At 71.0% G+C, this 230,686-nt stretch carries 176 protein-coding genes, 1 tRNA gene, 3 pseudogenes and 2 riboswitches (1 of these 182 cut by a window edge); of the genes and pseudogenes, 68 read left to right on the forward strand and 112 right to left on the reverse strand.

The features are described from left to right. Positions 1 to 148 precede the first annotated feature (148 nt). The 3 genes from ABD374_RS07170 to ABD374_RS07180 form a co-directional block, all read right to left on the reverse strand. A complete protein-coding gene (locus tag ABD374_RS07170) occupies positions 149 to 274 on the reverse strand; it encodes a hypothetical protein (protein ID WP_093798864.1) in 126 nt (41 codons plus the stop codon). A gap of 275 nt (positions 275 to 549) precedes the next feature. Then, on the reverse strand, positions 550 to 1,122 hold the full coding sequence (locus tag ABD374_RS07175) for a GNAT family N-acetyltransferase (protein WP_344492483.1): 573 nt from the start codon (positions 1,120 to 1,122) through the stop codon (positions 550 to 552). 211 nt (positions 1,123 to 1,333) lie between these two features. After that, positions 1,334 to 2,389, reverse strand: coding sequence for a S1 family peptidase (locus ABD374_RS07180; RefSeq protein ID WP_344492484.1), 1,056 nt, complete (start codon positions 2,387 to 2,389; stop codon positions 1,334 to 1,336). 194 nt (positions 2,390 to 2,583) lie between these two features. On the opposite strand from ABD374_RS07180, the gene ABD374_RS07185 reads away from it, so the two are divergent. Further along, entirely contained in the window at positions 2,584 to 3,423 is an 840-nt protein-coding gene (locus ABD374_RS07185) for a DUF1206 domain-containing protein (protein ID WP_344492487.1), read from the forward strand. Positions 3,424 to 3,520: 97 nt separating this feature from the next. Here the strand turns inward: ABD374_RS07185 and pruA are convergent, their stop codons facing one another. Further along, complete coding sequence (gene pruA / locus ABD374_RS07190; RefSeq protein WP_344492490.1) at positions 3,521 to 5,152, reverse strand: L-glutamate gamma-semialdehyde dehydrogenase; 1,632 nt, start codon at positions 5,150 to 5,152, stop codon at positions 3,521 to 3,523. Positions 5,153 to 5,220: 68 nt separating this feature from the next. Then, on the reverse strand, positions 5,221 to 6,201 hold the full coding sequence (locus tag ABD374_RS07195) for a proline dehydrogenase family protein (protein ID WP_344492492.1): 981 nt from the start codon (positions 6,199 to 6,201) through the stop codon (positions 5,221 to 5,223). Positions 6,202 to 6,375: 174 nt separating this feature from the next. Here ABD374_RS07195 and ABD374_RS07200 point away from each other — a divergent pair, with 174 nt between their 5' ends. Together ABD374_RS07200 and ABD374_RS07205 are read left to right on the forward strand one after the other, a co-directional pair. Then, positions 6,376 to 7,521: a PucR family transcriptional regulator gene (locus ABD374_RS07200; protein WP_344492495.1), complete on the forward strand. Its 1,146-nt coding sequence runs from the start codon at positions 6,376 to 6,378 to the stop codon at positions 7,519 to 7,521. After that, positions 7,518 to 7,997 (forward strand): hypothetical protein, encoded by a 480-nt coding sequence (locus ABD374_RS07205; RefSeq protein ID WP_344492498.1) that lies wholly within the window; start codon positions 7,518 to 7,520, stop codon positions 7,995 to 7,997. The genes ABD374_RS07200 and ABD374_RS07205 overlap by 4 nt, the downstream gene beginning before the upstream one ends. Before the next feature lie 76 nt (positions 7,998 to 8,073). Here the strand turns inward: ABD374_RS07205 and serA are convergent, their stop codons facing one another. From serA to ABD374_RS07235, 6 genes are all read right to left on the reverse strand, one after another. After that, a complete protein-coding gene (gene serA / locus ABD374_RS07210; RefSeq protein ID WP_344492501.1) occupies positions 8,074 to 9,666 on the reverse strand; it encodes a phosphoglycerate dehydrogenase in 1,593 nt (530 codons plus the stop codon). 271 nt (positions 9,667 to 9,937) lie between these two features. After that, complete coding sequence (gene ilvC, locus ABD374_RS07215) at positions 9,938 to 10,939, reverse strand: ketol-acid reductoisomerase (protein WP_344492504.1); 1,002 nt, start codon at positions 10,937 to 10,939, stop codon at positions 9,938 to 9,940. A gap of 101 nt (positions 10,940 to 11,040) precedes the next feature. After that, positions 11,041 to 11,568, reverse strand: coding sequence for an acetolactate synthase small subunit (gene ilvN, locus ABD374_RS07220; RefSeq protein WP_344492507.1), 528 nt, complete (start codon positions 11,566 to 11,568; stop codon positions 11,041 to 11,043). Between the two features lie 26 nt (positions 11,569 to 11,594). Next, complete coding sequence (locus tag ABD374_RS07225) at positions 11,595 to 13,454, reverse strand: acetolactate synthase large subunit (protein ID WP_344492510.1); 1,860 nt, start codon at positions 13,452 to 13,454, stop codon at positions 11,595 to 11,597. 205 nt (positions 13,455 to 13,659) lie between these two features. Next, on the reverse strand, positions 13,660 to 16,548 hold the full coding sequence (locus ABD374_RS07230; protein ID WP_425577155.1) for a putative bifunctional diguanylate cyclase/phosphodiesterase: 2,889 nt from the start codon (positions 16,546 to 16,548) through the stop codon (positions 13,660 to 13,662). A gap of 326 nt (positions 16,549 to 16,874) precedes the next feature. Beyond that, positions 16,875 to 17,813, reverse strand: a complete 939-nt coding sequence (locus tag ABD374_RS07235; RefSeq protein WP_344492516.1) for a 2-hydroxyacid dehydrogenase — start codon at positions 17,811 to 17,813, stop codon at positions 16,875 to 16,877. 75 nt (positions 17,814 to 17,888) lie between these two features. Between ABD374_RS07235 and ABD374_RS07240 the strand changes: the two genes are divergently transcribed. After that, entirely contained in the window at positions 17,889 to 18,881 is a 993-nt protein-coding gene (locus ABD374_RS07240) for an aldo/keto reductase (protein ID WP_344492519.1), read from the forward strand. A 99-nt stretch (positions 18,882 to 18,980) separates the two neighbouring features. Then, positions 18,981 to 20,183, forward strand: a complete 1,203-nt coding sequence (locus ABD374_RS07245) for a PQQ-dependent sugar dehydrogenase (RefSeq protein ID WP_344492522.1) — start codon at positions 18,981 to 18,983, stop codon at positions 20,181 to 20,183. Between the two features lie 76 nt (positions 20,184 to 20,259). Here ABD374_RS07245 and ABD374_RS07250 read toward each other — a convergent pair whose 3' ends face one another. From ABD374_RS07250 to gatC, 10 genes are all read right to left on the reverse strand, one after another. Beyond that, the gene (locus ABD374_RS07250; RefSeq protein ID WP_344492524.1) at positions 20,260 to 23,361 is read right to left on the reverse strand and encodes a helix-turn-helix transcriptional regulator; all 3,102 of its coding nucleotides are present in this window, start codon (positions 23,359 to 23,361) and stop codon (positions 20,260 to 20,262) included. A 102-nt stretch (positions 23,362 to 23,463) separates the two neighbouring features. After that, on the reverse strand, positions 23,464 to 23,637 hold the full coding sequence (locus ABD374_RS07255; RefSeq protein WP_344492527.1) for a hypothetical protein: 174 nt from the start codon (positions 23,635 to 23,637) through the stop codon (positions 23,464 to 23,466). A 170-nt stretch (positions 23,638 to 23,807) separates the two neighbouring features. Beyond that, positions 23,808 to 24,053, reverse strand: a complete 246-nt coding sequence (locus tag ABD374_RS07260; protein WP_344492530.1) for a hypothetical protein — start codon at positions 24,051 to 24,053, stop codon at positions 23,808 to 23,810. 399 nt (positions 24,054 to 24,452) lie between these two features. Continuing rightward, a complete protein-coding gene (locus tag ABD374_RS07265; protein WP_344492533.1) occupies positions 24,453 to 25,001 on the reverse strand; it encodes a GNAT family N-acetyltransferase in 549 nt (182 codons plus the stop codon). A gap of 15 nt (positions 25,002 to 25,016) precedes the next feature. Then, positions 25,017 to 27,236, reverse strand: coding sequence for an MMPL family transporter (locus ABD374_RS07270; RefSeq protein WP_344492535.1), 2,220 nt, complete (start codon positions 27,234 to 27,236; stop codon positions 25,017 to 25,019). A gap of 223 nt (positions 27,237 to 27,459) precedes the next feature. After that, complete coding sequence (locus ABD374_RS07275) at positions 27,460 to 29,559, reverse strand: phosphocholine-specific phospholipase C (RefSeq protein WP_344492538.1); 2,100 nt, start codon at positions 29,557 to 29,559, stop codon at positions 27,460 to 27,462. Positions 29,560 to 30,194: 635 nt separating this feature from the next. Further along, positions 30,195 to 31,706: an Asp-tRNA(Asn)/Glu-tRNA(Gln) amidotransferase subunit GatB gene (gene gatB / locus ABD374_RS07280; RefSeq protein WP_344492541.1), complete on the reverse strand. Its 1,512-nt coding sequence runs from the start codon at positions 31,704 to 31,706 to the stop codon at positions 30,195 to 30,197. Positions 31,707 to 31,722: 16 nt separating this feature from the next. Next, positions 31,723 to 31,956: a hypothetical protein gene (locus ABD374_RS07285; protein WP_138894630.1), complete on the reverse strand. Its 234-nt coding sequence runs from the start codon at positions 31,954 to 31,956 to the stop codon at positions 31,723 to 31,725. A 5-nt stretch (positions 31,957 to 31,961) separates the two neighbouring features. Next, positions 31,962 to 33,464, reverse strand: coding sequence for an Asp-tRNA(Asn)/Glu-tRNA(Gln) amidotransferase subunit GatA (gene gatA / locus ABD374_RS07290; RefSeq protein ID WP_344492544.1), 1,503 nt, complete (start codon positions 33,462 to 33,464; stop codon positions 31,962 to 31,964). A 6-nt stretch (positions 33,465 to 33,470) separates the two neighbouring features. After that, the gene (gatC, locus tag ABD374_RS07295; RefSeq protein ID WP_015036350.1) at positions 33,471 to 33,767 is read right to left on the reverse strand and encodes an Asp-tRNA(Asn)/Glu-tRNA(Gln) amidotransferase subunit GatC; all 297 of its coding nucleotides are present in this window, start codon (positions 33,765 to 33,767) and stop codon (positions 33,471 to 33,473) included. A gap of 451 nt (positions 33,768 to 34,218) precedes the next feature. Between gatC and ABD374_RS07300 the strand changes: the two genes are divergently transcribed. After that, a complete protein-coding gene (locus ABD374_RS07300) occupies positions 34,219 to 34,476 on the forward strand; it encodes a hypothetical protein (protein ID WP_344492547.1) in 258 nt (85 codons plus the stop codon). 29 nt (positions 34,477 to 34,505) lie between these two features. Here the strand turns inward: ABD374_RS07300 and ABD374_RS07305 are convergent, their stop codons facing one another. From ABD374_RS07305 to ABD374_RS07325, 5 genes are all read right to left on the reverse strand, one after another. Beyond that, on the reverse strand, positions 34,506 to 36,644 hold the full coding sequence (locus tag ABD374_RS07305) for a putative bifunctional diguanylate cyclase/phosphodiesterase (protein ID WP_344492550.1): 2,139 nt from the start codon (positions 36,642 to 36,644) through the stop codon (positions 34,506 to 34,508). A gap of 292 nt (positions 36,645 to 36,936) precedes the next feature. Further along, positions 36,937 to 39,120 carry an NAD-dependent DNA ligase LigA gene (ligA, locus tag ABD374_RS07310; protein WP_344492554.1) on the reverse strand — a complete coding sequence of 728 codons (2,184 nt, stop codon included), beginning with the start codon at positions 39,118 to 39,120 and terminating at the stop codon, positions 36,937 to 36,939. A 33-nt stretch (positions 39,121 to 39,153) separates the two neighbouring features. Continuing rightward, positions 39,154 to 40,170 carry a methionine synthase gene (locus ABD374_RS07315; RefSeq protein ID WP_344492557.1) on the reverse strand — a complete coding sequence of 339 codons (1,017 nt, stop codon included), beginning with the start codon at positions 40,168 to 40,170 and terminating at the stop codon, positions 39,154 to 39,156. Continuing rightward, entirely contained in the window at positions 40,167 to 40,856 is a 690-nt protein-coding gene (locus ABD374_RS07320) for an SDR family oxidoreductase (protein WP_344492560.1), read from the reverse strand. The genes ABD374_RS07315 and ABD374_RS07320 overlap by 4 nt, the downstream gene beginning before the upstream one ends. A gap of 15 nt (positions 40,857 to 40,871) precedes the next feature. After that, on the reverse strand, positions 40,872 to 41,435 hold the full coding sequence (locus ABD374_RS07325) for an LOG family protein (RefSeq protein WP_344492959.1): 564 nt from the start codon (positions 41,433 to 41,435) through the stop codon (positions 40,872 to 40,874). Between the two features lie 105 nt (positions 41,436 to 41,540). Between ABD374_RS07325 and ABD374_RS07330 the strand changes: the two genes are divergently transcribed. The 5 genes from ABD374_RS07330 to ABD374_RS07350 all read left to right on the forward strand — a co-directional run bounded on the left by ABD374_RS07330 (position 41,541) and on the right by ABD374_RS07350 (position 46,464). Further along, complete coding sequence (locus tag ABD374_RS07330) at positions 41,541 to 41,873, forward strand: DUF427 domain-containing protein (protein ID WP_344492563.1); 333 nt, start codon at positions 41,541 to 41,543, stop codon at positions 41,871 to 41,873. A gap of 51 nt (positions 41,874 to 41,924) precedes the next feature. Next, positions 41,925 to 42,704, forward strand: a complete 780-nt coding sequence (locus ABD374_RS07335) for an alpha/beta fold hydrolase (RefSeq protein WP_344492567.1) — start codon at positions 41,925 to 41,927, stop codon at positions 42,702 to 42,704. A 253-nt stretch (positions 42,705 to 42,957) separates the two neighbouring features. Continuing rightward, positions 42,958 to 44,112, forward strand: a complete 1,155-nt coding sequence (locus tag ABD374_RS07340; protein ID WP_344492570.1) for a hypothetical protein — start codon at positions 42,958 to 42,960, stop codon at positions 44,110 to 44,112. Further along, positions 44,112 to 45,704, forward strand: a complete 1,593-nt coding sequence (locus ABD374_RS07345; RefSeq protein WP_344492573.1) for a vWA domain-containing protein — start codon at positions 44,112 to 44,114, stop codon at positions 45,702 to 45,704. Before ABD374_RS07340 ends, ABD374_RS07345 begins: the two co-directional genes overlap by 1 nt. Beyond that, positions 45,688 to 46,464 (forward strand): hypothetical protein, encoded by a 777-nt coding sequence (locus ABD374_RS07350; RefSeq protein ID WP_344492576.1) that lies wholly within the window; start codon positions 45,688 to 45,690, stop codon positions 46,462 to 46,464. Before ABD374_RS07345 ends, ABD374_RS07350 begins: the two co-directional genes overlap by 17 nt. A gap of 31 nt (positions 46,465 to 46,495) precedes the next feature. Here the strand turns inward: ABD374_RS07350 and mnmA are convergent, their stop codons facing one another. Then, positions 46,496 to 47,617 carry a tRNA 2-thiouridine(34) synthase MnmA gene (gene mnmA, locus ABD374_RS07355; protein WP_344492579.1) on the reverse strand — a complete coding sequence of 374 codons (1,122 nt, stop codon included), beginning with the start codon at positions 47,615 to 47,617 and terminating at the stop codon, positions 46,496 to 46,498. Between the two features lie 54 nt (positions 47,618 to 47,671). On the opposite strand from mnmA, the gene ABD374_RS07360 reads away from it, so the two are divergent. Next, positions 47,672 to 48,340 carry an N-acetylmuramoyl-L-alanine amidase gene (locus ABD374_RS07360; protein ID WP_344492582.1) on the forward strand — a complete coding sequence of 223 codons (669 nt, stop codon included), beginning with the start codon at positions 47,672 to 47,674 and terminating at the stop codon, positions 48,338 to 48,340. A gap of 18 nt (positions 48,341 to 48,358) precedes the next feature. Here ABD374_RS07360 and ABD374_RS07365 read toward each other — a convergent pair whose 3' ends face one another. The 12 genes and pseudogenes from ABD374_RS07365 to ABD374_RS07420 all read right to left on the reverse strand — a co-directional run bounded on the left by ABD374_RS07365 (position 48,359) and on the right by ABD374_RS07420 (position 60,601). Further along, a complete protein-coding gene (locus ABD374_RS07365; protein ID WP_344492585.1) occupies positions 48,359 to 49,528 on the reverse strand; it encodes a cysteine desulfurase family protein in 1,170 nt (389 codons plus the stop codon). Positions 49,529 to 49,689: 161 nt separating this feature from the next. After that, positions 49,690 to 49,907 (reverse strand): annotated as a pseudogene (locus ABD374_RS07370) (HTH domain-containing protein); the annotation flags it as partial. Between the two features lie 42 nt (positions 49,908 to 49,949). After that, positions 49,950 to 50,795, reverse strand: coding sequence for a thioesterase family protein (locus ABD374_RS07375; RefSeq protein WP_344492588.1), 846 nt, complete (start codon positions 50,793 to 50,795; stop codon positions 49,950 to 49,952). 26 nt (positions 50,796 to 50,821) lie between these two features. Continuing rightward, entirely contained in the window at positions 50,822 to 51,496 is a 675-nt protein-coding gene (locus ABD374_RS07380; RefSeq protein WP_344492591.1) for a trimeric intracellular cation channel family protein, read from the reverse strand. Between the two features lie 18 nt (positions 51,497 to 51,514). Next, a complete protein-coding gene (locus ABD374_RS07385) occupies positions 51,515 to 52,687 on the reverse strand; it encodes an ABC transporter ATP-binding protein (RefSeq protein ID WP_344492593.1) in 1,173 nt (390 codons plus the stop codon). Positions 52,688 to 52,707: 20 nt separating this feature from the next. Beyond that, on the reverse strand, positions 52,708 to 53,808 hold the full coding sequence (locus ABD374_RS07390) for an ABC transporter ATP-binding protein (RefSeq protein ID WP_344492595.1): 1,101 nt from the start codon (positions 53,806 to 53,808) through the stop codon (positions 52,708 to 52,710). 38 nt (positions 53,809 to 53,846) lie between these two features. After that, positions 53,847 to 54,845, reverse strand: a complete 999-nt coding sequence (locus ABD374_RS07395) for an ABC transporter permease (protein WP_344492961.1) — start codon at positions 54,843 to 54,845, stop codon at positions 53,847 to 53,849. A 75-nt stretch (positions 54,846 to 54,920) separates the two neighbouring features. Beyond that, positions 54,921 to 56,702 carry an ABC transporter substrate-binding protein gene (locus ABD374_RS07400; protein ID WP_486388623.1) on the reverse strand — a complete coding sequence of 594 codons (1,782 nt, stop codon included), beginning with the start codon at positions 56,700 to 56,702 and terminating at the stop codon, positions 54,921 to 54,923. 113 nt (positions 56,703 to 56,815) lie between these two features. Then, on the reverse strand, positions 56,816 to 57,814 hold the full coding sequence (locus ABD374_RS07405; protein WP_344492599.1) for an ABC transporter permease: 999 nt from the start codon (positions 57,812 to 57,814) through the stop codon (positions 56,816 to 56,818). Between the two features lie 390 nt (positions 57,815 to 58,204). Beyond that, positions 58,205 to 59,005, reverse strand: a complete 801-nt coding sequence (locus ABD374_RS07410) for an enhanced serine sensitivity protein SseB C-terminal domain-containing protein (protein WP_344492602.1) — start codon at positions 59,003 to 59,005, stop codon at positions 58,205 to 58,207. 71 nt (positions 59,006 to 59,076) lie between these two features. After that, entirely contained in the window at positions 59,077 to 59,850 is a 774-nt protein-coding gene (locus tag ABD374_RS07415) for an enhanced serine sensitivity protein SseB (protein WP_344492606.1), read from the reverse strand. Positions 59,851 to 59,860: 10 nt separating this feature from the next. Then, positions 59,861 to 60,601: an AAA family ATPase gene (locus ABD374_RS07420; RefSeq protein WP_344492609.1), complete on the reverse strand. Its 741-nt coding sequence runs from the start codon at positions 60,599 to 60,601 to the stop codon at positions 59,861 to 59,863. A gap of 178 nt (positions 60,602 to 60,779) precedes the next feature. Beyond that, positions 60,780 to 60,898: riboswitch (glycine riboswitch) on the forward strand. Then, a riboswitch (glycine riboswitch) is annotated at positions 60,899 to 60,998 on the forward strand. A 40-nt stretch (positions 60,999 to 61,038) separates the two neighbouring features. Here ABD374_RS07420 and gcvT point away from each other — a divergent pair. The 8 genes from gcvT to ABD374_RS07460 all read left to right on the forward strand — a co-directional run bounded on the left by gcvT (position 61,039) and on the right by ABD374_RS07460 (position 85,180). Then, entirely contained in the window at positions 61,039 to 62,154 is a 1,116-nt protein-coding gene (gene gcvT / locus ABD374_RS07425) for a glycine cleavage system aminomethyltransferase GcvT (protein ID WP_344492612.1), read from the forward strand. A 58-nt stretch (positions 62,155 to 62,212) separates the two neighbouring features. Next, positions 62,213 to 62,593, forward strand: coding sequence for a glycine cleavage system protein GcvH (gene gcvH, locus ABD374_RS07430; protein WP_344492615.1), 381 nt, complete (start codon positions 62,213 to 62,215; stop codon positions 62,591 to 62,593). Between the two features lie 19 nt (positions 62,594 to 62,612). Further along, complete coding sequence (gene glyA / locus ABD374_RS07435) at positions 62,613 to 63,875, forward strand: serine hydroxymethyltransferase (RefSeq protein WP_344492617.1); 1,263 nt, start codon at positions 62,613 to 62,615, stop codon at positions 63,873 to 63,875. A gap of 140 nt (positions 63,876 to 64,015) precedes the next feature. Beyond that, positions 64,016 to 65,383: an L-serine ammonia-lyase gene (locus ABD374_RS07440; protein ID WP_344492619.1), complete on the forward strand. Its 1,368-nt coding sequence runs from the start codon at positions 64,016 to 64,018 to the stop codon at positions 65,381 to 65,383. A gap of 685 nt (positions 65,384 to 66,068) precedes the next feature. Beyond that, a complete protein-coding gene (locus ABD374_RS07445; protein WP_344492963.1) occupies positions 66,069 to 67,409 on the forward strand; it encodes a serine hydrolase domain-containing protein in 1,341 nt (446 codons plus the stop codon). Between the two features lie 177 nt (positions 67,410 to 67,586). Beyond that, positions 67,587 to 77,033, forward strand: a complete 9,447-nt coding sequence (locus ABD374_RS07450) for an amino acid adenylation domain-containing protein (protein WP_344492622.1) — start codon at positions 67,587 to 67,589, stop codon at positions 77,031 to 77,033. Positions 77,034 to 77,095: 62 nt separating this feature from the next. Next, positions 77,096 to 84,910 (forward strand): amino acid adenylation domain-containing protein, encoded by a 7,815-nt coding sequence (locus ABD374_RS07455; protein ID WP_344492625.1) that lies wholly within the window; start codon positions 77,096 to 77,098, stop codon positions 84,908 to 84,910. 60 nt (positions 84,911 to 84,970) lie between these two features. After that, entirely contained in the window at positions 84,971 to 85,180 is a 210-nt protein-coding gene (locus tag ABD374_RS07460) for an MbtH family protein (protein ID WP_344492628.1), read from the forward strand. 77 nt (positions 85,181 to 85,257) lie between these two features. Here ABD374_RS07460 and ABD374_RS07465 read toward each other — a convergent pair whose 3' ends face one another. Next, positions 85,258 to 87,801, reverse strand: coding sequence for an ABC transporter permease (locus ABD374_RS07465; RefSeq protein WP_344492631.1), 2,544 nt, complete (start codon positions 87,799 to 87,801; stop codon positions 85,258 to 85,260). Between the two features lie 2 nt (positions 87,802 to 87,803). Continuing rightward, entirely contained in the window at positions 87,804 to 88,550 is a 747-nt protein-coding gene (locus tag ABD374_RS07470; RefSeq protein WP_344492965.1) for an ABC transporter ATP-binding protein, read from the reverse strand. Positions 88,551 to 88,887: 337 nt separating this feature from the next. Between ABD374_RS07470 and ABD374_RS07475 the strand changes: the two genes are divergently transcribed. Continuing rightward, positions 88,888 to 89,880: a sensor histidine kinase gene (locus ABD374_RS07475; RefSeq protein WP_344492634.1), complete on the forward strand. Its 993-nt coding sequence runs from the start codon at positions 88,888 to 88,890 to the stop codon at positions 89,878 to 89,880. Beyond that, on the forward strand, positions 89,868 to 90,512 hold the full coding sequence (locus tag ABD374_RS07480; protein ID WP_344492637.1) for a response regulator: 645 nt from the start codon (positions 89,868 to 89,870) through the stop codon (positions 90,510 to 90,512). The genes ABD374_RS07475 and ABD374_RS07480 overlap by 13 nt, the downstream gene beginning before the upstream one ends. 10 nt (positions 90,513 to 90,522) lie before the next feature. Here ABD374_RS07480 and ABD374_RS07485 read toward each other — a convergent pair whose 3' ends face one another. The 4 genes from ABD374_RS07485 to ABD374_RS07500 are packed head-to-tail and all read right to left on the reverse strand — an operon-like array spanning position 90,523 to position 96,684. After that, the gene (locus ABD374_RS07485) at positions 90,523 to 93,804 is read right to left on the reverse strand and encodes an AfsR/SARP family transcriptional regulator (RefSeq protein WP_344492640.1); all 3,282 of its coding nucleotides are present in this window, start codon (positions 93,802 to 93,804) and stop codon (positions 90,523 to 90,525) included. A gap of 34 nt (positions 93,805 to 93,838) precedes the next feature. Then, positions 93,839 to 94,846: a winged helix-turn-helix domain-containing protein gene (locus tag ABD374_RS07490; RefSeq protein ID WP_344492643.1), complete on the reverse strand. Its 1,008-nt coding sequence runs from the start codon at positions 94,844 to 94,846 to the stop codon at positions 93,839 to 93,841. Positions 94,847 to 94,906: 60 nt separating this feature from the next. Further along, a complete protein-coding gene (locus ABD374_RS07495; RefSeq protein ID WP_344492646.1) occupies positions 94,907 to 95,710 on the reverse strand; it encodes an ABC transporter permease in 804 nt (267 codons plus the stop codon). Continuing rightward, the gene (locus ABD374_RS07500; RefSeq protein ID WP_344492649.1) at positions 95,707 to 96,684 is read right to left on the reverse strand and encodes an ATP-binding cassette domain-containing protein; all 978 of its coding nucleotides are present in this window, start codon (positions 96,682 to 96,684) and stop codon (positions 95,707 to 95,709) included. The genes ABD374_RS07495 and ABD374_RS07500 overlap by 4 nt, the downstream gene beginning before the upstream one ends. A 208-nt stretch (positions 96,685 to 96,892) precedes the next feature. On the opposite strand from ABD374_RS07500, the gene ABD374_RS07505 reads away from it, so the two are divergent. From ABD374_RS07505 to ABD374_RS07530, 6 genes are all read left to right on the forward strand, one after another. Beyond that, complete coding sequence (locus ABD374_RS07505; RefSeq protein ID WP_344492653.1) at positions 96,893 to 97,348, forward strand: GNAT family N-acetyltransferase; 456 nt, start codon at positions 96,893 to 96,895, stop codon at positions 97,346 to 97,348. Between the two features lie 143 nt (positions 97,349 to 97,491). Beyond that, positions 97,492 to 98,067, forward strand: coding sequence for a TerD family protein (locus tag ABD374_RS07510; RefSeq protein ID WP_028813823.1), 576 nt, complete (start codon positions 97,492 to 97,494; stop codon positions 98,065 to 98,067). 158 nt (positions 98,068 to 98,225) lie between these two features. Next, entirely contained in the window at positions 98,226 to 99,410 is a 1,185-nt protein-coding gene (locus tag ABD374_RS07515; RefSeq protein WP_344492657.1) for a serine hydrolase domain-containing protein, read from the forward strand. 153 nt (positions 99,411 to 99,563) lie between these two features. Further along, on the forward strand, positions 99,564 to 99,986 hold the full coding sequence (locus ABD374_RS07520; protein ID WP_344492659.1) for a MerR family transcriptional regulator: 423 nt from the start codon (positions 99,564 to 99,566) through the stop codon (positions 99,984 to 99,986). Between the two features lie 70 nt (positions 99,987 to 100,056). Continuing rightward, positions 100,057 to 102,105 (forward strand): oxidoreductase, encoded by a 2,049-nt coding sequence (locus ABD374_RS07525; RefSeq protein WP_344492662.1) that lies wholly within the window; start codon positions 100,057 to 100,059, stop codon positions 102,103 to 102,105. A gap of 25 nt (positions 102,106 to 102,130) precedes the next feature. Continuing rightward, the gene (locus ABD374_RS07530) at positions 102,131 to 102,721 is read left to right on the forward strand and encodes a PadR family transcriptional regulator (RefSeq protein WP_344492665.1); all 591 of its coding nucleotides are present in this window, start codon (positions 102,131 to 102,133) and stop codon (positions 102,719 to 102,721) included. A gap of 38 nt (positions 102,722 to 102,759) precedes the next feature. Here ABD374_RS07530 and ABD374_RS07535 read toward each other — a convergent pair whose 3' ends face one another. After that, positions 102,760 to 102,975: an EF-hand domain-containing protein gene (locus ABD374_RS07535; RefSeq protein ID WP_093798949.1), complete on the reverse strand. Its 216-nt coding sequence runs from the start codon at positions 102,973 to 102,975 to the stop codon at positions 102,760 to 102,762. Positions 102,976 to 103,484: 509 nt separating this feature from the next. On the opposite strand from ABD374_RS07535, the gene ABD374_RS07540 reads away from it, so the two are divergent. Beyond that, positions 103,485 to 104,537 (forward strand): cytochrome P450, encoded by a 1,053-nt coding sequence (locus ABD374_RS07540; protein WP_344492670.1) that lies wholly within the window; start codon positions 103,485 to 103,487, stop codon positions 104,535 to 104,537. 38 nt (positions 104,538 to 104,575) lie between these two features. Here the strand turns inward: ABD374_RS07540 and ABD374_RS07545 are convergent, their stop codons facing one another. From ABD374_RS07545 to ABD374_RS07565, 5 genes are all read right to left on the reverse strand, one after another. Beyond that, entirely contained in the window at positions 104,576 to 105,760 is a 1,185-nt protein-coding gene (locus tag ABD374_RS07545; RefSeq protein WP_344492673.1) for a YncE family protein, read from the reverse strand. Between the two features lie 453 nt (positions 105,761 to 106,213). After that, complete coding sequence (locus ABD374_RS07550) at positions 106,214 to 106,750, reverse strand: ATP-binding protein (RefSeq protein WP_344492676.1); 537 nt, start codon at positions 106,748 to 106,750, stop codon at positions 106,214 to 106,216. Positions 106,751 to 106,987: 237 nt separating this feature from the next. Continuing rightward, positions 106,988 to 107,755 (reverse strand): enoyl-CoA hydratase/isomerase family protein, encoded by a 768-nt coding sequence (locus ABD374_RS07555; protein ID WP_344492678.1) that lies wholly within the window; start codon positions 107,753 to 107,755, stop codon positions 106,988 to 106,990. A gap of 80 nt (positions 107,756 to 107,835) precedes the next feature. Further along, positions 107,836 to 109,095 (reverse strand): L,D-transpeptidase, encoded by a 1,260-nt coding sequence (locus ABD374_RS07560; protein WP_344492680.1) that lies wholly within the window; start codon positions 109,093 to 109,095, stop codon positions 107,836 to 107,838. 186 nt (positions 109,096 to 109,281) lie between these two features. Continuing rightward, positions 109,282 to 110,481: a L,D-transpeptidase gene (locus tag ABD374_RS07565; RefSeq protein ID WP_344492682.1), complete on the reverse strand. Its 1,200-nt coding sequence runs from the start codon at positions 110,479 to 110,481 to the stop codon at positions 109,282 to 109,284. Positions 110,482 to 110,647: 166 nt separating this feature from the next. Between ABD374_RS07565 and glgX the strand changes: the two genes are divergently transcribed. Genes glgX through ABD374_RS07580 form a run of 3 tightly spaced genes read left to right on the forward strand, consistent with a single transcriptional unit; the run spans position 110,648 to position 116,779 of the window. Next, the gene (gene glgX, locus ABD374_RS07570) at positions 110,648 to 112,942 is read left to right on the forward strand and encodes a glycogen debranching protein GlgX (protein WP_344492684.1); all 2,295 of its coding nucleotides are present in this window, start codon (positions 110,648 to 110,650) and stop codon (positions 112,940 to 112,942) included. Between the two features lie 43 nt (positions 112,943 to 112,985). Continuing rightward, on the forward strand, positions 112,986 to 114,884 hold the full coding sequence (locus ABD374_RS07575; RefSeq protein WP_344492687.1) for an ABC transporter ATP-binding protein: 1,899 nt from the start codon (positions 112,986 to 112,988) through the stop codon (positions 114,882 to 114,884). After that, complete coding sequence (locus ABD374_RS07580; RefSeq protein ID WP_344492689.1) at positions 114,881 to 116,779, forward strand: ABC transporter ATP-binding protein; 1,899 nt, start codon at positions 114,881 to 114,883, stop codon at positions 116,777 to 116,779. The genes ABD374_RS07575 and ABD374_RS07580 overlap by 4 nt, the downstream gene beginning before the upstream one ends. 710 nt (positions 116,780 to 117,489) lie before the next feature. On the opposite strand, the gene ABD374_RS07585 is transcribed toward ABD374_RS07580, so the two are convergent. Continuing rightward, positions 117,490 to 118,266 carry an SDR family oxidoreductase gene (locus ABD374_RS07585; RefSeq protein WP_344492693.1) on the reverse strand — a complete coding sequence of 259 codons (777 nt, stop codon included), beginning with the start codon at positions 118,264 to 118,266 and terminating at the stop codon, positions 117,490 to 117,492. A gap of 320 nt (positions 118,267 to 118,586) precedes the next feature. Between ABD374_RS07585 and ABD374_RS07590 the strand changes: the two genes are divergently transcribed. Then, entirely contained in the window at positions 118,587 to 120,614 is a 2,028-nt protein-coding gene (locus ABD374_RS07590) for a M4 family metallopeptidase (RefSeq protein WP_344492696.1), read from the forward strand. Between the two features lie 74 nt (positions 120,615 to 120,688). On the opposite strand, the gene glgP is transcribed toward ABD374_RS07590, so the two are convergent. Further along, on the reverse strand, positions 120,689 to 123,340 hold the full coding sequence (gene glgP, locus ABD374_RS07595) for an alpha-glucan family phosphorylase (protein WP_344492699.1): 2,652 nt from the start codon (positions 123,338 to 123,340) through the stop codon (positions 120,689 to 120,691). A 126-nt stretch (positions 123,341 to 123,466) separates the two neighbouring features. Then, a complete protein-coding gene (locus ABD374_RS07600) occupies positions 123,467 to 124,165 on the reverse strand; it encodes an FAD-dependent monooxygenase (RefSeq protein ID WP_344492702.1) in 699 nt (232 codons plus the stop codon). An 836-nt stretch (positions 124,166 to 125,001) separates the two neighbouring features. On the opposite strand from ABD374_RS07600, the gene ABD374_RS07605 reads away from it, so the two are divergent. From ABD374_RS07605 to glgB, 4 genes are all read left to right on the forward strand, one after another. Further along, entirely contained in the window at positions 125,002 to 126,990 is a 1,989-nt protein-coding gene (locus ABD374_RS07605; protein ID WP_344492705.1) for an alpha-1,4-glucan--maltose-1-phosphate maltosyltransferase, read from the forward strand. Continuing rightward, positions 126,987 to 128,708, forward strand: a complete 1,722-nt coding sequence (gene treS / locus ABD374_RS07610) for a maltose alpha-D-glucosyltransferase (protein ID WP_344492707.1) — start codon at positions 126,987 to 126,989, stop codon at positions 128,706 to 128,708. Before ABD374_RS07605 ends, treS begins: the two co-directional genes overlap by 4 nt. Positions 128,709 to 128,911: 203 nt before the next feature. Then, a complete protein-coding gene (locus tag ABD374_RS07615; protein WP_344492710.1) occupies positions 128,912 to 130,543 on the forward strand; it encodes a maltokinase N-terminal cap-like domain-containing protein in 1,632 nt (543 codons plus the stop codon). Positions 130,544 to 131,051: 508 nt separating this feature from the next. Then, positions 131,052 to 133,529 (forward strand): 1,4-alpha-glucan branching enzyme, encoded by a 2,478-nt coding sequence (gene glgB / locus ABD374_RS07620; protein ID WP_344492967.1) that lies wholly within the window; start codon positions 131,052 to 131,054, stop codon positions 133,527 to 133,529. Positions 133,530 to 133,535: 6 nt separating this feature from the next. Here glgB and ABD374_RS07625 read toward each other — a convergent pair whose 3' ends face one another. The 5 genes and pseudogenes from ABD374_RS07625 to ABD374_RS07645 all read right to left on the reverse strand — a co-directional run bounded on the left by ABD374_RS07625 (position 133,536) and on the right by ABD374_RS07645 (position 139,012). After that, positions 133,536 to 135,809 carry a HelD family protein gene (locus ABD374_RS07625; RefSeq protein WP_344492713.1) on the reverse strand — a complete coding sequence of 758 codons (2,274 nt, stop codon included), beginning with the start codon at positions 135,807 to 135,809 and terminating at the stop codon, positions 133,536 to 133,538. Positions 135,810 to 135,968: 159 nt separating this feature from the next. Then, positions 135,969 to 136,112 (reverse strand): annotated as a pseudogene (locus tag ABD374_RS07630) (thioredoxin domain-containing protein); the annotation flags it as partial. After that, a pseudogene (locus tag ABD374_RS07635) lies at positions 136,100 to 136,501 on the reverse strand (MerR family transcriptional regulator); the annotation flags it as partial. The pseudogenes ABD374_RS07635 and ABD374_RS07630, both read right to left, overlap by 13 nt. 66 nt (positions 136,502 to 136,567) lie before the next feature. After that, positions 136,568 to 137,458, reverse strand: a complete 891-nt coding sequence (locus ABD374_RS07640) for an NAD(P)-dependent oxidoreductase (protein ID WP_486388622.1) — start codon at positions 137,456 to 137,458, stop codon at positions 136,568 to 136,570. A gap of 195 nt (positions 137,459 to 137,653) precedes the next feature. Further along, positions 137,654 to 139,012, reverse strand: coding sequence for a cation:dicarboxylate symporter family transporter (locus ABD374_RS07645; protein WP_344492719.1), 1,359 nt, complete (start codon positions 139,010 to 139,012; stop codon positions 137,654 to 137,656). A gap of 130 nt (positions 139,013 to 139,142) precedes the next feature. Here ABD374_RS07645 and ABD374_RS07650 point away from each other — a divergent pair, with 130 nt between their 5' ends. The 3 genes from ABD374_RS07650 to ABD374_RS07660 all read left to right on the forward strand — a co-directional run bounded on the left by ABD374_RS07650 (position 139,143) and on the right by ABD374_RS07660 (position 142,375). Beyond that, entirely contained in the window at positions 139,143 to 140,834 is a 1,692-nt protein-coding gene (locus ABD374_RS07650; protein ID WP_344492722.1) for a sensor histidine kinase, read from the forward strand. A gap of 76 nt (positions 140,835 to 140,910) precedes the next feature. Next, positions 140,911 to 141,597, forward strand: a complete 687-nt coding sequence (locus tag ABD374_RS07655; RefSeq protein WP_344492725.1) for a response regulator — start codon at positions 140,911 to 140,913, stop codon at positions 141,595 to 141,597. Between the two features lie 103 nt (positions 141,598 to 141,700). Then, on the forward strand, positions 141,701 to 142,375 hold the full coding sequence (locus ABD374_RS07660) for a helix-turn-helix domain-containing protein (protein ID WP_344492728.1): 675 nt from the start codon (positions 141,701 to 141,703) through the stop codon (positions 142,373 to 142,375). A 109-nt stretch (positions 142,376 to 142,484) separates the two neighbouring features. Here ABD374_RS07660 and ABD374_RS07665 read toward each other — a convergent pair whose 3' ends face one another. Further along, complete coding sequence (locus ABD374_RS07665; RefSeq protein WP_344492731.1) at positions 142,485 to 143,510, reverse strand: ATP-dependent 6-phosphofructokinase; 1,026 nt, start codon at positions 143,508 to 143,510, stop codon at positions 142,485 to 142,487. 259 nt (positions 143,511 to 143,769) lie between these two features. Between ABD374_RS07665 and pta the strand changes: the two genes are divergently transcribed. The 3 genes from pta to pyk all read left to right on the forward strand — a co-directional run bounded on the left by pta (position 143,770) and on the right by pyk (position 148,609). Then, positions 143,770 to 145,845 carry a phosphate acetyltransferase gene (gene pta / locus ABD374_RS07670; protein ID WP_344492734.1) on the forward strand — a complete coding sequence of 692 codons (2,076 nt, stop codon included), beginning with the start codon at positions 143,770 to 143,772 and terminating at the stop codon, positions 145,843 to 145,845. Then, entirely contained in the window at positions 145,842 to 147,104 is a 1,263-nt protein-coding gene (locus tag ABD374_RS07675) for an acetate kinase (protein ID WP_344492737.1), read from the forward strand. Before pta ends, ABD374_RS07675 begins: the two co-directional genes overlap by 4 nt. 74 nt (positions 147,105 to 147,178) lie before the next feature. Then, positions 147,179 to 148,609: a pyruvate kinase gene (pyk, locus tag ABD374_RS07680; RefSeq protein WP_344492740.1), complete on the forward strand. Its 1,431-nt coding sequence runs from the start codon at positions 147,179 to 147,181 to the stop codon at positions 148,607 to 148,609. 123 nt (positions 148,610 to 148,732) lie between these two features. Here the strand turns inward: pyk and ABD374_RS07685 are convergent, their stop codons facing one another. From ABD374_RS07685 to ABD374_RS07700, 4 genes are all read right to left on the reverse strand, one after another. Further along, the gene (locus ABD374_RS07685) at positions 148,733 to 150,109 is read right to left on the reverse strand and encodes a hypothetical protein (protein ID WP_344492969.1); all 1,377 of its coding nucleotides are present in this window, start codon (positions 150,107 to 150,109) and stop codon (positions 148,733 to 148,735) included. Then, the gene (locus ABD374_RS07690) at positions 150,099 to 150,647 is read right to left on the reverse strand and encodes a DUF6114 domain-containing protein (protein WP_344492743.1); all 549 of its coding nucleotides are present in this window, start codon (positions 150,645 to 150,647) and stop codon (positions 150,099 to 150,101) included. The genes ABD374_RS07685 and ABD374_RS07690 overlap by 11 nt, the downstream gene beginning before the upstream one ends. 100 nt (positions 150,648 to 150,747) lie before the next feature. Further along, on the reverse strand, positions 150,748 to 151,413 hold the full coding sequence (locus tag ABD374_RS07695) for a DUF6230 family protein (RefSeq protein WP_344492746.1): 666 nt from the start codon (positions 151,411 to 151,413) through the stop codon (positions 150,748 to 150,750). A gap of 590 nt (positions 151,414 to 152,003) precedes the next feature. Continuing rightward, a complete protein-coding gene (locus ABD374_RS07700) occupies positions 152,004 to 152,984 on the reverse strand; it encodes a tetratricopeptide repeat protein (protein ID WP_344492748.1) in 981 nt (326 codons plus the stop codon). A gap of 338 nt (positions 152,985 to 153,322) precedes the next feature. Between ABD374_RS07700 and ABD374_RS07705 the strand changes: the two genes are divergently transcribed. Further along, the gene (locus ABD374_RS07705; protein ID WP_344492750.1) at positions 153,323 to 154,009 is read left to right on the forward strand and encodes a TetR/AcrR family transcriptional regulator; all 687 of its coding nucleotides are present in this window, start codon (positions 153,323 to 153,325) and stop codon (positions 154,007 to 154,009) included. 462 nt (positions 154,010 to 154,471) lie between these two features. Here the strand turns inward: ABD374_RS07705 and ABD374_RS07710 are convergent, their stop codons facing one another. The 4 genes from ABD374_RS07710 to ABD374_RS07725 form a co-directional block, all read right to left on the reverse strand. Then, positions 154,472 to 154,732, reverse strand: coding sequence for a hypothetical protein (locus ABD374_RS07710; RefSeq protein ID WP_344492752.1), 261 nt, complete (start codon positions 154,730 to 154,732; stop codon positions 154,472 to 154,474). Positions 154,733 to 155,046: 314 nt separating this feature from the next. Further along, on the reverse strand, positions 155,047 to 156,747 hold the full coding sequence (gene icmA, locus ABD374_RS07715) for a coenzyme B12-dependent isobutyryl-CoA mutase large subunit (RefSeq protein WP_344492755.1): 1,701 nt from the start codon (positions 156,745 to 156,747) through the stop codon (positions 155,047 to 155,049). Positions 156,748 to 156,856: 109 nt separating this feature from the next. After that, the gene (locus ABD374_RS07720) at positions 156,857 to 157,183 is read right to left on the reverse strand and encodes a DUF3817 domain-containing protein (RefSeq protein ID WP_344492757.1); all 327 of its coding nucleotides are present in this window, start codon (positions 157,181 to 157,183) and stop codon (positions 156,857 to 156,859) included. A gap of 63 nt (positions 157,184 to 157,246) precedes the next feature. Next, positions 157,247 to 157,756, reverse strand: coding sequence for a MarR family winged helix-turn-helix transcriptional regulator (locus ABD374_RS07725; protein ID WP_344492760.1), 510 nt, complete (start codon positions 157,754 to 157,756; stop codon positions 157,247 to 157,249). Positions 157,757 to 158,193: 437 nt separating this feature from the next. On the opposite strand from ABD374_RS07725, the gene ABD374_RS07730 reads away from it, so the two are divergent. After that, the gene (locus tag ABD374_RS07730) at positions 158,194 to 159,219 is read left to right on the forward strand and encodes a glycoside hydrolase family 6 protein (protein ID WP_344492763.1); all 1,026 of its coding nucleotides are present in this window, start codon (positions 158,194 to 158,196) and stop codon (positions 159,217 to 159,219) included. 43 nt (positions 159,220 to 159,262) lie between these two features. Here the strand turns inward: ABD374_RS07730 and glxA are convergent, their stop codons facing one another. The 4 genes from glxA to ABD374_RS07750 form a co-directional block, all read right to left on the reverse strand. Continuing rightward, positions 159,263 to 161,218, reverse strand: coding sequence for a radical copper oxidase GlxA (gene glxA / locus ABD374_RS07735; RefSeq protein WP_344492766.1), 1,956 nt, complete (start codon positions 161,216 to 161,218; stop codon positions 159,263 to 159,265). A gap of 4 nt (positions 161,219 to 161,222) precedes the next feature. Next, positions 161,223 to 162,995 (reverse strand): glycosyltransferase family 2 protein, encoded by a 1,773-nt coding sequence (locus tag ABD374_RS07740; RefSeq protein ID WP_344492769.1) that lies wholly within the window; start codon positions 162,993 to 162,995, stop codon positions 161,223 to 161,225. A 200-nt stretch (positions 162,996 to 163,195) separates the two neighbouring features. After that, on the reverse strand, positions 163,196 to 163,489 hold the full coding sequence (locus tag ABD374_RS07745) for an MTH1187 family thiamine-binding protein (protein WP_344492772.1): 294 nt from the start codon (positions 163,487 to 163,489) through the stop codon (positions 163,196 to 163,198). Then, positions 163,486 to 163,830, reverse strand: a complete 345-nt coding sequence (locus ABD374_RS07750) for a DUF3817 domain-containing protein (protein WP_344492775.1) — start codon at positions 163,828 to 163,830, stop codon at positions 163,486 to 163,488. Before ABD374_RS07750 ends, ABD374_RS07745 begins: the two co-directional genes overlap by 4 nt. Before the next feature lie 131 nt (positions 163,831 to 163,961). Here ABD374_RS07750 and ABD374_RS07755 point away from each other — a divergent pair, with 131 nt between their 5' ends. From ABD374_RS07755 to ABD374_RS07770, 4 genes are all read left to right on the forward strand, one after another. Continuing rightward, the gene (locus ABD374_RS07755) at positions 163,962 to 164,600 is read left to right on the forward strand and encodes an AIM24 family protein (protein ID WP_344492778.1); all 639 of its coding nucleotides are present in this window, start codon (positions 163,962 to 163,964) and stop codon (positions 164,598 to 164,600) included. Then, entirely contained in the window at positions 164,600 to 165,250 is a 651-nt protein-coding gene (locus tag ABD374_RS07760) for an AIM24 family protein (RefSeq protein WP_344492781.1), read from the forward strand. The genes ABD374_RS07755 and ABD374_RS07760 overlap by 1 nt, the downstream gene beginning before the upstream one ends. Beyond that, entirely contained in the window at positions 165,247 to 166,038 is a 792-nt protein-coding gene (locus tag ABD374_RS07765) for an AIM24 family protein (protein ID WP_344492784.1), read from the forward strand. Before ABD374_RS07760 ends, ABD374_RS07765 begins: the two co-directional genes overlap by 4 nt. A 106-nt stretch (positions 166,039 to 166,144) precedes the next feature. Further along, on the forward strand, positions 166,145 to 166,621 hold the full coding sequence (locus tag ABD374_RS07770; RefSeq protein ID WP_344492787.1) for a MarR family winged helix-turn-helix transcriptional regulator: 477 nt from the start codon (positions 166,145 to 166,147) through the stop codon (positions 166,619 to 166,621). A 156-nt stretch (positions 166,622 to 166,777) separates the two neighbouring features. On the opposite strand, the gene ABD374_RS07775 is transcribed toward ABD374_RS07770, so the two are convergent. Continuing rightward, positions 166,778 to 168,181: a sensor histidine kinase gene (locus ABD374_RS07775; RefSeq protein WP_344492790.1), complete on the reverse strand. Its 1,404-nt coding sequence runs from the start codon at positions 168,179 to 168,181 to the stop codon at positions 166,778 to 166,780. Further along, positions 168,178 to 168,840, reverse strand: a complete 663-nt coding sequence (locus ABD374_RS07780) for a response regulator transcription factor (RefSeq protein ID WP_344492793.1) — start codon at positions 168,838 to 168,840, stop codon at positions 168,178 to 168,180. The genes ABD374_RS07775 and ABD374_RS07780 overlap by 4 nt, the downstream gene beginning before the upstream one ends. A 114-nt stretch (positions 168,841 to 168,954) precedes the next feature. On the opposite strand from ABD374_RS07780, the gene ABD374_RS07785 reads away from it, so the two are divergent. Continuing rightward, the gene (locus tag ABD374_RS07785) at positions 168,955 to 169,491 is read left to right on the forward strand and encodes a PepSY domain-containing protein (protein ID WP_344492796.1); all 537 of its coding nucleotides are present in this window, start codon (positions 168,955 to 168,957) and stop codon (positions 169,489 to 169,491) included. A 320-nt stretch (positions 169,492 to 169,811) separates the two neighbouring features. On the opposite strand, the gene meaB is transcribed toward ABD374_RS07785, so the two are convergent. Continuing rightward, positions 169,812 to 170,768: a methylmalonyl Co-A mutase-associated GTPase MeaB gene (gene meaB / locus ABD374_RS07790; protein ID WP_344492799.1), complete on the reverse strand. Its 957-nt coding sequence runs from the start codon at positions 170,766 to 170,768 to the stop codon at positions 169,812 to 169,814. 86 nt (positions 170,769 to 170,854) lie between these two features. Beyond that, on the reverse strand, positions 170,855 to 172,057 hold the full coding sequence (locus tag ABD374_RS07795) for an acetyl-CoA C-acetyltransferase (RefSeq protein ID WP_344492802.1): 1,203 nt from the start codon (positions 172,055 to 172,057) through the stop codon (positions 170,855 to 170,857). A 135-nt stretch (positions 172,058 to 172,192) separates the two neighbouring features. Between ABD374_RS07795 and mce the strand changes: the two genes are divergently transcribed. The 7 genes from mce (at position 172,193) to ABD374_RS07830 (ending at position 182,101) form a co-directional block, all read left to right on the forward strand. After that, the gene (mce, locus tag ABD374_RS07800) at positions 172,193 to 172,633 is read left to right on the forward strand and encodes a methylmalonyl-CoA epimerase (RefSeq protein WP_344492805.1); all 441 of its coding nucleotides are present in this window, start codon (positions 172,193 to 172,195) and stop codon (positions 172,631 to 172,633) included. 177 nt (positions 172,634 to 172,810) lie between these two features. Further along, positions 172,811 to 177,013: a polarized growth protein Scy gene (scy, locus tag ABD374_RS07805; protein WP_344492808.1), complete on the forward strand. Its 4,203-nt coding sequence runs from the start codon at positions 172,811 to 172,813 to the stop codon at positions 177,011 to 177,013. Between the two features lie 122 nt (positions 177,014 to 177,135). Beyond that, complete coding sequence (locus tag ABD374_RS07810; protein WP_138896371.1) at positions 177,136 to 178,074, forward strand: coiled-coil domain-containing protein; 939 nt, start codon at positions 177,136 to 177,138, stop codon at positions 178,072 to 178,074. A gap of 91 nt (positions 178,075 to 178,165) precedes the next feature. Beyond that, on the forward strand, positions 178,166 to 179,143 hold the full coding sequence (locus tag ABD374_RS07815; RefSeq protein WP_344492812.1) for an ATP-binding cassette domain-containing protein: 978 nt from the start codon (positions 178,166 to 178,168) through the stop codon (positions 179,141 to 179,143). 3 nt (positions 179,144 to 179,146) lie between these two features. Then, on the forward strand, positions 179,147 to 179,917 hold the full coding sequence (locus ABD374_RS07820) for an ABC transporter permease (protein WP_344492815.1): 771 nt from the start codon (positions 179,147 to 179,149) through the stop codon (positions 179,915 to 179,917). 130 nt (positions 179,918 to 180,047) lie between these two features. Further along, positions 180,048 to 181,259 (forward strand): ABC transporter ATP-binding protein, encoded by a 1,212-nt coding sequence (locus ABD374_RS07825; RefSeq protein ID WP_344492818.1) that lies wholly within the window; start codon positions 180,048 to 180,050, stop codon positions 181,257 to 181,259. Continuing rightward, on the forward strand, positions 181,256 to 182,101 hold the full coding sequence (locus ABD374_RS07830; RefSeq protein WP_344492821.1) for an ABC transporter permease: 846 nt from the start codon (positions 181,256 to 181,258) through the stop codon (positions 182,099 to 182,101). The genes ABD374_RS07825 and ABD374_RS07830 overlap by 4 nt, the downstream gene beginning before the upstream one ends. Positions 182,102 to 182,136: 35 nt before the next feature. On the opposite strand, the gene ABD374_RS07835 is transcribed toward ABD374_RS07830, so the two are convergent. Beyond that, positions 182,137 to 182,466: an ATP/GTP-binding protein gene (locus ABD374_RS07835; RefSeq protein WP_344492971.1), complete on the reverse strand. Its 330-nt coding sequence runs from the start codon at positions 182,464 to 182,466 to the stop codon at positions 182,137 to 182,139. A gap of 214 nt (positions 182,467 to 182,680) precedes the next feature. Here ABD374_RS07835 and ABD374_RS07840 point away from each other — a divergent pair, with 214 nt between their 5' ends. Further along, positions 182,681 to 183,730 carry an LLM class flavin-dependent oxidoreductase gene (locus tag ABD374_RS07840; RefSeq protein ID WP_344492825.1) on the forward strand — a complete coding sequence of 350 codons (1,050 nt, stop codon included), beginning with the start codon at positions 182,681 to 182,683 and terminating at the stop codon, positions 183,728 to 183,730. Between the two features lie 89 nt (positions 183,731 to 183,819). Here ABD374_RS07840 and ABD374_RS07845 read toward each other — a convergent pair whose 3' ends face one another. Beyond that, positions 183,820 to 184,212 (reverse strand): SCO5389 family protein, encoded by a 393-nt coding sequence (locus tag ABD374_RS07845; protein WP_344492828.1) that lies wholly within the window; start codon positions 184,210 to 184,212, stop codon positions 183,820 to 183,822. A 209-nt stretch (positions 184,213 to 184,421) separates the two neighbouring features. Here ABD374_RS07845 and nucS point away from each other — a divergent pair, with 209 nt between their 5' ends. Then, positions 184,422 to 185,093: an endonuclease NucS gene (nucS, locus tag ABD374_RS07850; protein ID WP_344492831.1), complete on the forward strand. Its 672-nt coding sequence runs from the start codon at positions 184,422 to 184,424 to the stop codon at positions 185,091 to 185,093. 84 nt (positions 185,094 to 185,177) lie between these two features. On the opposite strand, the gene ABD374_RS07855 is transcribed toward nucS, so the two are convergent. The 4 genes from ABD374_RS07855 to ABD374_RS07870 form a co-directional block, all read right to left on the reverse strand. Continuing rightward, a complete protein-coding gene (locus tag ABD374_RS07855; RefSeq protein WP_344492834.1) occupies positions 185,178 to 187,880 on the reverse strand; it encodes an ATP-binding protein in 2,703 nt (900 codons plus the stop codon). 207 nt (positions 187,881 to 188,087) lie between these two features. Continuing rightward, complete coding sequence (locus ABD374_RS07860) at positions 188,088 to 188,411, reverse strand: STAS domain-containing protein (RefSeq protein WP_093799010.1); 324 nt, start codon at positions 188,409 to 188,411, stop codon at positions 188,088 to 188,090. A 154-nt stretch (positions 188,412 to 188,565) separates the two neighbouring features. Next, on the reverse strand, positions 188,566 to 189,414 hold the full coding sequence (locus tag ABD374_RS07865) for a 3-hydroxyacyl-CoA dehydrogenase family protein (protein WP_344492838.1): 849 nt from the start codon (positions 189,412 to 189,414) through the stop codon (positions 188,566 to 188,568). A gap of 139 nt (positions 189,415 to 189,553) precedes the next feature. Continuing rightward, positions 189,554 to 189,832, reverse strand: a complete 279-nt coding sequence (locus tag ABD374_RS07870; RefSeq protein ID WP_344492841.1) for a hypothetical protein — start codon at positions 189,830 to 189,832, stop codon at positions 189,554 to 189,556. A gap of 92 nt (positions 189,833 to 189,924) precedes the next feature. Here ABD374_RS07870 and ABD374_RS07875 point away from each other — a divergent pair, with 92 nt between their 5' ends. Continuing rightward, complete coding sequence (locus ABD374_RS07875; protein WP_344492844.1) at positions 189,925 to 190,497, forward strand: cob(I)yrinic acid a,c-diamide adenosyltransferase; 573 nt, start codon at positions 189,925 to 189,927, stop codon at positions 190,495 to 190,497. Positions 190,498 to 190,616: 119 nt separating this feature from the next. On the opposite strand, the gene ABD374_RS07880 is transcribed toward ABD374_RS07875, so the two are convergent. Further along, complete coding sequence (locus ABD374_RS07880) at positions 190,617 to 191,156, reverse strand: hypothetical protein (protein ID WP_344492846.1); 540 nt, start codon at positions 191,154 to 191,156, stop codon at positions 190,617 to 190,619. 152 nt (positions 191,157 to 191,308) lie between these two features. Here ABD374_RS07880 and ABD374_RS07885 point away from each other — a divergent pair, with 152 nt between their 5' ends. From ABD374_RS07885 to ABD374_RS07895, 3 genes are all read left to right on the forward strand, one after another. After that, positions 191,309 to 192,511, forward strand: a complete 1,203-nt coding sequence (locus ABD374_RS07885; protein WP_344492848.1) for a sensor histidine kinase — start codon at positions 191,309 to 191,311, stop codon at positions 192,509 to 192,511. Then, positions 192,508 to 193,158: a response regulator gene (locus ABD374_RS07890; RefSeq protein ID WP_344492850.1), complete on the forward strand. Its 651-nt coding sequence runs from the start codon at positions 192,508 to 192,510 to the stop codon at positions 193,156 to 193,158. The genes ABD374_RS07885 and ABD374_RS07890 overlap by 4 nt, the downstream gene beginning before the upstream one ends. A 184-nt stretch (positions 193,159 to 193,342) precedes the next feature. Then, positions 193,343 to 195,196 carry a glycoside hydrolase family 18 chitinase gene (locus ABD374_RS07895; RefSeq protein ID WP_425577158.1) on the forward strand — a complete coding sequence of 618 codons (1,854 nt, stop codon included), beginning with the start codon at positions 193,343 to 193,345 and terminating at the stop codon, positions 195,194 to 195,196. Between the two features lie 89 nt (positions 195,197 to 195,285). On the opposite strand, the gene ABD374_RS07900 is transcribed toward ABD374_RS07895, so the two are convergent. The 26 genes from ABD374_RS07900 to ABD374_RS08025 form a co-directional block, all read right to left on the reverse strand. Beyond that, entirely contained in the window at positions 195,286 to 195,732 is a 447-nt protein-coding gene (locus tag ABD374_RS07900) for a DUF2550 domain-containing protein (protein WP_344492852.1), read from the reverse strand. A gap of 133 nt (positions 195,733 to 195,865) precedes the next feature. Continuing rightward, the gene (locus ABD374_RS07905) at positions 195,866 to 196,240 is read right to left on the reverse strand and encodes a F0F1 ATP synthase subunit epsilon (RefSeq protein ID WP_344492854.1); all 375 of its coding nucleotides are present in this window, start codon (positions 196,238 to 196,240) and stop codon (positions 195,866 to 195,868) included. Positions 196,241 to 196,368: 128 nt separating this feature from the next. Continuing rightward, the gene (gene atpD, locus ABD374_RS07910) at positions 196,369 to 197,811 is read right to left on the reverse strand and encodes a F0F1 ATP synthase subunit beta (protein ID WP_344492856.1); all 1,443 of its coding nucleotides are present in this window, start codon (positions 197,809 to 197,811) and stop codon (positions 196,369 to 196,371) included. Further along, positions 197,811 to 198,728: a F0F1 ATP synthase subunit gamma gene (locus ABD374_RS07915; RefSeq protein ID WP_344492858.1), complete on the reverse strand. Its 918-nt coding sequence runs from the start codon at positions 198,726 to 198,728 to the stop codon at positions 197,811 to 197,813. The genes atpD and ABD374_RS07915 overlap by 1 nt, the downstream gene beginning before the upstream one ends. Positions 198,729 to 198,748: 20 nt before the next feature. Then, complete coding sequence (gene atpA, locus ABD374_RS07920) at positions 198,749 to 200,344, reverse strand: F0F1 ATP synthase subunit alpha (protein ID WP_344492860.1); 1,596 nt, start codon at positions 200,342 to 200,344, stop codon at positions 198,749 to 198,751. A gap of 127 nt (positions 200,345 to 200,471) precedes the next feature. Beyond that, the gene (locus ABD374_RS07925) at positions 200,472 to 201,287 is read right to left on the reverse strand and encodes a F0F1 ATP synthase subunit delta (RefSeq protein WP_344492862.1); all 816 of its coding nucleotides are present in this window, start codon (positions 201,285 to 201,287) and stop codon (positions 200,472 to 200,474) included. After that, on the reverse strand, positions 201,284 to 201,826 hold the full coding sequence (locus ABD374_RS07930; protein WP_344492864.1) for a F0F1 ATP synthase subunit B: 543 nt from the start codon (positions 201,824 to 201,826) through the stop codon (positions 201,284 to 201,286). The genes ABD374_RS07925 and ABD374_RS07930 overlap by 4 nt, the downstream gene beginning before the upstream one ends. 39 nt (positions 201,827 to 201,865) lie before the next feature. After that, on the reverse strand, positions 201,866 to 202,102 hold the full coding sequence (gene atpE, locus ABD374_RS07935) for an ATP synthase F0 subunit C (protein ID WP_344492866.1): 237 nt from the start codon (positions 202,100 to 202,102) through the stop codon (positions 201,866 to 201,868). Positions 202,103 to 202,178: 76 nt separating this feature from the next. After that, positions 202,179 to 202,997 (reverse strand): F0F1 ATP synthase subunit A, encoded by an 819-nt coding sequence (atpB, locus tag ABD374_RS07940; RefSeq protein ID WP_344492868.1) that lies wholly within the window; start codon positions 202,995 to 202,997, stop codon positions 202,179 to 202,181. 225 nt (positions 202,998 to 203,222) lie between these two features. Beyond that, positions 203,223 to 203,660, reverse strand: coding sequence for a Cg1360 family ATP-synthase-associated protein (locus tag ABD374_RS07945; RefSeq protein WP_344492870.1), 438 nt, complete (start codon positions 203,658 to 203,660; stop codon positions 203,223 to 203,225). Between the two features lie 263 nt (positions 203,661 to 203,923). Next, positions 203,924 to 205,285, reverse strand: a complete 1,362-nt coding sequence (locus ABD374_RS07950) for an MraY family glycosyltransferase (protein WP_344492872.1) — start codon at positions 205,283 to 205,285, stop codon at positions 203,924 to 203,926. Positions 205,286 to 205,384: 99 nt separating this feature from the next. Next, positions 205,385 to 206,653, reverse strand: coding sequence for a serine hydroxymethyltransferase (locus ABD374_RS07955; protein WP_344492875.1), 1,269 nt, complete (start codon positions 206,651 to 206,653; stop codon positions 205,385 to 205,387). A 312-nt stretch (positions 206,654 to 206,965) separates the two neighbouring features. Beyond that, on the reverse strand, positions 206,966 to 207,616 hold the full coding sequence (locus ABD374_RS07960) for an arsenate reductase/protein-tyrosine-phosphatase family protein (protein WP_344492878.1): 651 nt from the start codon (positions 207,614 to 207,616) through the stop codon (positions 206,966 to 206,968). Further along, positions 207,613 to 208,260 carry an L-threonylcarbamoyladenylate synthase gene (locus tag ABD374_RS07965; protein ID WP_344492880.1) on the reverse strand — a complete coding sequence of 216 codons (648 nt, stop codon included), beginning with the start codon at positions 208,258 to 208,260 and terminating at the stop codon, positions 207,613 to 207,615. The genes ABD374_RS07960 and ABD374_RS07965 overlap by 4 nt, the downstream gene beginning before the upstream one ends. A 44-nt stretch (positions 208,261 to 208,304) precedes the next feature. Further along, the gene (prmC, locus tag ABD374_RS07970) at positions 208,305 to 209,150 is read right to left on the reverse strand and encodes a peptide chain release factor N(5)-glutamine methyltransferase (protein WP_344492882.1); all 846 of its coding nucleotides are present in this window, start codon (positions 209,148 to 209,150) and stop codon (positions 208,305 to 208,307) included. Between the two features lie 46 nt (positions 209,151 to 209,196). Then, a complete protein-coding gene (gene prfA, locus ABD374_RS07975; RefSeq protein ID WP_344492884.1) occupies positions 209,197 to 210,285 on the reverse strand; it encodes a peptide chain release factor 1 in 1,089 nt (362 codons plus the stop codon). A 114-nt stretch (positions 210,286 to 210,399) separates the two neighbouring features. After that, complete coding sequence (rpmE, locus tag ABD374_RS07980; RefSeq protein WP_028813220.1) at positions 210,400 to 210,618, reverse strand: 50S ribosomal protein L31; 219 nt, start codon at positions 210,616 to 210,618, stop codon at positions 210,400 to 210,402. Positions 210,619 to 210,772: 154 nt separating this feature from the next. Continuing rightward, on the reverse strand, positions 210,773 to 211,879 hold the full coding sequence (locus ABD374_RS07985) for an LCP family protein (protein ID WP_344492886.1): 1,107 nt from the start codon (positions 211,877 to 211,879) through the stop codon (positions 210,773 to 210,775). A gap of 194 nt (positions 211,880 to 212,073) precedes the next feature. Next, positions 212,074 to 213,786 carry a trypsin-like serine protease gene (locus ABD374_RS07990; RefSeq protein WP_344492974.1) on the reverse strand — a complete coding sequence of 571 codons (1,713 nt, stop codon included), beginning with the start codon at positions 213,784 to 213,786 and terminating at the stop codon, positions 212,074 to 212,076. A gap of 270 nt (positions 213,787 to 214,056) precedes the next feature. Beyond that, the gene (gene rho, locus ABD374_RS07995) at positions 214,057 to 216,186 is read right to left on the reverse strand and encodes a transcription termination factor Rho (protein WP_344492888.1); all 2,130 of its coding nucleotides are present in this window, start codon (positions 216,184 to 216,186) and stop codon (positions 214,057 to 214,059) included. 336 nt (positions 216,187 to 216,522) lie between these two features. Continuing rightward, positions 216,523 to 217,443, reverse strand: a complete 921-nt coding sequence (gene thrB / locus ABD374_RS08000) for a homoserine kinase (protein WP_344492890.1) — start codon at positions 217,441 to 217,443, stop codon at positions 216,523 to 216,525. Positions 217,444 to 217,702: 259 nt separating this feature from the next. After that, the gene (thrC, locus tag ABD374_RS08005) at positions 217,703 to 218,773 is read right to left on the reverse strand and encodes a threonine synthase (protein ID WP_344492892.1); all 1,071 of its coding nucleotides are present in this window, start codon (positions 218,771 to 218,773) and stop codon (positions 217,703 to 217,705) included. 6 nt (positions 218,774 to 218,779) lie between these two features. Continuing rightward, a complete protein-coding gene (locus ABD374_RS08010; RefSeq protein WP_344492894.1) occupies positions 218,780 to 220,081 on the reverse strand; it encodes a homoserine dehydrogenase in 1,302 nt (433 codons plus the stop codon). Between the two features lie 110 nt (positions 220,082 to 220,191). Then, complete coding sequence (gene lysA, locus ABD374_RS08015) at positions 220,192 to 221,583, reverse strand: diaminopimelate decarboxylase (protein WP_344492896.1); 1,392 nt, start codon at positions 221,581 to 221,583, stop codon at positions 220,192 to 220,194. Positions 221,584 to 221,599: 16 nt separating this feature from the next. Continuing rightward, on the reverse strand, positions 221,600 to 222,745 hold the full coding sequence (gene nrtL / locus ABD374_RS08020) for an ArgS-related anticodon-binding protein NrtL (protein WP_344492898.1): 1,146 nt from the start codon (positions 222,743 to 222,745) through the stop codon (positions 221,600 to 221,602). A 114-nt stretch (positions 222,746 to 222,859) separates the two neighbouring features. Then, on the reverse strand, positions 222,860 to 223,402 hold the full coding sequence (locus ABD374_RS08025) for a response regulator (protein WP_344492976.1): 543 nt from the start codon (positions 223,400 to 223,402) through the stop codon (positions 222,860 to 222,862). 146 nt (positions 223,403 to 223,548) lie between these two features. On the opposite strand from ABD374_RS08025, the gene ABD374_RS08030 reads away from it, so the two are divergent. From ABD374_RS08030 to ABD374_RS08040, 3 genes are all read left to right on the forward strand, one after another. After that, a tRNA-Arg gene (locus ABD374_RS08030) sits at positions 223,549 to 223,620 on the forward strand. 224 nt (positions 223,621 to 223,844) lie between these two features. Next, positions 223,845 to 225,818: a DUF4365 domain-containing protein gene (locus ABD374_RS08035; protein WP_344492900.1), complete on the forward strand. Its 1,974-nt coding sequence runs from the start codon at positions 223,845 to 223,847 to the stop codon at positions 225,816 to 225,818. Next, positions 225,701 to 226,447 carry a tetratricopeptide repeat protein gene (locus ABD374_RS08040; RefSeq protein ID WP_425577161.1) on the forward strand — a complete coding sequence of 249 codons (747 nt, stop codon included), beginning with the start codon at positions 225,701 to 225,703 and terminating at the stop codon, positions 226,445 to 226,447. Before ABD374_RS08035 ends, ABD374_RS08040 begins: the two co-directional genes overlap by 118 nt. Positions 226,448 to 226,547: 100 nt before the next feature. Here ABD374_RS08040 and ABD374_RS08045 read toward each other — a convergent pair whose 3' ends face one another. Beyond that, positions 226,548 to 227,420, reverse strand: coding sequence for a tyrosine-type recombinase/integrase (locus tag ABD374_RS08045; RefSeq protein ID WP_344492904.1), 873 nt, complete (start codon positions 227,418 to 227,420; stop codon positions 226,548 to 226,550). Positions 227,421 to 227,605: 185 nt separating this feature from the next. Here ABD374_RS08045 and ABD374_RS08050 point away from each other — a divergent pair, with 185 nt between their 5' ends. Together ABD374_RS08050 and ABD374_RS08055 are read left to right on the forward strand one after the other, a co-directional pair. Then, positions 227,606 to 227,977 carry a GIY-YIG nuclease family protein gene (locus ABD374_RS08050; RefSeq protein WP_344492906.1) on the forward strand — a complete coding sequence of 124 codons (372 nt, stop codon included), beginning with the start codon at positions 227,606 to 227,608 and terminating at the stop codon, positions 227,975 to 227,977. A 376-nt stretch (positions 227,978 to 228,353) separates the two neighbouring features. Beyond that, complete coding sequence (locus tag ABD374_RS08055) at positions 228,354 to 228,974, forward strand: hypothetical protein (protein WP_344492908.1); 621 nt, start codon at positions 228,354 to 228,356, stop codon at positions 228,972 to 228,974. Between the two features lie 459 nt (positions 228,975 to 229,433). Here the strand turns inward: ABD374_RS08055 and ABD374_RS08060 are convergent, their stop codons facing one another. Beyond that, positions 229,434 to 229,568 carry an SDR family oxidoreductase gene (locus ABD374_RS08060; RefSeq protein ID WP_344492910.1) on the reverse strand — a complete coding sequence of 45 codons (135 nt, stop codon included), beginning with the start codon at positions 229,566 to 229,568 and terminating at the stop codon, positions 229,434 to 229,436. Between the two features lie 93 nt (positions 229,569 to 229,661). Then, a protein-coding gene (locus ABD374_RS08065; RefSeq protein ID WP_344492911.1) for a phosphocholine-specific phospholipase C crosses the window boundary here: on the reverse strand, positions 229,662 to 230,686 show its end. The gene runs 1,039 nt beyond the window's last position; only the last 1,025 of its 2,064 coding nucleotides appear in the window; the start codon falls outside the window, past its right edge; its stop codon occupies positions 229,662 to 229,664.

The raw sequence follows: 230,686 nt of genomic DNA on the forward strand, positions 1-230,686 counted from the left end.
TGTGCCCGGGCCCGGGCACAGCGGAGGCGGGACCGGTACGCCCCCGAAGCGGAAGGTCTCCGCGCTCGCCGCACCGGGCGAGCGCGTCGACTGCTCCGAGATCCGGCGCGGCCGCTGGGCCAGGTCGCCCGCGGCGCGCGCCGGTGGCTCAGTGGCCGGTGGCGCCGCCGTTGTCGCGGCGGTCGAGGGCGCGCTGGAGGGCGGCGGCGGCCTGCTTGCGGTCGGTCTCGTTCGAGCGGGGGGTGTGGCGGACGCGGTGGACGGTCTCGGCCATGGTGATCGACTCCTTGAGATCAGAATGATTTCAGGGCGCCGGAATGGGCGGGGAGCAGATGCCGCAGGGGTTACCTGCATGGGGCACGGGCTCGCGACCGCCGTTCGCTGATGGAGCGAGACGTTCGGCTTCCTCCAAGCTAAGCGAGACCGGACTGTCTGTCTCCACGATTACTCGGACTTCCTACTATCTGAGACGCGATCATGGCGGCAACGCTCCGAGCCCGGCACCTCGCCGGTCCCGGCCCGGAGCCTGTGAAGCCGGCCCCCGGCGCCCTACAGCAGGTCGCCGTCGCGCCAGTCGAAGAACAGCGCGCCGGAGGGGTCGGGGAGCCCGGCCCCGGCCGCCGGCCGCACATGGAGCGAGCCCTCCTCCTCCGGCAGCGGTACGACGCCGTCCGGACCCAGCGCGGCGATCCGGCCGGACCACACCTGCCACCCGCGCGCCGCGTACAGCGCCGCGCCGTCGTCGGACGCGCCGAGCGCGCCGAGTACGTACGCCCGGTCGATCACCCCCTCCAGCGTCCCCATCACCGCGTCCCCCAGCCCCTGCCTGCGGCGGTCGGCCCGCACCGCCACCCCTTCGACGTAACCGGTCCGCAGGGAGCGGCCGCGGTGCAGGACCCGGCGCTGGACGACGCTGCCGTGGGCGGCGAGGCCGTGCTCGTCGTGGACGAAGGCGTGCACACCGCCGACGGTGTGGTCCCAGTCGTCCTCGCCGAAGTCGCCCTCGAAAGCGGCGTCCAGGAGGGCGCGGACCGCGTGGAGCGTGGCGGGCGCGAGATCGGCGGTGTGGGCGGTACGGACCCGGACGGGACGCGTCCGGGCGGTGGACATCGGCTCAACCATGCACCGCACTCTCGCAGGTCCCGCCCGTACCGGGTACTCGGTTCCCTTCCGAGTACGCGCGCCGTGTCGTACGGGCCCCGCGCAGAAGAGTCGACCCCTTGGCGTGCCTTCCTCTCGGGCGTCCGCCACCAGCCCTGGACGGCATCCCCTTCACGGTGTACGCCGCCGGGGTGGGGGGCGGGCCCCGCGGGGCCCGCCCCCCTGAGCGCCGTCAGTACACGTTCACGCCGTACGCCGACAGGGCCTCCCTCACCGGCTGGTGAATGGCGGAGCCACTGGTCCCCGTACAGCCGGAGCTCCCCGAGTGGATCCCCAGAGCCACCCCGCCGGCGAAGTGCGCGCCGCCGCTGTCGCCGCCGGCCGAACAGGCGGTGGTGCGGACCATGCCGTAGACGGGGCCGTCGCCGTAGTTGACGGTGACGTTGACGGCGGTGACGGTGCCGCTGGTCACCTTGGTGGTGGAGCCGCTCTTCCTGAGGGCCTGGCCCACGACGGCGTTCGCGGCGGACGTGATGTCCTGGCGACTGCCGTTGTAGAGGTTGACGTCGCCCGCCGGAGCCGAGCCGTCCGTGTACCGCACGATGCCGTAGTCGTTGGTCGGGAAACTGGTGCCCTCACGGACGCCGATCACCGGACCGCCGGAGGCCGCCGACCAGCCGGCGGTGATGTTGGTGCAGTGGCCCGCGGTCACGAAGTAACGCGTGGTGCCCTTGGAGACGTTGAAGGCGGCCGAGCAGCGCGAGCCGCCGCCGTAGATCGCGTCGCCGCCCAGCACCTCGCGCTTGAAGGTCCCCGGTACGCGCGACACCCGCACGGCACCGTCCTGCGCGTCCGCGACCTTCTTCAGCCGGACCATCTCCCGCGCGGACACGGACCGGTCGGCCTCGACGCTGACCTGGTTGGTCCGGGGGTCGATGCCCCACGACGTACCGGTGATCTTCGCTCCGGTCTCCAGGGCGGCCATGGCCGCCTCCAGTCGTGCGGCGCTTCGCTCCACGCGCTTCGCCACGGCACCGGCCGCGCGGACCTGCTCGGCGGCGCGGTCGCTGGTGACGGTGACGGTGAGTTCACCGGTACGGCGGTCGATGTAGCTGCCCGCGGTGTCGTCGCCGAGCCGCTGGGAGAGCTCGGAGTCCAGGGCGTACGTCGCCGGGCCCGCGGTGGCTTCGGCGGCGGACCCGGCGCCTGCCGGGGCCGCGCCGAGGCCGAGGGCGCCGGCGGCCATTAAGGCGGTCAGGGCTGTGCGCGCACGGAGGGTGCGTCTCATGGGGGGATCTCCTCGGTCAGGTCTCCGTGGGGAACGGAAACACCGTTGAGGAATTTGACATGCTCATTGCCAATCCGCAAGACCGCGTCACCGCCCGGCGGACGCCGGTCACCACCCGGGGACGCCCGCACGCACCCCCACCGGTTTCGCCGCCCCCTTCGGGGCACACGCACTGCGATGAGGGAGGCGAAGTCATGAGCGCATGGGCACTCACCCGTCGCGGCAGGCGTACGGCCCGCCGCGCGTCGGACAGTTCGGCCCTGGAGGCCGCCGCGCGCTGGGGATTCACGGCGCGCGGGGTGCTCTACGTACTGGTCGGCGTACTGGCGCTCCGGATCGCGTTCGGCCAGGGCACGCAGGAGGCCGACCGCGGGGGCGCGCTCTCCGAGGTGGCCGGCCGGCCGCTGGGCTCCTTCCTGCTCTGGGCGCTGGGCATCGGGCTGGTCGGCATGGCGCTGTGGCGGCTCTCCGAAGCCCTCTTCGGCGCGGCGGGGCCCGACGGCCACAAGCCCCGCAAGCGCCTGCTGTCCCTGGCGCGTTTCTTCTTCTACGGCTTCGTGGCGTACACCGTGCTGTCGTTCGCGGCGGGCTCCCGGGGCAGCGGCAGCGGATCGAGCGACCAGCAGTCGGAGGACGTCACCGCCAGGGCCATGGAACTCCCGGCCGGCCAGTGGATCGTGGGCGTCGGCGGCCTGGCCATCGCGGTCACGGGGGTGTGGATCGCGGTCCGCGCCGCCCTGCGCAAGTACCACAAGCACCTGAAGATGGGCGAGCTGCGGGGCCGCACCCGCCAGGCCGTGGACGTCGCCGGTGTGGCGGGCGGCATCGCGCGGGGCGCGGTCTTCGCCGTGCTCGGCGGCTTCGCGGTCAAGGCGGCGGTCGACTACGAACCCGACAAGGCCAAGGGCATCGACGACACCCTCCGCTCCTTCGCCGGCACCCCGGCGGGGCCGTGGCTGCTGGCCCTGATAGCCGTGGGCCTGGCCCTGTTCGGCGTCTTCTCCTTCGCGATGGCCCGCTGGCGCAAGATCTGACACCCGGCTCCGCACGAAGCCGCCCCCGTCCGGTGTGGGGGCCGGGACGGGGGCGGGGGCTCGCGGGGCGGGCGGCCGGGGCCGCGCGCCGGGGCGGTCAGCCCTGGTGCGGGTAGGTGTAGTCGGTCGGCGGGACCAGGGTCTCCTTGATGGCCCGGGTCAGGGTCCAGCGCTGGAGGTTCTGGGGCGCGCCCGCCTTGTCGTTGGTGCCGGACGCGCGGCCGCCGCCGAAGGGCTGCTGGCCGACGACGGCGCCGGTCGACTTGTCGTTGATGTAGAAGTTGCCCGCGGCGTAGCGCAGCTTGTCCATCGTGTACGCGGCGGCCGCGCGGTCACCGGAGATGACCGAACCGGTCAGCGCATAGTCGGAGGCCGACTCCATCTGCTCCAGCATGGCGTCGTACTTCTCGTCCTCGTAGACGTGGACCGCCAGGATCGGACCGAAGTACTCGGTCGTGAAGACCTCGTTCTCCGGGTCCGTGCAGACGATGACCGTCGGGCGGACGAAGTAGCCGACCGAGTCGTCGTACGTACCGCCCGCGACGATCGTGCACGTCGGGTCGGCGGCGGCGCGGTCGATCGCCGCCTTGTTCTTGGCGAACGACCGCTCGTCGATGACGGCGCCGATGAAGTTCGACAGGTCGGTGACGTCGCCCATCGTGATGGCGTCGACCTCGGCCGCGAACTCCTCCTCGAAGCCGTCGTTCCAGATCGAGGCCGGGACGTACGCACGCGAGGACGCGGAGCACTTCTGGCCCTGGAACTCGAAGGAGCCGCGGGTCAGCGCGGTCTTCAGCACGGCGCGGTCGGCGCTCGGGTGCGCGACGACGAAGTCCTTGCCGCCCGTCTCGCCGACGAGGCGCGGGTACGTGCGGTACTTCTCGATGTTGTTGCCGACCGTCTTCCAGAGGTACTGGAAGGTCTTGGTCGAGCCGGTGAAGTGGATGCCGGCCAGGTCTCGGTGGTTGAGGGCGACCTCGGAGACCTCGATGCCGTCACCGGTGACCAGGTTGATGACGCCCCTGGGCAGACCGGCCTCCTCCAGCAGCCGCATCAGCAGCACGGCGGCGTGCGTCTGCGTCGGGGACGGCTTCCAGACCACGACGTTGCCCATCAGGGCGGGAGCGGTCGGCAGGTTGCCCGCGATGGCCGTGAAGTTGAAGGGCGTGATCGCGTAGACGAAGCCCTCCAGCGGACGGTGGTCCAGCCGGTTCCACACACCCGGGGCGTTCGCCGGCGGCTGCTCGGCGAGCAGGTCACGGGCGTACGCGACGTTGAAGCGCCAGAAGTCGACGAGCTCGCACGGGGTGTCGATCTCGGCCTGCTGGGCGGTCTTCGACTGGCCGAGCATGGTCGAGGCGGCGAGCGTCTCGCGCCACGGGCCCGCCAGCAGCTCGGCGGCGCGCAGGATGATCGCGGCGCGGTCGTCGAAGGACATCGCGCGCCACGCCGGAGCGGCGGCCAGCGCGGCGTCGATCGCGTCCTCGGCGTCCTGCCGCGTGGCGTGGGCGGCGGTGCCGAGGACGGCCTTGTGGTTGTGCGGCTGCACGACGTCGAAACGCTCGCCGCCGCCCATCCGCTTCTCACCGTTGATCGTCATCGGGAGGTCGACGGGGTTCTCGGCCAGCTCCTTGAGCTTGGCCTCGAGGCGCGCGCGCTCCGGCGAACCCGGGGCGTAGGTGTGCACCGGCTCGTTGACCGGGGCGGGGACCTGGGTCACAGCGTCCATGAGGTCCTTGACTCCTTTGTGAGGGGTGGAAGGGCTCGGCCCTTGGGTCAGCCTGGGTCGGTCTCGGGTCAGTTCTTGGTGATCATCGAGCGGACGAAGAACAGCAGGTTGGCCGGCTTCTCCGCGAGGCGCCGCATGAAGTAGCCGTACCAGTCGGTGCCGTACGCGGTGTACACACGCATCCGGTGGCCCTCCGCCGCGAGCCGCACGTGCTCCTCGCTGCGGATCCCGTACAGCATCTGGAACTCGTACTCATCCAGTTTGCGCCCCGCGCGCCGCGCGAGCTCCTGGCTGACGGCGATCAGCCGCGGGTCGTGCGACCCGATCATCGGGTACCCGTCGCCCGCCATGAGGATCTTCAGGATCCGGACGTACGCCTTGTCGATCTCGGCCCTGTCCTGGAACGCGACGGTGGCGGGCTCCTTGTAGGCACCCTTCACGATACGGACGCGGCTGCCGTTCGCGGCGAGGCGGCGCGCGTCGTCCTCGGTGCGGAACAGGTAGGCCTGGATCACGCAGCCGGTCTGCGGGAAGTCCTTCCGCAGCTCCTCGTGGATGGCGAACATCGAGTCGAGGGTGGTGTGGTCCTCGGCGTCCAGCGTGACCGTGGTGCCGATCGCGGCGGCGGCCTCGACGACCGGGCGGACGTTGGCGAGCGCCAGCTCATGGCCGGCCGGGAACGCGTGGGCGGGCCCGGAGGGCCCTCCGTCGAGGGTGGTGGCGCGCGACGGGAGGGACTGGCCGAACATCGACAGCTTCACGGACATCTCGGCCCGCTCGCCCAGCCCCAGACCCTTGAGGTGCTCGATCAGCTCCAGGTACGCGTCGCGGGCGGCAAGGGCCTGCTCGCGTGTGGTGATGTCCTCGCCCACGACGTCCAGGGTGACTTCCAGCCCCTTGCCGGCGGCGTCCTGGACGATCGGAACGACCTGCTCGACCGTCTCGCCGGCGATGAACCGGCCGACGACCTGCCTGGTCCCCGGAGCCGCCGACACGAAACGGCGCATTTTGTCGCTGCGCGAAGCGGCGAGGATCACGGGACCCAGCACGGGGCACCTCCACGGAAAAGACTTTCGAAGGGGCCGTGGCCGGGAAAGACCCGCACGGCACGGACAACCACCGTGAAATCTATGGATCGCTCGCATCGTGAACCATCGACAGCTGTCACGCATCCTCGGCCCGTACCTCATACAAATGTCTGAGGGGGTGCGAGAATGAGAAGCGTGAAAGGCGATTACCAGGACCTGGTCGACGAGATCTCGGCGCTGCTCGGCGCCCCCGCGACGCTGGAGGACCGCGATTTCCGGCTGATCGCGTTCGGCGCCCACGACAGCGGCAGCGGTTTCGACGAAACGACCCTGGACCCGGTCCGTACGCGCTCGATCCTCACCCGCCGCTCGACGGCCGAGGTGCGCGCCTGGTTCGAGAAGTTCGGCATCGCCACCGCGGAAAGCCCGGTGCACATCCCCGCCGACCCCGCCGCCGGGGTGCTGCGCGGCCGGCTCTGCCTTCCCGTACGGCACCGGGGGACGGTCCACGGTTACGTGTGGCTGCTCGCCGGGAGCGACGGTCCCCCGGCGCCCGTGCCGGCCCCGGCGATGGCGGCCTGCGCCCGGATCGGGGCGCTCCTGGCGGACGAGGCCCGCGCCCGCGCCGACCTCGGCCCGTACCTGCTGACCCTGCTCGCCCCGGAGTCCGCCGAGAGCCGGGCCTCCGCGCGGGCCTCACTGGGCGAGGCGCTGGGCGGCGGCGGCCCGTACGCCCTGCTGTGCGCCGCCCCCTGGGCTCAGCCCGTTCCGGGGGTGCGCACGGTCCCGGGCGCGGCCGCCCTCTGTCTGCTCCCGGTGCCCGGTCCGGCCGGCCCGCGCCTCGCCGCCCTGATCAGGATCCGTACCCGGTCCGACCTCTCCCCCGCGCACCTGGCGGCCGGCGGCCTGCTCGCCGCGGCGGGCCCGGTCGTCGGCATCGGCAATCCCGTACACGCGCCGGACGAGCTGCCCGGAGCCTGGCGGGAAGCCTCGGCCGCGGCCCGGGCGGCCCTGGCGCGACCCCGTCTCGGTCCGGTCGCGCAGTGGTCGGAGATCGGCCCGTACCGCCTGCTGGCCGCACTCCCCGACAGCGGACCCGGCCATCCCGTCGACCCTGCCGTACGCCCGTTGCTGGAACCCGCGCACGCCGAACTCGCCCGTACGGCCGAAGTGTTCCTGGACTGCGCCGGCCAGGCGGGCCGCACCGCGAGCACACTGAGCATCCACCGCCAGACGCTCTACTACCGCCTGTCACGCGTGGAACAGCTCACCGGGCTCGACCTCCACGACGGCGAGGACCGGCTGCTGCTGCACATGTCCCTCAAGGCGGCCCGGCTGTGAACCACGAGGTCACGGTGCAGTGGGTGCACACCGTGTGGACGAAGAAGTCGCGGGGCGGCCCTCCTGCCGCCGTCCGCAACGCGGCACCGGCCGGCTTCCGGCTGCCCGAGGCCGACAGGCCGTTCGCGCACCGCGTCGAGATGCGCGAGGAGGACGCTTTCACTCCACGGGACCGGGTCGACGACCTCCGCAGCGCCAACCTCCGCCTGCGGCAGACCGACGGCCGGCTGGTCGTCCAGCCGCGCCTCGGGCCCCTGTTCACCGCTCCGCCCCGGCCGCGCAGACCCCCCGGAGCAGGGCTCGCGCCCGGCGAATGGGTCCGGTGGCAGCTCAACCACCGCTTCAGCAGCGCGCTCGGGATCCGCGGCTGGACGTACTGGCTGGACACTTTCAACGTGGCGTACGGGCCGTGCTCCCCGGACGTCTTCCTCGGCACCCCCACCCGCTACGTCGACGAGCGCGGGCCGCTGCGCTGAAAACGCCCGTACCCGGCACCCGGAACACCGCGCGAGGCGTGGGTCCGCGTACCGGGTACGGGAAAGCGCAGCCGGGTCAGTCGGCCAGGTTCACGAAGCGGGCCGAGGCCGCGCCGATCTCCTCGGCGATCTCGGTGAGAACGGCCTGCGGAACGGTGTCGTCCACGGAGAGGACGGCCAGTGCCTCGCCGCCCTGGTCCGCGCGCGAGACCTGCATGCCCGCGATGTTGAGCCCGGCCTCGCCGAGGATGCGGCCGAGCGTGCCGACGACGCCCGGGCGGTCCTGGTAGCGCAGGACGACCATGTGGTCGGCCAGCGTCAGGTCGATGTCGTGCTCACCGACGGCGACGATCTTCTGGAGGTGCTTGGGCCCGGCCAGCGTGCCGGAGACCGAGACCTCCTCCCCGCCGGAGAGCGTGCCGCGCACGGTGACGACGTTGCGGTGGTCCGGGGACTCCGAGCTCGTCGTGAGACGCACCTCGACACCGCGCTCCTGCGCGAAGAGCGGCGCGTTGACGTAACTCACCGTCTCGTCGACGACGTCCTCGAACACGCCCTTCAGGGCGGACAGTTCGAGCACCTTCACGTCGTGCTGGGTGATCTCGCCGTACACCTCGACGTCGAGGCGCACCGCGACCTCGCCCGCGAGCGCGGTGAACATCCGACCGAGCTTCTCGGCGAGCGGCAGGCCGGGGCGTACGTCCTCGGCGATGACACCGCCCTGGACGTTGACCGCGTCCGGCACGAGCTCACCGGCGAGCGCGAGGCGCACGGACTTGGCGACCGCGATGCCCGCCTTCTCCTGGGCCTCGTCGGTGGAGGCGCCGAGGTGCGGCGTGCAGACGACCTGGTCGAGCTCGAACAGCGGGGAGTCGGTGCAGGGCTCCTTCGCGTACACGTCGAGACCCGCACCGGCGACCCGGCCCTCCTTGAGGGCGGAGTACAGCGCGGCCTCGTCGACGATGCCGCCGCGGGCGGCGTTGACGATGCGGACCTCGGGCTTGACCTTGTGGAGCGCTTCGTCGCCGATGAGGCCGAGCGTCTCGGGGGTCTTGGGGAGGTGGACGGTGATGAAGTCCGACACCGCGAGCAGCTCGTCGAGCGAGAGCAGCTTGACGCCCATCTGGGCGGCGCGCGCGGGCTGCACGTAGGGGTCGTACGCGACGATCTTCATGCCGAAGGCCGACATGCGCTGCGCGACCAGGACACCGATGCGGCCGAGGCCGACGACGCCCAGGGTCTTCTCGCTCAGCTCGACGCCCGTGTACTTGGAGCGCTTCCACTCGCCGTTCTTCAGGGCGGTGTTGGCCTGCGGGATGTTGCGCGCGGTGGCGACGAGCAGACCGCAGGCGAGCTCGGCGGCGGTGACGATGTTCGACGTCGGCGCGTTGACGACCATCACGCCGGCCTTGGTGGCGGCGGAGACGTCGACGTTGTCGAGGCCGACGCCGGCGCGGGCGACGACACGGAGCTTCTTCGCCGCGGCGATGGCCTCGGCGTCGACCTTGGTGGCGGAGCGGACGAGAATCGCGTCCACGTCGGCGATGGCCGGCAGGAGCTCTGCCCGGTCGGCGCCGTTGCAGTGCCGGATCTCGAAGTCCGGGCCCAGGGCGTCGACTGTGGCCGGCGACAGCTCTTCAGCGATGAGTACGACAGGTTTCGAGCTCACGTGAGTCCTCACTGGTCCATGGGGGCCCCGCCCGTGCTCTCAAAGCTACGGGGAGGACGGCCGTCCCGACGGCCGCAGGCGGTGGAGGGGCTAGCCGCGTGGAAGACGCACGACGCTGTGGGCCTGACGCGTGTATGTATGAAGCAGTCTAGTGGCGCCGGACGGCTGGTCTTCCGCCTCGGCGGAAGGATCACCCGTCCGTGGCTGGACGTTCTGTCCAGTTGCGCGCGAAGGGCCGCGGCGATGCGCCGCGGCCCTTCGTGCCGGAGACTTACGCCTCGTCGTTGTCGACCCAGCTCATGAGCTTGCGGAGCTCCTTGCCGGTGGTCTCCAGCAGGTGCTCGGAGTCCTGCGTCTTGTACTCGTTGTACTTCTTCAGCCCGCCGTGGTACTCGTCCATCCAGTTCTTGGCGAACGTGCCGTCCTGGATCTCGGCGAGGACCTTCTTCATCTCGGCCTTGGTCTGGTCGGTGATGACGCGGGGGCCGGTGATGTAGTCGCCCCACTCGGCGGTCTCGGAGACCGACCAGCGCATCTTCTCCAGGCCGCCCTCGTACATGAGGTCCACGATGAGCTTCAGCTCGTGCAGGCACTCGAAGTACGCGATCTCCGGCTGGTAGCCGGCCTCGACCAGGGTCTCGAAGCCCGCCTTGACGAGCGCCGACGCACCGCCGCAGAGCACGGCCTGCTCACCGAACAGGTCGGTCTCGGTCTCCTCGGTGAAGGTCGTCTTGATGACGCCCGCGCGGGTGCCGCCGATGGCCTTGGCGTACGAGAGGGCCAGCGCGAAGGCGTTGCCGGTGGCGTCCTGCTCGACGGCGGCGATCGCCGGAACGCCGCGGCCTTCCTCGTACTGACGGCGGACCAGGTGGCCCGGGCCCTTGGGGGCGACGAGCGCGACGTCGACGCCGGCCGGGGCCTTGATGAAGCCGAAGCGGACGTTGAAGCCGTGGGCGAAGAACAGCGCGTCGCCGTCCTTCAGGTTGTCCTTGACGGACTCCTCGTAGACCTGGGCCTGGATCGGGTCCGGGATCAGGATCATGATGACGTCGGCCTCGGCCGCGGCCTCGGCCGGCGTGACCACGCGCAGGCCCTGCTCCTCGGCCTTCGCCTTGGACTTGGAGCCCTCGTGCAGACCGACGCGGACGTCGACACCCGAGTCACGGAGCGACAGCGCGTGGGCGTGGCCCTGGCTGCCGTAACCGATCACCGCGACCTTGCGGCCCTGGATGATGGACAGGTCGGCATCGTCGTCGTAGAACAGCTCGGCCACTGGGATTCTCCTTGTGTGCTGGTGGTGCGTCCCACCGTACGGCGGGGTGCGGAATGAAGGATTTGGGGTCTCGCCATACGAACAGCGGGACCGGAACGGGATCAGGCCGAGCGGTCGAGGGCCCGCAGGCTGCGGTCGGTGATCGACCGGGAGCCGCGCCCTATGGCGATCGTGCCGGACTGGACGAGCTCCTTGATGCCGAACTGCTCCAGCATCTTGAGCATCGCTTCGAGCTTGTCGGCGCCGCCCGTCGCCTCGATCGTCACGGCCTCGGGTGAGACGTCGACGGTCTTGGCACGGAACAGCTGGACGATCTCGACGATCTGCGAGCGGGTCTCGTTGTCGGCCCGCACCTTCACGAGGACGAGCTCGCGCTGGACCGCGGCGCCGGGCTCGAGTTCGACGATCTTCAGTACGTTGACGAGCTTGTTCAGCTGCTTCGTCACCTGCTCCAGCGGCAGGGCCTCGATCACGTTCACCACGATGGTGATGCGCGAGATCTCGGGGTGCTCGGTGGTGCCGACCGCGAGGGAGTCGATGTTGAACCCGCGGCGGGAGAACAGGGCCGTGATCCGGGCGAGGACGCCCGGCTTGTTCTCGACCAGGACGGAGAGGGTGTGCTTGGACATGGGCGTTGGGTCTCTCTCTCGTCTGCTCAGTCGTCTTCGTTGTCGCCGAAGTCGGGGCGGACCCCGCGGGCGGCCATGACCTCGTCGTTGGAGGTGCCTGCGGCCACCATCGGCCACACCATGGCGTCCTCGTGCACGATGAAGTCGACCACGACCGGACGGTCGTTGACGGCATTGGCCTCGGCGATCACCTTGTCGAGATCGGCCGGGTCCTCACAGCGGATCGCGTGGCAGCCCATGGCCTCGGACAGCTTCACGAAGTCCGGGACGCGGGTGCCGGCGCTGGGCTGCCTGCCGTCGGCGTCCGGGCCGCTGTGCAGCACGGTGTTGGAGTAGCGCTGGTTGTAGAAGAGGGTCTGCCACTGGCGGACCATCCCGAGCGCGCCGTTGTTGATGATCGCGACCTTGATCGGGATGTTGTTGAGCGCGCAGGTGGTGAGTTCCTGGTTGGTCATCTGGAAGCAGCCGTCGCCGTCGATGGCCCAGACCGTACGCTCCGGCATGCCGGCCTTGGCGCCCATGGCGGCCGGGACGGCGTACCCCATCGTGCCCGCGCCGCCGGAGTTGAGCCAGGTGGCGGGCTGCTCGTACTGGATGAAGTGCGAGGCCCACATCTGGTGCTGGCCGACGCCCGCGGCGTAGATCGTCCCCTCGGGGGCGAGCTGGCCGATGCGCTGGATGACCTGCTGCGGGGAGAGCTGGCCGTTCTCCGGCAGGTCGTAGCCGAGCGGGTAGGTGTCCCGCCAGCGGTTGAGATCGTGCCACCAGGCTTCGTAGTCGCCGGTGTGGCCCTCGGTGTGCTCGGCCTGGACGGCCTGGACGAGGTCGGCGATGACCTCGCGGGCGTCACCGACGATCGGCACGTCCGCGGCCCGGTTCTTGCCGATCTCGGCCGGGTCGATGTCGGCGTGGACGATCTTGGCGTACGGGGCGAAGCTGTCCAGCTTGCCGGTGACACGGTCGTCGAAGCGGGCTCCGAGGGCGACGATCAGGTCGGCCCGCTGCAGCGCGGTGACGGCGGTGACCGCTCCGTGCATGCCCGGCATTCCCACGTGCAGCGGGTGGCTGTCGGGGAAGGAGCCCAGCGCCATCAGGGTGGTGGTGACGGGGGCGCCGGTGAGCTCGGCGAGGACCTTCAGCTCCGCGGTGGCGTTCGCCTTCATGACACCGCCGCCGACGTACAGCACGGGCCGCTTGGCCTGGACGATCAGCTTGGCGGCCTCGCGGATCTGCTTGGCGTGCGGCTTGGTGACCGGGCGGTAGCCGGGCAGGTCCTGGCCGGGCGGCCAGCTGAACGTGGTCTTCGCCTGGAGGGCGTCCTTGGCGATGTCGACCAGGACCGGGCCCGGGCGGCCCGTCGAGGCGATGTGGAAGGCCTCGGCGATGGTGCGCGGGATGTCCTCGGCCTTGGTGACCAGGAAGTTGTGCTTGGTGATCGGCATCGTGATGCCGACGATGTCCGCCTCCTGGAAGGCGTCCGTGCCGATCGCCTTGGAGGCCACCTGGCCGGTGATCGCGACCATGGGGACGGAGTCCATGTGGGCGTCGGCGATCGGTGTGACCAGGTTCGTGGCGCCGGGCCCCGAAGTGGCCATGCACACGCCGACCTTGCCGGTGGCCTGCGCGTAACCGGTCGCCGCGTGGCCCGCGCCCTGCTCGTGGCGGACCAGGACGTGGCGGACCTTCGTGGAGTCCATCAGCGGGTCGTACGCCGGCAGGATGGCGCCGCCGGGAATGCCGAATACCGTGTCGGCGCCCACTTCCTCGAGAGAGCGGATGAGCGACTGGGCGCCCGTCACGTGCTCGACAGCGGTGGCGTGGTTTCCGCCGTTGCGGGGCCGCGGCTGCGGATGGTGGGCCCCGGAGGCCTGCTCGGTCATCGGCATTCTCTTCTCGAAGCTGAGGGTTTTGCGAGGGTTTGGGGAGTGCCAGTGCAACAAAAAACCCCCCGTGCCGTGAGGCAAGCGAGGGGAGCGCGCCGGTGCGGTCTGCAGAGCTGCGTGTGCGTGCTCTGCTTCAGCCGACGCGCTTTCCAAGTACGAGAATTCGGGTGCGCATGACACTGACCCTCCCTCCGGCGCCCGGTGCCTGTCAAGTAGGTGGGACGGGCGTCTCACTATTTGAGCGCATTGGAGGACGTGTGATCGTTTCCCTTCTGTTCGCGCCCGCATGACGTACGGGAAGTGATCCCCCCGGCCCGCCCGCGAGGACGGGCAGCGCCTCCTCGCTCGGCACGGGGAACTCCGCGCGCACGAGCGCCCGCCGCAGCCGGTACTCGTCGAGCGGCCCGGAGAAGGCCATCCCCTGCCCGTGCGTGCATCCCATGGCGCGCAGGGCGAGGACCTGTTCCGGCACGTCCACGCCGTCCGCCACGGACTGCATCCCGAGGTCGCAGGCGATCCGCAGCAGCCCGCTGGTGATCTTGTGCAGCCGCGCCGACTCCACGACCCCCTCGACCAGACCGCGGTCCAGTTTCAGTACGTCGATGGGGAGCCGGCGCAGCGCGTTGATGGCCGCGTACCCGCTGCCGAAACCGTCCAGCGCGATCCGCACCCCGAGCCTGCGCAGCGCCACCAGGCGCCGCTCCAGCTCCTCGAAGGAGATCCGCGGGTCACTGTCGGCCAGCTCGATGATCAGCGAGCCCGAGGGCAGGCCGTGCCGGGTGAGGAGGGCCTCGATGGAGTCGAGCGGCAGGGACTTGTCCACCAGCCTGCGGGCCGAGAGCCGGACCGACACGGGGACCTCGTGGCCCGCCCGGTTGCGCTCCGCCGCCTGCTCGACCGCCTCTTCGAGGAGCCACCGGCCGAGCTCGGCGGTGCGGGCGCCCTCCTGGGCCTCACCGGTGTCGGCCACTCTGAGGAACTCGGCGGGCGTGAAGAGGATGCCCTGCGTGGACCGCCAGCGGGCCTGGGCGGCGACGGAGGCCACCCGGCCGGTGGTGAGGCTCACCACCGGCTGGTGGAGCAGCGCGAACTCGCCGTCGTGGAGCGCGGTGCGCAGCCGGGTGGCCAGTTCGGTCCTGCGGACCACCTCGGCCTGCATCTGCGGCGCGTACAGCTCGACCCGGTCCTTGCCGCCGGCCTTCGCCCGGTACATGGCGAGGTCGGCGTTGCGCATGAGGTCGGTGTGGGTGACACCGGCCTCGGCGAAGGCGATACCGATGGACGCGGCGACGCGCACCTCGTTGCCGTCGATCCGGTACGGCTGCGAGAGCGTGAGGCGCAACCGCTCGGCGATCTCGTGGACCTGGCATTCGCGGGCGGCCTGGTCCCTGTTCCCCTCACCGAGGATGAGGGCGGCGAACTCGTCCCCGCCGAGCCGGGCCGCGGTGTCCCCCGACCGCACGGATTCCTGGAGGCGGCGGGCCGCCTGGATCAGCAGCTCGTCGCCGGCCTGGTGGCCGAGGCGGTCGTTCACCCCCTTGAAGCCGTCGAGGTCGATGTAGAGCACGGCGGTGCCGGGATCGCAGGCGCGGCGGCCGCCGAGCGCCTGGCGGACGCGTGCGGTGAACAGGGCGCGGTTGGGCAGGTCGGTGAGCGGATCGTGTTCCGCGTTGTGCTGGAGCTGGGCCTGGAGGCGGACTCTTTCGGTCACGTCCCGGCTGTTGAAGATCAGGCCGCCCTGGTGCCGGTTGACGGTGGACTCGACATTGAGCCACTCCCCCGTGCCCGACCGGAAACGGCATTCGATGCGGGTGGTCGGCTCCTGGGCGGGGGACGCGGCCAGGAAACGGCGTACCTCATGGACGACTCCGCCCAGGTCCTCCGGGTGGATGAGGGAGGCGAGCTCGGATCCGATGAGTTCCTCGGCCTCGCGTCCGTAGACGCCGGAGGCGGCCGGACTGACGTAACGCAGCACCCCGGTGGGCGCGGCGATCATGATCACATCGCTCGATCCCTGCACCAGCGAGCGGAAGTGGTTCTCCTTCTGCGCCAGCTCCTGGGTGAGGGAGATGTTGTCGACGAGCATGATGCCCTGGCGTACGACGAGGGCGAGCACGACCGTACAGCCGGTGAAGATCACCACACGGTCCACGCGGCGGCCGTCGACAACGTTGTAGAGAATGCCCAGGGTGCAGACGGCGGCGGCGAGGTACGGCGTGAGGGCGGCCAGTGAGCCGCTGATGGGGCGGCTGCCCGGACTGCGCGTGCTCCGGTGGTACGGAACGCCCTGCCCCCACCGCGCCGCGCGGCGCGCGCCCCAGGGCGCGTAGGCGAGGAGCAGCGAGCCGGCGAACCAGCCGGCGTCCAGGAGCTGGCCCGAGCGGTAGTTCTCGCGCAGCAGGGGCGAGGTGAACAGCGCGTCGCACAGCACGGTCATGGCGAGGGCGGCTATCGCGGTGTTGATCGCCGCGCGGTTGGCGCTGGAGCGCCGGAAGTGCAGCGCGAGCACCATGCTGACCAGCACGATGTCGAGCAGCGGATAGGCGAGGGAGAGGGCGGCGTGCGCCACGCTCTCGGCCTGGAAATGCGCGGTGTGCGCGAGAGCCAGGCTCCAGGAGAGCGTCAGCAGCGAACCGCCGATGAGCCAGGAGTCGAGCGCGAGGCACACCCAGCCGGCCCGGGTGACGGGGCGTTTGGCCAGGACGAGCAGGCCGACGATGGCGGGCGGGCCGAAGCAGAGGAAGAAGAAGTCGGCGGCGGAGGGCGAGGGGACCTCACGGCCCAGCACCACTTCGTACCAGCCCCAGACGGCGTTCCCGCACGCCGCCATCGCGGAGGAGACCGCGAACAGCAGCCAGGCGGGCCGGAAGCGGCTCTCGTGCGTGCGCGCGTAGAGGAAGCAGGAGACCGCGGCGATCAGGGCGGCGACGGCGAGCCCGAAGTCGCCCATGATGAGCGCGGCCCGGGCGGACCCCCAGCCGAGGGCCGCGCCGATGGCGTAGGCCCCGCAGACGAGGGCGAGCGCGAGCCGGCAGAGCAGACCCGCTCCGCCGCCGAACCCCTGGTATCGGGCGGCGAGCGTCCCGGGGGCGCTCACCGGGCCACCCTGACGCGCGGCGCCCCGGGGGCCGGAGGTGGGGGAAGCATCTGCGGGCCGCGCCTGTCCGCCGGATCGCAGGAGGGTTGTCGTCGGTGGTCCTGCCGCGTCGGATCGGTGGTCCATTCGCCGTGCATCGCCCGTCGCCCCCCTCACAGTCCGGTCGCTCCCCAGCGCCGTGACATCGCGCGGCGCCGCCCCTTGGTCCGGACGATACACCAGTCTCGTCACTCAGGGACATAGGTTCTCTACGCTCCGTGACGATCAGTGGAGTGGGTGGCACGCGGTGCGTCCGGGTGACTTCGGAACGCGTTCGTGAGCCGCTGTCAGCGAGTGGTGAGGACGATGTTGCGCAGCGGTTCGCCGCCGGCGAAGCGGGTCAGTTGATCGGCCATCAGGCGTCTGGCGCGGGGCATGAACGCCGAGGTGCTGCCGCCGACATGGGGGCTGATGAGGACGCCGGGCGCGTGCCAGAGGGGATGGCCTGCGGGAAGGGGCTCGGGGTCGGTGACGTCGAGGGCGGCGCGCAGCCGGCCCGATTCGAGCTCGGCGAGGAGGGCCTTGGTGTCGACGACGGGGCCCCGGGCGACGTTCACGAGCAGCGCTCCGTCCTTCATGCGGGACAGGAAGCCGGCGTTCACGAGTCCCTGGGTCTCCTCGGTGAGGGGGGTGGAGAGGATCACGACGTCCGCCCCGGGCAGCAGGCCGGGGAGGTCGGCCAGCGGGTGCACGGGACCGCGCTCCGTTGTACGGGCGGAGCGCGCGACGCGCGCCACCCGCGCACACTCGAAAGGTGTGAGCCGGTCCTCGATGGCGGCGCCGATGGACCCGTAACCGACGATGAGAACGGACTTGTCGGCGAGCGCGGGGTAGAAGCCGGCCCGCCACTCCTCCTTGTCCTGGCCGTGCACGAAACCGGGGATTCCGCGCAGCGAGGCGAGGACCAGGGCGAGGGTGAGCTCGGCGGTGCTGGCCTCGTGGACACCGCGGGCGTTGCACAGGTGCACGCCCGCGTGCAGGTCCCCGAGGCCGGGCTGGACGTGGTCTATGCCCGCGGAGAGGGTCTGGACGGCGCGCAGGGACGTCATCGCGGCGAGCGGGCGCACCGCGATCTCGGGCCCCTTCATGTAGGGGACGACGTAGAAGGCGCAGTCGGCGGGGTCGGCGGGAAAGTCCTGGCCGCCGTCCCAGAAGCGGTAGGCGAAGCCCTCGGGGAGCCCTTCGATCTCGGCGGCGGGAACGGGGAGCCACACGTCTGAAGTCATGGTCAGGAGGCTATGCGAAGGACCGGGAGGCACAGAGGTTAGTTTTGGGAGCGGCAGAGGGAGGGGTACGGGGAGTTGGAGCGCAGGACAATCGGTGCGGCAGCGCTCGAAGTGGGCGCGATCGGACTCGGATGCATGCCGATGAGCTGGGCCTACACCGGTTCGCAGCAGCGCGGGGACCGGTCGCTCCGTACCGTGCACGCGGCGCTCGACCAGGGGACGAGCCTGCTCGACACGGCCGACATGTACGGGCCGTTCACCAATGAGCTGCTGCTGGGGCGGGTGCTCAGGGAGCGGCGCGCCGATGCCTTCGTCTCGACCAAGTGCGGGCTGCTCGTCGGTGATCAGCACATCGTCGCCAATGGTCGGCCGGGGTACGTGCGGCGGGCGTGCGACGCCTCTCTGCGGCGGCTGCAGACCGATGTGATCGACCTCTACCAGTTGCACCGGCCGGATCCGGAGGTGCCGGTCGAGGAGACCTGGGGCGCGATGGCGGACCTGGTCGGGGCGGGGAAGGTGCGGGCGCTGGGGGTGTGCGCGGTGGGGGCGCGGGCGTCGCGGCGTTCCGGGGCACGGATGCACGACGAAACGATTCGTCAGCTGGAGCGCGTGCAGCAGGTCTTCCCGGTGAGCGCGGTGGAGGCCGAACTCTCGGTGTGGTCGCCGGAGGCGCTGGCGTCGCTGCTGCCGTGGTGCGAGGCGCGGGGCGTCGGTCTCCTGGCCGCCATGCCGCTGGGCAACGGCTTCCTGACGGGGACGCTCAAGCCGGGGCAGGGCTTCGAGCCGGACGACGTACGGGCCAGGCATCCGCGGTTCACCGCCGAGATGATGGCGGCGAACCAGCCGGTGGTGGCGGGCCTGCGGCGGGTCGCCGGGCGGCACGGCGCGACTCCGGCGCAGGTGGCGCTGGCGTGGGTGCTGGCGTGCGGGCGCCATGTGGTGCCGGTGCCGGGGACCAAGCGGGAGCGGTGGGCGGTACAGAACGCGAGGGCTGCGGCGCTGCGGCTCACGGCGGAGGATCTCGAGGAGATAGCGGGGCTGCCGTCGGCGCGGGGGTCGTGGGACTGACCCGGCCGGCCGGCCCGACCGGGTACGGAACCTGCGGGGCGGCAGCGGTGTATGAAGAGTGGGAGCCGCCGCCGGTGACGACTGCCGGCCGTCGAAGGGATGCGTACCGTGCAACGTCCTGCTGTGACAGCTGTAGTGGCTGCCTCTGTTCTCCTGCTCGCGGCGGGGTGTTCCGGCCCGGAGGAGAACGCGCCGGACGGCCGGAGGAGTTCCGCCCCGGCTTCCGGGGCCCCGGGCGGCGGGTCCGCTTCGCCGTCGGGCGACGCGGCCGGTCCCGGCTCCGGATCCCGCGCCGAGCCGCCGCCCGCCAAGGGGTCGGTCAAGGTGGTGAGCACCCTCGCCGAGGACCTCGAGTCGCCCTGGGGACTCGCCCCGCTGCCGGACGGCGACCTGCTGGTCTCCTCGCGCGACGAGGGGACCATCACGCGGATCGACGGCGAGAGCGGCAAGAAGACGGAGGTCGGCTCGGTGGCGGGGGTCGCGCCGGAGGGGGAGGGCGGGCTCATGGGCCTGGCCGTCTCACCGTCCTTCGCCTCGGACCACATGGTCTACGCGTACTTCACCACCGCGTCCGACAACCGCATCGCCCGCCTGGCGTACGACGAGAAGAAACCCGCCGGGCAGCAGCTGGGCGCCCCGGACACCATCCTCAGAGGCATCCCGAAGGGCACGGTCCACAACGGCGGACGGATCGCCTTCGGTCCGGACAAGATGCTCTACGCCGGGACGGGCGAGACGGGTGACACGGGACTGGCGCAGGACAAGAAGTCGCTGGGCGGCAAGATCCTGCGGATGACCCCGGACGGTGATCCGGTGCACGGCAATCCGGAGGCGGACTCGGTCGTCTACTCCTACGGGCACCGCAATGTGCAGGGCCTGGCCTGGGACAGCGAGAAACGGCTGTGGGCCGCCGAGTTCGGCCAGAACACCTGGGACGAGCTCAATCAGATCCGGCCGGGCCGGAACTACGGCTGGCCGGAGGCCGAGGGCAGGAGCGGCAAGGAGGGATTCGTCGACCCGGTCGCGCAGTGGAGGACGGCCGAGGCGTCGCCGAGCGGTATCGCGTATGCCGCGGGCTCGGTCTGGATGGCGGGCCTGCGCGGCGAGCGGCTGTGGCGGATTCCGCTGGACGGTACGGAGCCGGTGGCCGGCCCTCAGCCGTTCCTGGAGGAGAAGTACGGCCGGCTGCGCACGGTGGTGGCGGCCGGCGACGACAAGCTGTGGCTGGTCACGAGTGAGACGGACACCCGGGGCACACCGGAACCGGGCGACGACCGGATCCTGGACCTGGAGGTGGAGTAACCCCTGGAAGGAGCGGAACCGGTCGGCCCGGCCGCCGTGAGCACACTCGGCATCCAGCACCCGTCACCGGCGCCCGTCATCCGGCCGCTGCCTCGGCCCGCTCCGGTACGTCGGTGAAGAGCCGCAGGCGGTGGGCCATCGCGGCGGCCTCGCCCCGGCCCGAGACGCCCAGTTTGGCCAGGATGTTGGAGACGTGGACGCTCGCCGTCTTGGGTGAGATGTAGAGCTCCTCGGCGATCTGCCGGTTGCTGCGGCCGGCCGCGACCAGGCGCAGTACGTCCTGTTCACGGGGGGTCAGGCCCAGCGACTCGGCCGGGCTCGCGGTCAGCGCCGGGGCTTCGGGGGCCCGGGTCAGCGAGAGGCGGGCACGCTGGGCGAGCAGCGCGGCGCTCCCACCGAGCGGACGGGCGCCCAGGTGCTCCGCCGCGGCCCGGACCAGCCGGAGCAGCTCGGCGGCCCGCTCGCGTTCGCCGGCGTTCAGTTCACGGAGGCTCACCGCACCGGTCCCGGTGTCGCCGCCGCCCGTGGCGGAGGCCGCGAGCAGGGACTCCGCCCAGCGCAGGCGAACGCGCGCCAGGTCGTACGGGCGCTCCAGGGGCTCGAACGCGGTGACGACACCGGCCCAGTCGTCGGGGGAGGCGCGGCCCTCGGCCCGGCGCAGCTCGGCGCGGACCCAGTGCGCGTACGCGTGCCAGAGCGGCGCCGGTGTGGCCAGCCGCTTCGCTCCGGCGCGGATCAGCTCCAGGGCCTCGGCCCGGCCCGCCTCCGCCGCCGGGAGGCCGCGTGCGTCCGCTTCGGCGGCGGCGGCTTCGGCCAGCAGGAACCAGGCGTAACGGTGCGTGCCGAGCGGGAAGCCCGCCGAGACGGTCTGCGCCAGTTTCGCGCGGACCTCCAGGACGTGGCCGCGGGCGGCGGCGATGGTCAGCTCGACCATGTGCAGCGGAAGGTCGTGCTGGGGCATCGGGTCGTGGCTGCCGAAGTACGCGCGGGCGGCCGCCGACTGCTCGTCGGCCTCGGTCAGTTCGCCGCGGGCCCGCGCCACGTCGGCCCGTATCCAGGCGGCGGCGCCGCGGGGCTTGGTGCTGGGCAGGGAGGCGCGCTCGATGCCCACGGCGTGCTCGACCGCCTCGCTCCAGCGCCCGAGGGAGGCGAGCGACTCGGCGAGATTCCCGCGGACCCAGGCTTCGCTGTCCGCGAGGCCGTACTGACGGGAGAAGGCGAGCCCTTCCTCCGCGACGGCGACCGCCTCCCGGGAGCGTCCCACTGACTCCAGATGGGAGGGGAGGTTGACGTAGACGCGGCCCGCCACGCTGGCCAGGCCCTGCCCGACCGTCTGTTCCTTGACGGCGTACAGCACGGCGAGGCCGCCTTCGACGTCGCCCGAGTCGACCATCAGGCCGCCCAGCGTGGTCCGCGCGGTGAGTTCGGTGTCCCTGGCACCGACCATGCGCGCGTACTCCACGGCCTGTTCGGCGGCGACCAGAGTCTCCGGACCGGGCTCGTGGAGCATGCCCCAGCCCGCCACCTGGGCCAGCACCTCCGCGTGGACGGCGGACGGCGGCAGCCCGCGCACGAGGTCGCGCGCGGTGGCCAGCTCGGACCAGCCGTCGCCCCGCGCGAGGCTCGACACCATCCTGGCGCGCTGGACCCAGAACCAGGCTTCGCGCAGGGGCTCGTCCTCGCCCTCCAGGATCCGCAGCGCCTTCTTCGCGATCTTGAGCGCCCGTTCGCGCTCACCGCCGAACCGGCCGGCGACGGTGGCTTCCGCCATGAGGTCGAGGTAGCGCAGGGGCGTGGTCGCGGGGTCGCAGCCGCAGGGCGGGTAGACCCCGGCGTAGTCGACGGGGCGCAGCACGGCGCGGACGTCGGCGGGGGCGTCGTCCCACAGCTCCATGGCGCGCTCCAGGAGGCGCAGTTGCTCGGCGTAGGCGTGGCGGTGGCGCGCCTCGACGGAAGCCTTCAGCACGGCGGGGAGCGCCTTGGCCGCGTCGTGCGCGGCATACCAGTAGCTGGCGAGACGCGTGGCGCACTCGTCGGCCGGTACGAGCGTGGGGTCGGCCTCCAGCGCTTCGGCGTACCGCCGGTTGAGCCGGGAGCGCTCGCCGGGCAGCAGGTCGTCGCTGAGCGCCTCGCGCACCAGGGAGTGCCGGAAGCGGTAGCCGTCGCCGTCCGGGGTCGCGAGGAGCAGGTTGGCGCCCACGGCGGCCCTCAGCGCCTCGATCAGATCGTCCTCGGGGAGCCGGGCGACGGCGAGCAGCAGCCGGTACTCGACGGTGGAACCGCCCTCGGCGACGGTCCTGGCGACCTTCTGGGCGTCCTCGGGCAGCGCTTCGACCCGTACGAGCAGGACGTCGCGCAGGGAGTCGCTCAGGCCCGTGGTGCAGCCGGTCCCGATGCAGCAGGCCAGTTCCTCGACGAAGAACGCGTTGCCGTCGGAGCGCGTGAACACCTCTTCGACCAGGGCCGCTTCCGGCTCGGTGGCGAGGATGCCGGTCAACTGGCGGTGCACTTCCGAGCGGTTGAAGCGGGCCAGCTCGATGCGCCGGACGGTGCGCAGCCGGTCGAGTTCGGCGAGGAGGGGCCGCAGGGGGTGGCGGCGGTGGATGTCGTCCGCGCGGTAGGTGCCGATGACGACAAGGCGCCCGCGCCGCAGCGTGCGGAAGAGGTAGGCGAGGAGGTGGCGGGTGGAGGTGTCGGCCCAGTGCAGGTCCTCCAGGGCGAGGACGACCGTACGGTCCGCGGTGATGCGCTCCAGGAGGCGGACGGTCAGCTCGAAGAGGCGCGCCATGCCGTCTTCGCTGTGCTGGTCGCGGGAGGTCTCGCCCAGTTCGGGCAGGAGCCTGGCCAGTTCGTCCTCCTGGCCCGCGGCCGCTGCGGCGACCTCGTCGGGGAGCCTGCGCCGCAGGGTGCGCAGCGCGGTGGAGAACGGCGCGAAGGGCAGCCCGTCGGCGCCGATCTCGACGCAGCCGCCCACCGCGACGACGGCGGCCTGCCGGCAGGCCGCCGCGAAGAACTCCTCGACGAGGCGGGTCTTGCCCACCCCGGCCTCACCGCCCACGAGCAGCGCCTGCGGCTCGCCCGCGGTGGCGCGGGCGAGCGCATCGGTGAGCTGGGCCAGTTCGCCGGCGCGGCCGACGAACACCGGGCTGACAGACCTGGTTTCCACATCGCTGAGCATCGCACAGGGGTCCGACAACGCGGGACCCATTACCGCACGCGCGGAAGGCATGATCGTCGTCTCGTGTCCTTCACGCCGCCACCCGGCCACGCGGCCACCCGGTCACGCGGCGCGCGCGAACCGGCTGCGCAGTGAACTCACCGGCCCTTCCGGGGCGTTCTTCCCGGACGCGCGGGCGGCCCGCCGGGCCTTGGCGGCCTGCTGTACGAGGCGTTCGGCGGCGGCCCGGCGCATCAGTTCGGCCGCGTGCTGCTGCTGGATCTCGTGCTGGAACATGGTGTTCTCCTTGGTGAGCCGTTCATCGGGACGTTTTCCTCGATGTCTCGACTCTCGCTTCCCAGGGGGCCCCGGCACATCGGGAGAGTGCCGCATCTTGGCAGCACGAAGGGCCTTAGGGACGTACGCGCAGGTGTACGTACGTCCCTAAGGCCCCTGGTGCGGATGCCCTACTGGCCTGCTCCGGGGCCCGTTTCCGCCGCGGGCGGCACAGGCATGGCAGCGAAGAGGCCCAAGTACACCCCGGCGGAGACGAGCAGTCCGAGGGCGCCGGGGGCGAAGCCCGCCCGGGCGGAGGAGCGGATCCGGCCGGAGTGGTGGATGCTGCCGGGCCTACCGGGTGCCGGGCGGACCAGCACCACGACGACGACGGCCGGGGCGGGCAGTGCGAAGCCGCCGTTGGCGAGGACGGTCATGGCCGGCCGTTGCCGTACAGCGCGGCGACCTGGTCGGCGGGGCTGTCGGTCTGCGCGGGTCCCCGGCCGGCCGATGAGTGTCCGGCGCTCGGCGGCGACACGGCCGGTCCAGGTGGCGGTGAGGGCGGCGGGCCCGAGCACCGTGGAGACCACGGCGGCGGGGCCGACGCCGCTGCCGCTGCCGACGCCGGAGGAGGCGCGCGGGGCCTCGTCCGAAACGTCCGCGCCGTCGTGCTCGGCGTCCGGCGTCGGCAGCCTTACTGGTCTCCTCTTCGGCGATCTCGTCGCTCTTCTCGGGCGCGTCCGCGGCGACGGCGGCGGCTGCTGCTGCTTCGTCGGACTCGGTACGGGCTGTGACTGTCGTACGCCGCACGCCGGGTGCCGTTTCTGAGAGCTCCCTCAACGCGCCTCGCGCCACTCCCGCGCCAGCACGGACCAGATCTCCGTGTCGTGCCGCACCCCCCGGTGGGGGAAGTTTTCGCGCAGTACGCCGTCCCGTGTCATCCCCAGCCGCTTCGCGACATTGACGCTCGCGGTGTTCGCGGAGGACACCCTCCACTCGACGCGGTGCATTCCGCGCTCGTCCACCGCCCAGTCGATCAGCACCCGCACGGCGCGCGTGACCAGGCCGCGGCCCACCGCGGACTCCTCCAGCCAGCAGCCCACCTCGCAGGTGCCCGACGCCGCGTCGAAGATCCGGAAGAGGACCCCGCCGACGAGCGTGCCCTCGCGCCAGATGCCGTAGAGCCGGCCGGTGTCGGCGGCCTGCTTGTCGGCGTACGACTGGAGGAAGGCCCGCGCCGAACCGAGGTCCGTGGCGGCCGCCGCCAGTCCGATGTACCGGCCGATGTACGCGCGCCCACGGTCCATGTGGGCCAGGTACTCCTCGGCCCGCCACGGCTCCAGGGGGCGCAGTTCGGCGTCGTCACCCAGCGGTATCGCGAACATCCTGCTCCTTGCCGGCTAGGGCACGAGCTGCTGGGAGCCCTCCGGCCCGCCCGTGCGCTGGACGTCGATCTTTTCATGCGCGGTGGGGGACCCGGGGGGTTCGATGCTGATGCGCGGCAGCCACCGGTCCAGCCGGCGCGGCAGCCACCAGTTGGCGCCGCCCAGCATGTGCATCAGGGCGGGCACCAGGAGCGTACGGAGAACGAACGCGTCCAGGGCGACGGCCGCCGCCAGCGCGATGCCGAACATCGCGATCACGCGGTCGCCGCTGAGCACGAAGGCCAGGAAGACCGCGATCATGATCACGGCAGCGGAGTTGATCACGCGGCTGGTCTCGGCGAGGCCGACGCGCACCGCCCGCCGGTTGTCACCGGTCTCCAGCCACTCCTCGTACATCCGGCTGACCAGGAAGACCTGGTAGTCCATCGAGAGCCCGAAGAGCACCGACACCATGATCACCGGCAGGAACGGCTCGATCGGCCCCGCGCTGCCGAGGCCGAGCAGCTCGCTCCCCCAGCCCCACTGGAAGACGGCCACGACGACTCCGAAGGAGGAGGTGACGGCGAGCACGTTCATCAGCGCGGCCTTGAGCGGGATGCCGACGCTGCGGAAGGCGAGCAGCAGCAGGACGCAGCCGAGCGCGATCACGGCGCCGACGAAGAGCGGCAGCTTGCCGACGATGACCTCGGCGAAGTCGTCGTAGCTCGCGGTCACCCCGCCGACGTACACGTCGAGCGACGTGCCCTGCTGGACCTGGGGCAGCACGCTGTCGCGCAGCCGGTCGACGAGCTCGCTGGTGTCCTGCGACTGCGGCGACGACTGCGGTACGACGGTGAGGGCCGCCGTGTCGCCGCTGCCGTTGTACGTCACCGGGCTGACGGACGCGACGCCTTCGGTGGTGCGCACGGCGCCTTCCAGGGCGGCCATGGCGGCGCGGTCGTCGGAGCCGTCGACTTCGGCGACGAGTGTCAGCGGGCCGTTGCTGCCGGGGCCGAAGCCTTCGGCGAGCAGGTCGTACGCCGCGCGGGTCGTCGTGGACGCCGGGTTGTTGCCCTGGTCGGACGTGCCCAGATGGAGAGAGAGCGTCGGCAGCGCGAGGACCAGCATGACGACCGCGGCGACGGCGCCCAGCAGTTTGGGCCGGCGCTCGACGAAGGCGGACCAGCGGGCGGCGAAGCCGGTGGGGAGGTCGGGCCGCGGGCCGTGCTCGGCGAGCTGCCTGCGCTCGCGGCGGCTGAGCGCCCGCGCGCCGATGAGGGAGAGCAGGGCGGGCAGCAGGGTCACCGATGCGGCGACGGTGAGGACGACGGTGAGCGAGGCGGCGATCGCGACGCCGTTGAGGAAGGACAGGCGCAATATCAGCATGCCGAGCAGGGCGATGCAGACGGTGGCGCCCGCGAAGACGACCGCGCGGCCGGTCGTGGCGACCGCGTCCACCGCCGCCTCGGTGACGGACAGGCCGCGGCGCAGTCCCCTGCGGTGGCGGGTGACGATGAACAGGGCGTAGTCGATGCCGACGCCGAGCCCGACCAGCATGCCGAGCATCGGCGCGAAGTCGGCGACCGTCATGACGTGGCCGAGCAGCACTATGCCCGCGTACGCGGTGCCGACGCCGACCAGGGCGGTGGCTATGGGCAGCAGGCTGGCGGCGAGCGAGCCGAAGGCGACGAAGAGGACGACGGCCGCGACCACGACCCCGACGATCTCGCTGACGTGCCCGCTGGACGTCTCGGTGAGGGCTATGGCGCTGCCGCCGAGCTCCACCTGGAGTTCGGCGGTCTCCGCGTCCTTGGCGGTGTCCACGACGGCCTTGGCCTGCCGCTCGAGAGCGTCGCCGGCCTGCGCGCCGAAGGTGACGGTGGCGTAGGCGGTGTGCCCGTCGGCGCTGATCCGGCCCGCGCCCTCGCGCTCGTACGGGCTGATGACGGTCGCGACGCCGGGGAGGTCCTCGATGGCGTCGAGCGTCCGCGTCATCGACTGCTGGACTCCGGCGGCCTGCACGGTGGTGCGGCCCGCGGTGTGCCAGACGACGGTGTTGCCGTCGCCTCCCCCGCCGTCGAATCCGGCGTCGAGGAGGGCGGCGGCGCGGCCCGACGGGGTGCCGGGCACCTCGTAGTCGTTGGTGTACGAAGAACCGGCGACGCCTGCGGCTCCGGCCACCGCGCCGAGCGCGAGCAGCCACAGCAGGACTGCGGCGAAACGGTGCCTGACGCACCACCGTGCGATTGCTGCCAACGGACCGGCTCCCTGGGGGTAGTGGCTCTTCACAGGGAACGACAGCCCGCAAAGACCTCATGCCCTACGCTCAGCCACTCTGGCACCCAAACCTGATCAATTGTCCCTTTCGTGCGCTTACTCACATGTGCTTGCTCACACACGGTTGTTCACACGCGCTCGCCCATACGCCGGCGCGGGAGGCCGGGCGGTGGACCCGGTCCCCCGCGCACCACCCGGCGCTTCAGCCCGAGACGCTCGCACGTCCGTTCTCCACGTGCCCCATGAGGCGCCTGCGGAAAGCAGCGTCACCCGTAACGCTGATCTCCAGGTCGTACCAGCCGTGCGCGTCGGCGGCCGAGTGCACCACGGTGCGGCTGCGGCCCGGCTTCACCGTGACCTCGCGGGGACGCCTCCCGCCGAGGTCGGCCTCGTCGGCGTACGCGAGTGTCCGCACGGTGAAGATCAGCGGCTCCCTGCCCCGGTTGACGAGGGTGAGATGCAGGTCACGGTCGCGTGCGTCGAGGTACGAGGAGACCTCGGCGGCACCCGCCTCCGTACCGGCGAACTCGCGGCGGAAGCCGTTCGGCCCGGTGATCGTGAAGCGGTAGGCGTCCTTGGTGAGGGGTACGTCCCATCGCGCCGTGCCCCTTACGTCCCGGTGCTGCGGAACGGCGAACTCACCGGCGTACGGATAAAGGGCGAAGTGCGCGCTCGCGCGCCCCGTGTTGCTGAGCGCGACCTTGAAGACGCCGCCCTCGGCCCTGCCGTGGGCGTCCGGCTGGTACGGCAGCGGGCGCGCGGGGCGCGTCCCCTCCTCCTGTACGGGCATGTGCTGCTCCGGCGGGGGCACGGGCCGCCAGCGTCCCGTGAAGGGCGGGATCGCTCCCGGCCGTTCCACCTCGGGCTGCCGGCGTCCGCGCTCGAAGTCGAAGGCGGAGGTCAGGTCGCCGGTGACGGTCCGGCGCCAGGGTGTGATGTTGGGCTCCTCGACGCCCGTCCACCGCTCCAGGAAGCGGATCACGGAGGTGTGGTCGAAGACCTCGGAGCAGACGTACCCGCCGACGGTCCACGGCGAGACCACCAGCATCGGAACCCGGATGCCGAGCCCGGTCGGGCGGCCCTGCCACCGCTCGTCGGTGTTGTCCGCGGGCGGGACGGGCGGCGGGACGTGATCGAAGAAGCCGTCGTTCTCGTCGTAGTTGATCAGCACGACGGTGTGGCGCCAGACGTCCGGATGCGAGGCGAGCGCGTCCAGCACCTGGTAGACGAGCGAGGCGCTGGCGACCGGCGACGAGGAGCCGGGGTGCTCCGAGTCGACCGCCGAGGGCACCAGGTACGACACCTCGGGCAGCCTGCCCGCCGCCACGTCGGCCCGGAAGTGACCGGCGAGCCCCCCCGTCTCGACGCGCCGCAGTCCGCGCTCGAAGAGCGAGCGCTCCTCGGCGCTCAGCGCGGCCACGCCCGCGTCCAGCGCGGTGAGCAGCCGCTCGCGCCCGGCGGCGTCGTCCGTGTGGCGGACCTCGGCGTAGAAGGCCTCCATGTAGGTGAAGCCGCCGGGGACCTTCGCGAGCGCCTTGCGGGCGATCTTCTTGAAGGTCGTGAAGAACTCGATGTTGTTGTCGGTGAAGTTCTCCCACTCCGTGTACGTCTTCCAGCTGCGGCCCGCCTTCTCCAGCCGCTCCGCGTACGTCGGCCACGGGTAGCCGGGGTGGCTGCCCTCGGCGTACGCCGCGTTGGTGACGGCCCGGCTGCCGTCGGCCTCGAAGCCGGTCCAGCCGCTCCACAGGTGGTTGCGGTTCGGGCTCGTGGACGTGTGGATCGACGAGTGGTAGGCGTCGCAGATGGTGAAGGTGTCCGCGAGCTCGTAGTGCATCGGCAGGTCGCGGCGGTCGTAGTACGCCATGGTGGCGCCGGTCTTGGCCGACACCCAGCCGTCCATCCAGCCCTGGTTCCAGGCTTTGGCGCCGCCGCCCCACGAGTGGTCGAGGTCGCCTATGTACTGGAGGTCCTTCTTCTGCGCCTCGGCCGCGTCCCGTACGGGGAAGGGCAGGACGGTGCGCAGCGGCCCGGGCTGCTCGTAGACCGGCTTCCCGGAGGGGAGCTCCACGGCGTTGCGGTCACCGAAGCCACGTACGCCGCGCAGGGTGCCGAAGTAGTGGTCGAAGGACCGGTTCTCCTGCATGAGAACGACGACGTGCTTGACCGCCTTCAGCCCGCCCGAGGGCGGTTCCGCGGCTGCCGCCGCCCGCAGCGAGGGCGGGAGCAGCGACCCGGCCGCGGCGGCGCCGAGGGCGCCTCCGCCCAGCGCGAGCATCCTTCTGCGCGAAATGTCCGATGACACGCCCGACCTCCCAGTCGACAGCCAATGGTCCACCTGCGATCCATTGAGTGGTACGCCTGGGACGGTAGTGAGGCCGGGTGGCGACGAGAAGACCCGGTGACGACTCCGGCGTGAACGTCCAAGACAAGGCGCGAAGAGTCCAAGCGCGATCCGGCCACACGGCGCGGCTCAGCGGTGCGAGGTTCAGCGACGAGTGGGCCCGGTCGGTCCTTCCTGGACTTCCGGGGCTTTCCGGCCTTCTTGCGCGGCGGAGCGACCGGCACCACCGTCCGCAGATGGCGGCGCACCCCGTCCGTCATCGCGGCCGGCCGATCGATCTGGCCTTCCGTCAGCAGATCGACGTATCCCCCGCGGACGGTCGCGAGATGACCGGGAGCGGCCCCCTCCAGGACGGCGCGCCCCTCGTCGGTGAGCACGGCGAGCACACCGCGCTCGTCCGACGGACCGCCTGGAGCCCGCCGTCGGACTGCTCATCCAGCTCGCCTTCGGCCAGGGCCCCGGGCCCGGCATCGGCCTCCCCCTCGCACGCGGCAGCCCGACGCCCGGGGGTGCGTCTGCTCCGTACGCCGAAGGGGCGGCGCACCGGATGCTCCCGGTGCGCCGCCCCTCGTCGTACCCGTACAGGCGTACGGGCGTCAGCCCTCGCTCACGCCCAGCTTCTCCAGGATCAGCTCGCGCACGCGCGCCGCGTCCGCCTGGCCGCGCGTGGCCTTCATGACCGCGCCGACCAGCGCACCCGCCGCCGCGACCTTGCCGCTGCGGATCTTGTCCGCGATGCCGGCGTTGGCCGCGATGGCCTCGTCCACGGCCGTGGACAGCGCGCCCTCGTCCGAGACGACCTTCAGGCCGCGCTTCTCGACGACGTCGTCCGGGCCGCCCTCGCCCGCGAGGACGCCCTCGATGACCTGGCGGGCCAGCTTGTCGTTGAGCGAGCCCTCCTTCACCAGGGCGGTGACGCGGGCGACCTGCTCGGGCGTGATCGGCAGCGACGCGAGGTCGCGGCCGGACTCGTTGGCGTTACGGGCCAGCTCGCCCATCCACCACTTGCGCGCCGAAGCTGCGTCCGCGCCCGCCCCGATCGTCGCGACGATCGGGTCGATCGCACCGGCGTTCAGCATCGACTGCATGTCGTGCTCGCTGACGCCCCACTCCTCGCGCAGCCGGTTGCGGCGCACCCGCGGCAGTTCGGGCAGACCCCGGCGGAGCTCCTCGACCCACTCGCGCGAAGGGGCCACGGGGACCAGGTCGGGCTCCGGGAAGTACCGGTAGTCCTCGGCGTTGTCCTTGATGCGGCCGGCCGTGGTGGAGCCGTCCTCCTCGTGGAAGTGCCGGGTCTCCTGGACGATCGTGCCGCCGGAGTCGAGCACCGCGGCGTGCCGCTGGATCTCGAAGCGGGCCGCGCGCTCCACCGAGCGCAGGGAGTTGACGTTCTTCGTCTCGGAGCGCGTACCGAACTCCTCGCGGCCGTGCGGCCGCAGCGAGAGGTTCACGTCGCAGCGCATCTGGCCCTGCTCCATGCGCGCCTCGGAGACGCCGAGCGCCTTGATGAGCTCGCGGAGCTCGGCGACGTACGCCTTCGCGACCTCGGGGGCCCGCTCGCCCGCGCCCTCGATCGGCTTGGTGACGATCTCGATGAGCGGGATGCCGGCCCGGTTGTAGTCCAGGAGGGAGTGGGACGCGCCGTGGATACGGCCCGTCGCGCCGCCGACGTGCAGCGACTTGCCGGTGTCCTCCTCCATGTGGGCGCGCTCGATCTGCACGCGGAAGATCTCGCCGTCCTCCAGCTGGACGTCCAGGTAGCCGTTGAAGGCGATCGGCTCGTCGTACTGGGAGGTCTGGAAGTTCTTCGGCATGTCCGGATAGAAGTAGTTCTTCCGGGCGAAGCGGCACCACTCGGCGATCTCGCAGTTGAGCGCGAGGCCGATCTTGACGGCCGACTCGACGCCGATCGCGTTGACGACCGGGAGCGAGCCGGGCAGACCCAGGCAGGTGGGGCAGGTCTGGCTGTTGGCGTCCTGCTTGAGCTCCGTGGAGCAGCCGCAGAACATCTTCGTCTTTGTGCCGAGCTCGACATGGACCTCCAGGCCCATGACGGGGTCGTAGGTCGCGAGGGCGTCCTCGTACGACACCAGTTCAGTGACGGTCACGGTGAAACTTTCCCTCTCAGCCCAGCAGGACGTCGTCGTCGCCGAGCTTCTTCAGCTCGCGGTAGAGCAGAGCGAGGCCGGTGACGATGGCGGCGGCGGAGACAGCGGCGTCGACGAGACGGAGCGTGTCATTGTCCTTGCGGGCCATACGGGCCTGCTTGACGACGCTGATCGCGCCGAAGGCGGTGGAGCCGATCGACAGGTACGTAGCGGCCTTGGAATTCTTGAATCCCTTGGCCTTGATGGGCATGGGGCTCACAGCGACGGTGCCTCCTCAAGCAGCGGGTGGCCCCACTTTTCCACGAAGGCTGCCTCTACGGCGGCGCCGACCTTGTAGAGACGGTCGTCCTTCATGGCGGGGGCGATGATCTGGAGACCGACCGGCATGCCGTCCTCGGGCGCCAGGCCGCAGGGCAGCGACATGGCGGCGTTGCCGGCCAGGTTGGTCGGGATCGTGCACAGGTCCGCGAGGTACATCGCCATCGGGTCGTCGGCGCGCTCGCCGATCGGGAAGGCGGTGGTGGGCGTGGTCGGCGAGACGATCACGTCGACCTTCTCGAACGCCTTCTCGAAGTCCTGCGTGATGAGCGTACGGACCTTCTGCGCCGAGCCGTAGTACGCGTCGTAGTAGCCGGAACTGAGCGCGTACGTACCGAGGATGATCCGGCGCTTGACCTCGTCGCCGAAACCGGCCTCACGGGTGAGGGCGGTGACCTCCTCGGCGGACTTCGTGCCGTCGTCGCCGACCCGCAGGCCGTAGCGCATGGCGTCGAAGCGGGCCAGGTTGGAGGACGCCTCGGAGGGGGCGATGAGGTAGTACGCGGAGAGGGCGAGGTCGAAGGACGGGCAGTCCAGCTCCACGACCTCGGCGCCGAGCCCGCGCATCAGCTCGACCGACTCGTCGAAGCGCTGGAGGACACCGGCCTGGTAGCCCTCGCCGCGGAACTGCTTGACGACGCCGACGCGCATGCCGGCGACGGAGCCGTTGCGGGCGGCCTCGACGACCGGCGGGACCGGGGCGTCGATGGAGGTCGAGTCGAGCGGGTCGTGCCCGGCGATGACCTCGTGCAGGAGCGCGGCGTCCAGGACCGTACGGGCGCAGGGGCCGCCCTGGTCGAGGGAGGAGGAGAACGCGACCATGCCGTAGCGGGAGACGCCGCCGTACGTCGGCTTGACGCCGACGGTGCCGGTGACGGCGGCGGGCTGGCGGATGGAGCCGCCGGTGTCCGTGCCGATGGCCAGGGGCGCCTCGTACGACGCGAGGGCGGCGGAGGAGCCGCCTCCGGAGCCGCCGGGGATCTTGGTCAGGTCCCAGGGGTTGCCGGTCGGGCCGTACGCGCTGTTCTCGGTGGAGGACCCCATGGCGAACTCGTCCATGTTGGTCTTGCCGAGGATGACGACGTCGGCCGCCTTGAGCTTCTTGGTCAGCGTCGCGTCGTACGGCGGGATCCAGCCTTCGAGGATCTTCGAGCCGACCGTGGTCGGGACGCCCTCGGTGGTGAAGATGTCCTTGAGCGCGAGCGGTACGCCGGCCAGCGGGCCGAGCTTCTCGCCGTTCGCCCGCTTCGCGTCGACGGCGCGCGCCTGGGCCAGGGCTCCCTCGCGGTCGACGTGCAGGAAGGCGTGCACCTTCTCGTCGACGGCGTCGATACGGGCCAGGTGGGCCTCGGTCACCTCGACGGCCGTGAGCTCCCCCGAAGCGATCTTCGAGGCGGTCTCGGCTGCGGTGAGCCTGATGATGTGCGTGTGGTCCGTCATGACTGTTTAGTCCTCCCCCAGGATCTGCGGCACCTTGAAACGCTGCTGCTCCTGAGCGGGGGCACCGGAGAGGGCCTGCTCCGGGGTGAGCGACGGACGGACCTCGTCCGCGCGCATGACGTTGGTCAGCGGCAGCGGGTGGGAGGTCGGCGGTACGTCTTGGTCGGCGACCTCGGAGACGCGGGCGACCGCGCCGATGATGTCGTCGAGCTGACCGGCGAAGTGATCGAGCTCTTCGCCCTTCAGCTCCAGACGCGCCAGCCGTGCGAGGTGGGCGACCTCCTCGCGCGTGATGCCAGGCATGCAGCGATCCTCTGGGGTGAGTGTGTGGGTTTTGGCCCAATCCTATGGGGCGCGGGCCCCTGCCCACGAAACGGTGGCCCTGTGACACCTCTGTGACGGCGGCGCATTGAGGGAGTGACCGGAGAGCAGGTGGCTTCGTACCGGTCATGACGTGGTGATCCACGCGCGGGAGGGCATGTGGCCGAGGGCCCGGAGCCGACGAGGTGAGTCGACGAATCCGAAATGCTCGGGATGAGCCGGCAGGACCCCGCGCAGGCGGGAGTGCTGCGCGAGTCCCTGGAGGAACTCGCCTCGGGACGGGGCGGGGACGCCCTCAGGGAAATGGCGCAGGAGGTCCTTCGCCCCGGCCATGACCACGGCGGTGCACGGCTTCTCCGCGGCGGACGGATTCGCCGGGGTCAGTTCCGGGCGGCTACGGCCACCGCGCGGTCCAGAGACGGAGGAACCACCCATGTCTTTCATGTTCGGCGACAGCCCCGACGCTCGTGAACTGTTCCTCACCCGCGTGCGCGACCTGACCGTCGGGTGGACACCCGGCTGCCTGCTGTTCGCGTGGTTCCTGACCAGGGAAGAGGGCTGGCACACGAGCTTCCTCGCCCTGTGCGTGCTGCCGCCCGTCGCGGCGCACCTGGGCATCCGCGCCAAGTGCGAGATCCGCGCGGGCCTCGCCCGGGGGCGGGCGCCCTGGCCCTTGCGTTCCTCCCGCTGATCGCCGCAGTCGAGCTCTCCAGGCCGCGGCTAGTTCACCACCTGGCCGGAGGGAGCCGGGGACGGGGACGGGCGCTGGGCCTCCTCCAGGGCCGCCGCGGCGACCCGGTCCAGGTCGACCTGGCGGTGCCAGCCCCGCTCGCCGCGGGCGAGGAGCCATGCCGTCGCCTCGTCCGGCGGCATGGCGGCGGCCACCAACCAGCCCTGCACCGCGTCGCAGCCCAGGTCCCGCAGCCGCTCCCACGTCTCGTCGTCCTCGACCCCCTCGGCCACCACCAGCAGGCCCAGCGAGTGGGCGAGGTCGACCGTGCAGCGGACGATCTCGGCGTCCTCGTTGTCGATCGCGAGCCGGGCCACGAACGACCGGTCGATCTTGAGCTCGCTCACCGGGAGCCGGCGGAGGTGGACCAGGGAGGAGTAGCCCGTACCGAAGTCGTCCAGGGACATCTTCACGCCGTGCCCGGTCAACCCGGCCAGGGTGTCGGCCGCCCGCTGCGGATCCTCCAGCAGCACGTGCTCCGTTATCTCCAGCTGGAGGGAGCCGGCGGGGACACCGTGCCGGGCCAGCCGCGCCGCCACCGCGCCGGCGAACCCCGGCGTGTGCACGTCGCGCGGCGACACGTTCACCGCCACCGGGGTGTTCAGCCCCTGCTTCCGCCAGCGGGCGACCTGCGCGAGCGCGGTCTCCAGGACGTACTCCGTCAGGTGCGGCATCAGGCCCGACGACTCCGCGATGGCGATGAACTCGTCCGGAGGGACCCGTCCCCGCTCCGGGTGCACCCACCGGACCAGCGCCTCGAGGCCGGCCACCTGTCCGTCGAAACGGACCTTCGGCTGGTAGTGGAGCTCGACCTCGCTCGCGTCCAGCGCGCGCCGCAGATCGCCCAGCAGGCCGAGCCGGTCCGGGGTGTTGCTGTCGCGCTTGGACTCGTAGACCTCGACGCCCGTACGGTCCCGCTTGGCCTGGTACATCGCCACGTCGGCCCGGCGCAGCAGCCCTTCCGCGTCCAGCGCGTGGTCGGGGAAGACGGCGACGCCCGCACTGGCCTCCAGAACGAGCGTCAGGCCGTCCAGATCGAGCGGGGAGGAGAGCTCGGCCACCAGGTGCCTGGCGACGCGCTGCGCACTGGTCGTCGAATCGGCGGTCGGGAGCAGGACCGCGAACTCGTCGCCGCCGAGCCGCGCGGCCTCCGCCCCGCGCGGCAGCGCCAGCCGCAGCCTGTCGGCTATCTGGAGCAGCAGCCGGTCGCCCGCCAGATGACCGAGCGTGTCGTTGACCGCCCTGAAGCGGTCGAGGTCTATCAGGACGAGAGCGGTCCTGGTGCCGGTGTTCTCGGCCTCCTCCAGCGCGGGCCAGGTCCGCTCCAGCAGCCACTGCCGGTTGGGCAGCCCGGTCAGCGGGTCCCGCAACTGCTCCTCCGCCCTCGCCCTGGCTATCCACAGGGTGGAGTCCAGGGCGATCAGCGGTACGGCGAACAGCGGCAGCAGGACGGGCAGCGCCACCGCGATCACACAGATCAGCGGTGCGATGCCGAGCAGGGCGACCGCGACGAGCCCCTGCCGGTACAGCGCCGTCCGGGCGACCGACGGCAGCCGTCCGCTCCTGGGCGCCAGCGCGTACCAGAGCAGGACGCGCGTGAGGGCGAGATACGCCAGGGCGGCCAGGGCGACCTCCGGGACCGCCCCCACCCCCCACTCCAGCGGGTTCCAGGGCCTCTCGACGGTCGGTACGTCACCGAACACGGCCAGCACGAGTGCCGCGGCGCCTATGCCCAGGATGTCCACCGCGCCGTGCAGCAGCCCCTGCCGCCAGCGGTGCCTGCGGGCCATGCCGACCAGCACCACGACGGCCAGGCTGACCAGGCCGGCGGGCACCCAGCCGTACAGCATCAGGACGGCGAGGGTGAGCGCGGCGCCGGAGCCCGTGCCGCCCCACCACCGGTCGCGGCCGAGGGCGACCAGGTGGCCGACGATGACTCCGGTGAGCAGCGCGAGGGACCAGCCCACGTCGCCGTCGGGGAACAGCGCGCGGTCCCCCGTCACGGCACCGAAGACCCCGGTGGCCAGGACGAGGGCGGCCAGTGTCACGACGGCGGCGGGCAGCACCCTCGGGGTGCCCGCCCACCGCCGCAGCCGTGAGGCCGGATCGGCGCTCTCGGTCGGTTTCATTGCGTCCCTCTCACAGCCGACGGTGCCCGTGCCACGCGATGGCCCCATTGTCGTGCCACCACGACGGAAAAACCTTCCCCACGCCCTTCATGAGCAGGGGACACCTCATCGCAGCCGCGCACGACAGGCGCACATCCCAACAGTAGGCCGCGGAAGGCTCTCGCGGGCAGCGGTCCACCGCTGTTGCCCGAATGCGCCCCAGCCGCCCCTGTCCGTCTGCTATGCGCTGAACGGGTGATACCGGCTGCGGTTCTTCCCCTCTCACCGGCCCTTTCCCCGCCCGGCGCCGCGCCTACTCCTCGACGGGCACAGCCGCTTCACGGGCTGCTTCCGGCCCCTGGGCCAAAAGGACGGCGAAACCCTCTTCGTTGAGGACGGGCACCTTCAACTGCATGGCCTTGTCGTACTTCGAGCCCGGGCTGTCACCGACCACCACGAACCCGGTCTTCTTCGAGACAGATCCAGTCACTTTCGCACCGAGGCTCTGGAGCGCCTCTTTCGCGCCATCCCGTGTGTGGTTCTGCAGGGTCCCGGTCACCACGACCGTGAGGCCCTCCAGCGGACGGGGCCCCTGGTCCGCACCGGCGCCCTCCTCCTCCATCCGCACCCCGGCCGCCCGCCACTTGCGCAGGATCTCCCGGTGCCAGTCCTCTTCGAACCACTGTTTGAGCGAGGCGGCGATGGTGGGTCCGACGCCCTCCACGGCGGCCAGTTCCTCCTGTGTCGCCTGCTCGATCCGCTCCAGCGAACGGAACTCACGGGCCAGCGCCTCCGCCGCGACCGGCCCCACGTGGCGGATGGACAGCCCGGTGATGACCCGGGCCAGCGGCCGCTCCTTCGCCGCCTCGATGTTCTTCAGCATGGCGAGGGTGTTCTTCTTCGGTTCGCCCTCCTGGTTGGCGAAGAACGTCACCATCTTCTCCTCGCCCGTCTTCGGGTCCCGCTTGGGAAGGCCCGAATCCTGGTCCAGGACGTACGACTTGATGGGCAGCAGCTGCTCCACCTTCAGGTCGAAGAGGTCGCCCTCGTCGCGCAGCGGCGACTCGGCCGGCTCCAGCGGCCGGGTGAGCGCGGCCGCCGCGACGTACCCGAAGTTCTCGATGTCCAGGCACTTGCGGCCGGCCAGGTAGAACAGCCGCTCCCTCAACTGTGCCGGGCAGGAACGGCCGTTGGGGCAGCGGAGGTCGATGTCGCCCTCCTTCATGGCCTTCAGCGGCGTACCGCACTCGGGGCACCGGGACGGCATCACGAACTCCCGCTCGCCGCCGTCCCGCAGGTCGGCCACGGGCCCCAGGATCTCGGGGATGACGTCGCCCGCCTTGCGCAGCACCACCGTGTCCCCGATGCGTACGCCCTTGGCCTTCACCACTTCCTGGTTGTGCAGGGTGGCGAACTCGACCTCGGAACCGGCGACCGTGACCGGCTCCACCTGGGCGTACGGCGTCACGCGCCCCGTCCGCCCCACGCCGACCCGGATGTCGACCAGCTTGGTGTTGACCTCCTCCGGCGCGTACTTCCAGGCGATGGCCCAGCGCGGCGCCCGCGAGGTCGAGCCGAGCCGCCCCTGGAGGCGGATCTCGTCGAGCTTGACGACGACGCCGTCGATCTCGTGCTCCACGGAGTGCCGGTTCTCGCCGAAGTACGCGATGAACTCCCGTACGCCCGCGAGGTCCTTGACGACCCTGTTGTGCCGCGCGACCGGCAGGCCCCACTCGCGCAGCAGCTCGTACGCCTGCGACAGGCGGTCGATGTCGAAGCCCTCGCGGGCCCCGATGCCGTGCACCACCATGTGCAGCGGGCGGCCCGCGGTGACCTTCGGATCCTTCTGCCGCAGCGAACCGGCCGCCGCGTTGCGCGGGTTGGCGAAGGGTTTGTCCTGCGCCGCCACCAGCCGTGCGTTCAGCTCCTGGAACTTCTCCATCGGGAAGTAGACCTCGCCGCGGATCTCGACCAGGTCCGGGACCCGGTCGCCCTTCAGCCGCTCCGGAACGTCCGCGATCGTACGGACGTTGGGCGTGATGTCCTCGCCCGTGCGCCCGTCGCCCCGGGTCGCGGCCCGGGTCAGCCGGCCCTTCTCGTACGTCAGGTTGACCGCGAGGCCGTCCACCTTCAGCTCGCACAGCAGGTGGTACGGCACGGCGCCCAGCTCGCTCGCCACACGCTCGCCCCAGGCCGTGAGCTCCTCGTCGTCGAAGGCGTTGTCGAGGGAGAGCATGCGCTCGCGGTGCTGGACGGCGGTGAAGTCCGTCTCGTACGCTCCCGCGACCTTCTGGGTCGGCGAGTCGGGCGTGCGCAGCTCGGCGTACTCCTCCTCCAGCGCCTCCAGCGTCCGCAGCAGCTTGTCGAACTCCGCGTCGCTGATGACCGGCTGGTCCTTCACGTAGTACCGGAAGCGGTGCTCCTCGATCTGCTCGGCGAGCTGTGCGTGCCGCTCCCGTGCCTCCGCGGGCACTGCCGCCTGCTGTTCGCCAGCCATCGTCCTGTCCTCCCGTTTCCGGTCCCGTCCCCGTTACTCAGGGTTGTCCGCGAGTGATCTCGCCGCCCGGGCGCAGTGTGCGAGCGCCGCGCGCGCATACGCGGGAGAAGCCCCCGCGAGCCCGCACGACGGAGTGATCACCAGGGACTCGGCGAGAGTCCCCGGATTCAGCCCCAGCCTGCGCCACAGCGTCCTGACACCCATGACGCTACCGGCCGGGTCCGACAACACCGTGTCGGTGCCCGGCACGATTCCGGCGAACAGCTGCGTACCGCCCTCCACGGCCTCACCGATCGCCTCCTCGTCACGCTCGGTGAACAGCGAGAAGTCGAACGAGACCCCGGCGGCGCCGGCCCGGCGCAGCAGGGCGAACGGCACGTCCGGCGCGCAGGAGTGGACCACCACCGGGCCGTCGGCGGCCCCCATCACGTCCCGCAGCGTTCCCTCGACGACCTGGCGGTCCACCGCCCGGTATGTCCGGTACCCGCTCGCCGTCCTGACCTGTCCGCGCAGGACGGCCGTCAGCGACGGCTCGTCGAGCTGGAGCACCACCCGGGCGCCCGGCACCCGCCGCCGCACCTCCGCCAGGTGCGCGCGCAGCCCCTCGGCCAGCGAGCCCGCGAGGTCCCGGACCGCGCCCGGGTCGCCCAGCGCCGCCTCGCCGCCGCGCAGCTCCAGCCCCGCCGCCAGCGTCCACGGTCCGACGGCCTGCACCTTGAGCGGTCCCGTGTACCCCTGTGTGAACTCCTCCAGCGCGTCGAGGTCCTCCCCCAGCCAGGACCGCGCCCGCCGCGTGTCGCGCCCCGGCCGGTCGCCGAACCGCCAGCCGCTGGGTTCGAGGTGGACGTACATCTCGACGAGCATCCCGGCGGTCCGCCCGATCATGTCGGCCCCGGGGCCGCGCGCGGGCAGCTCCGCCAGGTACGGGAAGCCCTCGAAGCTGCCGGTGACGGTCTTCGCCGCCTCCCGCGCGTCCCCGCCGGGCATCGAACCGACGCCGGTCGCCGGGCCCCACGCGTACCCCTCCGTGTGGTCGGTGGTCCCGCTCATCGGCCCGGCCGCACCGTCAGGTCGTTGACCTCCGCGTCGCGCGGCAGGTCGAGTGCCATGAGGATCGTCGTCGCGACCGACTCGGGGTCGATCCACCGCGACGGGTCGTACTCCTTGCCCTCCTGGTGGTGGACCCTCTCCTGCATGGCGCTGGCGGTACGCCCCGGGTACACCGAGGTGACGCGCACGCCGTTCTCGTGCTCCTCGTGGCGCAGCGCGTCGGCGAGGGCCTTCAGGCCGTGCTTGCTCGCGGCGTACGGGCCCCACTGGGCGTGCGCGGCGAGGCCGGCGCCCGAGTTGACGAAGACCACGTGGCCCTTGTCGAGACGGAGTTGGGGCAGGAAGAGCCGGGTCAGCTCGGCCGGGGAGATCAGGTTCACGTTCAGCTGGTTGTGCCAGGCGCGGGTGCCGAGGTCGCCGATCCGGCCGAGGTCGACGACGCCCGCGATGTGCAGCAGCGAGTCCACCCGCTCCGGCATCGGCTGGTGGGAGAACGCCCAGGAGAGCCGGTCCGGATTGGAGAGGTCGCCGACGAGCGTACGGGCGCCGGGGAGGCCCTGCGCGAGCTGTTTGGCGCGGCCCGCGTCGCGGGCCATCAGGACGACGTCGTCGCCGCGCTCGTGGAGGCGGCGGGCGACTGCGGCGCCGATGCCCGAGCCCGCTCCGGTGATCACATGTGTAGCCATGGCCCCATGCTCGCATCACCGCACCCCGGCGCCCTCGGCGGCAGCCGCTGATGTCGCCGCCTCAAGGTAGGCCAGTGCCGCCACGCCGTCCTCCGCGAAGAAGACCAGGTCGGTGAGGGGAAGGGGCAGGAAGCCCTCCTCGTCCATCCGCTGGAACTGCTGCTTGAGGCCGTCGTAGAACCCCGCCGTGTTGAGCAGCACCACCGGCTTGGTGTGCAGGCCGTGCTTCTTCAGCTCCAGTATCTCGGTGGCCTCGTCCAGCGTGCCGGTGCCGCCGACCATGACGACGACCGCGTCGGACTTGGAGAGCAGCAACGCCTTGCGCTCGGCGAGGTCCTTGGCGATCACCATCTCGTCGGCGTTCTCGCGCGCCGCGGCGCGCAGGAACTCCACCGAGACGCCGACGAGCCGCCCGCCCCCTTCCTGCACACCGTCCGCGACGACCTTCATCAGGCCGGCTTCCGAACCGCCCCAGACCAGGGTGTGGCCGCCCTTGCCGAGCAGTTCGGCGAATTCGCGGGCGGGGCGCGTGTAGCGCTCGTCGAGGTCGGCGGCGGAGAGGAAGACGCAGATGTTCAGTGCCATGGGAAGAACCTACGCCGCACGGATGCTGGAGTGTGAGACGGCTGTCGCACCACCAGGACCACGGCTGTCGCACCACCAGGACCGAGGAGAGGATCGCCCGTGACCGCAGGACACCGCATCACCGTCGAGCAGGGAACCGAGCATGTACGTGTCACGCATGGCGGACAGGTGCTGGCGGAGAGCCGCCGCCCGCTGCTGCTGCGCGAGACCGGCCTGCCGGTGCGCTACTACCTCCCGCCCGAGGACGTCAGGACCGATCTGCTGACGCCTTCGGCCCGGCGCACCCACTGTCCCTTCAAGGGGGACGCGTCGTACTGGTCGCTGCCGGACGCCGCGGATCTGGTGTGGGCCTACCTCGACCCGAAGCCGGAAGTGGCAGCCGTGAAGGGCCACTTCTGCTTCTACGAGACGGAGACCGTCGGTACGGACTGAATTCTTTTCCCGGGAGCGATGAGTTCCGGGGCGCCGGCCGGTCAGCACCTCATGACCAAAGTGATTTCACGTGACGGCACGCCCCTCGCCTGTGAACGGCGGGGCGAGGGGCCGCCCTTGATCCTGGTCGGCGGTGCGTTCAGCACGGGTACCGCCGAGGCCCCGCTGGCGGCGTTGCTCGCACCGTACTTCGGCGTCGTCACGTACGACAGGCGCGGCCGCGGTGACAGCGGGGACACCGCTCCCTACGCGGTCGCGCGTGAGGTCGAGGACCTGGCGGCCCTGGTCGAGGAGGAGCGCGGGCCCGTGTCGGTGTACGGCATGTCGTCGGGCGGGGCACTGGTCCTGGAGGCCGCCGCCGCCGGGGTGCCGTTCGACAGGATCGCCGTGTACGAGCCTCCCTTCACCGTCGTCGGGCCGGACGACAGGGCCGCCAAGTCGCGGTACTCGGCGCGGCTGGCCGAACTCCTCGCGGCCGGTGACCGCGGGGGCGCCGTCGAGCTCTTCCTGTCGGTGGTCGGTATGCCGCCCGAGGTCGTCGCGCAGGTGCGCAGGGCGCCGATGTGGCCGGAGCTGGAGGCGGTGGCGCCGACCCTGGCGTACGACGACGCGGTGATGGGCGACGGCACGGTGCCGGCCGGGCGGCTGGCGTCCGTCAGAGCGCCGGTGCTCGTCGTCGACGGCGGTGCGAGCCCGCACGTGATGCGGGAGGCCGCCCGGCGGGTCGCCGGCGCGGTGCGCTGCGGCAGACACCGCACCCTGACGGGCCAGGTCCACGACGTCGCTCCGCAGGTACTGGCCCCGGTGCTGCGGGAGTTCTTCGCGACGTGAGCGGAGCGTCCGGCTCCGCCCACCTGGCACGGAGTGCAGCGGAAGACCGCAGCGGACCGGTGTCGCAGTGTTCGCCGGGCGTTGGCCGAAGGTTCCGCGGGGAGTCATCCCCAGGCGCGACGGTGTGCAGGGCGTGGGCCGGGGACCGGCGGGGGAGGCGTCTGTGGTGGTGGGGGAAAGACAGGCAGTCGAAGAACCGCGGCTGGGCATCAGACGCGCATCGCGCTCGGCCCGGTCACGGCGCAGTTTTCTCGTGGCGTTCCTGCCGCTGCTGGCGGTCGTGCTGACGGGGACGGCCGCGCTGGCCGTGTCGGGGAACATCCTGCTTCCCGCCGAACGGATCATCACGCTGGAAGGCAAGATGGCCTCCAAGCGGGACTTCTTCGAGGACGAAGAGGTCCAGCGCCTTCTGCTGAAGCATCACATACGGGTGCACATCACCAGTTCGGGATCGCGCGAGGTCGCCGTGCGCGAGACCGACTCGTACGACTTCGTGTTCCCGTCCGGGCAGCCGGCCGGTGACCTGATCACGGGTGAGCGCGCGGCGGACAACCAGTACGCCAAGGTGTACCGCCCGTTCGTCAGCCCCATCGTGCTGGCCACCTACCGCGAGTACGCCGACACGCTCGCCGACGCGGGCATCGCGAAGCCGCAGCGCGGCCCGGGGACGGACGAGCCGTACTACTACGCGCTGGACATGCCGAAGTTCCTGCGGCACATCCACGACAAGCGCCGCTGGAACGACATCGGGATACGGCGGCACAAGCTCACCAACGCCAACAGGATCGTCGTCCAGACCCCCGACGTCTGCGGCTCCAACTCGGCCGGTACCTACCTGGCCCTGGTCGCGTTCACCTGGCGCGGCGACGGCGACGAGGTGCCGGACTCGGACCGGGAGGCCGACGAGCGGGCCCGCGCCATCCGCCACCTCATGGAGCAGGGGCTGCCGGCCGCCGACGTCTTCCGCACCTACATCTCCCCCGAGGGCAAGAACATCGCCCCCGTGGTGGTCGCGTACGAGCACCAGTACCTCGCCTACCAGGTCCGGTACAGGGCGGACGCGAAGAAGCTCGACCCGCAGCGCGTGCTGCTCTATCCGTCCGGCCAGTTCGTCACCCAGCCGCAGTTCATCGCCCTCAACAAGGACGGCGACCGGCTCGGGGAGCTGATCACGAACGACCCGCGGCTGCGACGTCGCGCGATGGAACTGGGCTTTCGGATACTCGACCCCTCGGGCCAGGTCGCGGGCGACCAGCTCAGCGCCTTTCTCCAGGACCACGAGATCCCCGTCCCCGCCCTCTCCGGCGACGCCACGAGGTCGGCCATGCCCCGGCTGCGCTACCTGGAGCGGATGATTTCGAACATCGGCGGCTGTCCCGCGGCCGACGTCGTGCCCGGACGGCCGTGATGGGCGCGCGCCGCGGCCTCGCCGGCCTGGTCGCGCTGTGCCTCGTGTCCCTGTTGCTCGCGCTGGCCTCCTGCTCCGACGAACGCCCCGAGCCCGTGACGCTGCGCGTGCTGGCCAGTTCGGAACTCGCCGACATGAAGCCCGTGCTCGACGAGCTGCGCCGCGAGACGGGGATCTCGCTGGAGATGGACTACCGGGGCACGGTGGACGCCGGCAACGAGCTCGCCGGACCCGGCGGCCACCGGCACGACCTGGCCTGGCTCTCCTCCGACCGCTACTTCCTGCTCAGGTCCAGGGCGAACGGCGACCGGGGGGAAAAGCCCCTGGCCACCAGCATCATGCGTTCGCCCGTCGTGATCGGCATGCGGCGCGGGACGGCCGAGCGGCTGCGCGAGAAGGCGCCCGACGGCCAGATCTCCTGGGCCGACGCGGCCGACGCGGCGGCCGACGGATCGCTGCGGTTCGGGATGGCCGACCCGCGCCACACCAACAGCGGCCTCGCGGCGCTCGTCGGGGTCGCGACCGCCGCGGCGGGAACCGGCACCGCGCTGCGTCCGGACGACGTCTCCTGCGACCGGCTGCGCGGCTTCTTCGCCGGACACGCGCTCGTCAGCGACGCCTCCGCCGAGCTCGCCGAGGGCTTCGCGGCACGTCAGGGCGAGCTGAACGCCCTCATCACGTACGAGTCCGAACTGCTGGCGCTCAACAACAGCGGCAGACTGCGCGAACCGCTGGAGATCGTCTATCCCAGGGACGGCATGGTCCTGTCCGACTACCCGCTGCTGCTCCTCGATCCGGCCCGGCGCGCCGCGTACGACACGCTGGTGGAGTGGCTGCGCAGCGAACCCGTACAGAAACGGATCATGGAGCGCACCCTGCGGCGGCCGATCGATCCGGCCGTGCCCCGCAGCGCCCCGCTGCGCGAACCCGTCGGCAACGCGCTGTACTTCCCCGACGACCAGAAGGTCGTCGACCGGCTCCTGGCCGACTACGGGGACCCGGAGCAGCGCCGCTCCTCGCAGGTGATCTTCCTGCTCGACTTCTCGACGTCGATGCGCGGCAAGCGGATCGCCCAGCTGCGCGACACCTTCGACGCGCTGGCCGGCGAGGACGACTCGCGCTCGGGCAAGTTCGTCCGCTTCTACCGGCGCGAGACGCTCACCGTGATGCGGTTCGGCGGCGGCGTGCTGGACAGACGGAGCATCACCTACGAAGCCCCCTCCGACCTGGACCGGCTGCGCGGCTTCGTCGCGTCCGACGACTTCGACGACGCCACCGCCATCTGGTCCTCGCTCGACCGCGCCTACCGCGACGCGGCCGTGCTCGCCCGCGAGCACCCCGGGCGCACCCTCTCCATCGTCCTGATGACCGACGGGGAGAACAACACCGGTATGGGCCTGGACGCGTTCATCCGCCGCCATGCCCGGCTGCCGCGGGAGGCCAGGGCCGTACGCACGTACACGATCCGCTACGGCGAGGCCGACGCCGGGGAACTGGACCGCGGGGCACGGGCGACGGGCGGCCGCATGGTCGATGCCACCGGCCGGTCCCTCAAGAGCGCCTTCAAGGAGATCCGTGGGTGTGCTGACTGAGGCGTGGTGGGGCGTGTGGTGGCCCTGGATGCTCCTGTGGCTGCTGACCGCCTCGGGAGCGGCGGCTCTGCTCGTCCTGGCGGTGCTGTGGCTCGTCCGCGTCCGGCGCGATCGCGACCAGACCCTGACGTACAGCATCTGCTTCTACCTCCACGACCGCTCGGTCATGGACCACTACCAGATGCGGGGGTACGCCGCGGCGCTGCGCAAAGAGGTGGAGCAGCGGACCAGTGACAGCGCGGACGGCACCATCCGCGCCAAGGTCTTCGGGCTGAGCGCGGGCGCGGGCCGCAAGGACAACAGCGAGATCGTCAGCAAGTACATGGAGGTCGCCGAACCCATCTCGGTCATCGGCGTCATCATGGACGTGCTGGAGGAGAAGAACGTCATCGTCCATGTCGACCTGGCGGGCCGGGCGATACGGCGCAACGCGGCACTCACCCGGGCGCTCGCCGACCGGCCCCCGGCCGCGACGTCCTCCCCGCAGACCGTGCGGCTGCGCGACATCGAGGACTTCGTGCTCATACGCGGCCGGTTCCGCAAGATCAGCGAATCGCCGGAGTCCACGGTGTTCCTGGCCCCCTACGGCGATCCCGAGGACCCCTCCCGGGGGCCGCGGGTGCGGGTCACCTGCGCGACCGAGGGGCTGCGCAACGAGGTCCCGCGGGGGACGTTCTCGGCCCGTTGCCTGGGCAAGGTGCAGGACTGGAACGCCGACGACGGCGTGCTGGAGGTCCAGGCCATGGCGATCTTCCGCTAGGGCGGCACCCGGCGCGGGGCACGGCCCCGGATCAGGCCAGGGCGGCCGCCGCCCGGCTCGTCGTCGCGATGGTCGCCGAACCGACCACGCGGGTGCCGTCGTACAGCACGATCGCCTGGCCGGGTGCCACGCCGCGCACCGGCTCGGCGAAGGTGACGCGCAGCTCGCCGTCGACCAGCTCCGCGGTGACCTCGCTCTCGCCGCCGTGCGCGCGCAGCTGGGCCGTGTACGTGCCGCTGCCGGCCGGGGCCGTGCCGCACCAGCGGGGCTTGATCGCCGTGAGGGCGGTGACGTCGAGGGCCTCGACCGGGCCCACCGTCACCGTGTTGTTCACCGGGGAGATGTCCAGGACGTAGCGCGGCTTGCCGTCGGGGGCGGGGTGGCCGATGCGCAGGCCCTTGCGCTGGCCGATGGTGAAGCCGAAGGCGCCGTCGTGAGTGCCGAGCTTCGCGCCCGTCTCGTCGACGATGTCGCCCTCCGCCCTGCCGAGGCGGTTCGCCAGGAAGCCCTGGGTGTCGCCGTCCGCGATGAAGCAGATGTCGTGGCTGTCGGGCTTCTTCGCGACCGCCAGGCCCCGGCGCTCGGCCTCCGCGCGGATCTCGTCCTTGGTGGTGAGGGTGTCGCCGAGCGGGAACATGGCGTGCGCCAGCTGCCGCTCGTCGAGCACTCCGAGGACGTACGACTGGTCCTTGGCCATGTCGGAGGCGCGGTGGAGCTCGCGGCTGCCGTCCTCGTTCAGCACGACGGTCGCGTAGTGGCCGGTGGCCACCGCGTCGAAGCCGAGCGCGAGCGCCTTGTCGAGCAGCGCCGCGAACTTGATCTTCTCGTTGCAGCGCAGGCAGGGGTTGGGGGTGCGCCCCGCCTCGTACTCGGCGACGAAGTCCTCGACGACGTCCTCGCGGAAGCGCTCGGCGAGGTCCCAGACGTAGAACGGGATGCCGATGACGTCGGCGGCCCGGCGCGCGTCGCGCGAGTCCTCGATGGTGCAGCAGCCGCGCGCGCCGGTGCGGAACGACTGCGGGTTGGCGGACAGGGCGAGGTGTACGCCGGTCACGTCGTGCCCGGCCTCGGCGGCTCGGGCGGCGGCAACGGCGGAGTCGACCCCGCCGGACATGGCGGCGAGGACACGGAGGCGGCGCGGGGTCTCAGTCATAGCTCCACCAGGGTAGACGGAACCACCGACAGGGCCGAAAGCGTTAAAGGGCTCATGGAGCAGAAGAAGGCGGCAGGGGTGAGCAGACGTGCCCTGTTCATCGGGGGCGGCGCGGCCGTCGTGGGCGGGACGGCCGCCGTGTTCGGGGAGGAGCTGTCCCGGCTGTGGTGGCTCGTGCCGGGCGTCGACAAGCAGCGCACGGAGGGAGAGGTGGATCACAGGGGTGCCCGGTGGGTGGCGGCGTCGGCCGCGAATCTGCGGACCGCCGACCGGCCCGACGACTACTCCATCGACCGGATCGTGATCCACGTGACGCAGGGCAGCTTCGCTTCGGCCGTGCGCGTCTTCAAGGACCCGCTGCACGCGGCCGCGGCGCACTACATCGTGCGCGCGAAGGACGGGCACGTCACGCAGATGGCCCGGGAGCTGGACGTCGCCTACCACGCGGGGAACCGCTCGTACAACGAACGGAGCGTCGGCATCGAGCACGAGGGCTTCGTCGACCGGCCGGAGGACTTCACCGACGTGATGTACCGGTCGTCGGCCCGTCTCGCCGCCGGGATATGCCGGCGGTACGGGATGCCCGCCGACCGGGAGCACATCATCGGCCACGTCGAGGTGCCGGGCACCGACCACACGGATCCGGGCCCGCACTGGGACTGGGACCGCTATCTGCGGCTGGTGCGGGAGGAGCTGGCGGACGGCCCGCCCGTCACGACGTGACCGGGGAGCGGCCCGCCGTCAGACGAGACCGGCCGTACGCGCCCGCTCGACCGCCGGGCCGATCGCGTCCGCCACCGCCGTCACGTCCTCGGTGGTCGAGGTGTGCCCGAGCGAGAAGCGGAGCGTGCCGCGGGCCAGGCCGGGATCGGTCCCGGTGGCCAGCAGGACGTGACTGGGCTGGGCGACTCCGGCCGTACAGGCGGACCCGGTGGAGCACTCGATGCCCTGCGCGTCGAGGAGCAGGAGCAGGGAGTCGCCCTCGCAGCCGGGGAAGGTGAAGTGGGCGTTGGCCGGCAGCCGGCCGCCCGGGGACGGATCGCCGCCGAGGATCGCCTCGGGGACGGCGGCGCGCACGGCCGCGACCAGGTCGTCGCGCAGGCCGCCGATCTCGCGGGCGAACCACTCGCGCTGCCCGGCCGCGATCCGGCCGGCCACCGCGAAGGCGGCGACGGCCGGGGCGTCGAGGGTGCCGGAGCGCACGTGCCGCTCCTGGCCGCCGCCGTGCAGCACGGGCACGGGGGTGTACTCGCGGCCGAGCAGCAGCGCGCCGATGCCGTACGGGCCGCCGATCTTGTGCCCGGACACCGTCATCGCGGCGAGCCCGGAGGCGGCGAAGTCGACCTCCAGCTGCCCGAACGCCTGCACCGCGTCGGCGTGCAGCGGCACTCCGAACTCGGCTGCCACGTCGGCCAGTTCGCGGACCGGCATGACGGTGCCGATCTCGTTGTTGGCCCACATGACGGTGGCCAGGGCGACATCGGAGGGGTCGCGTGCGAGGGCCGCGCGCAGCGCTTCGGGGTGGACCCGTCCGTACGCGTCGACGGGCAGGTACTCGACGGTCGCCCCCTCGTGCTCGCCCAGCCAGTGGACGGCGTCCAGCACCGCGTGGTGCTCGACCGGGCTGGCCAGCACGCGGGTCCTGCGCGGGTCGGCGTCGCGCCGCGCCCAGTACAGGCCCTTGACGGCGAGGTTGTCGGCCTCGGTGCCGCCCGCGGTGAAGACCACCTCGCTGGGCCGGGCGCCGAGGGTCTCGGCGAGGGTCTCGCGGGCCTCCTCGACGGTACGCCGCGCCCGTCGGCCGGCGGCGTGCAGGGACGAGGCGTTGCCGGTGACGGCGAGCTGGGCGGTCATCGCCCCGACCGCTTCCGGAAGCATCGGGGTGGTCGCGGCGTGGTCGAGGTAAGCCATGGTGCGGTCGATTCTACGAGTCCCCCGGAGCGCGCGGCCCCGGCCCTGCGGGATGCGGGGGCGCGGGGCGGGGTCCGTACCGCTTCAGGACCTCCGCCGCCGCCCTCGCCAGTTCCCCGCGCACCTCCTCCGGCGACAGCACCTCCACCCGTTCGCCGAAGCAGCCCCGTCGCGCCGGTGCGGAAGCCGGGCAGCAGCGCGATCCCGCCGTGCCGCACGCGCTCCGCGTACCACCGGGACGCCCGACGCCGGCAGCGGCTCGACGTCCCGGTGGACGATGCGTACGGAGACTCCCGGGCGTCCGGCCGGCTCGGCGGCCGGGACCAGTCCCCCGGGTCCGGAGCGGCAGGGGTATCGACAGCAGCCGTTCCGACTTCACGGCGCCCGTCCCGCTCGAACGGGCCCGCCCGGGGGCGGGGGTTCAGCCGCGCGGCGCCCGCGCCAGCTGCCGGGACTGGGCGACGAGCCGGTCCGCGCTGTCCCAGACCTCCGCGTCCTCCTCCAGGAAGCCGCCCGCCAGGTTGCGGGTGGCGATGGAGACGCGCAGCGGTCCGGGGACGGGGCGGCAGCGTATGTGGGTGGTCAGCTCGACGGTCGGCGTCCAGCCCTTGAGGCCCAGCTCGAACGAGGTCGGCGGCAGGGCGTCGACGGTGAGCAGCAGCGAGAGCGGATCGGCGTCGCGGCCGTCGGCGAGGCCGAACCAGCCGCGCATCTCGCCCTTGCCGGAGGGCGCGCCGACGGCCCAGCCGGCGGTGGCGGGGTCGAGGCGGATGTCGAGGCGCCCGGCGATGGCCGAGCTGCCGGGGATGACGGCGGGCCCGGCGTCCGCGCCCAGGCAGTGCTCGTACGGCGGCATGGCCGGCGGCTTCGCGGAGGTGCGGACGTCGTCGGACAGGGCGTCGAGGTCGCCGTACGAGGCGAGGACGCGGATCCGCTCGACCTCGGTGCCGTCCTCGGCGTACTGGAAGAGGGATGCCTGGCCGGTGGAGAGGGTGCGTCCGGCGCGGACGGCCTGGGTGCGGACGACCGCCCTGCCCGGCACGGAAGGGGTCAGGTAGTGCGCCGAGACGGTGAACGGGTCGGGGTGCGGCAGGGCGTCCCCGAGCGCCCGGCCGAGCAGGGCCAGGAGGTAGCCGCCGTTGACGGCGTGGATGATCGTCCAGCCCGCGGAGAGCTCCGCGTCGTAGACGCCCGGTTCGTCCGGCGCGCGCGAGGAGAGGGCGGTGTCGCGGTCGAACTCGCTGTCCCCGATGGATGCCTGTGCCATGGCATGCACCGTACACCGAGGCATTACTAAGCGGTAGCTTCAGACTGTTCCTCGGCCTTCGCCGAGCTCCGGTGCCAGGCGCGCGGCGCCCGCCAGTGGAAGTGCAGCGCCAGCAGGCGCAGCAGGAAGGCGGTGACGACGGCGATCGAGCTGGTCACGGCGTTCAGCGCGTCGAAGCGGATGAACAGGGCGACCATCGCGGCCCCGACGATCGCGGGGACGGCGTACAGGTCGCGGTCCCAGCGCAGCAGCGAGGGCACCTCGTTGGCGAGGACGTCCCGCAGGACGCCGCCGCCGACGGCGGTCGCCAGGCCCAGGGCGGCGGAAGCGGTCAGGCCGAGCCCGTGGTCGTACGCCTTGGTGGTGCCCGTGACGCAGAAGAGCCCGAGCCCGGCCGCGTCGAAGGCCATCACCGAGCCCTGGATGCGCTCCACCTCGGGGTGGAGGAAGAAGACCAGGGCGGCCGCGATCAGCGGGGTCGTGAAGTACCCCAGGTCGGTGAAGGCGGCCGGCGGCACCGCGCCGATGATCAGGTCGCGGAGCAGCCCCCCGCCCAGCGCGGTGACCTCTGCGAGCACCGCGATGCCGAAGACGTCGAAGTTCTTGCGGACGGCGAGCAGCGCGCCGGAGATCGCGAAGACGAAGATCCCGACGAGGTCGAGCGCATGCTGGACGGAGGGCGTGAAGAGTTCCTGGAACACCGGGCAATTGTGCCGGTTCTATTCCTTGCCGGTGTCCTCCGGGCCCGCGGGCGCGGCTTCGCCCGCGGCGGCGCCCGTCGTCTTCGCCGCCGCCGCGGGTGGCGTGACGTCGACGAGCTCGATCGCCTCGCGCGCCGTGTCGAGCACGACGGACGACTCCGGCGCCTGGTCGGGCGCGTTCTCCGGGTGGTGGCAGGCCACCTGGTGACCGGTCTTCAGAGCCGTCAGCGGCGGCTCCTGCGCCTTGCAGATCTCGGTCGCCTTCCAGCACCGCGTGTGGAAGCGGCAGCCCGAGGGCGGCGAGATCGGCGAGGGCACGTCGCCCTTGAGCAGGATGCGTTCGCGCCTGTGCTTGCCGCGCGGGTCGGGCACCGGGACGGCCGAGAGCAGGGCCTTGGAGTACGGGTGCATGGGCGACTCGTACAGCGCCTTGCGGTCCGCCAGCTCGACGATCTTGCCGAGGTACATCACGGCGATACGGTCCGAGACGTGCCGGATGACCGACAGGTCGTGCGCGATGATCACGTACGTGAGTCCGAGCTCGTCCTGGAGGTCGTCCAGCAGGTTCACCACCTGCGCCTGGATCGACACGTCCAGCGCCGACACCGGCTCGTCGGCGACGACCAGCTTCGGCTTGAGCGCGAGCGCCCGCGCGATGCCGATGCGCTGGCGCTGCCCGCCGGAGAACTCGTGCGGATAGCGGTTGTAGTGCTCCGGGTTGAGGCCCACCAGCTCCAGCAGCCGCTGGACCTCCCGCTTCACCCCGCCCTCGGGCGTGATGTCCTGCAGCTTGAAGGGCGCGCTCACGATCGTGCCGACCGTGTGGCGCGGGTTCAGCGAGGAGTACGGGTCCTGGAAGATCATCTGTACGTCGCGGCGCAGCGGACGCATCTGCCCGGTGCCGAGGTGGGTGATGTCCCGGCCCTCGAACTCGATCTTCCCGCTGGTGGGCTCCAGCAGGCGCGTGATCAGCCGGCCCATCGTCGACTTGCCGCAGCCCGACTCGCCGACCACACCCAGGGTCTCCCCCGGGCGCACGTCGAAGTCGAGACCGTCGACGGCCTGGACCGCGCCGACCTGGCGCTGGAGCAGACCCTTCCTGATGGGGAAGTGCTTCACCAGGCCGCTGACCCTCAGCAGGGGCTCGGGGGACGGCGGCGGCGAAGAGGACGCCTGCTCCGAGATCGTCACTTCGGGATCCTTCGTCTCGCTCACAGCTTCGGCGCAATCTCTTCGGCCCAGATCCGGGCCCGGTCCTCGGCCGCCATGTGGCACGCGGAGTAGTGCCGTGCGGATTCCCGCCCGGGCAGCACCTTGAGTTCCGGGCGCTCGGTGCGGGTGATCCCGCCCTTGGGCACGTCCGCGTACGGGCAGCGCGGGTGGAAGGCGCAGCCGCTCGGGATGTTGATCAGGCTGGGCGGCGACCCCTTGACCGGGATGAGGCGCTCGGTCTGGTCGCGGTCGATGCGCGGCATCGAACCCAGCAGGCCCCAGGTGTACGGGTGCTGGGGCTCGTAGAAGACCTTCTCCGCGGGACCGCGCTCGACGCACCGGCCGCCGTACATCACCAGGAGGTCGTCCGCCAGCTCGGCGACGACGCCCAGGTCGTGCGTGATGATGATGACCGCCGAGCCGAACTCCTTCTGCAGGTCCCGGATCAGGTCGAGGATCTGCGCCTGGACGGTGACGTCCAGGGCGGTGGTCGGCTCGTCGGCGATGAGCAGCTCGGGGTTGTTGACCAGCGCCATCGCGATCATCGCGCGCTGGCGCATGCCGCCGGAGAACTCGTGCGGGTAGCCGTCGAACCGCTTGTCGGGCTGCGGGATGCCGACCCGGTCGAGCAGTTCGATCGCGCGCCGCTTGGCGGCCTTCTTGTCGACCTTGTTGTGGATGCGGTACGCCTCCACGATCTGGTGGCCGATCGTGTAGTACGGGTGCAGCGCGGACAGCGGGTCCTGGAAGATCATCGAGATCTCGCGGCCGCGCAGCTTGCGTACGTCGTCGGGGTCGGCGGACAGCAGTTCCCTGCCGTCCAGCCAGATCTCGCCGGAGATCTGCGCCTTGCGCCGGCCGTACTGGCCGACGGTGTGCAGGCCCATGATGCCGAGCGAGGTCACCGACTTGCCGGAGCCGGACTCGCCCACGATGCCGAGGGTCTTGCCCTTCTCCAGCTGGAAGGAGAGGCCGTCCACCGACTTCACGAGACCGTCGTCGGTGGGGAAGTGCACCTTCAGGTCGCGCACGTCGAGGAAGGCGTCCGGCCGCGGGGAGCCGGTGCGTACGGGCTCGGCGACCGCGCCGGTCTTCGTCAAGGGGGCTCCGGGGGCCTCCCCCGGGACAGGCACAGTGGTCACGAGAGCCTCACTCGGGGGTCGATCACGGAGTACAGGATGTCCACGACGAGGTTCGCGAGCACGACGGCCGCGGCGGCGATGAGCGTGACACCCAGGATGAGCGGGAGGTCGAAGTCGCCGATCGCCTTGACGGCCGCCTGGCCGAGGCCCGGGAGGCTGAAGGCGGTCTCGGTGAGGATCGCGCCGCCGACCAGGGCGCCGAGGTCCATGCCGAGGATGGTGAGGATCGGCGTCATCGTCGAGCGCAGCGCGTGCTTGCCGACGACGACCGGTTCGCTCAGGCCCTTGGCCCGGGCGGTACGGATGTAGTCCTCGCCCAGGACCTCCAGCATGGTGGCGCGGGTGAGCCGGGCGTACATCGCGGCGTACAGGAAGGCGAGGGTCACCCACGGGAGCACCAGACCGCTGAACCAGCCGAGCGGGTCCTGCGCGATGTCCACGTACTCGGCGTCGAACCAGCCGAGCTGGGTGCGGAAGACCGCCAGGGAGAGCAGCGCGGTGAAGTAGATCGGCAGCGACACACCGGCCAGCGCGATGGTCATCGCCGCACGGTCGACCGCGGTGCCCCGCTTGAGGGCGGAGATGATGCCGGTCGTGACACCGACGATGACCCACAGCACGCACGCGCCGGCCGCCAGGGACAGCGTCACGGGGAGCCGCTCGGTCAGTACGGGCCAGATCTCCTGCTCCGTACGGAAGGAGTAGCCGAAGCACGGCGCGTCGCAGTGGAACGACGAGCCGCCGCCGGTGTAGTCGCGGCCGACGAAGATCCCGCTGATGAAGTTCCAGAACTGCACCAGGATGGGATCACCGAGGCCGAGCTTCTCCCGGACGCCTTCGACCGCGCCCGGGTCCGCCTGCTTGCCGATGAACATCGCGGCGGGGTCGCTGCCGGTCAGTTTCGGGATCACGTAGAAGATGCCGAAGGTCACGAGAGTGACCACGAGCAGCATCACGACGACGGCGGTCAGCCGCCTGATGAGGTATGCGAGCACTACGGTCGGCCCGGCGGCGGCCATCACCTGCCCTTCGGGCTTAGCGGCGGGTGTGCCGGCGGAGCGAACGGACGGTCACTTGACGCCGAGGGAGGCGTAGTCGTAGCGGCCGTTGTAGGAGTCGGCCGTGTAGACGTTGGTCAGTCGCGAGCTGCGCCAGATCACGTTCTTCTCGAAGGTGAAGGGCAGGTAGACCGCGGCCTCGGAGACCTTCTCGTTGATCTGCCGGTAGAACCCGGCGGCCTTGTCCGGGTCCGTCTCCAGCAGCGCCTTGTCGAACAGGGCGTCGATCGACTTGTCCTTCATCATCGAGAAGTTGTTGTTGCCGCTGTCGAGGATGAAGCGGCTGTCGACCAGCGGCTGCGAGAAGCCCTGACCGGACGGGAAGTCGGCACCCCAGCCCATGATGATGATGCCGTAGTTCTTCTTCTCGACGTTCTTGGGAGCGCCGATGATGCCGGAGGTCTGCGCACCGTCGTACTGGTCGATCTGCACCTCGATGCCGATCTTGCCCAGCGACGCCTGCATCGACTCGGCGGTGGCGATCTCCTGCGGCTTGTTGTTGCGGACCGCGATGGTGGTCTTGAAGCCCTTCGGCTTGCCGCAGGCCTTGAGCTCCTCCTTGGCCTTGGCGGCGTTGCCCGTGGTGTCCTTCAGGACGTCGTACGGGTCGTACTTCGGGTCGGAGCCCTTGATGCTCGGCGGCAGCATGTTGGTGGCGATGTCGCCGCCCGCCATCGGGCCGCCGCGCGCGGTCTGCAGCGACTTGTGGTCGGAGCCGTAGATGACCGCCTTGCGGCAGTGGATGTTGTCCATCGGCTTGACCGTCTGCGGGAACACCGCGTACCGGATGAAACCGGTCTGCGGGTTGTCGACGTTGGCCTTGTGGTCGCGCAGCGCCTTGGTACGGCCGGCCGGGCTGATGCCGGTGGCGTTGATGTCGACGTCGTAGTCGCCCTCGATCAGGCGGTTGTCCATGTCGTCGGCGTTGGTGATGAGCTTGAGCGAGACCTTGTCCGGCAGCGCCTTGCGGACGGTGTCGCTCTCCTTCTTCCAGTTGGGGTTGCGGCTCAGCTCCATGCCCTTGTTGGGGGTGTAGGAGTCGATCTTGTACGGGCCGTTGGAGAAGGGCTTCAGGCCGTACTTCTCGACCGTGTCCTTGTCCTGGCGGACCGGCGTGGCGGCCGGCATGGCCAGCATCTGGAGGAAGTCGCCGTTGGGCTTGGGGAGCTTGAAGACGATGGTCTTGTCGTCCGGTGTCTCGATGGCCTTCAGACCGAGCTTGTCGGCCGACTTGTCCTTGTACGGACCCTTGTACTCCTTCTTCGGGTCCAGGACCTGCTGAAGGTAGATCGGGCCGCCGGAGATCTTGTCCTGGGCCCAGATGCGCTCGATGCCGTACTTGATGTCCTTGGAGGTGACGGGCTTGCCGTCCTCCCACGTGACGCCGTCCTTCAGTGTGAAGGTGTACGTCTTCTTGTCCGCGGAGACCTTGCCCGTGTCGGTTGCCATGTCCGCGACGAGTTCGGTGGACTCGGTGCCCGCGGCCGGCTTGAAGGTGATCAGCTGGCGCGTGTAGTAGCGGGCGAAGTCCCACATGAAGCCGTAGTAACCGCGCTGCGGGTCCCAGGAGTCGGCGTCCTGCGTACCGATGAACTTGATCGTGCCGCCCTTCTTGTCCGAGGCGTTCGCGATCTTGCCGACGGCCGCGTTGAAGCCGGGGGCCTTGCCGCTGCCGTCGGCCCCGTCGTCCTTGCCTCCGCCACCGCCGCAGGCCGCGGTGCCGACGAGCGCGGCGACGACGAGCGCCGCACTTGCGGCGAGCCGTCGCCTGGAAGAACTGTTGGCTGTCACGATCAGCAACCTCCGTGAGAGTGCCGGACCCTGAGGGGACCGACGGTTGTGGTGGCCTCCTGACACATCGGCAGGGGCGGCGCGTAGGGCGTGTGCGGGTGGTACGGGGCGAACGGTCAGCGGGAGCCCTTCGGGTCCAGCGCGTCGCGCACGCCGTCGCCGAAGAGGTTGAAGGCCAGCACGGTGACGAAGATGGCCACGCCGGGCGCGATCATGAACATCGGATCCGCCTCGTAGTACTCCTTGGCCTTGGAGAGCATCTGCCCCCAGGAGGCGGTGGGCGGTTTGACTCCGGCGCCCAGGAAGCTCAGGGCGGCCTCGCTGAGGACGTTGGTCGGGATCATCAGCGTCGTGTAGACGGTGATCGGGGCCACCAGGTTGGGCAGCAGCTCCTTGAAGAGGATGTACGCCCGGCCGGCGCCGAGGCTGCGTGCCGCCTCGACGTACTCGCGCTCCCGGAGGGAGAGCGTCTGGCCGCGGACGATCCGGCCCACGTACGGCCACCCGAAGAAGCCGATGACGACGATGAGCGCGCCGATGCGCACACCGGAACCGCTGAATCCCCAGAGGGAGTTGGGCAGCACCGAGACCAGCGCGATGATGAAGAGCAGCTGCGGGAAGGCCAGCAGGACGTCCATCACCCGGCTGATCGCCGCGTCGACCCAGCCGCCGAAGTAACCGGCGATGATCCCGAAGAGCGTGCCGAGCACGACGGCGAAGAGGGCCGCGAGGAAGGCGACCAGCAGCGAGATCCGGGCGCCGTAGACGAGGCGGCTGAACACGTCGCGGCCGTTGACCGGTTCGACCCCCAGCAGGAAGTCCGAGCTCATGCCGCCCCAGCTGCCGATCGGCGTGCCGAACAGCGGGTCGATCTTGTCCTCGTGGAAGTCGTTCGGCGGGTGGCCGAGCACACTGACGATCAAGGGCGCGAACAGCGCGACCAGGATCAGGAACAACACGACCACGCCGCCGGCCAGCGCCACCTTGTCGCGCTTGAGCCGCACCCAGGCGATCTTCCATGGCGAACGGCCTTCGATGGCTTTCGCCGGAACATCGGCCGCGACGTCAACGGCCGCGGTCTCCGCCGCGCTCGTGTCGTGCAGTGGTGCCGTCATCGTGGTGGGGACCCCTCTCGGCTCGGCCGACGGTGGTCGGCCCGCGCCCGCCGCTGTAGCGGCTTGTTCGCATCGCAGGTGCAAGTGGTGCAGAAGGTGGTCGTACAAACGCATGTGACACAGGGAAGGCGGGTCGTACACAGGACCGACGTTCCTTGTTGCGGGAGTCTTCAATGAGCTCGCGATCACCCGCCAGACCTGGCGGGGAATGGATGCGCAACCGTGATGTGGCCTGTGGGCTTCCGTTATCCGAACATCTTGATCGGCTCAGCGGACCACAAGCATCCTTATACCCCAGACCGGACATGCCGCCCAACGGTCCTCACGAACCGTCGAATGGGGCCGTACGCGTGACCGGTGAGACCGGTGGAGCCGGTGGGGCGGGCGCGTTCAGTAGGCGCGCGGCGCCGGACAGCCGTAGCCGCCCTGCGGGGCGGAGGAGGGCGCGGCGGGAGCCTGCGCCTCGCGGTCGTAGAACGGGCGGGCGTTGGCACGCAGCCACATGGAGACCGGGTCGTACGCGTCGGACATCGCGACGGTGGAGACGGGCAGCCCCTCGGGGACCGCGCCGACCGACTGCCGCATCATCGCGCGCACCGCGTCGACGGACTGCGGGCTGGTGTCGTAGAGGTCGAGTCCGATGGCCAGGTACGGCACCCCGAGCGCCGGCTGCACCCAGGCGCGGCGCAGGGCGCGGACCGCGGGCGTACGGTGGGCGTTCTGCGTGAGCAGGGCGTAGAACTGGGGGATCTCGACGGCCGGTTCGGACAGCCGCAGCGGTCCGGCGGGCATCCGGTCGAGCCCCGTGGCGATACGCCGCAGATCGAGCCACGGGATGCCGACGCCGCCGCCGGGGGCGTGCGGGTTCAGCCAGATGCCCCAGCGGTCGGGGAAGAGCGCGCGGGCGACGTCCTGGCCCGTGACCACTTCGTACGCCCGGCTCCAGCCGCTCGCGGCGAGCTCCTGGGCGGAGGTGACGCACGGCGCGTAACCGAGCCCGTCGACCTCCATGTTTCCGTACTGGGCGTCGGGGGAGCCCGCCTGGCCGTGCCAGAGCAGCATCCAGACCCGGCCGCCGGCCGGGTCGGCGAGGGCGCGCAGCAGCGCCTCGTACGCGTCGTACCGCCCGGGCGTCACCTGGCGCAGCATGTGCTCGACCTGCCCGGCCGCCGCAGTGCCTGACGCGCTCACCCTGGGTCCCGCCCCTCTTCGATCCACCGTGGTGCACCAGCTTAAGCGGCAGCACCGACACAGAGCACGGGTCAGGCGCGCGTGTAGAAGGGCCGCACCTTCTCCAGCATCCAGCCCGCCACCGGGTCCTGCGCCACGTCCAGCAGGAGCAGGTTGACCGGCCAGGGCACCTGGACCCGGCCGAGCGCCCGGCCGAGCGCGTCCATCGGGGCGTTCGGGTCGGCGCCCTCCCGGGCCGCCAGCTGTACGCCGACGAACAGCGTCGGGGACCCGCCCTCGATGCTGGCGAGCGCCCTGCGGGCGGTCGCCACCACCCCGCTCTCCTCGAACTCCCCGGCCGCGGCGGAGAGGAAGTCGACCGGCTCCTCCTGCCAGTCCGGCTCGAAGAGCCGCACCCTGCCCCCGGTGGCCGGCCCGTCCAGCGGCGTACGGCCGGCCCGGCAGAGCTCGGCGACGGCGGGCGGCGGCAGCGGCGCGCCGACCGCGCCGTCCGGGTTCACGGCGATGCCGAGCTGCGGGGGCAGGCCGCGGGCGAACTCGCGGGCGGGCGCCACGGTGAAGGACATGTGGGGCCCGGCGCACCGGCGCAGCTGCTCCTCGGAGCTGTACACGGGGACGTACGCCTCGCCGTGGATGTCCAGGGTGGCCAGGTCGAGGCTCGGGGAGTCGGGCCCGCCGCCGTTCGGCAGCGGCACCCACACCTGGCTGCGCCCCAGCACCTCGACGATGCGGGCGCCCGCGGCGGGGGCGCCGACCGAGGCGGCCAGCACCTCTTCGAGTTCGTTGCCGGGCCAGCCGCCTCCGCCGTGCGGGTGGGCGGGCAGGGGGAAGTCTGGGTAGTCCACGGGCACGACCCTAACGCGGCGCCGGCGGTGCCCCGCGGGGCTGTTCCCGTAACCGGAGCTCCGCCCCGGCCGGGAAGTCGATCCCCGTCAGCGCCCCCGCCGCGTCCCGGTCCAGCAGCACCGCCGACACGCACCCGGCGGGGAGCCGGCCGCCCTCCGCGTCCCGCACCAGCCGGCCCACCGCCCGCCGGTGCCGGGCGAACGCGTAGCCCGAGACCCCGCGACCCCGCTCCTCCTGGCCGGCCCGCGCCACCTGCGGCGCCACGTCGAGCAGCACCAGGTGCAGGGCGACGCCCCGCCGGCGGACGTCGCGCGCCAGCCAGCGCCTCACCCAGGCGAGCGTGCCGCAGTCGTGGACCACGACGCTCTCGCCGGAGCGCAGGGCGCGCCGCAGCCCGGCGTAGTGGGCGGCCCGTACGAGGGGGCGGTAGAGGGCGTACGGCAGCAGGCGCGGCATGCGCGCCTGCCACCGCTCGCGGACGTCCTGCGAGTCGATGCGGTGCGTCCCCGTCCTCGCCGTACGCCGGATCAGGGTGCTCTTGCCGCTGCCGGGCAGCCCCGAGACGACCACGACGTCGCCGGCCGCGAAGGCCAGCGTGCGCGGGCTGCGCCCGGAGCGCTCGCGCAGGTCGCGGACGGTGGGCACCGGCCGGCGGGCGGTCTCCCCGGCCGGCACGCCCTGTGGTGCGGGCACCGCGCCGTGCGTGGTGCCCGCGGTCGTCACGTACGCACCGGGCCGCTGCAACGTCATCGCACTCCCCCTGTCGGGCTGTCAGGTGTCCCCGCCCTTTTCCCCACCCTTGCCCAAGAAGTGTAAAGAAAAGGTAATCCGTCACCAGTGATTTGCCGCTGTGTCCAGGTACTGCCCGGCCGTCCCGCCACCGGAGGATGCGTGCAATGATGTGCGCGCCAACTCCATACCGGCCGCTTGAATCCGCGCGGGAGAGTCCGAAGCACGCAGAAGCACTCCAGGAGTGCCCGGTGCCCAGGACGCCGAAGGAGCAAGTCCCTCCCTTGAATCTCTCAGGCCCCGTACCGCGCGGGCGAGGCAGATCTGAAAAGCGGGCCGCCATGTCGCGGCTCCACCCAAGGTGCAAGCCGGGACTCTCCCGGTGAACCTCTCAGGTTCCGATGACAGATGGGGAGGATTGTCCTCACCTGTCATGCCCTGCCCTGGGAGCCCCACACATGAGCAATGTCCCCCGCCACACCGCCCTCGACGCACTGCACCGTTCGCTGGGCGCGACCATGACCGACTTCGCGGGCTGGGACATGCCGCTGCGGTACGCCAGCGAGCGCGACGAGCACAACGCCGTACGGACCCGCGCGGGCCTCTTCGACCTCTCCCACATGGGTGAGATCACCGTCACCGGCCCCCAGGCCGTGAACGCCCTCGACCACGCGCTCGTCGGCAACATCGGCACGATCGGCCCCGGCCGCGCCCGCTACACGATGATCTGCCGGGAGGACGGCGGGATCCTCGACGACCTGATCGTCTACCGGCTGGCCGAAACCGAGTACATGGTCGTCGCCAACGCCGGGAACGCCCAGACCGTCCTCGACGCGATCACCGAGCGCGCCGCCGGGTTCGACGCCGTCGTGCGGGACGACCGTGACGCGTACGCCCTGATCGCCGTCCAGGGCCCCGAGTCCCCCGGCATCCTGAAGTCCGTCACCGACGCCGACCTCGACGGCCTGAAGTACTACGCCGGCCTGCCCGGCACCGTCGCCGGCGTCCCCGCCCTCATCGCGCGTACCGGCTACACCGGCGAGGACGGCTTCGAGCTGTTCGTGGCCCCGGCCGACGCCGAGAAGCTGTGGCGGGCGCTGACGGACGCGGGCAAGGACGCCGGTCTCGTCCCCGCCGGCCTCTCCTGCCGCGACACCCTGCGCCTGGAAGCGGGCATGCCGCTGTACGGGCACGAGCTGACCACCGCGCTGACCCCCTTCGACGCGGGTCTTGGCCGGGTCGTGAAGTTCGAGAAGGAGGGCGACTTCGTCGGCCGCGCCGCCCTTCGGGCCGCCGCCGAGCGCGCCGAGACCGCTCCGCCGCGCAAGCTGGTCGGCCTGGTCGCCGAGGGCCGCCGCGTCCCGCGCGCCGGTTTCCCCGTCGTCGCCGACGGCGAGGTCGTCGGCGAGGTCACCTCCGGCGCCCCCTCCCCGACGCTGGGCAGGCCGATCGCCATGGCGTACGTCGACGCCGCGCACGCGGCGCCCGGCACCTCCGGCGTCTGCGTCGACATCCGCGGTACGCATGAGCCGTACGAGGTGGTCGCGCTGCCGTTCTACAAGCGCCAGAAGTGACCCCCCGCACAACCTTCCCGTTCACCAGCACTCCCCCGCGTACAGGAGAATTCAGGTCATGAGCAACCCCCAGCAGCTGCGTTACAGCAAGGAGCACGAGTGGCTGTCGACCGCCGAGGACGGCGTCGCGACGGTCGGCATCACGGAGTTCGCGGCCAACGCGCTCGGTGACGTCGTCTACGCCCAGCTCCCGCCGGTCGGTGAGACGGTGACCGCGGGCGAGACCTGCGGCGAACTGGAGTCGACCAAGTCGGTCAGCGACCTGTACTCCCCGGTGACCGGCGAGGTCGTCGAGTCCAACCAGGACGTCGTGGACGACCCGTCGCTGGTGAACTCCGCCCCCTTCGAGGGCGGCTGGCTCTTCAAGGTGCGCGTCGCGGAGGAGCCGGCCGACCTGCTCTCCGCCGACGAGTACGACGCCTTCTCCTCCGGCAACTAAGACCTCGAACGGGACCGTGATGACGCTTCTCAACACTCCCCTCCATGAGCTCGACCCGGACGTCGCCGCCGCCGTCGACGCCGAGCTGCTCCGTCAGCAGTCCACCCTCGAAATGATCGCCTCGGAGAACTTCGCTCCGGTCGCGGTCATGGAGGCGCAGGGCTCCGTCCTCACCAACAAGTACGCCGAGGGCTACCCGGGCCGCCGCTACTACGGCGGCTGCGAGCACGTCGACGTGGTCGAGCAGATCGCCATCGACCGCATCAAGGCGCTCTTCGGCGCCGAGCACGCGAACGTGCAGCCGCACTCGGGCGCCCAGGCCAACGCGGCGGCGATGTTCGCGCTGCTCAAGCCCGGCGACACGATCATGGGCCTGAACCTGGCCCACGGCGGTCACCTGACCCACGGCATGAAGATCAACTTCTCCGGCAAGCTCTACAACGTGGTCGCGTACCACGTGGACGACGCCACCGGTGAGGTCGACATGGCCGAGGTCGAGCGCCTCGCCAAGGAGTCGAAGCCCAAGCTGATCGTGGCCGGCTGGTCCGCGTACCCGCGTCAGCTGGACTTCGCCGCCTTCCGCCGCATCGCGGACGAGGTCGGCGCGTACCTCATGGTCGACATGGCGCACTTCGCCGGTCTGGTCGCCGCGGGCCTGCACCCCAACCCGGTGCCGCACGCCCACGTCGTCACCACGACCACGCACAAGACCCTCGGCGGCCCGCGCGGCGGAGTCATCCTCTCCACCGCCGAACTCGCCAAGAAGATCAACTCCGCGGTCTTCCCCGGCCAGCAGGGCGGTCCGCTGGAGCACGTCATCGCGGCGAAGGCGGTCTCCTTCAAGGTCGCCGCCTCCGAGGAGTTCAAGGAGCGCCAGCAGCGCACCCTGGACGGCGCCCGCATCCTGGCCGAGCGCCTGGTGCAGCCGGACGTCACCGAGCACGGCGTGTCCGTCCTCACCGGCGGCACGGACGTCCACCTGGTCCTGGTCGACCTGCGGAACTCCGAGCTCGACGGCCAGCAGGCCGAGGACCGTCTCCACGGTCTGGGCATCACGGTCAACCGCAACGCCATCCCGAACGACCCCCGGCCCCCGATGGTCACCTCGGGCCTGCGGATCGGTACGCCGGCCCTGGCCACGCGCGGTTTCCAGGCCGAGGACTTCGCCGAGGTCGCGGACATCATCGCCGAGGCGCTGAAGCCGTCGTACGACGCCGGGGCCCTGTCCGCCCGGGTGACCGCTCTGGCCGGCAAGCACCCGCTTTACCCTGGTCTGAAGTAGTTACGTACGACACAGACTGGAATACCGGGGCACCGCGCACACTGAACAGTGAGTGCGGTGCCCCGCACCTTGTACCCGCCATTGATCATCTGCGCCACCCCGGCAGACAACGGCGTCTACCCACCCTTAGGAGTTCCCCCGTGGCCATCTCGGTCTTCGACCTGTTCTCGATCGGCATCGGACCCTCCAGCTCCCATACGGTCGGGCCGATGCGCGCCGCCCGGCTCTTCGCGGGGCGCCTCAAGAACGACGGCCTGATGGCCCACACCACCGCGATACGCGCCGAGCTGTTCGGCTCCCTCGGCGCGACCGGCCACGGCCACGGCACCCCGAAGGCCGTACTGCTCGGCCTGGAGGGGGACTCCCCGCGCACGGTCGACGTCGAGACCGCCGACGACCGGGTCGAGCGGATCAAGGCGGACGGGCGCATCAATCTGCTCGGCGTGCACGAGATCGGCTTCGACTTCGACGAGGACCTGGTCCTGCACCGCCGCAAGGCCCTCCCGTACCACGCCAACGGCATGACCCTGTGGGCGTACGACGCCCAGGGCGCGCCGCTGCTGGAGAAGACGTACTACTCGGTGGGCGGCGGCTTCGTCGTCGACGAGGACGCGGTCGGCGAGGACCGGATCAAGCTCGACGACACCGTGCTGAAGCACCCCTTCCGGACGGGTGACGAGCTGCTGCGGCTGGCCGGGGAGACCGGGCTGTCGATCTCCGCGCTGATGCTGGAGAACGAGAAGGCCTGGCGGACGGAGCCGGAGATCCGCGCGGGGCTGCTGGAGATCTGGCGGGCCATGCAGGACTGCGTCGCGCGCGGCATGTCCCAGGAGGGCATCCTGCCCGGCGGCCTGAAGGTGCGCCGACGCGCCGCGAACACCGCCCGCAAGCTGCGCTCCGAGGGCGACCCGCTGGCCCTGTCGATGGAGTGGATCACGCTCTACGCGATGGCGGTCAACGAGGAGAACGCCGCGGGCGGCCGCGTCGTCACCGCCCCGACGAACGGCGCCGCCGGCATCATCCCGGCCGTCCTGCACTACTACATGAACTTCGTACCGGGCGCGGACGAGGAGGGCGTGGTCCGCTTCCTGCTCGCCGCGGGCGCGATCGGCATGCTCTTCAAGGAGAACGCCTCGATCTCCGGCGCCGAGGTGGGCTGCCAGGGCGAGGTCGGCTCCGCCTGCTCGATGGCGGCCGGCGCGCTGGCCGAGGTCCTCGGCGGCACCCCCGAGCAGGTCGAGAACGCGGCCGAGATCGGCATGGAGCACAACCTGGGCCTGACCTGCGACCCGGTCGGCGGCCTGGTCCAGATCCCGTGCATCGAGCGCAACGGCATGGCCGCGGTCAAGGCCGTCACGGCGGCGAAGATGGCGATGCGGGGCGACGGCAGCCACAAGGTCTCCCTGGACAAGGTCATCAAGACCATGAAGGAGACCGGCGCGGACATGTCCGTCAAGTACAAGGAGACCGCGCGCGGCGGCCTGGCGGTCAACATCATCGAGTGCTGACAGGAGTCGGCCCTGACCAGCGCCTTGGTTTCTTTCAGCGCTGTCAGGGCCTTCCCTGCTTACGCGGCGGAAAGTCCCTGGACATCCGCGTTGCTGCCAGATCACCCCACTGAGCATGCGCATGCATCGCAGGCGTAGACACCGAAGCCAGATGATCCTCGCCGTTCCATGGCGGAGCCCTGACAACGGTGACCGTGAGATGCCGACAGCCGATGCGCTCGTCCAGCCATCGGGCAGTCTCGGGCTGCTCCAGCGTCAAGTGGCCGTCCACGACGACAGGCACCCTTGCTTCCCCGGCCGGGACATGAGGTCCGGCATGGCACACCCGACACATCAGGCAGTACAGCGGTGAGCCTGCCGCCGTCCCTCCGGGGCCTGCCCACGCAGCCCGGCTCGACAACGGCGCGCTGCCGACACCCCGCAGGCCGCCCAGGTTCCTCGCCGCCCGAACCCCGATCGACACGTCCTGTTACTTTTCAGTAACTGACGGTCGACCTGTACTTTTCGGGTCAGCCCTGATGATCTGGAGATTGTGGGAGGTGTGGGTGAGCCTGGGGGAGCGAGGCGGGCTGGCCCTACCTCGACCGGTATAGCCAGCTATCCCGACAACCCAGGTTTAACGCCATTGACCCAGCGCGGCCAAAACGGGGGCGAAAGAGTCATGGATGTCAGATGTCTCTCCAACATGCTGGAAGAACTGACGCGTGAGCACCGAATACCGGGGGCTCAGCTTTGTCTGTATCGAGACGGAAAGACGTACAACGCATACACCGGCGTAGAGCGACTCGGCGGGGATGTCCTCGTGACACCGCGTTCCCGTTTCGCCTACGGCTCCGTGAGCAAGGTGTTCACGGCCGCGCTGGTGATGCAACTGGTGGAGGAGGGCGAGGCCGAACTCGACGAACCGGTCCTGTCCTTCCTGAGCGGGCACACCGTGCCACCGGGCCACCCCATGCGGTCGGTCACCCTGCGGCACCTGCTCAGCCATACCGCGGGACTCGTCTCCGACTACGAGGGAGCGCCGCTGCGCTCCCCGTCGCTGCACCGCTACTTCGCCTCGGTGCTCCGCGCCGGACATTTCAGTGCGCCCGGATCCGCGTTCTCCTACTCCAACACGGGGTACGCCGTCGCCGCCTATGCCGTCGAGGTGCTGACCGGACAGAGTTGGTGGGACTCGGTCGAGTCCTATCTGGCCCGGCCGACCGGCCTGGACCTGGCCTTCGTACGCGACCCGCGGCCGGGGGCGGCCCCGCCCGCCATCGTGAGCGGGCACGCTGTCACGGCGACGACCGGAAAAAGCTCACCCGTCGACTTCCACGTGGAGTCGACGCTGGTGCCCGCGGGCGGGATCGCGGGCAGCGCCATGGATCTCGTCCGGTTCGGACGCTGCTTCCTGGGGGAAGGGCATGCGGACCTGGAGGCCGATATCGCGGCCCTCGACGTACTGGCACAGATGGGGCATTCCGTACCGGAAGCCGACCCGTTCGGGATCGCGGCCGGCTGGGGCGCCGGCTGGGGCCTCTTCCCGGCCGACGACGGGACGTTGTGGCTCGGTCACGACGGAACCCTCGACGGTGGCTCCTGCAACGTCAGGGTCAGCCCCGACGGCGGCACGGCCCTCGCCTTCACCACCAACTCCACCACCGGGCTCGCGGCCTGGGAGGACCTGGTAGCCGAACTCGACAGGTCCTTCGGTCTGCGTGTCGGCCACTACCGGCAGCCCGCCCCGGACGACAGGCCGTACGACTCGACCGCTCTGCTCGCCGGAGAGTTCCTCAACGGGGACTTGGACATCCAGGTCTCGCTCGGGGACGGCAATACGCTCCGGTTCGCCGCCTGCAACGGGATCTCCGGGGACCTGGCCGTCGGCAGCGACCTCACGTTCGCCGTGCGCGCGGCGGACCAGGGTGACCTGCTGTTCAGCGGTCGGTTCATGAGTTCCGTCCCGGACGGCCCTGTCGACCTCATGCAGTACAACGGTCGGACGCTCTTCAAGGACAGCAGCCAGGCTCGCCTCGTGGCCTAGCCGCTCCGGTTCTTCCCGTCCCGGCTCGCCCCCGCCCGGGCTTCTCCCGCCCTTCAGCGCCGTCGGCCCCTCCTGGCCGACGGCGCCCCCTTGGCTGAAGCACAGCCGCGCTCACGTGCGGCTCATTCCCCTGCGTGCGACTCATGTGGCGCACCCGTGAAATAAGGAGTAGCGACCGTGGCTTCTGCCAGGAACGCGGAGAACCGGACGTTTCAGGAACTGTTCGGCGCGCACGTGGCCCATCGCCCGGACGCGGTCGCGCTGGTGTCGGAGTCCGGGACCATGAGCTACGCCGAGCTGGACGAGCGCGTGGCACGGGTGGCTTCCGCGCTGCGCGCCCGCGGGGTCCGCAGGGGGACGCTGGTCGGCGTCTGCCTGGAGCGCGGTGCGGGGGTGGTGGTGTGCGCACTGGCCGTCATGCGGACCGGCGGCGTGTACCTGCCGCTGGACCCGAAGTATCCGCTGGAGCGGCTCCAGTACATGGTCGACGACTCGGGCGTCGGCACGGTGATAACCCAGTCCTCCCTGGCGGCGGCTGTCCCGAGGACGGACCGGCGACTGGTCCTGGACGAACTCGCCGGCGACACGGCAGACGACGCGGTGCCGGACACCGCCCCCGTCGCGGAGTGCGGACCGGACGACGCCGCGTACATGATCTACACCTCGGGATCCACGGGCCGCCCCAAGGGTGTGGTCGTCACCCACCGAGGCATCGCGGACCTGGCTCGCACCCAGCGCGAGCGGATGCTGGTCACCCCCGACTCCCGCGTGCTGCAGTTCGCCTCGCCGAGTTTTGACGCGGCTGTCTTCGAGCTGACGATGTCGCTGCTGAACGGCGCCGCGCTCGTCGCACTGTCCCAGGACCGACTGGCGGGCGACGAACTCGCGCGGGCCATACGGGACTTCCAGGTCACCCATGCGACCTTGCCGCCCGCGGTCCTGCCGACCATGTCCCCCGAAGACGTGCCCACCCTCGCGGTCCTGATGGTGGCGGGCGAGGCATGCCCCGGCGAGCTGGTCGACCTGTGGTCGCGCGAGCGCCGGATGTACAACGGCTACGGCCCGACCGAGACCACCGTGTGCGCCACGATGAGCGAGCCGATGTCCGGCAGGGGCACTCCCCCGCTCGGTACGGACGTCGAGGGCACCGAGGTGTACCTCCTGGACGACCACCTGCGGCACGTGCCCGCGGGCTCCACCGGTGAGCTCTACATCGCGGGCGAGGGGCTGGCCCGGGGCTACTGGGGGCGTCCCGCACTCACGGCGGATCGTTTCGTCGCCAATCCGTTCGGGTCGGCCGGGGCTCGGATGTACCGGACCGGTGACCTGGTACGACGTACCGACGCGGGCGTACTGGAGTTCGTGGGCCGGGTCGACGACCAGGTCAAGCTGCGCGGTTTTCGCATCGAGCCCGGCGAGATCGAGGGCGCTCTCATGCGCCGGCCCGGTATCGCGCACGCCGTCGTCACGGTCCATGAGGACCGGCTGGGACACCGCCGACTGGTTGCGTACGCAGTCGTTGATACGGACGGAGAGCGCGGCTCCGGGACCCCTGCCTCCCTCCGCACCGCGCTGGGCCGCGAACTCCCCGACTACATGGTGCCGTCCGCCGTCGTCCTGCTCGACGCGCTTCCCCTCACCGCCAACGGCAAGGTCGACCGGGCGGCACTGCCCGCTCCCTCGCCCGACCAGATGGTCGGCGAGTACGTCGCCCCGCGCACCTCGGCGGAACAGACTGTCGCGGAGGTGTTCGCCGATGTCCTGGGCGTGGCCCGGGCCGGGATCCACGACGACTTCTTCGACCTCGGCGGCGACTCCATCCGCGCCGTGCAGGCCGTTTCCCGCATCGAGGCACTGCTCGGCGTCCGTGCCGAGCGGCGAGCCCTGTTCAGCCATCCCACCGTCGCCGAGCTGACGGCGGTCTGCCTGCGCTCCGAGGCCGTGCCGGCGACGCACATCGCGCGCGCCGACCGGGACCGCCCGCTGCCGCTGTCGTCGGCGCAGCGCCGGCTGTGGTTCCTCGACCAGTACGAGGGCGGCAGCACCGAGTACTACGCCGGCAGCGCCTACCGGCTGCGCGGTGGGCTGTCCACGACCGCACTGCGTGCCGCCCTGGGCGCCCTTGTCGCCCGTCACGAATCACTGCGCACCACCTTCCACGAGGCCGACGGCATCCCCGTACAGCGGATCCGTTCCCTTGCCGACAGCCCGCTCGCGCTGCGGGAGCACGATCTGTCGGGGTTCGGCGCGCAGGTTCGTGAGCGGGAACTGGACGAACTGCTGCGCACCGAGGTGGACACGCCGTTCGACCTCGGCAGCGGTCCGTTGCTGCGGGCGCTGCTGGTCCGTCTCGCCGCCGACGAGCACGTCCTGGTGCTGAGCACGCACCACATCGTCAGCGACGGCTGGTCACTGGACGTCCTGACCAGGGACCTGACGGCGCTCTACCGCGCCGAGAGCCACCCCGACGCGTTGGACCTTCCCGAGCTGTCCGTGCAGTACGTGGACTTCGCTGTCTGGGAGCAAGGACACCGGGACGGCGACGCGGTCCACGACCGGCTCACCTACTGGAAGCGTCAGCTCGACGAGGTTCCGTCCCTGGCCCTGCCCACGGACCGGCCGCGCCCCGAGATCCGCACGACCGCTGGAGCCGTGCACCGCTTCCACCTGCCCGCTGCCGAGACCGAGGCGTTGAAGGAGCTGGGCCGCAGCCGCGGCGCGACACTCTTCATGACGTTGACCGCCATGACCCAACTGGTGCTGGCGAGCGCGTCGGGCAGCCAGGACGTAGCCCTCGGTGTCGCCTCCGCGGGCCGGGACCACCGGCAGACCGACGATCTGGTCGGCTTCTTCGTCAACCCCCTCGTGATCCGCTCCCGACCGCGGGCCACGGATACCGTCTCATCCTTCCTGGACGGCGTACGGACCACCGTGCTCGACGCCTTCGACCACGAACTGCCCTTCGATCGCCTGGTCGATGAGCTGATCACCGAACGCGACCCCAGCCGTACCCCGCTCTTCCAGGCCATGATGGTGCTGCAGAACACACTGCCCCAGCAGGTCCAACTGGCCGGGCTCGATGTCGCCGAGGTGCCGCTGCCGCGTACCAAGTCGCTGTTCGACCTGGTGGTGGAGTACGAGGAGTACGACGGCGGTCTGCGCGTCGTCGTCGAATACAACACCGACCTGTTCGAGGCCGCCTCCGTCCAGCGTCTCGCTGAGCGGTTGCAGCACCTCGTGACCGCCGCCGTCGGGGATCCGGGGCAGCCACTCGCCCGCCTGAGCCTGCTCGCCGACGACGAGCGGCGGCAACTGCTCCGGTGGACCGGCACCACTCCGGAAGGTGCCGGAGCGGGTGTGCCCGAGCTGTTCGCCGCCGCGGCCGCCGCGACTCCCGACGCGACCGCCGTGATCGGCCCGCGCGAGACCCTGACGTACGCCGAGCTCGACGCCCGCGCCGACGCGTTGGCGCGACGGCTGCGAACCCTCGGAGCCGGCGCCGAGTCGCCGGTGGTGTTGGTCCTGGAACGCGGTGTACCGGTCGTGGTGTCCATGCTCGCCGTGCTGCGCGCGGGCGCCGCCTACGTGCCGGCGCACAGCGGCTACCCGACGGAGCGAGTGCGCTGGCTCATCGAGGAGACCGGGGCGGTGTGCGTCATCGCCGACGCGGCGTCCGCCGACCGTGTCCCGGACGGCACCGGTGTGCCGCTGCTCCTCGTCGACGAAGGTGGGCGCGACCGCGATCCCGTACCGCAGGAGCCGCTCGTCGACCTGCCTGTCGAGCCGGAGCGGCTGGCGTACGTGATGTTCACGTCCGGCTCCACCGGCGCCCCCAAGGGCGTCGCGGTCACCCACGACGACATTGTCCGCCTCACGACCGACAGCCGCTGGCGCGACGGACGGCACGGGCGGGTCCTCTTTCACTCCTCGCACGCCTTCGACGCCGCCACGTACGAGATCTGGGTGCCGCTGCTGAACGGCGGCAGCGTGGTCGTGGCGCCCCCGGAGCACCTGGACGCGGAGGCGTTCGGCGCGCTGGTCACGGAACACGGCGTCGAGTCGACGTTCGTCACCACCTCGCTGTTCAACCTGTACGCCAACCAGCGGCCGGACTGCTTCAGCGGGATGCGCGCCGTGCTCACCGGCGGTGAGGCCGCGAACCCGCAGGCCGTGCGCCGGGTCGCCGATACCTGCCCCGGCCTGGTGGTCATCAACGCGTACGGCCCCACCGAGACCACTACCTTCGTCACGGGCCACGCCTTCGCCCTGGACACCGACTCCGACACCGGCACGCGCACCCTGCCCATCGGCAGCGGTCTCGACGGCACCCGACTGCTGGTCCTGGACGGCTTCCTGCGGCCGGTGCCCGCCGGCGTCGTCGGTGAGCTGTACATCGGCGGCGCCGGTCTCGCCCGCGGCTACTGGGGACGCCCCGACCTGACGGCGGAACGCTTCGTCGCCGACCCGTCCGGTGCCCCGGGATCGCGCGTGTACCGCACGGGCGACCTTGTGCGCTGGACGGCGGACGGCGAATTGGAGTTCGCGGGGCGCGCGGATGCCCAGGTGAAGATCCGCGGCTTCCGCATCGAGCTCGGTGAGATCGAAGCGGCGCTGCTGCGGCTGCCGGAGATCGGCGAGGCGACGGTGGTGGTACATGCCGCGGACACCGGTGCCCGGCGGCTGGTCGGCTACGTGGTGGCGGAGCGGCACTCCGACGCACCCGTTGTGGTGGATACCGACGCCGTACGGGCGCGGCTGGGCGAGCAGTTGCCCGAGTACATGGTGCCCGCTGCCTTGATCACCCTCGACGCCCTTCCCCTGAACGGCAACGGCAAGATCGATCGACGAGCCCTGCCCGACCCGGGCCAGGACGTACTGGCCGGTGCCGTGTACGTGGCGCCGCGGTCACCGGCCGAGGAGGTGCTGGCCGGGGTGTTCGCGTCGGTACTGGGTGCGGAACGGGTCGGGGTGCACGACAACTTCTTCGACCTGGGCGGGGATTCCATCCTGAGCATCCAGGTCGTCTCCCGCGCCCGCCGTGAGGGAATCCACCTCGGCTCGAAGGACGTCTTCGCTCGCCAGACCGTGGCAGGCCTGGCGGCGCTCGCCGAGGCCACCGGGCCCGGCGAGCGCCGTGGGCCCTCCGCTGAGCAGGGGGCCGTATCCGGCCCGGTGGCGGTGACGCCGATTGTGGACTGGTTCTTCGCCACGCATCCGGTGGCGCCGCACCACTTCAACATGGCCGTGTTGCTGGAGCTCGTGGACGGCTTCGACACCGCGGCTCTGTCCAAAGCGGTGGAAACGCTGCTGGCCCAGCACGACATGCTGCGCTCGCGTGTGGCGGACGGGCGGCTCGTCGTCGCCGGGTCCCAGGACGCGTCGCGCGTCATGGAGAGGGTGAACGTCTGCGAGCTGCCGGCAGAGCGGCTGGACCATGTGGTGCGAGAGCACTCCGTACGGGTCCAGGCGACGCTCGACCTGACGGACGGTCCGCTGATCCGTACCGTGCTCTTCGACGGCGGGAGCACGCACCGTTCACGCCTGCTGCTGGCAGCACACCACCTGGTGGTGGACGGCGTGTCCTGGCGGGTCCTGCTGGAGGACCTGGACACCGCATACCGGCAGGCGCCGCTGGGACCGAAGACAACCTCGTTCCAGCAGTGGGCCCGGATGCTCGCGCACCACACCCGCCAAGGCGGTTTCGCCGCCGAACTGCCGTACTGGAAAACCGTGGCCGAAGACGCCGGCGTCACCGTCCCCACGGACACCGAAGGCCCGAACCTGATGGGCGGCCAGAAGACGGTGTCCACGGTGCTGGACGCCGAGCGAACGCGTCTGCTGCTCCAGGAAGTCCCCGGGACCTACCGCACACAGGTCAATGACGTGCTGCTCGCGGCACTCGCCCGCGTGCTGTGCCAGTGGTCGGGACATGAACGGCTGCTCGTCGACCTCGAGGGCCACGGGCGGGAAGAGCTGTTCGAGGGGGTCGATCTCTCCCGGACGGTCGGCTGGTTCACCACCATGTTCCCCGTCGTGCTGGAAGCACACGACGACTGGGGCAAGCAGATCAAGGCGACCAAGGAAGCCCTGCGGGCGGTCCCGAACCGAGGGCTGGGATACGGCGCCCTGCGCCACCTCGCCGACGGGCTGGAGACAATGCCCCGGCCGCAGATCAGCTTCAACTACCTCGGCCAGTTCGATGGCCGACCGGACGGCGGCCTGCACGAGTCGATCGTCCTGAACCCCGGTGGTGAGTACGCGCCCGAGGAGGAGCGGGCGCATCTGCTCGACGCGGTGGGCCGGGTGGTGGACGGACAACTGGTCTTCGACTGGGCGTACTCGAACGGTGTCCACCGCGAGGAGACGGTGCGGGCGCTCGCCGAACAGTTCACGGCGGAGCTGGACGCACTGGTCGCGCACTGCCTGACCGAGGACCACGGCGGAGCGACCCCGTCGGACTTCCCCCTGGTGGCCCTCGACCAGACAGCGGTCGACCGCCTGGTCGGCAACGGGCGGGAAGTGGAGGACATCTACCCGCTGACCCCCATGCAGCAGGGCATGCTCTTCCACGCTCTCCTGGAACCCGACTCCTCCTCCTACTTCGAACAGATCATGTTCGTGCTCGACGGAGCAACCGACGTCGAGGCGCTGGCCGGGGCCTGGCAACGGATCGCCGAGCGGACAGCCGTGCTTCGTACCTCGATCGCCTGGCAGGGCGTTCCCCAGCCCGTTCAGATCGTTCACGGCGACGCTGTTCTCCCGGTGAGTGTGGGCGACTGGCGCGGGATGTCGGAGCCGGAGCAGTCGGCAGCGCTGGCGGAGTTCACGGCGGCGGACGAGCAGGCGGGAATCGACCTGAAGACCGCCCCGCTCGCTCGGGTGGCGTTGTTCCGGCTGTCTGACACCCGGGTCCAAGTGGTCTGGACGTTCCACCACATCCTGTTGGACGGCTGGAGTCTGCCGCTGGTGATGGCCGACCTGTTCACCGCCTACCGGGGCGAGGCGCTCCCCGACCGCCCGGCGTTCCGCGACCATCTCGCCTGGCTGGCCGGACAGGACACGCAAGCAGCGCAAACCTACTGGCACCAGGTCCTGGCCGGATACGACACCCCGGTGGCGCTGCCCTACGACCACATCCCCGACGACGTACGCGCCGCACGCTCCACGGAACGCCTGGAGCTGGATCTTCCGGACAAGCCGTCCGACGCCGTCCTCGCCTTCGCCAGGCAGCACAGGATCACCGTCAACACGATCGTCCAGGGTGCGTGGGCGCTTCTGCTGGCGGCGCGGTCGGGCCGGACGGATGTCGTCTTCGGCGCGACCAGCTCGGGCCGGCCCGCTGCCATCCGGGACATCGAGTCGGCGATCGGCCTCTTCATCAACACCCTGCCGGTACGGGTCCGTATCGATCCGTCCGTCACGGTCGCCCAATGGCTGCGCGACATCCAGGCCCAGCAGACCGAGGCACGCACATACGACTACGTGCCCCTCGCCCGCATCCAGGCCGAGGCCGAACTCGCCGCCGACACCCCGCTCTTCGACAGCCTGGTCGTCTTCGAGAACTACCCGGTCGACGAGGAGAGCGCCCGCGCACACGGCCTGAACATCGAGGCCGTCACCGCCAACGAAGCCGCCAACTACCCGCTCACTCTCAGCGCTTACGCCAGTGACCACAGGGTCCGGCTGGTCCTCGGGTTCGAGCCGACGGCCTTCGACCCGCAGACCGCACACGGTCTGCTGGACGAGCTCGGCACGATCGTCCGGGCCCTTGTCGACCAGCCCGCCGGCCCGCTCGGCCGACTGCCGGTGCGGCGGGACCCGGCACTGGCGGCCTTCGAGGACGGCGGCACGGTGGCGGTGCCCGACCGTACGGTCGTGGATCTCTTCGCCGAGCAGGTTGCCCTGCGACCGGACGCGGTCGCGATCGCGGCCGAGGACGAGTCACTGACGTATGCCGAGCTCGACGCACGGGCCGACCGGCTGGCGCGGTCGCTGCGTGCCCACGGCGTCGGTCCCGAGTCCCGAGTGCTGCTGCTGATGCCGCGCTCGGCGCGCGTCGTCGTGGCCATGCTGGCTGTGCTCAAGGCGGGCGCCGCGTATGTGCCGGTGCACGCGGCGTTTCCCGCCGACCGTGTCGCCTGGCTGCTTCAGGACACCGGCGCGGTAGCGGTGATCGCGGACAGCTCGATGCTCGGCAGGCTGGTCGAGCCGCGGGTGCCGGTGCTGGTGTACGACGAGGCGGACTCCGCCGTCTCGGTGCCGGCCGGAGGCGAGCTCCCCCGGGTGCCGGCCGCCTCGGCGGCGTATGTGATGTTCACTTCCGGTTCCACCGGGACCCCGAAGGGGGTGACCGTCGACCACCGCAGCGTGGTCGCACTGGCCCGTGACCGTCGCTGGCGGCAGGGGCACGAACGGGTGCTCTTCCACTCGCCGCACGCTTTCGACGCCGCCACCTACGAGGTCTGGGCCCCGCTGCTGGCGGGCGGCACGGTCGCCGTCGCCCCTGCGGGCGATATGACGGCGGACGTCATCCGCCGCGGCGTCAGCGAGTACGGCGTCACCGCGGTCTTCCTGACCACCGCGCTGTTCAACCTGTTCGCCCAGCAGGACCCGGGCTGCTTCGGCGGGTTGCGCGAGGTGTGGACGGGCGGTGAGGCAGCCCTGCCCGCGGCCTTCGCCAAGGTGGCCGAGACCTGCCCGGACACCACCGTCGTCCACGTCTACGGGCCCACCGAGACCACCACCTTCGCGACCTGCACCCCGATCGCCAGGGACGAGGCCGGGGCGGCTGTGACCCCGATCGGCCGGCCCATGGACAACACCCGGGCGTACGTCCTGGACGCGCTGCTGCGGCCGGTGCCGGTAGGCGTACCGGGCGAGCTGTATCTGGCCGGTGACGGGGTGGCCCGCGGCTACGAGAACAGGCCGGCCCTGACCGCGGAGCGCTTCGTCGCCAACCCCTTCGCCGTCGGATCACGGCTCTACCGCACCGGCGATGTGGTCCGGTGGAACCCCGACGGGCGGATCGAGTTCATCGGCCGGGCCGACGGACAGGTCAAGATCCGCGGCTTCCGCATCGAGCTCGGCGAGATCGAGAGCGCGCTCGTCGGCTGCCCCGGGGTCGCCGGGGCCGCCGTCGCCGTAGTGGACTCCCCCTCGGGAGCCAAGCAGCTCGTCGGCCACCTCCTGGCGGGGACCGGTGAGCAGCCGGACCCCGAGGCCGTACGGGCCAAGCTCACCGGCATGCTGCCCGCCTACATGGTGCCGTCGGTGCTGCTGCGCATCGACGAGCTGCCGCTGACACCCAACGGCAAGGTGGACCGCCGTGCGCTGCCCGCGCCCGACTGGTCCTCGCTGACCGAGGCCCGGTACGAGGCACCCGAGACCGTCACCGAGGAAGTGCTCGCCGAGATCTGGGCCGGGGTGCTGAACCTCGAACGAGTCGGCGTGCACGACAACTTCTTCGACATCGGCGGCGACTCCGTGCGCGGCATCCAGGTCATTGGAGCGCTCGAATCGGCCTTCGGCGTGCGGCTGCTCACCAAGGCGATGTTCACGCACCAGACCCTGCGGGCCCTCGCCCAGGCCGTGGAGGACGCGGTGCTGGCGGAGCTGGACGACTGATCCGTGGCCCTTCACCTCTTGTATCCCCCCTACTTCCCCACCCCGCGCTGGAGGACCGAGCGATGACCGCCGACCGCAAGGAACGGCTGAAGCAGGAGATGCTCCGCCGACTGACGGCGCAGCAGGACCGCAAGGACCGCGACCGGATCACCCGGGTCCCGCGCGACGGTGACCTGGCGCTGTCGTACGCCCAGCAGCGCCTCTGGTTCCTCGACAAGCTGGAACCGGGCCGGGCGGACTACAACTCGGGCTTCTGCCTGGAGCTGCTCGGCACTCTCGACGCGGGCGCACTCCGCAAAGCCTGCGCGGCGCTGGTCGCCCGGCACGAGTCGCTCCGCACGACCTTCCACGAGAAGGACGGCCAGGGTGTCCAGCGCGTGCACGCTCCCGACGCGGGCGAGACCCTGGCCTTCGAGGAGGCCGACGTACCCGAAGGGGACGAAGCGGCGCTCACCGCCGCGTTGGGGAGCCGCTACGCCCTGCCCTTCGACCTGGCCCACGGCCCCCTGCTGCGGGCGCACCTGCTGCGCGCGGGCGAGCGACGGCACGTACTGCTCGTGGCGATGCACCACATCGTCACCGACGGCTGGTCGATGGGGGTCCTGCGGGCCGAACTCGACGTCCTCTACCAGGCCGCCGTCGAGCACCCCGCCTGCACGGCCCCGGTCCTGGCGGCCACCGCCGGGCTGGCCGAACCGGCCGTCCAGTACCCGGACTACGCGGCCTGGCAGCGCGGGCGGCTCAGCGGCCCGCGCCACGAGCGGTCCCTGGACCACTGGCGGCAGAAGCTGAAGGGCGCCGAACCGCTGGCCCTGCCCACCGACCGGCCCCGGCCGGCGGTGCGGGGCACCGCGGGTGACTCGTACCGCTTCCGCCTCCCCCGGGCGACCGCCGAGGCCATGGGCCGCGCCGCTGAGGCGCAAGGCGCCAATCTGTTCATGGTGCTGATCGCCGGGGTCCGGCTGACGCTCTCACGCTGGACCCGTCAGGACGACGTGGTGGTGGGCACGGTCGTGTCCGGCCGCGACGACGCCCGGCTGCGCGACACAGTGGGCTTCTTCGTGAACACCGTGGCGCTGCGCGGACAGGTCGACGAACGGCGGTCCATGGGTGAACTGCTCACCGACGTGCGGGACGGGCTGCTGGCCGACCTCGACCATGCCGAGGTGCCCTTCGACGCGGTGGTGGACGCCGTACTGGACGAGCGGGACAGCTCGACGCCGCCGCTGGTGCAGGCCACGGTCGTACTGCAGAACCTCGACAGCGGGCAGCGGACCGGGCTCGGCGCTCTTGAGGTGAACGCCTACCCGCTGCACCGCGAGCACTCCGTCTTCGACCTGACCTTCGAGTTCCATGAGACACCCGAAGGGATCGACGCCTCACTGGAGTTCACCACCGAACTCTTCGACCGCGGCACGGTCGAGCTGCTGGCCCGCGACCTGTGCGCGGTACTCGCCGCGGCGGACGATCCGCGGCCGCTGCGCGACACCGAGCCGCACGGCGACCGTACGAAGGTGCTCGACGGCGGGGCGGGGCCCGAACCGCGCACGGTGGGCGAGCTGCTGGCCGCTCAGCGACCCGACGCCCTCGCGGTGATCGCCGCGGACGAGCGGCTCACCTTCGCGGAACTCTCCGACAGGGCCGGCCGCTTCGCCTCGTACCTGCGCGCACGGGGTCTGAGGCGTGGTGAGTTCGTGGGTGTCTGCCTGGACCGCGGCGCCGACCAGGTGGCCGCTCTGCTGGGCGCCATGCAGGCGGGCGGCGTGTACCTGCCGCTCGACCCGGGCTATCCCGCGGAGCGCCTCGCCTACGTCCTGGACGACTCGGGTGTCCGTACGGTCATCACCGACTCCGCCTCCTGCGGCTCGCTTCCTCCCACCGCCGACCGGATCCTGCTGGACGAGGCGCGTGCGGAGATCCTCGCCTGCGCGCCCGCGCCGCACACCGCCGCCGTCGCCGACGCCGCGTACACGATCTACACGTCCGGTTCCACGGGCCGTCCCAAGGGCGTGCTGGTCAGCCACCACGGCATCGCCGCCCTGGCCTCGGCGCAGGGCTCCCGGATGGACGTCGGCGAGGGAAGCAGGATGCTGCAGTTCGCCTCGCCCGCTTTCGACGCGGCGATCGCCGAACTGCTGGTCGCCCTGCTGAACGGCGCCACGGCCGTGGTACTGCCCCGGGAGCAGTTGCGCGGCGAAGGGCTGGCGCGGACCCTGAGCGGCTACGGGATCACCCATGTCACGCTGCCTCCCGCGCTGCTGCCCAGCCTGACCCCCGAAGACCTGGGGCCGGTGCAGGCGCTGCTGGTGGCCGGCGAGGCCTGCGCGGGGGAACTGGTGGCGGCGTTCTCCGTCGGCCGCCGCATGTTCAACGCCTACGGGCCTACCGAGTCCACCGTATGCGCCACCATGAGCGCGCCGCTGACGGGCAGCGGCACCCCGCCGATCGGCACCGCGATCGAGGGTACCCGGCTGTACGTGCTGGACCGCTGGCTGCGGCCGGTCGGACCCGGCGTACCCGGTGAGCTGTACATCGCGGGTGACGGCCTCGCCCACGGCTACTGGCGGCGAGCCGACCTGACCGCCGAGCGGTTCGTCGCCGACCCGTTCGGCACGCCCGGCAGCCGGATGTACCGCTCGGGCGACGTGGTACGCCGACGGGCCGACGGCGAGCTGGAGTTCCTCGGCCGTGCCGACTCCCAGGTCAAGATCCGCGGTCATCGCATCGAACTCGGCGAGATCGAGGGAACCGTGCTGCGGCTGCCCGAGGTGGCCCAGGCCGTGGTCGACGTACAGGGGACGGGGGCCGGGCGCAGGCTGGTGGCGTACGCCGTGCCGGCCGAGCCCGGTTCCCTCACCGTCGACTCGCTGCGCGAGCGGGCCGCGGCCCTGCTGCCCGACCACATGATGCCGTCGGCGTTCTGCCTGCTCGACGCGGTGCCGCTGACGTCCAACGGCAAGGTGGACCGCAAGGCGCTTCCCGCCGTGGACTGGGCAGGACAGTCCGACGCCGGCCATGTGTCCCCCCGTACCGCCACCGAGGAAGCGGTGGCCGCGATCTGGTGTGACCTGCTCGGCCTGGAGAAGCCGGGGGTGCACGACAACTTCTTCCGGGTGGGCGGCGACTCGATCGCCAGCATCCGGCTGCTCTCGCGGATCGCCGACGTCCTCGGCGTGCGGCTGGCGCCGCGGAGCGTTTTCGACCGGCCGACGATCGCGGGCCTGGCCGGGCTGCTGGACGGGGCGCCCACCGCCGCGGGCGCGGCTGAGCGGATCAGCCCGGCGCCGCGCGACGGCGCGTTGCCGCTGTCGTACGCCCAGCGGCGGCTGTGGTTCCTGGACGAGTTCGAACCGGGCGGCTCCGAGTACAACTCGGGCGGTGCGCTCCGGCTGACCGGGCCGCTGGTCACCTCCGCGCTGCGGGCCGCCCTCGACGCCCTGACACACCGGCACGAGTCGCTGCGCACGTCGTTCGCCTCGCGTGACGGCAGTCCCGTCCAGGTCGTCCACCCGCCTGCGCCCGTCCCCCTGCCCATCCTCGATCTGACCGGTCGCGAGTCCGAACTGGACGCGCTTCTCGGGGCACGGGTACGGGAGCCCTTCGCGCTCGGTGACGGCCCTCTGCTGCGCCCCCTGCTGGCCCGGCTCGGCGGCGAGGAGCACGTTCTGCTGCTGTGCATCCACCACATCGTCACCGACGCCTGGTCGATGGCGGTCATCACCCGCGAACTCGGCGACCTCTACTCGGCCGCGCTGCGTCACCCGGACGCCGGGCCCGCCGAGCTGGCCGGGCACGCCGGCCTGAGCGACCTCCCCGTCCAGTACGCCGACTTCGCGCTGTGGCAGAACCGGCTGGAGGAAGCGGAGGCGTTCAGGGCCTCACTCGCCCAGTGGCAGCGGCGGCTCGCCGGGGCTCAGCCGCTGGAGCTGCCGACCGACCGTCCCCGGCCCACGGTGCGCGGCACGAGCGGTGCGGTGTACGAGTTCACGGTCCCGGCACACGTACTGGAGGGGCTGCACCGGCTCGGCCGGGCGCACGCATGCACGCTGTTCATGACCCTGACCGCCGCAACCCAACTGCTGTTGTCGCGGTGGACCGGGCAGGACGACGTCATCGTCGGCACCGTCACCTCGGGACGCGAGCGCGCCGAGCTGGAGAACATCGTCGGGTTCTTCATCAACACCCTGGCCCTGCGCACCCGCATCGACGAGTCGGTGACGGTCGCCGGACTGCTCGCCGACGTACGGGAGACCGTGCTGGAGGCGTTCGAGCACGCCGACGTGCCCTTCGACCGGGTGGTGGAGGCGGTGGCGCCCGAGCGCGACCCCGCGCGCCCCACCCTGGTCCAGGCCGTCGTCGCCCTGCAGAACGCACCCGGCCAGACACCGCACCTGGACGGGCTCACCCTGCGCGAGCAGCCGCTGGCGCGTGAGCACTCGCTGTTCGACCTCAGCCTGGACTTCGGGGAAGTGGACGGGCAGTTGCTCGGCGCACTCGAGTACAACACCGAGCTGTTCGAGGCGGAGACAGTCGAGCGCTTCACGGCCCAACTCGTCCGCCTGTTGGAACTGCTGACCGAGGACGCCGGCCGCAGCCTGCGCGAACTGGTCCCGCTCCCGGACGGAATGCGGCAGTCCCTGCTGGCCGCCGCTACCGGCCCTGCCCTCCCCGCCACCGGCGACCACGCGCTGAGCGCCCTGACCGCCACCGCCGCCGCGCACCCCGGGCGGGCCGCCCTGACCGCGGGCGGGGTCACGCTTTCCTACGGGGAGCTGGAGGCACGCGTCAACCGGCTGGCGCGGCATCTGATCGCGTCCGGCGTCGGCCCGGGCGAGCAGGTCGCGCTGGTGCTTCCGCGTACAGAGCACGCGGTGACCGCCGTGTTCGCGGTGCTGCGGACCGGGGCCGCCTACGTGCCCATCGACCCGGCCTACCCCGACGACCGGATTCGGTCGATCATCGGCCAGAGCCGCCCGCACAGCGTCCTCACGGTGGAGACCAGTGCGGAGGCATTGTGCGAGCTGCTCGGCAGCGGTATCGAGGTGCTCTCCGTCGACGGACCGCTGGAGGCCGCCCTCGCGGCTCTGGACGACGCCCCACTCGAGGACGCCGCGCGGACGGCTCCGCTCGCCGACGTGCATCCCGCCTACGTGATGTACACGTCCGGGTCCACCGGCGCCCCCAAGGGAGTGGTGGTCAGCCACGGCAGCCTCCGGGCCATGATCGAGGGCTACCGTACGGTCGTCCTCGACGCGCTCCCGGACCCGACGAAGCCGCTGCGGGCCGCGCACATCGCGGCCTGGTCCTTCGACGCCTCCTGGGATCCGCTGGTGTGGCTGCTGCACGGCCACCACTTACACGTGATCGACGAGCGGACCCGACTGGACGCCGAGGAGCTGTGCCGCTATCTCGACTCGCGCCGTATCGACTACTTCGATGCGACCCCGTCGTATCTGACGCAGCTGGTCGCTGCCGGCCTCCTCGACACCGGCCGGCACCGACCGCAGGTGATCACGGTGGGAGCGGAAGCCCTCGACGAGGCTCTGCTCGCCCGGATGCGGGCGACGGGAGTGCGCGGCTACAACTTCTACGGACCCACCGAGAACACCGTGAACAGCGTGTACTGGCCGATCCGGGAAGGGGAGCGGCCTCTGATCGGGCGCCCCATGCCAGGCGTACGGACTCACGTCCTGGACTCGTCCCTGCGTCCCGTGCCGCCCGGCGTGCACGGCGAGCTGTACCTCGGCGGGGAGGGCCTGGCCCAGGGCTACGCGGGACGTCCCGACCTGACGGCCGAGCGGTTCGTCGCCGACCCGTTCGGCCCGCCCGGCAGCCGGATGTACCGTACGGGCGACCTCGTGCGCTGGACGGCAGAGTACGAGCTGGAGTTCATCGGCCGCACCGACTCCCAGGTCAAGATCCGGGGCTTCAGGATCGAGCTCGGTGAGATCGAGGCCGTCATAGGGGCGGTGCCCGGTGTCCGGCAGACCGTCGTAGTCGTCGACGAGACGGTGCCGTCGTCGGACGACGGTGTGGACTCGCCCAGGGTGCGGCGGCTCGTCGCCTATGTGGTGGCCGAGCAGGTCTCCAGCCGTGGGATCAGGGCGGCCGCCGCGGCCGCCCTCCCCGAGTACATGGTCCCGGCCGCCGTCGTCCTGCTGGACGAGCTCCCGCTCAACGGCAACGGAAAGCTCGACCGGCGGGCACTGCCCCAGCCCTCGCACGATGCCTTCGCCGACACCGCCTACACGGCGCCCCGTACCGAAACCGAGCGGACGCTCGCCGCTGTCTGGGCCGCGCTGCTCGGCGTGGAACGGGTCGGAGTCGAGGACAACTTCTTCGAACTCGGCGGCGACTCGATCCTCAGCATCCAGATGGTCTCCCGGGCCCGGAAGGCCGGCTTGGAGCTGACGTCGAAGGATGTGTTCGTACGGCAGACCGTGGCAGGTCTGGCCGCGGGGCTGGACGGCGCCGGCGCGGAAACCGGGTCGGGCGGGGTGCTGGCCGAGCAGGGCAGTGTGACGGGCGAGGTTCCGTTCACCCCCGTACAGCGGTGGTTCCTGGAGAGCCATCCGCTGGCGCCCGAGCACTTCGACATGTCGCTGCTCGTCGAACTCGCGGACGATGTCGATCTCTCCCTGCTTCCGGACGCTGTCGGCTCCCTGCTGGAACAGCACGACATCCTGCGGCTGCGCGCTGTCCGGAACGGGGAGGACGACCGATGGACGCAGTACATCGCTGCCGGCGAGGAGACGGGGCGCGTCTGGCGCAGCGTCGATGTGTCCGCGCTGGACGATGCAGGCGTCGAGCAGGCGATCACGGAGGCGGCGAACCGGGTGCGGTCCGCGGACCGGCTGGCCGAGGGTCCGCTGTTCTCGGTCACGGCTTTCGACGGTGGCACCGGCCGACGCTCACGGCTGCTGCTCAACGCCCATCACCTGGTCGTCGACGGAGTCTCCTGGAGGGTGCTCCTGGAGGATCTCGCCGCCGCCTACGAACAGCTGGCGGTGGGCAAGGCCCCGGACCTCGGCATCAAGACCACGTCCTTCCAGCAGTGGGCGACCCGGCTGACGGAGCACGCGGCGGGCGGGGGCTTCGACGCGGAGGTGGACCACTGGGCCGGTGTACTCAAGGGAGTGCCGGCCGGGGTGCCGGTCGACCACCCCGGTGGCGCCAACGTCGTGGGCTCCGAGGATCAAGTCACCTCGATGCTGTCCGGGGAGCACACCCGGCTGCTGCTGCAGCGGGTGCCAGGCATCTTCCGCAGCCGTGTCAACGACGTTCTCCTCGCCGCGCTGGGGCGTGCCCTCGTGCGGTGGACCGGATCGTCCCGGGTGCCGGTCGAGCTGGAGGGGCACGGCCGCGAGGAGCTGTTCGACGACGTCGATCTCTCCCGCACGGTCGGCTGGTTCACGACGGTCTACCCGGTCGTCCTCGACCTGCCGGGCGACATGGACGGGAAGGCCCCTGACTGGAAGAAGACCGTTTCCGCTGTGAAGCGACAGCTGCGCCAGGTGCCCCGCAACGGCATCGGCTTCGGCGCACTGCGGTACGCGGGGACCGATGGACAGCAGGCCCCGCTGAGGGATCTGCCGGCCGTTCCCGTCTCCTTCAACTACCTCGGCCAGTTCGGGGGTGAGGACAACGGGAGCGGTCTCTACCACCGCTTCCTGCAATCCCCCGGCGGGGACCACGCGCCCGGCGAGCTGCGCACCAACCTGCTGGACGTGACGGGCAGCGTGACAGGGGACCGGATGACCTTCTCCTGGACCTACTCGACCGCCCTCCACCGGCGCGAAACCATCGAAGAACTCGCACAGGCGCTCACGGACAACCTGTGTGAGATCGCAGAAGCCGCTTCCGCAGCCAGAAAGTAACCCAGCGACCGAGCAACCGAGCAACCGACAGCGGGCGACCGCAGACAAGGAATCACCACCATGAGCAACCCCTTCGAGGACGAGAACGCCACCTACCTGGTTCTGGTCAACGCCGAGGGACAGTACTCCCTGTGGCCGTCCTTCGCCGAGATCCCGGCCGGCTGGGAGACCGCCCTGCCCGAGTCCTCGCGTGCCGAAGCCACCGAGTACATCAGCACCCACTGGACCGACATGCGCCCCAAGAGTCTGGTTGCGGCCATGGGCGGCTGACGCCGACGAAGGCAGCAGGGACGGGCCCCGGCATCGCCGGGGCCCGTCCCTGCTGGTCTGCTTGGTCTGCTTCGGGGCTATTCACGCACGCCGATGGCCTCCACCGGCCGCGTACGCAGGGCCAGCCGCGCGGGAACCATCGTCGACAGGACGCCGAGGGTCACCGTGACCCCGACGACCGCTACGAAGAGCAGGGGTGAGCCGGCAGGGTACCCGCGGCCGAGCAGGCCTATGCCCAGCAGAGCCAGTGGCAGGGCGGCCATGACGGTGCCCAGTACCACGGCGATCGTGCACATCAGCAGGGCCTCCCACCTCAGGGTGCGCAGCACCTGCCGTCGCGTCATGCCGATCAGGCGCATCAGGGCCAGCTCGCGCGAGCGACCCGCGGTCGCGACGACCAGGGTGTTGACGACGGCGATGGCGATGTAGACAAGAATCATCGCCAACCCGATGAGGTTGATCCAGGCGGCGAGGTCGGCTTCCTCCCGAACCCCGGCGGAGAAGCCGTCCTGGTCCGCCACCGACACCGTCGGGTAGCGCTCGGACAACGCGCGCAGGGCCGCTCCCACCGCCGCCCGGTCGGCGTCGTCGCGTGTCTTCACCAGCAGCTGCCCGGGGGCGCCCGTAGTCGTGTGCCCCGTGAGGACGTCCTGGGGGACCGTCATCTCGCCGAAGCCCATGCCCCGTTTGTACGTCGCTACGAGCTCGAGCTTGGTACGGGCACCGTCGCCGAGGTAGAGATCGACCGAGTCTCCGATCCCGAAGCCCAGCATCATGGCCTCGGAGCGCTCCATGGCCAGCGCCGCGCCCCGCAGGTTGCCGATGTCGCCGTCGACGACATCGAGGTCGATGGTGCGCGAGAGCTCCTCCGGGGTGACACCGCGGACCGAGAAGCCGGCCAGTTCGCGGTCCTCGAAGAAGTCGACCGCCCGGAACGCCTTGCTGGTGGTGACCGTGGTGGTGACGTCCACCCCCGCGGTCTGCCGGATCTGTTCGACCACAGCGGGGGCCAGTCCGCCCGAAGAGGCGTCCGCCACCACGTAGTCGGCGCGCAGCCCCGACTGGACCTGATGCGTGGAGGCGGAGGAGAGGGTCGTCTGGGTGTACACCGTGGTGACGGTGAAGCCGATGGCGAGCACCAGCGGCATGACGGCGGCACTCATCCGACGGGCCGCCGCCGCGCTGTTGGACACGGCGAGGAAGCCGCTGACCCGAAGAGTCATGAGCGGCAGCCCGATCGTCCGCACCAGGACCCGGACCACGAGCGGACCGACGAAGGCGATTCCGACCAGGCCGAACAGCGCCGCGCTGCCGGTTCCCGCCGCACCGATCTCGTTGTGTATCGCCAGCGGCATCAGCGCCGAAAGCGTTCCCATGCCGAGGAACAGCAGGCCCAGGAGGACGCGCCAGAAGGGCAGCCCCTTGCGCTCCACGGCGGCTTCTCCGAGTGCGTCCACCGGGTTGATGCGCGCCGGGCGGTGGGCGGCGATGAGTCCGGCCACCACGGCCGTCAGCACGCTCAGAACCGCCGCGGTCACCAGAGCGGAGGGGCCCACGACGAGGGGAAGATCGTCCGGGATCGCGCCGAACCGGGCGAACAGGCCGCGCAGAAGATCGGCGACGGCCACTCCGGGCACACAGCCGAGTACGCCCGCGACCAGTGAGACGAGCAGTGCCTCGGCCAGGACCAGCTTGCGGATCTGCCTCGGCGTGGAGCCGATGGCCCGCAGCACGGCGAACTCCCGGAGCCGCTGGTTGACGGAGAGCCCCAGGGTGCCCGCGACGACGAACATGGCGACGAGCGCCGCCGTTCCGCCGAAGGACAGAGCGACGAGCAGGAGCAGCCCGCTGGAGGCGCCGATGTCGTCGAACTCGAGGCGGCTCCTGTCGTTTCCGGTGTACGCGACCACCTCGGTGCCGGTGACGGCCTTCTCGATGCGGTCGGCGGCAGTCCCGGCGCTGACGCCGTTCTCGGTGAGCACTCCGATCGCGTCGTAGGCAGCGGGGTGCCCGGAGAGGCCGGCCGCGGTGTCGGTGGCGAAGAACACCGCGCGCTGGCGGCCGAGTTCCGTGCCGCCGGTAAGCGTGGCGATGCCGGAAACCCGGTATTCGGCCGGGACGGCGTTCCTGACGATCCGTACGGCGCCCCCGACGCGCGCTCCCGCGGCCCTGGCGGCGGCGGCGTCCAGGACGACGTCGGAAGCAGAGGCCGGAGCCTGACCGTCGGTGAGCTCGAACGGGCCGAGCACCGCGGCGTCCCAGCCATGTCCGTACGCGGCGGTGCCGACGCCCTGCACCGAGACGGCGAAGCTGTAGTCGCCGACCGCGCGCTCCACCCCGGCAACGCCGGCCACGCTCTGGAGGGTGGCCTGGTCCAGCCGGACCCGTTCGGGCAGTTGCTCGGAAACGGTGATGTCTCCACCGGGTATCCGAAGCGTCTGGTTGCCGCCGACCACCACGTCGGCACCGGCGAACCGTTCGGGCCGTACCGAGGTACGAAGCCCGGACTCGACGAGGATGCCGGAGGCGGCCAGGACCGCGGTACCGCACAGCAGGGCGACGAAGGAACCGAGGAAGGCCGCCTTACGGGCTCGCAGGGTCTTCCACGCGATGTCGAACACGGTCACCTGCCCCCGAAGTGCGCCATGCGCTCGGCGACGGTCTTGGCCTCGGGGCGGTCCATCCGCTCGACGAGCCTGCCGTCGGCGAGGAAGAGCACGCTGTGCGCGTACGAGGCCGCGACCGGGTCGTGCGTGACCATCAGCACGGTCTGCCCCAGATCGTGCACCAACTCCCGGAAGAGCCGGAGAACTTCCTGTCCGGTGTGCGAGTCGAGGGCGCCGGTGGGCTCATCGGCCATGACCAGGTCGGGCCGGTTGATCAGAGCACGCGCAATCGCCACCCGCTGCTGCTGCCCGCCGGACAGCTCGGACGGGCGCTTCCTGAGCTTTTCGGCGATGCCCACGCGGCTGGTCACCTCATCGAACCAGGCACGGTCCAGGGGCGTGCCACTGAGCCGCAGCGGCATGGTGATGTTGTCCCGCACGCTCAGCGCCGGCAGCAGGTTGTACGCCTGGAAGACGAAGCCGATCCGCTCACGGCGCAGCCGGGTCAGTTCGGCCTCCCGCATCCCGGACAGCGGAACGCCGCCGAGCAGCACCTGTCCGCTGGTGGGGCGGTCAAGCCCGGCCGCGCAGTGCAGAAACGTGCTCTTACCCGATCCGGACGGCCCCATTACCGCAGTGAAGCTCCCCCGCGCAAGGTCTACGGAAATACCCCGAAGGGCTTGCACCGCATTTCCGCCGGAGCCATAGTTTTTGGTTGCCTCGCGCATACTCAGCGCGAAACCTTCGTCTGTTCCGAATTTCATGGAATCACCGAACAAGAGGAACCCCCGCTAAATGTCGCCGGGACGCTACCATGCCGCCGTGAAGGGTGACAAGGCACATTCAGGCACACCTTGGCACCTCCATTCGAATACTTCTGGAAAGTTTGAAATCGGCCCGGCCGGGACAGATGTCGGGTACTTGGCCGTCTCCGCTGCTTCGTCGGCCACCTCCTGGCTCCTGCTTCCATTCCTTGCCCTTTCCTGGGTCGCTTCTGCCGCGGGAATGCGCACGAGTTTTGTCCCCACTCTGCTGAGATGGCGGAAAGAGCAGGGCGAGAAGGAACTGAGCCGCGGAATTTCCTTATTCGCGAGAAGGGGTATGCCTGCCCCGCCCGGGCGCCCGGTTCCGTACCGGGAGGACATCAGGGCGGTCAGACGTGAACTCACCAGGGCCGCGGCCGACTGCCTGGCGGGGCTGCTCGCCGCGGTCTTCGTGCTCACGCCGGCCCTGCCGGCCGTGGCATGTGCCACGACTCCGCTGTGGTGGTGGCTGCTGCCCGAGGACATCGTGGTCAGCCCCGCGTTCTTCGGCGTACGCGATTGGACGACGGCACTGCTGACCCCGCCGGTCGCGGTGATCCACGTGGCCGTCCTGCTGCGCCTCGCACCGTACGTGGCCCTGCTGCACGCCCGTGTCACCCTCCGGCTGCTGACCGGCGGCGGCACGGCCGGGCTGGCCGTCCGACTCGCCGAGGTCACCACCTCACGGGCCGAAGCCCTGGACGCACATGCCGCCGAACTCCGCCGGATCGAACGCGCCTTGCACGACGGCACCCAGAATCGCCTGGTCTCCGTACGGCTCCACCTCGGCATGGTCGAGCGGCTGCTGGACGGCGATCCGGACCAGGCCCGCACATTGATCCGACTCGCCCGCTCCCAGGCCGACGAGGCCCTGGCGGAACTGCGGAGCATCGTACGCGGCATGTACCCGCCGGTGCTGGCCGACCGCGGTCTGGCCGGGGCGATCACGTCGCTCACCCTGCGCTGCCCCGTCCCGTGTGTCGCCGAGACCGACGACCTGGTCCGCATACCGGCCGCGGTGGAGGTGGCCGTCTACTATTCGGTCGCCGAGGCGCTCACCAACGCGGTCAAGCACGGCGACGCCTCACAGGTGAGGATCTCCGTGCGCGCGGAAGCCGGGACCCTGCACGTGGTGGTCACCGATGACGGCCGGGGGGGCGCGCGGGAGGTGGCGGGTGGCGGGCTGGCCGGGATCCGGCAGCGGGTCGCCGCCTTCGACGGGGCGACCGAGGTGCTCAGCCCTTCCGGGGGGCCGACGACGATTCGGATGGAACTGCCGTGCGCGTACTGATCGTCGAGGACGACGCCCTGCTCAGGGCGGGTCTGGAACTTCTGCTCAGCACAGAGGGCCACGAGGTGGTCGCGGCTCTGGACCGGGCGACGACCCTGACCGATACCATCTCCTCACTCGCACCCGATGTCGTGGTGCTCGACGTCCGGCTGCCCCCGTCCTACCGCGACGAGGGGCTCAGGGCCGCGGTGGAGTTGCGTGGGGCACGCCCCGGGTTCCCGGTGCTCGTGTTGTCCGCCTACGTCGAGGACGCCTACGCCGTCGAACTCCTCGGGGACAACGCCTGCGGCATCGGCTACCTGCTCAAGGACCGCGTGGGAGACGTGCCCGAGTTCATGGCAGCTCTTCACCGTGTCGCCTCGGGCGGCACCGTCCTGGATCCCGAGGTGGTCTGCCAGGTCGTCGGCCGGCATCGTGGTGCGGGCCCGCTGGACCAGCTCACCCCCCGTGAGCGCGAGGTCCTCGGGCTGATGGCCGAAGGGCACGACAACGGGCGGATCTGCGAACTGCTGGACCTGTCCGCGCCTGCGGTCGGCAAGCACATCAAGAACATCTTCACCAAGCTCGACCTGCCTCCGACGGGGACCGGCCACCGCAGGGTACTCGCGGTGCTGGCCTTCCTGAACGGGTGACAGCGGCAGATCAGGTACCGGACCCGGCAGTCAGTTCCCGTACGGCCTCGTCCTGGGAGAGACACTCGCCTTCCCGCACCAGGTGCCGGAACTCCGTTTCGCCGAGCCGCGCGACGAGTTCCCCGGACAGGTCCCGCACCTCGGCACTGCCCAGGTCGGCGCCACCGCGCAGCGCGGTGGCGACCCCCAGGAGCCGGGCGGCCCGGTGCGGCAGCCCTTCCCTCCCCACGACTGCGGCCATCAGCTCAGCCACGGTCGCGAGAAGCCACATGTCGGCCAGCGACAGGGCATGGCGCAGCGCCTCGTCCGCGGCGCCTCGCGCCGCGGCGTTCTCCTCCTCCGTGAGCTCCAGTGCCGCGACTCTCCGCAATACCTCGATGTGCAGGAACTCCTTGTCGAACATGGCGTCGTCGAGCAGCCGCAACGCCTTGGAGAGGTGCTCACGCGCGATGCCCGGCTGTCGCCGGCAGGTGGCCAGTTCGCCGAGACCGGCGGCCACCAGGGCCTCGTGCTCGGGCAAATGCTGCCGGGCCCGCAGAGCCTGGTGAAGACTCACCTCCGCAGCGTCGTACTCGCCGGATCGGAGTTGCTCGACACCGAGCCGGATCTGGATCTGCGCGATGTCGCCGGCGGAACCGACGAGCTCGGTTGCCGCCCGAGCCTCATGCAGCAGCGCGACGGCGTCCGAGGTGTCCCCACGCAGGGCGGAGAACCGGGACAGTACGCACGTCAGCTGGCCGGTGGACCACTGATCGCCCAGCTCCCGGAACGACTCCAGAGCCCTGCGCAGACGCCGTTCTCCCGTCGCGACGTCACCCGTGGACTCGGCCACGAAGCCCAGAGCCGCCTGACCGCACGCCCTGGCCCAGGCGTCCGGGTGCAGGCAGGCCCGGTCGGCGCTGCGCTCCATCTCCTCGTAATCGCCCACGGTCTGCCAGCATTTGGGTTCCAGAAGAGCCATCAGGAGATGACCGGCCATGGCATCGTCGTCCCGGGCCCGCCGGGCCGCCGCCACGATCATCTGCGACCGCTCCTCGTCGACCGGTGTCGGCAGCACCAGACGCAGGGTGGTGAAGACCGCCGCCGCGCCGACCGGGAGGCTGTCGCCGAACGCCAGCAGTTCGGCACACCAGTCGTCCGCCTCCTTGTAGCGGCCGCGCATCACCCAGTACCAGCTCAGGGCCAGGCCGATCCGGACTGCCGCGTCCACGTCCCGGGCCCCCACGGCCAGCCTCAGCGCCAGGAGGATGTTGGTGTGGTCCGCGTCCAGCCGCGCGATCCAGCGCGGTTGGTCCGCGCCGCGCAACCGGTCGGCGGCGTGCTCCGCCAGGCCGAGGAAATAGCGGCCGAACGCGGCCTCGGTGGCCTCTTCCTCACCTGCCTCCGAGAGACGCTGCCTGCAGTACACGCGTGTGGTTTCCAGCATGTGGTAGCGGGTGTCGCCGTCGCCGGTCCGCCGCAGTTGCAGCAGCGACTTGTCGGCGAGCGAGGACAGCGTGTACGGAACCTCGTCCTCCGCGAGGTCGCCGCCCGCGGCCCCCGCGCCCATCGCAGCCGCCGTATCCACGGTGATGCCGTCGCCGACCACCGAGAGCCGGCGGGCCAGCATCTGCTCGGGAGCGGTGAGCAGCTCCCAGCTCCAGTCCATCGTGGCGCGCAGGGTGCGGTGGTGTGCGGTGGCCGCGTGGCTGCCGCCGGTCAGGAGACGGAACCGGTCCGCCAGGCGTTCGTTGACCTGCTGGAGTGACATCGAGCGGAGCCGGGCCGCCGCCAGTTCGATCGCGAGCGGAAGCCCGTCCAGCTTGCGGCAGATGTCCGCCACGACAGCCCGGTTGTCCGCGGTGAGGGCAAAACCGGACTGGGCCAGGCCCGCCCGGTCGCAGAAGAGCTGGACAGTGGCGCAGTTCTCCCCCTCCTCCGGGGAGTCGGGGATCTGCAAGGGACCCACCCGGAACAGGACTTCTCCCGTCACCATCAAAGGTTCGCGGCTGGTCACCAGGATGCTCAGCCGTGGGCAGCCGGCCAGCAGCTCCGAGGCGAAACGGGACACCTCGGCGATCACGTGCTCGCAGTTGTCGAGGATCAGAAGCCTCGGGTGAGCGGACAGGAAGGACGTCAACTGGCCCGACCGGCCGCGCCGGAGCGGCGACTGCTCGAGCAACGGCGTGTCGGGAAGCCCCAATGCCGCGGCGACGGACTCCGCGAGGTCCCGGCCCTCGCGCAGCGAGGCGAGTTCGACGAAACACACCGGATGAGCCGTCTGGGAGTCCAGTCGCGCGGCGAACTCGATGGCGAGCCGCGTCTTTCCGACGCCGCCGGGCCCGTACAGGGTGATGAGCCGGCATGCGGGCAGGAGGGCCGTCAGCCGCCCCAGCTCGTCGGTACGGCCGACGAACCGGCTGATGGGTATCGGCAGGCCGATGGGCGAGGAAATCGAGGAAGTCGAGGAGAACGTGGGAGACGGGCCGGACGCGGTCGCGAGGCGGGCAGCCGGCGGTGCCGGCTCGTTTCCCGCCCGTACGATGGGCTCCTGCCGCACGGGCGGCGCCTCGGTCAGCACGTGCGTGTGGATGCGCCGGAGTTCGGCCGACGGCACAGCGCCCAGCTTCTCGGCGAGCGCGGCCCGCAGGCGCTCGTAGGCAGTGAGCGCCTCGGCGGGGTTCCCCGAGGCGTGGAGCGCCCGTATCAGAAGGCCCGCCGACCGCTCCCGCAAGGGATGCTCGTCCGTAAGCACCCGCAGCTCATTGAGGACTTCGGCGCCCTTGCCGAGTGTGAGGTCCGCCTCGATGCGGGCCTCGAGCGCGGTCAGCCGTATCTCTTCCAGACGGACCGTGGCCTGCCGGGCAAACGTGGTGCCCGCGAACTCGGCCAGCGGCGTCCCCCGCCACAGAGTGAGCGCCTGCCGCAGGGTCGCCACCGCCTGCTCGGGCTCGTTGTTCCTCAGCAGCGCGCGGCCGGCGGCGGTGAGACGCTCGAAGTGGTGCACGTCCACCGCCTCCGCGGCGACGGCGAGCTGATAGCCGCCGGGCCCCGCGATCACCCCGGCCTCTGCGTGACCGGCCTGCCGCAGGGCATGGCGGGCTCGGGAAACCAGCCGGTGCAGGGCGTTGATCCCGCCCGCGGCCGGCGGCTCGTCCTCCCAGAGGTCCTCTATCAGGGTGTTCGTGGGGATGAGCTCGGAGGGGTTCAGCGCCAGCCGGGCCAGGAGCATGCCGACTCGGCGGCCACCCAGAGGTATCGGCTGCGGGTGTTGTCCGTACAGCTCGAAAGAGCCCAGCAGGAAGACACGCATGACAGCAGTATTGTCGCTAACCCTGAAAAATCGATCACGAATGTGTGATGAGCTCTGCCTCACGGTCGTCGGACGGACCAGCAAGCCGGTGCGCACAGTTCGGGCACCACAGCCGGGCCGGATCCGCCGGGGAATTGAGCATCATGGCCCCCAGCGGCGTCACCTCGTGCAGCACGCTGTTCCCGTTCCGGATGGTGGCGATCAGGCCTGAACCGCGCAGCACCGATGCGTGCTCGCTGGCTGTGGTAACCGAGATGCGCAGGGCGCCACTGAGCTCGCTCGTCGATCGCGGCCTGGTGAGCTGGGACAGCACAGCCGCCCTCGTCCGGCCCAGCAGCTGCGGCAGTAATCGGGGCGGTCGCTGGGTGTCCTTCACCAAGGTCCCGGAGGCGAGGCCGTGGGGGCAGACGGGGAACACCATGAGATGGGTGGGCCGTTGCTCAATTGCCTGGTCCGGGGAGGGCGACTCGGTGAACCGGCTCGGCAGAGTGACGAGCCGCGGCGCACCCCGGTGGAACACCGAGGGCAGGAACGCGAGCCCGCGGCCGTCGAGGTAGACCTCCCGGTCGGTTCCGTCGGCGACACTGAGCGTCTCCGCCGCCCAACTCGCCCTGTGCTGCATCCGTTCGAGGGTCGTCGCGAGGCCGTGGTCCGCGACCATCTCCGAGTAGCACCTGCGCATATCGCGCAGAAGCCCTTGGACGCTCGCCTGATACGGGGTGACACACGCCTTCCTGAACTCGGACAGCGCGGTCAGCGCCCGCCGGGACTCCTCCTCGGCCGGCGCCTCCGTACCGTCCGGCCGGTCATGGCCGGCGAGGAGAAGCGGGAGCAGATCCCCCTGGAGCTCCCGGGCACGCTGCAGGTCGGGGTGGCGGAAGGGATGGGCCCTCATCCAGGCCCGCGCCTGGGAGATCCACGGGGTGGCCCGGCCGTGGGGCGGAGGGCCCGCCAGGAGTTCGAGAGCGAACAGGGCCTCGGCTTCCTGGTGGCCCGCGGGTGCCATGTGAGTCTTGGCGATGTCCTCATGAGTGAAGTGCACGTTCAGCACGATTTTCCCCTACTGGCTTGTCCGTCATGCACGTGCGGTAACTACATCGTCTCAGCGCGTCCGGCGCACGTACGTACGCACGCCCAACGGGAAGAGAACGAGGAACAAGGCTCCCATCCAGGCGAGGCTGATGAGCACCGGTCCCGTCGCCTCGCCGCCGAGCAACAGGGCCCGGGTCGCGTCCACGAAGCGGCTCACAGGGTTGACCTCGACCCAGGTACCCAGCCAGCCGGGCATGCTCTCGGCCGACGCGAAGATGTTGCTGCCGAAGGTCAGGGGAAGCACCAGCGCCATGGTGATACCCGGAACGGCCTGCGGCTTCTCGGCCACCATGCCGACGAGCACGGACAGCCAGCACATGGTGAGGCCGCATCCGATCGACAGGAGTACCGCGAGAAGCACGGCGCCGACGTTGGTCTGTACGCGGAATCCCATCGCGAAGGCGAGCGCCAGCAGGGCCACCAGCGCGAGAACGTAACGCAGCACGTCGCCGAGTACGGCACCCACGAGTGGGGCCGAGCGGGCAATGGGCAGGCTGCGGAAGCGGTCGAACACACCCTTGACGATGTCCGTGTTCAACGCGAGACCGGTGCCCACGCTGGCGTACAGGACGATCTGGATCATCAGCCCCGGTACCAGGGGCTGCAGGTACGACTGCCAGTCACCGGCGATCTCGCCTCCGAAGAGCAGGGCGAACACCACGAGGAAGAGCACCGGCTGGATGATCGTGTCCACCAGTGTCGCGGGGGAGCGCAGGAGGGAGCGGACGTTGCGGCCGGCCAGGGTGAGGCCGTGCCCGACACCACGCCTCAGCCCGATGCGCGGGACAGCGGTCGGTTCGGTGACGGCACTCATGCCGCACTCCTGTCAGTTGCGGCGGCGACGTCGGCCTGCTCGGCGGGCTTGCCGGTGAGGGCGAGGAAGACGTCATCGAGACTCGGCAGGCGCAGGGCGAGTTCGTCCAGCGCGATGCCCAGTTCGTCCAGTCGTCGTACGACAGCGGACACCAGCACGGGGTCGTCGACCTGGGCGGTGATCAGACCGGTGTCCTCATTCCCGGACAGCGAGGCTTCGGTGAGCTGCCTGAGGACGCTCATCACCTCCGGTACGTCCCGTCGATCCGCGGGGCGTACCTGCAGCGTCTGACCGCCGGTCCGCTTCTTCAGTTCGTCGGGCCGGCCCTCCGCGACAACGCGGCCGTGGTCGATCACCGTGATCCGGTCGGCCAGTCGGTCGGCCTCTTCGAGGTATTGCGTGGTCAGCAGGATGGACACGCCTTCGCGCGCCAGGCCCTGCACGATGTCCCAGACCTGGTTGCGGCTGCGGGGGTCGAGGCCGGTGGTCGGCTCGTCCAGGAAGAGCACCTCCGGACGGCCGACGAGGCTGCTCGCGAGGTCGACCCGGCGTCGCATGCCGCCCGAGTAGGTCTTCACCGGTCGTCCGCCCGCCTCGGTGAGCGAGAAGCGCTCGAGCAACTCGGCCGCACGCGCCCGGGCCTGGCCTTTCGGCATCTCGAGGAGGCGGCCGATCAGCACGAGGTTTTCGAAGCCCGTGAGGTCTTCGTCGACCGAGGCGTACTGCCCGGTGAGGCCGATCCGCCCGCGTACGGCCACTGGCTGGCGCACGACGTCGTAGCCGGCGACGACCGCCGTGCCCTCGTCGGGCCGCAGCAGGGTCGCGAGGATGCGTACGGTCGTCGTCTTGCCTGCGCCGTTCGGGCCGAGCACACCGAGAATGGTGCCCGCGGGCACGGCCAGATCAACGCCGGCCAGCGCCGTATGTGACCCGAACCGTTTCACCAGACCCTCTGCCTGGATCGCAAGTGTCATGAGCCCTCCTTGGGGTGAGAAGAGCATCGTCAGCCGCCCCTCTGACAACCGGCCGACAAGACACTGACAGGCAAAAAGCGGTGCTGCGCTGGCGGGCGAGCCGGAGGAGTACCCGGGTGCGAGTCCTGCCGCGGGCGCATGGGCGGTCGTAGTAGGTCCGGAACCGGGGTCGGCGTTCATGCAGGCGAGGGCGGGTAATACTTTCTTCATGCCCTCACGTATTACGCGCGTCCGGCGGGCCACCGTACGGGACGCGAAGCGGCTCACCACGCTGGTGCGGACTTCCCGCGCCTACGAGGGTCCGTACGCCCCGATGGTCGCCGGGTACCGGGTCGGGCCCGACTACATCGAGGCGCACCGGGTCTTCGTGGCCGTCGGCCCCGACGACCGGGTGCTCGGGTTCTACGCCCTCGTGCTCGACCCGCCGGAGCTCGACCTGATGTTCGTCGCCGACTCCGCCCAGGGGCTGGGCATCGGCCGCCTGCTCGTCGCGCACATGCTCGGCGAGGCGCGCGACGCGGGGGCCGGCAGCGTACGCGTGGTCGCGCACCCGCCCGCCGAGGGGTTCTACCTCGGCGTGGGCGGCGAGCGGACCGGAACCGAGCCCGCCAACCCGCCCGCGGTGATGTGGGACCGCCCGGAACTCACCATTCCGGTCGGCTGACGCCTTCCGGCGGGCGGACTTCGTTCCGATCGCGCGGCCATTCGGAGGACTCTCGGGAACCGAGCGGGCCGCGCAACCGTTGGCGGGATGGGCAAAGAGATCGTCAAAGGGCGCGGCCCGCGCCGGATTGAGCAGGGATCTTCATGGGTGTCAGTCTCTCCAAGGGCGGCAACGTCTCGCTCTCCAAGGAGGCCCCCGGCCTGACCGCTGTCATGGTGGGCCTGGGCTGGGACGTACGCAGCACGACCGGGACCGACTTCGACCTCGACGCCAGCGCCCTGCTGCTCGATGTCAACAGCAAGGTCGTCTCGGACCAGCACTTCGTCTTCTTCAACAACCTCAAGAGCCCCGACGGCTCCGTGGAGCACACCGGTGACAACCTCACCGGTGAGGGCGAGGGTGACGACGAGCAGATCAAGGTCAGCCTCTCGACGGTTCCCGCCGAGGTCGACAAGATCGTCTTCCCGGTGTCGATCCACGAGGGCGAGAGCCGCGGCCAGAGCTTCGGCCAGGTGCGCAACGCCTTCATCCGGGTCGTCAACCAGGCGGACAACAACGAGCTCGCCCGTTACGACCTCTCGGAGGACGCCTCGACCGAGACCGCCATGGTCTTCGGCGAGCTGTACCGCAACGGCGCGGAGTGGAAGTTCCGCGCCGTCGGCCAGGGGTACGCCTCGGGCCTGCGCGGCATCGCGACGGACTTCGGCGTCAACATCTGATACGCGTCGCAGGGCTGTCCGCGCCGGCAGGTCCGGCCCGGACAGCCCGGTCCGGCGGGTACGCCGCCTTCCCGCCAGTCCGACCAGTCGGTACGGTCCGTTCCCAGAGATCCGGAGATCCGGAACCCGGAGAAGCCGACTGCCGCCTGGAGGGCCCGATGAACCAGCCCGTGTCCCACCCCCCGTCCGTACCGCAGATCCACGGCCACTGCGACGACCGGTTCGCCGCCGTGCGCACCGCGTTCGAGGAGAACTTCCGGGAGCGCGGGGAACTGGGCGCGGCCGTGACCGTGCGGGCCGGCGGGGAGACCGTGGTCGACCTGTGGGGCGGCTGGGCCGACGCCGCGCGCAGCCGGCCGTGGGAGCGGGACACCGTGGTCAACGTGTGGTCGACGACCAAGGGCCCGACGGCCCTGTGCGCCCACCTCCTGGCCGACCGCGGGCTGCTCGACCTCGACGCCCCGGTCGCCTCGTACTGGCCGGAGTTCGCCGCCGCCGGCAAGCAAGCCGTTCCCGTACGCCACCTCCTGTCGCACCGCGCGGGGCTGGCCGGGCTGCGCGAGCCGCACTCCCTCTCCGAGCTCTACGACTGGGAGCTGACCTGCGCGCGGCTGGCGGCGACCGAGCCCTGGTGGGAGCCGGGCACCCGGTCCGGCTACCACGCGATCACATACGGTTTCCTCGTGGGCGAGGTGATCCGGCGCGTCACGGGCCTGCTGCCGGGCGAGTTCCTGCGCCAGGAGGTCACCGGACCGCTCGGCATCGGCTTCACCGTGGGTCTGCCGGAGCGGGAGGCCGGCCGGGCCGCCGAACTGGTGCCTTCCCGGAGCGTGCCCGCCGATGAACAGGTGGCGCTGTTCGCCGCCCTGGAGCCGGTCGCGCGTGCGGCCCTGCTCAACCCGGCCACCGGCGCGGCCCAGGCCAACACCCCCGAGTGGCGGGCCGCCGAGATCCCCGCCGCCAACGGCCACGGCACGGCCCGCGCGGTGGCCGCCCTGTACGGGGTGTTCGCCGAGCGCGGCCGCTGCGGTGAGCACCGCGTGCTGTCCCCCGAGGCCGCCGAACGGGTCCGCGAGGGGCAGGGCAGCTGCCGGGACCTGGTGCTCGGCCCGGGTCTCGGCCGCGAGATGGAGGTCGGTCTGGGCCTGTGGCTGAGCGGTCCGAGCGGATCGTACGGGCCGAACCCGCGCGCCTTCGGCCACGACGGCTTCGGCGGGTCCTGCGGCCTCGCCGACCCCGAGGCGGGCATCGCCATGGGGTACGTCATGAACCGCATGGGCCCCCACATCGCCGACGACCCGCGCAAGATGGCGCTGGTGGAAGCCGTGTACAACGCCCGGTGACCGCTGGTCCGCGCCCGGTGACCGGCGGAGCGCGCCCCGTGTACGGCGAGGCGCGCCCGGCGTACGGCGTCCGGCGGAGCGGCTCCACCGTGACGTTAGATTGGGGACGGCGACGGTACGGGAGCGCGACACGGCGACGAGAGGCCACCGGGCGTGGACAGCAAGCACATGCGGATCGGCGAGGTCGCCACCAGGACCGAGCTGTCCCTGCGGACCATCCGCCATTACGAGGAGACCGGCCTGGTCACGCCGTCCGCGCGCTCCCAGGGCGGCTTCCGCCTCTACACCGAGACCGACGTCGCACGCCTGATGGTCGTACGCCGCATGAAGCCGCTCGGTTTCACGCTGGACCAGATGCGGGACCTGCTGGACGCCACCGACCGGCTGGACGCACCGGAGCCGCCGGCGGCGGACGTGCGGGAGGCGCTGCTGGAGCGCGTGCGGGGGTACGAGCGGGCCGCCGCCGAGCGCGTGAGCGATCTGCGGCGGCAACTGGAGCGGGCCGAGGAGTTCGCCCGGACGCTGCGCGAGCGCACCTCACGGGTGGAGCGGGTGGAGCAGGCGGAGCGGGTGTAGCCGAACTAACACCGACACTCTTTATGCAACTTGTTGCACAACACGTCCCGGGTGGACTACACATTGCGGCATGAGTCCGACGACCGAGACCGCGTATCCGCACCTGCTGAGCCCCCTCGACCTGGGCTTCACGACCCTGCCCAACCGCGTACTGATGGGTTCGATGCACGTCGGACTCGAAGAGGCCGAGCGCGGCTTCGAGCGGATGGCCGAGTTCTACGCGACCCGGGCGCGCGGCGGCGTCGGCCTCATGGTCACCGGCGGCATCGCCCCCAACGACCGCGGCCGCCCCTACCCCGGCGGCGCCAAGCTGACCACGCCCGAGGAGGCGGCGCAGCACCGGCAGGTGACCGACGCCGTGCACCGCGAGGGCGGCAGGATCGCGATGCAGATCCTGCACTTCGGGCGGTACGCCTACCACCCCGACCTCGTCGCCCCCAGTGCGATCCAGGCCCCCATCAGCCCGTACACCCCGAACGCCCTGACCGGCGCCGAGGTCGAGCAGACCATCGAGGACTTCGTCCGTGCGGCGGAGCTGGCCAAGTCGGCGGGGTACGACGGCGTGGAGATCATGGGGTCCGAGGGCTACCTGATCAACGAGTTCATCGCCGCTCACACCAACCACCGCGACGACCGGTGGGGCGGCTCGTACGAGAACCGCATGCGCTTCCCCGTCGAGATCGTGCGCCGGGTGCGCGAGCGCGTGGGCCCGGACTTCATCCTCGTCTACCGCCTCTCGATGCTCGACCTGGTCCCCGGCGGCTCCTCGCTCGACGAGGTCATCACACTCGCCCGCGCGATCGAGGCGGCCGGCGCGACCATCATCAACACCGGCATCGGCTGGCACGAGGCCCGCATCCCCACCATCGCGACCTCCGTGCCGCGCGGCGCGTACGCCTGGGTGACCAAGCGGGTCATGGGCTCGGTGGGCATCCCCCTCGTCACGACCAACCGCATCAACACCCCCGAGCTGGCCGAGGAACTCCTCGCCGACGGCTGCGCCGACATGGTCTCGCTCGCCCGGCCCTTCCTCGCCGACCCGGACTTCGTCGCCAAGGCCGAGGCCGGCCGCGCCGACTCCATCAACACCTGTATCGGCTGCAACCAGGCCTGCCTCGACCACACCTTCAGCGGGCTCATCACCTCCTGCCTGGTCAACCCGCGCGCCTGCCACGAGACCGAGCTGGTCCTCTCCCCCACCCGCCGCCGCAAGCGCGTCGCCGTCGTCGGCGCCGGGCCCGCCGGGCTCGCCTGCGCGGTGACGGCGGCCGAGCGCGGCCACACCGTGACGCTGTACGACGCCTCCGACGTGATCGGTGGTCAGCTCAACATCGCGCGCAGGGTGCCGGGCAAGGAGGAGTTCAACGAGACGCTGCGGTACTTCCGCAACCAGCTCGACGAGCACGGCGTCGACGTCCGCCTCGGCACGCCCGCGACCGCCGAATCCCTGACTGCCGCCGGATACGACGAGATCGTCCTCGCCACCGGCGTCACCCCCCGCGTCCCGGACATCGAGGGCATCGACCACCCCAGCGTCATCAGCTACCTCGACCTCCTGCGCGACGACGCGAAGGCGGGCGACCGCGTCGCCGTCATCGGCGCGGGCGGCATCGGCTTCGACGTGGCGGAGTTCCTCACGGACACGTCCACGGGCGCCGGCGACGCGGCGAGCCTGAGCCCCGAGGCCTTCTTCGCCCAGTGGGGCGTCGACATGGAGTACGGCGCGCGCGGCGGCCTCCGGGCTCCGGTGCGCGCCCCGCAGACCCGTACCGTCCACCTGATCCAGCGCAAGGCCACCAAGGTCGGCGCCGGACTCGGCAAGACCACCGGCTGGATCCACCGCACCGAGCTCAAGCACCGCGGCGTCACGATGGTCGCGGGCGCGGCGTACGACCGTATCGACGACGAGGGACTGCACGTCACGGTCGACGGCGAGCGGCGGCTGATCCCCGTCGACACGGTCGTCCTGTGCACCGGCCAGGAGCCGCGCCGCGAGCTGTACGACACGCTGCTCGCCGCCGGGCTGCCGGTGCACCTCATCGGCGGCGCGGACGTCGCGGCCGAACTGGACGCCAAGCGCGCGATCCGGCAGGGAACGGAACTCGCGGCCGTCCTGTGACGGGGGCCCTGCCTAGGATGCGCTCATGTCCCTCCCGCACGCCATCCTCACCGCCCTGCTCGAAAAGCCGTCGTCCGGGCTGGAGCTGACCCGCAGGTTCGACAAGTCCATCGGCTACTTCTGGTCCGCCACGCACCAGCAGATCTACCGCGAGCTGGGCAGGCTGGAGGAGGCCGGTGCGATCCGGGCCCTGCCGCGGCCGGACCAGCCGACGCGGGGACAGAAGAAGGAGTACGAGGTCCTGCCGGCCGGGCGTGACGAACTGGCCGCGTGGGTGGGGAGGATCGAGGACCCCAAACCGATCCGTGACGCCCTCCTGCTGCGCCTGCGCGCGGCGGGAGTGGTGGGCACGCAGGGCCTGGAGGCCGAGGTGCGGCGCCATCTGGAGCTCCACCGCGCGCAGTTGGCGGAGTACCGGGCGATCGAGGAGCGCGACTTCGGCGACGGCAGGGGCAGCGAGGGCGACCGGCTGCGGCATCTCGTCCTGCGCGCCGGGATCGACCTGGAGAACTTCTGGCTCGGCTGGCTCGAAGCGGCGCGGGCCGAGCTCGCGGACATGGGCACGGGCGCAGGCATGGCGGCGGATGTGCGGACGGGCCCGGAACCCGCCCCCTGAGCGGGGGCCGGGTTCCGGGCCCGTACCGTGCGGCGGCGTCAGCCCTTGTTCTGGGACGCCCAGAACTCGTCGAAGGTGAGCTTGCCGTCACCGTCGGAGTCGTGGGAGTTGATCACGGCCTGGGCCACCGTCTCGGTGACGTAGGGGTCACCGAGCTGCGCCATGACGCTCTTGTACTCGACCGCCGAGATCGTCCCGTCCCCGTTGATGTCGTACCGCTCGAAAGCCTTGCGCGCCGACTCGATGTCCGCCACTGGATCCACCCCTTCTGGTGCTGATCAGAACCCGGACAGATTATCGGTCCGGCGGACGGTACCGGCGGGCCCCCGGCCCCGGCCCCAAGCCCCCGCCGCCGCCGGGCAACGCCCGCGCCGTGCCCGCCTTTCGGCGGGCGGGGTGCCGCCCGGTGGGATCGGAGGCGCTGATGGGGGCCCGCCGAATGGTTCGGCGTAGGACCGTTCCGGCCCGCGGAGAGTTCACTTTCCGCCCTGGAGTGCTGAATTCCGGCCAATAGCGGGGCCACTTTCGTAACTCTCCGCCGTCGGAGGATAACTTCATGGCGTCGTCGCCACACCAGGAGCACAGGGCTCCCCGGGACTAGCGGCGGCCAAGGGCGTTTCCCTCAGTGGCCATGAAAACTGACGCATTCACCGGGGACTCTCCGGGTGACGGCAATCCGGCAGTGCCGTACACGGAATGTCTTTCCTTCCGGCGGAGTGACGCACTGTGCGAAGGGCGTTCCTGGCTGCGCGGCCAGGAGCCGGTGGCACGGGTACGCACGTCCGCCGGCGACAGCGTCTGGCTGGTGAGCAGTTACCCGTCGGCCAGACAGGTCCTGGAGGACGCGCGGTTCGGCCCCGTCGGCGCGGCCGCCCCCCGCGTGCCGCGCGGGGGCGCCGCGCTGCGCGGAGCGGTGATGAGGGGACTCAATCCGCGTGCGGACGAAGGGCTGCACGGCTGGCTGCGCGCCACGGCGGACCGGCTCATCGACGACCTGATGGCCTGGGGGCCGCCGGTGGACCTCAGAGCGGGATTCGCCGATCCCTTCGCGGCGGCGCTGCACTGCAAGGTGCTGGGAGTGCCGTCCGGCGACTGGCCGCGGCTGATGTCGAGCCTGGACATCGCGTTCATGGCCAGCGCGCACCCCTTCGAGGGCGTGCGGCCCGACTGGTACAAGGACGCCGGGTACATGGCGGAGCGGCTGAACGCCCCCGCGTCCGAACGCTCCGGACTGCTGGGTCAGCTGGCGGCGCTGCGCGAGGGGCCGGAGGCGGCGCGCCCGGCGGACGGGACGCTCGCCGCCGTCGCCGTCTCGCTGTTCGGCGCGGGCGCGGTCTCCACGTCCGCCTTCCTGGTCATGGCGGTACTGGCACTGCTCCGGCACCCCGAACTGATCGGCCGTCTGCGCGGCCACCCCGAGCGGACGGGCCGCGCCGTCGACGAGCTGCTGCGCCGGAACCTGCCGGTCGCCGACGGTGTGCGCCGCGTCGCCCTCGCCGACGTGCACGTCGGGGACGTGCTCGTCCGCCGGGGCGAGCAGGTGGTCGTCCTCGTCGAGGGCGCCGACTTCGACCCGCGGGCCTTCGAGGCCCCCGGGGGGCCGAACCCCGGCCGCGGGCGCAACCCGTACCTCGCCTTCGGCGGGGGCCGGCACCTGTGCCCGGCGTCCGCGCTGGGGCGCGTCCACGCCGAGACCGCGCTCGCCGCGCTCGTGGACCGGATGCCGGGCCTGGGGCTCGCCGTTCCGGCGGAGCGGCTGGTGTGGCGTACGGGGTTCATGCGGCGCCTGCCGGAGAGGCTGCCGGTGCTCTGGTAGGCCCCGGCGCGGGCGCCCCGCCGCGCGCGCCGACCGCCTCAGCGGAAGATGCCGGTGTGGCCCAGCGAGTAGCGTCCCGGCTGCGGGTAGACCGCGAGGCCGTGCGGGCCGCCGCCGACCGGGACGCGGGCGAGCTGCTTACCGGTGGCGGTGTCGATCGCGTAGACCTCGGAGTCGTACCGTCCGGACAGCCACAGCACCTTGCCGTCGGCCGAGACCCCTCCCATGTCGGGGCTGCCGCCGTCGGGCAGGTTCCACTTCTTGGTCAGCCTGTTCTTCGTGAAGTCGAAGACGGAGACGGAACCCTCGCCGCGGTTGGAGACGTACATCTCCCTGGAGTCGCGCGAGACGTAGAGACCGTGGCAGCCCTTGCCCGTCGGCAGCAGCTTGGGGGTGGTGAACTCCTTGCCGTCCAGGACCCACATGCCGTGCGCCATCATGTCGGCGATGTAGAACGTCTTGCCGTCGGGCGAGATCTTCACGTCCTGCGGCATCGCGCCCGCGAACGGGAGCTTCTGCTGGCCGACGACCTTCATCCTCTCGGTGTCGACCTTGAGCAGTTCGCCGGAGAACTCGCAGGAGACGACGAAGTACCGGCCGTCGGCGGAGAAGTCCGCGTGGTTGACGCCCGCGCAGGTGACCGGCACGGTCTTGACCCGGTCCATGGTGTGCGGGTCGCGGAAGACCAGTTCGCGGTCCATGGACGCCATGACGACGGCGTACTTGCCGTTGGGCGTGAAGTAGAGGTTGTACGGGTCGTGCACCTCCACCGGCTTGCCCACGGCGCCCGTCGCCGGGTCGATCGGGGTGAGGGTGTGGCCGCGGTTGTTGTTGACCCACAGCGTCTTCATGTCCCAGGACGGGACGACGTGCTGCGGCTGGACACCGACCGGGATCGTCTTGACGACCTTGTACGTCTTGGGATCGATCACCGACACCGTGTTGGAGTTGGTGTTGGGGACGTAGACCCGGGACGGGAAGTCCTTGACGACCGGTGACAGCTTGTTCGGGCGGTCGGCGGCGTAGACGTCCTTCGGGTCGAGCACCGGCGGCATCCCCGGCAGCCCGGGGGGCGCGGCCTTCTTCGCCTTGACGGGCGGCGCGGCGCCCTTGGTGCCGAGCGCCTCGGTCGTCCCCTTCGGGTCGGGGCCGGCGCAGCCCGCGAGGGCGGCCAGGAGGGCGCCGGCGAGCAGCGCGGTCGCACGTCGAATGATCGTCGTCATCGGGTCAGCAGCTCCGTGGTGGTCACTGCGCACAGCACGCTGCGGCATGTCAGTGTCACGGGCCCCATTTAAGGGGTAATGGGGGCAGAAGGTAATGATTGAGCCAATTCGGGGCTCAGCGGGTCGTCAACCGCGCGGAGCTCTCCACCCTCGCCAGGCAATGATTCACTCGCCCTGACTCATACTTATGCACTCATTACGAGGCGAGTGGCCCAACTCACCTGCGATTCATTCCCCGCCTGCCCAAATTCATAAGCGTTTGACCGATTATGGGCTTTTGGACCGTGCTCACCTGTCTGCCATAGTCGGTGCCACGACCCCCATTGACCCGGGCCAGGTCGTCATCACCAACCGCCGTGGATCACACCCCCTCGCTCCACGGCGCTCCACAGAAGCCCCCGAAGCGTCGTGACCCCGACCCGCAGGGGGCTTCCGTGCGTCCGGGGGCGGGTCTCAGTGTTCGGCGCGGTCGGCGGTGCGGTCGCAGACGCGCATCTCGAACCAGGTGTTCTTGCCGCGTGGCAGCAGGTCCACTCCCCACCGGTCGGAGAGCTTGTCGACGAGGAAGAGCCCGCGGCCGCTGGTGTCGAGTTCGTGCACGGGCATCAGACAGGGCAGACCTCTCGACGGATCGCACACCTCGATCCTGATCCAGCCCCTGCGGCGCAGCATGCGCAGCCCGAAGGTGCGGGCACCGGTGTGCCGCACGGCGTTGCCCACGAGTTCCGAGACGAGCAGCACCGCGTACTCCGCGGTCTGCGGGGAGAGCCCCCACTGGCGGAACACCACGCAGTGCGTGAGCCGCCGGGCCGTGGCGGCCGACTCCGGACGGGAGGGCAGCCGCACTTCCTCCTCCGTCGGATTTCCGAACAACTCCACTGCCTGGAACGCCCGTTCGTCCTCCACCGCCGGCGTCCACCGTGCGGCGGCCGCACCGCCGCGCGACCGCGGTTGCTCCACATTCTCCAGCGCCGCCATGCCCCCCATCATGACCGCCCGGGAAGCCGCCCGGGGCCGTTCCCGTGGATTCGGCCCTCCCGCGCCACCCTGCCCGGGGGTGCGGTCCGGCATATGCCGGTGGCAGAAAATGCCTCACCGCACCCCCTCCGACCTGCGGTGACGTAACGCTTATGTCGGATCACCGGGCAATCGGAGCAAGGCTGCCTTCAGGCTCCGTCGAGGCCGGGTTAATCCGCCCGGGAGGAGTACGCGCCAACTGGACAGCTGTCAGAGGAACTTGGCCTTTCCGGGCCCCTCCTCGACGAAACTGCGCATACCGCGCTCCCGGTCCTCGGTCGCGAACAGTCCGGCGAACCAGTTCCGCTCGACGGTCAGCCCGGTCTCCAGGTCCGTCTCCAGTCCCGCGTCGACGCACTCCTTCGCCGCGCGCAGCGCCAGCGCGGGTCCCTGGGCGAGCTTCGCCGCCCACGCGTGCGCCTGCTCGTACACCTCGGCCGCCGGCACCACCCGGTCGACCAGGCCGATCGCCAGCGCCTCGTCCGCCCGCACCTGGCGGCCGGTGAAGATCAGGTCCTTGGCCCTGGACGGGCCGACCAGCCGCGCGAGCCGCTGCGTGCCGCCCGCGCCCGGGATCAGGCCGAGGAGGATCTCGGGCTGGCCGAGCTTGGCGTTGTCCCCGGCGATACGGAAGTCGGCGCACAGGGCGAGCTCGCAGCCGCCGCCCAGCGCGTAGCCGGTGACCGCGGCGACCACGGGCTTGGGGATGCGGGCGACGGCGGTGAAGGCGTCCTGGAGGCCCTTGGACCGTACGACCATCGCCGCGTGGTCCATCGCCTGCATCTCCTTGATGTCCGCGCCGGCCGCGAACACCTTCTCGCCGCCGTAGAGGACCACGGCGCGCACGTCCTCGCGCCGGGCCGCCTCTTCGGCGAGCTCGCGCAGCCGGTCCTGGGTGGCGATGTCCAGCGCGTTCATCGGGGGGCGTGCCAGGCGGATGGTGCCGACGCCCTCGGAGACTTCGAGATTCACAGTCATACGAGCGAGGTTAGCCCCCGTTAACGACAACGGGCCCCGTGCTGTGGACAACAGCACAGGGCCCGTACGTACGGCGTGGGTTACCTCTTCCACCGGTCCCAGGACATGTTCCAGCCGTTGAGACCGTTGTCCGGCTGGATCTGCTTGTCGTGGGAGTTCTTCACGACGACCACGTCACCGAGGATCGAGTTGTCGAAGAACCAGGCCGCCGGGGTCTGCTTGTCCCATCCGCCCCGCACGTCCCGCAGCCCCACGCACCCGTGGCTGACGTTGGCCGACCCGAAGGTGCCCGCGCCCGCCCAGTAGTTGCCGTGGATGAAGGTGCCCGAGGTCGACAGGCGCATCGCGTGCGGCACGTCCTTGATGTCGTACTCGCCGCCGAAGCCGACGGTGGCGCCGTTCATGCGCGTCACCTGGTACTTCTCGCTGATCACCATCTGGCCGTTGTACGTCGTCGTGGACGGGGCGCCCGCGGTGACCGGGATGGTTTTGAGGACCTTGCCGTCGCGCTTGACCGTCATCGTGTGCGCCGCGGCGTCCACGACGCTGACCTGGCTGCGGCCGACCGTGAACTTCACGGTCTTGGTCTGCTTGCCGTACACACCGGGCCGGCCCTCGACGCCGTCGAGGTTCAGCTTCAGCGTGACCTCGGTGCCCGCGGCCCAGTACTTCTCGGGACGGAAGTCGAGGCGGTCGTTGCCGAACCAGTGCCCCTCGACCGGCACCGACGGCTCGGCCGTCACCTTCACGGCCTTCTCGACGTCCTCGGGCGCGGTGATGCCGCGGCTGAAGCGCAGCGAGACCGGCATTCCGACGCCGACCGTCGAGCCGTCCTCGGGCGTGAAGTGGGCGATGAAGGTGTTCTGCGGCACGAGCGTGGTGAAGGTGGTGTCCTTCGCGGACGCGCGGCCCTCGGAGTCCTTCGCGATCGCGTGGACCTTGTACTTGGTCGCGGCGCCGAGGTGGTGTGCCGGCTCCCAGACGGTGCCGTCCTTGCTGATCTTCCCCTCGACCTCGTTGCCCCTGGTGTCCTCGACCGTGACGGACGTCAGCCTGCCCTTGTCCGCGCCGATCTTCAGGGCCCCGCTGGTGGCGACGTTCTCCGCCTCGTCCTTGGGCGTGACCGTCACCACCGCCTGCGACGCCTTGGTGTCCTCGGGCTTCGCCACCCCGCCCTTGCCGCCGTCCCCGCCACCGCCGGAGCCACTGCTTCCGCCGCACGCCGTCACCAGCAGCAGCACGGCGCCCAGCAGCAGAGCCGGCAGCCCCCGGCTCCCGGGCCGGGGCGCGCGCCCCCGCCGCGCTCCGGCCGATGTCCCCGATATCTGCTGCCTGTTCAATTCGGTGTTCTCCCCTCGCACGGCCTGGCCCCAGCCACGGCCCGCACCCCCACGCGCAGCGACAGCGCGCACGAGAAAAGGTAATCACATCGGTCGTGTCACGGACTCCCCCCGTATGTCACCGTTCAGTTCCAAGTGCCCGGGGGGCGGCACGGGCACGTGCAGGTCAGCGAGGGCCGGTGGGGGTCACCGGAGAGCGGACCCGGCCTTCCAGCGGGCCCAGTCCATGTTCCAGCCGCCGAGGCCGTTGTCGGGGGCGACCTTCCGGTCGCGAGAGTTCACCACTTCCACCACGTCCCCGACGAGCGTGCGGTCGAAGAACCAGCCGCCCGGGGTGTCCGGGCTGCCGCCCTTCACGTCCCGCAGCCCGATGCATCCGTGGCTCGTGTTGACCGATCCGAACGACTCCGGCGGAGCCCAGTAGTTGCCGTGCAGGAAGGTTCCCGAATCCGTCAGCCGCATCGCGTGCGGAACGTCCGGGATGTCGTACTCGCCGCCGAAGCCGACGGTCCTGCCGTCCATCCGCGTCACGTCGTACAACTCCGTGACGACCATCTTCCCGTTGTACGTCGTGCTCTTGGGCGCCCCGGCGCTGACCGGCACCTTCGCCAGCACCCTGCCGTCGCGCCGTACCACCATGGTGTGCTTCTCCGCGTCCACCGTCGACACCTGGGAGCGGCCGACCGTGAACCCGACGGCCTTGTGCTGGATGCCGAACACGCCGGGCGCCGCCTCGACGTCGCGCAGCCGCAGGTCGACACCGACGCGGGTGCCGGGCCTCCAGTGGTCGCGCGGCCTGAAGTCGAGGCGCTGGGCGCCGAACCAGTGGCCGGCCACCTCCACCGGCGGCTGCGAGGTCACCTTGATCGCGCGTTCGACGGCGGCCCGGTCGGCCACGGGCCGGTTGAAGGAGAAAGAAACGATCATGCCGGTGCCGACGGTGGACCGGTTCTCCGGCTTGAAGTATCCGATGAAGCGGTGTTCGGGGACGACCGTCGTGAACGAGGTGTGCCGGGCGGAGCGCCGGCCGCGGCCGTCGACGGCGACCGCGTCGACCGTGTACTTGGCGGCCAGCCGCAGCGGTCCGCCGTCCGGCCGCCAGCTCCGCCCGTCGGCCGAGATCCGTCCCGTGACCTCCTGCTGGTCGGCGTCCTCGACCCGTACGACCTCGACCCGCTCCAGCCGCCCGTCGGCGACGCTCACTTCGATGCGGTCCTCGGCCCTGATGTCCTTCGCTCCGTTCCCGGGAACGATCCGGATGGCGTCCTGGGGCGAACGCGGCTTTCCGCCGAACACCGCCTCGCCGCCGGCCGTGCAGCCCGCGAGCCCGGCGATCAGCCCTGCCCCTGCCAGTACGGCGGCCAGGGCCGCCCGTGCGCGTCTCACTGCGTCTCTCACGTCCGACCCAACGATCTCCCCCCCGCGGGGGAAACGTGAGTACGACCGCTGTTGCGGGCAGAACAGGTGGGAGGACCAGGCGGGGCGGCCGCGGCCGGGACGCCGCGGGGTCTCATGGATCCGCCGGTCCCAACGAGCCGCGGGAGGCTTTCAGGTGTCCAGCGCAGCCGAGCAGGAGGCAGTACAGGAGGCGGTGCGGGAGCCGGGGGACGACGGCCGGCCCGCCCCCGCCCCGGTCGTGGTCGACGGGCGGCGCCCCGGCCGGGGCGCGGGCGGGCCACCCGTGTGGCCGGGCGCGCCGACCCCCCTGGGAGCGCGTTTTCGCGTCGGCCCCGACGGGGTCGCCGGCACCAACTTCGCGCTGTGGGCGGGCGGGGCCGACGCCGTCGAGGTGTGCCTCTTCGACGAGGACGGCACCGAGACGCGGTGCCCGCTGACCGAGCTGACGCACGAGATCTGGCACGGCTTCCTGCCGGGCGTCCGCGCGGGGCAGCGCTACGGCTTCCGCGTGCACGGCCGCTGGGACCCGTGGACCGGCGCCCGCTGGAACCACGCGAAGCTGCTCCTCGATCCGTACGCGCGGGCCGTCGACGCGCCGCCGGGGAAGGAGTACAGCACGCTGCCCGGCGAGGTGTACGGGCACGTCAGGGACTGGCCGCAGCAGCACGTCGCGGACACCGTGCGCGACGAGCGGGACTCGGCGCCGTACGTCCCCAAGGGCGTGGTCGTCCACGACGACGCGCCCGACGACGACTGGACGGACGACCGGCGGCCCAAGACTCCGTGGGCGGACTCGGTCATCTACGAGCTGCACGTGCGCGGCTTCACCAAGCTGCACCCGGGCATTCCCGAGGAGCTGCGCGGTACGTACGCCGGGCTCGCGCACCCGGCGGCGGTCGAGCACCTCCAGCGGCTGGGCGTGACGGCGGTGGAGCTGCTGCCGGTGCACCAGTTCGCCCACGAGGACCACCTGCTGCGGCGGGGCCTGCACAACTACTGGGGCTACAACTCCATCGGGTACTTCGCGCCGCACGCCGCCTACGCGGCGACGGGGACGGCCGGGCAGCAGGTCGGCGAGTTCAAGGCGATGGTGCGGGCGCTGCACGCCGCCGGCATCGAGGTGATCCTCGACGTGGTCTACAACCACACGGCGGAGGCGGGCGAGCTGGGGCCGACGCTGTCGCTGCGCGGCATCGACAACCGCGGGTACTACCGTCTCCAGAACGACCCCAGGCGCTACGCCGACTACACGGGCTGCGGGAACACCCTGCACGTCGTGCAGCCGAACGTCCTGCGGCTGATCACGGACTCGCTCAGGTACTGGGTCACCGAGATGGGTGTGGACGGCTTCCGCTTCGACCTCGCGGCGGCGCTGGCGCGCTCGATGCACGACGTCGACATGCTGTCGCCGTTCCTCGCGGTGATCGCGCAGGACCCGGTGCTGCGGCGCGTGAAGCTGATCGCCGAGCCGTGGGACGTGGGCAGCGGCGGTTATCAGGTGGGTGCCTTCCCCCCGCTCTGGACCGAGTGGAACGACCGGTACCGGGACGCCGTGCGGGACTTCTGGCGGGGCGCGCTGCCGGATGTGCGGGACCTGGGGTACCGGCTGTCGGGATCGAGCGACCTGTACGCGTGGGGCGGCCGGCGCCCGTACGCCTCGGTCAACTTCGTCACCGCGCACGACGGCTTCACGCTGCGGGACCTCGTGTCGTACCACCAGAAGCAGAACGCGGCGAACGGCGAGGGCAACCGGGACGGGACGAACGACAACCGTTCGTGGAACTGCGGCGCCGAGGGCGAGACGGACGACGCCGGGGTGAACGGGCTGCGCAGGCGGCAGTTGCGCAACCTGGTGACGACGCTGCTGCTGTCGACGGGGGTGCCGATGCTCGTCGCGGGCGACGAGATGGGGCGCACCCAGGGCGGCAACAACAACGCGTACTGCCAGGACAACGAGGTCAGCTGGATCGACTGGTCGCTCCTGGAGGACCCCGGCTGGCGGGAGCTCTTCGGGCTGACGTCCCGCCTGCTGAGGCTGCGCCACGCGCATCCGGTGCTGCGCCGCCGCGCCTTCTTCTCGGGCCGGGCCCAGGCGGCGGACGGGCTGCGCGACCTGGCGTGGTTCACCCCGCGCGGCGAGGAGATGACGGAGCGGGACTGGTACGCCCCGGCGTCGACCCTGGGGATGTACCTGTCGGGCCGCGACATCCCGGGCCGTGACGCGCGCGGGGCGAAAGTCACGGACGACAGCTTTCTCGCCATTCTGCACGCGGGGGACCGCCCGGCGGACTTCCTGCTGCCCGGGCCGCCGTGGGCGCGTACGTACGAACTGGTCGTCGACACGTCACGGGAGAGCCAGGAGAGCGCTCCGGGGACGGCGCACGCGGGTGGCGGGGTGATCACCGCGGCGGCCAGATCGGTGCTCCTGCTGAAGGCGCGTACGGCGTAGAACCAGTGAGCGGTGTCAGTGGCGAACCGTACGCTCGATCCTGATGACCGGAACCGACGCGCCCGCCGAGGACCGATCGGCCGTACGTTCGCTGCTGCGCCTGTGGCCCTACGTACGGCCGGTGCGCGCGCGCCTGGCCTGCGCGGCCCTCGTCGCGGTGCTGGCCTCCTGCCTCGGCCTGGTCGTCCCGCTCGTCCTGAAGTGGATCGTGGACGGCCCGGTCGCGGACCGGGACCCGGGCGGGGTGTGGCTCGGGGCGCTGTACCTGCTGCTGCTCGGGCTCACGGAGGCGGCGCTCTTCGGGCTGCGGCGGTGGCTGGTGGCGCGGCCGCTGGCCGGGGTGGAGGCGGCGATGCGGGGCGACCTGTACCGGCACCTGCAACGGCTTCCGGTGGCCTTCCACGACCGGTGGCCGTCGGGGCAGTTGCTGTCGCGCGGGACCACGGACCTGATGCTGCTGCGGATGTTCCTGGCGTTTCCGCTGACGTTCCTGCTGGTCAACGGGGTGACGATCCTGGTGGGGGTCGCCATTCTGCTCCTCCAGCAGTGGTCGCTGGGGCTGGTGCTGCTGGCGCCCGTGATCCCGCTGGTGGTGCTGTGCTCGGTCTTCGAGTCGAAGTACTCGCTGGTCGCCCGGCGTTCGCAGGACCAGGTGGGTGACCTGACGACGGTCGTCGAGGAGAGCGTGCTCGGCATCCGCGTCATCAAGGGGTTCGGGCACAACCGCAGCCAGGCCCACGCCTTCCGGGAGCTGTCGCTGACGCTCCGGGGCACCGAGCTGGCCAAGGCCCGGCTGCTCGCGGGGATCTGGGCGACGATCACCGCCCTGCCGGAACTGGCCGTCGGGGCCGCGCTGGTGCTCGGGACGGTGCGGGTCGCCGACGGCGCGCTGTCGGCGGGCACGCTGGTGGCGTTCCTGTCCACGGCGCTGGCGCTGCGCTGGCCGGTGGAGTCGATCGGCTTCCTGCTCGCGATCAGCCAGGACGCGGCGACGGCGACCGAACGGTACTTCGAGGTGATGGACGCGCGGGAGGAGGCGGAGGGGGACGGACCTTCCTCCGGTGCGGGGCCGGTCGGGGGCCCGGTCTCGGGCCCGGTGGCGGGCCCGGTCTCGGGCCCGGTCTCGGGCCCGGTGGCGGTTCCGGTCGCGGGCCCGGTGGCCGTCGAGCGCGGGATCGTCTTCGAGGGGGTCGAGTTCCGGTATCCCGACGCGCACGAGGGGGCACCGCCCGTCCTCGCGCACATCGATCTGCACGTACGGCCGGGCGAGACCATGGCCCTCGTCGGAGCCACCGGCAGCGGCAAGACCACGCTCACCACGCTCGTACCGCGGCTGCACGAGGTGACGGGCGGGCGGATCACGCTCGACGGGGCGGACATCACGGCCATGCCGCGCGAGCGGCTGCGGGAGCTGGTGTCCGTCGCCTTCGAGGAGCCCACGCTGTTCTCGGCGAGCGTCGGGGAGAACGTACTGATGGGGGCGGGGAGGGGCGCGGGCGAGGCCGATCTGGCGCGCGCGCTGGACACCGCCCGGGCCGGTTTCGCGCACCGGCTGCCCCAGGGCACGGCCACGCGGGTCGGCGAGCAGGGCCTGAGCCTGTCCGGCGGGCAGCGGCAGCGGCTCGCGCTGGCCAGGGCGGTGGTGGGCGGGCCGCGTTTCCTGGTGCTCGACGATCCGCTGTCGGCGCTCGACGTGCATACGGAAGCCCTGGTGGAGGCGGCGCTGCGGCGCGTGCTGGAGGACACCACCGCGCTCGTGGTCGCGCACCGGCCGTCGACCGTGCTGCTCGCCGACCGGGTGGCGCTGCTGTCCGGCGGCCGCATCGCGGCCGTCGGCACCCATCAGGAACTGCTGCGCACCAGCGACGAGTACGCCTGGCTGATGTCCGGAGCCGGCGTCGGTGCCGACGGGAAGAAGAAGGACGACGGGGAGGGCGCATGACGACCACCGCGGACAACCGTTCCGCCGCCGGCACCGGCCCGGAGCCCGTGCCGGCACCGGGCCCCGCCCCCGGTGCCGGCACGCAGGACGGCAGCGCGCAGGGCGGCGACCCCTTCGACCGCGACGCGCTGCCCGCGCCCCAGGGCGCGACGCTCGCGCTGCTGCGCTCGCTGCTGCGGCCCCGGCGCGCCAGGGTCGCCGCCGCCGCGCTGATCCTGCTGCTCCAGCTGGCGGCGGTGCAGGCGGGTCCGCTGCTCGTCGCGTACGCCATCGACCGCGGCGTACCGGCCCTGCGGCGCGAGGACTTCGGGCCACTGGCCCTCGTCGCGGCCGGCTACCTGCTGTGCTCGGTGGGCGCGGGGGCCCTGCAGTACGCCTTCGTCCTGGTCTCCGCCCGTGTCAACCAGGACGTACTCCTCGATCTGCGCGGCAGGATCTTCCGGCACGCGCAGGCACTGAGCGTCGACTTCCACGAGCGGTACACGTCGGGGCGGCTGATCTCCCGGTCGACGACCGACGTGGAGGCGCTGCGGCAGCTGCTCGGCGAAGGTCTCCAGGAGCTGATCGGCGTCGTCCTCTCCTCGGTCTTCATCTGCGCGCTGCTGCTCTGGCTCGACGTGGGGATCGGCGCGCTCGCGGTGGGGTCGTTCGTACCGCTGTACCTGCTCGTCCGGCGCTACCGCAGGCGTGTCTCCGTCGTCTTCGCCAAGCGCTCGACGGCGATCGCCGCCGTCATCGTGAAGTTCGCGGAGACGATGAACGGGATCCGGCCGGTGCGGGCGTTCCGGCGTGAGCGGACGAACGACGCGCAGTTCCGCGTGCTCAACCACCGCCACGAGCGGACGAACGGCGACGGCCTGCTGGAGATGGCCCAGTACGTCGTCGGCTCGCGGCTGGTCGCCAACACGGCGGTCGCCTCGATGGTGCTGTGGGGCGCCCACCAGGTCGCCGGCGGCGGCCTGGAGCTCGGCGTCCTCGCCGCCTCCGTGCTCTACCTGCGGCGGCTGTACGACCCGATCGACCGGCTCGGGATGTTCCTGAACTCCTACCAGTCCGCGGCCGCCTCCCTGGAGAAGATCGCGGGCCTGCTCGCCCAGGTCCCGGCCGTCCCCGAGCCCGCCGAGCCGCGGAAGCTGCCCGCGCCCGCCGGTGGTGGGCCGGGCCGCGAGGTCGTCTTCGACGGCGTCAGCTTCGCCTACCGCACCGGCGGCGAGGTCCTTCCGCGCTTCAGTCTGACCCTGGCGGCCGGCCGGACGGTCGCCGTCGTCGGCTCGACGGGCGCGGGCAAGTCGACGCTCGCCAAGCTGCTGGCGCGCTTCTACGACCCGACCGGGGGCCGCGTCCTGCTCGACGGCACCGACCTGCGCGATCTCGCCGTGCCGGAGCTGCGGCGCGCGGTGGTGATGGTGACCCAGGAGGCTTTCCTGTTCTCCGGCACGGTCGCCGAGAACATCGCCGTCGGCCGCCCCGACGCCACCCGCGAGGACATCGAGCGGGCCGCGAAGGCGATCGGTGCGCACGACTTCATCAGCGGCCTTCCGGAGGGGTACGACACCGACGTACGCAAGCGGGGCGGCCGGATCTCGGCAGGGCAGCGGCAGCTGGTGGCCTTCGGCCGCGCGCTGCTCGCCGACCCCGCGGTGCTGATCCTGGACGAGGCGACGTCGTCCCTGGACATCCCGGGCGAGCGGGCGGTGCAGCGCGCGATGAACACGGTGCTGCGCGGGCGTACGGCCGTGGTGATCGCGCACCGGCTCTCGACGGTGGAGGTCGCCGACCGGGTACTGGTCATGGAGCAGGGCCGCATCGTCGAGGACGGCTCCCCCGCCGGACTCATCGGCGGTACGGGACGCTTCGCGGACCTGCACCGGGCCTGGCGCGACAGCCTGGCCTGACGGGCACCGGCGGGATCCGTGGCCCGGCCGGGGCAACGGAAGCCGGTCACGGACTCGTCTCCGGGGGCAGCGGCAGACGGCCGGCCCGGTATCCGCCGTGACGAGACCCGGGACGGGGGGCGGCCCGCCCCCCGTCCCGAAGAGCGGCGTTCGGGCCGGCGGTCTCCCTCGCAACGCGTGGCAGCCACAGGGACAGCCGGCCCGGCGCTGCCTCCGGACCGTCCCGGTCTCCGCCGGGAAGCGCTGCCGTCGGAGCCGGCACGTCGGCACGGCCGGTGCCCGTCGGGGCGGGCGGTTCCTCCAGCCCGGGCAGCAGGCGCGGCAGTTCGCGGCAGACGGCCGGCGGCGGACTCCTGCCCCTCACCGCCGAGGACCGTGATGCGGTCGGCCGGAGCGACGGCCGTCGGCGCCCCGGTGACAGCGAGCCGCAGCAGATCCCGCGCAGGAGCACCCGGGCGCCGGCGGGACGCACCCTTGCCCGGCAGCGCCGGGAGGCAGATGCCGCAGGGCGGGAGCGCGCAGGGCGTCGGAGGATCCGCGGATCATGCGCTCGGCCGTGCCCCGCGCCCCGGACAGACCGCCCAGCAGTCCCGTCCCCCCGGGGAATGACCAATCAGCCCCGAGCGGCGCGAGAAGGGCGTCGCGGAGCTGATGCCCCCGGCGCTCCGCGAGGGCCGGAACACGGGAAGGCGCCTTCTGGAATCCCCCGTTCACAGCCGGCCCGCCTTCGCCCTCCTCTCCAGGTACTCCTCGAACGTCACCGTCCCGACGGTCCGGCCGGGAGCCAGGTGGCCGCCCGCACGGTACGCCCGGTACGCCTTGCCCGGCAGCCGCACCGGCACGATCCGGCGCCGCCGCCCCGCCGCGCGCAGCGCCGACGCGGCCAGGTCGCGGGCGTCGCGCACCTCGGGGCCGCCCATGTCGGGCACCCGCCCGGCCGGTGCGTCCCGGGCGAGCTCCGCGAGCCGCCCGGCGACCTCGGTGACCTCGACGGGCTGGAAGCGCAGGCCGGCCGGCACCAGCGCCACCGGCAGGCGCCGCTGGGCGAGCGTCATGGTGGCCACCAGGTCGTGGAACTGCGTGGCGCGCAGGATCGTCCAGGGCAGCCCGGACTCCTCGACGAGCCGTTCCGCGGCGAGCTTCGCCTCGTAGTAGAAGAACGGCACCCGGTCCACGCCCACGATCGAGATGTAGACCAGGTGCGGGCCGCCGGCCCGCCGGGCGGCGTCGACCAGCCGCCGGGTCGTCGCCACGTCGTTGCGGGCGTTCGTGGCACAGTGCACGATCGTCGCCGCGCCCTCCACCGCGGCCCGGAGCCCCTCGCCCGAGGCGAGGTCGCAGACCGCCCACGCGTACGGCCTGTCGTCGTCCGCCCGCCGCGGGCGACGGCTCATCACCCGTACGGCCGTGCCCTCCGCCAGCAGCCGGTCCACCAGGGGGCGCCCCAGTGTGCCGGTGGCGCCCGTCACCAAAGTCGGCCCGTCCACGCCGCGTTCCCTTCCATCGTCACGTTCCCGTCCCTCCGGAGTGCGCTGAAACCGGTCAGCCCGCAGCATCATCGCGCGCTCGGCCCCGGGCCGGCGCCGGCCCCCCGGTGGCGTTGCGGCAGCACCCCGCGAAACGTCCGCTGAACGGACACGACTCTTCGGGCAACGGACGATTTCCGGCCAACTTGTTGACGCGGTCCTGACAGGCAACCCCCACTCCTGCCACTCTTCCCCCGTTCCGCGCTCCACCTTGCTCCGCACGGCTCCGCCCGGGCAGCCCACCCAAGCCGCCCGACACCCCCCTTGCAGAAGGAGTTCGCGTGAGATCCACGACCGGACGACGTGCCACCGCGACCGGCGCACTGCTGACCGCAGCGGCACTGCTCACCGTCGGCGTACAGGCCGGCACCGCATCGGCCGACGATCCCCGGGCCGCCGCCCCGAAGACCGCCGCGGCCGGGAAGGCCGACCCCGGCGCCCTGCCCGCGAAGCTCTCCCCCGCCCAGCGCGCGGAGCTGATACGCGAGGCAAACGCCACCAGGGCGGCCACCGCCAAGGCCCTCGGCCTCGGCGCCAGGGAGAAGCTCGCCGTACGCGACGTCGTCCAGGACCGCGACGGGACCACCCACACACGGTACGAGCGCACCTACGACGGACTCCCGGTCCTGGGCGGCGACTTGATCGTCGCCGAGACGAAGGCGGGGAAGACCGAGGGCGTGACCAAGGCGTCCAAGGCGCAGCTCAAGTCGGTCGACACGAGCGCCGAGGTCGCGCCGGCCGCCGCCGAGAAGCAGGCGCTGGGCGCCGCGCGGGCCGAGGGGTCGAAGAAGACCGAGGCCGACCGCGCCCCGCGCAAGGTGGTGTGGATGGGGCAGGGCGAGCCCACGCTGGCGTACGAGACGGTCGTCGGCGGCCTGCAGCACGACGGCACCCCGAACGAGCTGCACGTCGTCACCGACGCCTCCACCGGCAAGAAGATCTTCGAGTGGCAGGCCGTCCACAACGGCACCGGCAACACCCAGTACAGCGGCCAGGTGACGCTGGGCTCCGCCCCGTCGTACACCCTGACCGACACCGGGCGCGGCAACCACAAGACGTACAACCTCAACCGGGGTACGTCGGGCACCGGCACCCTCTTCTCGGGACCGGACGACGTCTGGGGCGACGGCACCCCGCAGAACCTGGAGACCGCGGGCGCGGACGCGGCGTACGGGGCGGGCCTGACGTGGGACTACTTCAAGAACGTGCACGGCCGCAGCGGCATCCGCGGTGACGGCGTCGGCGCGTACTCCCGGGTCCACTACGGCAACGCGTACGTCAACGCCTTCTGGTCGGACTCCTGCTTCTGCATGACGTACGGCGACGGCGCGAACAACGCCAAGCCGCTGACCTCGATCGACGTCGCCGCGCACGAGATGACGCACGGCATCACCTCCAACACCGCCGGCCTCGTCTACAGCGGCGAGTCGGGCGGCCTCAACGAGGCGACCTCCGACATCTTCGCCGCGGCCGTCGAGTTCAACGCCAACAACTCCAAGGACGTCGGCGACTACCTGGTCGGCGAGAAGATCGACATCAGGGGCAACGGCACGCCGCTGCGCTACATGGACAAGCCGAGCCGGGACGGCTCCTCCAAGGACGCCTGGTACTCGGGCATCGGCTCCATCGACGTCCACTACTCGTCCGGTCCGGCGAACCACTGGTTCTACCTGCTCTCCGAGGGCAGCGGTGCCAAGACCGTCAACGGCGTCAGCTACGACTCGCCGACCTCCGACGGCCTGCCGGTGACCGGCATCGGCCGGGAGAAGGCCGCGCAGATCTGGTTCAAGGCGCTCACCACCAAGTTCGGCTCGTCGACCAACTACGCGGGCGCCCGCACCGGCACCCTCGCGGTCGCCGGTGAGCTGTACGGCACCACCAGCGCCGAGTACAAGGCCGTCGCCGACGCCTGGGCGGGCGTCAACGTCGGGGCCCGTCCCGGCGGCGGCGACCCGGGCACCGGCACGTCCTTCGAGAACACCGCCGATGTCGCCATCCCGGACAACGGCGCGGCGGTCACCTCGTCGGTCACCTCCACCAAGACGGGCGCCGCGCCCAGCAACCTCCAGGTCGGCGTGGACATCGTCCACACCTGGCGCGGCGACCTGGTCGTCGACCTGCTCGCCCCGGACGGCACGGCGTACCCCCTGAAGGGCTCCAGCTCGTCGGACTCCGCGGACAACGTCAAGGAGACGTACACGGTCAACGCGTCCTCCGAGACGGCGAACGGTGTCTGGAAGCTCAGGGTCCAGGACGTGGCCCGGCAGGACACCGGCCACATCAGCGGCTTCAAGGTGACGTTCCCGTAAGACACCGGAAGCACCGGACAGCCCTGCGGGAGCGGAGGACCGTTCCCGCAGGGCTGTCCGCTGTGCCGAAGGCGTCAGCGCATCAGCACGCCCGCGCCCTCCCCCGTCGCTCCGGTCGGCAGCGCCACCAGGCCCAGGTCCGCGCTGTGCGGCAGCAGGCGGTGGGACGGCAGTATCCGGACCGTGTAGCCGAAGGGGCCCGTGCGGTCGAGGGTCAGGGGGCCCTCGTACATCCAGCGGCCCTCCAGGTCCGGGCCGCCCGCCGGCTTCAGCGGGAAGGTCTGGGCGTCGCCGATCGCGTCGTCCGGGTCGACCCGGCCCGCGACCGCCTGCACCTCCACGTCGTCCGGACCGAGCCGGCCCAGGGCGACGCGTACCCGCAGGCCGAGCGTCGAGCCGAGCTCCGCGGTGCCGTTGACGGCGGTGGCCGCCACGGCTTCGACGTGGTCGACCGCGACCTGCGGCCACGCGGCGCGCACCCGCGCCTTCCACGCCGCCAGTTCGCGGGCCGCCTCCGGGGTCAGCGCCCGGTGCGCCTCGGCGGCCGGGGCGTACAGCCGCTCGACGTACTCCCGCACCATGCGCCCCGCCAGCACCTTCGGACCGAGTGTGGCCAGGGTCTGGCGGACCATCTCGATCCAGCGGCCGGGCAGCCCGTCCGGGCCCCGGTCGTAGAAGCGCGGCGCGACGCGCTGCTCGATCAGCTCGTACAGCGCGTTGGCCTCCAGGTCGTCGCGCCGGTCCACGTCGGTCACCACGCCGTCTGCGGTCGGGATGGCCCAGCCGAAGTCCGGCTCGAACCACTCGTCCCACCAGCCGTCGAGCACCGACAGGTTGAGGCAGCCGTTGAGCGCGGCCTTCATCCCGCTGGTGCCGCACGCCTCCAGCGGGCGCAGCGGGTTGTTCAGCCAGACGTCGCAGCCCGGGTAGAGCTTCTTCGCCATGCCCATGCCGTAGTCGGGCAGGAAGACGATCCGGTGGCGCACGCGCGGGTCGTCCGCGAACCGCACCAGCTCCTGCACCAGCCGCTTCCCGCCGTCGTCCGCCGGATGCGCCTTGCCCGCCACCACGATCTGCACCGGCCGCTGGGGGTGCAGCAGCATGTGCATCAGCCGGTCGCGGTCGCGCAGCATCAGGGTGAGCCGTTTGTACGAGGGGACGCGCCGCGCGAAGCCGATGGTCAGGACGTCCGGGTCCAGCGCGGCGTCGGTCCACCCGAGCTCCGCGTCCACCGCGCCGCGCTGGCGCCACGAGGCGCGCAGCCGCTCCCGCACCTCCTGGACCAGCTGCCGGCGCAGGGTGCGCCGCAGGTCCCAGATCTCGGCGTCCGCGATGTCGCCGACGGCGTCCCACCGCTGCGCCCCGTCGCCGGAACCGCCGGAGCCGGCCGGCCGGGCGCCCCCGCCACGGCCCCCGCCGGTCTGCCGCGCCCCCAGGCGCATGACTTCCGGGGCGACCCAGGTGGGTGCGTGCACCCCGTTGGTGACGGAGGTGATCGGCACCTCCTGGGGATCGAATCCCGGCCACAGACCGGAGAACATCCGGCGGCTGACCGCGCCGTGGAGGGTGGAGACGCCGTTGGCGCGCTGGGCGAGCCGCAGGCCCATCACGGCCATGTTGAAGAGGTTCGGCTCGCCGCCGGGGTACGTCTCCATGCCGAGCTGGAGAACGCGCCCGACGTCGACGCCCGGCAGCTCGCCCGCGTCCCCGAAGTGGTGCGCGACGAGCTCGCGGTCGAAGCGGTCGATGCCGGCCGGCACGGGCGTGTGCGTCGTGAAGACGGTCCCGGCCCGTACCGCCTCCAGGGCGGCGTCGAACTCCACCCCTTCGCCCGCCAGTTCGCGGATCCGCTCCAGGCCGAGGAAGCCGGCGTGTCCTTCGTTGGTGTGGAACACCTCGGGGGTGGGATGGCCGGTCAGGCGGCAGTACGAGCGGACCGCCCGTACCCCGCCGATGCCGAGGAGCATCTCCTGGAGCAGCCGGTGCTCGCTGCCGCCGCCGTAGAGCCGGTCGGTGACCTCGCGCTCCCCCGCCGCGTTCTCCTCGACGTCCGAGTCGAGCATCAGCAGCGGTACGCGCCCGACCTGCGCCTGCCAGATGTGGGCCCGCAGCGCCCGCCCGCCGGGCAGCGTGAGCGCGACCTGGCTGGGGGTGCCGTCGGCCTCCCGGAGCAGGGACACGGGCAGCTCGTTCGGGTCGAGCAGCGGGTACTGCTCCTGCTGCCAGCCGTCCCGGGACAGGCTCTGCCGGAAGTATCCGTGCCGGTAGAGCAGCCCGACCCCGATGAGCGGTACACCCAGGTCGCTGGCTGCCTTCAGGTGGTCACCGGCGAGGATGCCGAGGCCGCCCGAGTACTGCGGGAGGGCCGCCGTGACCCCGAATTCGGGGGAGAAGTAGGCGACGGCGGCCGGCAGCTGCGGCGTGGGGGACTGCGACTGGTACCAGCGCGGACCGTGCAGGTACGCGTCCAGGTCGTCGGCGGCGGCGGTCAGTCCGGTCAGGAAATCCTGGTCCTCGGCCAGCTGCGCCAGCCTTCCGGCAGGCACGGCCCCGAGCAGCCGTACGGGATCACCCCCAGAGGCCGCCCAGCCTTCGGGGTCCACGGCCTGGAACAGCTCGCGGGTCTCGGTGTGCCACGACCACCGCAGATTGCGGGCCAGGTCGCTCAGGGGTCGGAGGGGTTCGGGAAGAACGGGGCGCACGGTGAATCGACGAATGGCCTTCACGTGTTCCACCTTCGCAGGGGACGTACGAACCGGGTCGGACGCACGACGGTGTGTGTCCGGCCTTTCCCTCCAGAAGGTAGTGCCACTCCACCCCCCTCAGCCACGGCGCACGGCGGGCGTGGAGGATCAGTGCAGGGCGTGCACCGGCACGTCGTAGGGCGAGCCGAGGTTGACCGTGGCCGGGTCGGAGGCCCCGGCGGCCGCGTACCCGGCGGAGATGGCCGCCCGTTCGTGCGCCGGGATCACCTCGTCAATGTCCGTGAAACCACCGGGCGCCCGTTGGTGCGCCGGACTGATGACGGCCTCGGGGCCGAGCTGCCGGTTGGCCCGCTGGAGTGCGGTCATCGCGGGCCCGCGCTCCCTCTCGTACGCCGCCGGCGCCTCGGCCGGGTCGGCGTGCAGCGCCAGGGCGTGGGCGAGGGCGCGGGCGTCGACGACGGACTGGGTCGCGCCGTTCGACCCGACCGGGTACATGGCGTGGGCTGCGTCGCCGATCAGCGTCGTACGGCCGTGGCTCCAGCGTTCCAGGGGTTCGATGTCGACCATGGCGTATTCGAACGCGCTGTCGGAGGCCCGCAGCACCTCGGGGACGCTGACGCCGTCGAACTCCCAGCCTTCGTAGTGGTGGAGGAACCTGGTCGGCGGGACCGGTCTGTTCCAGTCACCGCGCGCGGTGTCGCCGATGGAGTCCGCGGGTCTCACCGGGGCCCGGTCGACCAGCACTTCACCGGTGCCGGCGGCCGGTCCGGCCAGCGGGTACACCACGGCCTTCTGCCGGTCGGAGCCCGCGACGAACATGAAGGGCCGGACCCGCTCGGCGGGCATCCGCGAGACGCCGCGCCATACGAACAGGCCGTTCCACGCCGGCGCGCCGGCGCCGGCCGTGCCTCTTCGCCGTGCGCCCTGCGCGTCGTGGTGCCGATGTGACGCGCACAGAAGATCTTGAGGATACGCGGCACGCCGGCGCGGGAGACGGCGGAGGCCATGGCCGGTTCCGCCCCTTCCTGTGGTCGTGCGGTGCTTCGCACCGCACGGAGCCGGCGGAGAGGTCCGGGCCAATTCCTGTGTCTGACAACCGGGTTGAGGAGGAGAACACAGCACATGGCACGACCGTGGGACAACGGCGTCGCGGAGGAGGCCGAGACCGTCGGCGTACGGGGGCCCGACGACCGGGACGAGGGCTCCTCCACCTGGGACACGCGGCTCGACCGGTCGCTCCCCGCGCGGGAACCGCGCCCACCTGGACCAGGGGTGACGGAGCGACAGGGGCCCTGTCCGGGGCGAGGCCGCGGGCGCGGTCCCCGGCCCGCCGGACCGCCCGCTCCAGGCGGCCCGCTGACCCGAACGGCACAACGCGCACCCGGCAGAAGGGCGGTCCCGCCCGAACAGAAGGGGCCGTTTCCCGTCCGCGCTGTTACAGAGCCGCGTTACGCGGCAGTAGTTAACAAAGCGCCGGATTGCGCACCCGAGGTACGAGGGAAGGCTCCTCCGGTACGCACGCCCGCGCGCCCCAAGTCGGTCCACCCGAGTGAACGTGGACAGGAGCGGTGATGCCCGCACCCCGTCAGTCGCCAACGGAGCGGCTAAAAAGGACAGACCCCAAGAAAGCCCCCGACCGCGAGCCGCGCCCGTCCGCGGCCGCACAGCCACCAGGTGAGCCAATGATCGGTCGCATTCCTGTCCTGGACGTACGTCCCGCCGTCGACTGCGGCAGAAGGCCCGCCAAGGCGGTGGCCGGTGAGACCTTCGAAGTCACCGCCACCGTCTTCCGCGAGGGCCACGACGCCGTCGCCGCCAACGTCGTCCTGCGTGACCCGGCGGGCCGGGAGGGCCCCTGGACCCCGATGCGCGAGTTCGCGCCGGGGACCGACCGGTGGGGCGCGCGCGTGACGCCCGTCGCCGAAGGGCAGTGGACGTACGCCGTGGAGGCCTGGTCCGATCCCGTGACCACCTGGCGCCACAACGCCCGGATCAAGATCCCGGCCGGCCAGGACACCGAGCTCGTCCTCGCGGAGGGCGCGGAACTGTACGAGCGCGCCGCGTCCGGGGTGCCCAAGAAGGACGGGCGCGAGGCCGTCCTGGCCGCCGTCGACGCGCTGCGCGACACCACGCTCCCCCCCTCGGTCCGGCTCGCCGCCGCGCTCGGGCCCGAGGCGGACGCGGCGCTCGCCCGCCACCCGCTGCGCGAGCTGGTCACGTCCTCGCCCCGGATGCCGCTGCTCGTCGAACGCGAGCGCGCCCTCTTCGGCTCCTGGTACGAGTTCTTCCCGCGCTCCGAGGGCGCCCGTACCGACACGGAGGGCAAGCAGGTCAGCGGCACGTTCAGGACGGCCGCCGAACGGCTGCCCGCCGTCGCCGCGATGGGCTTCGACGTGGTCTACCTGCCGCCCGTCCACCCGATCGGCACCACCCACCGCAAGGGCCCCAACAACACCCTGTCGGCGTCCGCCACTGACGTCGGCGTGCCCTGGGCGATCGGCTCGGCCGACGGCGGCCACGACGCGATCCACCCCGACCTCGGCACGTTCGAGGACTTCGACGACTTCGTCGCCCGCGCCCGGGACCTGCGCATGGAGATCGCGCTGGACTTCGCGCTCCAGTGCTCACCCGACCACCCCTGGGTCACCGAGCACCCCGAGTGGTTCCACCACCGCGCCGACGGCTCGATCGCGTACGCCGAGAACCCGCCGAAGAAGTACCAGGACATCTACCCGATCGCGTTCGACGCCGACATGCCGGGGCTGGTCCGCGAGACGCTGCGGGTGCTGCGGCTGTGGATGAGCCACGGCGTGCGGATCTTCCGCGTCGACAATCCGCACACCAAGCCGGTGGTCTTCTGGGAGAAGGTCATCGCGGACATCAACCGCACCGACCCCGACGTGATCTTCCTGGCCGAGGCCTTCACCCGCCCCGCGATGATGCACACCCTCGGCGCGATCGGCTTCCAGCAGTCGTACACGTACTTCACCTGGCGCAACACCAAGCAGGAGCTGACCGAGTACCTCACGGAGCTGACCGGCGACGCCGCCGCGTACATGCGCCCCAACTTCTTCGTGAACACCCCGGACATCCTGCACGCCTACCTCCAGCACGGCGGCCGTCCGGCCTTCGAGGTGCGGGCGGTGCTCGCCGCCACGCTGGCGCCCACGTGGGGCGTGTACGCGGGCTTCGAGCTGTGCGAGGGCACACCGGCCCGGGAGGGCGGCGAGGAGTACCTGGACTCGGAGAAGTACCAGCTGAGGCCGCGCGACTGGGAGGCCGCGGAGCGCGAGGGCCGCACCATCGCCCCGCTGATCACCACCCTCAACCGGGTGCGCCGCCGTCACCCCGCCCTTCAGCAACTGCGCGACCTGCACTTCCACCACGCCGACAACGACGCGGTCCTCGTCTACTCGAAGCGTTCGGGTTCGAACACCGTTGTGGTGGTCGTCAACCTCGACCCGCACCACACCCAGGAAGCCACGGTGTCGTTGGACATGCCGGAACTCGGCCTCGAATGGTCCGGTTCCGTCCCGGTGCGCGACGAGCTCACCGGCGAGACCTATCACTGGGGCAGGGCCAACTATGTGCGCCTCGAGCCGGGCCGTACGCCCGCGCACGTCCTCGTTCTGCGACCGTCCCCGCCGATCGGAGGGTCACCCACATCATGATCGTCAATGAGCCCGTCCACGACACCTTCGAGGACACGCCCGCCAAGGACCGCGACCCCGAGTGGTTCAAGCGCGCCGTGTTCTACGAGGTGCTCGTCCGTTCCTTCCAGGACAGCAATGGAGACGGCGTAGGTGACCTCAAGGGCATCACCGCCAAGCTGGACTACCTCCAGTGGCTGGGGGTCGACTGCCTCTGGCTGCCGCCGTTCTTCAAGTCCCCGCTGCGCGACGGCGGTTACGACGTGTCGGACTACACGTCCGTGCTCCCCGAGTTCGGCGACCTCGCCGACTTCGTGGAATTCGTCGACGCCGCGCACCAGCGCGGCATGCGCGTGATCATCGACTTCGTCATGAACCACACCAGCGACCAGCACCCGTGGTTCCAGGAGTCCCGTTCCGATCCGGACGGGCCCTACGGCGACTACTACGTCTGGGCCGACGACGACAAGCAGTACCAGGACGCCCGGATCATCTTCGTCGACACGGAGACCTCCAACTGGACCTTCGACCCGGTCCGCAAGCAGTACTTCTGGCACCGCTTCTTCTCCCACCAGCCGGACCTCAACTATGAGAACCCGGCCGTGCAGGAGGAGATGATCTCCGCCCTGCGCTTCTGGCTCGACCTCGGCATCGACGGCTTCCGCCTCGACGCCGTTCCCTACCTCTACCAGGAGGAGGGCACGAACTGCGAGAACCTGCCCCGCACCCACGAGTTCCTGAAGCGGGTCCGCAAGGAGATCGACGCGTCCTACCCGGACACCGTGATCCTCGCCGAGGCCAACCAGTGGCCGGAAGACGTCGTCGACTACTTCGGCGACTACAAGGCCGGCGGCGACGAGTGCCACATGGCGTTCCACTTCCCCGTGATGCCGCGCATCTTCATGGCCGTACGCCGCGAATCGCGCTACCCGGTCTCGGAAGTCCTGGCCAAGACCCCGGCCATCCCGTCCAACTGCCAGTGGGGCATCTTCCTGCGCAACCACGACGAGCTGACCCTCGAAATGGTCACGGACGAAGAACGCGACTACATGTACGCGGAGTACGCCAAGGACCCGCGGATGCGCGCCAACATCGGCATCCGGCGGCGGCTGGCCCCGCTCCTCGACAACGACCGCAACCAGATCGAGCTGTTCACGGCCCTGCTCCTCTCCCTGCCCGGCTCGCCGATCCTGTACTACGGCGACGAGATCGGGATGGGCGACAACATCTGGCTGGGCGACCGGGACGCCGTACGCACCCCCATGCAGTGGACGCCCGACCGCAACGCCGGCTTCTCGTCCTGCGACCCGGGACGCCTCTTCCTCCCCACGATCATGGACCCGGTCTACGGATATCAGGTCACCAACGTCGAGGCGGCGATGACCTCGCCCTCCTCGCTGCTGCACTGGACGCGGCGGATGATCGAGATCCGCAAGCAGAACCCGGCGTTCGGCCTCGGCTCGTACACCGAGCTGCCGTCGACCAACCCCGCGGTGATCGCGTTCCTGCGCGAGTACAAGGACGACCTGGTGCTGTGCGTTCACAACTTCTCGCGGTTCCCGCAGCCGACGGAACTGGATCTTCGGACCTTCAACGGGCGGCATCCGGTCGAGCTGATCGGCGGGGTGCGTTTTCCCGCCATCGGCGAATGGCCGTATCTGCTGACCCTCGCAGGTCACGGCTTCTACTGGTTCCGGCTGCGCAAGGACGCGTCGCCGCTGCCGGCCAAGCGCGCCTGAAGTCCCGTCCGGGGCGGGGCGGTTTCCACTGCCTCGCCCTGGGCACTCTCCCCCTCGTATCGGGTCCGTACGGACGATCCCCGACCCGACACTCCCCGCGTTTCGACTGCGGGGAGAACCCCACGCACCGCCCGGACAGCTACGGTCGCAATCCGGGACACTCTGCGCATCCTGTGGTGTGCCCGGGGAAAGGACGCGATGCCATGTCGGAGGCTGCATCCACCCGGAGTACGGCCGCCCGCCGCGCCACTCCTCCAGCCCCACCCCCGGCGCTGCTCCCCTCGCTGGCGCCGCTGCTCCATGAATGGCTGCCCAGGCAGCGGTGGTTCGCGGGCAAAGGGCGCCCGGTCACCGGGTTCTCGCTGGTCGCTGCCACGGAGTTGCTGCCCGCCCAGGGCGGTCCCGGTCTGCTGCACCTGCTCGTGAGCGTCCAGCAGCCCGTCGCGGCGTCACCCGGTCCACCGGCACCGCCGGTCGCCGACTGCTACCAACTGCTGCTCGGTGTACGGCCCGCGCTGCCGCCGCGTCTCGCGCCGGCCCTCGTCGGGCACGTCCAGGAGGGGCCGCTGGCCGGACTCACCGTCTACGACGCTCTCCTGGACCCGCACCTGGCCGGTCTGCTCCTCGAACGGCTGCGTACCGCCGGTGCGCCGGGAGCGCTGCGCTTCGACCGCGACCCGTCGGCCGTCATCCCGCCCGGGCTCATCCCCAGGCCACTCGGCGCCGAGCAGTCCAACTCCTCGCTGGTCTATGGAGATTCGTTTATCCTCAAGGTGTTCCGCCGGGTCAGTCCCGGCTCGAACCCCGATCTGGAGCTGCCGCTCGCGCTCGCCCGCAAGGGCTGCGAGCGGGTGCCGGCGCCGGTCGCCTGGTACGAGGCCGCCAACGCCGACAACCCGTACGAGCCGTACACCCTCGGGGTCCTGCAGCCCTTCCTGCGCGGCTCCGAGGACGGCTGGCAGCGCGCGTTGCGGTCCCTCGCCACCGGCGAGGACTTCACCGCCGACGCGCAGGCGCTGGGACGGGCCACCGCCGAGGTGCACACCGCGCTCGCCGGCGCCCTGCCGACGACGACCCTGCGCAGGCAGCAGACGGAGCTGCTGGCGGCGGCGATGACCGAGCGGCTCGACGCGGCGGCGCAGGCGGTGCCCGCGCTGGTCCCGTACGTCCCCGCGCTGCGCACCGCGTTCGACGCCTTCGCGGCGCTGGGACGGTCGGGGCGGGCGTGGCCGGCCCAGCGCGTCCACGGCGACCTGCACCTGGGCCAGACGCTGCGCGCACCGGACGGCGAGTGGTCGGTGATCGACTTCGAGGGCGAGCCGTCGCGCCCGCTCGCGGAGCGGCGGCGCCCGCAGCCGGTCGTGCGTGACGTGGCGGGCATGCTGCGGTCCTTCGACTACGCGGCCCGCTCCCACCAGCCGTGGGACGCGGACTGGGCGACGCGGTGCCGGGAGGCGTTCTGCACCGGGTACGCGAAGTCGTCGGGGGCCGATCCGCGCGACGAGCCGGAGCTGCTCCGGGCGTACGAGACGGACAAGGCGGTCTACGAGGTCCTCTACGAGGCAAGGCACCGCCCGGACTGGCTCCCGGTCCCCCTGGCGGCCGTCCAGCGCCTGGCCTCGGCGACCCCGGAGGCCCGCGCCGCCCGCCACCGGCCGGAGACCACCCCGCACCGCCCCACCGGCCCGCTCCCGGGCACGGCCAGGCACAGCGGCCCCACCCGGCCCCCGGGGACGCCCCCGCACAGTGGCCCCGCCCCGTCCTCGGACACCGTCGGCCACCGCGCGCCCGAACCGCCCCCGGACACCGACCGCACCCCGGGAGCGACGCCATGACCCACCGCACCCCCGGGGCGGCGGATCTCCTCCTTCCCCGCCCCGCTCCTTCCCGAAGGCCCCGACCGCCGGCCGGGGCCGAAAGCGCGGCGCGCCCGGCGCCGGTCCGGCGCGCCCGGTGCCGGCGGTTTCGGTGCGCGGCGCGCCCGCCGTGCCCCCGCGCCTTCGTGAAGCGCCCTTCGACCACCCTCCCCCCGTTCACCGAACCCGACCGGATCCTCCCGAGGAGGCCGCACCCGTGACCCCCCGTCCACCGTCCCGCAAGCCCGCCGACACCCCGAACGTGTCCGACGCGCCCGCGCTGCCCGGCGTGCCCACCCTGCCCGACGCGCCCGTGCTGCCCGACGCCGTACAGCCCGACGCCGCGCAGCCCGTGCCGCCCCGGAAGCGCGCCAGGCCCGCGAGGGCCCCGAAGCAGGCCGAGGCCACCGAGCCGCCGCAGACCCCGCAGCCCTTGAAGGCCGCCGAGACCCCGCAGCCGCGCAAGCCCGCCCGGGCCGCCAAGACGGTGAAGCCGGCCAAGACGGCCAAGAGCGCCAAGGCCGCCAAGGCACCGCAGGCCCCGGAGCCCGCGGCCGCCGCCGGGCCGCCCGACTCCGCGCCCAAGGCCGCGCAGGACGCCGAGGCCGGCCGCGGCGCCCGCGGGCGTGCGAAGCCGGAGACCACCGCGGCGCCCGCGGCGAAGCCGGCCAGGGCCACCAGGTCGCGCCGGGCCCCGCAGCCCGGCGCCACGGACGGGCCGCCCGACTCCGCGGCCGAGACGGCGCAGGACGCCGAGGCCGCCGCGCGCACGAAACCGCGGCCCGGTCCCCTCGCGCTCGACGACACCGAGCGGGCCCGGCTGCTCGCCGGGGACCACCACGACCCGCACGGCGTCCTCGGCGCCCACCCGCTCCAGGGCGAAGCCACCGGCGTCGTCCTGCGCGCGCTGCGGCCCTGCGCCCGGGCCGTGACCGTGCTCGCCGCCGGTCACCGCACCCCGCTGCACGACGACGGCGACGGGTTCTTCTCCGGCGTACTGCCGCTGGACGCCGTACCGCCGGAGTACACCCTCCTCGTCACCTACGACGACAACGAGCTGGAGGTGCAGGACCCGTACCGCTTCCTGCCCGCCCTCGGCGAGCTCGACCTGTACCTGATCGGCGAGGGCCGCCACGAGGAGCTGTGGCGGGCGCTCGGCGCGCAGCCGACGGTCCACCAGGGGGTGGCCGGTACCCGCTTCACCGTCTGGGCGCCGAACGCCCGGGGCGTACGGGTCGTGGGCGACTTCAACTTCTGGGACGGCATCGGGTTCCCGATGCGCTCCCTGGGCTCGTCCGGCGTCTGGGAGCTGTTCGTGCCCGGCGTCGGCGAGGGCGCGCTCTACAAGTTCGAGATCATGCGCCCCGACGGCAGCCGTACGATGCGCGCCGACCCGATGGCACGCCGCACCGAGGTCCCGCCCGCCAACGCGTCGATCGTGACGGCCTCGCACCACGTCTGGAACGACCAGGAATGGATGGCCCACCGCGCCGACCGGCCGGTGCACGAGGCGCCGTTCTCGGTCTACGAGGTCCATCTCGCGTCCTGGCGGCCCGGCCTGTCGTACCGCGAACTGGCCGAGCAGCTCCCCGCGTACGTGTCCGACCTCGGCTTCACCCACGTCGAGCTGATGCCGGTCGCCGAGCACCCCTTCGGCGGATCGTGGGGCTACCAGGTCACCGGCCTGTACGCGCCGACGGCCCGCATGGGCACGCCCGACGACTTCCGCTACCTGGTCGACGCGCTGCACCGGGCCGGCATCGGCGTCATCATGGACTGGGTCCCGGCCCACTTCCCGAAGGACGACTGGGCGCTGGCGCGGTTCGACGGGCCCCACCTGTACGAGCACGAGGACTGGCGGCGCGCCGAGCACCCCGACTGGGGCACGCTCGAATTCGACTACGGGCGCCCCGAGGTGCGCAACTTCCTGGTCGCCAACGCCACGTACTGGTGCGAGGAGTTCCACATCGACGGCCTGCGCGTCGACGCGGTCGCCTCGATGCTCTACCTCGACTACTCGCGCGAGGAGGGCCAGTGGGCGCCGAACGAGTTCGGCGGCCGCGACAACCCGGACGCCGTCGCCTTCCTCCAGGAGATGAACGCGACCGTCTACCGCCGCAACCCCGGCGTCGTGACGATCGCCGAGGAGTCCACCGCCTGGGAGGGCGTCACCCGCCCCACCGACAGCGGCGGCCTCGGCTTCGGCCTGAAGTGGAACATGGGGTGGATGCACGACTCGCTGGTGTACATCAGCAAGGAGCCGGTGCACCGCAAGTACCACCACAACGAGATGACGTTCTCGATGGTGTACGCGTACAGCGAGAACTACGTCCTTCCCATCTCCCACGACGAGGTGGTGCACGGCAAGCAGTCCCTGGTGAGCAAGATGCCGGGCGACTGGTGGCAGCAGCGCGCCAACCACCGCGCGTACCTCGCCTACATGTGGGCGCACCCCGGCAAGCAGCTCCTCTTCATGGGGCAGGAGTTCGCGCAGGGGGCGGAGTGGTCGGAGGGGCACGGCCCCGACTGGTGGCTGCTGGACCCGTCGTACTCGGCGGAGCCGGACCACCGCGGCGTGCGTGACCTGGTCCGCGACCTGAACCAGGTCTACACCGCCACGCCGGCCCTGTGGGAGCTGGACACCGTCCCCGACGGCTTCGCGTGGGTGGCGGGCGACGCCGCCGAGGACAACGTCTTCGCGTTCCTCCGCTTCGACGCGCGGAGCGGTCCGCTGCTGGCCGTGTCCAACTTCTCGCCGGTCGTACGGCACGAGTACCGGCTCGGCGTCCCGGACCTCATCCCGGCCTGGACGGAGGTCCTGAACACGGACGAGGCCCGGTACGGCGGCAGCGACGTACGCAACACGGAGCCGGTCAAGCCCGAACCGGCCGGGGCGCACGGGCACCGGTCGAGTCTGCAGCTGACGCTGCCGCCGCTGGCGACGGTGTGGTTCAAGCCGGCCTGACGTCGTTCACGACGCGCGCGCGAGCCCTTCCCGGAGACATGCGGGGAGGGCTCCCGTGTGGACGACGGCGAGGTGCTGCGTGGCCCGGGTCAGGGCCACGTACAGGTCGTTGGCGCCGCGCGGCGACCCGGCGAGGATCCGTCCGGGCTCGACGACGACCACCGTGTCGAACTCCAGGCCCTTCGCCTGCCGCGGGTCGAGGAGCACGACGGACCGGGTGAGGTCGGGCGCGGCGCCGTGCGCGGCGCCGGGGAGGGCGACGGCCAGCGCCCCGTGCAGCTCGCGGGGGGCGACGACGGCCAGCCGTCCCTCCCGCGGCGCCTCGTCCGCGACCGTTTCGGCGACGGCACGGGCGAGGGCGTCCGGCTCGGTGGCGCGCGCCCGGGGGCGTACACCGGTGGAGCGGACGGAGCCCGGCGGCTCGAAGGCCGGGTCCTGGGCCCGCCGCACACCGGCCGCGACCTCCATGATCTCGGCGGGGGTGCGGTAGTTGACCCCGAGCCGGGTGTGGGCCCAGCGGTCGCCGACGTACGGGCCGAGGATCTGCTGCCAGGAGTCGCAGCCCGCCGCGTCCCCGGTCTGGGCGGGGTCGCCGACCAGGGTCATCGAGCGCGTCGGGGAGCGCCGCATCAGCAGCCGCCAGGCCATCGCGGACAGCTCCTGCGCCTCGTCGACGATGATGTGGCCGAAGGCCCAGGTGCGGTCGGCGGCGGCGCGTTCGGCGGTGCTGCGGTGGTCGGCCTCCTCGTGGCGCTCGGCCATCCGCTCGGCGTCGACGATGTCGTGGGCGCCCAGGACCTCGGACGCGTCCTCGTCGACGTCCTCCTTGTCCTCGAACTCGTAGGTGCGGGAGGCGTACGCCATGTCCAGCACGCCCTGGGCGTAGGCGATGCGCTGCTGCCGCTCGGCCTCCTCGGCCGCCCGCGCGGCCGAGTCGTCCTCGCCGAGCAGTTCGGCGGCCTCGTCGAGGAGCGGTACGTCGGCGGGCGTCCACGCGCCGCCGTCGCGCCGGATCAGCCGGGCGTCGGCGTCGGGGAGGTGAACGGGGCCGGCGAGGAAGTCGGCGACCAGCTGCTGCGGGGTGAGCGGTGGCCACAGCGCGTCGATGGCCTCGTGCACCTCACCGCTGAGCGCGACGGCCTTGCCGAGCTGGGCGATGTCGTCGGGCCCGAGGAAGTTGGGGCCGCCGTACGGGTCGTAGCCGATCCGGTCGGCGAGCTGCGCGGTGAGCGCGTCGATGATCCGGAAGGCGAAGTGCGGGCGGGCGAGGTTGTGCGGCAGCCCGGTCTGGCGGGCGGCGGCCCGGGCGTCCTCCGCCATCGCCCGGTCCAGCAGCAGCGTGCCGTCGTCGTGCTCGATCTCGACGGCCGGGTCGGGCACGGTCTGCCGGTCCCGTACGAAGCGGGCGAGGGCGTCCGCCATGGCGGCCCGGCCCTTGGCCTCGGCCGCCCCGGCGGTGTCGGTTCCGGTGGCGGTGACGCCCGGGAAGAGCTCGCCCACGGTCGCCAGCAGTACTCCGGTCTCGCCGAGCGAGGGCAGCACTTCGCCGATGTAGGAGAGGAAGGCCGGGTTGGGCCCGACGATCAGCACACCGCGGCGGGCGAGCAGGTCCCGGTAGGCGTACAGCAGGTACGCCGCGCGGTGCAGCGCGACGACGGTCTTGCCGGTGCCGGGGCCGCCCTCGACGACGAGGACGCCCTGGTGGGACGCGCGGATGATGCGGTCCTGCCCGGCCTGGATGGTCCGCACGATGTCGTGCATCCGCCCCGAGCGCGCCGCGTCCAGCGCGGCGAGCAGCACGGTGTCCGCGGCGGAGCCCTCGTGGCCGGTGCGGGTGGTGTCCGTGAGGTCCAGGATCTCGTCGTGCAGCGCGGTGACGGTGCGGCCCTCGGTGGTGATGTGGCGCCGGCGGCGCAGTCCCATCGGGGAATGCCCGGTCGCGAGATAGAAGGGACGGGCGATCTCGGCCCGCCAGTCGACGACGAGAGGCGTGCGCTCCGCGTCGTTCTGCCGGATTCCGATACGGCCCATGTGGTACTGGCGCCCGTCCTGGAAGTCGAGCCGCCCGAAACAGAGTCCGCTCTCCTCGGCATTGAATGCGGCGAGCAGCCCGGACTGCTCGGCCACCAGCACATCGCGCTCAAGTTTCGCCTGATGACCCGTTTCCACCTGCGTCAATGCCGACTCGACGGTGGCCTCGGCCTCTTCGCGCAGGTCATCGAGGCGCGCGTAGAGCCCGGTGATGAATTCCTGCTCCTTCTGAAATTCCTCGGTTGACAATTGAGCTCCCAACAAGCTAAGCTGTGTTCATACGGCACCTCTGTGACCCATTCCGAACAAGGTCGCAGAAACGTCCAATATACGCAGCGAAATACCCCGGGTGTCAATTCCCCGGGGTATTTCTTTTGCCTGCGGAAGCCCGGGGCCCGCCGGGCCCGGTCACCTGTCCGCGTCCGCCAGTTCCTGGAGGAGCTTCCGCTTGGGGCGGGCGCCGACCATCTGCCGCACGGGTCCGCCGTCGCGGAAGACGATGAGCGTCGGCGTCGACAGCACGCCGTACCGGATCGTCGTCCCGGCAGCGCGGCGCCGGCTTCGAGCTCGGCGCGGGCGAGCTGGGCGCCCACCTGGGTGCGTACGGCCCGCAACCGGCCGATCAGCTCGTCGAGTTCGGACAGCTTGCGCCGGTACCCGTCCAGCGAGGCCGGACAGGAGTCCCCCGCCGGATGGCCCGCCCGCAGGCAGTCCACGAAGGGGCGGGTCTCCTCCAGGTCGAACCCGAAGTCCTGAAGGGTCCTGATCTGCTGGAGGAGCCGCAGGTCCTCCTCGCCGTACGTGCGGTAGCCGTTGACCGCGCGCCGGGCGGGGAGGAGGACGCGGGACTCGTACCGGGCGGGGAGGAGGACGCGGGACTCGTAGTAGCGCGGCGCCCGGGTGGTCGTCCCCGCCCGCTCCGCCGGCTCGCCGATTCGCATGCCCCGACGGTAATCCTTGACGTCGGCGTCAAGGCGAGGGAGTCACGGCAGGGAGGGGACCGGGGCTCAGCCCTTGAGCCCGAGCACCTCGATCGTGCTCGCCCAGTCGTCCGCGCCGTGCCCCTCGGCGATCGCACGGTCGGCGACGGCCTTGATCGCCTCCAGGTGGCCCGTGTCGAGGCCGCGCTCCCGCGACATGTGCAGGAGGTGGTCGACGCTCGCGGCCATCATGCCCAGGTTGGCCTGCTCGCCGTCGTAGTCGCCCGTGTCGATCGCGGTCGCCATGCCGGCCGCGATCGACGGCAGGATCGCGACGATGGAGTTCAGGTACGGGGCGAGGGCCGTGGCGGCGACCTTGTCCTCCCGGGCCAGGGCGAAGGCGTGCACCAGGCCCGACATGCTTCCGTAGAAGAAGTCGAGCATCGACAGGTCGTAGACGGCGGCGAGCCCGTGGTCCTCGCCCAGGTAGGCGGCCTGGCCGGCCAGCGCCTTGAGGGCGGTCCCGTACTTCTCGAACGCCGGGCGCTCACCGGCGTAGAGGATCAGCGCCTCCGGTCCGCCGACGAGCGGGGTCGGCACCATCACCGCCCCGTCCAGGTACGCGATGCCGTGCTCGCCCGCCCAGGCCGCCGCCGCGCGGGCCCGCTCCGGGGAGTCCGAGGTGAGGTTGGTCAGGACACGGCCCGCGAGGGCGCCGGCGAGCGGTTCGAGGATCGCCTGCGAGGCGTCGTAGTCGACGACGCAGACGACGGTCAGTCCGCTCGCCCGGACGGCTTCTTCGGCGGTGGCGGCGAGGACCGCACCGCGCGCGACGAGGTCTTCGCCCTTCCCCGCGGAGCGGTTCCAGACGGTGGTGGGGTGGCCTGCGTCCAGGAAGGCGCCGGCGAGTGCGCGGCCCATGGCGCCGAGGCCGATGACGGTCACGGGAGCAAGGCTGTCGGAAGTCATGACCACCATGCTTCGGTGCCGCCGTCCGACCGACAAGTACCGACTTTAAAGTCCGATACTCACCGGAAGGTAAGCATCGAGGTCAGCGGCCGGGGGCAACTGCGTTTGCGCTGCGAGCCGTTGCTCCGACGCTCGGCCGTCCGGCCGGTACGGAAGGAGATTCCGTACCGGCCGGACCGCTCGTCGCGCAGTCGCGTCGTCGCGTCACACGCCCGCCGGCGCCTTCTCGTCGTTGCGCGCCTCCGGTACGTCCGGCACGTCGCCGTGCGCGTCGTCGAGGAGGGTTTTTTCGTCGAACGGCACCAGACCTGCCAGTACCTGGTCGGCCCGCTCCTTGTCGATCTCCTTCGTCCATGTGCCGACCAGCACCGTCGCCACCGCGTTGCCCGCGAAGTTCGTCAGGGCGCGCGCCTCGCTCATGAAGCGGTCGATGCCGACGATCAGGCCGACGCCGTCGACCAGTTCCGGGCGGTGCGACTGGAGGCCGCCGGCCAGGGTGGCCAGTCCGGCCCCGCTGACGCCCGCCGCGCCCTTCGACGCGACGAGGAGGAAGAGGAGGAGCGGGATCTGCTCCCCGACCGACATCGGGTCGCCCATGGCGTCGGCGATGAAGAGCGAGGCCATGGTCATGTAGATCATGGTGCCGTCGAGGTTGAAGGAGTAGCCGGTCGGAACCGTGATGCCGACCACCGGCTTGCTGACGCCCAGGTGTTCCATCTTCGCGATGAGCCGCGGGAGGGCGGACTCGGAGGAGGAGGTGGACAGGATCAGCAGGAACTCACGGCCCAGGTACCTGAAGAACGTGAGGATGTTGAGGCCCGCGACGATGCGCAGCAGCGCGGCGAGCACGATGAAGACGAAGAGGAAACAGGTGACGTAGAAGCCCAGCATCAGTACGGCGAGGCTCTTCAGGGCGTCCAGACCGGCCGAGCCGGTGACGGCCGCGATCGCGCCGAAGGCACCGATCGGCGCCGCCCACATCACCATGCCCAGGATGCGGAAGACGAGCCGCTGGATGTGCTCGACACCGCGCAGAACGGGCCGGCCGGCCGAGCCCATGGCCTGCAGCGCGAAGCCGGCGAGCAGCGCCACCAGAAGGGTCTGGAGGACCTCGCCCGTGGTGAAGGCGGAGATGAACGTGGTCGGGATGATCCCGAGCACGAACTCGACCGTGCCCTTGGCCTCGGCCGCGGCCTGGCCCTGCCCCGCCTCCTTGATCGCGTCGGTCACCGCCAGGCTGTCACCGGGGTGCAGCACGTTGCCGACGAGCAGGCCGATGGCGAGCGCGACCAGCGACATCACCGTGAAGTAGCCGAGCGCGATGCCACCCACCGCGCCGACCTTGGCGGCCTTGCGGACCGAGCCGATGCCCAGCACGATCGTGCAGAAGATGATCGGCGAGATCATCATCTTGATCAGATTGACGAAGCCGGTGCCCAGTGGCTTGAGCCCGACGGCCACACCGGGGGCGGCGAAGCCCACCACGACGCCGAGTACCACGGCGGCTATGACGGCGATATACAGATAGTGCGTACGGTCCCGTCCTGCGGCTGTGCCTGCCACGGGGTCCTCCTCGTATGGTGGTGCGACGCCCACGTCCCGATGGGTCCCGGTGACTATCCACCACCCCTGTGACGCCCGTCACCCTTGCGTGCATTACGTTCACGGGTTTTCGGCCGGGCACACTTGCGGCATGCGCATCCCCCGCCCACGCAGCCTGGCCGGCCAGCTCTTCGCGATGCAGGTCGTGCTGGTGGCGGTGATCGTCGCGGGGTGCGCGGCCTTCGCGTACGTCTCGGACCGGTCGCAGGCCGAGGAGACCGCGCGGCGGCAGGCCTCCGCGACCGCCACCGCCGTCGCGAAGTCGCCCGCGGTGATCGAGGCGGCTCGCTCGGACCACCCGACCGGACTCCTCCAGCCGTACACCGAGGCGCTCCGCAAGGAGGCCGGTGTCACCTTCGTGACGATCATGGCGCCGGACGGTACGCGCTGGACGCACCCGGAGGCGCAGCAGATCGGCAGGACGTACCTGGGGCACACGGGACCGGCCCTGGCGGGCCGCACCTTCGACGAGACGTACGTGGGGGTGCTGGGCCGGTCGGTACGCGTGGTGGCGCCGGTACGGGACACCGGGGCCCGCGGCGGGCGGATCATCGGGCTCGTCAGCGCCGGCATCACCGTCGAGACCATCAGCGCGCAGATGCGGCAGCAGGTGGCGGCGCTGCTCGGCGTGGCGTCGGGGGCGCTGGCCCTCGGCGGAGCCGGTACGTACGTCATCAACGCCCGGCTGCGGCGGCACACGCACGGCATGAACGCCGCCGAACTGAGCCGCATGCACGACTATCACCAGGCCGCGCTGCACGCCGTACGCGAGGGGCTGCTGATGCTGGACGGGCGCCAGCGCATCGCGCTGATCAACGACGGCGGGCGCGAACTGCTCGGCCTCGGACCGGACGCGGTCGGCCGCCCGGTGGCCGAAACCGATCTCCCCGAGCCGCTCACGGCGGCGCTGCTGGCCCCCGGGCCGCGCGTCGACGAGGTGCACCTGACGGCGGACCGGGTGATCGTCGTCAACAGCTCGCCGGTCAGCGGCGGGGAGCAGCGCGGCACGGTCGTCACCCTGCGCGACCACACCGAACTTCAGGCGCTCTCCGGCGAGCTGGACTCGGAGCGGGGGTTCACGCAGGCGCTGCGCTCGCAGGCCCACGAAGCGGCGAACCGGCTGCACACGGTCGTCTCCCTCATCGAACTCGGCCGCGCGGACGAGGCGGTGGAGTTCGCCACGGCGGAACTGGAGCTGGCCCAGGCCCTCACCGACCAGGTCGTCGGCGCGGTCGGCGAGCCGGTGCTCGCGGCGCTGCTGCTAGGCAAGGCGGCGCAGGCGAACGAGCGGGGCGTGGCGCTGGTACTGGACGAGGACAGCCGGATCGACGACGGGCTGCTGCCCGGTACGCTGCCGGCCCGGGACCTGGTGACGATCCTGGGCAACCTGATCGACAACGCGGTGGACGCGGCGCAGGGCAGCGACGGCGCACGGGTCACGGTCACGGCCCGCACCGAGCGGAACGGCAGCGGCAGCGGCAGCGGCAGCGGCAGCGGCAGCGGCAGCGGCAGCGGCAGCGGCAGCGGCGTCGAACTGCTGCTGCGCGTGGCCGACACCGGGCCGGGGGTGGCGCCCGCGTCGGCCGAAGCGGTCTTCGCCCGCGGCTGGTCGACGAAGAGCGCGGGGCGCGGACTGGGGCTGGCGCTGGTGCGCCAGGCGGTGCACCGGGGCGGCGGCACGGTGGCGCTGGCCGGAGCCCGCGGGGGCGGCGCGCAGTTCACGGTACGGCTGCCACTGCGCGTGACGGCGGCGGAAGCGGCAACGGAGGGGACGCGGGTATGACGCGGCAGACCTTTCCCTCCCCCGCCCCTCCTCCTCTCCTCCTTCCTCCCACCGCCCCGCGACCGGAGACGGCTCCATGAACCCGCCGCCCCCCATCCGCGTCCTCGTCGTCGAGGACGACCCCGTCGCCGCCGACGCCCACGCGCTGTACGTCGGCCGCGTGCCCGGTTTCTCCGTGGCCGGGGTCGCCCGTTCCCGGGCGGAGGCGGTGCGGGCGCTCGACCGGGAACCCGTCGGCCTGCTCCTCCTCGACCTCTGCCTGCCCGACGGGCACGGCCTCCAGCTCGTGCGTTCGCTGCGCGGCGCCGGCCACACCGCCGACGTCATCGCCGTCACCTCGGCCCGCGACCTGGCCGTCGTACGCGAAGGCGTGTCCCTCGGCGTCGTCCAGTACGTCCTGAAGCCCTTCACCTTCGCCACCCTGCGCGACCGCCTGGTCCGCTACGCCGAGTTCCGGGCGGCCGCCGGTGAGGCCAGCGGGCAGGACGAGGTGGACCGGGCGCTCGCCGCCCTGCGTGCCCCCCAGCCCGCCACCCTCCCCAAGGGACTCAGCGCCCCGACGCTGGAGGCGGTGACCCGTACCCTGCGCGGCGCACCGGACGGCATCACCGCGACGACGGCCGCCGCCGCGGTCGGGATCTCGCGGATCACCGCCCGCCGCTACCTGGAGCACCTGGTCGCGACGGGCCGCGCCGAGCGCAGTCCGCAGTACGGGCAGATCGGCCGCCCGGAGCTGTACTACCGGTGGACCACCGTGCGCTGAACGCCCGTGCCGGTTCCCTTCCGGCGGGACCGTAGGACGTTCCTACGAGTTGTGATCTTGGGGGAACACACCGTAGTCGCGATGGCCCCGCCCTCCGTACGGTGTGGCCGTGCACCCCACTCCGCCTTTCAACGCCCCCGCCGCGCGCCGCCTGCGCGAAGCCCTGGGAATGGCACCCGGCCACGTCGCCTACGGGCTGCGTGCGCAGTACGGGCTGAACATCGGCCCCGACCTGGTCACCGCCTGGGAACGCGGGCTGCGCGCGCCCGACTCGCAGGAGATCACCGCGCTCGCCGGAGTCCTGTGGTGTTCGGTCGGCGACCTGCTCGCCACCCCCACCACGCTGCGCGAACACCGGATGGCCCGGGGCCTCGGGGTGCCCGACCTGGCACGGCTGGTGGGCCTGGACCAGGACGCGTACCAGCGGATGGAGGACGCGGGGCGGTGGCGCGGCAACGAGCGGCAGTCGGCGGCGCTCGCCGACGCGCTCGGCCTTTCGGCGAAGCAGTTCCTCACGGCGACGGGCCGCGACGAGGACCTGGCGCAGATGCTGCGCAGCGCGGTGACGACGCGCTGGCAGGCGTACGTACGCCCGACGGCGAAGCTGGTCCCGCTGGAGCGGAAGCAGGTGGAGGACGCGCTCCAGCGGCTGCACGCCGACTACCAGTCGCGGATGGTGGCGACGCTGAGCTGGAGCGGCGGCGACTCGGGGGACGGTGCGGCGGGCCGGGACTTCCTGGACGAGATCGTCGGGCGTTTCTGGCAGCTGGTGCGCTGAGGGCCGGGGCGGCCCCGGAAACGGCCGAGCGGCCCCGGCCGGCCACGGGGAGAGCCGGTCGGGACCGCTCGGTACGCGACGGAACGCGCGAAGCGCGCGAGTGGCGCGGTCAGAAGACGGACTCCGCCTCGTACATCCGCTTCTCCGGCACCGTCTTCAGCTCCTCGACGCCCACCGCCAGCGGCACCGTCGTGATCTCGGTGCCGGTCAGCGCCGTCATCTTGCCGAAGTCGCCCCGGTGCACCGCCTCCACCGCGTGCCAGCCGAAGCGGGTCGCGAGGACACGGTCGTACGCCGTCGGGGTGCCGCCGCGCTGGACGTGGCCGAGGATGACCGGCCGGGCCTCCTTGCCGAGCCGCTTCTCCAGCTCGCTCGCGAGCCGGTTGCCGATGCCGGTGAAGCGCTCGTGCCCGAACTGGTCGATGGCGCCCTTCTCGTACGGCATGGAGCCCTCGGCCGGACGCGCGCCTTCCGCGATGCACACGACCGCGAACTTCTTGCCGCGCGCGAAGCGTTCCTCGACCATCTTCACCAGGTCGTCGACCTCGAAGGGGCGCTCGGGCAGGCAGATGCCGTGCGCGCCGCCCGCCATCCCGGACTCCAGCGCGATCCACCCCGCGTGCCGGCCCATGACCTCGACGACCATGACGCGCTGGTGGGACTCGGCGGTGGTCTTCAGACGGTCTATGGCCTCGGTCGCGACACCGACGGCCGTGTCGAAGCCGAAGGTGCGGTCGGTGCCGTTGATGTCGTTGTCGATGGTCTTGGGTACGCCGACGACCGGCATCCCCACGTCCGACAGCATCCGGGACGCGGTGAGCGTGCCCTCGCCGCCGATCGGGATCAGCGCGTCGATGCCGGTGCGCTCCGACAACTCGTGCCAGTTCTCGGCCGCTTCGCGCAGCCGGTTGCGCTCCAGGCGCGCGGAACCGAGGATCGTACCGCCGCGGGAGAGGATGCCGCTGACGGCGTTGAGGTCGAGCGGGCGGTAGTGGCCGTCGAGCAGACCCTTGAAACCGTCCTCGAACCCGATGACCTCGTCGCCGTGACCGGCCACGGCACGGTGCACGACCGACCGGATCACTGCGTTCAGCCCCGGGCAGTCTCCGCCTGCGGTGAGAACTCCGATACGCATCGTGCTGTGTCTCCTGCTCGCTAGTGGTACATGTGAGCCAGAACCCGATTGTTTCACGGCTCGCATGGGCTCCGCGCTTCCGGCTACTCCGGTCACAAGGCCCGGACAGGGCCTCGCCGGGGCGCCGCGCGGCCGTCGTAGAGCCCGTGCGGGGCCTTCGGTCCCGGGCCTCCCAGCCCCCTCGCCCGGCGGGCGCCCTATCCATCCGCACAGGTATTGTCAAGAGGGCAAGACCACCCTAACTGGACGGAGAGCACGCGTGACGCGCAGCGTGTACGTGACCGGGATCGACCGGGGAGACGGCCGGCAGGTCATCGAGCTGGGAGTCATGGAGCTCCTGACGCGCCAGGTGGACCGGGTGGGCGTGTTCCGCCCCCTGGTCCACGACGGGCCCGACCGGCTCTTCGACCTGTTGCGCGCCCGGTACCGGCTGTCGCAGGACCCGGCGACCGGGTACGGCATGTACTACCAGGAGGCGGCTGCCCTCCAGGCCGAGAAGGGCACCGACGAGCTGGTGTCCCGCATCGTCGACCGCTTCCACCGGGTGGCGCGGGACTACGAGGTCGTCCTGGTGCTCGGTACGGACTTCGCCGACACCCAGCTGCCCGACGAGCTGGCCCTGAACGCCCGCCTCGCCAACGAGTTCGGCGCCTCGGTCGTCCCGGTGGTCGGCGGCCGGAAGCAGCCCGCCGACGCGGTGCGCGCCGAGACCCGCAACGCGTACCGCGCGTACGAGGCCCTGGGCTGCCAGGTCCTCGCGATGGTGGCCAACCGCGTCGCCCCGGCCGACCGCGCGGAGGTCGCCGAGCGCCTGGAGGCCCGCCTCCCGGTGCCCTGCTACGTCCTGCCGGACGAGCCGGCGCTGTCCGCCCCCACGGTCGCCCAGATCACCCACGCCCTCGGCGGCAGGGTGCTGCTCGGCGACGACTCGGGCCTGGCGCGCGACGCCCTGGACTTCGTCTTCGGCGGCGCGATGCTGCCGAACTTCCTGAACGCCCTGACCCCCGGCTGCCTCGTCGTGACCCCGGGCGACCGCGCCGACCTGGTGGTGGGCGCGCTCGCCGCGCACAGTGCCGGAACCCCGCCCATAGCGGGCGTACTCCTCACCCTCGACGAGCGCCCCGGCGCCGAAGTCCTCACCCTCGCCTCGCGCCTGGCCCCCGGCACCCCGGTGGTCTCGGTGCCCGGGGGCTCCTTCCCCACCGCGACCGAGCTCTTCACCCTGGAGGGCAAGCTCAACGCCGCGACCCCCCGCAAGGCGGAGACCGCGCTCGGCCTCTTCGAGCGGTACGTCGACACCGCCGACCTGCTGGAGCGTATGGCGGTGGCCCGCAGCGGCCGCGTCACGCCGATGATGTTCGAGCACGAGCTGCTGGAGCGGGCCCGGTCCGACCGCCGCCGCGTCGTGCTGCCCGAGGGCACCGAGGAGCGCGTGCTGCGCGCCGCCGACGTGCTGCTGCGCCGCGACGTGTGCGACCTGACGCTGCTCGGTGACGTCGACGTCCTGCGCAAGAAGGCCGCCGACCTGGGCATCGACCTCACGAAGACCCAGCTCATCGACCCGCAGACCTCCGAGCTGCGCGGCCGCTTCGCGGAGTCGTACGCGATGCTGCGCGCCCACAAGGGCGTCAGCGTGGAGCTGGCGTACGACGTGGTGGCCGACGTCAACTACTTCGGCACGATGATGGTCCACGAGGGCCTGGCCGACGGCATGGTGTCGGGCTCGGTGCACTCCACCGCCGCGACCATCCGTCCCGCCTTCGAGATCATCAAGACCAAGCCGGACGCCAAGATCGTCTCGTCGGTCTTCTTCATGCTGCTCGCCGACAAGGTGCTGGTGTACGGCGACTGCGCGGTCAACCCGGACCCGGACGCCGTGCAGCTCGCGGACATCGCCGTCCAGTCGGCGGCCACGGCCGGGAAGTTCGGCGTGGCCCCGCGGATCGCGATGCTGTCGTACTCGACCGGCTCCTCCGGCACCGGTGTGGACGTCGACAAGGTGCGCGAGGCCACCGAGCTGGTGCGCGCCACCCGTCCCGACCTGCTGGTCGAGGGGCCGATCCAGTACGACGCCGCGGTCGAGCCGTCCGTGGCCGCCACCAAGCTGCCCGGCTCCGAGGTCGCGGGCCAGGCGTCGGTGCTGATCTTCCCGGACCTGAACACCGGCAACAACACCTACAAGGCCGTCCAGCGCTCGGCCGGCGCCGTCGCCGTCGGCCCGGTGCTCCAGGGCCTGAACAAGCCGGTCAACGACCTCTCGCGCGGCGCCCTGGTCCAGGACATCGTCAACACGGTCGCCATCACGGCGATCCAGGCCCAGGGCGAGACCGCATGACGTCCGCGCCCACCCCTCCGAGCCAAGAAAGCACCGCACCCGTGACTGCTGCCACGCGCGTCCTCGTCCTCAACTCCGGCTCCTCGTCGGTGAAGTACCAGCTGCTCGACATGCGCGACCACACGCGTCTGGCCGTCGGCCTGGTCGAGCGGATCGGCGAGGAGACCTCGCGCCTGGTGCACACCCCGCTGACCGGTGACGGCGGCGACGGCGAGAAGCGCGAGCGCACCGGCCCGATAGCCGACCACGCGGCCGCGCTGGAGGCCGTCGCCGGGGAACTCTCGCGCGACGGGCTCGGCGTGGACTCCCCCGCGCTGGCCGCCATCGGTCACCGGGTGGTGCACGGCGGCCTGAAGTTCAGCGCGCCGACCGTGATCACCGACGAGGTGCTGAAGGAGATCGAGCGGCTCGTCCCGGTCGCCCCGCTGCACAACCCGGCGAACATCACCGGCATCCGCACGGCGCGGGAGCTGCGCCCCGACCTGCCGCAGGTCGCCGTCTTCGACACGGCCTTCCACACGACGATGCCGGAGTCCGCGGCCCGGTACGCGATCGACGTCGAGACCGCCGACGCCCACCGCATCCGCCGCTACGGCTTCCACGGCACCTCGCACGCGTACGTCTCCCGCGAGACGGCCAGGCTGCTGGGCAAGGACCCGTCCGAGGTCAACGTCATCGTGCTGCACCTGGGCAACGGGGCCTCGGCGACCGCCGTGCGGGGCGGGGAGTGCGTGGACACCTCGATGGGGCTGACGCCCCTGGAGGGGCTCGTGATGGGTACGCGCTCCGGTGACATCGATCCGGCGGTGACGTTCCACCTCATGCGGGTCGCCGGGATGTCGGCCGACGAGGTCGACGTACTGCTCAACAAGAAGAGCGGTCTTGTCGGCCTGTGCGGCGACAACGACATGCGGGAGATACGCCGCCGTATCGACGAGGGCGACGAGCGGGCGCGGCTGGCTTTCGATATCTACATCCACCGGCTGAAGAAGTACATCGGTGCCTATTACGCCGTTCTGGGCCGGGTCGACGCGGTGGCGTTCACGGCGGGAGTCGGCGAGAACGCGGCGCCGGTGCGCGCGGCCGCTGTCGCGGGCCTGGAGGAAATGGGTCTGGCGGTGGACGCCGATCTCAACGCCGTACGGGCGGATTCGGCGCGGGTGATCTCGCCGGAGTACGCCCGGGTCGCGGTCGCCGTCGTACCGACCGACGAGGAATTGGAAATCGCCCGGCAGGCGTATGCATTGGTCAACGCCTGAGCGGCCTCCCGCCCATTTGTACATTCCACCAGACGGAATATTCCGCAGCGAAACAAACCGATAGGATCCGCCTCATGCGCCGTTCCAAAATCGTTTGCACACTGGGTCCCGCCGTCGACTCCCACGACCAGCTTGTGGCTCTGATCGAGGCAGGCATGAGCGTGGCCCGCTTCAACTTCAGCCACGGCACCCACGCCGAGCACCAGGGGCGGTACGACCTGGTCCGCAGGGCCGCCGAGGAGACGGGCCGCGCGGTGGGCGTGCTCGCCGACCTCCAGGGCCCGAAGATCCGGCTGGCGAAGTTCGCCGAGGGGCCGGTCGAACTGGTCCGCGGGGACGAGTTCGTCATCACCGCCGAGGACGTACCGGGTGACAAATCGATCTGCGGCACGACCTACAAGGGTCTGCCCGGCGACGTCTCCAAGGGCGACCCGATCCTGATCAACGACGGCAACGTCGAGCTCAAGGTCACCGCGGTCGAGGGCCCGCGGGTCCGCACCATCGTGATCGAGGGCGGTGTGGTCTCCGACCACAAGGGCATCAACCTGCCCGGTGCGGCGGTCAACGTCCCGGCCCTGTCGGAGAAGGACGTCGAGGACCTGCGCTTCGCCCTGCGGATGGGCTGCGACATGGTCGCGCTGTCCTTCGTGCGCGACGCCGACGACGTCAAGGACGTCCACAAGGTGATGGACGAGGAGGGCCGCCGGGTCCCCGTCATCGCCAAGGTCGAGAAGCCGCAGGCCGTCGAGCACATGGAGGGCGTCGTCATGGCGTTCGACGGTGTGATGGTCGCCCGCGGTGACCTGGCCGTCGAGTATCCGCTCGAAAAGGTCCCGATGGTGCAGAAGCGCCTCATCGAGCTGTGCCGCCGCAACGCCAAGCCGGTGATCGTCGCGACCCAGATGATGGAGTCGATGATCACCAACTCGCGTCCGACGCGCGCCGAGGCGTCCGACGTGGCCAACGCGATCCTGGACGGGGCCGACGCGGTCATGCTGTCCGCGGAGTCCTCGGTCGGGGCGTACCCGATCGAGACGGTCAAGACGATGTCGAAGATCGTCGTCGCGGCCGAGGAGGAGCTGCTCTCCAAGGGCCTCCAGCCGCTGGTCCCCGGCAAGAAGCCCCGTACGCAGGGCGGTTCGGTCGCCCGCGCGGCCGCTGAGATCGCGGACTTCCTGAACGGCAAGGCGCTGGTCGCCTTCACCAAGTCCGGCGACACGGCCCGCCGGCTCTCGCGCTACCGCGCGGCGCAGCCGATCCTGGCCTTCACGACCGACGTCGGCACCCGCAACCAGCTCGCGCTGAGCTGGGGCGTCGAGTCCTTCGTCGTCCCGCACGTGGACAACACCGACGCGATGGTGGAGCTGGTGGACGCCGAGCTGCTCAAGCTCCAGCGCTACAACAACGGCGACACCATGGTCATCACCGCCGGCTCGCCCCCCGGCATCCCCGGCACCACCAACATGGTCCGGGTGCACCACCTGGGCGGCGGCGAGCGCGACTGAGCGACCGAGGCCGTCCGCTTCCGCGGCACATGAACGGAGGTGGCCCGTCCCCCGGTCGGGACGACCGGGGGACGGGCCCTCGCCGTTGTCGCCGCGTTGCCACCGCCGGTGCGGGCCGCGTTCTCAGCCGGTGAGGAAGTTGTGCAGGCCGGGGACCGTGAGGGTGCCGCCGAACTGGCCGGCCTGGGTCACCTCGACGTTCGTGAACATGGCGATCGGGATGTTCAGCGGGGGCGGGGTCCGGGGACTGAACGTGACCGGGATGAGGCCGAAGAGGTTGCCCTTCAGCTCCTCCGTGTACATGGTGACCGTGGAGTCGCGGAGGGTCGACGTGGAGCCCTTCGCGGCCTGCGCGTGCATCGTGGTGCCGCCCGGCCCGACGACCTTCTGGTGCAGGTCCTTGATGTCGGTCTCCACCGCGGTGAACTTCAGGACCTTCTTGACCTTGCCGCTGCCGGTCCTGACCTCGACGATGCCCTTGTAGTCGAGCCCGCGCAGGGTGAGCATCGAACTCTCCAGGATCCACGGGTCGTCCGGCAGGGCCGGGATCCCCTGCTCCAGTTCGGCGTTCGCGAGCGCCTCGGGGTCCGCCGTCGGGCAGGGGAAGGGCTCCTTGCCGCCGGTGCCCGCGGCGGGGCCGTCGGCCGCGGCGTCCGCGCCGTCCGCGCCGTCCTTGACCTCGTCGCCGAGCTCCTCGACCTTCACGCCCGCCTTGTCCGCCGCGTCCTTGATGGCGTCCTTGGTCCTGTCGATCCTGTCGGCCGTGTCGTCCACCGTCTCGCCCACCGGGTTCTCGGCGGCCGGGTCCTTCGGCTCACTCACCCCCGGCTTGCCGGCATCGGGCTTGTCGGCATCGGGCCTGATGGTCGCGGTCTCACCGGTGGCGGGCTTCGGCCCGGAGGGCTCCGGAGCAGTGGTCTCCTCGTCCGGCCCGTCGAGTACGTCCTTGATCGCGTCACCCACACCCAGCGGGTCGAGCGGGTCCCTGGTTTCGCTCTCCGTCGGCGTCGGCGTCGGCGTCGATGTCGATGTCGGGGCAGGCGGCGTGGGCCTGCCCGCCTCCGGCTTCTTGGCGGGCCCGGAGGCCGGCGCGGTGCTGCTCGCACTCGCGCTCGCGCTCGCCGACGGTGTCTCACCCGGCTTCGGGGTCTCCGTCTCCGCGGGCTCGTCCGGCGTCGCACCCGGGCTGGGCGTGGCCGTCGGTGACGAGGGCGCGGCCGAGGGGGACTCGGAGGCGTCCGGGTCAGGAGCGTCCGACCGGGTGACGCAGGGGCCCGGGGCGAACGGGTTCGTCACCTGGTCGTCGGCGAGGGCCGGCTTGGGGGTGAGCGCCATACCGACGAACACCGCCGTGGGCATCGCGGCCAGGGCCATCGCCTTGCCCGCGGGTATCTGCAACTTCGTCAGGAGCGACTTCCTGGGGGCCGCGTGACGCGGCCCCTTCCTCTCACGGGTCCCGTCCCGGCCGGCCGCGGACTGCTCCGTCTCGTCACCCCGCACTGGTCCTCCCGCCATTGGCGTCAACAGATGTGTCGGTCGCGTACGAGCCGTCCTGGCCGGCCCTGAGTCCGGGGTGCGCGGGGCCGGCCGCTTCGCCGTCCGGGTCCGGCCGCTCGCCGGGCACCTCGGTCAGCACGGGGTTCGCCGGCTCGCCCGGAGCCCAGGAGACCGACAGTGCTCCACCGATCAGGGCCAGCAGGAAGCCCACCACCATGCCGCCGAAGTTGGACACCGGAATGGAGACCAGCGCCAGCAGGATCGACGCGATACCGGCGAACACCCGCACGATGTGGTGGAACCACATCGTCAGTCCCAGGGTGATCAGCAGTACGCCGATGATCAGCGAACCCGCGCCCGCTGTGGTGGCCATCGTCAGCGTGAGGTGGCCGAGCGTGACGTGGGCATAGGGGACGTAGGCGATCGGTACGCCCCCGAGCAGCGTGAGCAGCCCCGCCCAGAACGGCCGGGCCCCCCGCCAGGCGCGGAAGCGGAGCCGCCAGTAGGTGAATCCGCGGGAACCTGTGGACTCAGTGCTCATGAAAACAGCTCCCTGAAACGATGTTGCCATGAAGAGAAGGTGGGAACGGGGCGGGTCGGGCGGCCCCAGCGGGCCGCCCGACCCGCCCCCACCGGGGTGCTCAGCCCTTGTAGCACTCGGCCTTGTCACCCGCGGAGAGCCGCAGGCTCAGACCGTTGAGCGTGAACGTTCCGGCCGTGGTGGCCCACGCCTTCTGCTCCACGTTGTTCAGCACGGCGCGGTCCGCCTGCTGGGCGAAACCGTTCTCCTGGATCCTGTCGCCCGGCTTGATCGCAGGACCTCGGCCCCCCGCCTCGCCCGGCTTGGCCGTGTCCTTCGCCGCGACGCCGATGTCGATGTTCGTGAACGTCGCATCCGCGTCGAGCTCGGCGATGTCGAGGTACAGCTCCTTGGCGGTGACGGGGTTGCCCCCGCCGCCCGCCTCGAGCCGCATCGTGACCTTGCCGATGAGAGGCACGTCCGTCACGACGGACTGGCACATCTCCGTGATCTTGGCGTTCTTGAACGCCGAGATCGCGACCGGGCGCAGAACCTTCTTGTCGCCCGTCATTTCCGCGTAGCCCGAGTCGATGCCGCCGTACTGCGCGAAGCCGGTTCCGTCGACCTGCTTGGCCTTGACCTTGAACTGCTGGCCGGAAACGCTGAACGAAGCCGCCAACGCACCCTGCGCGAGGGCGACGCCTATCGCGGCCGTCGCGGCCACACTCGGCACCATGACGACGGCGAACCGCCTCCATCTGGTACCACCACGAACTGCAGACTCCATGACTTTCCTCCTTCTCGGACGTACATCTCCAGTGCGGGCAGGGGCCCGCAGGGGGATGGGAGAAGTGCTACGTCCTCGGGAAGGAGAGCGCCCGCGCCGGAAGCGTGAAACGGCATCCGGCAGACCGGCGATCACCCCCGAGCGACAACCACTGGCCACGCGTTCGCGCAACCTGCTGGACAGGCCCCGCCGTTGTCCGGCAGAGACCCCCCTGTCCACGGCCGGCGCCATCGCCGCCGGCCGGCTCGGTGGGGACCCACGGAACCGCGGCACCGATTGGCTGTCGGGCGGTGCGGTGTTGGACCGAGCGTGGCCGATCGTGGTGCATTCGCAGCCGGTGCACAAGTGGTTCATTACTCACTAGTAACGGCCGTATAACCGAAGTGCGACCGCCCGGCATCGACGGGCCACGGACCGTGCCGTCAAGTGACGGGGAAAACGCAGTGATTGCCGCCCAGAACCGGGCAGACCGACGTCATCGACTTACTGCAAGTAACAGCGGCCGCGATTACCAAGTTTCGGTAAAACGCGGCCGCCTCTTGTCACTGTGTCGGCAAATCAACGAGGGATGCGCCCAAGGGCACCACCGGTCAGAACAGCACCCTCGCCAGGGCCGTCCGCGCCGCCGTCACGCGCGGGTCGTCGCCGCCGATCACCTCGAAGAGTTCGAGCAGCCGCACCCGCGCGGCGTCACGGTCCTCACCGGCCGTGCGGCGCACCGTGTCGATCAGACGCCCGAAGGCGTCCTCCACATGGCCGCCGACCAGGTCCAGATCGGCCGCCGCGGTCTGCGCGGCCATGTCGGACGGATTCTCGGCGGCGTTCTTGCGCACCTGCTGCGGGTCGAGGCCCTGGACGCGCGAGAGGAGTTCGGCCTGCGCGAGGCCCAGCTTGGCCTCGGTGTTGGCGGGGTCGTCGACGAGCACGTTCCTGTACGCCTGGACCGCGCCGGCGAAGTCGCTCGCGTCCAGCGCCCGTACGGCCGCTTCGAGCAGCGCGTCGTACGGACCGGCGGGCTCCTCGGCCGCTTCGGCCGGACCCTCGCCCGCGCCCGCCGCCGGGTCGACGGGGATGCCGGTCAGGCCGAAGCGCTCCTCCGCGACCTGGACCAGCTGGTCCAGCGTCGCGCGGATCTGCGCCTCGGGGGCCGCGCCCTGGAAGAGCGGCAGCGCCTGCCCGGCGACCACCGCGAAGACGGCCGGGATCCCCTGGATCCCGAACTGCTGCATCAGCATCTGGTTGGCGTCGACGTCCACCTTGGCGAGGACGAAACGGCCGTTGTACTCGCGGGTGAGGCGTTCGAGGAGCGGGCCGAGCTGCTTGCACGGCTCGCACCACTCGGCCCAGAAGTCGATGACGACCGGGACTTCGGTGGAGCGCTGGAGGACATCGCGCTCGAAGCCGGCCTCGTCGACATCGATCACCAGACTCGTCGGGGCGACGCCTCCGCCGCCCCCGCCGCTCCTGGCGGCCTCGGCGCGCGCCTGCTCCGCCTTCTGCCGGGCTTCGCCGGCCGCCTTCACCGCGGCGAGGTCGACGACGCCGCTCATGGACATGTTCCTAGGCTGCATGCGTACATCCTCCCCCTATTCGCGCGCGGTAAAGAAAAACTCGTGGCTGCTGCGCCGCCCGTACGTGCCGGCAAGGCCACCGAAGGGCCGCCGGATGCGCGAACCGCGCCCGTCCGCAGCCCCCCGCCGGATTGCGAGGCGTACGGACGAACACGGTTCGAGGTCCCGAGGAGGACCGGGTCCGGCGCGGGGTCCCCACCCTTGCGCCAGTGGTTGTCGCTCTTTCGCTACAGGTCGTAGCGTAACTCGGAAATCCGGCCGCCTCCTCCCCCGATGCCGGTGATCTCCCTCACGGGAACCCTCCGCCGCCCTGCCTACCGACCGGTATGGTCACGATCATGTCGCCGAGCCACACCCCCCGCACCCCTCCTGCTCCTCCCGCTTCCCCCTCCCGTACGGGCCGTCCGCGCAGCGTCGAGGCGCACGCGGCGATCCTCGACGCGACCAGGGCCGCACTGGTGGAGCTGGGCTGGTCGAAGCTGACGATGGGCGACGTGGCGAGCCGGGCCGGTGTCGCCAAGACGACGCTGTACCGCCGCTGGGCGAACAGGAGTGAGCTGGTCGTGGACGCGGTGGCCGTCCTCTTCGACGAACTCCGGCTCCCCGACCGCGGCTCCCTGACGGCCGATGTCGAGGGTGTGGTGCTCCAGTTCGCGGCGCTGCTCGACCGGCCCGAGACGAGGACCGCGCTGATGGCGGTGGTCGCGGAGTCGACGCGCGACGAGGCGCTGCGGGAACGCATCCGCTCGTCGATCGTCGACCGTCAGAAGCGCCTCGTGCTGGTGGGCCGGGAACGCGCGCAGGCCCGCGGGGAGCTGCCGTACGAGGACGACCCCGCCCAGGCGGCCCGTAACGCGGACATGATCTTCGACGTCATCGCCGGCGCCGTCGTCCACCGCGCCCTGGTGAGCGCGGAACCGGTGGACGCCCAGTGGGCGCGCAGCTTCTCGCTGCTGCTGGTCGGCGGCCTGACGACGACCCCGGGGACTCCCCCGTCCCCCCGGGCGTCCACCGGCCCGGCCTGACGACCGGCAACGGGGTCGTCACCGCCGGGCCGGCGGCGCAGCGCCTGCCGCCGGGACTCCTGCGGCCAGGCGCGACCGCCCGAGGCCGCCCTGCCCGCCCGGACCAGCCGGCCGGCCTCGCGCGCCGGCAGCACGCCGCTGCCGGACTGGTGGCAGACGACCGTACGGTCACCGTGTGCGGCCGGGTCCGGCCCGGGCCGCCCGCAGGAGAGCCTCCGCTCATGCGCCTGCGGGGCCGGATCGGCCCGCTGGTCGCGCGGGTTGCGCGGATCGGTGATCGGTACGCCGACCCATCGGCGCGCGAAGGCGGTCGACCCTGCCCCGGAGCCGCCCCACCGCTCCTGCCGCCGGAGCCGGGCGGGGGCCGCGCGAAGCCTGGACGGACTTACGGGGCGGTCCCCCGGAAAGGCTCACCGGCCGCCGCCGGGGCGCCGTGCATCCGACGGCTTGCTTTCCGCGCTCTCAGCCCTGGCTCCGGGAAGGCAGGCAGATCCGGCCGGTCTCGCCGTCGACCTCAAGGGTGATGCACACCTCGGGAATCTGAGGGAGCTTCACCGTAACGCTGTGGCGCACTCCCGCCTCGACCCTCTGGCGCCTGGTGGAGAGGGTCTCACCGTCGATCTCGACGACGACCCCCACCGTCTTCGTCTCCCGGCAGTCCACCGAGCCCGTCACGGTGTCGGCGGAACTCCCGAGCGTCGCCCGGCAAGGCCCTACTTCCACTTTCACTTCCTGCGGCGGCTTGGCCTGCGCAGTGGCGACGCCTGCGCCGAAGACCGGGACACCTGCAAGGAGTACGGCCCCCGCAAGGGTCGCTGAACGCGTGAACACGAAAGCCTCCAGTTTATCCGGCCAGGGAAATCCCCTGTTTTCCGAAGATAACGATCATCTGCGGAAATGCCCGGCAGGAGAGCCGATCGTGTACGTCGGCCGGGTGTGACCCCATCGCGTTGGAAATGACGCGTTCCGCCACGGAAAGCAGGAACCGGAGGACCGGAGGGCCGCCAGCCCTCCTGCCCTCCGGTCCTCCGCCGCCCTCAGAACCCCGGCGGCTCCGTGTAGACCCCCCACTCGTCCCGCAGCACGCCGCAGATCTCGCCCAGCGTCGCTTCCGCCCGTACCGCCGTCAGCATCGGCTCGATCATGTTCGAGCCGTCCCGCGCCGCCGCCAGCATCGCGTCCAGCGACCGGCGGACCTTCGCCTCGTCGCGCGCCGCCCTGCGCTCCGCCAGCGTGCTCACCTGCACGCGCTCCACCTCGTGGCTCACCCGCAGGATCTCCAGGTCGCCCGTCACCGAGCCGTGGTGGCAGTTCACGCCCACCACCCGCTTGTCGCCCTTCTCCACCGACCGCTGGTACTGGAACGCCGACTCGGCGATCTCGCCCGTGAACCAGCCGTCCTCGATCCCGCGCAGGATGCCCGACGTGATCGGGCCGATCGGGTGCTGCCCGTCCGGGTGCGCCCGAAGGCCCCGCTCCCTGATCCGGTCGAAGATCTTCTCCGCGTCCGCCTCGATGCGGTCCGTCAGCTGCTCGATGTACCACGAGCCGCCCAGCGGGTCCGCGACGTTGGCCACCCCCGTCTCCTCCATCAGCACCTGCTGCGTGCGCAGCGCGATCTCCGCCGCCTGCTCGCTCGGCAGCGCGAGCGTCTCGTCGAGGGCGTTGGTGTGGAGGGAGTTCGTGCCGCCGAGGACCGCCGCCAGCGCCTCGACCGCCGTACGCACCACGTTGTTGTACGGCTGCTGCGCGGTCAGCGAGACACCGGCCGTCTGCGTGTGGAACCGCAGCCACTGCGCCTTGTCCGTCCGCGCGCCGTACACCTCCTTCATCCACCGCGCCCAGATCCGCCGCGCCGCGCGGAACTTCGCGATCTCCTCGAAGAAGTCGACGTGCGCGTCGAAGAAGAAGGACAGGCCGGGAGCGAAGTGGTCCACGTCCATGCCCCGGGACAGGCCCAGCTCGACGTAGCCGAAACCGTCCGCCAGCGTGTACGCCAGCTCCTGCGCGGCCGTGGCGCCCGCCTCGCGGATGTGGTAGCCGGAGACCGACAACGGCTTGTACGCGGGGATGGAGCGCGCGCAGTGCTCCATCAGGTCGCCGATCAGGCGCAGATGCGGCTCCGGCTGGAAGAGCCACTCCTTCTGCGCGATGTACTCCTTGAAGATGTCGGTCTGGAGCGTGCCGTTCAGCGCGGCCGGGTCGACCCCCTGGCGCTCCGCCGCGACGAGGTACATGCAGAAGACGGGGACGGCCGGGCCGCTGATCGTCATCGACGTCGTGACGTCGCCGAGCGGGATGTCCTTGAACAGGACCTCCATGTCGGCGGCCGAGTCGATGGCGACACCGCAGTGGCCGACCTCGCCGAGCGACTTCGGCTCGTCCGAGTCGCGGCCCATGAGGGTCGGCATGTCGAAGGCGACGGAGAGGCCGCCACCGCCGTTGGCCAGGATCATCTTGTAGCGCTCGTTGGTCTGCTCGGCGTTGCCGAAGCCGGCGAACTGGCGGATGGTCCAGGTCCGGCCGCGGTAGCCGGTCGGGTGCAGGCCGCGGGTGAAGGGGTACTCGCCGGGCCAGCCGATCCGCTCGAATCCCTCGTAGGCGTCGCCGGGGCGCGGCCCGTACACGGGGTCGACCGGGTCTCCGGAGAGCGTGGTGAAGTCCGCGTCGCGCTTGCGGGCCTTGTCGTAACGGGCCTGCCAGCGGCGGCGGCCTTCCTCGATCGCTTCAGCGTCCATACCTCGAATTTACTAGGACGTCCTAGTAAATGTCGATGGCCCTGCCGCGGGGCATCGGAATGCCACACCGCCACGAGCCGCGCTCGTGACGGTGGAAGGGTCGTACGGGTTACGCCTTCACCGGCGCCGGGCGCGCGTCCGTGATCAGCGAGCGGGCCTCACGGGTAATCTTCGGCTCGACGAAGAACGAGGCGAAGGGGATGCAGCCGGCCGCCAGCACCCACAGCAGCTTCCCGAACGGCCACTTCGCCTTGGTGCCGAGGTCGAAGGCGAAGACGACGTAGATGATGAACAGCACACCGTGGATCTGCGAGATCAGCATGGTGTCGCCCACCTGGAACCCGTACTTGGCGATGATCGCCGCGGTGAACACCAGCAGCCATACGGCGGTGATGTACGCCATCACCCGGTATCGGGACAGCACATTGGACTTCATGGCATCGAGCGTAACCGGACGCGGGGGGAGATCTCCGCGCGGGTCGCCGCCCCGCCGCCGCCCCTACTTCTCCTCGAAGTCGTGCGCCGCCACCCGCAGCGGCCGCAGCATCGCGAAGATCTCCGCGCACTCCTCCGCGTCGTACGCGCCGAGTCCGAAGTCCATCGCCATCAGGTCGCGGGTCGCCGCCTCCACCGCCTCGCGGCCCTTCTCGGTGATCGAGGCGAGCGTGCCGCGCCCGTCGTTCGGGTTCGGCCGCTTGGCGACCAGACCGGACCTCACCAGCCGGTCGACGGTGTTCGTGACGGACGTCGGGTGGACCATCAGCCGCTCGCCGATCTTGGACATCGGCAGCTCGCCCGCCTTGGAGAAGGTCAGCAGTACCAGCGCCTCGTAGCGCGCGAAGGTCAGTCCGTACGGCTTGACGACGGCGTCGACCTCGGCGAGCAGGATCTGGTGCGCGCGCATGATCGAGGTGATCGCGGCCATCGAGGGGACCGGTCCCCAGCGCTGCTGCCAGAGTTCGTCGGCTCTGGCGATGGGGTCGAACGGGAGGCTGAGCGGCTTCGGCACGGCACCGACCTTACCGGCCGGTCACATGGTGAACATCCCCGTCTCGCGCTTCGGTCGTTCCCGCCCCCTGTGCGCCCCGGCACGCCGGACCTCCGCCAGCAGCACCGGTACGGCCACCGCACGCGGGGACTTCCGGACGCCGGTTCCGTGCTGGTGATCAACATTTTCCCGGGGTGGACGGTGGTGGGCCGGGTGGTCGCGCCGGCCATGGCCGCCCGCAGCCGACAGCGCCCTTACGCGCAGGCGGACCGGCGCCGGGCGGGGGCGCGCTGCCGGGTGCTCCCGCCCAGTGCACCCCCGCCCCCTCCCTGCTCTTTCGCCCTTTCGCCCTTCCGTCCCTTCCCTCCCGCCGGTGTCGCAACCATGGGCGTTATGCGTGCTATGCAACGATTGCCCGGTCCGTATCGTCGCCCAGTCGAACCGTCCAAGGGGGCTGGATGTCCGGCCGCAGACCGACCCGTCCGCTCACCGCCGCAGCCGTCGCCTTCTTCGCGCTCATCACCGCCGGCTGCTCCTCCGGCGGCAGTTCCGAGCGGCAGCCGGAGAAGGCCGCCGCAGCGCAGAACCAGGGGCAGAACCGGGACTCGTCCCCGTACTGGGTCGACCCGAAGAGCGACGCCGCCCGCCAGGTCAAGGCGTGGGAGGCCCAGGGCCGCAGCGCCGACGCGGACGTTCTGCGGCGCATCTCCGAGCGGCCCGTCGCCGACTGGCCGGACGGGAACGACCCGGCGCCCGGCATCAGGCGTGCCGTGCGGGGCGCCGCCGAGGACGGCCGGACCCTCGTACTCGTCGCGTACAACATCCCGCACCGCGACTGCGGCCAGCACTCCGCCGGCGGCGCCGCCGACGCCGACGCCTACCGCCGCTGGATCGGGACGTTCGCCGACAGCATCGGCACCACCCCGGCCATCGTGGTCCTGGAGCCGGACGCCGTACCGCACATCGTGGACGGCTGCACCCCGGCCGAGGAACACGACGAGCGCACCGCGCTGCTCTCCGAGGCGGTCGACCGGCTGAAGCAGCAGCCGAAGACCAAGGTCTACCTGGACGCGGGCAACCCGGCCTGGATCGACGACCCCGGCAAGCTGGTCGAACCGCTCAAGCGGGCCGGCGTGGACCGGGCCGACGGCATCTCCCTCAACGTCTCCAACTTCCAGACGGACGAAGCCGTCAAGACGTTCGGCAACCAACTGTCCGGCCTGCTCGGCGGCACCCACTTCGTCATCGACAGCAGCCGCAACGGCAACGGCCCGCTGTCCGGCAGCCGTGACGACGCCTGGTGCAACCCGGCGGGCCGCGCCCTCGGTACGCCGCCGACCGACCGCACCGGCGACCCGCTGCTCGACGCGTTCCTGTGGATCAAGCGGCCGGGCGACTCGGACGGCGAGTGCCGGGGCGGCCCGGCGGCGGGCACCTGGTGGCCGGACTACGCCCTGGGGCTGGCCCGCCGCGCGAAGACCTGAGCGGCCTTCATGTCCTGGACAGCCCTCATGTCCTGAGCGGCCCTCATGTCACGTGGATCCACTTCGCCTCCGACGGCGTCCCCTCGCGGTCCGTGACGAAGAGCATGTACCAGCCGGGCGGCACCAGCGTCTTGTCGTCCGGCACTTCCACCGTCACCTCGCCCTTCCCCTTCTCCAGGCCCAGTTCGATCGAGCGCTGCTCGACGTCCGTGGTGTGCGTGACCGCGCTCGGCCGCATCAGCCTGGCCCGCTCGATCCGCTCCGGGTGCGCCGTCTTGAACGTCGCCGTCCCGGAGGCGGCCAGCTCGCGCGGCCCGGCCCCCAGCACCGGACGCAGTGCCTTGTCCCGGTAGAGGTACGGCGGCGTGTAGACCTCCATCCGCTGTTCGAACTTGCCGAGCTTGGTGTTGTCCTTGTCGCCGAAGAGGGAGTCGGAGCCGAAGGTGACCACCCGGCCGTCCGGCAGCAGCAGCGCCTCGGAGTGGTAGTTGCGGCCCACCGTCGGCTCGGCCGCCTCCTTGAAGGCGTTCGCCTTCGGGTCGTAGAACTGCGCCTTGAGGATGTTGCTGGCGCCGCGCCCCCGGTAGTCCCGCGATCCGCCGCTGGTGAAGACGGTGTCGTCCGGCATGATCACGCTGTTCAGGTACCGCGTGCCCTGGGGGAGCCGGGGCCCGGACTCGAAGGCCGGGTTCTCCTCGTTCAGGTCGATGATCGCCGTACGGCCCGTCGCCTTGTCGGACTCGCCGACGCCGCCGCCGCCGAGGATCATCACCCTCTGGTCCTGCGCGGGCGGCAGGACCAGCGAGGCCGCGGTCTCGGTCTGGTCGAGGTCCGTGAGCCCGCCGACCTTCTTGAAGGTGTTCCTCTCCAGGTCCCAGATGCCGGGATCGCGGCCCTTCTCGGCCGGTCCGTACCCGGCGTTCGCGCCGGAGTAGAAGAGCTTGCCGCCCTTGGTGAGGAAGAGCGCGGGGTACGTGGGGAAGTACCGGAAGGGCGCCTTCGACCACTTCTTCGTCTCCGGGTCGTAGTACTCGTTGTCGCCGGACAGGATCGCGCCGACGTCGTCGAGCCCGGAGACGGCGAGCACCCTGCCGTCCTGGAGGGTGACCAGCGTCGGGTACCAGCGGGCCTCCTTCATCGGGTCGACGGGGATGTACTTCTCCGCCTTCGGGTCGAACTCGTACGCCGCCCTGATCCCCTGGAAGTCCTGCTTGTCCATGGTGATCGCCTCGGCGAGGCCGTACGCGTTGTCGGCGTCCTCGCCCTTCAGCCCCTCGATCTCGTACTGCGCGGACTCCTTGGTGACGGCCTGCGGACCCTCCTCCAGGGCCTCGACGAAGACCCGGGCCTCGGCCGCGGTGACCTTGGTCTTCCAGGGCAGCATGCGCCCGCTCTTGGCGTACGAGACCTTGAACTCGCGCTTGGCCTTCGGCACGGTCACGTCGAACTTCGAGACGTACACGACCCCCGAGGGCGAGCGGAAGCGGGTGCCCTTCTTGAAGGTGACGGGCTTGTCGGGGTTCTCGTTCTTGACGCGCATTCCGCCGCCGGCCCGCATGACCCCGTCGCCCAGCACCTCGTAGCGCGCGGTGCCGCCCGCCACCAGCAGCCGCCCGTCGGGCAGCTGGGCGTGCCCGGCGCAGAAGAAGTCCTCGGGGGTCGGGACCAGCTCGAAGGAGCCGTCCCGGGGGTCCCACAGGACCGTCTCGAAGGTGCCCTCGTCGAACTTCTTCTGCTCGTTGCCCGAGCCCGCGATGATCAGCACCTTGCCGGTGTGGAGCAGGGCCGCGTGGATCGCGTTCGTACGGTACTTCTCGGGGATGTCGACGACGGCCCAGGAACCGTACCTCGCCTTGTAGGCGGGCTGGGCGATCTTGTACGCGTGGTACTTCTCCTCCGCGAAGGACAGCGCCGCCGGGGCGTTGAGTCCCGCGAGCACCACGACGGCTCCGCCGCCCATCAGCGTCTTCTTGAACTTCTTCGTGGGCCGGTAGGCCATGGTCTCAGTTCCCTCCGGTCGTCGTGGCGAACGCGGGCTCCGGCTCCTCGCCCGGCACCGTGCCGCTGCCGGCCTCCTTCACGGCCCTGACGCCCTTGAGGGCCGCGCGCTCCCGGGCCGAGGTCCAGCACCACACACCGACCGGCGAGAGCGAGACGACCAGCGCCAGTACGGCCCAGGTGCGCATCGCCGCATGGGTGTGGCCGAGGACCACGGACGCGATCAGCGAGCCGACCAGCACCACCGCCCAGGACAGGTGGATGCGGAAGGTCAGCAGCCGGTCGGGGCTCGCCGCGCCGCCCTTGGGCGTGACCACGAACCTGCCGTGCGTGCGCAGCACCGCCGAGCCCAGCGACTTGGCGTAGATCGGCGCGCAGAGGGCGGACATCGCCATGCCGGCCAGGCCGCCGGAGCCCTCGGGCTCGTGCGGCGAGACGTTGTGGCGCCGGTTCCACAGGTACAGCCCGATCTGGAGGGCGGCGGCGTCGCTGTAGAGCATCAGCCAGACCGAGGACGAGACCTCGGTGCCGGACGCGCCGAACCACAGGAACAGGACGCAGCTGAGGATGCCGAGCAGCCAGTTGACCGCGGTCATCGGGTAGTAGACGAGCATCAGCGTGTAGGTGAGCAGCCGGCCCGGCGGCACCCTGAAGGGCGCCTTCCAGAACTGCTTGAACAGCGTCTCGTACGTCCCGCGCGACCACCGCAGCTGCTGCGTGAAGAAGTCCGTCCAGGACGACGGGCCCTCCCCGACGGCGAGGACGTCCGGGGTGTAGACGGACCGCCAGAAGCGCCCGGTCTCCGGGTTCCTCCGGCGGTGCAGCTCGAAGCCGGTGGCCATGTCCTCGGTGATCGAGTCGTACAGGCCGCCGACCTGCTTCAGCGCCCTGACGCGCACGACGTTGTTGGTGCCGACGAACATGGGGGCTCCGTAGCGGTTGCCCGCGCGCTGGATCAGGGCGTGGAACAGGAACTGCTGCGACTCCGCCGCCTTGGTGACGCAGGAGGTGTAGTTCCCGTACACCTGCGGCCCGACGACGAAGGCGACGTCCGGGTCGCGGAAGTAGCCGAGCATCCGCTCCAGGAAGTTGGGGAGCGGCACGTGGTCGGTGTCGACGGAGGCGAAGAAGTCGTAGGCGTCGCCGTGCATGGCGATCCAGGCGTTGTAGTTGCCGTGCTTGGTCCTCGCCCGGTGCGGGCCCTTCCTGGTGTTCCACTCGGGTATGCCGCTGCGGCTGAAGTGCCTTACGCCCAGCCGGGCGCAGAGCGCCTTCGCCTGCTCGTCGTCGCCCTCGTCGAGGAGCCAGATGTCGAGCATCCCCTCGTGCCGGAGCCCGACCGCGCCTTCGAGCGTGGCCCGCACCATGGACAGCGTCTCCTTGCCCGGTACGTACGTCGTGAGGAACGCGATCCGGGTCCCCGGCTCGGGCGTCACCGGCACCGGGTCCCGGGCGACCATCGTGGCGTGCGCGATCGACACCACGTTGACCAGCATGAAGAACATGATCAGGCCGATCGAGACCAGCATCACCGCGTCCAGGTGGACCAGCCAGCGCTCACCTCCCTCACGTTCGGTCCAGTGAGTGGGCCAGACGAGGTAGACCAGCAGGAGCGCCGAGAGCAGCGGGGCCAGGGTCATCAGCAGCACCGCTCGTATTCGGTGCGGCTCCTGCGCCATCAGACTTCGGTACTGCACCCGGTACGCGCCGGCACACGGCTCCGTCAGTGGCCCGGCAAGCCTGCTGTGGGTCTCATAGTCGTAGCCTTCCGGCCGCACTGTGCCTCCAGCAGTCGAACGTGTTCGTAACACCACACAAAGGGACGCGGGGCGGTGTGTCGAACCGGGTCGTCCGAGCGGGCGGTTTTATCATCCGGCCGCGCACGGCGGACGGCCGGAACACGCACGACGAAGCCCCCGGCCGCCGTGCGGCGGCCGGGGGCTGTCGGCGGAGCCGGGTCAGGGCGTCCGGACGGCGGTCAGGCACCCAGATGGCGCTCCACCGTTTCGACCTTGGAGGTCAGGCCGTCGGTGACACCGGGCCGGATGTCGGCCTTCAGGACGAGCGACACGCGGGGCGCACGGGCCTCGACGGCGGCGACGGCCCGCTTGACGACGTCCATCACCTCGTCCCATTCCCCCTCGACCGAGGTGAACATCGCGTCGGTGCGGTGGGGCAGACCGGACTCGCGGACCACGCGCACCGCGTCGGCGACGTACTCCCCGACCTCCTCGCCCACGCCCAGCGGGCTGACGGAGAAGGCGACGATCATGCGCCGACCACGCCTTCCTTGCGGGCGCGGGTGGCGATGACCGCGTCCTCGGCCTCGCGCTTGAGGCGCTTGTCGGCGAAGAAGCCGCCGGTCGGCAGGACCGACATGAGGAAGTAGAAGGCCGCGGTCCCCAGCGGCCACTTGGTCCGGTTCCAGGCGTCGGCCCAGAAGAGGACGTACAGGACGAAGAGCAGACCGTGGATCGCGCCCATGACGGGGACCGCGTTGAATTCCGTGGTGCGCTTGAGCACCGAGCAGACGAGCAGCAGCAGGAAGGAGACCGCCTCGGGTGCGGACACCAGGCGGAGGCGGCGGAGTGCGGAAGCGGTCTTGATGTCCACGGAGGGGCAACCTTCGTCGTCGTGGGAACGGGTCGTCGATCTTGTGAATGTGCGCACAAGCTCGTTCCCATTGTGGCAGCCCGCTTTGCCACCTCTTTGTCAGGGTCGGGGACGCGGGTACCGTCGCTCCCGTGGCTCAGTTCCGACTCCAAGGCAGCAAGGTGCTCGCCGTCGACATGACCGGTGACGCCGTCAAAGCGAAGAACGGCTCGATGGTCGCGTACGACGGCCACATGGCCTTCAAGAAGATGTCCGGCGGCGGTGAGGGCATGCGGGGGATGGTGACCCGGCGCCTGGCCGGTGAGCAGATGACCGTGATGGAGGTGAAGGGCCACGGCACGTGCTATTTCGCCGACCGCGCGAGCGAGATCAACCTCGTCTCGCTGCGCGGCGAGAAGCTGTACGTCGAGTCCAGCAACCTCCTCTGCACGGACGCGGGCCTGCGCACCGGCACCTCCTTCACCGGGCTGCGCGGCGGCGCGACCGGGGGCGGCCTGTTCACCACGACCGTGGAGGGCACCGGGCAGGCGGCGATCATGTCGGACGGCCCGGCGGTCGTCCTGCGCGTCTCCTCCTCCTACCCGCTCCAGGTCGACCCCGGGGCGTACATCGCGCACCAGGGCAACCTCCAGCAGCACTTCCAGTCCGGCGTGAACTTCCGCACGCTCCTCGGTGAGGGCTCGGGCGAGGCCTTCCAGATCCGGTTCGAGGGCGAGGGGCTCGTCTACGTGCAGCCGAGCGAGCGCAACACCGTCGGGGGCGATGCCTGATGCCGTTCCGCGAGATCAACTCGAAGATGGTCGAGGCGCGGGTCGCGCCCGGCCAGAAGATGTTCAGCCAGCGCGGCGCGATGCTCGCGTACCAGGGCGACGTCTCCTTCACGCCGAACCTGCAGGGCGGCCAGGGCGGCGTGATGTCCATGATCGGCCGCCGCGTCGCCGACGAAGCCACGCCGCTCATGACGGTCGAGGGCTCGGGCACGGTGCTGTTCGGCCACGGCGGCCACCACATCCAGGTGATCAACCTGGCCGGCGACACCCTCTGCGTCGAGGCGGACCGCCTCCTGGCCTTCGACGGCACCCTCGTCCAGGGCACGATGTTCATGGGCTCTCAGGGCGGCGTCATGGGCATGGTGCGCGGCCAGGTGACCGGCCAGGGCCTGTTCACGACGACCCTCAGGGGCCACGGCGCGGTAGCGGTCATGGCGCACGGCGGAGTGATCGAGATCCCCGTCTCACCCCGGCGCCCCGTCCATGTCGACCCGCAGGCGTACGTCGCGCACCACGGCGACGTACGCAACAAGCTCTCCACCGCACTCGGCTGGCGCGACATGGTGGGCCGCGGCTCGGGCGAGGCGTTCCAGTTGGAGCTGTCCGGCCAGGGCGCGGTGTACGTACAGGCCTCGGAGGAGAAGCTTTGAACACCCCCGTGCCCGCGGGCCCCGTCGTCCTCGACCCGCATTCACTCCCCTCCGACGGCAACGTCAACCCGTACACCTTCTGCGTGGAGCTCACGGGGGGCCAGTGGTTCCTCCAGAAGGGCAAGATGATCGCCTACTACGGGCGCATCGACTTCAACGGCATCGGCCACGGCCGCTTCGACCGCCTCGTGCGCACCAGCTTCCACTCGCCGCTGCACGCGAGCGACTGGGTGGTGGCGGAGGGCCAGGGCAAGATGCTGCTCGCGGACCGCGCGTTCGACGTCAACTCCTTCGACCTCGACAACGGCAACCTCACCATCCGCTCCGGCAACCTCCTGGCGTACGAGCCGACGCTCGCCCTGAAGCAGTCGATCGTCCCGGGCTTCCTCACCCTCATCGGCACCGGCACGTTCGTGGCGGCCTCCAACGGCCCGGTCGTCTTCATGGAGCCGCCGATCCGGGTGGACCCGCAGGCCCTGGTCGGCTGGGCGGACTGCCCGTCCCCCTGCCACTACTACGACCACGGTTACATGACCGGCGTGATGGGTGGAATCCGGTCACTGACCGGCCTTGGCGGCACGTCGGGCGAGGAGCACCAGTTCGAGTTCGTGGGGGCCGGTACGGTCCTGCTCCAGTCCACCGAACTCCTCATGGCCGAGCAGGCCACGGGCTCCGTCCCGTCCGAGCCCGGGGTGCCCGGCGGCCACGGCGCGGGACAGGGCCAGGCCGGCGGCGCACCGCGCCTTCCCGGTCAGCTGGGGGACCTCCAGCGTCGCTTCGGCCTGTGAGCGGTAGTCTGCGGAGTGTGACGTCGAACGTCTGCGCCCTTGTCGCGTACCGGCGTCACGTTCCGTGACTTCGTCCAGAATTCAACTTCTTAGGTAGAATCCATATATGGAGACCGAGACGGCCACCCCCTGGCTGACCGATGCCGAACAGTGCGCCTGGCGTACCTATCTGGACGCCAACCGGCTGCTGACCTACCAGCTCGAAAAGGATCTTCAGCCGTACGGGCTGACCATCAACGACTACGAGATCCTGGTCAACCTCTCCGAATCCGACGACCGCCGGCTGCGGATGAGCGACCTCGCGACAGCGACCCTCCAGTCCAAGAGCCGGCTCTCCCACCAGATCACCCGCATGGAGAGCGCGGGGCTGGTCCGCAGGGAGAACTGCGAGTCCGACCGCCGCGGGCTGTACGCCGTACTGACCGACCAGGGCAGCGCGACCATGAAGCAGGTCGCTCCGCACCACGTGGAGTCCGTGCGCCGGCACTTCATCGACATGCTCTCCCCCGAGGCGCTCGCCCGGATGAAGGACGCGCTGTCCCCGGTGGTCGAGCAGTTGCGCGGCCGACGGGGAAAGATCTAGGCAGTCGGCGGACGCGGCACGAAGAGAGCGCCGTCACGCGCCCGGTCCCCGACCCGCCCCCCGCACCACTCGGCCCCAGGGGGCCTCACGGGCTTCGGCCCGCCGCGCCGGACTCCGTCCGCCGGCACGGGCGCCGCACCGCTCGGACCACCGCCGTCAGAAATCCCCCGGAGCAGCAGGCAGACGCAACGTGAAGAGAGCGCCGCCACGCTCCCCTTCATTCACGGTCAGCGCACCACCGTGCCGCGTCGCGACATCACGCGCGATCGCCAGACCGAGCCCCGCGCCACCGTCGTCGCGGGTGCGCGCGTCGTCCAGCCGTACGAACCGCTCGAAGATCCGCTCGCGCTCCGCCGCCGGAACCCCCGCACCGTCGTCCGCGACCCCGACCACCACCGCGCCACGATCACCGCGTACGGACACCTCGACGGAACTCCTCGCGTGGCGCTGCGCGTTGTCGAGCAGATTGCCGAGCACCCGCGCCAACTGCCCGCGTGATCCGGCCACTTCGAACGCGCCCCCGCCCACAACCGTCACCGGCACCCGGTCGGCCCGCTGCGAGACCTCCTCCCGCACCAGCGCCCCCATGTCCACGCGCCCCGGCCCCGGCCGCTCCCCCGCATCCAGCCGGGCCAGCAGCAGCAGGTCGGCGGCCAGCCCCTGGAGCCGTACGGTGTCCCGCACCGCGCCCTCCACATCGAGCAGCTCCGGGTGCGCCGCGCCCACTTCCAGCTGCGTCCGCAGCGAAGCGATCGGACTCCGCAGCTCGTGCGACGCATCGGCGACGAACCGCCGCTGCCGCTCCACCGAGGCCTCCAGCGCCGCGAGCGTCTCGTTGGTCGTCACCGCCAGCCGCGCCACCTCGTCGTGCGTGTCGGGCTCCGGCACCCGCCGCGACAGGTCCTCGGAGGCGGTGATCGCGGCCATCTCGCGCCTGATCCCCTCCACGGGCCGCAGGGACCGGCGCGTCACGAGCCAGGTGACCCCGGCCACCACCACGAGCAGCGCCGGCAGGCCGATCAGCATGGCCTCCCGCACCGTGCCGACGGCGTCCTGCTCGGGAGCCAGCGGCGCACCGGCGTACACCGTGACGGTCTCGCCCCGGGGCGTCGTCGCCTCGACGGCGGCGAACCGGTAGTCGGCCCGGTCGCCGTCCACGGTCGCGCTCCCCGACGACAGCCGGGGGTCGTCACCCGAGACCTCTCCCCGCCCGGGGTCGTCGCCGTCACCGTCCCCCGCGCCGCCCCCGACCCTGACCTCGGGGCTCCCGGCCCCCTCGATCGCCTCCAGGTCCTCGCTGACGGCCACCACCTTCCCGTCCTCCCCCACCACCTGCCCGGGACGGCCGTCGGGCCACTCCACATCCGCGTACGGACGCCCCACGGCCACCTGCGAGGCCACGTTCTGGGCGTCGGCCTCGGCCTGGAGGTCGGCCTGGTCGATCAGGTTGGCCCGCAGCACCAGCAGCACGGCCAGCCCGGCGGCCACCAGCGCCACCGCGACGACCACGGTCGCCCCGAGCGCCGCCCTGGCCCGTACCGACCCGAAGAGCCGCCTCATCCCGCCACCAGCCGGTACCCGGCGCCGCGCACCGTCTGAATCCGCTCCGCTCCCAGCTTCCGGCGCAGGGCGCTCACGTACACCTCGACGATGTTCGGATCGCCTTCGTAGGCGAAGTCCCACACGTGCTCCAGGATCTGCGCCTTGCTGACGACCTCGCCGGCCCGCACGACGAACTGCTCCAGTACGGCGAACTCCTTGGCCGTGAGCACGACTTCGTCCTCCCCGGCATACACGCGCCGGCCGGCGGTATCCATCCGCAGGTTCCCCACCGCGACCACCGGCGAGGCCCCGGCGCTCGCCCGCCGCCGCAGCAGCGCCTTGACCCGGGCGACGAGAACCACGTACGAGAACGGCTTCGTCAGGTAGTCGTCGGCGCCCGTGTCGAGCCCCTCCGCCTCGTCGTACTCCCCGTCCTTGGCGGTCAGCATCAGGATCGGCACGTCATTTCCCGCGGCCCGCAGCGCCGCGCACACCCGGTACCCGTTCATGCCGGGCAGCATGATGTCCAGGATGACGAGGTCGTACGAGCCCTCCCCGGCCCGGTGCAGCCCTTCGAGCCCGTCGTGCACCACATCCACGGCGAAGCCCTCGGCGGTGAGCCCCTTGGCCAGGGCCACCGCGAGCCGCCTCTCGTCCTCCACGATCAACAAGCGCATGCGCCAAGGTTCGCAAACCGAACCTGAAGACGCCTTCAGCCGGCTTCAGCCGCCCTTCAGCATCACTCGGCCAGGTTGGTCCCCGTAGCGACCGACCACTCTGGAGGAACCCTCATGAAGCGCAAGCTCGTCATCGCCACCGCCGCCACCGCCCTGCTCTTCGGCGGCACCGCGACCGCGTTCGCCACGTCGGACGACGACGCGAAGCCGGCGCCGGCCACGAGCACGATCACCCTCGACGAGGCGACGGCAGCGGCCGTGAGGTCCACGCCGGGCACGGTCGCCGGCGCCGAACTGGACGGCGACGACCCGGTCTGGGAGATCGACGTCTTCGGCGAGGACACCAAGTGGCACGACGTGGAGGTGGACACCAGGACCGCGAAGGTGGTCCACGTCCACACCGAGGACGACGAGGACCGCGACCGGGCCCCGAAGAACGCGAAGGTCACCATGGACGAGGCCGTGGCGGCGGCCCTCGAGGCCCAGCCGGGCACGCTGACGTCCATCGGCCTGGACGGCAACGCCTGGGAAGCCGAGGTCCGGTCCGAGGGCGGCAAGCAGCACGAGCTGAACATCGACGCGACCACAGCCAAGGTGACCCCGGACCAGGACGACGCGGACGACGCGGACGACGACAACGACTCCGACTGACGCCGACCACCCCGCAGACCGCCCACCGGCGTGAGCGGGCGGGACGCGCGGGGGCGGTGGCCGGGACGTGCCGCGCTCACCCGGGGGCGCCCCCGGCCTCCCGGCCGGAGCCCCCGGGGCGCGCGGCACCCGCACCGCACCGCCCACCGGCGCGAAGGGGCGGGACGCACGGGGTGCCCGGGTGGTGAAGCGTGGGGTGTGCGCAGGGAGCGGGCGTCGTACGGAGAAAGCCAATCCGCGGCTGAATCACGCAGTCCCGAACGCGGCCCCCGGAGCGGCCCGCCCCCGCCCCACGGCGCCGGCCGTACCCACCCGCCCGCTCACGCCTCGGTGATCCCCGCCACCAGCTCGTCCGCCGCCGCGTAAGGATCCAGCTCCCCCGCCACGATCCGCTCCGCCAGCGCTCCCAGCCGCCGGTCGCCCCGCAGATCGCCGATCCGCTCCCGCAGCGCGGTGACCGCGATCGTCTCGACCTCGTGCGCCGCCCGCTTCGCCCGCCGCTCCGCCAGCACCCCGTGCTCCTCCATCCACGCCCGGTGCTTCTCCAGCGCCCCGACGACCTCGTCGACACCCTCGCCCCGCGCCGCCACCGTCTTCACGATCGGCGGCCGCCAGTCCCCGGGCCCCCGGGACTCCCCGAGCCCCAGCATGTGGTTGAGCTCCCGCACGGTCGCGTCGGCCCCGTCCCGGTCGGCCTTGTTCACGACGTACACGTCACCGATCTCCAGGATCCCCGCCTTCGCGGCCTGGATCCCGTCCCCCATCCCCGGCGCCAGCAGCACCACGGACGTGTCCGCCTGCGAGGCGATCTCCACCTCCGACTGCCCGACACCCACCGTCTCGACCAGCACCACGTCGCAGCCCGCCGCGTCCAGCACCCGGATGGCCTGCGGCGCGGCCCAGGCCAGCCCGCCCAGGTGTCCCCGCGTGGCCATCGACCGGATGTAGACCCCCGGATCCGACGCGTGCTCCGACATCCGCACCCGGTCACCCAGCAGCGCGCCGCCGCTGAACGGCGACGAGGGATCCACCGCCAGCACCCCGACCCGCTTGCCGGCCCGCCGGTACGCCGACACGAGCGCCGACGTGGAAGTCGACTTGCCGACTCCCGGTGACCCCGTGAGCCCCACCACATACGCGCCGCCGGCGAGCGGAGCCAGCGCCGCCATCACCTCACGCAGTTGCGGGGACGCCCCCTCCACCAGCGAGATCAGCCGGGCAACGGCCCGGGGCCGGCCCTCTCGCGCCTGAGCCACCAGCCCGGGGACGTCCTGCATCACAATTCCGCTCCTTGATCGGCGAACCGACGTACCTGCAAAGGCGTACCTGCAAGGCGCGCCCGCGAAGACGCGCCGTAAAGGGGTTACTTGCCCGCGACCTTGATGATCAGCGCATCACCCTGACCACCGCCACCGCACAGCGCGGCCGCACCGACGCCCCCGCCCCGCCGCTTCAGTTCGAGCGCCAGGTGCAGCACGACCCGCGCGCCGGACATTCCGATGGGGTGTCCCAGAGCGATCGCGCCACCGTTGACGTTCACCTTTTCCGGGGAAATTCCGAGGTCCTTCATTGACTGGACCGCAACCGCGGCGAAGGCCTCGTTGATCTCCACGAGGTCAAGGTCCTCGACTCCGATCCCCTCCTTGCCGAGCGCGTGCGCGATGGCGTTGGAAGGCTGCGACTGGAGCGAGTTGTCGGGCCCGGCCACGTTCCCGTGGGCCCCGATCTCGGCGATCCACTCCAGCCCGAGCTCCTCCGCCCTGGCCTTGCTCATGACCACCACGGCCGCCGCGCCGTCCGAAATCTGCGAAGCGGTCCCGGCGGTGATCGTCCCGTCCTTGGCGAAAGCGGGACGCAGCCTGCCCAGCGACTCGGCGGTCGTCTCGGGCCGGATTCCCTCGTCCTTCGAGAAAAGGACCGGCTCGCCCTTGCGCTGCGGAATCTCGACGGGCGTGATCTCCGCCTCGAAGAGGCCGTTCTTCTGCGCGGCGGCGGCCCGCTGGTGCGAAAGCGCCGCGAATTCGTCCTGCGGTCCGCGCGCGATTCCGAGCCGGGTGTTGTGCTTCTCGGTCGACTCCCCCATCGCGATGCCCTCGAAGGAGTCGGTGAGCCCGTCGTGCGCCATCGAGTCGAGCATCTCGATCGCGCCGTACTTGAAGCCCTCACGGGACTTGGGCAGCACGTGAGGGGCGTTCGTCATGGACTCCTGGCCACCGGCGACGACGACGTCGAACTCACCGGCGCGGATCAGCTGGTCGGCCAGCGCGATCGCGTCGAGCCCCGACAGACAGACCTTGTTGACGGTCAGAGCGGGTACGGCCATGGGAATCCCGGCCTTCACCGCCGCCTGACGGGCGGGAATCTGCCCCGCCCCGGCCTGCAGCACCTGCCCCATGATCACGTACTGGACCTGGTCCCCGCCGATGCCGGCCCGCTCCAGGGCGGCCTTGATGGCGAACCCGCCGAGGTCCGCGCCGGAGAAGGACTTCAGCGAGCCGAGCAGCCGGCCCATGGGCGTACGGGCACCGGCGACGATGACAGACGTAGTGCGGTTCGTTCCAGGCATGAGGCACGGCCCCTTGGGATGAGGAGTGAACGAGGGTTTACCTCAATGTACTGAGCGGTACGGGCCCGGTCACCGGGCAGCGAGTGTGATCGCGCGCACGTTGCGTAACCACTCCGATCGCGCTGCACTGAACCCATGCTGACGCGAATCGACCACATCGGAATCGCCTGTTTCGACCTCGACAGGACCATCGAGTTCTACCGCTCGACCTATGGCTTCCAGGTGTACCACTCGGAGGTCAACGAGGAGCAGGGCGTGCGTGAGGCCATGCTCAAGATCAACGAAACGTCCGACGGCGGCGCCACGTACCTCCAGCTCCTGGAGCCCACCAGGGAGGACTCCGCGGTGGGAAAGTGGCTGGCCAAGAACGGTGAGGGGGTCCACCACATCGCCTTCGGCACCCCGGACGTGGACGCCGACGCGGCGGACGCCCGCGACAAGGGCGTACGGGTCCTCTACGACGAGCCCCGCATCGGTTCGATGGGGTCCCGCATCACGTTCCTGCACCCCAAGGACTGCCACGGCGTCCTGACGGAACTGGTCACTTCGGCCCCTTCCGCCCCCGAGGAGCACTGACCCCCGGATTCCACGGCCGGTAGAGTGGGCGGTTCCGGTCCGGGGCCGGACCGGGGCCTGTGACTCATGCCCCGCAGTTGATCTGACACCATTCCCCCCGGGGGGCCGCCCGTTCCGGGGTGGCGCTTGTTCGGAGAGTCGGAAGAGTTGCGACCAGGGGACGGATGGGACCGCGCAGTGCGGGGCTACGAACGCCAGGAGAGCCACCAGCGGGGTGAAACCGACCATCTCTCGCGGTTCGAAGCCGAGATGGACCGGCTGAAGACCGAGCGGGAGAAGGCGGTTCAGCACGCCGAGGATCTCGGCTACCAGGTCGAGGTGTTGCGCGCCAAGCTCCACGAGGCGCGCCGCAACCTCGCGTCCCGTCCTGCCTACGACGCGGCGGACATCGGTTACCAGGCCGAGCAGTTGCTGCGTAACGCCCAGGTCCAGGCCGACCAGCTGCGCACCGACGCCGAGCGCGAACTGCGCGACGCCCGGGCGCAGACGCAGCGGATCCTCCAGGAGCACGCCGAGCACCAGGCACGGCTCCAGGCCGAGTTGCACACGGAGGCGGTCACCCGCCGCCAGCGGCTCGACCAGGAGCTCGCCGAGCGCCGGCAGACCGTCGAGGCGCACGTCAACGAGAACGTGGCGTGGGCCGAGCAGCTGCGCGCCCGTACCGAGGCGCAGGCCCGCCGGCTCCTGGAGGAGTCCCGCGCCGAGGCCGAGCAGGCGCTGGCCGCCGCCCGCGCCGAGGCCGACCGGGTCGCCCAGGAGGCCCGCCGGCGCCTCGGCGCCGAGGCCGAGAACGCCCGCGCCGAGGCGGAAGCGCTTCTGCTGCGCGCCCGCAAGGACGCCGAACGCCTGCTGAACGCCGCCTCGAACCAGGCGCAGGAGGCGACGGCCCACGCCGAGCAGTTGCGTACCTCGACGACCGCCGAGTCCGACCAGGCGCGCCGCCAGGCCGCCGAGCTGAGCCGCACCGCCGAGCAGCGGATGCAGGAGGCCGAGACGGCGCTGCGCGAGGCGCGCGCCGAGGCCGAGAAGGTCCTGACCGAGGCGAAGGACGCGGCGGCCAAGCAGTTGACGACGGCCGAGTCCGTCAACGAGCAGCGCACCCGTACGGCCAGGACCGAGATCGCCCGGCTGGTCGCGGAGGCCACGAAGGACGCCGAGGCGCTCAAGGCGGAGGCCGAGCAGGCCCGCGCCGACGCCCGCGCCGAGGCGGAGCGGCTGGTGGCCGAGGCCGCCGAGAAGGCCCGTACGGCCGCCGCCGAGGATTCGGCGGCCCAGCTCGCCAAGGCCGCCCGTACCGCCGAGGAGGTCCTGACCAAGGCGTCCGACGACGCCAGGGAGACCACCCGCAAGGCGTCCGAGGAGGCCGAGCGGATCCGCCGCGAGGCCGAGGCGGAGATCGAGCGGCTGCGCAGCGAGGCGGCGGCCCAGGCCGACCAGCTCAAGGGCGCGGCCAAGGACGACACCAAGGAGTACCGGGCCAAGACGGTCGAGTTGCAGGAGGAGGCGCGCAGGCTGCGCGGCGAGGCCGAGCAGCTGCGGGCCGAGGCGGTCGCCGAGGGCGAGCGGATCCGCGGCGAGGCCCGCCGCGAGGCCGTGCAGCAGATCGAGGAGGCGGCCAGGACCGCCGAGGAGCTGCTGACCAAGGCGCGGGGCGACGCGGACGAGCTGCGCACGTCCGCCGCAGCCGAGAGCGAGCGCGTGCGCGGCGAGGCGGTCGAGCGCGCCACGGCGCTGCGCAAGCAGGCCGAGGAGACCCTGGAGCGCACCCGCGCCGAGGCCGAGCAGCTGCGCACCGAGGCCGAGGAGCAGGCGGCGGGCACCACCGCCGACGCCGAGGAGGCCGCCCGCGCGCTGCGCGAGGAGGCCGAGCGCGCCGTCGCCGCCCGCCAGGCCGAGGCCGCCGAGGAGCTGGCCCGGCTGCACGCCGAGGGCGAGCAGCGCGTCGCCGCCGCCGAGCAGGCGCTGGGCGAGGCCAGGGCCGAGGCCGAGCGGCTGCGCCGGGAGGCCGGCGAGGAGATCGAGCGGCTGCGCACCGAAGCGGCGGAGCGGGTGCGTACGCTCCAGGCGCAGGCCGAGACGGAGGCGGAGCGGCTGCGCACCGAGGCGGCCGCCGACGCCTCGCAGTCGCGCGCCGAGGGCGAGGCCGTCGCCGTACGGCTGCGCGGCGAGGCGTCGAACGAGGCGGAGCGGCTCAAGGCGGAGGCGCAGGAGAGCGCGGACCGGATGCGCGCGGAAGCCGCGTCCGCCGCCGAGCGTGTCGCCACCGAGGCCGCCGAGGCGCTGGCCGCCGCCCAGGAGGAGGCCGCGAGGCGCCGCCGGGAGGCCGAGGAGACACTGGCCGCCGCCCGCGAGGAGGCCGAGCGGGAGCGTACGCAGGCCCGCGAGCAGAGCGAGGAGCTGCTGGCGTCCGCCCGCAAGCGGGTCGAGGACGCGCAGGCCGAGGCGCAGCGCCTGGTCCAGGAGGCGGACTACCGGGCGACCGAGCTGGTCGCCGCCGCCGAGCAGACCGCGCAGCAGGTACGGGACGCGGTGGCCGGGCTGCACGAGCAGGCCGAGGAGGAGATCGCCGGGCTGCGCAGCGCCGCCGAGCACGTGGCGGAGCGTACGAAGACCGAGGCGCAGGAGGAGGCGGACCGGCTCCGCGCCGAGGCGTACGAGGAGCGGGAGCGGGCCACCGAGGACGCGATCGGGATGCGCCGGCGGGCGCAGGAGGAGACGGACGCCGCGAAGGCGCTCGCGGAGCGCACGGTCGGGGACGCGATCGCGGAGGCGGAGCGGCTGCGTTCCGACTCCTCCGAGTACGCCCAGAGGCTCCGTACGGAGGCGTCCGACGCGCTGGCTTCGGCCGAGCAGGACGCGGCCCGTTCGCGCGCCGAGGCCCGCGAGGACGCCAACCGCATCCGCAACGAGGCGGCGGCGCAGGCGGACCGGCTGATCGGCGAGGCGACGGGCGAGGCCGAGCGCATGGCGGCCGAGGCCGTGCAGTCGCTGACGGCCGCCGGGCAGGACGCGGCCCGGATGCGGGCCGAGGCCGAGCAGATCAAGGCGGACGGCGAGGCCGGGGCCGAGCGGTTGCGGACCGAGGCGCGCGAGGAGGGCGAACGCGTTCTCGACGAGGCGCGCAAGGCCGCCGACAAGCGGCGCGGCGACGCCGCGGCGCAGGCCGACACGCTCGTCTCCGAGGCGAGCGGCGAGGCCGAGCGGATCCTCTCCGACGCGAACGGCGAGGCCGAGCGGCTGCGCGCGGAGGCCGAGCGGGTGCGCGGCGAGGCGCGCCAGGAGGCCGAGCGGATCCTCGACGAGGCGCGTCAGGCGGCGGCCAAGCGGCGCGGCGACGCCGCGGCGCAGGCCGACACGCTCGTCTCCGAGGCGAGCGGCGAGGCCGAGCGGATCCTCTCCGACGCGAACGGCGAGGCCGAGCGGCTGCGCGCGGAGGCCGCCGAGATGGTGGGCTCCGCCCAGCGGGCGGCGGAGCGCATCAGGTCCGACGCCGAGAAGGCCAAGGCGGACGCCGAGGGGGCGGCGGAGCGGATGCGCGGCGACGCGCGCGCCGAGGCCGACCGGCTGCTCGACGAGGCGCGTCAGGCGGCGGCCAAGCGCCGCTCGGACGCCGCCGAGCAGGCCGACCAGCTGATCGCGAAGGCCCGGGAGGAGGCGCTGCTCACCGCGACGCGGGCCGAGGAGCAGGCCGACACGATGGTCGGCGCGGCCCGCAAGGAGGCCGAGCGGCTGGTGGCGGAGTCGACGGTCGAGGGCAACTCCCTGGTGGAGAAGGCCCGCACGGACGCCGACGAGCTGCTGGTCGGGGCCCGCAGGGACGCGACCGCCATACGGGAGCGGGCGGAGGAGCTGCGCTCCCGCACGGAGAGCGAGATCGAGGAGCTGCACGACCGGGCCCGCCGGGAGACGTCCGAGCAGATGCGGACGGCGGGCGAGCGTGTCGACAAGCTGGTGAAGGCCGCGACGGAGCAGCAGGCCGAGGCCGAGGCGAAGGCGAAGACGATGATCTCCGAGGCGAGTTCGGAGGCGGGCAAGGTCCGTATCGCCGCGGTGAAGAAGGCCGAGGCGCTGCTCAAGGAGGCCGAGCAGAAGAAGGCCGAGCTGGTACGGGAGGCCGAGCGGATGCACGCGGAGGCCGAGGCCGAGGCGGCGCGCATGGTCGAGGAGGGCCGGCGCGAGCTCGACGTGCTCGTACGCCGCCGCGAGGACATCCAGACCGAGATTTCCCGTGTCCAGGACGTGCTGGAGGCGTTGGAGTCTTTCGAGACTCCTGCGGGGGGTGGCAAGGCGACCTCGAACAGCGGCTCCGCCGCAGGTGGAGTCAGAGCGGGGGCAGCGTCGGGCAGCGCTCGTTCGGGTGGCAAGACTTCGGACAGTTAGCCACTCGAAAGAGGTGTCATTCTCCGGACCAAACCTGCATTGGCTCGGTGACACGCCGTCCGGGCCCCTAGGATTCCCCCTAACACCCCACCGGTCTCATTCGACAGGAACCCAGGAACCCCATGAGCGACACTTCCTCCCCCTTCGGCTTCGAGCTCGTGCGGCGTGGTTACGACCGCGGTCAGGTGGACGACCGCATTACCAAACTCGTCGCCGACCGTGACAGCGCTCTGGCCCGAATCACTGCTCTGGAAAAGCGCATCGAGGAGCTCCACCTCGAGACACAGAACGCCCAGGCCCAGGTCAGCGACGCCGAGCCGTCGTACGCCGGTCTCGGTGCGCGTGTCGAGAAGATCCTCCGTCTCGCCGAGGAGGAGGCGAAGGACCTGCGTGAGGAGGCCCGTCGCGCCGCCGAGCAGCACCGCGAGCTCGCCGAGTCCGCCGCGCAGCAGGTGCGCAACGACGCCGAGTCGTTCGCCGCCGAGCGCAAGGCGAAGGCCGAGGACGAGGGCGTCCGTATCGTCGAGAAGGCCAAGGGGGACGCCTCGACGCTGCGCAGCGAGGCACAGAAGGACGCGCAGCAGAAGCGCGAGGAGGCGGACGCCCTCTTCGAGGAGACCCGTGCCAAGGCCGCCCAGGCCGCCGCGGACTTCGAGACGAACCTGGCCAAGCGCCGCGAGCAGTCCGAGCGCGACCTGGCTTCGCGCCAGGCCAAGGCCGAGAAGCGGCTGGCCGAGATCGAGCACCGCGCCGAGCAGCTGCGCCTGGAGGCCGAGAAGCTGCGTACGGACGCGGAGCGCCGGGCCCGTCAGACGGTGGAGACCGCGCAGCGCCAGGCCGAGGACATCGTCGCCGACGCCAACGCCAAGGCCGACCGGATCCGCAGCGAATCGGAGCGCGAGCTGGCGGCGCTCACCAACCGCCGCGACTCGATCAACGCGCAGCTGACCAACGTCCGCGAGATGCTGGCGACGCTGACCGGTGCGGCCGTCGCCGCCGCCGGTGCGCCGGCCGACGACGAGCCGATCACCCGCGGCGTCCCGGCGCAGCAGACCCGCTAGTCCGAAGCGGAAGCAAGCAGGCCGTAAAAGCCTCGAAGGCCCCCTGCCATTCCGGTGGCGGGGGGCCTGGTGCGCCCTTAGCGTGGCGGGCATGATTGAGCTGACGGGCCTGACGAAGCGTTACGGCGAGAAGGTGGCCGTCGACCGTCTGACCTTCACCGTACGGCCGGGCATCGTGACCGGCTTCCTGGGCCCGAACGGCGCGGGCAAGTCGACGACCATGCGGATGCTGCTGGGACTGGACAACCCGACGGCGGGCGACGTGCGCATCGACGGGAAGCGTTACGCCGAACTCAAGGATCCCCTGAAGTACATCGGCGCGCTCCTCGACGCCAAGGCGATGCACGGCGGCCGCAGCGCGTACCACCACCTGCTGTGCCTGGCCCAGAGCAACGGCATACCCCGCCGCAGGGTCTCCGAGGTCCTCGAGACGGTGGGCCTGACGGCCGTCGCCAAGAAGCGCGCGAAGGGCTTCTCGCTCGGCATGGGCCAGCGGCTCGGCATCGCGGGCGCGCTGCTGGGCGATCCCGAGATCCTCATGTTCGACGAGCCGGTGAACGGGCTCGACCCCGAGGGCATCCACTGGATCCGCAATCTGATGAAGTCGCTGGCGGGCCAGGGCCGTACGGTCTTCGTCTCCTCCCACCTGATGAGCGAGATGGCGCTCACCGCCGACCACCTGGTCGTCATCGGCCAGGGCAGGCTGCTCGCCGACACGTCCATGGCCGACTTCATCCGGGAGAACTCGCGCAGTTACGTGCGGCTGCGCTCCCCGCAGCAGGAGCGGCTGCGCGATGTCCTGCACGAGGCCGGGATCACGGCGGTCGGCAGGGGTGACGGCGTGCTGGAGGCGGACGGCGCGACCTCGGAGCAGCTCGGCGAACTCGCCGCCCGCCACCAGCTCGTACTCCACGAACTGAGCCCCCAGCAGGCCTCGCTGGAGGAGGCGTTCATGCAGCTGACCGCGGGGTCCGTGGAGTACCACGCGCATACGGACGGCGGGGTGCCGCAGACGCCCGGGGCCGGCTGGGGCGCCGGCGTGCAGCAGCAGAAGAAGAAGGGGGTCTGAGCCATGGCGGTCGCGCAGGTGCTCACGTCGGAATGGACCAAGATCAGATCGGTTCGGTCCACGGTGTGGACGCTCGGTCTCGCCGCGGTGGTCACGATCGGCCTCGGTGTGCTGATCAGTATTCTCTCGAAGAACGAATTCGAGAACCTGCACGCACAGGACAAGCTCGCCTTCGATCCCACTTTCGTGAGTTTCGCCGGAACGAGCCTCGGCCAGCTCGCAATGATCGTTTTCGGCGTACTCGTCGTGTCGAACGAGTACAGCACCGGAATGATCCGCATGTCGCTCTCCGCGGTCCCGCAGCGCGGCACCTTCCTCTTCGGCAAGATCACCGTCGCCACGGCGCTCGCCCTGGCCGTCGCGATGGTCACGAGTTTCGCCTCCTTCTTCCTCGGCCAGGCGATGCTGGGCGACCTGAGAGCGGACATCGGCGACCCGGGCGTCCTGCGCGCGGTGATCGGCGGCGGGCTCTACATGACCCTGATCGCGCTGTTCTCGATGGGCGTCGCCACCATGCTGCGCAGCCCGATGCTCGCGCTCGGCATCCTGATGCCGGTCTTCTTCCTCCTCGCGCCGATCCTGGGCAACGTCTCCGCTACCAAGAAAATCGGCCAGTACCTTCCCGACCAGGCGGGCAGCAAGATCATGCAGGTGGTACCGCCGCTCGACGGCGACGCGCCGTACGGCCCGTGGGGCGGACTGCTGATCATGGTGGCGTGGGTCGTCGTGGCCCTGGCGGGCGGATACGTCCTGCTGAAGAAGCGGGACGCGTGAATCCGGCGGCCGCTTCCCCGGCTTAGCAGGAACCGTCAACGGCTGGTTATCCTCCTAACCCTTACGGGGGCGCGTTCGGCCATGCGGTCACAGCCCCGACGACCCGACCTGTCGATGGGGCTGCACACACATGATCGAGGCAGTCGGCCTGACGAAGCGCTACGGCGCCAAGACAGCCGTGCACAACCTTTCCTTCCAGGTGCGCCCGGGCACGGTGACGGGCTTCCTCGGCCCCAACGGCTCCGGCAAGTCCACGACGATGCGCATGATCCTCGGGCTCGACGAGCCCACCGCGGGCCATGTCACCATCGGCGGCCACCCCTTCCGCAAGCTGCCCAACGCCCCCCGGCAGGTCGGCGCCCTGCTCGACGCCAAGGCCGTGCACGGCGGGCGCAGCGCCCGCAACCACCTGCTGTCGCTGGCGCAGCTCTCCGGCATCCCCGCCCAGCGGGTCGACGAGGTGCTCGGGGTCGTCGGCCTCCAGGACGTCGCCAGGCGACGCTCCAACGGCTTCTCGCTCGGCATGGGGCAGCGCCTGGGCATCGCGGCGGCGCTGCTCGGCGACCCGCAGGTGCTGCTCTTCGACGAGCCGGTCAACGGCCTCGACCCCGAGGGCATCCTGTGGGTCCGCAACCTCATGAAGACGCTGGCCTCCGAGGGCCGTACGGTCTTCGTCTCCAGTCACCTCATGAGCGAGATGGCGCTCACCGCCGACCACTTGATCGTGATCGGGCGCGGGCAGCTGCTCGCCGACATGAGCGTCAAGGACTTCATCTCCGCCAACTCCGCGGACTTCGCCCGGGTGCGTACGCCGCAGACCGAGCCGCAGCAGCGCGAGAAGCTGTCCTCGGTGCTGACCGAGGCCGGCGGGCACGTCATGACCGAACAGGACGGTGCGCTGCGCGTCACCGGTCTGCCGCTGCCGCGGATCAGCGACCTCGCGCACGGGGCCGACGTACGGCTGTGGGAGCTCTCGCCGCACCAGGCCTCGCTGGAGGAGGCGTACATGCGGATGACCCAGGGCGCGGTGGACTACCGCTCGACGGCCGACCAGCTGGCCGGCTTCCAGCCGCCCCAGCCCGGTGGTTACGCCCCGTCCGCGCCGCCCGTGCCGCAGCAGGGCTGGTACGCCCCGCCGCCGCCCCAGGCCGGCGGGCAGCAGCCCTTCGCGGGCGCCCCCCTGCCGCCCGGCCAGGCACCCGTGCCCGGTTACGCGCCCGCTCCGGGCCAGAACCCGTACGCGGCACCTCCCGCCCCGGCGGCGCCCCCCGCGCCCGCTCCGGCGCCCGCCGCCCCCCACCCGACCAAGAGCGACAGCGACAGCCCCGAGGACGCCCGATGACGACCCCGTACCAGCAGCAGGCCCCGCAGCAGTACCCGCCGCAGGGCGTCGCGTCGTACGTCTCGCCGATCCCGGTGCGCAGGGCGACGCTCGGGGACGCCCTCGCCTCCGAGTGGACGAAGATCCGGTCGGTGCGCTCCACGGTGTGGACGCTCGGCGTGATGATCCTGCTCGTCCTCGGCATCGGACTGCTCTCGACGCTGCTCATCTCCTCGTCCGGCGCCGACCTCGACGGGACCCCGGTCCTGAGCCTCGGCTTCTTCGGCGTACTGCTCGGTTCCATCCCGGTGATCACACTCGGCGTGATGACCGTCGCGTCCGAGTACGGCACGGGCATGATCCGCACGACCCTCACGGCGTGCCCCAGCCGCGCCCGGGTGCTGACCGCCAAGTCGATCGTCTTCTTCGCGCTGGCCTTCGTCATCACACTGGTGACCACCGCCGTCGTCGGGGCGCTCCAGACCGCGATGCTGGACGGCGCCACGACCACCGGCGAGGACTGGCTGCGCGCGACGGTCGGCGTCAGCCTCTACATCGCGACGCTCGGCCTGCTCTCGCTCGCCGTCGGCTCGCTCATCCGCCACTCGGCGGGCGCGATCACCATCATGATCGGCGTGGTGCTGCTGCCTCTGGTGCTGGCGATGTTCATGTTCTCCGAGTCGCTGACCGACCTTCAGCAGGCGCTCTTCGAGTACTCGATCCCCAACCAGCTCGGTGTCTTCTACGACGCCTCGGTCACCCCGTCGGGACCGTCGGGGTGGGACCCGCTGTGGATCCTGGCGGGCGTGACCGCCGTGACGCTCGGCGGTGCCTTCCTGGCTCTGGAGAAGCGCGACGTGTGACCCCCGCGACGCCTGACCGCGGCCCGGCGCGCCGGTCAGTAGCGCGGGGCGTTGCGGGACCGCTGCACCTTCGAGGTGCGGCGGTCCTTCGCGTTCCAGCACGCCTTGTGCCAGTGCCTGCGGTCGTCGACGCCGCCGTACTCGGACCAGGCCACCAGGTGCGGCACCCCGGACGGGATCTCCTGGTCGCAGCCCGGGCAGCGGTAGCGCTTGCCGGCCGCGTTCGCGCCGGCGACCCGGCGCACCGACCACTCCTCGCCCTGCCACCACTCGGTGCTCTGGAGCCCGAACCTGTCTCCTGCCGTGCCGCTCCGGGGCTCGGTCGGGTTCTCGCCGCCCTTGGGGCGGTTGCGACGCGGGGACACCTGAAACCTCACGGGTCGAAAGGAAGTGGCTCTCCCAAGCCTAGGGCCATTCGGCCGGGGCACCCGTACCGCACCGCGTACGGGCCCGCCGCCCGCGGGTTCCGGCTTACCGGAAAATCGCAACAACTTCTCACGTGGCCGTGCCTTTGGCACGTGTCAGGCGTTGTTGCCGGTGAAGGGGGATGCCGCGTCGGCCGCAAGGAGGCAGAAGGCGATGCGTGTCGGAACGTTTGTACTGGCAGCCCAGTTCCCGGGCCAGGGCCAGGGAGAAGCGCTGCACCGGGCGGTGCGGTCGGCCGAGGTCGCCGAGGAGTGCGGGCTGGACTCGGTCTGGCTCGCGGAGCACCATTTCGTGCCGTACGGCGTGTGCCCCTCCGCGGTGACCCTCGCCGCACTGCTGCTCGGCCGCACCCGGCGGATCCGCGTGGGCACGGCGGTCAGCGTCCTGCCGACCGTCCATCCGGTCGCCCTGGGCGAGCAGGCCGCGCTGCTGCACCTCACCTCCGGCGGGCGCTTCACGCTCGGCGTCGGGCGGGGCGGGCCGTGGGTGGACCTGGAGGTGTTCGGTCAAGGACTGGCGGCGTACGAGCACGGTTTCCCCGAATCGCTGGACCTGCTGCTGCGGTGGTTGCGCGAGCCGCGCGTCGGGGCGCGGGGAGAGCGGTTCGACTTCCGCCAGGTCGCCGTCGTACCCAGGCCGGACGAGCTGCTGCCGACGGGCCCCGGAGGGCCGGAGGCACCCGGGGGCCCCGAGGTCGTGGTCGCCTGCACCTCGCCCAAGAGCGTGCGGCTGGCGGCCGAACGCGGGCTGCCGATGCTGCTCGGCATGCACTGCGGCGACGAGGACAAGGCGGAGATGGTCACGCTGTGGCGCAGGCACGCGCTCGCCGCGGGACACGAACCGGAGACGGTCGCGCGGGCGGGCCATGTCTCGGCCGGAGTGGCGCAGATCGCGGGCAGTGCGGCCGACGCCACGGAGACCCTGACGAAGGCGATGCCCGGCTGGCTCAAGCAGGGGCTCGACGCCCATGTGACGGTGGACGGGCGGCACCGCGCGATGCGGGACCCCGTCGCCTACACGGAGATGCTGTGCCGGCTGCACCCGGTGGGTCCGCCGCGGCTGGCCGCCGACCGGCTGGCGGCCACCGCGGAACGGACCGGCATCACACGCTTCGCACTGCTCGTCGAAGGGTCGGGTGACCTCGCGGCCACCGAGGAGAACGTACGGCTGCTGGGGTCCGAGGTGCTTCCCCTGCTGTCCTGACCCCGTCGGCCCGGAAGGCCCGGCCCGGCGGGACACTGCCGCTCCGCATCAGTCGTGCGACTCCCACGACGCGGAGCGGCAGCGTTGTCTCAGCAGTCCCGCAGTTCCGGTGACTGGTTGAGCAGCTGACCCCTGATCGAGGTGAAGCGGACGAGCCGCTCGTCCGAAGAGGAGTCCAGCGGGAACACCGCTACGCGGTGGCAGTTCTGGAAAGCAAGACGTACGCCGAAGTGCCGCTGGAGCGCACCGCGAATCGCGTCACTCGCGAGTGCGCGCAGCAGCTGACCACGAGCCTGCTCGTTTGGCGGAGGCGTCTGGTTGTCGGCGAACTCTCCACCGTCGACCTTCAGCTGTGCCACCAGAGAGCTGATCATCTCCCATGCGTAGGGCAGGGAGGTCCGGACGCAGTCGACGAAGGCGGCTTCGTCGACATCGCCTCGCTCGGCCTGTTCCAACAGTGCCGGTGAGACGTCGAGCGACATGGGTTCTCCTCTCGCGACCCCGGGCCGGGGTCTTACGGGCAGGGAAGGCGGACGACGACGCAGGGTGCACGTACGACGACCTCCTGCATCCAAGTTAAGCGTGCGATCCGGACCGCACCAGGAGATTGGGAACACAACCGGCCAACAACGAACGGGGGCTTACTGGGCGAATCGCGTGGAGCACGGGTAGTCGAGTAGCGTTGCGCCCCATGCGTCTCGTCATTGCCCGCTGCTCCGTGGACTACGCGGGCCGGCTCACCGCCCACTTGCCCTCCGCTCCCCGTCTGATCCTGGTGAAGGCGGACGGCAGCGTCTCGATCCACGCCGACGACAGGGCGTACAAACCGCTCAACTGGATGTCGCCGCCGTGCACCCTCAAGGAAGGCACCGGAGACGACGCCGGTACCTGGACGGTGATCAACAAGGCGGGCGAGAAACTGATCATCACGATGGAGGAAGTCCTCCACGACTCGTCCCACGAGCTGGGCGTGGACCCCGGGCTCATCAAGGACGGCGTCGAAGCGCACCTCCAGGAGCTGCTCGCCGACCGCATCGAGACCCTCGGCGAGGGCTACACCCTGATCCGGCGCGAATATCCCACCGCCATCGGCCCGGTGGACATCCTGTGCCGCGACGCGGACGGGGCGACGGTGGCGGTGGAGCTGAAGCGGCGCGGTGACATCGACGGCGTCGAACAGCTCACCCGCTACCTCGAACTGCTCAACCGGGACCCGCACCTGGCTCCGGTGAGAGGCGTCTTCGCGGCGCAGGAGATCAAGCCGCAGGCGCGCGTACTGGCGACGGACCGCGGGATCGGCTGCGTCGTACTGGACTACAACGCGATGCGCGGCATCGAGGACGACAAGCTCCGCCTGTTCTGACCTGCTCCCGGCTTACGGCGCTTGCGCCTTGCGGCCTCCGGGGAGGGGCGGGGGCGGGACCCCCTCCGCCCCCGCCCCCGCGCCCTACGCCGGGTTCGCGGGGTCCTGTGCGCTGGACGAGACCGGGGCGCTGTTGCTGGCACTGCCGCCCGTGGTGGAGGTGGTGCCGTCCGTGGTGGTGCCGTCGGTGGTCCCGCCGCTGGTCGTGTCGCCGGTGGTCCCGCCCTCGGTGGTCCCGCCCTCGGAAGTGCCTCCGTCGGCGCCGCCTTCGGAGGTACCGCCCTCGGAGGTTCCACCCGTCGAGGTGGGGCCTCCGGTGGTCGGGCCGCCCGTCGTGGGACCGCCCGTCGTCGGGCCACCGGTCGTGGGACCGCCCGTGGTCGGGCCTCCGGTGGTCGGGCCGCCCGTCGTGGGACCGCCCGTGGTCGGGCCGCCCGTGGTCGGACCGCCGGTCGTCGGGCCGTCCGTCGTCGGATCGTCCGAGGTCGGCGGCTTGCTGCCCGGCGACGAGGAGTCGTCGTCCGTCGGTTTGCCGCTCTTGGACGGACTGCTGCCCGGGGCATCGCTGTCGCCGCTCTCGCCCGGCTGCGGCTGTCCCGACGTACCGGGCCCGACGGGGTGGCGCGGGTCGCCAGGGCGCTCGGTCGAGCCCCGGGTCGGCTCGCCGGCCGGCAGACCGTCCTGTCCATCGTCCTCGGTGGCCGACTGCTCGGTCCTGACCTTGTTGTCCGGCGTCTCGTCGCTGTCCGAGGCCGCGCCCAGGGTCACCACGGTGCCGAGCACGGCGACGAGCAGCGCGCCCGCGCCCGCCGCGACCATGTTGCGCCGCGCGCCGCCGAGCAGGGCGAGACGGCCGCCGGCCGGGGCCTGTGCCGGACGGTGGGTGACCAGCGTGCTGTCCTCGTCCGGCCGTTCGGGCCCGGGCGGCAGCAACAGGGGTACGACCGCCGCCGGTACGCCGCCGGGGGGCGACGCCGACTCCTCGTACCGCGCCGCGGGCACCTCCTCGCCCGCGGGCGTGCGTCCGCCCGGCACGAGCCCGCCGACGCCCGCGCGGGAGCGGTCCGCGACCAGCGCCAGCGCCCTGCGTCCGGCGACGGTGCCGCTCTTGTCGGCCACGGCGCCGCGCATCGCGATGGACGCCTCCAGCTCGACCCGGGCCCGGTCCAGATTGCCCGTGCAGAGCGCGAGGACACCCAACTCGTGGTGGAAGTACGCCTCTTCGGCGACCTCACCCGCGAGGCGCGCGGCTTCGAGCCCGGTCCGCAGGGCCCGCTCCCACGCCCCCCAGCACAGCCCGGCGGCGAAGGCGGGCGCCGCCGTACGGGCGAGCAGGACGGCGGCGCTCGGATGCCCCGCCTCGGTGCCCGGCACCAGCGCGGCCATCGCGGCGAGGACCGCGTCGGCCTCCGCGGCCGCCCGGCCGGGGGTGACCGAGGGGTGCCCGACCCACCAGGCGTAGTGCTGGGCGGCGCTGTGCGCCCGCTCCGTCATGTCGTCCGCGAACCCCGCGGCCTCCAGCTGCGGGGCCACACCGGCCGCCAGCCGGTAGTGCGCGCCGGCCGGCGAGAGCAGGCCGCAGCTCGTCAGCTCGCCGAGCGCGGCGTCCGCGTGGGTGTCCCCCACGAGGGCCGGCAGGTGGGCCTGGTGCGGGATCTCGCCGCCGAGCGCGAGGGCGAAGCGCAGGGTGGCCCGGGCTGACCCGCTCAGCCGGGACGTGAGCAGCGCCACGGGCATCGCTCCCTCGGCGAGCGAGGGCAGCGGCACGTCGTGGCCGCCGTCCGCGTCGAACCGCTGCTCGTCGGAGTACCCGTACTCCTCGAAGACATCGGGGTCGGCGCGCAGCCGGTCGCGCTGGCGCAGCAGCGCACCCGCCTGCACGAAGCGCAGCGGCAGCCCCTCGGACTCGAACCACAGGTCGCCCGCCCAGTTCGCCTCGTCGTCGGTGAGCGGCCGGTCCACGGCCCGTTCGAGGAGTTCCAGACTGGCGCCGCGGCCGAGACCGCCGAGGAAGACCTCCTCGACGTGCGACTCGGGCGAGGGCGGGGCGACATCCGGGGTCGTGGCGAGCAGGAAGGCGCACTCGGGTGTGGCCTCCAGCAGCTCGTCCAGCGCCGCCCCGCCGAACTCCAGGTCGTCGAGGACGACGACGGCACCGATCTCACGGACGAGACCGAGCAGCCCCGCCCGGTCCGGACGGTGCAGCGGCGCGCTGTACACGGCGGCGAACAGGTCGTGCAGCAGCTCTTCGGACGTGCGGTGGTTTCCGCAGAGCCGTACGACGCCGTCGGGCGCGAGGTCCGCGCACTCTTGGGCGACGGCGTCGAGCAGCGCCGTACGGCCGGATCCCGACGGTCCCGTCAGCCGCACCGAACGCCCGCGCGCGAGTAGCCGCACGAGCCTCTCGCGCTCCTCCTGGCGCTCCAGGAGCGGGCGGTCGGGAACGGCCGGCCCCGGCGGTACGGGCGGCGCGGCCGCCCGCAGCAGCTCGGCCCGGTCGTCGGCGCCGTGCCGGACCGGCCGCGCGGGGCGCTCGCCGGGCGGGCAGACTTCGATCTCGCTGCCGTCGACGGGGTTGACGGTGAGCAGGAAGTCGCCCGCGACGACCTGCACGGTGCGGGCGGGCGCGGGCGAGGACGGTCCGCTCCCCTTGGCCTGGCTGTTCTGCGCGAGAACCGGCGGCAGCGCGTCCCGCGGCGGCCGGCGCGCCCCGTCACGGGTGCCGCTCCCGCCGGAACGGTCGTCGTCGCGGCCGTGCTCTTCCGGTCCTCGGTTCAGCGGGTCCATGGTCAAAGCCCCCCAGATGCGTGGCGTGCGGTGGTCCCTCCCGGCCTTTCACACGCTCGCTGTCGCTTCTGGTCCGGTGCCCGCCGTACTCGGGTTCGTCAATCGGCGGGCGACCGAACCCTAGACCTTCGCACAGTATCTGTGAACAAGAGGGGTGCCGCCCCGCCCGGGACGTCACGGTCTCGTGAGGATTGTGCGCCGTCCCGCTCAGACCCTCGGCAGCGATTCGGCCGCGAGGCCGCCCTCGATGGCGAGGATGCGGTGCAGTCTGGTCGCGACCAGCAGGCGCTGCATCTGGGCCGGTACCCCGCGCAGCACGAGCCTGCGGCCCGCCCGCCCGGCGCGCCGGTGGGCGCCCATGATGACGCCCAGGCCGGTGGCGTCCCAGGAGTCCAGCTCGGTCAGGTCCAGCACCAGATCGCCGACTCCGTCGTCGACGGCCGAGTGCAGGGCCGTACGGGCGTCCGCCGCGCTGCGGACGTCGAGGCGGCCCCCGACGACCAGCTCGACGTGATCGCCCCTGATGTGCATATGCGCTCCCCGGGAGTACGTCGGTTTCTCCGTGACTTGGTGTCTTGCTTCTTCCTTGCACCCAACTGACTGCCGTACGGGTAAGGAAGTTGCCGCCCGTAAGCGAACCGATACCGAATTCACTCCTGGGAGTGACCCAGGAGCTGACATGGCGTCAGTGCTTGTAGAAGCCCTGCCCGCTCTTGCGTCCGATGTCACCGGCATCAACCATCCGGCGCATCAGCTCCGGCGGCGCGAACTTCTCGTCCTGCGTCTCCGTGTAGATGTTGCCGGTCGCGTGCAACAGGATGTCGACACCGGTCAGATCGGCGGTGGCGAGCGGTCCCATGGCGTGGCCGAAGCCCAGCTTGCAGGCGGTGTCGATGTCCTCGGCCGACGCGACACCCGACTCGTAGAGCTTGGCGGCCTCGACCACGAGGGCCGAGATGAGGCGGGTGGTGACAAATCCTGCCACATCCCGGTTGACCACGATGCAGGTCTTGCCGACGGACTCGGCGAACTCGCGTGTGCGGGCGAGCGTTTCGTCGCTGGTCTTGTAGCCCCGTACGAGTTCGCAGAGCCGCATCATCGGCACGGGCGAGAAGAAGTGCGCGCCGACGACCCGCTCCGGACGTTCCGTCACCGCCGCGATCTTGGTGATCGGGATGGCGGAGGTGTTGGAGGCGAGGACCGTGTCGTCGCGCACGAGCTTGTCGAGCGTACGGAAGATCTCGTGCTTGACCTCGAGCTTCTCGAAGACGGCTTCGACGACGATGTCGGCGTCGGCGACCGCGTCGAGGTCGGTGGTCGTGGTGATGCGGCCGAGCGCCGCGTCGGCGTCCGCGGCCTCCAGTTTCCCCTTGGACACGAACTTGTCGTACGAGGCCCTGATGCCGTCACGGCCCCGGGTCAGCGCGGCGTCGGTGACATCGCGCAGGACGACGTCCCAGCCCGCCTGCGCCGAGACCTGCGCGATACCGGACCCCATGAGTCCGGCTCCGATGACGGCGAGCTTCCTGGCCACGGCACACCCCTTTGATTCCTTCGGTCTTAACGCCTGTTCACTTCAGGCTCTCCGGCGGAGATTAGCGCCCGTGAGCGGCCGAGTGGCGGTGAAGAGATGCGCGTCACGTCCCACATGGCGGACATCACACCGGCGCTCCTCACGCGGCGGCCCGTACCCCGTAGTTGACCGCCTTCCCGCCCGGTGGCCCCTCCCTCGCGCCGGGGAGGAGGAGTGCCTCCCGGGAGACTCCGGCCGCCTCGGCGACGGTCTCCTGCCCGAGGGTGCGCTCCGGGAAGAGCCCGGCCGCCACCGCGGTGAGCATGCCGTCGTCGCCGCTCTCCGGCCTGATGCTGCCGGCGGCCCTCGCGCCGGGCCGGCGGGACGCGGCGCGGGCGGCGTACGGGGGCGACCGCGCGGGTACGACGATGCCCCGCACGGCGCCTTGATGCCGGCCGCGCCGGTGCCGGTCTCCGTGACGGTGGGCACACGTGTCCTCCGGGAGGCGGGGGCGTGGCTAGGCTCGGCCCCATGGTCAATCTGACGCGCATCTACACCCGTACCGGCGACCGGGGCACCACCGCCCTGGGCGACATGAGCCGCACCGCCAAGACCGATCTGCGGATCTCGGCGTACGCCGACGCCAACGAGGCCAACGCCGTCATCGGGACGGCGATCGCCCTGGGGCAGCTCGACGAAGAGGTCGTGAAGGTCCTGGTCCGGGTCCAGAACGACCTCTTCGACGTGGGCGCGGATCTGTCGACCCCGGTGGTCGAGGACCCGAAGTACCCGCCGCTCCGTGTCGAGCAGGCGTACATCGACAAGCTGGAGGCGGACTGCGACCGCTTCCTGGAGGAGCTGGAGAAGCTGCGCAGCTTCATCCTGCCGGGCGGCACCCCGGGCGCGGCGCTGCTGCACCAGGCGTGCACGGTCGTACGGCGCGCGGAGCGGTCCACGTGGGCGGCGTTCGAGGTGCACGGCGAGGTCATGAACCCGCTGACGGCGACGTATCTCAACCGGCTCTCGGACCTCCTGTTCATCCTGGCCAGGGTGGCGAACAAGGAGGTCGGGGACGTGCTGTGGGTGCCGGGCGGCGAGCGCTAGCCGACGACCGCCCGCGACGGGGCTCTCCCCGGTCCCCGACGCGCCGGACGGGCTTGGATCCTCCTGGCCGCCCGGCGCGTCGGGGACCGGGGACGGGGCGGAGCCCCTCCCGCCCCCGGCTACCCGACCGGCTCCCGCTTCGGGAAGACCGTGTACGCCGTCGCGACGACCACGTTGACACCGATCACGAAGAGCATCTTCTCCTGCCACATCCGCAGCGATCCGATGTCGCCGTCGCCCCCGACGTACCAGACCGCCGCCTGGAGCAGCCCGATCGCGACCACCGCCGCCAGGACCCAGTGGGCCGCGGTCTTCCACTCGTGCACCGCGCGAGCCGTCCCGTACTTCGGCGCCGGCACCGGCGCCGGTCCGCCCACGAAGCGGTGGGCGACCCGGGTGTCGACCCACTTGATGGTGCGGTGGCCCAGCCCCACCGTGAAGCCGATGTAGACGGCGGCGAGTCCGTGCTTCCAGTCCGGCTCGGCGCCGTTCTTCAGGTCGACGGCCGTGACGGTCAGCAGCACGACCTCCAGCAGCGGCTCCATGAGCAGCACGGCCGCCCCGGCGCGCGGCATCCCCGCCAGGTAGCGCAGGGCGAGGCCCCCGGCCAGCAGCACCCAGAAGCCGACCTCGCAGATGATGATCAACGTGACGATCACGGGACTCTCCTCTCCGTTGCGTCCCCACCCTCCCGTCCGCGCAGCCGTGAATCGTCGTCGCCAGTGACGAACCCCCACTGCATCCTTCGATGTAGCCGCGGCTCACCCCGCGCGGGGAGGACGAGCCGGTCCGCACCGTGTTGGATGGTGGCGTGACCCGGTTCCCCCGTACCCACCGCGACGACGTCCTCATCGCGGTGACCGGCCTGCTCGGCGGGGTCCTGCTGTGGGGCCTCGGGCTGCACATCACGCCCGGCCGCGACTTCCTGCCGCCCTGGGTGACGCTCGTGCCGCTCGCCGTGACGGCCTTCCTGGAACTGCTGCGCAGGACGTGCCCCCGTGCGGCCCTGCCCGTCGGTACGCTCGCGGTGGTCGCGGACCAGTTCACCCACGGCAACCTGGCCACCGTCCTCATGTTCACCGACCTGATGTACGCCGCCGTGGTGTACGGAACCCCCGCGTCCGCCCGCCGGATCCCGGTCGTCAGCGGGCTGGCCACCGTCGCCGTCACGATCGCCGCCCTGGCCTGGTACCGCCGGCCGGAAGCACTGCTCCTCGGTGTCGTCACCGGTCTGGTCTCCTTCGCGCCCGCCGTCACCGGCGCCACCCTGCGCAACCACCGCCAGGCGGCCGAGGCGGCGCGGCTGCGCGCCGAACAGACCGCGCTGCTGGCCGAGATCGACCGCGGCCAGGCCATCGTGGCCGAGCGGTCCCGGATGGCGCGCGAGCTGCACGACATGGTCGCCAACCACCTCTCCGCCATCGCGATCCACTCCACGGCCGCGCTGTCCCTGGGGGAGCCGAAAGCGTCGGCGGACGCGCTGGCCGTCATCCGGGAGAACAGCGTCCAGGGCCTGGCCGAGATGCGCCGGCTCATCGGGCTGCTCCGGGACACCGGCGGAGCGGACCGGGAGCCCGCCGTCGCCCCCTCGCTCGACGGACTCGACGCCCTCCTCGGCCAGGTGCGTACGGTCGGCGCCGACAGCGGTCTCGCCTTCGTCCTCGACGACGGACGCGAGGCGGGCGGCCGGCTCCCGGCGCCGGTCGAGATGGCCGCGTACCGGATCGTCCAGGAGTCCCTGACCAATGCCCTCAAGCACGCCTCCCCCGGCACGGTCACCGTCTCGCTCGCCCACACCGACCGGCGGCTGACGGTGCGGGTGACCAGCCCGTACGGAGAGCGGCCCGGCCCGCGCGCACCCGGTTCCGGGGCCGGCCTGGTGGGGATGCGGGAGCGGGTGACGCTGCTCGACGGGACGCTGGAGGCGGGCCCGGTCACCGCGGCGGACGGCACGAAGACCTGGCAGGTACGGGCACAGCTGCCCGCAGAGGACGATACGGAGCTCTTCGCATGACGATTCGGGTACTGGTCGCGGAAGACCAGTCGGCGGTACGGGCGGGCCTGGTGCTCATCCTGAACAGCGCTCCGGACATCGAGGTGGCCGGGGAGGCCGGGGACGGCGAGGCGGCGGTCAGGCTGGCCCGCGAGCTGCGCCCGGACCTGGTGCTGATGGACGTGCAGATGCCGCGTCTGGACGGGGTGTCGGCGACCCGGCAGGTGGTGGCGGAGCGGCTCGCCGACGTCCTGGTGCTGACCACCTTCGATCTGGACGAGTACGTCTTCGGGGCGCTGCGCGCGGGGGCCTCGGGCTTCCTGCTGAAGAACACCGACGCGAAGGACCTGATCGAGGCGGTACGCACGGTGGCGCGCGGCGAGGGCCTGATCGCGCCCGCCGTCACCCGCCGGCTGATCGCGGAGTTCGCGTCGCCCGTGCCCGTACGGTCCGCGGACGCGCCGGATCCGGCGGTGCTCGATTCGCTCACCCGGCGCGAGCGCGAAGTGCTGTCGTGCCTGGGCGAGGGGATGTCGAACGCGGAGATCGCCCTGCGTCTGGCCATGGCCGAGGCGACGGTGAAGACGCACGTGAGCCGCCTGCTGGGGAAGCTGGAGCTGCGCAGCCGGGTGCAAGCCGCCGTACTCGCTCAGGAGTTGGGCATCTGACCGCCCGGTGACTCCGGGGTGGCCCCCGGCTGCATTCCGGTGGTCCAGACCTCTTGACGATTGGTCCAGACCTTCCTACGCTCGCCGCACCGCAGTGGTGAGCGTGTCATGTCAATCGGTGTGCTCGCCGAGCGGCGCAGGTCCCATCCCCGTTCACCACAGGACCTCTCTCTCGGGAGCACCCTTGAGTACATCGACCACCCCCCTACGCACCCGCTTCAGAACCCGGGCGGCAGCCGGTCTGACCGCGCTGATCGTGCCCCTCGCCGCCATGGTCGGCCTCGCCTCCCCCGCACAGGCCGCCGAGTCGGCGACCGCCTCGTACACCAAGAGCTCCGACTGGGGCACCGGCTTCGAGGGGAAGTGGACGGTGAAGAACACCGGCACCACCACCCTCAACGGGTGGACCGTCGAGTGGGACTTCCCGGCCGGTACGTCCGTCACCTCCGCCTGGGACGCCGACGTCACCAACTCGGGCAACCACTGGACCGCCAAGAACAAGAGCTGGGCCGGCAGCCTGGCCCCCGGCGCCAGCGTGTCCTTCGGCTTCAACGGAACCGGCACCGGCTCCCCCAGCGGCTGCAAGCTCAACGGCGGCTCCTGCGACGGCGGCTCCGTGCCCGGCGACACTCCGCCGACCGCGCCCGGCACCCCCTCGGCGAGCACCATCACCGACACGTCCGTGAAGCTCTCCTGGACCGCGTCCACCGACGACAAGGGCGTCAAGAACTACGACGTGCTGCGCGACGGCGCCAAGGTCGCGACGGTCACCACCCCGTCGTACACGGACAGCGGCCTCACCGCGGGCACCGACTACTCGTACTCCGTCCAGGCCCGTGACACCGCCGACCAGAAGGGCCCGGTCAGCGGCGCCCGCGCGGTCAGGACCACCGGCGGTTCCACCGACCCGGGCCCCGGCCCCGGTGACCAGGTCAAGCTGGGCTACTTCACCGAGTGGGGCATCTACGGACGCAACTACCACGTGAAGAACCTGGACACCTCCGGCTCCGCCGGCAAGATCACGCACATCAACTACTCGTTCGGCAACGTCCAGGGTGGCAAGTGCACCATGGGCGACAGCTTCGCGGCGACCGACAAGGCGTACACCGCCGACCAGAGCGTCGACGGCAAGGCCGACACCTGGGACCAGCCGCTGCGCGGCAACTTCAACCAGCTGCGCAAGCTCAAGGCGAAGCACCCGAACATCAAGGTGCTGTGGTCCTTCGGCGGCTGGACCTGGTCCGGCGGCTTCACCGACGCCGTCAAGAACCCGGCCGCGTTCGCCGACTCCTGCTACAAGCTGGTGGAGGACCCGCGCTGGGCCGACGTCTTCGACGGCATCGACCTGGACTGGGAGTACCCGAACGCCTGCGGTCTGTCCTGCGACACCAGCGGCCCGGCCGCGTTCAAGAACATGATGCAGGCCATGCGCGCCAAGTTCGGCACGGACAACCTGGTCACCGCCGCCATCACGGCGGACGCCACGGCCGGCGGCAAGATCGACGCCGCCGACTACGCCGGAGCGGCCGCGTACTCCGACTGGTACAACGTCATGACGTACGACTTCTTCGGCGCCTGGGCGAAGAACGGCCCGACCGCCCCGCACTCCCCGCTGACCTCGTACCCCGGCATCCCGCAGGCCGGCTACACCTCGGCCGACGCCATCGCCAAGCTCAAGGCGAAGGGCGTACCCGCGAAGAAGCTGCTGCTCGGCATCGGCTTCTACGGGCGCGGCTGGACCGGCGTCACGCAGAAGGAGCCGGGCGGCACGGCGACCGGACCCGCCGCCGGCACGTACGAGTCGGGCATCGAGGACTACAAGGTCCTCAAGACCAAGTGCCCGGCGAACGGCACCGTCGCGGGCACGGCGTACGCCCACTGCGGCACCGACTGGTGGAGCTACGACACCCCCGCGACCATCGCCTCGAAGATGAGCTGGGCGAAGGGACAGGGCCTGGGAGGCGCGTTCTTCTGGGAGTTCAGCGGCGACACCGCCAATGGCGAGCTGGTGACCGCGATCAACAACGGTCTGAAGTAGTAAAGATCCGCAACACAAAGGCTTGAAACAGTCGGGGGGACGGGTCAGTGACCCGTCCCCCCGACTGCTTTCTGTACGGTCTGTACCGTCTACGCCACGTTGACGCGCTGGCCGGGAGGCGCGGCCTCCAGCCAGGCGAGGAAACCGGTGAGAGCGTCCTCGCTCATCGCCAGCTCCAGCCGCGTACCGCGGTGCGCACAGCCGAGGATGCAGTGGTCGGACAGCAGCGCCAGCTCTTCCTCGCCCTCGGGGGCACGGCGCGAGAGCACCTCGATCGCCGAGCGCTCCAGGACGCGGCGCGGGCGGGGGGCGTACGAGAAGACGCGGAACCAGTCGATGCGGTCGCCGCTGTAGCGGGCGACGCCGTACACCCACCCCTTGCCCGAGGTGTCGGGTTCCTCGGGGGTGTTCCAGCGCAGACTGCAGTCGAAAGTGCCGCCGGAGCGCTGGATCAGCCGCCGGCGCAGCCCGAAGACGAACAGTCCCACCAGTACCAGCGCGACCACCGAGCCGCTCACGAGCAGAGCGAGGAACATCTCCACCGACCTCCTCGCATCATCTCAGTACCAGTAAGAGAACAGAATTCCCAGCTGTATCGCCTCAGCCGCGACCCGCTCTGGAGTATCCAGTACGGGCCGCGGCTGAAGTCAAAACGTGTCGGTGCGGGACTCAGTGTCCCGCGACCGCGCGCAGTCGGACGTCGGCGCGGCGCTCGGCGGCGGCGTCCGCCTCCGCCTTCGCCCGCTCCAGCGCCCGCTCGGCACGCGCGGCGTCGATCTCGTCCGCCAGCTCGGCGATCTCCGCGAGCAGAGACAGCTTGTTGCCGGCGAAGGAGATGAACCCGCCGTGCACAGCGGCGACGACAGTGCCGCCGTCACTCGTACGGATCGTCACCGGGCCCGACTCCAGCACACCCAGCAGCGGCTGGTGACCGGGCATGACGCCGATGTCGCCGGACGTGGTGCGCGCGACGACCAGGGAGGCCTCGCCGGACCAGACGTTACGGTCCGCCGCGACCAGCTCGACGTGCAGCTCAGCAGCCAAGGTGGCTCCTCGGGTCACCACCCGGCGGTTGTGCCGGGTGTTGGGTCAATTCTAGGGGGCGTACGGAGAGGGGCGGGACGGACCCGCCCCTCTCCCATGAGTCGCGTGAGTCACGCGGCTCGGGTGATTCAGGAGACGCCGAGCTCCTTGGCGTTGGCCTTGAGGTCCTCAATGCCACCGCACATGAAGAACGCCTGCTCGGGGAAGTGGTCGTAGTCGCCGTCGCAGATCGCGTTGAACGCGGTGATCGACTCGTCGAGCGGTACGTCCGAACCGTCCACGCCGGTGAACTGCTTGGCGACGTGGGTGTTCTGCGACAGGAAGCGCTCGACGCGACGGGCGCGGTGGACAACGAGCTTGTCCTCTTCGCCCAGCTCGTCGATACCGAGGATCGCGATGATGTCCTGGAGGTCCTTGTACTTCTGGAGGATCCCCTTGACGCGCATGGCAGCCGCGTAGTGGTCCGCCGCGATGTAGCGCGGGTCCAGGATGCGGGACGTCGAGTCCAGCGGGTCGACCGCCGGGTAGATGCCCTTCTCCGAGATCGGACGCGACAGAACGGTCGTCGCGTCCAGGTGGGCGAAGGTGGTCGCCGGCGCCGGGTCGGTCAGGTCGTCCGCGGGGACGTAGATCGCCTGCATCGAGGTGATCGAGTGACCGCGGGTCGACGTGATGCGCTCCTGCAGCAGACCCATCTCGTCAGCCAGGTTCGGCTGGTAACCCACCGCGGACGGCATGCGGCCGAGCAGCGTGGAGACCTCGGAGCCGGCCTGGGTGTAACGGAAGATGTTGTCGATGAAGAAGAGCACGTCCTGCTTCTGCACATCGCGGAAGTACTCCGCCATGGTCAGACCGGCAAGGGCGACGCGCAGACGGGTGCCCGGGGGCTCGTCCATCTGACCGAAGACAAGCGCCGTCTTGTCGATGACGCCGGACTCGGCCATTTCCTCGATGAGGTCGTTGCCCTCACGGGTACGCTCACCGACGCCCGCGAACACCGACACACCGTCGTGGTTGTTGGCGACGCGGTAGATCATTTCCTGGATCAGAACGGTCTTGCCGACACCGGCACCACCGAACAGACCGATCTTTCCACCCTTGACGTACGGGGTGAGAAGGTCGATGACCTTGACGCCGGTCTCGAACATCTCGGTCTTCGACTCGAGCTGGTCGAACGAGGGGGCCTTGCGGTGGATGGGCCACCGCTCGGTCACCTCGGCCTCGGCCTCGGGCTTGTTCAGGATCTCGCCAAGGGTGTTGAACACCTTGCCCTTGGTCATCTCGCCGACGGGGACGGTGATGCCCGCGCCCGTGTCGGTCACCGGGGCCTGGCGGACCAGACCGTCGGTGGGCTGCATCGAGATCGTACGGACCAGGCCCTCACCCAGGTGCTGGGCGACTTCGAGGGTCAGCGTCTTGATCTTGCCGTCCTCGGCCGGGTCTGCGACCTGGACCTTGAGGGCGTTGTAGATCTCCGGCATCGCGTCGACGGGGAACTCCACGTCGACGACCGGGCCGATGACCCGGGCGACGCGGCCCGTGGCGGCGGCCGTCTCAACAGTGGTCGTCATTACTTGTCACTCCCCGCGGTCGCGTCGGCCAGGGCGCTGGCGCCACCGACGATCTCGCTGATTTCCTGGGTGATTTCGGCCTGGCGGGCCGCATTGGCAAGCCGGGAAAGACTCTTGATGAGGTCCCCGGCGTTGTCGGTCGCCGACTTCATCGCGCGGCGGCGGGCAGCGTGCTCGGAAGCGGCGGCCTGCAGCAGTGCGTTGTAGATGCGGCTCTCGACGTAGCGCGGCAGCAGAGCGTCGAGGACGTCCTCCGCCGACGGCTCGAAGTCGAACAACGGAAGGATTTCGCCCTTCGTACCGGACTCCTCCGCGGCCTGGTCGAGGCTGAGCGGCAGCATCCGGTTCTCCACCGGGTTCTGCGTCATCATCGACACGAACTCGGTGAAGATGATGTGGAGTTCGTCCACACCGCCCTCGGCCGTTTCCGTCTCGATCGCCTTGATCAGCGGCGCGGCGACGTTCTTGGCGTCCGCGTACGTCGGGCTGTCGGTGAAGCCCGTCCACGACTCCGCGACCTTGCGCTCGCGGAAGTTGTAGTAGGCGACACCCTTGCGGCCGACGATGTACGTGTCGACGTCCTTGCCCTCACCGCGAAGCCGCTCCGTCAGCCGCTCCCCCGCCTTGATGGCGTTCGAGGAGTAGCCGCCGGCCAGACCGCGGTCGCTCGTGACGAGCAGGACAGCGGCCCGGGTCGGCTTCTCGACCTCGGTGGTCAGGGCGTGCTTGGTGGTGGAGCCGGTCGCCACCGCGGTCACCGCACGGGTGAGCTCGGTCGCGTACGGCGTAGAAGCCGCCACCTGGCGCTGCGCCTTGACGATGCGCGAGGCGGCGATCATCTCCATCGCCTTGGTGATCTTCTTGGTCGCGGTGACGGATCGGATGCGACGCTTGTAGACCCGGAGCTGGGCTCCCATGAGTCAGGTCCCTTCCGTCGTCACTTGGAGACGTTGACGGCCGGCGCGTCCTCGCCCAGGAGCCTGCCGTCCGAGGTCTCGAACTGCCGCTTGAAGGCGGCGATGGCGTCCGCGACCGACGTCAGGGTGTCGTCCGACATCTTGCCGCCCTCGGCGATGCTGGTCAGCAGCTCCTTGCGCTCGCGGCGCAGGTGCTCCAGCAGCTCGCTCTCGAAGCGACGGATGTCCTCGACCGGGACGTCGTCCATCTTGCCGGTGGTGCCGGCCCAGACGGAGACGACCTGCTCCTCGACGGGGTACGGGTTGTACTGCGGCTGCTTCAGCAGCTCGACCATGCGCTTGCCACGCTCCAGCGACGCCTTCGAGGCCGCGTCCAGGTCGGAACCGAAGGCGGCGAACGCCTCCAGCTCGCGGTACTGGGCGAGGTCCACGCGCAGTCGGCCGGAAACCTGCTTCATGGCCTTGTGCTGGGCGGAGCCACCGACGCGGGAGACCGAGATACCGACGTTCAGCGCCGGGCGCTGGCCCGCGTTGAACAGGTCGGACTCCAGGAAGCACTGGCCGTCGGTGATGGAGATGACGTTGGTCGGGATGAACGCCGACACGTCGTTCGCCTTGGTCTCGACGATCGGCAGACCCGTCATCGAACCGGCGCCCATGTCGTCGGAGAGCTTGGCGCAGCGCTCCAGCAGACGCGAGTGCAGGTAGAAGACGTCGCCCGGGTAGGCCTCGCGGCCCGGCGGACGGCGCAGCAGCAGCGACACGGCGCGGTAGGCGTCCGCCTGCTTCGACAGGTCGTCGAAGATGATCAGGACGTGCTTGCCCTGGTACATCCAGTGCTGGCCGATGGCAGAACCGGTGTACGGCGCCAGGTACTTGAAGCCGGCCGGGTCGGAGGCCGGGGCGGCGACGATCGTCGTGTACTCGAGCGCGCCCGCCTCCTCCAGCGCACCGCGAACGGACGCGATGGTGGAGCCCTTCTGGCCGATGGCGACGTAGATGCAGCGCACCTGCTTGTTCACGTCGCCCGAGCGCCAGTTGTCGCGCTGGTTGATGATCGTGTCGACAGCCAGAGCGGTCTTGCCGGTCTGACGGTCGCCAATGATCAGCTGACGCTGGCCACGGCCGATCGGCACCATCGCGTCGACGGCCTTGTAGCCGGTCTGCATCGGCTCGTGGACCGACTTGCGGACCATGACGCCGGGGGCCTGCAGCTCGAGGGCGCGGCGGCTGTCGGTCGCGATCTCGCCGAGACCGTCGATCGGGTTGCCGAGCGGGTCGACGACGCGGCCGAGGTAACCCTCGCCGACGCCGACGGAGAGCACCTCACCGGTGCGCCGCACCGGCTGGCCCTCCTCGATGCCGCTGAACTCGCCGAGGACGATCGCACCGATCTCCCGCTCCTCGAGGTTGAGGGCGAGACCGAGGGTGCCGTCCTCGAACTTCAGCAGCTCGTTCGCCATGGCCGAGGGAAGACCCTCGACCTTCGCGATGCCGTCGCCGGCAACGCTTACCGTTCCGACCTCCTCGCGCGAGGCCGCGTCCGGCTGGTACGACTGGACAAAGTTCTCCAGCGCGTCCCGGATCTCCTCCGGCCGGATCGTGAGCTCCGCCATCTGGGTTCCCTGCTCTCCTTGTTGGGCCCGAAGTTCTTGGGGATCTGGGGGCCGACCCCCAGGAATCTTCTGCAATCTCTGCACGGCCCAACCGGGCCGCTAGCGATACGTGTTCAGTTGGTGCTGGTCAGCCGGCCATGCGGCGGGTCGCCTCTTCGAGGCGGTCCGCGATGGTGCCGTTGATGACCTCGTCGCCGACCTGTACCTGGATGCCGCCGAGGACCTCGGGGTCCACGTCGAGATTCAGGTGCATCTGGCGTCCGTACAGCTTCGCCAGTGCGGCGCCGAGGCGCTGCCTCTGCTGGTCGGTGAGCGGCACCGCCGAGGTGACGACGGCGACCGTGCGGTCCCGGCGCGCCGCGGCGAGCTTGGACAGGGACTCGAGTCCCGCCTCCAGGCTACGTCCACGCGGCTGAACCACGAGACGTACCACGAGACGCTCGGTGACCGGGTCGGCCTTGCCGCCGAGCAGGCTGCGCAGCAGCCGGCTCTTGGCGGAGGCCGTCGCCGACCTGTCGGTCAGCGCGGACCGCAGTCCGGTGTCGGACGCGACGATCCGGCCGAACCGGAACACCTCGTCCTCCACGTCGTCGAGCGCGCCGGCCTGCTGCGCCGCGGTGAGGTCGGCGGTGGCCGCCAGCTCCTCGATCGCGTCGACCAGGTCACGCGACCGCGACCAGCGGGAGCGGACCATGCCGGAGACCAGGTCGGCGGCGTCGCCGCCCACCTGACCGCTCAGCAGTCGCGCGGCCAGCTGGGCCTTGGCCTCGCCGGCCTGCGCCGGGTCGGTCAGGACCCGACGCAGCGACACCTCGCGGTCGAGCAGCGCGGTGACGGCGGACAGCTCACCGGCGAGTTTCGCCGCGTCGACCGACGTGTTGTCGGTCAGCGCGTCGAGACGCTCGCGGGCGGCAGCCAGTGCCTCGCGGCTCGCTCCGTTCATCGGGCGGCCTCGGCCTTCTCCTCGAGCTCGCTGAGGAAACGGTCGATCGTACGGCTCTGCCGGGCGTGGTCCTCGAGGGACTCGCCGACGAGCTTGCCGGCCAGGTCGGTGGCGAGCTTGCCCACGTCCTGGCGCAGCGACAGGGCGGCCTGCTTGCGGTCCGCCTCGATCTGGGCGTGGCCGGCGGCGATGATCTCCTCGCGCTGGCGCTGACCCTCTGCCCGAAGTTCTTCCTTCAGGACAGTGCCCTGTTCCAGCGCCTCCTGGCGCAGGCGGGCGGCCTCGTGGCGGGCCTCGGCGAGCTGGGCCTTGTACTGCTCCAGCACGCTCTGGGCCTCGGTCTGAGCTGCATCGGCCTTCTCGATACCGCCCTCGATCGCCTCGCGACGCTCGTCCAGGACCTTGTTGATGGCCGGGAGGAGCTTCTTGGCGAGGAAGAAGAAGACGACGGCGAAGGCGATCAGCCCGACGACGAACTCTGGACCGGGCGGGATGAGGGGGTTCTGCTCCTCAGTCGCCGCCAATACCAGCGCGTTCACATCAGTGCCTTTCGTCGAATAGATCTACGGGGGTGAAAATCACGGACCGTAGACGAACGGCATGACGATGCCGATCAGGGCCAGCGCCTCACAGAAGGCGAAGCCGAGGATCTGGTTGGCGCGGATCAGGCCGGCAGCCTCGGGCTGGCGGGCCAGGGCCTGGGTGCCGTTACCGAAGATGATGCCGACGCCGACGCCGGGGCCGATGGCGGCGAGGCCGTAACCGATGGAGCCGAGGGAGCCGGTGACGGCAGCAAGGGTCTCAGTGGCAGCCATGCTGATTCTTCCTTCTCTGTACGGACCGGTGGGGGTTGGCCACCGGACGATGGGGGTGGAGCGGGGCAGGCGCTGGTCAGTGGTGCTTGGCGAGCGCGCCCTGGATGTAGGTGCAGGCCAGGAGCACGAAGACGTACGCCTGCACAAGCTGCACGAAGAGCTCGAAGACGATCATGACCATGGTCATGACGAACGAGACGCCTGCGGCCGGGATCATCCAGCTGTTCAGCAGGTACCAGCTGGCGACGGTGAACATCACGAGCAGGAGGTGACCGGCGAACATGTTCGCGAACAGTCGGACCATGTGTGTGAACGGCCGGACGAGCACGTTCGAGAAGAACTCGATGACCATGACGAGCGGCAGCACGGGGCCGAGCGACTTGTCATAGCCGGTGACATTCTTGAGCGCCCCGACGAAACCGTGCGTGCGGAAGGTCAGCGACATCCACAGCACGTAGACGATGAGCGCCAGGGCGGCCGGGAAGGCGATGACCGAGCTCACCGGGAACTGCATGAGCGGGATGACCGACCAGATGTTCATGATCCAGATGAAGAAGAACAGCGACACCATCAGTGGCACGTACTTCTCACCGTCCCTCTTGCCGAGGGTCTCGTAGACGATGCCGCGGCGTACGAAGTCGTAGCCCGCCTCGCCGATCATCTGAAGCTTGCCCGGCACGAGCTTGGGCTTGCTGAACGCCGCCCAGAAGAAGCCGACGACCAGGACGGTCGAAATCAGCGCCAGAAGCATCGGCTTGTTGAACTCGTAGCCACCGACGGTGAACATCGGCTTGAAGAGAAAGGAGTGCAGGCCCGGGGCCGGGAATCCACAGCCGTTGTCGGCGAGGATGCGGCAGCTCCAATCGAAGGCGAGCGTCGTCTTTTCAGCACTCACCGCGGGCTCCTTCAGCGTGGCGCATAGGTACGGCAACCTCGTTGTGTCGGCGCGGCAAGCAGCCGCGGTTCGGCACTGGACTGGTGTAACGGATGTGGGGGCGGCTGTCGGGCATCGAGCCTCGCGATGGAACAGGCGTCAGCTCGGATGCCCGCGCCCGCAGTGCCGCAGTTGGCACCGGACGATAGCAGGATCTCGAACGCGCCTTTATACCGGCCCTACCCTTCACGACGAAGACCCCGAGCTCTTCGGCTTCTGCGCCTCGGAGGATTCCGGCTCGACGTAAAGAATCTTGGCCTTCATGTGCGCACGCGCCTGAGCGGCGATCCACACAAGGGTCGTCGCGACCAATGTGATGGCGAACGCCTTGGGATTGAACAGGGTGGTGTCCTTGAACAGCGCCACGAAGATGAACAGCAGGAGCAGCTGGGCGGTGTAGAGCATCAGCCCCATCGCCTGGAAAAGCTGCGGCAGCGACTTCGCGGTCCGCTGGAGTACGACGAGTCCCACCCCCATGAAGAGGATCACGACCAGCGTCGCAACAACGGCTCCGAGCGCTCCCTCGCCGCCCGCGACCACAGCGCTGACGACGGCGGCGATCGCGCCGGCGGCAGCGGTGGGCACAGCGGTCTGGAGGAGACTCCGGACGTCGTTGGAGGGCATGGCGGCAGCTCCGCTTGCTGGTGGGGGCAGTAGGTGTCGTCATGGACGAGCGTAAGCCGGACCGAGGGGGTCACCTCTGTCCGAGGGGCCGTCGCACTACGGCCTCTCGGCATGTCGCCGGGTCTCGTGAACGGTATCACAAACTATTTGATGAGGTCTTTACCAAGATGGTGTGCTGGCTGTCACACATGAGAGTGACAGCGCACGTCTGCGCAGGACACCCTCACCCTTTGTCTGGTAATGAGACCTGATGCGCCAAATCGTCAGCGGGGCGTTCCGGCTTTCCGCCGCTCGGGGAGGCGCGAACGGGGCCCGATGGCGGTCGCCCCGTTGACACCCGTGGGAACCGGGGTGCGTTCTCCGGGCTCGTCGGTCACAGGACCCTCGGCCGTCCCGTCCGGCTCGGCCGCCTCCCCCTCCTCCCGCGCGGCGTCTCCGAACGCCGCCGCGCGGCTCCTGCGGTAGCGCGGTGGAATGAAGGACTCCGCCCAGCGCGGGGCGCGCGGGGTGAAGCGCGGGAGGAGCAGGAGCCCCAGGCCGACCGCGCTGAGCCCGACGATGCCGAGCACGATCCACATGCTGGCCGAGTGCACCGAGTACGCGACGGCGCCGAAGGCGATCAGGGCCGACCAGAAGTACATGATCAGGACCGCCCTGCTGTGCGAGTGGCCGATCTCCAGCAGCCGGTGGTGCAGGTGCCCGCGGTCCGCCGCGAACGGCGACTTGCCCTGCCAGGTGCGCCGCACGATCGCCAGCAGCAGGTCCGCGACCGGGATCGCGATGATCGTCAGCGGCAGCAGCAGCGGGATGAAGACCGGCAGCATCGCGTGCGTGACCTCGCGCGTGCTGCCGCCCGGGAGGAAGAGCTTCATCGCGTCCGGGTCGACCTGTCCCGTGACCGAGATCGCTCCGGCCGCCAGGACCAGGCCGATCAGCATCGATCCCGAGTCGCCCATGAAGATCCTGGCCGGATGCATGTTGTGGGGCAGGAAGCCCATGCACATGCCCATCAGGATCGCGGCGAAGAGGGTGGCGGGCGCGGCCTCCTCGATGCCGTAGCCGTACCAGATCCGGTACGCGTACATGAAGAACGCCGTGGAGGCGATGCAGACCATGCCGGCGGCGAGGCCGTCGAGACCGTCCACGAAGTTCACCGCGTTGATGGTGATCACGACGAGCGCGACGGTGAGCAGGTTGCCCTGCCAGGCGGTCACCGAGACCGGGCCGACGCCGGGCACCGGGAGCCACAGGATCGTCAGGCCCTGCATGACCATCACACCGGCGGCGATGAACTGGCCGCCCAGCTTGATGAGGGCGTCGATCTCGAACTTGTCGTCCAGTACGCCGATGAGCCAGATCACCGCGGCGCCCGACAGCAGCGCGCGCGGCTCGTTCGACAGCTCGAAGACGCTGTTGAGGTTCTGCAGATGGTCCGCGACCAGCAGACCGGCGCACAGACCGCCGAACATCGCGATGCCGCCGAGCCGGGGAGTCGGCTCCCGGTGTACGTCGCGGGCACGGATCTCCGGCATCGCGCCGGTCGCGATGGCGAACTTCCGCACCGGTCCGGTCAGCAGGTATGTCACCGCCGCCGTAACGCAGAGCGTCAGCAGGTATTCACGCACGGGCAGCCCCACAGGTATCGCCGGCCATCTCAGCCCCACACCCTAGCTTCGTGGCCACATGCTCCAGGACGTACGGGTGCCTGTTGATGGTTGCACGGCTCATTTCCGGACCGGATACGGCGGGAAGTCCCCGGCCAGATCGCGTACCCGGGCCGCGGTCTTCGGACCCTCGCCCCGCAGCGCCGCCGAGAAGAGCGCCGCGATGCGCGCCATCTCGGCCTCGCCCATCCCCTGGGTGGTGACGGCCGCGGTGCCCAGCCGGATGCCGCGCTCGTCGCCGTACGGCAGGGCGCAGCAGTCGACCACCAGGCCGGCCGCCGACAGCAGGCCGCGGGCCGTGCGGCCCTCCACGCCCAGCGGGGCCGGGTCCGCGGTGATCAGGTGGGTGTCCGTGCCGCCGGTGGTGACGACGAAGCCCTCCGCCGCCAGGGCCTCGGCCAGTGCGCGCGCGTTGACGACGACCCGATGGGCGTACGCCGCGAAGGCGGGGGCCGCCGCCTCGGCGAAAGCGACCGCCTTGGCGGCCACCGAGTGCATCTGGGCGCCGCCCTGGGTGAAGGGGAAGACGGCGCGGTCGATGCGCTCGGCCAGCTCGGCGCCGCACAGCAGCATGCCGCCGCGCGGGCCGCGCAGCACCTTGTGCGTGGTGGCGCAGACGACGTCGGCGTACGGGACCGGGCTCGGCGCCGCTCCCCCGGCGATCAGGCCGATGGGGTGCGCGGCGTCCGCGACGAGGTAGGCGCCGACCTCGTCGGCGATGGCGCGGAAGTGCGCGTAGTCGGGGTGCCTCGGGTAGGCGATGGAGCCGACGACGATGGCTCTGGGGCGGTGCGTACGGGCGAGGAGGCGTACCTGGTCGTAGTCGATCAGACCGGATTCGTGGTCGACGCCGTAGCCGACGAAGTCGAACCAGCGGCCGGAGAAATTGGCAGGGGAGCCGTGGGTGAGGTGTCCCCCGTACGGGAGGCCCATGGCCAGGACGGTGTCGCCGGGGCGCAGCAGCGCGGCGTACGCGGCGAGGACGGCGGCGGAGCCGGAGTGCGGCTGGACGTTGGCGTGCTCGGCGCCGAAGAGGGCCCTCGCGCGGTCGACGGCGATGCGCTCGGCGACGTCGACCAGTTCGCAGCCGCCGTGGTGGCGGGCGCCGGGGTACCCCTCGGCGTACTTGTTGGCGAGCGGGGAGCCGAGGGCGGCGAGGACTGCGGGGGAGGTGAAGTTCTCGGCCGCGATGAGCTGGAGGCCGGTGGCTTCGCGGTGCAGTTCGCCGAGGATGACGTCGGCGATCTCCGGGTCCTGGCGGCGGAGCTCGTCGAAGCCCGCGCCGAGGGCGGTGTGCTCCTGCTGAACGGGTGCTGCGGTGACCGGCATGGCTGGCTCCGGGCCTGGCGAAGGGGTGCGGCCCCTCCAATGTAGGACGGGCCCGGCCGCGCTGCTCGCCGTACGACGCGTTGTTCCTCCCCCGCCCCGCCCCTTTCCCGGACCGGGGCGGGCCCCGGGCCAGGACGCCCTCCGGGCGTGTCCTCGAACGCCGGAGGGGCCGGATCTCCCGCCCGGCGGGCACATGCGGCCTCTCGGGGTCCCCGGGCGGAGTCCGGGGGCGCGGTCCGGGGCGGAGCCCGGCACACGGCGGAGCCGCGGAAGGCCGCAGCGGGAAGGGGTGGGCGGGGGAGAGGGAGCCCGTCAGGGGGTGCGGGCCGGTGTTCCCGTGAGCGCCGTGACGACCGGGTCCAGCGCCGTGTTGATCTCGTCTCCGACGGAGCGGAAGAAGGTGATGGGGGCGCCGTACGGGTCGTACACCTCGTCGGCCTCCACGCTCGGGGCCAGCAGCCAGCCGCGCAGGGCCGCCGCGGCCCGTACGAGGGAGCGTGCGCGCTCCACCACGCCGTCCTGGAGGGGATCGGGCAGGGTGGCCGGGTCGATGGCCCGTACGAGCCGGGTGAACTCCTTGAGCGTGAACGTGCGCAGGCCCGCCGAGTGGCCCATGGAGATGACCTGGGCGCGGTGGTCGCGGGTCGCGGTCAGGACCAGGTCGGCCCGGATGACGTGCTCGTCGAGCAGCTCGCGCCCGGTGAAGCCCGCCGCGTCGGCGCCGAAGTCGGCGAGGACGGCGGCGGCGTTGGCCTCCATGGGGGCGCCTTCGTGCCCCCATGTGCCCGCGCTCTCCACGAGGAGCCCGCGGGTGAGCGGGTCGCCCAGGCGGTCGGTGAGGGCATGGCGGGTCAGCCGCTCGGTGATCGGCGAGCGGCAGACGTTGCCGGTGGAGACGTGGAGGATACGGAAGGTGTCGCTGGTGCTGCCTCCGGCTATGCCACGCCCGTCAAGGGCGGTCAACTGGCCACCTCGAGGTCGGGTACGACCTTGCGCAGCTCCTCGGCGTCGAGGGCGCCGGCCCGCAGCAGGACCGGGACCTTGCCCGTGACGTCGACGATCGACGACGGGACGATGCCGGGGGTCGGGCCGCCGTCGAGGTACACCGAGACGGAGTCGCCGAGCATCGCCTGGGCGGCGTCGCAGTCCTCCGGAGCGGGGTGTCCCGTGAGGTTGGCGCTGGAGACGGCCATCGGACCGAACTCGGTGAGCAGCTCGATGGCGACGGGGTGCAGCGGCATGCGGACGGCGACGGTGCCGTGCGTCTCGCCCAGGTCCCACTGGAGGGACGGCTGGTGGCGGGCGACCAGCGTCAGGGCGCCGGGCCAGAAGGCGTCGACGAGCTCCCACGCCTGCTCGGAGAAGTCGGTGACCAGGCCGTGCAGGGTGTTCGGGGAGCCGATGAGGACGGGCGTGGGCATGTTGCGGCCGCGGCCCTTGGCCTCCAGGAGGTCGCCGACGGCCTCGGCGCTGAAGGCGTCGGCCCCGATGCCGTAGACGGTGTCGGTCGGCAGGACGACCAGCTCGCCGCGGCGGACGGCGGCCGCGGCTTCGCGCAGACCGGTCTTGCGGTCGGTCGCGTCGTTGCAGTCGTATCGCCGTGCCATTTAAGGGGCCTCCTCGTGCGGGAACTGGTTTCTGCGGCCGGCGGTCACGGCATGGCCTTGCGGGCGGTCGCGAAGCGGGGCCGGTTGTTGAGGTCGGGGTGGTCGGCCGCGTCGGCCCAGCCACGCTCCTCGGTGAAGATCCACGGCACCTGGCCGCCCTGGGTGTCGGCGTGCTCGATGACGACGACGCCGCCGGGCCGCAGCAGGCGGTGGGCGGTGCGCTCGATGTGGCGGATCAGGTCGAGGCCGTCCTCGCCGGAGAAGAGGGCCATCTCCGGGTCGTGGTCGCGGGCCTCGGGGGCGACGTACTCCCACTCGGTGAGCGGGATGTACGGCGGGTTGGAGACGACCAGGTCGACCTGGCCGTCGAGCTCGGGGAGCGCGTCCCGGGCGTCGCCCTGGTGGACGGTGACGCGCGAGCCCTCGGCGTTCCTGCGGGTCCACTTGATGGCGTCGTCGGACAGCTCCACGCCGTGCACGCGCGAGCGCGGGACTTCCTGCGCCATGGCGAGCGCGATGGCTCCGGAGCCGGTGCACAGGTCGACGATGAGCGGCTCGACGACGTCCATGGCCCGTACCGCGTCTATCGCCCAGCCGACGACCGACTCGGTCTCGGGGCGCGGTACGAAGACGCCGGGGCCCACCTGGAGCTCCAGGAAGCGGAAGAAGGCGCGTCCGGTGATGTGCTGCAGCGGTTCGCGGGCCTCGCGGCGCGCGATCGTCTCCCAGTAGCGGGCGTCGAAGTCGGCGTCCTTGACGTTGTGCAGCTCACCCCGCTTGACCCCGTGCACGAACGCGGCGAGCTCCTCCGCGTCGAACCGCGGTGAGGGCACGCCGGCGTCGGCCAGCCGCTGGGTGGCCTGGGCCACCTCGGCGAGCAGCAGATTCATCCCGGTCCTCCGACTTGCAGGGGGCTTTGCTGGGTTACGGACGGGCTTACTGGCTTTCCTGGGCCGCCGCGAGCTTGGCGGCGGAGTCGGCGTCGACGCAGGCCTGGATCACGGCGTCCAGCTCCCCGTCGAGCACCTGGTCCAAGTTGTACGCCTTGAAGCCGACGCGGTGGTCCGAGATCCGGTTCTCCGGGAAGTTGTACGTACGGATCTTCTCCGAGCGGTCGACCGTGCGGACCTGGCTGCGGCGTACGTCGGAGGCTTCCTGCTCGGCGGCCTCCTGGGCGGCGGCGAGCAGCCGCGAGCGCAGGATGCGCATGGCCTGCTCCTTGTTCTGGAGCTGGCTCTTCTCGTTCTGGCAGGAGGCGACGACGCCGGTCGGCAGGTGCGTGATGCGCACGGCCGAGTCGGTGGTGTTGACGGACTGGCCGCCGGGGCCCGACGAGCGGTAGACGTCGATGCGGAGATCGTTGGCGTGGATCTCGACGTCGACCTCCTCGGCCTCGGGGGTGACCAGCACACCGGCGGCGGAGGTGTGGATGCGGCCCTGGGACTCGGTGGAGGGCACGCGCTGCACGCGGTGCACGCCGCCCTCGTACTTCAGCCGCGCCCAGACGCCCTGGCCGGGCTCGGTCGCGCCGTTGCCGCCCTTGGTCTTCACCGCGACCTGGACGTCCTTGTAGCCGCCCAGCTCGGACTCGGTGGCGTCGATGATCTCGGTCTTCCAGCCGACGCGCTCCGCGTACCGCAGGTACATGCGCAGCAGGTCGCCGGCGAACAGGGCCGACTCGTCGCCGCCCGCGCCCGCCTTGACCTCGAGGATGACGTCCTTGTCGTCGCTGGGGTCGCGCGGGACGAGGAGCAGCCGGAGCTTCTCGGTGAGCTCGCCCTGCTGCTTCTCCAGCAGCTTGAGCTCGGCTGCGAAGTCCGGGTCGTCGTGGGCGTACTCGCGCGCCGTGACGATGTCCTCGCCGGTCTGCTTCCAGGCCCGGTACGTCCCGATGATCGGGGTCAGTTCGGCGTAGCGCTTGTTCAGCTTGCGCGCGTTCGCCTGGTCGGCGTGGACCGAGGGATCGGCCAGCTTCTTCTCGAGATCAGCGTGCTCGCCGATCAGATCCTCGACCGCCTCGAACATCTTCGGGCTCCTGGGTTGCAAAAAACGAAAGGGGACTGCGACCTGTGCGTCACGACAAAGCGCCGGTCCTCCCCGCTCCGGTCCGGAGCGGCCGAGGACCGGCGCAGTGGCTCGCTACTTCGCGGCGGCAGCCTTGCCGAAGCGCGCCTCGAAGCGGGCCACGCGGCCACCGGTGTCGAGGATCTTCTGCTTGCCCGTGTAGAACGGGTGGCACTCGGAGCAGACCTCGGCGCGGACGGTGCCGCTGGAGATCGTCGAGCGGGTGGTGAACGACGCGCCACAGGTGCAGCTGACCTGGGTCTCGACGTACTCGGGGTGAATTTCGCGCTTCAAGGTGTCTCCTAGTTTCGGGAGGGCGCCGGGTCGCTCACGCGGATTGCGTGGACGTGAACCGGGGCCGACGTACCAGTCTGCCAGCACTGGCCGCATCTCCCAAAACCGGGGACGGGCCGGAACTATTCCCCCGGCTCGCGCTCGTCCGCGGCGGCTACCCGCCCGCGACGATCTCGCCCGCGTCGCCCTTGTCGCCCGCGGAGTCCCTGGTCGCGGCGGCCGGTACGGGCCTGTCCTGGCGCAGCGCCTCCCAGACCTGCCGGGACTGGCGCTGGAGCGGGAGGACGCGGTTGAGGTCGGCCGGGTCGTACCGCACGGGCAGCGTCACCATCTTCATGTCGTCCGCGCCGATGCCCTTGAGGCCGCTCGCGAAGCCCGCCAGCTCCTTGACCGAGGCGAGGTCGGAATCGGTGGTGACGGTCCTGGTGGCGCTGTCGGCGAGGTCGTACAGCTTCTTGGGGCTGGTCAGGACGCCGACGTCCTTGACCTGGTCGATCAGTGCCCTCATGAAGGCCTGCTGGAGCTGGATGCGGCCGAGGTCGCTGCCGTCGCCGACGCTCTTGCGGGTCCGCACGAGGCCGAGCGACTTCTCGCCGTCGAGGGTGTGCGTGCCGGGCTTCAGGTGGAGGCGGCTCTTGTCGTCGTCGATGGGCCGGCTGGTGGTGATCTCCACGCCGCCCAGGTCGTCGACGAGCTTCTTGAAGCCGGTGAAGTCGACCTCGATGTAGTGGTCCATGCGGATGCCGGACATCTTCTCGACGGTCTTGACCGCGCAGGCCGGGCCACCCACCTCGTACGCCGTGTTGAACATCTGGTGCCGGCCGCCGGGGACCTTCCCGCCGCCGCTGTCCGAGGCGCACGCGGGGCGCTCGATCAGGGTGTCGCGCGGGATCGAGACGACACTGGCCTTCTTGCGGCCCTCGTACACGTGCAGGACCATCGCGGTGTCGGAGCGGGCGCCGCCCTCGTCCTCGCCGTACTCGGCGTTGTCGCCCGAGCGGGAGTCGGAGCCGAGGACGAGGACGTCCATCGAGCCGTTGTCGACGTCGGCGGGGCGGTCGGTGCCGAGCCGGGTGTTGATGTCGACGCCCTTGAGGTTGCCGTCGAGCTTGAAGTAGACGTAACCGAGTCCGGTGCCGCCCAGCAGCACCACGCCCGCCGCGGCCCACGCGGTGACGGTCAGCGCCTTGGCGCGGCCGCTCCGTTCCTTCCGGCGTCTGCCGGTGCCCCGTATGCGGCTGCTCCTGCTCTGCTCGGCCATGTCTCTCCCCAGCCCTCGTTGCTTGCGGTACCCCCTGCCGTGGTGATCAAGCACGGTATGTCGGCACTTGTCAGACGACGGAACACCGTGAAGGGTTGCACAACGCCCTGTGGCCCCTGCTGGGGGCAGGGGCCACAGGGCGCGGGCGACAGGACCGGGCGAGGAGGATCGGAGACCTTCCTCACCAGGGGTTTTCAGCCGAAGATGTTGTACTGCTGCCAGCCGGTACCGATCTTGACGCGTGTGGCGAAGATCTCCGACGATGCCTTGCCGGTGCCCGGGTAGAGGTAGAGCGTGCCACCGGGCGTACGGGCCAGGTAGTCGGCCTTGCCGTCGCCGGTGACGTCACCGGCCGCGTCGAAGGCGTTGTAGCCGGTCCACGTACGGACCTTCAGCTTGGCGGCGAAGACGGCGGTGCCGGACGTGCCCGTTCCCCTGTAGAGGAACATCTCCGAGGTGCTGGACTTGCGCGCGATCAGGTCGGCCTTGCCGTCGCCGGTGAAGTCACCGTTGCCGCGCAGCGAGCTGAACTGGCTCCAGCCCGTGCCGACCTTCACGCGGGCCGAGAAGGTGCCGTCGCCCCTGCCCGGGTAGATCCACAGCGCACCGTCGGAGTCCACGGACAGCAGGTCGGGCAGGGCGTCGCCGGTGACGTCGCCGGGGACGACGATCTGCTTCCTGGAGCTCCAGCCGGAGGCGATCTTCGTGTCGGCCCACCGCTCGGTGGACGGCACGTAGTGCGACCACCAGACGTCGCCGGCCTTGGTCCGGATGATCATGTCCTCGTAGTCGTCCCTGTTCAGGTCCGTCTGGAGGATCACATTGGCGTCGCTGTAGTCGCCGGCCGGGACGCGCGTCGCGAACGAGGTGCCCTTGGACTCGTAGGAGTAGAGCGTGCCGTCGGACGCGCTGCGGCGGGCCAGGACGTCGGACCGGTGGTCACCGGTGATGTTGGCGTCGTCGACGCGCGGGACGACGGAGCCGGCGTACGTGCTGACCTTGGCGTAGACGCTGTACGCGCCCTTCTCCACGCAGTTCTCGATGCCCCACGAGACCACGCCGACGATCCTGCCGCCGACGACCAGGGGGCCGCCCGAGTCGCCGTTGCAGGCCGTGACCGTACCGGTGTCCCGGCCGCTGGCGGGCTTGCCCGCGCAGACCATGTGGCCCTTGACGAACTCGCCGCCGAGCTCCCAATTGGCGCACGTGGTGTCGGAGTTGATGGGCAGGCTCGCCTTGCGCAGCGTCGGCGAGATGTCGTTGCTGGTGGACGAGGTGCGGCCCCAGCCGTAGACCGTGGCGGTGGTCCCCGGCTTGTACGACGTGGTGTCGTCCGACTTCGTGATGTTGATCGGCCTGACCTTGACCGGGGTGGCCAGGGTCAGCACCGCGATGTCGTTGTCGAGCGTGTAATCGCTGTACTTCGGGTGGTTCCACTGGCGCCAGACACCGGTGACGGCGCCGCCGTGGTCCGCGTCGGTCGCCAGCTTCTCGGTGCCGGTGACGACGACGCCCTTGCCCTTCCAGTCGGCGCCCTTGACGCAGTGCGCCGCCGTGAGGATCTTCGTCGGCGCGATGACGGCGCCGCCGCAGAAGAACGAGTTCTCGCCGTCCTCGTAGAAGAGCTGCGCCATCCACGGGGCCGACGCGATGGTGGTCGTCGTACCACCGATGACCTTCGGGTCGATCGCCCCGCCCGAGGAGAACCTCGCCGCCTCGGAGGGCTGCTCGGCCGTCTTGGCCGCGGCCGCGAGGCGCGCTTCCAGCTCCGCCTGGGAGGGCGAGCTGACGGCCGGCCTGATCGTGGGCGTGGGCGGCGGCACAGCGGCGTTGGCCGGGGCCGTCAGCATCACACCGGCGACGGCGGCCGCGATCGCGGTGGCCGCGGCCGGCACGGTTATGCGCATCCGGCGGCGGTGCTTCCCGCCCTGCTTGCCAGAGATCACTCGGGACTCCTGATTCAGATGTCGATGAGGACGCCCCAAATGGATCCCCCCACCTGCGGCCGGATGATCGTACGGCCGACTCCCGTACACCTGTAGCCACTTGTGGCCAGCTGGTGAACACAACTTGGCAACATCTGTGCACGGAAACCCCGGTGGAGAGACGCGCGGCCGGGCACAGCGAAGCCGCCCCGCCACTTTCGTGACGGGGCGGCCGGTGCGGCGCTGCGGCGGTCAGTCGCCGCCGTTGCCCGAAGGGGTCGTCTTCGCGATCTGCATCAGGAACTCGGCGTTCGACTTGGTCTGCTTCATCTTGTCCAGCAGGAGCTCGATCGCCTGCTGCGAGTCGAGTGCGTGCAGCACCCGGCGCAGCTTCCAGACGATGGCGAGCTCTTCCGCGTTGAGGAGGATCTCCTCCTTGCGGGTGCCGGACGGGTCGACGTCCACAGCCGGGAAGATGCGCTTGTCGGCGAGCTTCCGGTCGAGCTTGAGCTCCATGTTGCCGGTGCCCTTGAACTCCTCGAAGATCACCTCGTCCATGCGCGAGCCGGTCTCGACCAGCGCGGTGGCCAGGATGGTCAGCGAACCGCCGTCCTCGATGTTGCGCGCCGCGCCGAAGAAGCGCTTCGGCGGGTAGAGCGCGGTCGAGTCGACACCACCGGACAGGATGCGTCCGGAGGCGGGGGCCGCGAGGTTGTACGCACGGCCCAGACGGGTGATCGAGTCCAGCAGGACGACCACGTCGTGACCCAGCTCGACGAGACGCTTCGCGCGCTCGATGGCCAGCTCGGCGACGGTGGTGTGGTCCTCGGCCGGGCGGTCGAAGGTCGAGGAGATGACCTCGCCCTTCACCGACCGCTGCATGTCGGTGACCTCTTCGGGACGCTCGTCGACGAGGACGACCATCAGGTGGCACTCGGGGTTGTTGACCGTGATCGCGTTGGCGATCGCCTGCATGATCATGGTCTTGCCGGTCTTCGGCGGGGCCACGATCAGGCCGCGCTGTCCCTTGCCGATCGGCGCGACGAGGTCGATGATCCGGGTCGTCAGGACGCCCGGGTCGGTCTCCAGGCGCAGACGGTCCTGCGGGTACAGCGGGGTCAGCTTCTGGAACTCCGGGCGGCCGCGGCCGGATTCGGCCGCCATGCCGTTCGCCGAGTCGAGGCGGACGAGCGCGTTGAACTTCTCGCGGCGCTCGCCGTCCTTGGGCTGGCGGACGGCGCCGGTGACGTGGTCGCCCTTGCGCAGGCCGTTCTTGCGGACCTGGGCCAGGGACACGTACACGTCGTTCGGGCCCGGCAGGTAGCCGGAGGTCCGGATGAACGCGTAGTTGTCGAGGATGTCCAGGATGCCCGCGACGGGGATCAGGACGTCGTCGTCGGAGACCGGCGGCGCGTCGCTGCCGAACTCGTCGCGGCCACGACGGCCCCGGCGGTCGCGGTAGCGGCCACGGCGGCCGCGGCGGCCGCCCTCGAAGTCGTCGTCGTCCTGCGGGCCGCTGCTCTGGCCGCCGCCCTGACCGCCCTGGCGCTGCTGGCGCTGGCCGCCCTGGTCGTCGCCCTTGCCGCGGTCACGACGCTCGCCGCGCTCGCCGCGGTCCTGGCGGTCGCCGCGCTCCTGGCGGTCACCGCGGTCGCCACGGTCCTGGCGGTCACGCTGGTTGCCGCGCTCGCGACGGTCGCCACGCTGACCGCGCTCCTGGCGGTCCCCCCGGCGGCCCTCGGCGGTGTCGACGGCGGTCTCGGACTTGGCCTCGGCGGACTGCGTGTCCGTCCTGGCTTCCGTCCTGTCGGCCCTGACCTCGGCCTTCTCGGTCCTGGGCTCGGCCTTCACCTCGGTGGCGACAGCCGACTCGGGGCTGCCCGCCTGGGCGGTGGCGCGGCGCCGGCGGCGCTCGCCGACCGGCTGGTCGTCTCCCCCACGCTCGGCTTCGCTCGCGCGGACGGGGCTCCCAGCCGGCTGACCGGGGATCTCGATCTGCTGCTGGGCCACGACCTTCTCGGCGGCGGGCGCGGCGACCGTGGCCACAGCGGCCTCGTCTCCCGTACGCGCCTTGGAGGTGGCGCGGCGCTTCGGCTTGGTCTCGGCGGCGGAGCCGGCCTTCTCGGCGCTCTTGGCCGGGGACGAGCCCCCTGCCTGCGCTTCCTTGATGACCTCGATCAGCTGGCTCTTGCGCATACGCGCGGTGCCCCTGATCCCGAGGCCGGACGCGACCTGCTGCAGCTCGGCCAGGACCATGCCCTCGAGGCCGGTGCCGGAGCGGCGGCGCCGTACGGCACTACCAGTGGCAGCACCTGCGGCGGGCGCGGCGTTGTCGACATTCTTGTCGGCAGTCACGCCCATCAGATCGGTGGTGTCGCTCACGAAGGGTCCTTCCCTGGAGCGGACGTCGGCCTGTCTGGCTCGGCGACCGGTTGTGCTGTCCGACTGCGGTCTTGGTGAACCGTGCCGGGGCGGTGGTCCGCCGGATACGGCGGAAGAGATAAACGTGCTGGGGCCCGGCTCTGTGCATTGCCGGTTCCGGAGCGTGCTCGAAACTGCTCAGGCAGGCTGCTCAGGCAGTGGAGGAGGCTCCCGGAAGAATGGTGGTCCCGAACGGGGACACGATGCACCGCGCCACAAGGACGCCGGGTGCAGACTTGAGATTAACACTACCGGATCCAACAAATATTCCCCCTCTCGTTCACCGGCAATCGCGTGTCACTGGGAGCCGAGCGGCAGAACGCTCGCTCCCGTGGCGTCGAGAGCCAGCCGGTTGGCCGCCCACCCCTCGCCCGCCAGCCGTGCGACCTTGTCCGCCGCACTGTCCTCGGCCAACGCGAGCACCGTAGGGCCCGCGCCGGAGATGACCGCCGGGATGCCGTCCGCACGCAGTCGGCTGACCAGGGCCAGGCTCTCCGGCATCGCCGGGGCGCGGTAGTCCTGGTGGAGCCGGTCCTCGGTCGCCGCGAGCAGCAGCTCGGGACGCCTGGTCAGCGCCTCCACGAGGAGGGCTGCGCGGCCCGCGTTGACGGCCGCGTCCACATGGGGGACGGTGCGCGGCAACAGCCCCCGGGCGGTCTCGGTCAGCACCGGCTTTCCGGGGACGAAGACCACCGGAACGATGGAATCCGCAGGATCCATCCTGATCGCCCTGGCCGCTCCCCCGTCGGTCCAGGCGAGCGTGAAGCCGCCGAGCAGGCAGGCAGCGACGTTGTCGGGGTGGCCCTCGATCTCGGTCGCCAGCTCCAGCAGCGCGGCGTCGTCGAGCCGCGCGTCGCCGCCTATGGTCACCGCGCGCGCGGCGACGATGCCGGCGCAGATGGCGGCGGAGGAGGAGCCCAGCCCCCGGCCGTGCGGAATGCGGTTGGCACAGACGACCTCGAGGCCGCGCGGCTGTCCGCCGAGCAGGTCGAAGGCGGTACGGAGCGACCGTACGAGCAGATGGCTCTCGTCGCGGGGCAGCGTCTCTCCGCCCTCACCTGCGATGTCGACGTGCAGCCCGGAGTCGGCGACCCGGACGACGACATCGTCGTACAGCCCCAGCGACAGGCCCAGGGCGTCGAAGCCGGGACCGAGGTTTGCGCTGGTGGCGGGGACGCGCACCCTTACGGCGGCGGCGCGGAACGCGGGACCGGCCATCGCTCGACGACTCTCCTTGTGGGACTGCGAGATGGGGGAAGACTGCGACATTGTGAAGGATGTACGAACACCCGACGGCCATGACGGCAACAGCACCGCGGCATATGCGGCGGGGCGGGTGGGTACAGCCTATCGAAGGAAGGTTCTGTGACGACATAGGGCGCACAGGAGGCGCACGATGCGTGTCGCGGGCCGTCCTGTGCGCCTATGTCTGGCCTTACGGGGTTTTACCCCCGCCGGGCCGATGTACCCGCACGGCCTACACGAGGCCGAGGCGCTCCGCGGCGGTGGCGGCGTCCACGGGCACCGTGACCGGTTGCGGCGCTCCGGCCACCGCCCAGTCCGGGTCCTTGAGGCCGTTGCCGGTCACCGTGCATACGATCTTCTGTCCCGGGTCGACCTTGCCCTCGTCGACGGCCTTGAGCAGACCGGCGACGCTGGCCGCCGAGGCGGGCTCGACGAAGACGCCTTCCTGGGAGGCCAACAGACGGTAGGCGGACAGGATCTGGCGGTCCGTCACCTCGTCGATGAAGCCGCCCGACTCGTCGCGCGCCGCGAGGGCGTACTGCCAGGAGGCCGGGTTGCCGATGCGAATCGCGGTGGCGACGGTGTGCGGGTCCTTGACGACCTCGCCGCGCACGATGGGCGCGGACCCGGAGGCCTGGAAGCCCCACATGCGCGGGGTGTGCGAGGAGATGCCGTCGGCGGCGTACTCGCGGTAGCCCTTCCAGTACGCCGTGATGTTGCCGGCGTTGCCCACGGGAAGCACGTGAATGTCCGGGGCGTCACCGAGCGCGTCGACGATCTCGAAGGCGGCGGTCTTCTGGCCCTCGATGCGGACCGGGTTGACCGAATTGACCAGCGCCACCGGGTAGTTGTCCGACAGGCTGCGGGCCAGCGTCAGGCAGTCGTCGAAGTTTCCGTCGACCTGGAGGATCTTGGCGCCGTGCACGAGGGCCTGGCCCATCTTGCCGAGCGCGATCTTGCCCTGCGGCACGAGGACGGCGCAGACCATTCCGGCGCGTACGGCGTAGGCGGCGGCCGAGGCCGACGTGTTGCCGGTGGAGGCGCAGATGACGGCCTTCGCGCCCTCCTCCTTGGCGCGGGTGATCGCCATGGTCATGCCGCGGTCCTTGAAGGACCCGGTGGGGTTGGCGCCCTCGACCTTGAGGTGCACCTCGCAGCCCGTGCGCTCGGAGAGGACCTGCGCCGGTACGAGCGGCGTGCCACCCTCGCGGAGCGTGACGACCGGCGTCGTGGCCGTGACCGGCAGGCGGTCCCGGTACTCCTCGATGATGCCGCGCCACTGGTGGGTGCCGTTGGTGGTCATGGGTCCTTACTCCCCTTCAACACGCATGATGCTGGCGACACCGCGCACGGTGTCGAGCTTGCGCAGCGCCTCGACGGTCCCCGAAAGGGCGGCGTCGGGCGCGCGGTGGGTGACGACGACGAGGGACGCCTCGCCGCCTCCGTCCTGTCGGCTCTGCTGGCGCACCGTGTCGATGGACACGCCGTGCTCGGCGAAGACCGTCGCGACCTGGGCGAGAACACCCGGTTTGTCGGCCACATCGAGGCTGATGTGGTACCGCGTGACGACCTCCCCCATGGGGCTGACAGGAAGCTGGGTGTACGCGGACTCGCCCGGTCCGGTGGTCTCGGCGACCAGGTTCCGGCAGACGGCGACGAGGTCGCCGAGGACCGCGGAGGCGGTCGGGGCGCCACCGGCGCCCGGACCGTAGAACATCAGCTGCCCGGCCGCCTCGGCCTCGATGAAGACCGCGTTGTACGCCTCGCGGACCGAGGCCAGCGGGTGGGTGAGCGGGATCATCGCCGGGTGGACGCGCGCGGTGACGGACTTGCCGTCGGCGGCGCGCTCGCAGATGGCGAGGAGCTTGACGGTGCAGCCCATGCGCTTGGCGGAGGCGATGTCCGCGGCGGTGACCTCGGTCAGGCCCTCGCGGTGCACGTCGCCGATCCTGACCCGGGTGTGGAAGGCGATCCCGGCCAGGATGGCGGCCTTGGCGGCGGCGTCGAAGCCCTCGACGTCGGCGGTGGGGTCGGCTTCGGCGTACCCGAGGGCGGTGGCCTCGTCGAGCGCCTCGGAGTAACCGGCTCCGCTCGTGTCCATCTTGTCGAGGATGAAGTTCGTCGTCCCGTTGACGATGCCGAGGACGCGGTTGACCTTGTCACCGGCGAGGGACTCGCGCAGCGGCCGTACGAGCGGGATGGCGCCGGCGACGGCGGCCTCGTAGTACAGGTCCCGCCCGTGCTTCTCGGCGGCGGCGTGCAGGGCCGCGCCGTCCTCCGCGAGCAGTGCCTTGTTCGCGGAGACGACGGAGGCGCCGTGCTCGAAGGCGGTGGTGATGAGGGTGCGGGCCGGCTCGATGCCGCCGATGACCTCGATGATGACGTCGATGTCGCCCCGTTTGACCAGGGCGGTCGCGTCGGTGGTGACCAGTGCGGGGTCGATGCCCTCACGGACCTTGGAGGGGCGCCGCACCGCGACTCCGGCCAGCTCGACCGGGGCCCCGATGCGGGCGGCGAGGTCACCGGCGTGCGTCGTCATGATGCGCGCCACCTCTGAGCCGACCACACCACAGCCCAGCAGCGCCACCTTCAGTGGACGCGTACGCATCATCCGACCTACGCCTTTCATCAGTACAGCCTTCTCTTGCTCGAGTGTGAACCAGTCTCACTCACCGGACGGGAGTTTCTGCCCCCGGTCCAGATTGCGAGACATTTATTTCATCACCCGACGTCGAGACGCAGGAGATCTTCCTCGGTCTCGCGCCGGACGATCACGCGCGCGCCGTCCTCGTTGACGGCTACGACGGGCGGGCGCAGCACGTGGTTGTAGTTGCTCGCCATGGACCGGCAGTACGCGCCCGTGGCGGGCACGGCGATGAGGTCACCGGGCGCGAGGTCGGCAGGCAGGAAGGCGTCCCGTACGACGATGTCGCCGCTCTCGCAGTGCTTGCCGACGACGCGGGTGAGCATCGGCTCGGCGTCGGAGGTCCGCGACACGAGCGCCACGCTGTACTCCGCGTCGTAGAGCGCGGTGCGGATGTTGTCCGACATGCCGCCGTCGACGCTGACGTACGTACGGAGCCCTTCCAGCGGCTTGATGGTCCCGACCTCGTAGAGCGTGAAGGCGGTCGGCCCGACGATGGCGCGCCCCGGCTCGACGGAGATGCGGGGGGTGGCCAGCCCCGCGGACTCGCACTCGCGGGTGACGATCTCGGTGAGCGCCTTGGCGATCTCGTGCGGCTCGCGGGGGTCGTCCTCGGAGGTGTACGCGATGCCGAGGCCGCCGCCGAGGTCGATCTCGGGCAGCTCGACGCCGTGCTCGTCACGCACCTCCGCGAGGAGCTGCACGACGCGGCGCGCGGACACCTCGAAACCGGCCATGTCGAAGATCTGCGACCCGATGTGCGAGTGGATGCCGATGAGCTCCAGCCCGTCGAGGCGCAGGGCGCGGCGGACCGCTTCCGCGGCCTGCCCGTCCGCGAGCGCGATCCCGAACTTCTGGTCCTCGTGGGCGGTGGCGATGAACTCGTGCGTGTGGGCCTCGACGCCGACCGTCACGCGGATCTGGACGCGCTGGCGCTTGCCCTGGCTCTGGGCGATGTGCGCGACGCGGGCGATCTCCTGGAAGGAGTCGAGGACGATCCGCCCGACGCCGACGCGTACGGCCCTCTCGATCTCCTCGGTGGACTTGTTGTTGCCGTGGAAGGCGATGCGCTCGGCGGGCATGCCCGCGTCGAGGGCGGTGGTGAGCTCCCCGCCCGAGCAGACGTCCAGGTTGAGCCCCTCCTCCTGGAGCCAGCGGACGACGGCGCGGGAGAGGAACGCCTTGCCGGCGTAGAACACGTCGGCGTCCCGCCCGAAGGCGTCGGCCCAGGCCCGGCACCGGGCGCGGAAGTCGGTCTCGTCGAGGAAGTAGGCGGGCGTGCCGAACTCCTCGGCGAGGCGGCTCACCTCGATGCCGCCGACGGTGACGACACCGTCGGCGTTGCGGCGGACGGTACGCGCCCAGACCTTCTCGTCGAGGGCGTTGAGGTCCGTGGGCGGGGCGGAGTAGTGGCCCTCGGTGAGGACGTCGGCGTGGCGGGGCCCGGCGGGGTGTGCGGAACGGCTCATGGTCCTTCTGTCTCTCTCACAGATGTTCGGGTGCGCTGATGCCGAGCAAGGACAGGCCGCCGGCGAGCACCGTCCCGGTGGCCTCGGCGAGGGCCAGCCGGGAGCGGTGGGCGACCGAGGGTTTCTCGTCGCCGCGGGGCAGGACGGAGTGCGTGTCGTGGAAGCGGAAGAAGGCCTCCGCCACCATGTCCAGGTGCCGTGCGAGCCGGTCGGGCGCGCGGTGGCGGGCGGCGGCTTCGAGGGCGGCGGGGTAGTCGGCGAGGAGGCGGAGCAGCGCGGCGCCGCTCTCGGTTTCCGCTGTTTCCGCCGTTTCTGCTGCTCCCGCTGTTTCTGCTGCTCCCGCTGTTTCTGCTGTTCCCGCTGTTTCCGCTGCGTCCCCTTCTCCTCCCGCTTCTCCTCCCGCTCGGAAGCCGAGCGCGGTGGCGTTGCGGGTCAGGGCGCGGGTGCGGGCGTGGGCGTACCGCACCCGGAAGAGGGGGTTGGTCTCGCGCTGCACGAGGAGGTCTTCGGGGGCGGGGGCGGCCGTGGGCCAGATGAGGCTCCAGGCGGCGGCGTCACGCCCGAGCCGGGCGACGAGGGCTGCGCTCCCGTCTCCTTCGGTGCCTTCCGTTTCCGTTTCCGTTTCCGTTTCCGTTTCCGTTTCCGTTTCCGTTTCCGTTTCCGTACGCGCATCCGTCGCACTCGCGCTGCGGGTGACGGTGGCGCTGCGGGTGATGTCGGCGCTGCGGGTGACGCTCGCGCCCGTCGCATGGGCCAGCCGGGCCACGGCGTCGGCGCGGGGGCCGGACCCGACCCGGACGACTTCTCCGGCGAGCGCGGCCCCGTGCCCGTACGTACGGCCCCGCGTCAGGACCGTACGTACGACAGAGGTGTGGGCGCCGTGAGCGAGCGTGAAGTTCAGGAACCCGGGCCCGGTGACCTCGATCCCGGCGATGGAGGCGTCGGCGGCGAGGAGACCGCGGAGGATCTCGGCAACCTCGCGGGCGGGGCGGCCGGCGGGACCGGCGAGCTTGAGGGCGACGTTGGTGGCGTAATCCCCGCGTCCGCCGGGCCGCGGCCGCTCGACGACGGCCCGCTCCGGCACCGGCGCCCGCAGCACGTCCTCGTCGACGGCGCGACGCACGGCGCGCAGCACGGTACGGGAGAGCTCTGCGGGGGTCACGGGACAAGCGTATGGGAGGAGGGGGGGCGCTACGCGAACCGGTTTCGCCATCCGGTCACCGCCGGGCCGGGCACCGCATCGGCCACCCCGTCGGGCACCGCGCCGACCACCGCGTCAACCGACCGTACGCCGCGCCTGCCCGGCTTCGACTTCGGCTTCAGTTCCGGGTCCGGGTCCGGGTCCGGCTTCGGCTCCGGCTTCGTGCCGGTCGTCGGCGGACGGCGGAGTATCGCGGTACATCAGCTGCCGCACGACCCTGACCAGCTCGGCGGGCTCGAAGGGTTTGGAGAGGAAGGCGTCGATTCCGGCGGCGAGACCGCTCTCCACCTCGTACTGCGTACACGCACTGATGATCGCGACGGGCAGACGGCTGGTCCGCGGGTCCTCCCGGAGCCGGGCGGCCGTGCGCATGCCGTCGAGGCGGGGCATCACCACATCCAGCGTGACCACGTCGGGGCGGACCCGGTGGACGACGTCCAGACATTCGGCACCGTCGGCCGCGGTCACCACCTCGAAGCCCTCCAGCTCGAGGTTGACCCTGATCAGCTGCCGGATGACCTTGTTGTCGTCCACAACAAGCACGCGGCCGGACACGCCTGGCACAACTCGAGAGTAGGTTGCGCCGCGGCGCCGCGTCCGGCTTTTCCCCACTTCCACCCGCACGGGGAAACCGGGGGCGGGGCGGGCTGGCGAGGGCGGGGCGGGCTGGCGCGGGGAGCTGACGAGGACTCCGAAATACCTGTTCCCGGGCACCCGGCAGGAGCTGGTAGTGTTCAACCCGTCGCCGCTCACCGCGGCGATACGCCCCCGTAGCTCAGGGGATAGAGCAACGGCCTCCGGAGCCGTGTGCGCAGGTTCGAATCCTGCCGGGGGCACTCCAGCTTGGACAGCGTGATCAATCCGCTGACCTGCTGAAGTGCCGAAGATGAAGGGTCGGACTCAGTCTCACTGAGTCCGACCCTTCGTCGTTGTCTGTCACTGGTTGTGCGTGAGTAGTGCGTGAGGCGCGATCGCACCCGAAAGCCCCTCCTAGAGCGCAAGGCCACCGATAGCCTCCCCGAAGATCGAGCTACCGACTGGCCAGCGACTTGGGGGAACGGTGCCGGAAAGGGTCACCCAGAGCAGAAGGATCGAGCGGGCGGGGGTAAACGCTCTACGCGCGCTTCTCGAAGACCATGATCAGATCGTCCAAGAGATCGACGGCGGCAACGACTATGGGGAAGACCTGTTCGTCATGCTCACCAAGGACGGCGAGCGAACCGGTGTCGCGATCACCATCCAGGTGAAGAGTGGCAATAAGTACAAGCGGGCACATAGTTACGCGATCCCTGTCGAGGGTCATGCGAATGACTGGAAGAACGGCCTGCTGTCCGTCCTAGGTGTCGTGTTCGACGTAGCAACAGGACAGCTGTTCTGGGCGAACCTCACGGAGTGTCTGGAGTCCTCCGAGGAGGCGCCCAGCTGGATCGCCGTGCCGCGGGAACAGGAACTGAACGAGGACACCATCCAGTCGTTCCTGGCCTTGACGCATAAGTTCGTTGAGGCTCGTTCACAACGGCGCATCGAAGAGGCATCACTGCACGTCACTCGACTATCAGGAACCTCCGGCGCCTCGCCCCGCTTCGTAGGCCGGGAGAAGGAGCAACAGGCGATCAGGGACATGCTGACCACCATGGGACGTCGAGTCCTGGTCTCAGGGATGGCCGGCGTCGGCAAGACGTCCTTGGTGGACCAAGTGGTCAGGCACCACGATGTGTCTGCAGTGTTCTCTGGCGGCGTGATCGTCACAGACATGCACGGGTTCTCGGCGCATCACACGCGCATGGCCAGCCCTGGGATCGCGTACGGACCTCTCCTGTCAGTTCTCGGCGTACCGGGTGACGAGATCCCGCGTACCGCAGAAGGCCAGGCTGCGCTCTACCACCGAACGCTCGACGCCCTCGACGCCTCCGGCAACCCGGTATTGATGGTGTTCGACAACGTAGCCGAGCTCTCTCAAGTCGCCGAGTTGCTCCCCAGGGCAGACGCCCATGGCGTGGTACTGACCTCTCGCAGCAGGTTGGGGGTGCTCAAAGGAATCGAGACGATCAACCTCGACTGTCTCAGTCTGGAGGAGTCAAACGTCCTGCTTACTCAGATCTTGGGGCCTGAAGACCAGCGTCTCCACACCCCCGGCCCGATCCGTGATCTGTGCACCCTGTGTGGCCATCTTCCGCTGGCGCTCAGCATCTCGGCAGCCATCCTGAAAGACGACGTCGGCCTCACGGCCGACGACCTAGTGGCAGAACTGAGGGAAGAGAAGAGCCGGCTCGATGTCCTGCACTTTGGGGACACCGCTGTAAGGGCAGCCCTTCAGGTCTCGCTCGCTCGCCTCGACTGCGCCATGAGGGATCCTTTCTGCCGACTCTCCATCCATCCGGGCAGCGAGATGTCGGAACAGGCAGCCTCGGCAGTCCTCGGAGTATCTGTCCCACAGACTCGCTCGCTCCTGCGCCGGCTCAGTCAGGCCAGCCTCATCTCCCGCAGCTCCGCCGCCTCACGGTGGTGGATGCACGACCTTGTTTATCTATTCGCTGCCGAGCAATGCGAAAAAAAGGTCTCTGATAGCGATCGCCAACAAGCCTTCAGTCGCCTAACAGAGGTGTATTGCCAGGCTTCACTAAATGCAGACCTCACGCTGCGCGGCACCCCCGAGGGGAATCCGCCACAGTTCCAGTCAGCTACCGAAGCCCTGAGCTGGCTTGACCTAGAGTGCGCAAATCTGCAGGCTTCAGCGCGAGTCGCTCGCGACATCGATCTAACCGAACAGGCATACGCCCTTTCGATGCACCTCATCGTCTATCTCGACCTAAGGGGGCGCATCACCGAAGGTCTTCAGTCGGCGCAATCGCCTACGAGGCGGCGCGTAAAGAGCGTGACACCGAACGGCAGGTTAGGGCTCTCAATAACATTGGAATCAACCTCACCTCCCAGGGCAGGTTCGAAGAGGCCATTCGAACTCTCAAAAAGGCAGCCGCCATTGCAGAACGGATCGGCTTCCTGGATGGGCAATGCGACGCAACAGTCAGTCTAGGCGCAGCAGTTCGCCAGCACATCAGCCCTAGAGCAGCTATCCCAATCTTGATCGATGCCGTGAAACTCTCAAGAGAGAATCGAGACCCCAACGATATCGGAGCATCGCTAACCAACCTTGGCTCCGCATACCGCGAATCCGGCCTCTTGCACCAGGCAGCGGCAGCCCTCAGTGCATCCATTCCATACCATCGCGCCTCGGGAAACCGGAGACAGGAAGCATCTGCACATGCCGGGCTGGGGGTAGCTCTTAGCCAGCTAGGCCAGCAAGAGAAATCCGAAGAGTGTTTCCAGGAGGCATTTACTGCCTACAGAGAAGTTCAGGATGAAGCAGGAATCAACCTCAACTACATGAACTTGGGGCATACGCAACTCAAATCCGGAAAGATCAAGGAGGCGCGAGACTCCCTACATCGAGCACTCCGCTTTTTTCAAAGCACCGCACATCATCATTTCGAGGCTAATTCACTCGGCTTGCTAGGAGCTGCAGAGTGGATATCAGGAGACATCGACCAAGCAAAGATCTACTACGAGGAAGCCATTCGAATCTTTCGCAGAATCGGGCTGAAAGAAAGCGAACGAGAGACGAAGGCGGCACTAAGTGAAATGTTGAGCGGTCGCTCCAGCTAGCTCTAGAATCTGTCGACATCGCCGCCCAGTCTTCTCTCAGCGCATCCCCAAGGATGTGGCCGAAGTGCCACGCCGACCACATCCTTGGTACGCCGCCCCTTCACCAACCCATAGCGCTCTCGATCTTCCTGTTATTGATTTCTTGGTGCCCATCAATGCAGCCCTCGTAGCGTCGATGGATGACCTCAGGTGAGTTACCTGCTCGACGAGCTACCTCAGCCACTGACACTCCCGCGTTCAGCCAATTCGTGATGCACGTGTGGCGGAGGTCGTAGGGTCTCTGGGCCAGTGGGGAGTCAGCCTTGTCCCCGGGTAGGGCCAAGGGGCGGGCTTCCTGCCAGACCCTCCAGTAGCTGGATGTCCCGAGGACACCACCGCGCTCGTTTGCGAAAAGTCGGCCATCCCTCGCCGTGCCGTACTCCGCTATGTGAGCGCGGAGCGTCGTGACCAGAATGGGCGGGATGGGAGCCGGGCGATCCGCCTTGGGGGCACGGGACTTGAGGACGCGCTTGTCGTGGCGCTCCCCCGAGTCCGTCCACCTCTTCCCGGACACCGGGCGGGTCTCCCTCAGTGTGAGGGTTCCCCATCCGGTGTCGGGGAGGTGGCAGTCCTTCTCCCTGAGACCGACCGCTTCGGCCGGCCGCATCGCCGCGTAGAGCTGGCACGCGAAGAAGGCGACCAAGCGACGGCCGCGGTTGCGGTGGACGGAGCCCACATACGAGACCGCCGTCAGCAGCTCGGCTCCCTGGACGGGGTTCACCAGGACCCGGGGGTCCACGACGTCGCCTTTCGTGGGCCCGGAGCGCTTGAGGCCATGGAGGGGGATCTCCTCCAGGTAGCCGCACTCGATCGCGTACTCCATCGCTGTGTTGAAGCCGCGGCGTCGGCGCCTGTACGTCTCCCCGGCTGCCGGAGTGTCGTCCAGCTTGAAGGAAAGCCGGTACTGCACGTCCCGGACCACCTTCGGGTCCATGAGGGCCGACAACCGGAGCGAGCGGTGCTGAAGCCACTGGCAGGCCCCGGCCAGTTTGCGGGGCGGCTCCTCATCGCGGTGGGCCGGAACCACCGCCCACCGCATAGCAAGCCGGATCTCCTCCGGCTCCGGCGCCTTCTTCGGCCTCCGGACGACTGCTCTACGTCGGCATAGCTCCGCGCCACATGACGAACCGGACCAGTACGCAGAACTTGAGGAAGCGCGTGCGGTACCACTGCCGAGGCAACGCAGCCGGATCAACGCTTCGGCTAACCCTTGGCTGCCTACTCGGGCTGGAGCTGCGCCGCGTAGGCAGCGGGACCCGTCTCACCTTCGGCAAGGCCGGAGAAGCCGCGCTCACTCAGTGGATGGCCGACAACGCGCAAGTGTGCTGGTTGGAACACAACGAACCGTGGACCATGGAGTCGGAACTCATCTCCCAACTCAACCTGCCACTGAACCTCGACCAGAACCTCCACAACAGATTCCACGATCGTCTTAAGGAGCTGCGCGCCGATGCGCGCGAGCGCACAAGAACACTGCCCATCAGCGCCTAGACCGCCCGGCTGACATCACCAGCTGACATCAACGACGCTGAACGAGAGCGGACAGCAGCAGCTTTAGCCGGAGTGTCAGGCAGTCACAAGGGCCCCGTTCCGAGAGGTCGACCCATACGGCGATCGAACTCCTAAAGCGGTGCTCGGTGGTCCTGCGGGCTATCTGTGGATCGAGCCCACCTGATCCGCCATGAACGAGTCTTCTACCTGCCATGTTGTCCAGGACTCAAGGGGCTTCGGCCGTGCCCGCACCAGCGGCTCCTGCCGTGGTCCAGACGGCGGATCACGCTGAGCGCATGCTCTTGGCGAACGGCATACTCGGCTCATACGGCGTGAGGGCCCTAAACCCCCACATGAACGAGGCGATGGAATGGCCATGACGGCCGCAACAAGCACCGGTAGCGACATCGTTGTATCGGTACTGACGGCCGTCGTTGCCTCCCTCCTCGGGGCCGCCGGCTTGTGGTTTCAGGAGTGGCGCACGCGGCGTCGTTCCGAGGCTAGGCGTCGACACGAACTAGAAGAAGCCCAGGCCTATCTTGCCTTCATGGCTCAGTGGTTCAGCACCCATGCGACGGTTGCTCCAGGCGTGGATATCGCTCGTACGAGGCTCTGGGCATCCGAGCGCTTGGACCGACAACTGCGTGAACTCCATGTATCGCTCAGTGAGGTATCGCAGCCGAGGCGCACACCCTTCTGGGCCAGAATCAGAAAGCTATTGCTGCTGTACCGATTGCACTCCATCACCGGGTCACTCGTTCGACTGTTGTTCTACAGCGTCCTGATCATTGTCTGTAGTGTCACCCCGGGCCTCCTACTTGACGAGCGCACCGCCTGGGGGGACAGAATCGGTGCGTCGCTGCTGCTCATCCTGGTGGGCCTCGGGCTGCTCTTTGGTCTGGGGCGTCTTGTCGCTCGGCTATCACCTGAGGCGGATGGATTGCGCATGGGGCAGGAGTATGCGGGCATTGAGGATGAGGAGGACATCACGGGGTGATGTCCCTTGCCCTAGGGTTGGTCCCGGGCGAGCGGAGAACAGGCGCAGGCGGTAAGCCCTCTGGTCGAGCCTCGCGGCCCATTTGTGGACTAGTGCCTCCCATGGGCGCCCCACCGCTGCTCTGACCAGCAGAGACACGTGAGGCACACGGGCCCTCCGGAGCCGTGTGCGCAGGTTCGAATCCTGCCGGGGGCACCCCTTATGAGGTGCCCGAAGACCCCGCCATCAGCGGTTTCGCTGAGAACGGGGTCTTCGCGTATGCGCAGACGTACGCCGCCCGGAGTGGGGGATGACGGATCGTGGGGCCCATTTGCGGGGTGGGTCATGGGGCGTTTCCCCCGTCGGTCGCCACAAGCTGCGAGACCGCTGCCGGGTTGATCGGGTCGGCGGTCGAACCGTCGTGGGGCGGCATCGCGGCCGCAGCTGCCTTGATCAGTCCGCAAGCCGGGCTCGGCCGGTTCAGTCCGTCTTGATCGCGCCTCCGTCGATGACGTGGTCCGCGCCGGTGACGCTGCCTGCGAGGGGGGAGGCGAGGCAGGTGACGAGGGTGGCGACCTCGTCGGGGCGGACCAGCCTGCCGGTCACCATTCCCATGGCGGTCGGGAGTGGCGCCCGGAGCTGGTCGACACGCTGTTGCGTGGCCTCGGACGGCAGGACGAGGGGGGCTTCCTCGGTCCTTGACGGTTCTCAGGTGGTGGCGGTGGCCGGGTCGCTCACCCCCGGGGCGCCGGTCTCCACGTGGCCGGCGAAGCGGCGCAGGAAGACGGTGTCCGTGTCGGAGACCACCGAAACGTCGTACCAGCGCCTGGTGGCACGCAGGTCCACCGCGTGCGTCACCGTGATGCCCGCGCGCACCGTGAAGGTCTGCGGCTGCCCGCCGTAGGCGTTGGTGACGGTGAGGTGGGCGGTCGTGGCGCCGACCGGGTTGGCCAGGGTCAGGTCGAGGTTCCCGGTCGTCGCGTTGTGGCGGGCCGTCACCTCGGGGCAGACGGTCCTGGCGGGGCTCCTGAAGGTGCGCAGGAAGCCGTTCGGGCCGTGGACCGTGAGGTGGTGGGTGCCCTTGGAGTACGCCGAGTTCCAGGTGTCGGAGACCTTCTTGCCGGCTTCCGCGGTGTATGTCCAGGGGGCGTCGGTGCGGTTCGCCGACGTCACGTAGAACTGCGCTCCGGCCGCGGCGCCCGGGCCGAAGGTCAGGGCGATCCGGCCGTCGGCCGTGTTCACCGCGGCGTCCACGTACGGGGCGTACGGCAGCGGGCGGGCCGGGCGCGTGCCCGGCTCCTGCTCGGGCATGGCGCCGACCGCCGGTGCGGTGGGCCGGTAGTCGGGGTGGCGTTCGCGGTCCGGTGGCTCGTACGCGGCGGTGCCGGGCAGTTCGGCGGGGTGCGGGTCGGCCGTACTGAAGTCGAAGGCCGAGGTGAGGTCGCCGCAGATCGCGCGGCGCCACGGGGAGATGTTCGGCTCGTTCACGCCGAAGCGGCGTTCCATGAAGCGGATGATCGAGGTGTGGTCGAAGACCTCGGAGCAGACGTAACCGCCGGTGCTCCAGGGCGAGACGACGAGCATCGGGACGCGCGGGCCGAGGCCGTAGTTGCCCGCCGCGTACGACGTGCCGCCCGCGTAGAGCTCGGTGGTGGTGTCGGCGGTGGACTTGCCCTGGGAGGGGGAGGCCGGCGGGTACGGGGGCACGACGTGGTCGAAGAAGCCGTCGTTCT

Source organism: Streptomyces enissocaesilis (assembly GCF_039533765.1).
Lineage (GTDB): Bacteria > Actinomycetota > Actinomycetes > Streptomycetales > Streptomycetaceae > Streptomyces > Streptomyces enissocaesilis.

Coding starts and splice junctions, on each gene's coding strand:
- ABD374_RS07545 (WP_344492673.1), bottom strand. CDS start 105,760: ATGACGACGATCATTCGACGTGCGACCGCGCTGCTCGCCGGCGCCCTC.
- ABD374_RS07580 (WP_344492689.1), top strand. CDS start 114,881: ATGACGACCACCGCGGACAACCGTTCCGCCGCCGGCACCGGCCCGGAG.
- ligA (WP_344492554.1), bottom strand. CDS start 39,120: ATGGCTGGCGAACAGCAGGCGGCAGTGCCCGCGGAGGCACGGGAGCGG.
- atpE (WP_344492866.1), bottom strand. CDS start 202,102: ATGGCTGCCACTGAGACCCTTGCTGCCGTCACCGGCTCCCTCGGCTCC.
- glyA (WP_344492617.1), top strand. CDS start 62,613: ATGACGCTTCTCAACACTCCCCTCCATGAGCTCGACCCGGACGTCGCC.
- ABD374_RS07375 (WP_344492588.1), bottom strand. CDS start 50,795: ATGGCACAGGCATCCATCGGGGACAGCGAGTTCGACCGCGACACCGCC.
- ABD374_RS07455 (WP_344492625.1), top strand. CDS start 77,096: ATGACCGCCGACCGCAAGGAACGGCTGAAGCAGGAGATGCTCCGCCGA.
- ABD374_RS07495 (WP_344492646.1), bottom strand. CDS start 95,710: ATGAGTGCCGTCACCGAACCGACCGCTGTCCCGCGCATCGGGCTGAGG.
- ABD374_RS07705 (WP_344492750.1), top strand. CDS start 153,323: ATGTCGCCGAGCCACACCCCCCGCACCCCTCCTGCTCCTCCCGCTTCC.
- ABD374_RS07505 (WP_344492653.1), top strand. CDS start 96,893: ATGCCCTCACGTATTACGCGCGTCCGGCGGGCCACCGTACGGGACGCG.
- ABD374_RS07990 (WP_344492974.1), bottom strand. CDS start 213,786: ATGCGCATAACCGTGCCGGCCGCGGCCACCGCGATCGCGGCCGCCGTC.
- ABD374_RS07185 (WP_344492487.1), top strand. CDS start 2,584: ATGAGCGCATGGGCACTCACCCGTCGCGGCAGGCGTACGGCCCGCCGC.
- ABD374_RS07460 (WP_344492628.1), top strand. CDS start 84,971: ATGAGCAACCCCTTCGAGGACGAGAACGCCACCTACCTGGTTCTGGTC.
- ABD374_RS07475 (WP_344492634.1), top strand. CDS start 88,888: ATGCCTGCCCCGCCCGGGCGCCCGGTTCCGTACCGGGAGGACATCAGG.
- ABD374_RS07470 (WP_344492965.1), bottom strand. CDS start 88,550: ATGAAATTCGGAACAGACGAAGGTTTCGCGCTGAGTATGCGCGAGGCA.
- ABD374_RS07360 (WP_344492582.1), top strand. CDS start 47,672: ATGGAGCAGAAGAAGGCGGCAGGGGTGAGCAGACGTGCCCTGTTCATC.
- ABD374_RS07345 (WP_344492573.1), top strand. CDS start 44,112: ATGGGCGCGCGCCGCGGCCTCGCCGGCCTGGTCGCGCTGTGCCTCGTG.
- ABD374_RS07780 (WP_344492793.1), bottom strand. CDS start 168,840: ATGCGCTTGTTGATCGTGGAGGACGAGAGGCGGCTCGCGGTGGCCCTG.
- ABD374_RS07180 (WP_344492484.1), bottom strand. CDS start 2,389: ATGAGACGCACCCTCCGTGCGCGCACAGCCCTGACCGCCTTAATGGCC.
- ABD374_RS07605 (WP_344492705.1), top strand. CDS start 125,002: ATGATCGGTCGCATTCCTGTCCTGGACGTACGTCCCGCCGTCGACTGC.
- ABD374_RS08055 (WP_344492908.1), top strand. CDS start 228,354: ATGACGGCCGCAACAAGCACCGGTAGCGACATCGTTGTATCGGTACTG.
- ABD374_RS07775 (WP_344492790.1), bottom strand. CDS start 168,181: ATGAGGCGGCTCTTCGGGTCGGTACGGGCCAGGGCGGCGCTCGGGGCG.
- ABD374_RS07525 (WP_344492662.1), top strand. CDS start 100,057: ATGAGTCCGACGACCGAGACCGCGTATCCGCACCTGCTGAGCCCCCTC.
- ABD374_RS07925 (WP_344492862.1), bottom strand. CDS start 201,287: ATGAACGGAGCGAGCCGCGAGGCACTGGCTGCCGCCCGCGAGCGTCTC.
- ABD374_RS07695 (WP_344492746.1), bottom strand. CDS start 151,413: ATGGAGTCTGCAGTTCGTGGTGGTACCAGATGGAGGCGGTTCGCCGTC.
- ABD374_RS07175 (WP_344492483.1), bottom strand. CDS start 1,122: ATGGTTGAGCCGATGTCCACCGCCCGGACGCGTCCCGTCCGGGTCCGT.
- ABD374_RS07320 (WP_344492560.1), bottom strand. CDS start 40,856: ATGGCTACACATGTGATCACCGGAGCGGGCTCGGGCATCGGCGCCGCA.
- ABD374_RS08010 (WP_344492894.1), bottom strand. CDS start 220,081: ATGATGCGTACGCGTCCACTGAAGGTGGCGCTGCTGGGCTGTGGTGTG.
- ABD374_RS07745 (WP_344492772.1), bottom strand. CDS start 163,489: ATGATCGTCGCCTTCTCCGTCAGCCCGCTGGGCGTGGGCGAGGAGGTC.
- ABD374_RS07500 (WP_344492649.1), bottom strand. CDS start 96,684: ATGACACTTGCGATCCAGGCAGAGGGTCTGGTGAAACGGTTCGGGTCA.
- ABD374_RS07890 (WP_344492850.1), top strand. CDS start 192,508: ATGACGATTCGGGTACTGGTCGCGGAAGACCAGTCGGCGGTACGGGCG.
- ABD374_RS07170 (WP_093798864.1), bottom strand. CDS start 274: ATGGCCGAGACCGTCCACCGCGTCCGCCACACCCCCCGCTCGAACGAG.
- ABD374_RS07485 (WP_344492640.1), bottom strand. CDS start 93,804: ATGCGTGTCTTCCTGCTGGGCTCTTTCGAGCTGTACGGACAACACCCG.
- ABD374_RS07265 (WP_344492533.1), bottom strand. CDS start 25,001: ATGTTCGCGATACCGCTGGGTGACGACGCCGAACTGCGCCCCCTGGAG.
- ABD374_RS07855 (WP_344492834.1), bottom strand. CDS start 187,880: ATGGACCCGCTGAACCGAGGACCGGAAGAGCACGGCCGCGACGACGAC.
- ABD374_RS07955 (WP_344492875.1), bottom strand. CDS start 206,653: ATGCCGGTCACCGCAGCACCCGTTCAGCAGGAGCACACCGCCCTCGGC.
- ABD374_RS07900 (WP_344492852.1), bottom strand. CDS start 195,732: ATGTTCCTCGCTCTGCTCGTGAGCGGCTCGGTGGTCGCGCTGGTACTG.
- ABD374_RS07650 (WP_344492722.1), top strand. CDS start 139,143: ATGCGCATCCCCCGCCCACGCAGCCTGGCCGGCCAGCTCTTCGCGATG.
- ABD374_RS07655 (WP_344492725.1), top strand. CDS start 140,911: ATGAACCCGCCGCCCCCCATCCGCGTCCTCGTCGTCGAGGACGACCCC.
- gcvT (WP_344492612.1), top strand. CDS start 61,039: ATGAGCAATGTCCCCCGCCACACCGCCCTCGACGCACTGCACCGTTCG.
- ABD374_RS08050 (WP_344492906.1), top strand. CDS start 227,606: ATGACGAACCGGACCAGTACGCAGAACTTGAGGAAGCGCGTGCGGTAC.
- ABD374_RS07675 (WP_344492737.1), top strand. CDS start 145,842: ATGACGTCCGCGCCCACCCCTCCGAGCCAAGAAAGCACCGCACCCGTG.
- ABD374_RS07985 (WP_344492886.1), bottom strand. CDS start 211,879: ATGGCCGAGCAGAGCAGGAGCAGCCGCATACGGGGCACCGGCAGACGC.
- ABD374_RS07720 (WP_344492757.1), bottom strand. CDS start 157,183: ATGAAGTCCAATGTGCTGTCCCGATACCGGGTGATGGCGTACATCACC.
- ABD374_RS07830 (WP_344492821.1), top strand. CDS start 181,256: ATGACGACCCCGTACCAGCAGCAGGCCCCGCAGCAGTACCCGCCGCAG.
- ABD374_RS07770 (WP_344492787.1), top strand. CDS start 166,145: ATGGAGACCGAGACGGCCACCCCCTGGCTGACCGATGCCGAACAGTGC.
- ABD374_RS07700 (WP_344492748.1), bottom strand. CDS start 152,984: ATGCAGCCTAGGAACATGTCCATGAGCGGCGTCGTCGACCTCGCCGCG.
- icmA (WP_344492755.1), bottom strand. CDS start 156,747: ATGGACGCTGAAGCGATCGAGGAAGGCCGCCGCCGCTGGCAGGCCCGT.
- ABD374_RS07575 (WP_344492687.1), top strand. CDS start 112,986: ATGACCGGAACCGACGCGCCCGCCGAGGACCGATCGGCCGTACGTTCG.
- ABD374_RS07785 (WP_344492796.1), top strand. CDS start 168,955: ATGAAGCGCAAGCTCGTCATCGCCACCGCCGCCACCGCCCTGCTCTTC.
- ABD374_RS07285 (WP_138894630.1), bottom strand. CDS start 31,956: ATGCCCATCAAGGCCAAGGGATTCAAGAATTCCAAGGCCGCTACGTAC.
- nucS (WP_344492831.1), top strand. CDS start 184,422: ATGCGTCTCGTCATTGCCCGCTGCTCCGTGGACTACGCGGGCCGGCTC.
- ABD374_RS07860 (WP_093799010.1), bottom strand. CDS start 188,411: ATGCACATCAGGGGCGATCACGTCGAGCTGGTCGTCGGGGGCCGCCTC.
- ABD374_RS07365 (WP_344492585.1), bottom strand. CDS start 49,528: ATGGCTTACCTCGACCACGCCGCGACCACCCCGATGCTTCCGGAAGCG.
- ilvN (WP_344492507.1), bottom strand. CDS start 11,568: ATGTCCAAGCACACCCTCTCCGTCCTGGTCGAGAACAAGCCGGGCGTC.
- ABD374_RS07235 (WP_344492516.1), bottom strand. CDS start 17,813: ATGACTTCAGACGTGTGGCTCCCCGTTCCCGCCGCCGAGATCGAAGGG.
- ABD374_RS07305 (WP_344492550.1), bottom strand. CDS start 36,644: ATGAAACCGACCGAGAGCGCCGATCCGGCCTCACGGCTGCGGCGGTGG.
- ABD374_RS07445 (WP_344492963.1), top strand. CDS start 66,069: ATGCTGGAAGAACTGACGCGTGAGCACCGAATACCGGGGGCTCAGCTT.
- ABD374_RS07260 (WP_344492530.1), bottom strand. CDS start 24,053: ATGACCGTCCTCGCCAACGGCGGCTTCGCACTGCCCGCCCCGGCCGTC.
- prfA (WP_344492884.1), bottom strand. CDS start 210,285: ATGTTCGAGGCGGTCGAGGATCTGATCGGCGAGCACGCTGATCTCGAG.
- atpD (WP_344492856.1), bottom strand. CDS start 197,811: ATGACGACCACTGTTGAGACGGCCGCCGCCACGGGCCGCGTCGCCCGG.
- ABD374_RS07245 (WP_344492522.1), top strand. CDS start 18,981: ATGCGTACCGTGCAACGTCCTGCTGTGACAGCTGTAGTGGCTGCCTCT.
- ABD374_RS07825 (WP_344492818.1), top strand. CDS start 180,048: ATGATCGAGGCAGTCGGCCTGACGAAGCGCTACGGCGCCAAGACAGCC.
- ABD374_RS07945 (WP_344492870.1), bottom strand. CDS start 203,660: ATGCCCTCCAACGACGTCCGGAGTCTCCTCCAGACCGCTGTGCCCACC.
- ABD374_RS07965 (WP_344492880.1), bottom strand. CDS start 208,260: ATGGCACGGCGATACGACTGCAACGACGCGACCGACCGCAAGACCGGT.
- gcvH (WP_344492615.1), top strand. CDS start 62,213: ATGAGCAACCCCCAGCAGCTGCGTTACAGCAAGGAGCACGAGTGGCTG.
- ABD374_RS07840 (WP_344492825.1), top strand. CDS start 182,681: ATGCGTGTCGGAACGTTTGTACTGGCAGCCCAGTTCCCGGGCCAGGGC.
- ABD374_RS07615 (WP_344492710.1), top strand. CDS start 128,912: ATGTCGGAGGCTGCATCCACCCGGAGTACGGCCGCCCGCCGCGCCACT.
- prmC (WP_344492882.1), bottom strand. CDS start 209,150: ATGAATCTGCTGCTCGCCGAGGTGGCCCAGGCCACCCAGCGGCTGGCC.
- ABD374_RS07550 (WP_344492676.1), bottom strand. CDS start 106,750: ATGATGGGGGGCATGGCGGCGCTGGAGAATGTGGAGCAACCGCGGTCG.
- ABD374_RS07510 (WP_028813823.1), top strand. CDS start 97,492: ATGGGTGTCAGTCTCTCCAAGGGCGGCAACGTCTCGCTCTCCAAGGAG.
- meaB (WP_344492799.1), bottom strand. CDS start 170,768: ATGCAGGACGTCCCCGGGCTGGTGGCTCAGGCGCGAGAGGGCCGGCCC.
- ABD374_RS07530 (WP_344492665.1), top strand. CDS start 102,131: ATGTCCCTCCCGCACGCCATCCTCACCGCCCTGCTCGAAAAGCCGTCG.
- ABD374_RS07690 (WP_344492743.1), bottom strand. CDS start 150,647: ATGAGCACTGAGTCCACAGGTTCCCGCGGATTCACCTACTGGCGGCTC.
- ABD374_RS07845 (WP_344492828.1), bottom strand. CDS start 184,212: ATGTCGCTCGACGTCTCACCGGCACTGTTGGAACAGGCCGAGCGAGGC.
- ABD374_RS07315 (WP_344492557.1), bottom strand. CDS start 40,170: ATGAGCGGGACCACCGACCACACGGAGGGGTACGCGTGGGGCCCGGCG.
- ABD374_RS07875 (WP_344492844.1), top strand. CDS start 189,925: ATGGTCAATCTGACGCGCATCTACACCCGTACCGGCGACCGGGGCACC.
- ABD374_RS07420 (WP_344492609.1), bottom strand. CDS start 60,601: ATGACGTTGCAGCGGCCCGGTGCGTACGTGACGACCGCGGGCACCACG.
- mce (WP_344492805.1), top strand. CDS start 172,193: ATGCTGACGCGAATCGACCACATCGGAATCGCCTGTTTCGACCTCGAC.
- ABD374_RS07730 (WP_344492763.1), top strand. CDS start 158,194: ATGTCCGGCCGCAGACCGACCCGTCCGCTCACCGCCGCAGCCGTCGCC.
- treS (WP_344492707.1), top strand. CDS start 126,987: ATGATCGTCAATGAGCCCGTCCACGACACCTTCGAGGACACGCCCGCC.
- ABD374_RS07300 (WP_344492547.1), top strand. CDS start 34,219: ATGTCTTTCATGTTCGGCGACAGCCCCGACGCTCGTGAACTGTTCCTC.
- ABD374_RS07795 (WP_344492802.1), bottom strand. CDS start 172,057: ATGCCTGGAACGAACCGCACTACGTCTGTCATCGTCGCCGGTGCCCGT.
- ABD374_RS07600 (WP_344492702.1), bottom strand. CDS start 124,165: ATGCCCGCCGAGCGGGTCCGGCCCTTCATGTTCGTCGCGGGCTCCGAC.
- ABD374_RS07255 (WP_344492527.1), bottom strand. CDS start 23,637: ATGTTCCAGCACGAGATCCAGCAGCAGCACGCGGCCGAACTGATGCGC.
- ABD374_RS07665 (WP_344492731.1), bottom strand. CDS start 143,510: ATGCGTATCGGAGTTCTCACCGCAGGCGGAGACTGCCCGGGGCTGAAC.
- glxA (WP_344492766.1), bottom strand. CDS start 161,218: ATGGCCTACCGGCCCACGAAGAAGTTCAAGAAGACGCTGATGGGCGGC.
- gatC (WP_015036350.1), bottom strand. CDS start 33,767: ATGCCTGGCATCACGCGCGAGGAGGTCGCCCACCTCGCACGGCTGGCG.
- mnmA (WP_344492579.1), bottom strand. CDS start 47,617: ATGACTGAGACCCCGCGCCGCCTCCGTGTCCTCGCCGCCATGTCCGGC.
- ABD374_RS07405 (WP_344492599.1), bottom strand. CDS start 57,814: ATGACGGCACCACTGCACGACACGAGCGCGGCGGAGACCGCGGCCGTT.
- ABD374_RS07515 (WP_344492657.1), top strand. CDS start 98,226: ATGAACCAGCCCGTGTCCCACCCCCCGTCCGTACCGCAGATCCACGGC.
- ABD374_RS07760 (WP_344492781.1), top strand. CDS start 164,600: ATGCCGTTCCGCGAGATCAACTCGAAGATGGTCGAGGCGCGGGTCGCG.
- ABD374_RS07335 (WP_344492567.1), top strand. CDS start 41,925: ATGACCAAAGTGATTTCACGTGACGGCACGCCCCTCGCCTGTGAACGG.
- lysA (WP_344492896.1), bottom strand. CDS start 221,583: ATGAGCCGTTCCGCACACCCCGCCGGGCCCCGCCACGCCGACGTCCTC.
- ABD374_RS07815 (WP_344492812.1), top strand. CDS start 178,166: ATGATTGAGCTGACGGGCCTGACGAAGCGTTACGGCGAGAAGGTGGCC.
- ABD374_RS08045 (WP_344492904.1), bottom strand. CDS start 227,420: ATGGACCCGAAGGTGGTCCGGGACGTGCAGTACCGGCTTTCCTTCAAG.
- ABD374_RS07820 (WP_344492815.1), top strand. CDS start 179,147: ATGGCGGTCGCGCAGGTGCTCACGTCGGAATGGACCAAGATCAGATCG.
- ABD374_RS08060 (WP_344492910.1), bottom strand. CDS start 229,568: ATGGGAATGGTGACCGGCAGGCTGGTCCGCCCCGACGAGGTCGCCACC.
- ABD374_RS07250 (WP_344492524.1), bottom strand. CDS start 23,361: ATGCTCAGCGATGTGGAAACCAGGTCTGTCAGCCCGGTGTTCGTCGGC.
- gatA (WP_344492544.1), bottom strand. CDS start 33,464: ATGACGGACCACACGCACATCATCAGGCTCACCGCAGCCGAGACCGCC.
- ABD374_RS07640 (WP_486388622.1), bottom strand. CDS start 137,458: ATGGTGGTCATGACTTCCGACAGCCTTGCTCCCGTGACCGTCATCGGC.
- ABD374_RS07225 (WP_344492510.1), bottom strand. CDS start 13,454: ATGCCGATGACCGAGCAGGCCTCCGGGGCCCACCATCCGCAGCCGCGG.
- thrC (WP_344492892.1), bottom strand. CDS start 218,773: ATGACCACCAACGGCACCCACCAGTGGCGCGGCATCATCGAGGAGTAC.
- ABD374_RS07915 (WP_344492858.1), bottom strand. CDS start 198,728: ATGGGAGCCCAGCTCCGGGTCTACAAGCGTCGCATCCGATCCGTCACC.
- thrB (WP_344492890.1), bottom strand. CDS start 217,443: ATGGCCGGTCCCGCGTTCCGCGCCGCCGCCGTAAGGGTGCGCGTCCCC.
- atpA (WP_344492860.1), bottom strand. CDS start 200,344: ATGGCGGAGCTCACGATCCGGCCGGAGGAGATCCGGGACGCGCTGGAG.
- pyk (WP_344492740.1), top strand. CDS start 147,179: ATGCGCCGTTCCAAAATCGTTTGCACACTGGGTCCCGCCGTCGACTCC.
- ABD374_RS07810 (WP_138896371.1), top strand. CDS start 177,136: ATGAGCGACACTTCCTCCCCCTTCGGCTTCGAGCTCGTGCGGCGTGGT.
- ABD374_RS07555 (WP_344492678.1), bottom strand. CDS start 107,755: ATGACTGTGAATCTCGAAGTCTCCGAGGGCGTCGGCACCATCCGCCTG.
- pruA (WP_344492490.1), bottom strand. CDS start 5,152: ATGGACGCTGTGACCCAGGTCCCCGCCCCGGTCAACGAGCCGGTGCAC.